General features: G+C 59.5%; 217 protein-coding genes, 1 tRNA gene, 2 pseudogenes and 1 riboswitch (1 of these 221 only partly in view). Of the genes and pseudogenes, 125 read left to right on the plus strand and 95 right to left on the minus strand.

The window, feature by feature from the left end; translation table 11 throughout:
- The first annotated feature begins 180 nt into the window (after nucleotides 1-180).
- On the plus strand, nucleotides 181-387 hold the full coding sequence (locus CKO42_RS02145) for a hypothetical protein (protein ID WP_200237841.1): 207 nt from the start codon (nucleotides 181-183) through the stop codon (nucleotides 385-387).
- On the opposite strand, the gene CKO42_RS02150 is transcribed toward CKO42_RS02145, so the two are convergent.
- The 3 genes from CKO42_RS02150 to CKO42_RS02160 form a co-directional block, all read right to left on the minus strand.
- The gene (locus CKO42_RS02150) at nucleotides 364-1206 is read right to left on the minus strand and encodes a Uma2 family endonuclease (protein ID WP_200237846.1); all 843 of its coding nucleotides are present in this window, start codon (nucleotides 1204-1206) and stop codon (nucleotides 364-366) included. The two genes, CKO42_RS02145 and CKO42_RS02150, sit on opposite strands and share 24 nt — an antisense overlap.
- Nucleotides 1207-1495: 289 nt before the next feature.
- Entirely contained in the window at nucleotides 1496-2020 is a 525-nt protein-coding gene (locus CKO42_RS02155) for a GNAT family N-acetyltransferase (RefSeq protein WP_200237850.1), read from the minus strand.
- A complete protein-coding gene (locus CKO42_RS02160; protein WP_200237853.1) occupies nucleotides 2017-2301 on the minus strand; it encodes a type II toxin-antitoxin system TacA family antitoxin in 285 nt (94 codons plus the stop codon). The genes CKO42_RS02155 and CKO42_RS02160 overlap by 4 nt, the downstream gene beginning before the upstream one ends.
- Before the next feature lie 232 nt (nucleotides 2302-2533).
- On the opposite strand from CKO42_RS02160, the gene CKO42_RS02165 reads away from it, so the two are divergent.
- The gene (locus CKO42_RS02165) at nucleotides 2534-3526 is read left to right on the plus strand and encodes a hypothetical protein (RefSeq protein ID WP_200237858.1); all 993 of its coding nucleotides are present in this window, start codon (nucleotides 2534-2536) and stop codon (nucleotides 3524-3526) included.
- Nucleotides 3527-3584: 58 nt separating this feature from the next.
- On the opposite strand, the gene CKO42_RS02170 is transcribed toward CKO42_RS02165, so the two are convergent.
- Entirely contained in the window at nucleotides 3585-4460 is an 876-nt protein-coding gene (locus CKO42_RS02170) for a TauD/TfdA family dioxygenase (RefSeq protein ID WP_200237881.1), read from the minus strand.
- A 462-nt stretch (nucleotides 4461-4922) separates the two neighbouring features.
- On the opposite strand from CKO42_RS02170, the gene CKO42_RS02175 reads away from it, so the two are divergent.
- The 3 genes from CKO42_RS02175 to CKO42_RS02185 all read left to right on the plus strand — a co-directional run bounded on the left by CKO42_RS02175 (nucleotide 4923) and on the right by CKO42_RS02185 (nucleotide 8364).
- Complete coding sequence (locus CKO42_RS02175) at nucleotides 4923-5564, plus strand: DUF2490 domain-containing protein (RefSeq protein ID WP_200237886.1); 642 nt, start codon at nucleotides 4923-4925, stop codon at nucleotides 5562-5564.
- Nucleotides 5565-5687: 123 nt separating this feature from the next.
- Entirely contained in the window at nucleotides 5688-6890 is a 1203-nt protein-coding gene (locus CKO42_RS02180; protein WP_200237889.1) for a peptidase C39 family protein, read from the plus strand.
- Nucleotides 6883-8364, plus strand: coding sequence for a RimK family protein (locus CKO42_RS02185; protein WP_200237893.1), 1482 nt, complete (start codon nucleotides 6883-6885; stop codon nucleotides 8362-8364). Before CKO42_RS02180 ends, CKO42_RS02185 begins: the two co-directional genes overlap by 8 nt.
- A gap of 55 nt (nucleotides 8365-8419) precedes the next feature.
- Here CKO42_RS02185 and CKO42_RS02190 read toward each other — a convergent pair whose 3' ends face one another.
- Nucleotides 8420-9883: a glycosyltransferase gene (locus tag CKO42_RS02190; protein WP_200237896.1), complete on the minus strand. Its 1464-nt coding sequence runs from the start codon at nucleotides 9881-9883 to the stop codon at nucleotides 8420-8422.
- A gap of 182 nt (nucleotides 9884-10065) precedes the next feature.
- Entirely contained in the window at nucleotides 10066-12903 is a 2838-nt protein-coding gene (gene uvrA / locus CKO42_RS02195) for an excinuclease ABC subunit UvrA (protein WP_200239084.1), read from the minus strand.
- A 179-nt stretch (nucleotides 12904-13082) separates the two neighbouring features.
- Between uvrA and CKO42_RS02200 the strand changes: the two genes are divergently transcribed.
- Nucleotides 13083-13784 (plus strand): carbonic anhydrase family protein, encoded by a 702-nt coding sequence (locus CKO42_RS02200; RefSeq protein WP_242479058.1) that lies wholly within the window; start codon nucleotides 13083-13085, stop codon nucleotides 13782-13784.
- A gap of 283 nt (nucleotides 13785-14067) precedes the next feature.
- On the opposite strand, the gene CKO42_RS02205 is transcribed toward CKO42_RS02200, so the two are convergent.
- From CKO42_RS02205 to phbB, 5 genes are all read right to left on the minus strand, one after another.
- On the minus strand, nucleotides 14068-14937 hold the full coding sequence (locus CKO42_RS02205) for a YceH family protein (protein WP_242479059.1): 870 nt from the start codon (nucleotides 14935-14937) through the stop codon (nucleotides 14068-14070).
- The gene (gene fabA / locus CKO42_RS02210; RefSeq protein WP_200237903.1) at nucleotides 14938-15453 is read right to left on the minus strand and encodes a 3-hydroxyacyl-[acyl-carrier-protein] dehydratase FabA; all 516 of its coding nucleotides are present in this window, start codon (nucleotides 15451-15453) and stop codon (nucleotides 14938-14940) included. It lies immediately after the preceding gene.
- Nucleotides 15454-15621: 168 nt separating this feature from the next.
- Nucleotides 15622-17349 carry a proline--tRNA ligase gene (locus CKO42_RS02215; protein ID WP_200237908.1) on the minus strand — a complete coding sequence of 576 codons (1728 nt, stop codon included), beginning with the start codon at nucleotides 17347-17349 and terminating at the stop codon, nucleotides 15622-15624.
- A gap of 87 nt (nucleotides 17350-17436) precedes the next feature.
- Complete coding sequence (locus tag CKO42_RS02220) at nucleotides 17437-18063, minus strand: hypothetical protein (RefSeq protein ID WP_200237911.1); 627 nt, start codon at nucleotides 18061-18063, stop codon at nucleotides 17437-17439.
- 51 nt (nucleotides 18064-18114) lie between these two features.
- On the minus strand, nucleotides 18115-18837 hold the full coding sequence (gene phbB / locus CKO42_RS02225) for an acetoacetyl-CoA reductase (protein ID WP_200237914.1): 723 nt from the start codon (nucleotides 18835-18837) through the stop codon (nucleotides 18115-18117).
- A gap of 233 nt (nucleotides 18838-19070) precedes the next feature.
- On the opposite strand from phbB, the gene CKO42_RS02230 reads away from it, so the two are divergent.
- The 10 genes from CKO42_RS02230 (at nucleotide 19071) to CKO42_RS02270 (ending at nucleotide 27362) form a co-directional block, all read left to right on the plus strand.
- Nucleotides 19071-19841: a spermidine synthase gene (locus CKO42_RS02230; RefSeq protein ID WP_200237919.1), complete on the plus strand. Its 771-nt coding sequence runs from the start codon at nucleotides 19071-19073 to the stop codon at nucleotides 19839-19841.
- 385 nt (nucleotides 19842-20226) lie between these two features.
- Nucleotides 20227-20769: a Na+/H+ antiporter subunit E gene (locus CKO42_RS02235; protein WP_200237921.1), complete on the plus strand. Its 543-nt coding sequence runs from the start codon at nucleotides 20227-20229 to the stop codon at nucleotides 20767-20769.
- A gap of 24 nt (nucleotides 20770-20793) precedes the next feature.
- The gene (locus tag CKO42_RS02240; RefSeq protein ID WP_200237925.1) at nucleotides 20794-21111 is read left to right on the plus strand and encodes an MrpF/PhaF family protein; all 318 of its coding nucleotides are present in this window, start codon (nucleotides 20794-20796) and stop codon (nucleotides 21109-21111) included.
- Entirely contained in the window at nucleotides 21101-21397 is a 297-nt protein-coding gene (gene mnhG, locus CKO42_RS02245; RefSeq protein ID WP_200237930.1) for a monovalent cation/H(+) antiporter subunit G, read from the plus strand. Before CKO42_RS02240 ends, mnhG begins: the two co-directional genes overlap by 11 nt.
- A complete protein-coding gene (locus CKO42_RS02250) occupies nucleotides 21394-22314 on the plus strand; it encodes a hydrogenase subunit MbhD domain-containing protein (protein WP_200239091.1) in 921 nt (306 codons plus the stop codon). The genes mnhG and CKO42_RS02250 overlap by 4 nt, the downstream gene beginning before the upstream one ends.
- Nucleotides 22311-22622: an NADH-quinone oxidoreductase subunit K gene (locus CKO42_RS02255; RefSeq protein WP_200237935.1), complete on the plus strand. Its 312-nt coding sequence runs from the start codon at nucleotides 22311-22313 to the stop codon at nucleotides 22620-22622. Before CKO42_RS02250 ends, CKO42_RS02255 begins: the two co-directional genes overlap by 4 nt.
- A complete protein-coding gene (locus CKO42_RS26910; RefSeq protein WP_207148635.1) occupies nucleotides 22612-22788 on the plus strand; it encodes a hypothetical protein in 177 nt (58 codons plus the stop codon). Before CKO42_RS02255 ends, CKO42_RS26910 begins: the two co-directional genes overlap by 11 nt.
- Before the next feature lie 4 nt (nucleotides 22789-22792).
- Nucleotides 22793-24406, plus strand: a complete 1614-nt coding sequence (locus CKO42_RS02260) for a complex I subunit 5 family protein (protein WP_338034830.1) — start codon at nucleotides 22793-22795, stop codon at nucleotides 24404-24406.
- On the plus strand, nucleotides 24403-25929 hold the full coding sequence (locus CKO42_RS02265) for a complex I subunit 5 family protein (protein ID WP_242479060.1): 1527 nt from the start codon (nucleotides 24403-24405) through the stop codon (nucleotides 25927-25929). The genes CKO42_RS02260 and CKO42_RS02265 overlap by 4 nt, the downstream gene beginning before the upstream one ends.
- Nucleotides 25926-27362, plus strand: coding sequence for a proton-conducting transporter transmembrane domain-containing protein (locus tag CKO42_RS02270; RefSeq protein ID WP_200237938.1), 1437 nt, complete (start codon nucleotides 25926-25928; stop codon nucleotides 27360-27362). Before CKO42_RS02265 ends, CKO42_RS02270 begins: the two co-directional genes overlap by 4 nt.
- Nucleotides 27363-27374: 12 nt before the next feature.
- On the opposite strand, the gene CKO42_RS02275 is transcribed toward CKO42_RS02270, so the two are convergent.
- Entirely contained in the window at nucleotides 27375-28391 is a 1017-nt protein-coding gene (locus CKO42_RS02275) for a dihydroorotate dehydrogenase-like protein (protein WP_200237941.1), read from the minus strand.
- Nucleotides 28392-28475: 84 nt separating this feature from the next.
- Nucleotides 28476-32072 (minus strand): pyruvate:ferredoxin (flavodoxin) oxidoreductase, encoded by a 3597-nt coding sequence (nifJ, locus tag CKO42_RS02280; RefSeq protein ID WP_200237944.1) that lies wholly within the window; start codon nucleotides 32070-32072, stop codon nucleotides 28476-28478.
- Between the two features lie 406 nt (nucleotides 32073-32478).
- On the opposite strand from nifJ, the gene rimI reads away from it, so the two are divergent.
- Genes rimI through CKO42_RS02290 form a run of 3 tightly spaced genes read left to right on the plus strand, consistent with a single transcriptional unit; the run spans nucleotide 32479 to nucleotide 33621 of the window.
- Nucleotides 32479-32970, plus strand: coding sequence for a ribosomal protein S18-alanine N-acetyltransferase (rimI, locus tag CKO42_RS02285; RefSeq protein WP_200237947.1), 492 nt, complete (start codon nucleotides 32479-32481; stop codon nucleotides 32968-32970).
- Between the two features lie 4 nt (nucleotides 32971-32974).
- Complete coding sequence (locus CKO42_RS27065) at nucleotides 32975-33208, plus strand: toxin-antitoxin system TumE family protein (protein ID WP_274608866.1); 234 nt, start codon at nucleotides 32975-32977, stop codon at nucleotides 33206-33208.
- A 53-nt stretch (nucleotides 33209-33261) separates the two neighbouring features.
- Entirely contained in the window at nucleotides 33262-33621 is a 360-nt protein-coding gene (locus tag CKO42_RS02290; RefSeq protein ID WP_200237950.1) for an HVO_A0114 family putative DNA-binding protein, read from the plus strand.
- Between the two features lie 73 nt (nucleotides 33622-33694).
- Here CKO42_RS02290 and CKO42_RS02295 read toward each other — a convergent pair whose 3' ends face one another.
- The 3 genes from CKO42_RS02295 to CKO42_RS02305 form a co-directional block, all read right to left on the minus strand.
- Nucleotides 33695-34408 carry a hypothetical protein gene (locus CKO42_RS02295; protein WP_200237953.1) on the minus strand — a complete coding sequence of 238 codons (714 nt, stop codon included), beginning with the start codon at nucleotides 34406-34408 and terminating at the stop codon, nucleotides 33695-33697.
- 113 nt (nucleotides 34409-34521) lie between these two features.
- Nucleotides 34522-34896 (minus strand): Mth938-like domain-containing protein, encoded by a 375-nt coding sequence (locus CKO42_RS02300; protein ID WP_200237956.1) that lies wholly within the window; start codon nucleotides 34894-34896, stop codon nucleotides 34522-34524.
- Between the two features lie 7 nt (nucleotides 34897-34903).
- Nucleotides 34904-37048, minus strand: coding sequence for a SulP family inorganic anion transporter (locus CKO42_RS02305; RefSeq protein WP_200237959.1), 2145 nt, complete (start codon nucleotides 37046-37048; stop codon nucleotides 34904-34906).
- Between the two features lie 191 nt (nucleotides 37049-37239).
- On the opposite strand from CKO42_RS02305, the gene CKO42_RS02310 reads away from it, so the two are divergent.
- The 4 genes from CKO42_RS02310 (at nucleotide 37240) to CKO42_RS02325 (ending at nucleotide 42062) form a co-directional block, all read left to right on the plus strand.
- Nucleotides 37240-38745, plus strand: a complete 1506-nt coding sequence (locus tag CKO42_RS02310; protein ID WP_200239102.1) for a sensor histidine kinase — start codon at nucleotides 37240-37242, stop codon at nucleotides 38743-38745.
- Nucleotides 38746-38767: 22 nt separating this feature from the next.
- Nucleotides 38768-40276 (plus strand): sigma-54-dependent transcriptional regulator, encoded by a 1509-nt coding sequence (locus CKO42_RS02315; protein ID WP_200237962.1) that lies wholly within the window; start codon nucleotides 38768-38770, stop codon nucleotides 40274-40276.
- A 314-nt stretch (nucleotides 40277-40590) separates the two neighbouring features.
- A complete protein-coding gene (locus CKO42_RS02320) occupies nucleotides 40591-41037 on the plus strand; it encodes a DUF4168 domain-containing protein (RefSeq protein WP_200237965.1) in 447 nt (148 codons plus the stop codon).
- A 227-nt stretch (nucleotides 41038-41264) separates the two neighbouring features.
- Entirely contained in the window at nucleotides 41265-42062 is a 798-nt protein-coding gene (locus CKO42_RS02325; RefSeq protein ID WP_200237968.1) for a BON domain-containing protein, read from the plus strand.
- Nucleotides 42063-42353: 291 nt separating this feature from the next.
- On the opposite strand, the gene CKO42_RS02330 is transcribed toward CKO42_RS02325, so the two are convergent.
- A complete protein-coding gene (locus tag CKO42_RS02330; protein WP_200237971.1) occupies nucleotides 42354-42665 on the minus strand; it encodes a hypothetical protein in 312 nt (103 codons plus the stop codon).
- Between the two features lie 278 nt (nucleotides 42666-42943).
- On the opposite strand from CKO42_RS02330, the gene CKO42_RS27835 reads away from it, so the two are divergent.
- From CKO42_RS27835 to CKO42_RS02345, 4 genes are all read left to right on the plus strand, one after another.
- Complete coding sequence (locus CKO42_RS27835) at nucleotides 42944-43075, plus strand: response regulator (protein WP_274608867.1); 132 nt, start codon at nucleotides 42944-42946, stop codon at nucleotides 43073-43075.
- A gap of 266 nt (nucleotides 43076-43341) precedes the next feature.
- Nucleotides 43342-44682, plus strand: coding sequence for a hemolysin family protein (locus CKO42_RS02335; protein ID WP_200237974.1), 1341 nt, complete (start codon nucleotides 43342-43344; stop codon nucleotides 44680-44682).
- Nucleotides 44675-45997, plus strand: a complete 1323-nt coding sequence (locus tag CKO42_RS02340; RefSeq protein ID WP_200237976.1) for a hemolysin family protein — start codon at nucleotides 44675-44677, stop codon at nucleotides 45995-45997. Before CKO42_RS02335 ends, CKO42_RS02340 begins: the two co-directional genes overlap by 8 nt.
- A 15-nt stretch (nucleotides 45998-46012) precedes the next feature.
- A complete protein-coding gene (locus CKO42_RS02345; RefSeq protein WP_200237979.1) occupies nucleotides 46013-47773 on the plus strand; it encodes a SulP family inorganic anion transporter in 1761 nt (586 codons plus the stop codon).
- Nucleotides 47774-47838: 65 nt separating this feature from the next.
- Here the strand turns inward: CKO42_RS02345 and CKO42_RS02350 are convergent, their stop codons facing one another.
- On the minus strand, nucleotides 47839-48288 hold the full coding sequence (locus tag CKO42_RS02350; protein WP_200237982.1) for a DUF29 domain-containing protein: 450 nt from the start codon (nucleotides 48286-48288) through the stop codon (nucleotides 47839-47841).
- Nucleotides 48289-48290: 2 nt separating this feature from the next.
- On the opposite strand from CKO42_RS02350, the gene CKO42_RS02355 reads away from it, so the two are divergent.
- Complete coding sequence (locus CKO42_RS02355) at nucleotides 48291-48407, plus strand: type II toxin-antitoxin system HicB family antitoxin (RefSeq protein WP_200237985.1); 117 nt, start codon at nucleotides 48291-48293, stop codon at nucleotides 48405-48407.
- Between the two features lie 9 nt (nucleotides 48408-48416).
- Here CKO42_RS02355 and CKO42_RS02360 read toward each other — a convergent pair whose 3' ends face one another.
- The 3 genes from CKO42_RS02360 to CKO42_RS02370 all read right to left on the minus strand — a co-directional run bounded on the left by CKO42_RS02360 (nucleotide 48417) and on the right by CKO42_RS02370 (nucleotide 49572).
- Complete coding sequence (locus CKO42_RS02360; RefSeq protein ID WP_200237988.1) at nucleotides 48417-48899, minus strand: GNAT family N-acetyltransferase; 483 nt, start codon at nucleotides 48897-48899, stop codon at nucleotides 48417-48419.
- A gap of 18 nt (nucleotides 48900-48917) precedes the next feature.
- Nucleotides 48918-49202 carry a type II toxin-antitoxin system TacA family antitoxin gene (locus tag CKO42_RS02365; RefSeq protein ID WP_200237991.1) on the minus strand — a complete coding sequence of 95 codons (285 nt, stop codon included), beginning with the start codon at nucleotides 49200-49202 and terminating at the stop codon, nucleotides 48918-48920.
- Nucleotides 49203-49377: 175 nt separating this feature from the next.
- Entirely contained in the window at nucleotides 49378-49572 is a 195-nt protein-coding gene (locus CKO42_RS02370; protein ID WP_200237995.1) for a hypothetical protein, read from the minus strand.
- A 105-nt stretch (nucleotides 49573-49677) separates the two neighbouring features.
- Between CKO42_RS02370 and CKO42_RS02375 the strand changes: the two genes are divergently transcribed.
- From CKO42_RS02375 to CKO42_RS02385, 3 genes are read left to right on the plus strand one after another with little or no spacing between them, the layout of a single operon-like run.
- Nucleotides 49678-49890: a hypothetical protein gene (locus CKO42_RS02375; RefSeq protein WP_200237998.1), complete on the plus strand. Its 213-nt coding sequence runs from the start codon at nucleotides 49678-49680 to the stop codon at nucleotides 49888-49890.
- 17 nt (nucleotides 49891-49907) lie between these two features.
- Entirely contained in the window at nucleotides 49908-50093 is a 186-nt protein-coding gene (locus tag CKO42_RS02380; protein WP_200238001.1) for a type II toxin-antitoxin system HicA family toxin, read from the plus strand.
- A gap of 3 nt (nucleotides 50094-50096) precedes the next feature.
- On the plus strand, nucleotides 50097-50495 hold the full coding sequence (locus CKO42_RS02385; protein WP_200238004.1) for a type II toxin-antitoxin system HicB family antitoxin: 399 nt from the start codon (nucleotides 50097-50099) through the stop codon (nucleotides 50493-50495).
- Between the two features lie 74 nt (nucleotides 50496-50569).
- Here the strand turns inward: CKO42_RS02385 and CKO42_RS02390 are convergent, their stop codons facing one another.
- The 9 genes from CKO42_RS02390 to metK form a co-directional block, all read right to left on the minus strand.
- Entirely contained in the window at nucleotides 50570-53761 is a 3192-nt protein-coding gene (locus CKO42_RS02390) for an Eco57I restriction-modification methylase domain-containing protein (RefSeq protein ID WP_200238007.1), read from the minus strand.
- Nucleotides 53762-53846: 85 nt separating this feature from the next.
- Nucleotides 53847-54110 carry a CCDC90 family protein gene (locus CKO42_RS02395; RefSeq protein WP_200238011.1) on the minus strand — a complete coding sequence of 88 codons (264 nt, stop codon included), beginning with the start codon at nucleotides 54108-54110 and terminating at the stop codon, nucleotides 53847-53849.
- Nucleotides 54111-54172: 62 nt separating this feature from the next.
- Nucleotides 54173-54427 carry a PIN domain-containing protein gene (locus tag CKO42_RS02400; RefSeq protein WP_200238014.1) on the minus strand — a complete coding sequence of 85 codons (255 nt, stop codon included), beginning with the start codon at nucleotides 54425-54427 and terminating at the stop codon, nucleotides 54173-54175.
- Nucleotides 54420-54674 (minus strand): UPF0175 family protein, encoded by a 255-nt coding sequence (locus CKO42_RS02405; RefSeq protein WP_200238017.1) that lies wholly within the window; start codon nucleotides 54672-54674, stop codon nucleotides 54420-54422. Before CKO42_RS02405 ends, CKO42_RS02400 begins: the two co-directional genes overlap by 8 nt.
- Before the next feature lie 112 nt (nucleotides 54675-54786).
- On the minus strand, nucleotides 54787-55203 hold the full coding sequence (locus CKO42_RS02410) for a PIN domain-containing protein (protein ID WP_200238020.1): 417 nt from the start codon (nucleotides 55201-55203) through the stop codon (nucleotides 54787-54789).
- A gap of 5 nt (nucleotides 55204-55208) precedes the next feature.
- On the minus strand, nucleotides 55209-55568 hold the full coding sequence (locus CKO42_RS02415; protein ID WP_207148642.1) for a type II toxin-antitoxin system Phd/YefM family antitoxin: 360 nt from the start codon (nucleotides 55566-55568) through the stop codon (nucleotides 55209-55211).
- 129 nt (nucleotides 55569-55697) lie between these two features.
- A complete protein-coding gene (gene metF / locus CKO42_RS02420; protein WP_200238027.1) occupies nucleotides 55698-56555 on the minus strand; it encodes a methylenetetrahydrofolate reductase [NAD(P)H] in 858 nt (285 codons plus the stop codon).
- A gap of 334 nt (nucleotides 56556-56889) precedes the next feature.
- The gene (ahcY, locus tag CKO42_RS02425; RefSeq protein WP_200238029.1) at nucleotides 56890-58296 is read right to left on the minus strand and encodes an adenosylhomocysteinase; all 1407 of its coding nucleotides are present in this window, start codon (nucleotides 58294-58296) and stop codon (nucleotides 56890-56892) included.
- A gap of 20 nt (nucleotides 58297-58316) precedes the next feature.
- A riboswitch (S-adenosyl-L-homocysteine riboswitch) is annotated at nucleotides 58317-58400 on the minus strand.
- Nucleotides 58401-58529: 129 nt separating this feature from the next.
- Nucleotides 58530-59699: a methionine adenosyltransferase gene (metK, locus tag CKO42_RS02430; RefSeq protein WP_200238032.1), complete on the minus strand. Its 1170-nt coding sequence runs from the start codon at nucleotides 59697-59699 to the stop codon at nucleotides 58530-58532.
- A gap of 340 nt (nucleotides 59700-60039) precedes the next feature.
- Between metK and CKO42_RS02435 the strand changes: the two genes are divergently transcribed.
- From CKO42_RS02435 to queE, 9 genes are all read left to right on the plus strand, one after another.
- Nucleotides 60040-60597 (plus strand): thioredoxin family protein, encoded by a 558-nt coding sequence (locus tag CKO42_RS02435; RefSeq protein ID WP_200238037.1) that lies wholly within the window; start codon nucleotides 60040-60042, stop codon nucleotides 60595-60597.
- Between the two features lie 521 nt (nucleotides 60598-61118).
- Complete coding sequence (tkt, locus tag CKO42_RS02440; RefSeq protein ID WP_200238040.1) at nucleotides 61119-63131, plus strand: transketolase; 2013 nt, start codon at nucleotides 61119-61121, stop codon at nucleotides 63129-63131.
- 100 nt (nucleotides 63132-63231) lie between these two features.
- On the plus strand, nucleotides 63232-64233 hold the full coding sequence (gene gap / locus CKO42_RS02445) for a type I glyceraldehyde-3-phosphate dehydrogenase (RefSeq protein WP_200238044.1): 1002 nt from the start codon (nucleotides 63232-63234) through the stop codon (nucleotides 64231-64233).
- Nucleotides 64234-64498: 265 nt separating this feature from the next.
- Nucleotides 64499-65680 carry a phosphoglycerate kinase gene (locus tag CKO42_RS02450; RefSeq protein ID WP_200238051.1) on the plus strand — a complete coding sequence of 394 codons (1182 nt, stop codon included), beginning with the start codon at nucleotides 64499-64501 and terminating at the stop codon, nucleotides 65678-65680.
- Between the two features lie 18 nt (nucleotides 65681-65698).
- On the plus strand, nucleotides 65699-67147 hold the full coding sequence (gene pyk / locus CKO42_RS02455; RefSeq protein ID WP_200238056.1) for a pyruvate kinase: 1449 nt from the start codon (nucleotides 65699-65701) through the stop codon (nucleotides 67145-67147).
- 99 nt (nucleotides 67148-67246) lie between these two features.
- On the plus strand, nucleotides 67247-68311 hold the full coding sequence (gene fba, locus CKO42_RS02460) for a class II fructose-bisphosphate aldolase (RefSeq protein ID WP_200238061.1): 1065 nt from the start codon (nucleotides 67247-67249) through the stop codon (nucleotides 68309-68311).
- 185 nt (nucleotides 68312-68496) lie between these two features.
- Entirely contained in the window at nucleotides 68497-69198 is a 702-nt protein-coding gene (queC, locus tag CKO42_RS02465; RefSeq protein WP_200238081.1) for a 7-cyano-7-deazaguanine synthase QueC, read from the plus strand.
- Nucleotides 69198-70544: a 6-pyruvoyl trahydropterin synthase family protein gene (locus CKO42_RS02470; protein WP_242479062.1), complete on the plus strand. Its 1347-nt coding sequence runs from the start codon at nucleotides 69198-69200 to the stop codon at nucleotides 70542-70544. Before queC ends, CKO42_RS02470 begins: the two co-directional genes overlap by 1 nt.
- A 46-nt stretch (nucleotides 70545-70590) precedes the next feature.
- Nucleotides 70591-71250 carry a 7-carboxy-7-deazaguanine synthase gene (gene queE / locus CKO42_RS02475; RefSeq protein WP_200238085.1) on the plus strand — a complete coding sequence of 220 codons (660 nt, stop codon included), beginning with the start codon at nucleotides 70591-70593 and terminating at the stop codon, nucleotides 71248-71250.
- 79 nt (nucleotides 71251-71329) lie between these two features.
- Here the strand turns inward: queE and CKO42_RS02480 are convergent, their stop codons facing one another.
- Nucleotides 71330-72436: a transglycosylase SLT domain-containing protein gene (locus CKO42_RS02480; protein ID WP_200238090.1), complete on the minus strand. Its 1107-nt coding sequence runs from the start codon at nucleotides 72434-72436 to the stop codon at nucleotides 71330-71332.
- Between the two features lie 130 nt (nucleotides 72437-72566).
- Here CKO42_RS02480 and CKO42_RS02485 point away from each other — a divergent pair, with 130 nt between their 5' ends.
- The 3 genes from CKO42_RS02485 (at nucleotide 72567) to dnaQ (ending at nucleotide 74672) form a co-directional block, all read left to right on the plus strand.
- Complete coding sequence (locus CKO42_RS02485; RefSeq protein WP_200238095.1) at nucleotides 72567-73337, plus strand: class I SAM-dependent methyltransferase; 771 nt, start codon at nucleotides 72567-72569, stop codon at nucleotides 73335-73337.
- A complete protein-coding gene (gene rnhA, locus CKO42_RS02490) occupies nucleotides 73324-73806 on the plus strand; it encodes a ribonuclease HI (protein WP_200238105.1) in 483 nt (160 codons plus the stop codon). Before CKO42_RS02485 ends, rnhA begins: the two co-directional genes overlap by 14 nt.
- Before the next feature lie 98 nt (nucleotides 73807-73904).
- Nucleotides 73905-74672, plus strand: coding sequence for a DNA polymerase III subunit epsilon (gene dnaQ / locus CKO42_RS02495; protein WP_200238112.1), 768 nt, complete (start codon nucleotides 73905-73907; stop codon nucleotides 74670-74672).
- Nucleotides 74673-74925: 253 nt separating this feature from the next.
- Here dnaQ and fnr read toward each other — a convergent pair whose 3' ends face one another.
- Together fnr and CKO42_RS02505 are read right to left on the minus strand one after the other, a co-directional pair.
- Nucleotides 74926-75684, minus strand: a complete 759-nt coding sequence (fnr, locus tag CKO42_RS02500; RefSeq protein WP_200238120.1) for a fumarate/nitrate reduction transcriptional regulator Fnr — start codon at nucleotides 75682-75684, stop codon at nucleotides 74926-74928.
- Between the two features lie 387 nt (nucleotides 75685-76071).
- On the minus strand, nucleotides 76072-76485 hold the full coding sequence (locus CKO42_RS02505; RefSeq protein ID WP_200238126.1) for a sulfur globule family protein: 414 nt from the start codon (nucleotides 76483-76485) through the stop codon (nucleotides 76072-76074).
- A 322-nt stretch (nucleotides 76486-76807) separates the two neighbouring features.
- On the opposite strand from CKO42_RS02505, the gene CKO42_RS02510 reads away from it, so the two are divergent.
- The 7 genes from CKO42_RS02510 to truD all read left to right on the plus strand — a co-directional run bounded on the left by CKO42_RS02510 (nucleotide 76808) and on the right by truD (nucleotide 83612).
- Nucleotides 76808-78505: a CTP synthase gene (locus CKO42_RS02510; protein WP_200238143.1), complete on the plus strand. Its 1698-nt coding sequence runs from the start codon at nucleotides 76808-76810 to the stop codon at nucleotides 78503-78505.
- Nucleotides 78505-79338 carry a 3-deoxy-8-phosphooctulonate synthase gene (kdsA, locus tag CKO42_RS02515; protein ID WP_200238150.1) on the plus strand — a complete coding sequence of 278 codons (834 nt, stop codon included), beginning with the start codon at nucleotides 78505-78507 and terminating at the stop codon, nucleotides 79336-79338. The genes CKO42_RS02510 and kdsA overlap by 1 nt, the downstream gene beginning before the upstream one ends.
- A 227-nt stretch (nucleotides 79339-79565) precedes the next feature.
- Entirely contained in the window at nucleotides 79566-80846 is a 1281-nt protein-coding gene (gene eno / locus CKO42_RS02520; protein WP_200238154.1) for a phosphopyruvate hydratase, read from the plus strand.
- Nucleotides 80847-80911: 65 nt separating this feature from the next.
- Nucleotides 80912-81205 (plus strand): cell division protein FtsB, encoded by a 294-nt coding sequence (gene ftsB, locus CKO42_RS02525; RefSeq protein WP_200238157.1) that lies wholly within the window; start codon nucleotides 80912-80914, stop codon nucleotides 81203-81205.
- Nucleotides 81202-81903, plus strand: coding sequence for a 2-C-methyl-D-erythritol 4-phosphate cytidylyltransferase (gene ispD, locus CKO42_RS02530; RefSeq protein ID WP_200238163.1), 702 nt, complete (start codon nucleotides 81202-81204; stop codon nucleotides 81901-81903). Before ftsB ends, ispD begins: the two co-directional genes overlap by 4 nt.
- Before the next feature lie 123 nt (nucleotides 81904-82026).
- Nucleotides 82027-82527 (plus strand): 2-C-methyl-D-erythritol 2,4-cyclodiphosphate synthase, encoded by a 501-nt coding sequence (gene ispF, locus CKO42_RS02535; protein ID WP_200238171.1) that lies wholly within the window; start codon nucleotides 82027-82029, stop codon nucleotides 82525-82527.
- A complete protein-coding gene (gene truD, locus CKO42_RS02540) occupies nucleotides 82524-83612 on the plus strand; it encodes a tRNA pseudouridine(13) synthase TruD (protein ID WP_338034831.1) in 1089 nt (362 codons plus the stop codon). The genes ispF and truD overlap by 4 nt, the downstream gene beginning before the upstream one ends.
- A 138-nt stretch (nucleotides 83613-83750) precedes the next feature.
- Here truD and nhaD read toward each other — a convergent pair whose 3' ends face one another.
- The 9 genes from nhaD to CKO42_RS02585 form a co-directional block, all read right to left on the minus strand.
- Nucleotides 83751-85172, minus strand: coding sequence for a sodium:proton antiporter NhaD (gene nhaD, locus CKO42_RS02545; protein WP_200238190.1), 1422 nt, complete (start codon nucleotides 85170-85172; stop codon nucleotides 83751-83753).
- Between the two features lie 26 nt (nucleotides 85173-85198).
- Nucleotides 85199-86578 (minus strand): V-type ATP synthase subunit B, encoded by a 1380-nt coding sequence (locus tag CKO42_RS02550; RefSeq protein ID WP_200238193.1) that lies wholly within the window; start codon nucleotides 86576-86578, stop codon nucleotides 85199-85201.
- 51 nt (nucleotides 86579-86629) lie between these two features.
- Nucleotides 86630-88441, minus strand: a complete 1812-nt coding sequence (locus CKO42_RS02555; RefSeq protein WP_200238196.1) for a V-type ATP synthase subunit A — start codon at nucleotides 88439-88441, stop codon at nucleotides 86630-86632.
- A gap of 5 nt (nucleotides 88442-88446) precedes the next feature.
- Nucleotides 88447-89091 (minus strand): V-type ATP synthase subunit E family protein, encoded by a 645-nt coding sequence (locus tag CKO42_RS02560; protein ID WP_200238199.1) that lies wholly within the window; start codon nucleotides 89089-89091, stop codon nucleotides 88447-88449.
- A 68-nt stretch (nucleotides 89092-89159) separates the two neighbouring features.
- A complete protein-coding gene (locus CKO42_RS02565) occupies nucleotides 89160-89459 on the minus strand; it encodes a V-type ATP synthase subunit F (protein ID WP_242479088.1) in 300 nt (99 codons plus the stop codon).
- Between the two features lie 138 nt (nucleotides 89460-89597).
- A complete protein-coding gene (locus CKO42_RS02570; RefSeq protein ID WP_200238205.1) occupies nucleotides 89598-90047 on the minus strand; it encodes an ATP synthase subunit C in 450 nt (149 codons plus the stop codon).
- Between the two features lie 58 nt (nucleotides 90048-90105).
- Entirely contained in the window at nucleotides 90106-92316 is a 2211-nt protein-coding gene (locus tag CKO42_RS02575) for a V-type ATP synthase subunit I (RefSeq protein WP_420844255.1), read from the minus strand.
- A 42-nt stretch (nucleotides 92317-92358) separates the two neighbouring features.
- The gene (locus CKO42_RS02580) at nucleotides 92359-93408 is read right to left on the minus strand and encodes a V0D/AC39 family V-type ATPase subunit (RefSeq protein ID WP_200238208.1); all 1050 of its coding nucleotides are present in this window, start codon (nucleotides 93406-93408) and stop codon (nucleotides 92359-92361) included.
- A gap of 24 nt (nucleotides 93409-93432) precedes the next feature.
- Nucleotides 93433-93750, minus strand: a complete 318-nt coding sequence (locus tag CKO42_RS02585) for an ATPase (RefSeq protein ID WP_200238211.1) — start codon at nucleotides 93748-93750, stop codon at nucleotides 93433-93435.
- Nucleotides 93751-94330: 580 nt separating this feature from the next.
- On the opposite strand from CKO42_RS02585, the gene CKO42_RS02590 reads away from it, so the two are divergent.
- Nucleotides 94331-95311 (plus strand): 5-bromo-4-chloroindolyl phosphate hydrolysis family protein, encoded by a 981-nt coding sequence (locus CKO42_RS02590; RefSeq protein WP_242479063.1) that lies wholly within the window; start codon nucleotides 94331-94333, stop codon nucleotides 95309-95311.
- Nucleotides 95312-95433: 122 nt separating this feature from the next.
- On the opposite strand, the gene CKO42_RS02595 is transcribed toward CKO42_RS02590, so the two are convergent.
- Nucleotides 95434-95778 carry a hypothetical protein gene (locus CKO42_RS02595; protein WP_200238214.1) on the minus strand — a complete coding sequence of 115 codons (345 nt, stop codon included), beginning with the start codon at nucleotides 95776-95778 and terminating at the stop codon, nucleotides 95434-95436.
- Nucleotides 95779-96134: 356 nt separating this feature from the next.
- Here CKO42_RS02595 and CKO42_RS02600 point away from each other — a divergent pair, with 356 nt between their 5' ends.
- Complete coding sequence (locus tag CKO42_RS02600; RefSeq protein ID WP_200238217.1) at nucleotides 96135-97316, plus strand: toxic anion resistance protein; 1182 nt, start codon at nucleotides 96135-96137, stop codon at nucleotides 97314-97316.
- 132 nt (nucleotides 97317-97448) lie between these two features.
- Here CKO42_RS02600 and CKO42_RS02605 read toward each other — a convergent pair whose 3' ends face one another.
- Both CKO42_RS02605 and uvrB read right to left on the minus strand, forming a co-directional pair.
- On the minus strand, nucleotides 97449-98615 hold the full coding sequence (locus CKO42_RS02605; protein WP_200238220.1) for an ATP-binding protein: 1167 nt from the start codon (nucleotides 98613-98615) through the stop codon (nucleotides 97449-97451).
- Nucleotides 98616-98724: 109 nt separating this feature from the next.
- Complete coding sequence (gene uvrB, locus CKO42_RS02610; protein WP_200238225.1) at nucleotides 98725-100731, minus strand: excinuclease ABC subunit UvrB; 2007 nt, start codon at nucleotides 100729-100731, stop codon at nucleotides 98725-98727.
- 275 nt (nucleotides 100732-101006) lie between these two features.
- Between uvrB and CKO42_RS02615 the strand changes: the two genes are divergently transcribed.
- From CKO42_RS02615 to CKO42_RS02630, 4 genes are all read left to right on the plus strand, one after another.
- Nucleotides 101007-102194 carry a pyridoxal phosphate-dependent aminotransferase gene (locus CKO42_RS02615; protein WP_200238229.1) on the plus strand — a complete coding sequence of 396 codons (1188 nt, stop codon included), beginning with the start codon at nucleotides 101007-101009 and terminating at the stop codon, nucleotides 102192-102194.
- 202 nt (nucleotides 102195-102396) lie between these two features.
- A complete protein-coding gene (locus tag CKO42_RS02620) occupies nucleotides 102397-103494 on the plus strand; it encodes an efflux RND transporter periplasmic adaptor subunit (RefSeq protein ID WP_200238232.1) in 1098 nt (365 codons plus the stop codon).
- Nucleotides 103491-106634, plus strand: coding sequence for an efflux RND transporter permease subunit (locus CKO42_RS02625; RefSeq protein WP_200238235.1), 3144 nt, complete (start codon nucleotides 103491-103493; stop codon nucleotides 106632-106634). Before CKO42_RS02620 ends, CKO42_RS02625 begins: the two co-directional genes overlap by 4 nt.
- An 8-nt stretch (nucleotides 106635-106642) precedes the next feature.
- Nucleotides 106643-107167: a hypothetical protein gene (locus CKO42_RS02630; protein ID WP_200238238.1), complete on the plus strand. Its 525-nt coding sequence runs from the start codon at nucleotides 106643-106645 to the stop codon at nucleotides 107165-107167.
- Between the two features lie 29 nt (nucleotides 107168-107196).
- Here the strand turns inward: CKO42_RS02630 and rpmG are convergent, their stop codons facing one another.
- The 4 genes from rpmG to CKO42_RS02650 form a co-directional block, all read right to left on the minus strand.
- A complete protein-coding gene (gene rpmG / locus CKO42_RS02635; RefSeq protein WP_093034499.1) occupies nucleotides 107197-107364 on the minus strand; it encodes a 50S ribosomal protein L33 in 168 nt (55 codons plus the stop codon).
- A gap of 77 nt (nucleotides 107365-107441) precedes the next feature.
- Nucleotides 107442-107678 carry a 50S ribosomal protein L28 gene (rpmB, locus tag CKO42_RS02640; RefSeq protein WP_200238241.1) on the minus strand — a complete coding sequence of 79 codons (237 nt, stop codon included), beginning with the start codon at nucleotides 107676-107678 and terminating at the stop codon, nucleotides 107442-107444.
- A 203-nt stretch (nucleotides 107679-107881) separates the two neighbouring features.
- Nucleotides 107882-108559, minus strand: a complete 678-nt coding sequence (radC, locus tag CKO42_RS02645; protein ID WP_200238243.1) for a RadC family protein — start codon at nucleotides 108557-108559, stop codon at nucleotides 107882-107884.
- A gap of 551 nt (nucleotides 108560-109110) precedes the next feature.
- On the minus strand, nucleotides 109111-109470 hold the full coding sequence (locus CKO42_RS02650; protein ID WP_200238247.1) for a type II toxin-antitoxin system TacA family antitoxin: 360 nt from the start codon (nucleotides 109468-109470) through the stop codon (nucleotides 109111-109113).
- A 107-nt stretch (nucleotides 109471-109577) separates the two neighbouring features.
- On the opposite strand from CKO42_RS02650, the gene coaBC reads away from it, so the two are divergent.
- The 3 genes from coaBC (at nucleotide 109578) to argB (ending at nucleotide 112549) form a co-directional block, all read left to right on the plus strand.
- The gene (gene coaBC / locus CKO42_RS02655) at nucleotides 109578-111065 is read left to right on the plus strand and encodes a bifunctional phosphopantothenoylcysteine decarboxylase/phosphopantothenate--cysteine ligase CoaBC (protein WP_338034832.1); all 1488 of its coding nucleotides are present in this window, start codon (nucleotides 109578-109580) and stop codon (nucleotides 111063-111065) included.
- Entirely contained in the window at nucleotides 111043-111501 is a 459-nt protein-coding gene (gene dut, locus CKO42_RS02660; RefSeq protein ID WP_200238250.1) for a dUTP diphosphatase, read from the plus strand. Before coaBC ends, dut begins: the two co-directional genes overlap by 23 nt.
- A gap of 151 nt (nucleotides 111502-111652) precedes the next feature.
- Complete coding sequence (argB, locus tag CKO42_RS02665) at nucleotides 111653-112549, plus strand: acetylglutamate kinase (protein WP_200238253.1); 897 nt, start codon at nucleotides 111653-111655, stop codon at nucleotides 112547-112549.
- A gap of 327 nt (nucleotides 112550-112876) precedes the next feature.
- On the opposite strand, the gene pyrE is transcribed toward argB, so the two are convergent.
- Nucleotides 112877-113533: an orotate phosphoribosyltransferase gene (pyrE, locus tag CKO42_RS02670; RefSeq protein ID WP_200238257.1), complete on the minus strand. Its 657-nt coding sequence runs from the start codon at nucleotides 113531-113533 to the stop codon at nucleotides 112877-112879.
- Between the two features lie 83 nt (nucleotides 113534-113616).
- On the opposite strand from pyrE, the gene CKO42_RS02675 reads away from it, so the two are divergent.
- A complete protein-coding gene (locus tag CKO42_RS02675) occupies nucleotides 113617-114300 on the plus strand; it encodes a sulfite exporter TauE/SafE family protein (RefSeq protein WP_420844256.1) in 684 nt (227 codons plus the stop codon).
- Nucleotides 114301-114419: 119 nt separating this feature from the next.
- Here CKO42_RS02675 and CKO42_RS02680 read toward each other — a convergent pair whose 3' ends face one another.
- The 7 genes from CKO42_RS02680 to rph form a co-directional block, all read right to left on the minus strand.
- Nucleotides 114420-114749 (minus strand): DUF167 domain-containing protein, encoded by a 330-nt coding sequence (locus CKO42_RS02680; protein WP_200238263.1) that lies wholly within the window; start codon nucleotides 114747-114749, stop codon nucleotides 114420-114422.
- A gap of 24 nt (nucleotides 114750-114773) precedes the next feature.
- Entirely contained in the window at nucleotides 114774-115019 is a 246-nt protein-coding gene (locus tag CKO42_RS02685; protein ID WP_200238266.1) for a hypothetical protein, read from the minus strand.
- 19 nt (nucleotides 115020-115038) lie between these two features.
- The gene (locus tag CKO42_RS02690) at nucleotides 115039-115614 is read right to left on the minus strand and encodes a YggT family protein (RefSeq protein WP_200238269.1); all 576 of its coding nucleotides are present in this window, start codon (nucleotides 115612-115614) and stop codon (nucleotides 115039-115041) included.
- Entirely contained in the window at nucleotides 115611-116447 is an 837-nt protein-coding gene (gene proC, locus CKO42_RS02695) for a pyrroline-5-carboxylate reductase (protein ID WP_200238276.1), read from the minus strand. The genes CKO42_RS02690 and proC overlap by 4 nt, the downstream gene beginning before the upstream one ends.
- 21 nt (nucleotides 116448-116468) lie before the next feature.
- Nucleotides 116469-117176, minus strand: a complete 708-nt coding sequence (locus tag CKO42_RS02700; protein ID WP_200238281.1) for a YggS family pyridoxal phosphate-dependent enzyme — start codon at nucleotides 117174-117176, stop codon at nucleotides 116469-116471.
- 218 nt (nucleotides 117177-117394) lie between these two features.
- The gene (gene rdgB, locus CKO42_RS02705; protein WP_200238284.1) at nucleotides 117395-118060 is read right to left on the minus strand and encodes an RdgB/HAM1 family non-canonical purine NTP pyrophosphatase; all 666 of its coding nucleotides are present in this window, start codon (nucleotides 118058-118060) and stop codon (nucleotides 117395-117397) included.
- A gap of 200 nt (nucleotides 118061-118260) precedes the next feature.
- The gene (rph, locus tag CKO42_RS02710; RefSeq protein ID WP_200238287.1) at nucleotides 118261-118977 is read right to left on the minus strand and encodes a ribonuclease PH; all 717 of its coding nucleotides are present in this window, start codon (nucleotides 118975-118977) and stop codon (nucleotides 118261-118263) included.
- A gap of 405 nt (nucleotides 118978-119382) precedes the next feature.
- Here rph and CKO42_RS02715 point away from each other — a divergent pair, with 405 nt between their 5' ends.
- From CKO42_RS02715 to CKO42_RS02725, 3 genes are all read left to right on the plus strand, one after another.
- A complete protein-coding gene (locus CKO42_RS02715) occupies nucleotides 119383-120252 on the plus strand; it encodes a YicC/YloC family endoribonuclease (RefSeq protein WP_242479064.1) in 870 nt (289 codons plus the stop codon).
- A gap of 97 nt (nucleotides 120253-120349) precedes the next feature.
- Nucleotides 120350-121924, plus strand: a complete 1575-nt coding sequence (locus CKO42_RS02720) for an ATP-binding protein (protein WP_200238293.1) — start codon at nucleotides 120350-120352, stop codon at nucleotides 121922-121924.
- Nucleotides 121925-122174: 250 nt separating this feature from the next.
- A complete protein-coding gene (locus CKO42_RS02725; protein WP_200238296.1) occupies nucleotides 122175-122333 on the plus strand; it encodes a DUF433 domain-containing protein in 159 nt (52 codons plus the stop codon).
- Here the strand turns inward: CKO42_RS02725 and CKO42_RS02730 are convergent.
- Nucleotides 122322-123581 carry an ATP-binding protein gene (locus CKO42_RS02730; protein WP_200238299.1) on the minus strand — a complete coding sequence of 420 codons (1260 nt, stop codon included), beginning with the start codon at nucleotides 123579-123581 and terminating at the stop codon, nucleotides 122322-122324. The two genes, CKO42_RS02725 and CKO42_RS02730, sit on opposite strands and share 12 nt — an antisense overlap.
- Before the next feature lie 111 nt (nucleotides 123582-123692).
- On the opposite strand from CKO42_RS02730, the pseudogene CKO42_RS02735 reads away from it, so the two are divergent.
- From CKO42_RS02735 to CKO42_RS02760, 6 genes and pseudogenes are all read left to right on the plus strand, one after another.
- Nucleotides 123693-123783: pseudogene (locus CKO42_RS02735) on the plus strand (Uma2 family endonuclease); the annotation flags it as partial.
- A gap of 17 nt (nucleotides 123784-123800) precedes the next feature.
- Complete coding sequence (locus tag CKO42_RS02740; protein ID WP_200238302.1) at nucleotides 123801-124553, plus strand: GAF domain-containing protein; 753 nt, start codon at nucleotides 123801-123803, stop codon at nucleotides 124551-124553.
- Between the two features lie 36 nt (nucleotides 124554-124589).
- Nucleotides 124590-126872: an efflux RND transporter permease subunit gene (locus CKO42_RS02745; protein ID WP_200238307.1), complete on the plus strand. Its 2283-nt coding sequence runs from the start codon at nucleotides 124590-124592 to the stop codon at nucleotides 126870-126872.
- Nucleotides 126873-127351: 479 nt separating this feature from the next.
- Entirely contained in the window at nucleotides 127352-128596 is a 1245-nt protein-coding gene (locus tag CKO42_RS02750) for a PEP-CTERM sorting domain-containing protein (RefSeq protein ID WP_200238310.1), read from the plus strand.
- A gap of 116 nt (nucleotides 128597-128712) precedes the next feature.
- Complete coding sequence (locus tag CKO42_RS02755; protein ID WP_200238313.1) at nucleotides 128713-129681, plus strand: hypothetical protein; 969 nt, start codon at nucleotides 128713-128715, stop codon at nucleotides 129679-129681.
- A gap of 224 nt (nucleotides 129682-129905) precedes the next feature.
- On the plus strand, nucleotides 129906-130391 hold the full coding sequence (locus CKO42_RS02760; protein ID WP_200238316.1) for a hypothetical protein: 486 nt from the start codon (nucleotides 129906-129908) through the stop codon (nucleotides 130389-130391).
- A 209-nt stretch (nucleotides 130392-130600) separates the two neighbouring features.
- Here CKO42_RS02760 and CKO42_RS02765 read toward each other — a convergent pair whose 3' ends face one another.
- Both CKO42_RS02765 and CKO42_RS02770 read right to left on the minus strand, forming a co-directional pair.
- Complete coding sequence (locus CKO42_RS02765; RefSeq protein WP_200238319.1) at nucleotides 130601-131479, minus strand: ThiF family adenylyltransferase; 879 nt, start codon at nucleotides 131477-131479, stop codon at nucleotides 130601-130603.
- 58 nt (nucleotides 131480-131537) lie between these two features.
- Entirely contained in the window at nucleotides 131538-132473 is a 936-nt protein-coding gene (locus CKO42_RS02770; protein ID WP_200238323.1) for a GNAT family N-acetyltransferase, read from the minus strand.
- Between the two features lie 265 nt (nucleotides 132474-132738).
- On the opposite strand from CKO42_RS02770, the gene CKO42_RS28425 reads away from it, so the two are divergent.
- Complete coding sequence (locus tag CKO42_RS28425) at nucleotides 132739-133146, plus strand: PilZ domain-containing protein (protein WP_200238326.1); 408 nt, start codon at nucleotides 132739-132741, stop codon at nucleotides 133144-133146.
- 307 nt (nucleotides 133147-133453) lie between these two features.
- Complete coding sequence (locus tag CKO42_RS02780; protein ID WP_200238328.1) at nucleotides 133454-133852, plus strand: PilZ domain-containing protein; 399 nt, start codon at nucleotides 133454-133456, stop codon at nucleotides 133850-133852.
- Between the two features lie 58 nt (nucleotides 133853-133910).
- Here the strand turns inward: CKO42_RS02780 and CKO42_RS02785 are convergent, their stop codons facing one another.
- The 9 genes from CKO42_RS02785 to prsT all read right to left on the minus strand — a co-directional run bounded on the left by CKO42_RS02785 (nucleotide 133911) and on the right by prsT (nucleotide 149024).
- Nucleotides 133911-134798: an XrtA system polysaccharide deacetylase gene (locus CKO42_RS02785; protein WP_200238331.1), complete on the minus strand. Its 888-nt coding sequence runs from the start codon at nucleotides 134796-134798 to the stop codon at nucleotides 133911-133913.
- A 39-nt stretch (nucleotides 134799-134837) separates the two neighbouring features.
- Nucleotides 134838-136256, minus strand: a complete 1419-nt coding sequence (locus CKO42_RS02790) for a TIGR03016 family PEP-CTERM system-associated outer membrane protein (protein WP_200238334.1) — start codon at nucleotides 136254-136256, stop codon at nucleotides 134838-134840.
- A 50-nt stretch (nucleotides 136257-136306) separates the two neighbouring features.
- Nucleotides 136307-137248, minus strand: a complete 942-nt coding sequence (locus CKO42_RS02795) for an XrtA-associated tyrosine autokinase (RefSeq protein WP_200238337.1) — start codon at nucleotides 137246-137248, stop codon at nucleotides 136307-136309.
- Nucleotides 137249-137262: 14 nt separating this feature from the next.
- On the minus strand, nucleotides 137263-138822 hold the full coding sequence (locus CKO42_RS02800; RefSeq protein WP_242479065.1) for an XrtA system polysaccharide chain length determinant: 1560 nt from the start codon (nucleotides 138820-138822) through the stop codon (nucleotides 137263-137265).
- Nucleotides 138823-138880: 58 nt separating this feature from the next.
- Nucleotides 138881-139507, minus strand: coding sequence for an XrtA/PEP-CTERM system exopolysaccharide export protein (locus tag CKO42_RS02805; protein WP_200238340.1), 627 nt, complete (start codon nucleotides 139505-139507; stop codon nucleotides 138881-138883).
- Between the two features lie 97 nt (nucleotides 139508-139604).
- Nucleotides 139605-140987, minus strand: coding sequence for a PEP-CTERM-box response regulator transcription factor (prsR, locus tag CKO42_RS02810; RefSeq protein WP_200238346.1), 1383 nt, complete (start codon nucleotides 140985-140987; stop codon nucleotides 139605-139607).
- Complete coding sequence (prsK, locus tag CKO42_RS02815) at nucleotides 140984-143101, minus strand: XrtA/PEP-CTERM system histidine kinase PrsK (RefSeq protein ID WP_200238350.1); 2118 nt, start codon at nucleotides 143099-143101, stop codon at nucleotides 140984-140986. The genes prsR and prsK overlap by 4 nt, the downstream gene beginning before the upstream one ends.
- 57 nt (nucleotides 143102-143158) lie before the next feature.
- Complete coding sequence (locus tag CKO42_RS02820; protein WP_200238354.1) at nucleotides 143159-144601, minus strand: ExeA family protein; 1443 nt, start codon at nucleotides 144599-144601, stop codon at nucleotides 143159-143161.
- 673 nt (nucleotides 144602-145274) lie between these two features.
- Nucleotides 145275-149024: an XrtA/PEP-CTERM system TPR-repeat protein PrsT gene (prsT, locus tag CKO42_RS02825; RefSeq protein WP_274608868.1), complete on the minus strand. Its 3750-nt coding sequence runs from the start codon at nucleotides 149022-149024 to the stop codon at nucleotides 145275-145277.
- A 154-nt stretch (nucleotides 149025-149178) separates the two neighbouring features.
- On the opposite strand from prsT, the gene CKO42_RS02830 reads away from it, so the two are divergent.
- From CKO42_RS02830 to CKO42_RS02840, 3 genes are read left to right on the plus strand one after another with little or no spacing between them, the layout of a single operon-like run.
- Nucleotides 149179-150093, plus strand: coding sequence for a S1 family peptidase (locus CKO42_RS02830; RefSeq protein WP_200238363.1), 915 nt, complete (start codon nucleotides 149179-149181; stop codon nucleotides 150091-150093).
- A 16-nt stretch (nucleotides 150094-150109) separates the two neighbouring features.
- On the plus strand, nucleotides 150110-151495 hold the full coding sequence (locus CKO42_RS02835; RefSeq protein WP_200239134.1) for a sigma-54 interaction domain-containing protein: 1386 nt from the start codon (nucleotides 150110-150112) through the stop codon (nucleotides 151493-151495).
- 17 nt (nucleotides 151496-151512) lie between these two features.
- On the plus strand, nucleotides 151513-152412 hold the full coding sequence (locus CKO42_RS02840; protein WP_242479066.1) for an HDOD domain-containing protein: 900 nt from the start codon (nucleotides 151513-151515) through the stop codon (nucleotides 152410-152412).
- Between the two features lie 8 nt (nucleotides 152413-152420).
- Here CKO42_RS02840 and CKO42_RS02845 read toward each other — a convergent pair whose 3' ends face one another.
- The 6 genes from CKO42_RS02845 to CKO42_RS26915 form a co-directional block, all read right to left on the minus strand.
- On the minus strand, nucleotides 152421-153812 hold the full coding sequence (locus CKO42_RS02845; protein WP_200238372.1) for a TIGR03013 family XrtA/PEP-CTERM system glycosyltransferase: 1392 nt from the start codon (nucleotides 153810-153812) through the stop codon (nucleotides 152421-152423).
- A 36-nt stretch (nucleotides 153813-153848) separates the two neighbouring features.
- A complete protein-coding gene (locus CKO42_RS02850; RefSeq protein WP_200238379.1) occupies nucleotides 153849-154040 on the minus strand; it encodes a hypothetical protein in 192 nt (63 codons plus the stop codon).
- 76 nt (nucleotides 154041-154116) lie between these two features.
- On the minus strand, nucleotides 154117-155265 hold the full coding sequence (locus CKO42_RS02855; protein ID WP_200238385.1) for a nucleotidyltransferase domain-containing protein: 1149 nt from the start codon (nucleotides 155263-155265) through the stop codon (nucleotides 154117-154119).
- Nucleotides 155258-156175 carry an HprK-related kinase A gene (locus CKO42_RS02860; RefSeq protein ID WP_274608869.1) on the minus strand — a complete coding sequence of 306 codons (918 nt, stop codon included), beginning with the start codon at nucleotides 156173-156175 and terminating at the stop codon, nucleotides 155258-155260. The genes CKO42_RS02855 and CKO42_RS02860 overlap by 8 nt, the downstream gene beginning before the upstream one ends.
- 5 nt (nucleotides 156176-156180) lie before the next feature.
- Nucleotides 156181-156438 carry an HPr-rel-A system PqqD family peptide chaperone gene (locus CKO42_RS28430; RefSeq protein ID WP_200238392.1) on the minus strand — a complete coding sequence of 86 codons (258 nt, stop codon included), beginning with the start codon at nucleotides 156436-156438 and terminating at the stop codon, nucleotides 156181-156183.
- Between the two features lie 1406 nt (nucleotides 156439-157844).
- The gene (locus tag CKO42_RS26915; RefSeq protein WP_207148636.1) at nucleotides 157845-158018 is read right to left on the minus strand and encodes a hypothetical protein; all 174 of its coding nucleotides are present in this window, start codon (nucleotides 158016-158018) and stop codon (nucleotides 157845-157847) included.
- Nucleotides 158019-158057: 39 nt separating this feature from the next.
- On the opposite strand from CKO42_RS26915, the gene CKO42_RS26920 reads away from it, so the two are divergent.
- The 5 genes from CKO42_RS26920 (at nucleotide 158058) to CKO42_RS02890 (ending at nucleotide 164046) form a co-directional block, all read left to right on the plus strand.
- Nucleotides 158058-159848 carry a glycoside hydrolase family 127 protein gene (locus tag CKO42_RS26920; protein WP_242479068.1) on the plus strand — a complete coding sequence of 597 codons (1791 nt, stop codon included), beginning with the start codon at nucleotides 158058-158060 and terminating at the stop codon, nucleotides 159846-159848.
- A complete protein-coding gene (locus tag CKO42_RS02875; RefSeq protein WP_200238401.1) occupies nucleotides 159841-160788 on the plus strand; it encodes a glycosyltransferase family 2 protein in 948 nt (315 codons plus the stop codon). The genes CKO42_RS26920 and CKO42_RS02875 overlap by 8 nt, the downstream gene beginning before the upstream one ends.
- Nucleotides 160789-160871: 83 nt before the next feature.
- Nucleotides 160872-161996, plus strand: coding sequence for a glycosyltransferase (locus tag CKO42_RS02880; RefSeq protein ID WP_200238404.1), 1125 nt, complete (start codon nucleotides 160872-160874; stop codon nucleotides 161994-161996).
- On the plus strand, nucleotides 161996-162982 hold the full coding sequence (locus tag CKO42_RS02885) for a polysaccharide deacetylase family protein (protein WP_200238407.1): 987 nt from the start codon (nucleotides 161996-161998) through the stop codon (nucleotides 162980-162982). The genes CKO42_RS02880 and CKO42_RS02885 overlap by 1 nt, the downstream gene beginning before the upstream one ends.
- Nucleotides 162979-164046: a GNAT family N-acetyltransferase gene (locus CKO42_RS02890; protein ID WP_200238411.1), complete on the plus strand. Its 1068-nt coding sequence runs from the start codon at nucleotides 162979-162981 to the stop codon at nucleotides 164044-164046. Before CKO42_RS02885 ends, CKO42_RS02890 begins: the two co-directional genes overlap by 4 nt.
- A 53-nt stretch (nucleotides 164047-164099) precedes the next feature.
- On the opposite strand, the gene CKO42_RS02895 is transcribed toward CKO42_RS02890, so the two are convergent.
- The 9 genes from CKO42_RS02895 to CKO42_RS02935 all read right to left on the minus strand — a co-directional run bounded on the left by CKO42_RS02895 (nucleotide 164100) and on the right by CKO42_RS02935 (nucleotide 173058).
- A complete protein-coding gene (locus tag CKO42_RS02895) occupies nucleotides 164100-165176 on the minus strand; it encodes a glycosyltransferase family 4 protein (RefSeq protein WP_200238416.1) in 1077 nt (358 codons plus the stop codon).
- A gap of 21 nt (nucleotides 165177-165197) precedes the next feature.
- Nucleotides 165198-166190, minus strand: a complete 993-nt coding sequence (locus CKO42_RS02900) for a glycosyltransferase family 2 protein (RefSeq protein ID WP_200238420.1) — start codon at nucleotides 166188-166190, stop codon at nucleotides 165198-165200.
- Between the two features lie 14 nt (nucleotides 166191-166204).
- Nucleotides 166205-167299 carry a glycosyltransferase WbsX family protein gene (locus tag CKO42_RS02905; protein ID WP_200238424.1) on the minus strand — a complete coding sequence of 365 codons (1095 nt, stop codon included), beginning with the start codon at nucleotides 167297-167299 and terminating at the stop codon, nucleotides 166205-166207.
- Nucleotides 167300-167309: 10 nt separating this feature from the next.
- Nucleotides 167310-168260 carry a glycosyltransferase family 2 protein gene (locus CKO42_RS02910; RefSeq protein ID WP_200238427.1) on the minus strand — a complete coding sequence of 317 codons (951 nt, stop codon included), beginning with the start codon at nucleotides 168258-168260 and terminating at the stop codon, nucleotides 167310-167312.
- A gap of 2 nt (nucleotides 168261-168262) precedes the next feature.
- Nucleotides 168263-169237 (minus strand): glycosyltransferase, encoded by a 975-nt coding sequence (locus CKO42_RS02915; protein WP_200238430.1) that lies wholly within the window; start codon nucleotides 169235-169237, stop codon nucleotides 168263-168265.
- 48 nt (nucleotides 169238-169285) lie between these two features.
- A complete protein-coding gene (locus tag CKO42_RS27840) occupies nucleotides 169286-170212 on the minus strand; it encodes a glycosyltransferase (protein WP_200238434.1) in 927 nt (308 codons plus the stop codon).
- A gap of 81 nt (nucleotides 170213-170293) precedes the next feature.
- Nucleotides 170294-170914, minus strand: coding sequence for a class I SAM-dependent methyltransferase (locus CKO42_RS02925; RefSeq protein WP_200238437.1), 621 nt, complete (start codon nucleotides 170912-170914; stop codon nucleotides 170294-170296).
- Between the two features lie 25 nt (nucleotides 170915-170939).
- Entirely contained in the window at nucleotides 170940-172133 is a 1194-nt protein-coding gene (locus tag CKO42_RS02930) for an ABC transporter ATP-binding protein (protein WP_200238440.1), read from the minus strand.
- 133 nt (nucleotides 172134-172266) lie between these two features.
- Nucleotides 172267-173058 (minus strand): ABC transporter permease, encoded by a 792-nt coding sequence (locus tag CKO42_RS02935; RefSeq protein ID WP_242479069.1) that lies wholly within the window; start codon nucleotides 173056-173058, stop codon nucleotides 172267-172269.
- Nucleotides 173059-173695: 637 nt separating this feature from the next.
- On the opposite strand from CKO42_RS02935, the gene CKO42_RS02940 reads away from it, so the two are divergent.
- The 5 genes from CKO42_RS02940 to CKO42_RS02960 all read left to right on the plus strand — a co-directional run bounded on the left by CKO42_RS02940 (nucleotide 173696) and on the right by CKO42_RS02960 (nucleotide 179627).
- Nucleotides 173696-175168, plus strand: coding sequence for an MBL fold metallo-hydrolase RNA specificity domain-containing protein (locus CKO42_RS02940; RefSeq protein ID WP_200238448.1), 1473 nt, complete (start codon nucleotides 173696-173698; stop codon nucleotides 175166-175168).
- Nucleotides 175169-175427: 259 nt separating this feature from the next.
- Nucleotides 175428-176396, plus strand: a complete 969-nt coding sequence (locus tag CKO42_RS02945; protein ID WP_200238454.1) for a glycosyltransferase — start codon at nucleotides 175428-175430, stop codon at nucleotides 176394-176396.
- A 176-nt stretch (nucleotides 176397-176572) separates the two neighbouring features.
- Nucleotides 176573-177544: a hypothetical protein gene (locus tag CKO42_RS02950; RefSeq protein ID WP_200238459.1), complete on the plus strand. Its 972-nt coding sequence runs from the start codon at nucleotides 176573-176575 to the stop codon at nucleotides 177542-177544.
- Nucleotides 177545-177553: 9 nt separating this feature from the next.
- On the plus strand, nucleotides 177554-178519 hold the full coding sequence (locus CKO42_RS02955; protein WP_200238462.1) for a glycosyltransferase family A protein: 966 nt from the start codon (nucleotides 177554-177556) through the stop codon (nucleotides 178517-178519).
- 253 nt (nucleotides 178520-178772) lie between these two features.
- Nucleotides 178773-179627, plus strand: coding sequence for a hypothetical protein (locus CKO42_RS02960; RefSeq protein WP_200238465.1), 855 nt, complete (start codon nucleotides 178773-178775; stop codon nucleotides 179625-179627).
- A gap of 48 nt (nucleotides 179628-179675) precedes the next feature.
- Here CKO42_RS02960 and CKO42_RS02965 read toward each other — a convergent pair whose 3' ends face one another.
- The gene (locus CKO42_RS02965) at nucleotides 179676-180350 is read right to left on the minus strand and encodes an FkbM family methyltransferase (RefSeq protein ID WP_200238470.1); all 675 of its coding nucleotides are present in this window, start codon (nucleotides 180348-180350) and stop codon (nucleotides 179676-179678) included.
- 488 nt (nucleotides 180351-180838) lie between these two features.
- Here CKO42_RS02965 and CKO42_RS02970 point away from each other — a divergent pair, with 488 nt between their 5' ends.
- The 8 genes from CKO42_RS02970 to CKO42_RS03000 all read left to right on the plus strand — a co-directional run bounded on the left by CKO42_RS02970 (nucleotide 180839) and on the right by CKO42_RS03000 (nucleotide 188836).
- Nucleotides 180839-182047, plus strand: a complete 1209-nt coding sequence (locus CKO42_RS02970) for a hypothetical protein (protein ID WP_200238473.1) — start codon at nucleotides 180839-180841, stop codon at nucleotides 182045-182047.
- 88 nt (nucleotides 182048-182135) lie between these two features.
- Nucleotides 182136-183572: an O-antigen ligase family protein gene (locus tag CKO42_RS02975; RefSeq protein WP_200238477.1), complete on the plus strand. Its 1437-nt coding sequence runs from the start codon at nucleotides 182136-182138 to the stop codon at nucleotides 183570-183572.
- Nucleotides 183573-184252: 680 nt separating this feature from the next.
- Nucleotides 184253-185209 (plus strand): FkbM family methyltransferase, encoded by a 957-nt coding sequence (locus tag CKO42_RS02980; protein WP_200238482.1) that lies wholly within the window; start codon nucleotides 184253-184255, stop codon nucleotides 185207-185209.
- A gap of 21 nt (nucleotides 185210-185230) precedes the next feature.
- Nucleotides 185231-185401, plus strand: a complete 171-nt coding sequence (locus CKO42_RS02985; RefSeq protein ID WP_200238487.1) for a hypothetical protein — start codon at nucleotides 185231-185233, stop codon at nucleotides 185399-185401.
- A 63-nt stretch (nucleotides 185402-185464) separates the two neighbouring features.
- Nucleotides 185465-185791: a hypothetical protein gene (locus CKO42_RS02990; protein WP_200238492.1), complete on the plus strand. Its 327-nt coding sequence runs from the start codon at nucleotides 185465-185467 to the stop codon at nucleotides 185789-185791.
- A complete protein-coding gene (locus CKO42_RS27845) occupies nucleotides 185778-185909 on the plus strand; it encodes a hypothetical protein (protein ID WP_274608870.1) in 132 nt (43 codons plus the stop codon). Before CKO42_RS02990 ends, CKO42_RS27845 begins: the two co-directional genes overlap by 14 nt.
- A gap of 300 nt (nucleotides 185910-186209) precedes the next feature.
- A complete protein-coding gene (locus CKO42_RS02995; protein WP_200238496.1) occupies nucleotides 186210-187358 on the plus strand; it encodes a glycosyltransferase family 4 protein in 1149 nt (382 codons plus the stop codon).
- On the plus strand, nucleotides 187355-188836 hold the full coding sequence (locus CKO42_RS03000) for an oligosaccharide flippase family protein (RefSeq protein WP_338034833.1): 1482 nt from the start codon (nucleotides 187355-187357) through the stop codon (nucleotides 188834-188836). Before CKO42_RS02995 ends, CKO42_RS03000 begins: the two co-directional genes overlap by 4 nt.
- Here CKO42_RS03000 and CKO42_RS03005 read toward each other — a convergent pair.
- Nucleotides 188819-189937: a right-handed parallel beta-helix repeat-containing protein gene (locus CKO42_RS03005; protein WP_207148638.1), complete on the minus strand. Its 1119-nt coding sequence runs from the start codon at nucleotides 189935-189937 to the stop codon at nucleotides 188819-188821. The genes CKO42_RS03000 and CKO42_RS03005 overlap by 18 nt on opposite strands.
- Before the next feature lie 30 nt (nucleotides 189938-189967).
- Nucleotides 189968-190984, minus strand: a complete 1017-nt coding sequence (locus CKO42_RS03010) for a sulfotransferase (protein WP_200238508.1) — start codon at nucleotides 190982-190984, stop codon at nucleotides 189968-189970.
- Nucleotides 190985-191221: 237 nt separating this feature from the next.
- On the opposite strand from CKO42_RS03010, the gene CKO42_RS03015 reads away from it, so the two are divergent.
- The 4 genes from CKO42_RS03015 to CKO42_RS03030 all read left to right on the plus strand — a co-directional run bounded on the left by CKO42_RS03015 (nucleotide 191222) and on the right by CKO42_RS03030 (nucleotide 194141).
- The gene (locus CKO42_RS03015) at nucleotides 191222-192508 is read left to right on the plus strand and encodes a hypothetical protein (protein WP_200238512.1); all 1287 of its coding nucleotides are present in this window, start codon (nucleotides 191222-191224) and stop codon (nucleotides 192506-192508) included.
- Nucleotides 192509-192591: 83 nt separating this feature from the next.
- Nucleotides 192592-193179, plus strand: a complete 588-nt coding sequence (locus CKO42_RS03020; RefSeq protein WP_200238516.1) for an acyltransferase — start codon at nucleotides 192592-192594, stop codon at nucleotides 193177-193179.
- 43 nt (nucleotides 193180-193222) lie between these two features.
- Nucleotides 193223-193759 carry a hypothetical protein gene (locus tag CKO42_RS03025; RefSeq protein ID WP_200238520.1) on the plus strand — a complete coding sequence of 179 codons (537 nt, stop codon included), beginning with the start codon at nucleotides 193223-193225 and terminating at the stop codon, nucleotides 193757-193759.
- A gap of 19 nt (nucleotides 193760-193778) precedes the next feature.
- Entirely contained in the window at nucleotides 193779-194141 is a 363-nt protein-coding gene (locus tag CKO42_RS03030; RefSeq protein WP_200238525.1) for a hypothetical protein, read from the plus strand.
- Nucleotides 194142-194900: 759 nt separating this feature from the next.
- Here CKO42_RS03030 and CKO42_RS03035 read toward each other — a convergent pair.
- The 3 genes and pseudogenes from CKO42_RS03035 to CKO42_RS03045 all read right to left on the minus strand — a co-directional run.
- A complete protein-coding gene (locus CKO42_RS03035) occupies nucleotides 194901-195803 on the minus strand; it encodes an RpnC/YadD family protein (protein WP_200238530.1) in 903 nt (300 codons plus the stop codon).
- A 297-nt stretch (nucleotides 195804-196100) separates the two neighbouring features.
- Nucleotides 196101-196742 (minus strand): RpnC/YadD family protein, encoded by a 642-nt coding sequence (locus tag CKO42_RS03040; protein WP_200239538.1) that lies wholly within the window; start codon nucleotides 196740-196742, stop codon nucleotides 196101-196103.
- Nucleotides 196711-196887, minus strand: a pseudogene (locus CKO42_RS03045) (pyridoxal-dependent decarboxylase, exosortase A system-associated); the annotation flags it as partial. The gene CKO42_RS03040 and the pseudogene CKO42_RS03045, both read right to left, overlap by 32 nt.
- A gap of 128 nt (nucleotides 196888-197015) precedes the next feature.
- Here CKO42_RS03045 and CKO42_RS03050 point away from each other — a divergent pair.
- The 5 genes from CKO42_RS03050 (at nucleotide 197016) to CKO42_RS03070 (ending at nucleotide 200233) form a co-directional block, all read left to right on the plus strand.
- Nucleotides 197016-197294: a type II toxin-antitoxin system RelE/ParE family toxin gene (locus CKO42_RS03050; protein WP_200239158.1), complete on the plus strand. Its 279-nt coding sequence runs from the start codon at nucleotides 197016-197018 to the stop codon at nucleotides 197292-197294.
- Nucleotides 197295-197308: 14 nt separating this feature from the next.
- Nucleotides 197309-197641, plus strand: a complete 333-nt coding sequence (locus tag CKO42_RS03055; RefSeq protein ID WP_200238535.1) for a HigA family addiction module antitoxin — start codon at nucleotides 197309-197311, stop codon at nucleotides 197639-197641.
- Nucleotides 197642-198272: 631 nt separating this feature from the next.
- The gene (locus CKO42_RS03060; protein ID WP_200239163.1) at nucleotides 198273-198518 is read left to right on the plus strand and encodes a type II toxin-antitoxin system ParD family antitoxin; all 246 of its coding nucleotides are present in this window, start codon (nucleotides 198273-198275) and stop codon (nucleotides 198516-198518) included.
- A gap of 39 nt (nucleotides 198519-198557) precedes the next feature.
- Nucleotides 198558-199748, plus strand: coding sequence for an AAA family ATPase (locus CKO42_RS03065; protein WP_200238539.1), 1191 nt, complete (start codon nucleotides 198558-198560; stop codon nucleotides 199746-199748).
- Nucleotides 199745-200233: a hypothetical protein gene (locus tag CKO42_RS03070; protein ID WP_200238544.1), complete on the plus strand. Its 489-nt coding sequence runs from the start codon at nucleotides 199745-199747 to the stop codon at nucleotides 200231-200233. The genes CKO42_RS03065 and CKO42_RS03070 overlap by 4 nt, the downstream gene beginning before the upstream one ends.
- Here CKO42_RS03070 and CKO42_RS03075 read toward each other — a convergent pair.
- Complete coding sequence (locus tag CKO42_RS03075) at nucleotides 200195-200740, minus strand: transposase (RefSeq protein WP_200238548.1); 546 nt, start codon at nucleotides 200738-200740, stop codon at nucleotides 200195-200197. The two genes, CKO42_RS03070 and CKO42_RS03075, sit on opposite strands and share 39 nt — an antisense overlap.
- A 113-nt stretch (nucleotides 200741-200853) precedes the next feature.
- Between CKO42_RS03075 and CKO42_RS03080 the strand changes: the two genes are divergently transcribed.
- Genes CKO42_RS03080 through CKO42_RS03095 form a run of 4 tightly spaced genes read left to right on the plus strand, consistent with a single transcriptional unit; the run spans nucleotide 200854 to nucleotide 202962 of the window.
- Nucleotides 200854-201522 (plus strand): Uma2 family endonuclease, encoded by a 669-nt coding sequence (locus CKO42_RS03080; protein ID WP_200238553.1) that lies wholly within the window; start codon nucleotides 200854-200856, stop codon nucleotides 201520-201522.
- A 21-nt stretch (nucleotides 201523-201543) separates the two neighbouring features.
- Nucleotides 201544-201861 carry a hypothetical protein gene (locus tag CKO42_RS03085; protein WP_200238558.1) on the plus strand — a complete coding sequence of 106 codons (318 nt, stop codon included), beginning with the start codon at nucleotides 201544-201546 and terminating at the stop codon, nucleotides 201859-201861.
- Nucleotides 201862-201910: 49 nt separating this feature from the next.
- Complete coding sequence (locus tag CKO42_RS03090) at nucleotides 201911-202381, plus strand: helix-turn-helix domain-containing protein (RefSeq protein WP_200238563.1); 471 nt, start codon at nucleotides 201911-201913, stop codon at nucleotides 202379-202381.
- Nucleotides 202381-202962 (plus strand): PIN domain-containing protein, encoded by a 582-nt coding sequence (locus CKO42_RS03095; RefSeq protein ID WP_200238566.1) that lies wholly within the window; start codon nucleotides 202381-202383, stop codon nucleotides 202960-202962. The genes CKO42_RS03090 and CKO42_RS03095 overlap by 1 nt, the downstream gene beginning before the upstream one ends.
- Before the next feature lie 67 nt (nucleotides 202963-203029).
- Here CKO42_RS03095 and CKO42_RS03100 read toward each other — a convergent pair whose 3' ends face one another.
- Nucleotides 203030-203608 carry a transposase gene (locus CKO42_RS03100; RefSeq protein ID WP_200238571.1) on the minus strand — a complete coding sequence of 193 codons (579 nt, stop codon included), beginning with the start codon at nucleotides 203606-203608 and terminating at the stop codon, nucleotides 203030-203032.
- 178 nt (nucleotides 203609-203786) lie between these two features.
- Between CKO42_RS03100 and CKO42_RS03105 the strand changes: the two genes are divergently transcribed.
- A complete protein-coding gene (locus CKO42_RS03105) occupies nucleotides 203787-204026 on the plus strand; it encodes a hypothetical protein (RefSeq protein WP_200238574.1) in 240 nt (79 codons plus the stop codon).
- Nucleotides 204023-204421, plus strand: a complete 399-nt coding sequence (locus CKO42_RS03110) for a CCDC90 family protein (protein ID WP_200238579.1) — start codon at nucleotides 204023-204025, stop codon at nucleotides 204419-204421. Before CKO42_RS03105 ends, CKO42_RS03110 begins: the two co-directional genes overlap by 4 nt.
- Nucleotides 204422-204659: 238 nt before the next feature.
- On the opposite strand, the gene CKO42_RS03115 is transcribed toward CKO42_RS03110, so the two are convergent.
- Nucleotides 204660-205718: an IS110 family RNA-guided transposase gene (locus CKO42_RS03115; protein ID WP_200238583.1), complete on the minus strand. Its 1059-nt coding sequence runs from the start codon at nucleotides 205716-205718 to the stop codon at nucleotides 204660-204662.
- 401 nt (nucleotides 205719-206119) lie between these two features.
- On the opposite strand from CKO42_RS03115, the gene CKO42_RS03120 reads away from it, so the two are divergent.
- The 3 genes from CKO42_RS03120 to hypF all read left to right on the plus strand — a co-directional run bounded on the left by CKO42_RS03120 (nucleotide 206120) and on the right by hypF (nucleotide 209345).
- Nucleotides 206120-206485, plus strand: coding sequence for a MerR family transcriptional regulator (locus CKO42_RS03120; protein ID WP_200238587.1), 366 nt, complete (start codon nucleotides 206120-206122; stop codon nucleotides 206483-206485).
- A 35-nt stretch (nucleotides 206486-206520) separates the two neighbouring features.
- Nucleotides 206521-206597 (plus strand) — tRNA-Pro (locus CKO42_RS03125).
- A gap of 111 nt (nucleotides 206598-206708) precedes the next feature.
- A complete protein-coding gene (gene hypF, locus CKO42_RS03130) occupies nucleotides 206709-209345 on the plus strand; it encodes a carbamoyltransferase HypF (protein WP_242479070.1) in 2637 nt (878 codons plus the stop codon).
- A 161-nt stretch (nucleotides 209346-209506) separates the two neighbouring features.
- On the opposite strand, the gene nadB is transcribed toward hypF, so the two are convergent.
- Nucleotides 209507-211177: an L-aspartate oxidase gene (gene nadB / locus CKO42_RS03135; protein ID WP_200238591.1), complete on the minus strand. Its 1671-nt coding sequence runs from the start codon at nucleotides 211175-211177 to the stop codon at nucleotides 209507-209509.
- A 368-nt stretch (nucleotides 211178-211545) separates the two neighbouring features.
- Between nadB and rpoE the strand changes: the two genes are divergently transcribed.
- From rpoE to CKO42_RS03210, 15 genes are all read left to right on the plus strand, one after another.
- On the plus strand, nucleotides 211546-212124 hold the full coding sequence (rpoE, locus tag CKO42_RS03140; RefSeq protein WP_200238595.1) for an RNA polymerase sigma factor RpoE: 579 nt from the start codon (nucleotides 211546-211548) through the stop codon (nucleotides 212122-212124).
- 65 nt (nucleotides 212125-212189) lie between these two features.
- Nucleotides 212190-212828: a sigma-E factor negative regulatory protein gene (locus CKO42_RS03145; protein ID WP_200238599.1), complete on the plus strand. Its 639-nt coding sequence runs from the start codon at nucleotides 212190-212192 to the stop codon at nucleotides 212826-212828.
- Nucleotides 212829-212859: 31 nt separating this feature from the next.
- Entirely contained in the window at nucleotides 212860-213915 is a 1056-nt protein-coding gene (locus CKO42_RS03150; RefSeq protein WP_207148639.1) for a MucB/RseB C-terminal domain-containing protein, read from the plus strand.
- On the plus strand, nucleotides 213912-214388 hold the full coding sequence (locus tag CKO42_RS03155; RefSeq protein ID WP_200238618.1) for a SoxR reducing system RseC family protein: 477 nt from the start codon (nucleotides 213912-213914) through the stop codon (nucleotides 214386-214388). The genes CKO42_RS03150 and CKO42_RS03155 overlap by 4 nt, the downstream gene beginning before the upstream one ends.
- A 168-nt stretch (nucleotides 214389-214556) precedes the next feature.
- Nucleotides 214557-215990, plus strand: coding sequence for a DegQ family serine endoprotease (locus tag CKO42_RS03160; protein ID WP_420844261.1), 1434 nt, complete (start codon nucleotides 214557-214559; stop codon nucleotides 215988-215990).
- Nucleotides 215991-216124: 134 nt separating this feature from the next.
- Nucleotides 216125-217930, plus strand: a complete 1806-nt coding sequence (gene lepA, locus CKO42_RS03165) for a translation elongation factor 4 (protein ID WP_200238621.1) — start codon at nucleotides 216125-216127, stop codon at nucleotides 217928-217930.
- Nucleotides 217931-218030: 100 nt separating this feature from the next.
- Complete coding sequence (lepB, locus tag CKO42_RS03170; RefSeq protein WP_200238624.1) at nucleotides 218031-218882, plus strand: signal peptidase I; 852 nt, start codon at nucleotides 218031-218033, stop codon at nucleotides 218880-218882.
- Between the two features lie 8 nt (nucleotides 218883-218890).
- Nucleotides 218891-219403, plus strand: coding sequence for a DUF4845 domain-containing protein (locus CKO42_RS28200; protein WP_200238628.1), 513 nt, complete (start codon nucleotides 218891-218893; stop codon nucleotides 219401-219403).
- Nucleotides 219400-220083, plus strand: a complete 684-nt coding sequence (rnc, locus tag CKO42_RS03180; protein ID WP_200238632.1) for a ribonuclease III — start codon at nucleotides 219400-219402, stop codon at nucleotides 220081-220083. The genes CKO42_RS28200 and rnc overlap by 4 nt, the downstream gene beginning before the upstream one ends.
- Nucleotides 220084-220087: 4 nt before the next feature.
- The gene (gene era / locus CKO42_RS03185; protein ID WP_200238635.1) at nucleotides 220088-221122 is read left to right on the plus strand and encodes a GTPase Era; all 1035 of its coding nucleotides are present in this window, start codon (nucleotides 220088-220090) and stop codon (nucleotides 221120-221122) included.
- 96 nt (nucleotides 221123-221218) lie between these two features.
- Nucleotides 221219-222118 (plus strand): DNA repair protein RecO, encoded by a 900-nt coding sequence (gene recO, locus CKO42_RS03190; protein ID WP_200238638.1) that lies wholly within the window; start codon nucleotides 221219-221221, stop codon nucleotides 222116-222118.
- Nucleotides 222119-222167: 49 nt separating this feature from the next.
- Complete coding sequence (gene pdxJ, locus CKO42_RS03195) at nucleotides 222168-222926, plus strand: pyridoxine 5'-phosphate synthase (RefSeq protein WP_200238641.1); 759 nt, start codon at nucleotides 222168-222170, stop codon at nucleotides 222924-222926.
- A 177-nt stretch (nucleotides 222927-223103) separates the two neighbouring features.
- Nucleotides 223104-224699 carry a 2,3-bisphosphoglycerate-independent phosphoglycerate mutase gene (gene gpmI, locus CKO42_RS03200; protein WP_200238645.1) on the plus strand — a complete coding sequence of 532 codons (1596 nt, stop codon included), beginning with the start codon at nucleotides 223104-223106 and terminating at the stop codon, nucleotides 224697-224699.
- Between the two features lie 297 nt (nucleotides 224700-224996).
- Nucleotides 224997-226220, plus strand: coding sequence for a glucose-1-phosphate adenylyltransferase family protein (locus CKO42_RS03205; protein WP_200238649.1), 1224 nt, complete (start codon nucleotides 224997-224999; stop codon nucleotides 226218-226220).
- 266 nt (nucleotides 226221-226486) lie between these two features.
- Nucleotides 226487-227062 carry an endonuclease III domain-containing protein gene (locus CKO42_RS03210; RefSeq protein ID WP_200238652.1) on the plus strand — a complete coding sequence of 192 codons (576 nt, stop codon included), beginning with the start codon at nucleotides 226487-226489 and terminating at the stop codon, nucleotides 227060-227062.
- Nucleotides 227063-227118: 56 nt separating this feature from the next.
- On the opposite strand, the gene CKO42_RS03215 is transcribed toward CKO42_RS03210, so the two are convergent.
- On the minus strand, nucleotides 227119-227394 hold the 3' end of the coding sequence (locus CKO42_RS03215) for an isoaspartyl peptidase/L-asparaginase family protein (protein ID WP_242479072.1). The gene runs 651 nt beyond the window's last position; only the last 276 of its 927 coding nucleotides appear in the window; the start codon falls outside the window, past its right edge; it ends in the stop codon at nucleotides 227119-227121.

Below are 227394 nucleotides of genomic sequence, written 5' to 3' on the forward strand. Positions count from 1 at the left end.
TAAGTGACGAGGCTACCTCTAGGTTCGCTTGCGCTGCGGCCTGCGGTTTTGCACCCACGAAACTCACGACCCTTGGTTACCCAAACGCCGCTCCGGGGCACTACAGTGGTGTACGAGCAACTCCATCGGCGGGACTTCAACCCGCAAGTTAATCAGCCTGTTACGGCATACGGTCAGGTCTTGCAATCACTCGAAGAGCTCAACAGCCACTACGTCACCTACCGCAAGCTGGCCTCCATTCGCGCGCTGCGCCAGTCACCGGCCGCTGATCAAGACCCTGATACGCCGATCATCGAGCCGCGCAGCGCTTACCCACTGCTGCCAGCGGCAGACTTTCGCAGCGACGCCATCGCGATCCAAAGCCTATTCGCCGCGAAGTCTCGCTAGCTCCGCAAGCAGCGCCGCTTTCTCGGCGCGCTCCCGTTCGGCAAGTCGCTCGGCCATGTCGGCTCGCTGTTCGGCCTGCGCGCGCGCCTGCCGATCCCGCTGCCAGCTCGGCAGCACAAAGGGCGCGTAGACCGGATCCTCGATCATCGCCTCTAGACTCGGCTGACGGGTGAGATCCGCCAGGCGAAAGCGAAATCCTGGCACCACCGCGGAGCGCAGGATGCCATCCTGACAGGGGATGGGCTCATACAGACCCGAGGCATTGCGGCGGTAGAACAAGAGCCACCGCGGATCATGATGGATGATGTAGTACTCAGGCACCCCGGCGGCTTGGTATTCCGCGTGCTTTTGCTCGGTGTCGCGGGCGATCTCCGACGGCTTGCTATCCGAGAGCGCCTCGACGCACAGATCGAAGATGCCCTGGTAGGAGCGATCGAGATCCTCAAGCGGTTGGGCATTGCTGTCGAGCACCAGACCGAGATCCGGCTTGCGGATGGTGACTTTGTTCGGCAGGTTCAGGCGAAAGCCGAATTCCAGGCAGGTGAGACGGGCGTTGCGGTGGGTCTCGAGATAGCACTCCAGCAACCGAAGCAGCCAGCGATAGCGTTGCAAGGTCAGGGTATCCGACACCGGCTTGACCTCCAAGAGGCCATTGTTCCATTCGTAGCCGTTCTCGTGCTCGTAGTAATAGGCCCAGTAGTCTTCCTCGCTCACCGCGGTGCCTTCCGGTGGGTCGATGGGGGGATCGCGATCGGAGCGGCCATTCCAGGGCGCGCCCTGAGGCGGCGGATGGTGCAAGGTGAACGCGGGCGAGGACATAAGCGGACTCCCGTGGATCTGAGCCTGTGAGAAAGTCTAGCCACCTCCGCGACGGGCAACAAGGCCAGCCGATTCGGGCTGATGTGGTTTTTCGGTCGCCGGCTCGATGCGAGACCGGGCATCTATCGGCTCCAGGCCGGCACCCGCGAGGTGCGCCCCTAGAATTTTTCGAACGCCTTAAGGCTACCGGTGTCTCGGAGCAGCAGGCGCTCGCGATGGCTGAGGCACAGAAAGAGGCGTTCAGTGATGCCTTGTCGAGTCCTGTGCCATCAAGTCCGATGAGTTCTGCTCAAGGTCTCGCCTTGTCGGTGCCTGGCCGCGCCGCATAGCGCTTTGCATCTTTGAGCAGCAGTAGCAGCTGTTGCTCGCTTCCTGGTGTGGGCTCGAAACCAAACCGTCGATAAAACGCATCGGCGTTTGCGTCAATCGGGTGAGTCAGCAATGCCCGAATGCCGGCCTGCTCGGATAGGACGAGTGTTCGGCGGATCGCATCTTGCAGCAGACTGAATCCCAACCCTTGCCCTTGGTGGTGGAGATCGACCGCCAGCCTTGCCAAAATGACCAACGGGATCGGGTAATGGCCCATCCCGCGCCGAACCCGTTCAGGGACATCGCCTGTATCGATCTGCCCAACGGTGAGGCTGAAGTATCCGACGACCCGATCCCCATCGCAGCTCACAAAGGTTCTTGCCGAACCGCTACCTTGTGCTTGACGCGCGTGCTTCAGCAGCCAGGTTGTGAGCGTTGGCTTGCCGCAGTCAAAGTCCTCGACGCGATGTTGAGCGGCGAGCGGCTGCGGTGCGGATAAGCTCATGCGTCAGCCCACACCGGACGACGAGAGAACAGGTCGTCTAGGCCTGGGTTATCGGATTCAGGCCGATCCAGCATCTCTAGGAGCGCTTGGTAGTGATGGCCGGACACCATGAAGAGGCGTTGATCGAGCAAGGTTTGCTCAGCGGCTTGGTAGGCCGCATCAAGGATGAAATCCGTGAGCGATTTGTGAGCGATCTCGGCGGCGCGACGCAGCACCGTTTCTTGGTCAGGGGTCGCGCGTAGCCCAAGACGGGATGTGCGAGCAGTCACTGTTGCAGACATGAGAGACCCTCTGTTTGCCATTGATGAGGTGAATGTTAGTACAAGTGACGCAAGCTGTAAAAAAGGTCCGCGTCGAGTTGGTCTGCCAATCGGCAGCCTCGCTGGCAGAGATGGAAAAGGGCCGGGCTCAACAATTCCATGCCCCCTCCATGTCCCCCGCGCCTGCCTGATCGCCGGTGAAAGCCTTCGCCTGCGCTCGATACGTTGCCTGCCAATCGGCTAGACTGCCACGATGAGTCGCGATCATCGTATCCCCTGGCACGCTCTGCTCGGCCAAGCCCTGGCCGATGCGCTCAACGGGCTACCCTACAACGTCAGCACCGAAGAGGAACTGGCCCTGCGCAGCCAGCGCCTCGACGTGCTCATCATCGAGCAGCGCCCAGCGCCGCAAGACATTCAGCGCGTTCGCTCCCCGGAGCAGCGCCCCGACGGGCTCGAAGATCTTGTCGCGCACAACCTGCTCAGCTTCAAGGCCAGCGGCGCCGTCTTCGACGCCTGGGCGCTCGAAGAGCTCAGCAGCCACTACGTCACCTACCGCAAGCTCGCCTCCATCCGCGCGCTGCGCCCGTTGCCGGCCGCTGATCAAGACCCTGGCACGCCCGTCGTCGAGCCGCGCACGGCCTATCCGCTGCTGCCGGCGGCAGACTTTCGCAGCTACGCCATCGCGACCCACTTTCCACGCAAGCTGATCAAACAACTGCCCGCTGGTAGTTGTCAAAGGAGTCAAACACCTGGCATATATCGGCTACGGGCCGGCACGCGCGACGTCCGCCTCGTCGTCATCAACCAGTTCCGCCGGCTCCCGCATAATGCCCCCTGGGGACTATTCTCCAGTGATGAGCGGCACCGACGCGCGGCACTTGAACAGTACCACCCGCGGAGCGAGATCGGTGTTCACCTGCACAATCTACTCGCGCACTACAAGTTCGGAGAGGGCAACATGGCGCACACCACAGAAGACATGAAACGCGAAGCCCGTGAGTGGCTCGTCAAGCATTATCTTGATCAGCTCGATCCCGAGGATCGGCTCAAGGGGCTCGATCCCGAGGATCGGCTCAAGGGGCTTGATCCCGAGGATCGGCTCAAGGGGCTCGATCCCGAGGATCGGCTCAAGGGGCTCGATCCCGAGGATCGGCTCAAGGGGCTCGATCCCGAGGATCGGCTCAAGGGGCTTGATCCAGCCTTCATCGAAGCCTGGCTAGCTAAGCAGCGCAAGGATCATTAAAGAGCCATCTTGACGCCGGAAAAGTGATGCAGATGCGTCAAATGGATTACACCAAGGCTCAGGTGCCCTGAATGCGATCGTAGTAGCGCGCCCGATAGAGCAGTCTTGGTGTGTCCCCATCGCTGAAGCCGGTGCGGGTGTGCAGCACATTGTTGCTGATCAGTCCCCAGCCGGATTCCAGACGGCCCTGTAGATGCCAGTCCGTGTCGCGCTCGAGTGTCGCTTTCAGGTAGGCCACGGCCTCACGGGTCAGCGGATCATCGCGCCAGCTGATATTGCGCGCTCGATGGGTGTAGCGCATGTGCAACTGGCCGTCGGCGCGGATCGAGAACACCGGCCCGGTTCGATCAGGGCGCACCTGCTCGCCGTCGACATAGCTCGCCGGAATGGTCATGCAGTCGCGGTGCATCAGCGCGCGGATGTACTCGGGTGATTGATCGCGCACCAGGATGTAGACGATCTCGTGATCGAGCAGGTCGTTGGCGCCGCCCTGCTCGGCGGGGTGGACGCAGTGCAGCAGCAGGCTGTCGATGCGCTGCTCGGGCGCGTTGTAGTAGCCGTCGGTATGCCAGGCGATGGGGCGGTTGGAGTAGGGGATGTAGTCGCGATGCCGGGCGTCGGTCTGCACCGTGAGTGAGGTGATGGCGTCATCGTCGGCGCCGCGGTTGTGGTCGAGCCGCTGCAGCCCGAACGCTGCACCGAGTCGGGTGGGAATCGCCTTGTCGGGATCATCGCCGGTCTTGCCGATATAGATGGCCATATTGGCGCGCTGGCAGCGCTCGAGGATGGCTGCCTGCTCGGCTGGCTTGAGTTGGCGCGGGTCGTTGATCTCGACCACGATTTCCTCAAGCCGGGTCGGTGTTTCGGCGAGCTTACGCTCGCGCCAGCGCTGATAGGCGCTCTCGGCAGCGAGATCGAATGGCGATGGGGGCATGGGTGATCCTTCGGGTCAGCGAGGCGGTGACGCCCATTCTCTCACGGTCAGCAGGGTTTTGGCTGAGGTTGCCTGGGGTGTAGCCTCGACATGGTGTCGCGTGATGTTGTGACTTGGCAAGAAGAGTCTCGCGCAGAGATGCAGAGGCGCAAAGGAAGAAAGCACTTGCTCGATGTTCCCAGTGCGCTTCTCTTGTCCTTCTCTTCTTCTCAGCGGCTTTGCGTCTCTGCGCGAGATATCTTTTCTCGTGTCGTCTACGCGACATGGCACCATCTGATTGACATTATGCGGAGGACGCACCCGTTGCCTGGCTAGATGCTGAGCTGGCCCGGGTATAGACTCGACTTGTCAATCCTCACGAACCCTCTTGGCTAAGTCCAGTTGCGAATGCTCGAACCCAATCCGACGCTACGGCCCCGACCCTTTGTCCGACAACTCGACATCATTGGGATGCGACGATTGTTGGCCGAAGTCGTTGTCAGCTTGGCGCTGCTGCCAGTGGCGGCGCCGCTGATGGCTGAGCAGGATGCCGGTGCCAGCTACAACCTGCTCTTGAAGGCCTCGCTGAGCGATGACTGGTTCCTCATCTCGCGCTCGAACCTGGCCTCGCGAAACAATTTTGAGGACAATTTTCTCGCCTTTACGGGTCTCGGGATCGGCTACCAGCTGAACCCAAGCTTCAGCCTGCGTCTCGGTTATCGGCGTGCCTGGTTTCGCTTCACCGACGACTGGCAGCCGGAGAATCGCGGCTATCTCGAGGGCTATTTCGCCGAGCGCCTCGGTGGTTTTCGCGTGACCAATCGCGCCCGAGTCGAGGTGCGACGCTTCGATTGGCGCAGCGATGATGTTCGGCTGCGCAACGAGATCACCCTGGAGGCGCCTTGGGAGCTGACGCCGCTGCGGCTGACGCCCTACCTGGAAGAGGAACTCTTCTACAGCACGCGAAATGAGTGGATCGAGGCCAACTGGCTCGGCGGAGGTCTCGCCTGGCGTCCAGCAAAAGGCGTCAAGCTCAAGCTGGGGTATCGTTGGAACCGGTTCCGATCGGGCGACGACTGGTCCAACCGCAATATCTTGGTCACCGGCATCAATGTCTTCTTTTAAATCAGATCAGCCTTATGCTGACTCAGGATAGCCTGGGTGTTGGATGTCTGTGGATGTCTGTGGATGTCCGTATTGATGTCCGCATTTAAGCCTTGGATTTAGCATGATAAAGCTGGAAAAGCGATGCGCATTCGATCAGCCGCGGTAGCGGATATCGACGCATTGCTTGAGTTGGAGCTGGCGAGCTTCGCAAGCGATCGGCTCAGCCGCCGGCAGTTTCGCTATATGCTCACGCGGGCTCATGCGCAGACGCTGGTCGCCGAGGATGACCAGCGTCTGCTCGGCTATGTGCTCGTGTTGTTCAGCCGCGCGACCTCGGTGGCGCGGCTGTACTCGATCGCCGTTGCCGAGCAAGCGCGCGGCCAGGGTGTGGGCCGAGCGCTGGTGGTCGCTGCCGAGCAGGCCGCCTGGGCTGAGGAGCGCGCCTTCATGCGGTTGGAGATCCGGCGTGATAATACGGCCTCGCAGGCGTTGTTTGAGGTTGCCGGCTATCGCCGTTTCGGGGTGCTTTCGGACTACTATGCCGACCACGAGGAGGCACTGCGCTACGAGAAGCGGCTCTCGCCGGATCGCAAGCCGCTGCTCAAGCGCGTGCCGTTCTATGCGCAGACCCTCGACTTCACCTGCGGGCCCTCGTCGCTGATGATGGCGATGCAGGCGCTGCGGCCGGAGATTGAGCTGACGCGGACCCTTGAGCTGCGCATCTGGCGCGAGTCGACCACCATCTTCATGACCTCCGGGCATGGTGGCTGCGGGCCGCTCGGCTTGGCATTGGCGGCAGAGCGACGCGGGTTTTCGGTCGAGGTCTTCGTCAATGATCCCGGCGTGCCGCTGATCGACTCGGTGCGCAGCCCGGAGAAGAAGGAGGTGATGCGTTTGGTGCATGAGGATATGTGCGCTGAGAGCGAGCGTCGCGGTATCCCCGTGCAGCAGGGCACACTCGGCATTGAAGACCTGCAGGCGCGCTGGGATCGTGGCGTGGTGCCGCTGGTCCTGATCAGCTCGTACCGTATCTATCGGGAGAAATTCCCGCACTGGGTCGTGGTGACGGGGTTCGATGCCCACTTCGTCTATTGCCACGACCCCTATGTTGATCTGGACAACGGAGAGACGACACTGGACTCGATCGATATGCCCATTCGCCGCGAGGACTTTAGCCGCATGGCCCGTTATGGCCGTGTCGGGCTGCAAGCGGTGGTGTTGATCTCGGCATCGCAGGATCAGCCACAAGCGAATGATCCGGCTCTGGGCGGGCCGCGGGCTCATGGCTCGGTGGGCGAGCAGGAAGCCCGGATCTCGGCACAGGACAACAACGCCCATGGCTGAGCATCTGTTGCTAGTCGAGCAACCGGACGACTGGAAGGCCGGTTTTCCCCGCTTGCCCGTGGTGAGCGCGCGCGAGTACCTGAGCGGTGGCGAGCTCGCCGCCAAGCGCGGTCTGCGGGTGATCAATCTCTGCCGTAGCTATCGCTACCTCTCGGTGGGCTATTACTGCTCGCTGCTGGCCGAGGCGCGCGGGCAGAAGGTGATCCCCGATGTGCGCACCATCCAGGAGCTGTCCAGCCGTTCGCTCTATAGCCTCTCGACCGAAGAACTCGACGGGCTGGTGCAGCGTCTGCTCGGCCGGCGCAAGACCTCGGCGCTGGCGCCGACCGCTTACGAGCTGACCCTCTGTTTCGGTCAATGCGACGTCAAGGAGTTGCAGCCGCTGGCGCGCGAGATCTTCGAGGTCTTTCGTTGCCCGATCCTGCGCGTCGAGTTCAAGCGCAACGGCACTTGGCGGATCGGCGCCATCAAGGCCCTGCCACTGGCGGCGGTGCCGACCGAAGGCGAGGCGGCGTTGTTTACCGCGCTGGAAGGCTATCTGTCCCGGCGCTGGCGGCAGCCGCGCGCGCGACTGTCTTATCGCTACGATCTCGCGGTACTGCATGATCCAAATGAAGATCTGCCGCCATCGGACGGTAAGGCGCTGCAGCTGCTGATCAAGGCCGGCAAGGCGCTCGGGGTCAATGTCGAGTTGATCCAGCGTAAGGATTACAGCCGACTCGCCGAGTACGACGCGCTCTTCATTCGCGAGACCACGCGTGTCGGTCATCACACCTTCCGCTTTGCTAAGAAGGCCGATCGGGAAGGGATGGTGGTGATCGACGACCCGGACTCGATCCTGCGCTGCACCAACAAGGTCTATCTCGCCGAACTGCTCGCCGCGCATCGCGTGCCGCGGCCGAAGACGCTGGTGCTGCGCCGTGAAACGCTGCTCGAGGCCGAGCAGCAGATCGGCTATCCGGTGGTGCTGAAGATCCCTGAAGGCTCGTTCTCGCGTGGTGTCTTTCGAGCCGAGACGCGCGCTGAGCTGACCCGAATCGCGACCAAGCTGTTCAAGCAATCGGACCTGATCTTGGCGCAGGAATATCTCTACACGCCGTTCGATTGGCGCATCGGTGTGCTCGGACGCCAGCCGTTCTATGCCTGCAAGTATCTGATGAGCCGCGGGCACTGGCAGATCGTCAAGCATGAGCAAGACGGTCGCCACGAGCAGGGTGGGTACGAAACCTTAGCACTGGAGGCGGTGCCGGCGGCGGTGTTGAAGACCGCGCTCAAGGCCGCCGACCTGATTGGCGATGGACTCTACGGGGTCGATCTCAAGGAGACGCCTGCGGGGCCGGTGGTGATCGAGGTCAACGACAACCCAAGTCTGGATGCCGATGTCGAGGACAAGGTGCTTGGCGATCAGCTCTACGCGCGGCTGATTGGCGAGTTCGTCACCCGTCTTGATCGGCGTCGCGGCCAGCGCCCGTAGCAGAGGCACCGGCCTCGCAGAGGCGCCTGATTTCCGGTGCCTGTGCTAGCGCTGCCTAGCTCGAGCGTTGACTGGTTAGGATTGGCAAGCTGCTCTGCAACTGCGGAAGCGCGACGGCAAGCAGGCCCAGCGCGGTGGTTGCGAGAAAGGGTGCGTTCCAGGCCTGCTCCAACAGGAACAAGCCGAGGATGCTGAGGCCAGCGAGGGTTTGCGCAACCGGTAGCGCGGCTGCAGAGCGCGGGGCGCGATTCTGCGTTTGACCACGCGCGCCTGGCTTGTCGGATCGGATGAAGGCCGAAGGCCGCCCGGCGAGTCCTTCCAGTGCCGCCCGACTGTTCGAGATCAGCAGCCCGCCGAGCAGGATCATTGCCCCAAACGTCTCGATGACAGTGCGTGCCCAGGAGCTGCCGGCAAGTCGTCGCCCGAGTCCGAGGAAGAGGCTCGCTCCGAGCAGACCGCTTAGTCCGATGACCGAGACCAGCGCCGCCAACATCCCATGCGGTGGACTTTCCAGGATGACGCCAGGCAGCGACAGCAGGAGACTCAGCGCAGCGAGCGGGAAGAACAGCCCCTGGGCGATCTGCAGCAGCACGGCGAGTCGCGATAACCTTGGCCAGGGCGCGGCCAGCAAGCGCGGACCGAGCTTGCGGAGCACTTGTGCATGGCCTTTGGTCCAGCGGAACTGCTGCTGTTGCCAGGCGCGCGCCGAGGTGAGCAGCTCGCCGGTCACCGGTAGATCATCGAGGAACACGCCGCGATAACCGACGAGCTGAGCGCGCATGCTGAGATCGAGATCCTCGCTCAGCGTGTCGCCCTGCCAGCCGCCGGCCGCGGCGATGGTCGACAGGCGCCAAACGCCGCAGGTGCCGTTGAAGGCGATCGGCAGCCCATTGCGATAGCGCGCTGCTTGCTCGACCCGGAAATGCGCATCGAGCAGTGCGGCCTGAGCCCGAGTCAGCCAGCTCGAATGCGGGTTGCGGTGTGCCCATCGGGCCTGGACGAAGCCGACACTGGGGTCATGCAGCAACGGCGGAAGCGCTCGCTGCAAGAAGTCCGGCGACGGGGTAAAGTCGACGTCAAAGATCACTGCCATCTCGGCTTGCGTGTGGCTGAGTCCCGCGGCGAGCGCACCCGCCTTGAATCCAGCGCGATCGACGCGGTGGATGACGTCGATCTGCAATCCCGTTTGCTCCGCGATCTGCTGTGCATGTAATCGGTTGTTGGCTGCCGAGCCATCATCGCTGTCGTCGAGCAGCTGCACAGAGAGCTTATCGATGGGGTAGTCGAGGCGCGCGATGGCCTCGAGGCAGGGCCGCACCAGCAGCCCCTCATTGAAGACCGGGAGCTGCACGACAACGCTGGGCCAGTCGGCTGTGGGCGACGCCGATGAGCGACGGTCCGGGTTGTCGGTGACGATCGGTGATCGTAAGCGCAGCAGCACGAGCGCACCGAGGTTGATCCCGAGTAGGGCCATCAGGCCGATGGGCAGCAGGGATAGGGCCTGCGCGGACGAGCTCAACCAAAGATCGATGGGAACAGCTGACATGAGCGGGTTGCTTCCTTGGGGGTTGGAAAAAGCGCGCCTGGATAGCGTTTATATCGTCGCTGACAGGTCGATAGTATCGCTTGAATGCGGGCTGCTTGGGTGATCTGATCTCTTCGCCTCGGCACACATCTGGTGCCGGTTAATGGATTCCACCCTTACCACCCGCGGGCCAGCAACGGCTTCAAGAACTGCCCGGTATATGAACTCTCGCAAGCAGCGATCTGCTCTGGGGTGCCGCTGGCGATGACCTGCCCACCCTTGTCGCCGCCCTCCGGGCCGAGGTCGATGATCCAGTCGGCGGTCTTGATCACATCCAGGTTGTGCTCGATGACGACGACCGTGTTGCCGGCATCGCGCAGCCAGTGCAGCACCTGGAGCAGGTGCTTGACGTCCTCGAAGTGCAGCCCGGTGGTGGGCTCGTCGAGGATGTAGAGGGTGCGCCCGGTGCCGCGCTTCGACAGCTCGCGGCTGAGCTTTACACGCTGCGCCTCGCCGCCGGAGAGGGTGGTCGCGGCCTGGCCCAGACGCAGGTAGCCGAGGCCGACGTCTTCGAGCGTCTTGAGCTTGCGACGGATCACCTGGACCGGGCCGAAGAAGGCGAGGGCGTCTTCAACCGTGAGGTTGAGCACCTCGTCGATGGTCTTGCCCTTGTAGCGGACCTCGAGCGTCTCGCGGTTGTAGCGCCGGCCGCTGCAGACGTCGCATTGAACGTAGACATCGGGTAGAAAATGCATCTCGACCCGGATCAGCCCGTCGCCCTTGCAGGCCTCGCAGCGCCCGCCCTTGACGTTGAAGCTGAAGCGGCCGGGGCCGTAGCCGCGTGAGCGCGCCTCGGGCACATTGGCGAAGAGGTCGCGGATGAGGTTGAACAGGCCGGTATAGGTGGCCGGGTTGGAGCGCGGGGTGCGGCCGATCGCGGACTGGTCGATATCGACCACCTTGTCGAACTGCTCCAGGCCCTCGATGCCAGCATGCGGCGCGGGTCGCAATGAGGCGTTGTTGAGCAGGCGTGCGGCGAGCGGATAGAGGGTGTCGTTGATCAGCGTCGACTTGCCGGAGCCGGAGACGCCGGTGACGACACAGAAGGTGCCGACCGGGATCTCGGCATCGATGCCGCGCAGGTTGTTGCCACTGGCACCGCGGATGATGAGCGGCTGATCGGTGCGTCCAGGGCGGCGCTCGCTGGGGATCTCGATGCGCCGCACCCCGCTGAGATACTGACCGGTTAATGAGGCCGGCTCGGCGGCGATCGCCTCGGCCGTCCCTTGCGCGACGATCTCGCCGCCATGGGCACCCGCGCCGGGGCCGAGGTCGAGCACATGATCGGCGCTGCGGATGGCATCCTCGTCGTGTTCGACCACGATGACGGTGTTGCCGAGATCGCGCAGTCGACTCAACGTGCCGAGCAGGCGGGCGTTGTCGCGCTGGTGCAGGCCGATCGAGGGCTCGTCGAGGATGTACATGACGCCGACCAGCCCGGCGCCGATCTGACTGGCGAGCCGAATGCGCTGCGCCTCGCCGCCGGAGAGGGTCTCGGCACTGCGTGCGAGGGTCAGATAGTCGAGTCCGACATCGACCAGAAAGCGCAGCCGTTGGGCGATCTCCTTGGTGATCTTAGCGCCGATCTCGCCGCGTGCGCCGGGCAGCTCGAGCGCCTCGAACCAGCGCAGGCTTTCGCCGACCGGCAGGCTGGAGAGGGCCGGCAGGTTGCGGCCGTCGATCAGCACCTGTCGAGCCGCCTCGTTGAGCCGACCACCGGCGCAGCTCGGGCAGGGGCGCGCCGAGATGACCTTGGCCAGTTCCTCGCGCACCGTGGCCGAGTCGGTCTCGCGATAGCGGCGCTCCATGTTCGGGATGATGCCCTCGAAGCTGCGTAGCTTACCGCTGCCGCGCTCATGGGGCAGTTTGAGTTTGAGCTTCTCCTTGCCGCTGCCGAACAGGGTGGTTTGCTGTGCCTGTTCGCTCAGATCACACCAGGCTGCTTCGATGTCGAAGCCAACATGCTCGGCGACGCTAGCGAGCATCTGGAAATAATAGCCATTGCGCCGATCCCAGCCGCGGATGGCGCCCGCTGCCAGGCTCAGCTCCGGGTGCAGGATGACCTTGGCCGGATCGAAGAACTGCTCGACGCCGAGGCCATCGCAGGTCGGGCAGGCACCGGCCGGGTTGTTGAACGAGAACAACCGCGGCTCGAGTTCGGCAATGCTCCAGCCGCAGAGCGGGCAGGCGTAATTGGCCGAAAAGGTCAGCGGGGGACGCTCATTGCCGTCCTCGTCTGGGTCCATCCAGGCGACTCGCAGGATACCCTTGGAGAGGGCGAGGGCGGTCTCGATCGATTCGGCCAGCCGCAGCTGCAGATCGTCACGCACCCGGAATCGGTCGACGACGACCTCGACGCTGTGCTTGCGCTTTGCGTCCAGCGTTGGCGGGCTGTCCAATTCACACAGCTGGCCATCGACGCGAGCGCGGACGAAGCCTTGGGCATTCAATTCGGCGAACAGCGACTGCTGATCGCCCTTGCGCTCGGCGACCACCGGGGCCAAGAGCATCAGCCGCTCACCCTCAGGTAGCGCCAGGGTCTGGTCGACCATTTGGCTGACCGTCTGCGCCGCCAGCGGCTCAGCATGGGTCGGGCAGTGCGGGATGCCCACGCGCGCAAAAAGCAGGCGCAGATAGTCGTGGATCTCGGTAATGGTGCCGACGGTCGAGCGCGGGTTGTGCGAGGTGGTCTTCTGCTCGATCGAGATCGCCGGTGACAAGCCCTCGATATGATCGACATCGGGCTTGTCCATCATCGACAGGAACTGCCGCGCATAGGCCGACAGCGACTCGACATAGCGGCGCTGGCCCTCGGCGTAGATGGTGTCGAAGGCGAGCGACGACTTCCCCGAGCCCGACAGGCCGGTGATCACCACCAGCCGATTGCGTGGCAGGTTGACATCGATGTTCTTGAGGTTATGGGTGCGTGCACCGCGGATGCGGATCTGCTCGATCGAAGGATTGTCCGGCATTAGAAGGGTCCGTCCCGAGTGGTTTTGAATTTCTATATGATCTAGCATCGGCAAGGCTGTCGCACGGTCGGCTGTTCTGCGTGCGGACCTCCACAACGCGTTTTTTTATTCTAATTATCTCGTAGGTCTGCCTAATGACACATCGCTTATTCTCGACTTCGATGCTTCCTTTGATCGCGCCGTTGCTCTTCGTTGCGGGCATCGCGCTGGCGGAAGACCTGCTGCTCGACCGGCCTTATGTGACCTTTGATGCGGCCAAACAGGATGCGATGACGCCGGAGATGGCGATCGACAAGCTCAAGGCGGGTAATCGGCGCTTCGTCAAAGGGTCAATGCACAACCGTGACCTCTCAGCTCAGGCGCAGCGCACGGCGGCGGCGGGTCAGTATCCGTTTGCCGTCGTCCTCTCATGCCTTGACTCGCGCTCCGCGCCAGAGATTATCTTCGATCAGGGCGTCGGCGATCTCTTCGTCGCGCGTGTGGCCGGCAATGTGATCAGCGATGACATGCTCGGTAGCTTCGAGTTTGCGACCAAGGTCGCGGGCTCCAAGGTGATCGTGGTCATGGGGCACAGCGCCTGTGGCGCCGTGATGGGTGCCTGCGATGGCGTCGAGCTGGGTCATCTCACCGGGTTATTAGCCAAGATCACACCTGCCGTGGAGGCGACGCCGGTCGCTGCTGATGCGCCGCGTAACGCGAGCAATGCTGCATTCGTCGAGGCCGTGACTGAGGCCAATACCAAGCTGCAGGTCGCTGAAATCCTGCGCCAGAGTCCGATCCTTAAAGCGTTGATTGATGAGGGTCAAATCAAGGTGGTGCCGGCCATGCACAACCTCAGTACCGGCGAGGTCGAATTCCTCTAACGCACACCTTCGTCGAGAGGGTGTTGCAGGCCGCTCGGCTTGCGGCGCCCTGACCTCGGCTTCGAGTTGCTCGATCCGGTCGACAAGCGCTTGTCAATCCTCGATTGAGATCGGCGTGCAGCAGACCCCGGTCACGCAGCTGGCCAACGCAGTGGCCCCCTAGCCGGGTGTAAGTTGCTGTGGATGAATTCAGCGCCGGACATGGCGCTCACCCCTGGGGGGATGTCGATCTTGTCCACCTTGACACGCTCGGAACGGGATGAGACTGGCAGTGCGCGTCAAACTAGCCCAGCTCGGCCTTGAGCGCATCCAGCTCGGCGCGGAGTGCGGCAACCTCGGTCTCCAACTGCTCGACGCGCTGCGTGAGTGCTTCCTGCTCTGCGTTGGCGGCTGGCGGTGAAGGTTGGCGGGCGCTTGCTGCGATTGCAATCGACTCGGCCGATGGCTCGCCGCAGAGCAGATGGACGAAGCGCTGCTCGCGCATGCCGGGCTGGCGTGGCAGCTCGCGCACCAGCGGTGGATTGTGATGCGCGAGTTGGTCGAGCGAGGTCTGCACCGCGGCCAGGCTGTCGAACTCGGCCAGTCGCGCGCTGTTGGTCCGCAGCTCACCGTTGGTCTGGGGACCCCGCAGCATGAGCACGCAGAGCAGTCCCTGCTGCTGGCGGTCGAGCATGAAGTGTCCGGTGAGCTTGTGATCGAAACGCTCGCTGCGGCCGGTGAAGCTTGCATGCACCAGGCCGCGGTCGCGGAGCTGGCCGACGCAATGGCCAACCTCGCCGGGGGTGAGCTTCATCACCGGATCACGAGCGCTTTTCTGGTTACAGGCGGTCACGAGTGCGTTCAGCGTTAGCGGGTATTGATCCGGCGTGGTGCGCTGCTTTTCCATTAGGCAACCGAGCACACGTGCTTCGATCGGCGTCAGCATCGCCTCCCGGGATGCGGCTTCATCGGACGTCAGCTCGGTCGCTGCCTCTGCGGTGGCACCCGGCTCGTCGTTTTTGGTGTCGAAGTCCAAGTTCAAGTCGGGCTCCGTTTGGTCGTTTTGGTTTGCGATGTTGGGGCTTGTCTCGTGTCTAGCGTCGTGGCCGCTCTCCGGAATGGGAGACTGGTCAGTCTCGGCATGGCCGTTACGATCGCCGGGCGCGCTGCTCAATCAGAAACCCTCAGTGGAGGTGAACAGGCCGACGCGCAGATCCTTGGCGGTATAGATCACGCGGCCGTCGACATCCATGGTGCCGTCGCCGATGCCGAGAACCAGCTTGCGCGAGATCACGCGCTTCATGCAGACGCGGTAGGTGACCTTCTCGGCGCTCGGCAGCACCTGGCCGGTGAACTTGACCTCACCGACGCCGAGCGCGCGGCCGTGGCCGGGGTTGCCGATCCAGGCCAGGTAGAAGCCGACGATCTGCCACATGGCGTCGAGGCCGAGACAGCCCGGCATCACCGGATCACCGGGGAAGTGGCAGCCGAAGAACCAGAGTTCGGGCTTGATGTCGAGCTCGGCGATGATCTCGCCCTTACCGTATTCGCCGCCATAGTCGGCGATGCGGGTTACGCGGTCCATCATCAGCATGTTCGGCACCGGCAGTTGGGCGTTGCCGGGCCCGAACATGTCGCCGTGACCACAGGCGAGCAGCTGCTCGCGATCAAAGGATTCGATTCTGCTCATTATTTGGTTTGGATTCCGTCTCTGTGGGGCGAGGTTGCCGGAACATCAGCGCTTTTCTTGAAGGCTGCGGGGCAACAAAAGTGGGAGGCATGGGTCGGAGACATGGGTCGCAGACATGGCTGTTTTGATCAGTGGCTCATCGGATCAGCGAATCAGTGGATCAGTGAATCAGCGAGCCAATGTGCGCTCAAGGAAGGGGACGATCTCGTCGAGCGCGATCAGCTGCATCTCGGCATCGCGTCGGCCCTTGTACTCGACCTTGCCGTCATCGATGTGTTTATCGCCGATGACGACGCGATGGGGGATGCCAATCAGCTCCATGTCAGCGAACATGAAGCCGGGGCGGGCGTCGCGGTCATCAAGCAGGACCTCGATGCCGACGGCCTTCAGGCGCGCGTAGAGATCGCCGACCACCTCGCGCACGCGGAATGACTTGCCCAGCTTCATCGGCAGTAGGGCGACCTCGAAGGGCGCGATGCTAGCCGGCCAGCAGATGCCACGCTCGTCGTGATGTTGCTCGATCGCCGCGGCGACCACGCGCGAGACGCCGATGCCGTAGCAGCCCATGGTCATGGTCACGGCCTTGCCGGACTCATCTAGCACCACCGCCTTCATCGCCTCACTGTACTTGCGCCCGAGCTGGAAGATGTGGCCGACCTCGATACCGCGGGCGATGGTGATCTGGCCTTGTCCGTCGGGGCTGGGATCGCCTTCGACCACGCTGCGCAGATCGGCGACCTCGGGCAGCGCGAGATCGCGGCCCCAGTTGAGCCCGAACCAGTGCTTGCCGTCCTGATTGGCGCCGGCGCTGAAGTCGGCGCTGACGGCGACGGTGCGATCGACGATGCAGGGGATCGGCAGATCCTTGGGGCCAAGTGACCCTGGGCCGGCGCCGATCGCCGCGCGGATCTCGTCTTCGTTGGCCATGCGCAGTGGGCTGGCGACCTGCGCTAGTTTCTCGGCCTTGATCGGGTTCAGCTCGTGATCGCCGCGCACTAGTAAGGCGATCAGGCCTTGTTCCTCGCCGGTCTCGGGATTGGCGCCGGCGACGACCAGGGTCTTGATCGTGCGCTCGATCGGCTGGTCAAAGCCCTCGACTAGATCAGCGATGGTCTTGGCATCAGGGGTGTCGACGAGACGCAGGGCTTCGGTCGGAGCCGCAGCAGCTTCTGCTGGTGCTAAGGCTTCGGCCAGCTCGACGTTGGCGGCATAGTCACTGGCGGTGGAGAAGGCGATGGCGTCTTCGCCGGAGTCGGCCAAAACGTGGAATTCGTGCGAGGCGTTGCCGCCAATCGAGCCGGTATCGGCCTGTACGGCACGGAAATCGAGCCCGCAGCGCTTGAAGATGCGACTGTAAGTCTCATACATCCTTGCATACGTGTCAGATAATGACTCCTGATTGGTGTGGAAGGAGTAGGCGTCCTTCATCAGGAATTCTCGCGCGCGCATGACGCCAAAACGGGGGCGGATCTCGTCGCGGAACTTGGTCTGGATCTGGTAGTAATTGATCGGTAGCTGCTTGTAGCTGCGCAGCTCATTGCGCGCCAGCTCGGTGATGATCTCTTCATGCGTCGGGCCGAAGCAGAACTCGCGCTGATGGCGGTCTTTCAGGCGTAACAGCTCGGGGCCGTATTGCTCCCAGCGGCCGGATTCCTGCCACAGCTCGGCCGGCTGCACCGCCGGCATCGCGACCTCGAGCGCGCCGGCGCGGTCCATCTCTTCGCGCACGATGCGCTCGACCTTGCGCAGCACGCGCAGGCCCAGCGGTAGCCAGGTATAGAGCCCGGCCGCGAGCTTGCGGATCATGCCGGCACGCAGCATCAGCCGATGGCTGGCGATCTCGGCGTCAGCCGGCGTCTCCTTGACGGTGTTCAGCGGGAAATCTGAGGTACGCATGGGCGGCGGGACTCTGGGGCAAAGCGCCGAAGTCTATCGGCGCAGCGGGGGTTGGACAACAACTGCCTAAGTCTTCTTCGGACGGCCTTAGTTGTCGAAGGCCTGCTCAAGGGCCTTGAGGTCCATGGCGCTCAGGTACGCCTCTAGGATCTCGGCGTCTGTGCCTTGGCTGCCCTCGAGCTGTAGGAGAATGCTATTGCCGATCACTAACGAGAGCTTCGCTGAGCCATTCTCCTGCGGTTCTAGGAGCCCGCGGTAGCCCTGATGCACGTAAGCACCAAGCCCTTCGGCGCCTTGGGTGAAGAACGGCGTCTGCATGAGGCCGCTGATGAAGCCTAAGAACGGGGAGTTTGCACTGAGCGTCATCATCACCTCAGCGCCGGTTTCGGTCTGCCGGTAGGTGCGACTGAGGACCTTACCTGTCAGTGCGGCTATGAAGCCGGTGGCCTCGGCAGTCGCGTCGTCAGCGGTCCAGCCCGGCAGCGGCTCCGGAAACAACTGAAGCTGCTTCTCGGTCTGCTGCTGCTGGATTTGGACAATGGCGACGTTCAACGCTTCGGTGGCGACACCTGGCTCGCCGGCCTGATAGGCGCGCCGCGCTGCGTCGATCTGATCCAGTACCGTATCCGCTTGCGCGGCGATTGGTGACAGCGCCGCGCTGGCGGCGATCAGGAACGCCGCTGTGGCGCAACGAACACGCGAACAGGCTTGCATGTTGATACCTCGGTTGCCGAGCCAAAGGGTCTAGAATGTGCGGCTTGCCACTCAGTACATATGCTGCCCGCCGTTGACGGAGAGCGTCGTTCCGGTGACGAAGCTGGCCTCATCGGCGACCAGAAACAGCACCGCGCGAGCGATGTCCTCTGGCTTGCCGAGACGGCCAACCGGGATGCGGGCGATGATCTTCTCGAGCACGTTGGCTGGTACCGCGCGCACCATATCCGTGTCCACATAGCCTGGCGCGACGGCGTTGACGGTGATGCCCTTGGCGGCGCCTTCTTGGGCGAGTGCCTTGGTGAAGCCGTGGATGCCGGACTTGGCCGCGGCGTAGTTGACCTGGCCATATTGGCCGGCCTGGCCATTGATGGAGCCGATGTTGACGATACGCCCGAAACTGCGCTCGCGCATGCCGTCGATGACGGCGCGTGCGCAGTTAAAGCAGGAGCCTAGATTGGTATCGATGACCTGTTGCCATTGATCGGGGCGCATCTTGTGTAGGGTGCCGTCGCGGGTGATGCCGGCGTTGTTCACCAGCACATCGATGGGGCCAACGTCCTGCTCGATACGCTTGATGCCATCGGCGACGGCGTCAAAATCGGCGACATCGAACTTGTAGGCTGGGATACCGGTGCGCTCGGTAAAGGCCTGGGCGGCCTGATCATTGCCGCCATAGTTGGCCGCGACCTGATAGCCGGCGTCCTTCAGGGCGATGCAGATCGCCTCGCCGATGCCACGGGTACCGCCGGTGACGAGTGCTGTTCTTGCCATCTTAGTGTCGCTCCTCTGATTCAGTGCGCTGTTGTTTAGCGAGCGTCTAGACAGAAACGTCTAGACAGCTCGCCCAGAGCGACGGCCGCGCTCTAGACTGCCGTGCGCTCATGAAATAATCGCCCACATCCACATGGTACCGCAGACCTCGGCAGCGTTTCGCGGCGACGCGATGGTCGCGTCGGGCTAGAATGGCACGAGAATAACGATACAAGCTTGGAGGAGTTGCTGCCTTGAGAGACCGCTTTTTCGCGATTGCCGTGTCGCTGTTGGTATGGTGCCTAGCCGGTGCACTATTCGGTGGCTTGTTTATCGGCCTGTATGAGGTGCTGGTCTTGCTCGGGCTCAGCGGTTGGCAGCCCCTGGTGGTCGGCGCTGTGACGGCCGCGATGACCACCGCTGCCTTCTATAGCGCGATGCCGCTGGCCTTGGTGGGTGCCACAGCCGGCGTCTTGGCGTCAATTGGGTATCTGGTGATCTCAGGACAGACCATCAGTTTGGCCATGATCACGCTCATTGCGGCCGGTAGCGGCCTCGCGGCTGGGGCCTTTTTTGCCTGGACTGGACGGCAAAATGCGCGCCCACTGGCGGAGACGCTGACCGGGATGCTCGCTGGTTTTGGGGCTGGCTTGGCGATGGTCGTTGTACTCACCACGATGGATCTTGCCGTTGGGCCTTTCGTGATGGCGGCTGGCGTTGTCGCGATCGTGGGCACCTTGTTTCAGCTCAACGAACATTGGATCGTGCAGGCCTGCCACGGCTGGCTCCCGGATAGCCTGGCAGCGCCCTTGGTTGCGGGTTTGATCGCCTCGGTGGTTGGCGCGGCGGTTTGGCTGATGGCCGGGATGACGACGCCGATGCTGTTTGGCGGCGAGCGCTCGCTGATCGATCAGGTCTTGCGGGAGGTTCCCACGGGCGCGCTTGGGGGAATGCTCGGCGGCGCCGCCACCGGTCTGATCCTCGAACTGATGGGCTTTCGATTGGAGGATCATGATGTTGTCTAACGTTTATAGTCACTGCCTCGGCCCGCGGCTGCGGCCCACTGGCTTTTTCGATCGATTAAGACGCCACGGTTGAGGCGAGCGTGGTGGACACGGCTCGTAGAGCGGCGATTCCAGCAGATTTAAAGGTGGCAGTCATGAGGCCAGAGCCGACGCCGACGCCGACGCCGACAACACCTGCGTCGATCTCTGAGTCACGATCAGAACCGAAGTAGGTGGCGCAGGATTGATCTGGTCTGGTCTGGTCTGGTCTGGTCTGGTCTGGTCTCTCCGCAGTCGTCTCGCCACCATTGCTGAGTCATCGATTTGTAATCCATCTGGCTGATCAGACCCTGGCTGTCGGCGAAAGTCGGTATCCTGGGCGAGGATCGTCAAGTTTTCTGCCAATATGCCAACAGACCAACAACAGACAATAGCGGAGACGCCTTTCCCCGCGGGGGCCTTTGCCGCCGCGCTCGCTTGGCGATTGTTCGTCTTCGCTTTGCTGTGGTGGCTCCTGACCAGCGGGCAGCAGGCTGCTGCATTATTCGGTGTGCCTTTTGTTGCTGCAGCCGCGCTGCTCAGCGCCTTAGCTCGGTTCCGTCCGCGGGCAGACGCGGCTACACTGAGTCCAGTAGCACCATTGTCGCTGCTGCGATTGATCGGTTTTTTTCTCTGGCATTCGTTGCTGGGCGGGGTCGATGTGGCGCTGCGTGCGTTTCGACATCCATTACCGCTGCAGCCGGATCTGATCGACTATCCACTGCGGCTGCCGCCGGGGCCGGCGACGGTGCTGATGTCGGGCCTGGTGAGTCTGATGCCGGGCACGCTGTCGGTGATCTGCGAGGATCACCTGCGGGTGCATGTGCTCGACCGGCATGGTCACTGGCATCAGGATCTTGAGCGGCTGGAGCGGCGCATTGGCGCGGTCTATCGGCTTGCTGGCTTTTAAGTCAAGGAATCACGGAACGGCTCGATGCAGACCCTCTACTACGCCCTGATCCTATTTCTACTGCTCACGCTGGTGGCTGGGCTGTGGCGGATTCGGCGTGGGCCAACCGCAGCGGATCGGATGCTGGCGGCACAGCTGTTCGGCACCACCGCAACCGCTATCTTGCTGTTGATGGCCGAGGCCTCGGCAGCGCCAGCGTTGCGTGATGTGGCGCTGGTGCTGGCGCTGCTGGCGGCGATTACGGTGACGGCCTTTACGCGCCGGGTGCGGAGAATGGCGTCCGCGGGGGATGCGTTGCGGGACTCGCCAAGACACACAGCTAGAGACCGGAATGCTCGTTAGTCTGTTGTCGGTGGCCCTATTGGTCGCGGGTGCCGTCTTCTTCCTAGCCGGCACGCTGGGGCTGTTGCGCTTTCCGGATGTCTACACGCGGCTGCATGCCTTGACCAAGGCCGATAATCTGGGCTTGGGGCTGATGGTGCTTGGGCTCATGCTGCAAGCGGAATCGTTGGCCGCGGCTGGCAAGCTGCTGTTCATCTGGCTGCTGTTGCTCGCCGCCTCGGCCACCGCCGGACAGCTGGTCGCGAGCTGGGCACAAGGCAAGGGGATCGCACCTTGGCGTGGTTGAGTCTGCTGCCGCTGGCGATCGATCTGGTGTTGGCGCTGACGCTGCTGTGGCTGGCCTGGCGCGCGCTCACGAGCCCGGATCTGTTTCGAGCCGTCGTACTGTTCATCGCCCTCGGGCTGGTGTTGGGGTTGGTCTGGGTGCGGTTGGATGCGGTCGATATCGCGCTCGCCGAGATTGCGCTTGGGGCTGGCGTGACGGGTGCCTTGTTGCTTGCTGCGTTGGCGAAACTGCAGCCCGCCGAGTCTCAAACGGATGAAGTCGCGATGATGGCGCCAATCGCTCTGCGATTGCCCATCGCCTTGCTGCTGATCGCGCTCTTAACGGGGCTCGGCCTCGTCGTTTGGCAGCTGTGGGTGCCGGCACCGGGACTCAGCAACCTGGTCGATGCACGGCTCGATGAGGCCGGCGTTGCTTATCCCGTTACCGCCGTGCTGCTCAATTTTCGCGGTTACGACACCTTGCTTGAGTTGGCGGTGCTGCTGCTGGCGCTGATCGGGGTCTGGTCGTTATCGACGGCGCCGCATCTGGGCGACGAGGAGCCGGAGCCGGCGCTGGCGGCGCTCAGTCGACTGCTGGCGCCGCTGATGATCCTGGTCGCGGCCTATCTGGTTTGGGTTGGTGCCTATGCGCCCGGTGGGGCATTTCAGGCCGGCTCGGTGCTCGGCGCTGCCGGGGTATTGCTGCGACTGAGCGGTTGGCGGCTGTCGCTGAGCGCGACCGGCTGGCCACTACGGCTCGTGCTGGTGCTCGGGGTGGCGGTGTTCGCGTTCATTGGTCTGGCTGTGATCGGCTTCGGCCAGCCTTTGCTCGGCTATCCGCAGGGGTGGGCGAAGCCGGCGATCCTGACCATCGAGCTGGCGGCCACGCTGTCGATCGGCGCCATCCTCGCGGCCCTGTTCATCGGCGGGCGGCCATGAACTCGGTGCTGGTGTTTGCCTTGGCTGGGGTTGGGCTGATCGGGCTCGGGCTCTACGGGTTGTTGGTCCAGCGGCATCTGCTGCGCAAGGTGCTGGCCTTCAATGTCATCAGTAGCGGCATCTTTCTGCTCTTAGCCGGGTTGGCGCGGCGAGCGCCCGGCGCCGAGCCGGACCCAGTGCCACAGGCGATGGTGTTGACCGGGATCGTGGTGGCGGTGGCGGCGACCGCGCTCGCGCTGGCGATGATGCTGGCGCTGCGCTCGGCGACCGGCCGCACCCGACTCAAGGACCATGGCGATGAGGACTAACGTCTTGCTCTTGGCCGGGGTAGCGCGGCGAGCGCCCGGTGCCGAGCCAAATCCAGTTCCGCAAGCGATGGTGCTGACTGGGATCGTGTCGGCGCTGGCAATGATTCTGGCGATCAGTTCGGCGACCGGACGTAACAGACTCAATGACGATGGCGATGAGCGCTAGCGCGATGCCCATGCTGTTGAGCGGTGCCGATTGGGCCACCGCACTGGTGTTCGTGCCACTGCTCGCGGCCTTGGCCTGCTTTCTCGTGCCGCGCGCTGCCGGTTGGTTGGGGCTGCTGGCCGCGCTGCTGATCCTGCTCGCGACCCTCGGCTTGGTGCAGGGCCTGCTCGCCGATGGTCCGCTGCGGGTGGCGGTCGGTGGTTGGGGGGCGCCCCTCGGGATCGATCTCTGGGCCGATGGGCTGAGCGCGGCCTTGCTGCTGATGACGTCCTTGGTTGGGCTTGGCGTCAGTGTCTATGCACCGGGATATTTTGCCGCGCATCCGGAGCAGCGGCGCTGGTTCTGGCCGCTCTGGCTGCTGTTGTGGACGGCGCTGAACGGGCTGTACCTGTCGGCGGATCTGTTCAATCTTTATGTGATGCTCGAGGTGCTGGGGCTGTCGGCGGCGGCGCTGACCGCCCTCAGCGGTAGCGCGACGGCGTTGAACGCGGCGATGCGCTATCTGCTGGTGAGTCTGCTCGGCTCGGCGGCCTATCTGCTCGGCGTGGCCTTGCTCTATCACGGTTATGGGACGGTCGATATCGCATTGCTGGGCGAGCGCATCGAGGCCGGTGCTGTCGCCACGACCGCGCTGCTAGTCATGTCGACTGGCTTGTTGCTGAAAACGGCCCTGTTGCCGTTCCACTTCTGGCTGCCGCCCGCGCACGGCAGTGCTCCGGCACCGGTGAGCGCCTTGCTCTCGGCCTTGGTGATCAAGGCCTCGTTCTATCTGCTGTTGCGCCTGTGGCTGGACCTGTTCAGCGGGCTTGGTGGGTTGCTCTCGGCGCTGTTGCCGGAGTTGCTAGGGCTGCTCGGCGCCGCCGCCGTGCTCTGGGGCTCGGTGCAGGCGTTGCGCCAGCGCCGGCTGAAGCTGTTGATCGCCTATTCGACTGTCGCACAGATCGGCTACCTGTTCCTGGCCTTTCCATTGGCGGGCGCTCAGGTCAACGCGCTGGCCTGGCGTGCGGTGTTGTATCTGGCACTGGCGCACGGCTTGGCCAAGGCCGCGATGTTCCTCAGCGCTGGCAGCCTGCTCCAATTTGCAGGCCATGACCGTATCGCCGATCTCGATCGCGCGGTGCAGCGGCTGCCCTTGACGCTGACCGCCTTCGTACTTGGCGGGATCAGCATCATGGGTCTGCCGCCGAGCGGTGGCTTCGTCGGCAAGTGGCTGTTGCTCGAGAGCGCCTTCACCCAGGGCCGCTGGGGACTCGCGATCGTGGTGCTGTTGGGCGGGGTCCTGGCTGCTGGCTATGTGTTCAAGGTGGTCGGTTATGCCTTCACCCCGACCGAGATCGCCCAAGAAGGCGAGGCGGTGCCGCTGACGATGCAATGGAGCGCCTTGCTGCTGGCCTTTGGCGCCATCCTGCTCGGCTTCTCCGCGCCCTGGCTGTGGCCGCTGCTCGAGGTTGGCGCTCCCTTTATGCAGCCTGTTGCTGAGATCGGCATGGCGGCCCTCAAAGAGATTGGCGCGATACCCGCGGCTGTCGTGACGGGATCAGGCATGCTGGAAGCAGAAATCTTAGCAGGATCAGAAGTAGGGACTGGCAGAGAGACATGGATTGGAGCCGCGCCATGATGCCAACCATTGATGCCGCGCTGCCACCGAATGCCTGGCTGCCGCTCCTGGTGCTGGCCAGCTCGCTGCTGCCTGGGCTGGTGATCTTCTTCCTCGCCGAGCGGCGCTATTGGACGCGCACGCTGCTCAATCTCGCCGGCTCCTTGGTCAAGCTGATGTTGGTCGGCGCCATGCTCTGGGGCGTGTTCCATCAACAGCAGTATGCGGCTAGTCTGCCGCTGCTGCCGGGGCTGGATCTGGTGCTACGGGTGCGGCCGCTTTCGCTGCTGTTCTTGGCACTCTCGGCCGGACTCTGGCTGCTGACGACGCTGTATGCGATCGGCTATCTGGAAGACTCACCGAATCGCAGCCGCTTCTTCGGTTTCTTCAGCCTCTGCGTCACCGCCACCGTTGGCGTGGCGATGGCCGGCAATCTGCTGACCTTCCTGCTCTTCTTCGAGCTGCTGACGCTGACCACCTATCCGCTGGTGGTCCATCGCGGCACGGAGGAGGCGCGGCGCGCCGGCCAGATCTATCTCGCTCATACGGTGATTGCCGGTGCGCTGTTGCTGGCGGGTACCGTCTGGCTCTACACGCTTGCCGGCACCCTGACGTTCACCACCCAGGGCTTCGTCGCTGATCTGGTCGAGGGCCATCGTTGGTCGCTGATCGCCATCTTCGTGCTGCTGATCATCGGCGTTGGCGTCAAGGCGGCGCTGGTGCCCTTGCAGAGTTGGCTGCCGCGGGCGATGGTGGCGCCAGCGCCGGTGAGCGCGCTCTTGCATGCGGTGGCGGTGGTGAAGGCGGGCGCCTTTGGCATCGTGCTGATCGTCTACGATGTCTTCGGCGTCGAGGTCGCGGCCGAGCTGGGCGTGACCAAGCCGCTGGCGCTGGTGGCGGCGTTCACGATCCTCTACGGCTCGCTGCGCGCGCTGTTCCAGGACAACCTCAAGCGGCGCTTGGCCTTCTCCACGGTCAGTCAGGTCTCCTATATCGTGCTCGGGGTCGCCATCGTCGGGCCCTTGGCGACGGTCGGCGGTCTGGTGCATCTGGTGCATCAAGGGGTGATGAAGATCACGCTGTTCTTCTGCGCTGGCAACCTCGCCGAGACCCTGGGCATCCATCAGGTCAGCGAGATGAATGGCGTCGGCCGGCGCATGCCCTGGACCATGCTCGCCTTCAGCATCGGCGTGTTCGGCATGATCGGGCTGCCGCCGGTGGCCGGCTTCATCAGCAAATGGTACCTCGGCCTCGGCGCGCTTGAGGCCGGCCTGCATTGGCCCTTGTTCGTGCTCGCTGGCAGCAGCCTGTTGAATGCCGCCTATTTTCTGCCGATCCTGCACCGCGCCTGGTTCTGCGAGCCGCCTGAGGCCTGGCCGGAGGAGCGTGATTTTGGGGGCAAGAAGGAGACCGCTTGGCTGCTGCTGTTGCCGCCGCTAGTTACCGCAGCGCTGTCGCTGCTGATCGGGCTGTTCGCGTCGATGCCGTTCACGCCCTTGGAATGGGCGCGGCTCATCGCTGAGCGCGAGTTCTATCAGCCATGAGTGTCGCCTCACTGCTGGCGACCTTGGGGCAGTGGGCGCCGTTGCTGGTGCTGGTGGTGCCCTTGACCTTTGCCGGCCTACTAGCGTTTCCGCGGCTGGTTGGCGTCATTGGCCTGCTGGCGCCCTGGGCGGTGCTGCCAGCCCTGCTTGCCGGTCTGCTGGCGCCGCAGACAGAGCTGTTACTGCCGGAGCTGCTGCTCGGTAGTAGCCTGATGATCGACCCCATCGGGCGGCCGTTTCTGGTGCTGTTGGCGTTGTTATGGCCGGTCGCTGGTTGGCTTGCCGGCGAACGGCTGCGCCGCCGGGGTCCGGTGTTGCTGTTCTTGTTGGCGATGAGTGGCAGCCTCGGATTGGTGGTGGCGGGCAACCTGGTGGTGTTCCTGCTCGCCTCGACGGTCAGTGGCTATGCGCTCTACGGCCTCGCGGTTCGGCAGCCTGGCGCGCGTGCCTTCGTCGTGTTGCTGGTGCTCAGCGATCTGCTCTTGTTCGAGCTGCTGTTGCTGCTGGTGAAGGGCGGTATTGGGCTGAATCTGGCGTCAGCGGCTGCACCCAGTGCCGCGATTGGTGGCAGCTGGGTCTTGCTCGTGCTCAGCTTGCTAGGCTTTGGCGCCAAGGCTGCGGTCTTCGGCCTGCACCTATGGCTGCCGCGGGTGCTCTCGGGAAGGGCCGTTGAGCTGAGCCCGATTCTGATTGGCTTCGTACTCTCAGCTGGTCTGCTGCCCTGGCTGCGGTTGTTGGCGCCGGGGGCCTTGTCGGGTGACGCAGCAACGCTGCTGTCCTGGATGGCGCTGGCGAGTATGGGGCTGGCGGTCATCTTGGGGATGCTGCAAGGCGGGCAGCGGGCCTTGCTCGGTTATGCGATCAGCGCCCTCAGCGGATTCTGGCTGCTGTTGTTGAGCGTTTCCGGTGGGGAGCTTGGTGCGCTGATGCCGGCACCTGAGACTGAGGCGCGCGCACTGGCGATGGCGCTGGCCTTGTGTCAGGCCGGGCTGGCGCTGGCGGCACTGCTGGTGCAGGGCGCGCGGCGCTGGGCGCAACAATCCTGGCTTGACTGGCTGCTGAATGGGTTTGCTGTGCTCTTGCTTGCCGATGCGCTGCTGGGCATGGCTGGGGTGTTGGCGTTCGACCGCGAAAACGGCTTCATGATCGCCGCCTGTGGCCTTTTCGGCGGACTGATGGGGCCGTTGCTCTGTGCGCGGCAGCGCGGCACTGAGACGTTGCAGGTGATTGGACCAAGCCGGCCGTTATCGCTGAACCTGTTGGCAGCCGGGTGGGCCCTGCTGATGGCTGGTGGCATAGTGATCGCGCCGCCAGGCTGGCCGCTGGCCGCGTTATTATCCGCCCCCGTCTCGGCGCCACTAGCCGCCCTAGCTTTGATCGTCGTGGCGGCCCTCAGCGCCCTGCTCGCGCTGGCAAAACCAGCGCGAGTCTAGGCTCCAGCTCGGCTAGACCAACACGCCGGGCGAGAAGCTATAGCTGTCGATGATGTTGACGTAGTTGGCACGCTCGAAATCGGCCGGATTCGGCACCGCGAGGGCACTGACACGGCCGCGCACATCGGCGATCGACTCGAAGCTCTGCTCCTCCATCCAGTGCGTGATCCCTTCAAGGATGCGCGTGACCTGTGGAGCCCCGTTTTTGAGCAGGGTACTGCACAGATGGACCGCATCGGTGCCGGCGAGCAGCAGCTTGATGGCATCGTCCGCAGTATGGATGCCACCGGTGGCACCGAGCGAGAGGCCATCGATGCGACCGTACAGGATCGCGATCCAGCGCATCGCCAATAGCGCCTCGGCTGAGGTCGAGGGATGCAGGCTCGGCTGCAACCGCAGGCTGTCGATATTGATGTCGGGCTGATAGAAGCGGTTGAACAGCGACACACCATCCGCGCCGGCCTCGGCCATGCGGCGCACCATGTTGCCGACCGAGCTGAAGCTCGGCGAGAGCTTCATGTTGATCGGGATACTGATTTGGCTCTTGAGCAGACGCAGGATCTCGAGATAACGCTCCTCAACCTGGCTGCCATCGAGGCTGATATCAGCGGCCACATAGTAGACGTTGAGTTCGAGCGCGTCGGCGCCGGCCTGCTCGAGCTCCTTTGCATGCTCGATCCAACCGCCCGGGGTGACGCCGTTGAGACTGGCGATCACGGGGATGTCCAAGGCCTCTTTGAGCTGCCGGAGGTTCTCGAGGTAGTTGTCAAGACCGGTGCTGAAGTCGTTCCAGTCCGGCAGGAAGCCTTCGCCGATCTCAGCGAAGCCGGTGTCCTGCTGGTGCAAGAACCGGTTCATGGTCTCGTTCTCGGCGGTGATCGCCTCCTCGAACAACGAGTACATGATGATGGCCGCAGCCCCCTGATCCTCAAGCTCTTTCGCTTGCGCGATACTCTTGGTCAGCGGCGAGGCCGAGGGAACGATGGGGTTTTTCAGCTCGAAACCGAGGTACTGGGTCGTCAGGTCCATGGGGATCTCCAAGGGGCAAATAGCGTGGTCGGGCGAGAGGGAGGACTGGCGAGGGGGCTAATCCCCCTCGCAGGCTACCGGCGCTTAGCTCTCACTCGGGGTCACGGGCTTCTCCGCCTTTTGCCAGGCCAGATGGGCCAGTTGCTCGTAGAGCGAGTATTTGCTCTCGACGTGCTTTTGCGCCAATTTCAAGAACCGCTCGGCGTCATCCGGATGGGTGCGGTTGAGCACGCTGAAGCGGGTTTCGCTGGCCAGATAGTCCCGATAGGGGATGGTTGGCGCCTTGCTATCCATGTGCAGCGGATTCTCGCCGTTCGCGATCTTGCGCGGATCATAGCGGAACAGTGGCCAATGGCCAGAGTTGACCGCCATGTCCTGCTGGCGCAGGTTGTTGGAGAGATCGACACCGTGCGCAATACAGGGTGAGTAGCAGATCAACAGCGAGGGGCCGTCATAGGATTCCGCCTCTAGGAAGGCGCGGACGGTTTGTACATCCTTGGCGCCAAAGGCGATTTGGGCCACGTAGACGTTCTCATAGGCCATCGCCATCATCGCGAGGTCTTTTTTGAAGGTCGCCTTACCGCCAGCGCTGAACTTGGCGACCGCACCCATTGGTGTCGCCTTGGAGGTTTGGCCACCGGTATTGGAGTAGACCTCGGTATCCAGCACCAGCAGGTTGACGTTACGCCCGGTGGAGAGCACGTGGTCAACGCCGCCGTAGCCGATATCATAGGCCCAGCCGTCGCCGCCGATGATCCAGACGCTGCGCTTGACCAGGTTCTCACAGACGCTGAGCAGGGTCTTAGCCTCGACGCTGCTCATCCCAGCAAGCTTCTCCTGCAGTGCGGCGACGCGCTGACGCTGCTCGAAGATGCCGGCCTCGGTGCTCTGGTCCGCGCTGAGCAGGCCGTCGGCGAGATCGCTGCCAATCTTGTCAGCAAGGCGGGCGACATATTCACGGGCTTGGTCGGTCTGCTTGTCGACGGCTAGGCGCAGGCCGAGACCAAATTCCGCATTGTCCTCAAACAACGAGTTGTTCCAGGTCGGGCCGCGACCATCGGGATTGGTGGTGTAGGGCGTGGTTGGCAGGTTGCCGCCATAGATCGACGAGCAGCCAGTGGCGTTACCAATCAGCATGCGATCGCCAAACAACTGGCTGGCGAGCTTGATATAGGGCGTCTCGCCGCAGCCAACGCAAGCACCGGAGAACTCGAACAGCGGCTGCATCAGCATCGCATGCTTGATCTTGGTCGCTTCGAGCTTGGTGCGATCGTATTCCGGGAGGGACAAGAAGAAGTCCCAGTTGGGCACCTCGATGTCGTGGCGCTCCTCGGCCGGCAACATGTTCAGCGCCTTGCGCTTCGGGTCCTTGCGGTCGCGGATCGGGCAGACCTCGACGCAGAGTCCGCAGCCGGTGCAGTCGTCGGGCGCGATCTGATAGCTAATCCGATAACCCTCAGGGAAGTCCTTGCCCTTGAGCTTGGCGCTTTGGAAGTGCTCAGGTGCCTGCTCGAGGCCGTCCTCGGAAAACACCTTGGCGCGGATCGCCGCGTGCGGGCAGACCAGCGGGCACTTGCCGCACTGGGTGCAGATGTCGTCTTCCCACTTGGGCAGTTCGAGCGCAATGTTGCGCTTCTCATAGCGGGTGGTGCCGGTTGGCCAGGTGCCATCGGCCGGCATCAGGCTCACTGGCAGACTGTTGCCCTTGTTCGCGATCAGCGTGGCGGTGACGCGCTGGACGAAATCCGGGGCATTGGCGGGGACCACCGGCGGACGTTCGAACGGGCTGTTAGCAGCGCCGGGGATCTGCACCTGGTGCAGGCCCTCGAGTGTGGCATCGATGGCGGCATAGTTGCGATCGAGCAGGCGCTGGCCCTTCTTGCCGTAGGTCTTCTTCACCGCGTCCTTGATCTTCGCGATCGCCTCGTCCTTGGGCAGGATGCCAGAGATGGCGAAGAAGCAGGTCTGCATGATGGTGTTGATGCGCCGCCCCATGCCGGTCTTCTCGGCGATGTCGTAGGCGTCGACGACATAGAACTTGAGGCCCTTGTCGATGATCTGCTGCTGCATCGACTTCGGCAGATCCTCCCAGACTCGATCCGCCGGGGTCGGCGAGTTGAGCAGGAAGGTTGCGCCGTCTTTGGCCTTGGCGAGCATGTCGTAACGGGGCAGGAAGGTTGGCTGATGGCAGGCGACGAAGCTGGCCTCACCATCACCGATCAGATAGGTGCTGTTGATCGGGTTGGGGCCGAAGCGCAGGTGCGATATGGTCACCGCGCCGGCCTTCTTGGAGTCGTACTCGAAGTAGCCCTGACCGAAGTTCGGCGTCTCCTCGGCGATGATCTTGATCGAGTTCTTGTTCGCCGAGACGGTGCCGTCGGAGCCCAATCCATAGAACACGCACTCGGTGACCCCTTTGGTCACGTCTGGCTTGAATCCAGGCTCCCAGTCCAGGCTGCTGTGGCTGACATCGTCGATGATGCCGACGGTGAACTTGTTCTTCGGCTTGTCCTTGGCGAGCTCATCGAGCACGCCCTTGACCATCGCTGGCGTGAACTCCTTTGACGAGAGTCCATAGCGACCGCCGACGATGCGCGGCATGGTCGCCATATTGCCCTCGGCGACGGCCTCGGCCAGCGCGGTGACGATGTCTTGGTAGAGCGGCTCGCCATTGGAGCCTGGCTCTTTGGTGCGATCGAGCACGCCGACGGTCTTGACCGTAACCGGCAGGGCTTCGAGCAGGTGTGCGGGGCTGAAGGGGCGGAACAGGCGCACCTTGATCAGGCCGACCTTCTCGCCCTGTGCGACGAGATGTTCGATGGCTTCCTGCGCTGCGCCGATGCTCGAGCCCATCAACAGGATGACCTGCTCGGCATCTTCGGCGCCGACATACTCGAACAGCTTGTACTGGCGGCCGGTGAGTGCAGCGAAATGGTCCATGCGCTGCTGCAAGATGGTCGGCACCGCGGCATAGAACGGATTCACCGTCTCGCGGCCCTGGAAATAGACGTCAGGATTCTGGCTGGTGCCGCGGATCACTGGATGATCCGGGTTCAAGGCCCGCTCTCGGTGTGCCTTGATCAGATCGTCGTCGATCATCGCGCGGATGGTCTCCAGCGGCAGCTTGGCGATCTTGGTCACCTCGTGCGAGCTGCGGAAGCCATCAAAGAAATGTAGGAACGGCACCCGCGATTCGAGCGTTGCGGCTTGCGCGATCAAGGCGAAGTCCATGACCTCCTGTACCGAGGCGGAGCAGAACATCGCATAGCCAGTGGCGCGGCAGGCCATCACGTCGGAGTGGTCGCCGAAGATCGACAGACCCTGAGCGGCCAGCGAGCGCGCCGAGACATGAAAGACCGTTGGGGTCAGCTCCCCTGCGATCTTGTACATGTTCGGGATCATCAGCAGCAGCCCCTGCGAGGCAGTGAAGGTGGTTGCCAGCGACCCGCCTTGGAGCGCGCCATGGATGGCTCCGGCAGCGCCGCCCTCACTCTGCATCTCGACGACATCAGGGATCGTGCCCCAGAGATTCTTGACCCCCAGCGAGGACCATTCATCGGCCCACTCGCCCATGTTGGACGAGGGCGTGATGGGATAGATGGCGATGACCTCGTTGGTCAAATGCGCGACGTAGGCGGCGGCTTCGTTGCCGTCGATGGTGACCATGTGCTCTTGCGACATCGTGTTACCACGTTGGATGGGTGATGGGTGCCCCGACCGAGGAGCCTGTGAGCCGCCGGCGCGGTCTCCCAGGAGACATTGGCTACGTCTCTTGGGCGATCTGGACGCCGGTTCGGTCGGAGACGGAGAACTCGGCGAAACTATAACGAGATTCTTGCCTGCGCCGGCTGATCTCGGTTCAAGAACACCAAGGAATTCACCTCGCGCATGATCCGGGTCAGGAAATTGAGTCGGTTGCTCCTGAAGTGCTCGAGGATGCCCTCTGGCCCTTTCGGTTTAGGTCAAATCTTATTATTGATTAACACCTTGGCGGCAGGGTTTTGGCTGTGGGTCATCGGTCGTTTCTGGAGCCAGGCGGGGTCGAGCTAGGGCTGCTGGCGATCTCGCGGCTGGCTATAATCGGCAGATGACCGTCCCCCTGACACCGGCGCGCGCGATTGCTTTGCGGCGCATGACCGAGGCTGATCTCAGTGAGGTCATGCAGGTTGAGTGCGAGGCCTATGCGGTGCCCTGGACCGAGGGCATCTTTCGCGACTGTTTGCGCGCGAACTATTGCTGTCTGGTTGCCGATCGGGCGGGACGGTTGATCGGGCATGCGGTGATGTCGGTGGCCGCCGGCGAGTGCCACATCCTGAATCTCTGCGTGGCACCTGGCCATCAAGGCCGAGGTCTTGGCCGGCAACTGCTGCGGCGGGTGCTCGCGCTCGCGCGTCAGCGCGAGGCAGACACGGCCTTTCTGGAGGTGCGGGCATCGAACAGGGGTGCGATCCAGCTCTATCAGGCCGAGGGATTTGATGAGATCGGTCTGCGCAAGGGCTATTATCCGGCTGCTGAAGCGAGCCCTACTTCAGGTCGCTCCAGTCGCGAAGACGCGGTGCTGATGGCGCGGGCCCTATAATTCGATGAAAGCGCGCCAACTTTTCCGCTACAAGGCCCGTCAGGGCGAGACCATCTGCGAGATGGTGATCTGGGCGCTTCCTGCAGCAACCAGGGAGCGGCCACATGGACTCAAATACCGGCTGTTTTGCGGCGTTCCTGGGCAGTGTTTGGTGCGCTATGACAATGAGTTGGGCAAGGGCGATCATCGTCACTGCGGAGATCAAGAAGAGCCTTATCCGTTTTCATCCGTGGAGTAGCTTCTTGCTGACTTTCGTGCGGATTGCGCTAGGCTCGCAGCTTGGAGGTGGACATGAAGACGATCGAGATCAGCTTACTGTCGCCAGAAGCCGCGCTTGGCGAGTTCGCCAAGACTTGGACTGCAGCGCAATCTTCTTCCCGTGAAATGACGCCCAGGCTTGCCTTCGGCAGCCTGCGAGAGCTGTTTTTGGCAATTACCGAGCAGCGGATGGAACTGCTGCGTTATGTTGCTGCGCATGAGGGGTTAAGCCTTCGGCAACTTGCGCGGGCCTTGGATTGGGATGGCAGCGATCTGCAAGCGGATGTGGCCGAGCTTGCAGATCTCGGGCTCTTGGAGCGAGATCAGCAGGGTGCCCTCTCAGCGCCTTATGACGAGATCCTGATCCACGCCGGGATTCGCGATGCTGCTTGAGTGTCTGCTGTTGGCCGCGCTAGATCTGGCACTGCGTCGCGTTGGTGCTTGAGCGCCCGCTGATGCTTGAGTGCTAGGGCGTGAGTCCGTCGTGGTTTGCGCTGTCGTCTGCATTGAGTAGCGGCTGCATCGCGCGCTCGAAGTCTGCTGGGTTCAGATACTGAATGACCACGCCGCCGTCAGCATCGCGCGCGATATCAAGACCCTTATCCGGATAGAGCCAGTGCACTACGCCGCGCTCCTCGGTGAGCTGGCGCTCGGGCTCGCCGAAACGACCAATGATGTCTTCCGGTCTGAGGCTCTTCCAGGGGAGATAGGTGATCGAGCGGATCGGCGCCTCGGCGAGTGGTGCGGCATCGTCGGGGTCGAGCACCACCTTGCGGCTGCCGCTGGAGAGCTTGCTGGCGCGCAGACCACGGTCGTACATGCCAGCGAGCTGGTCCTGCGGGACCGCGAGCGAGACCACCCAATCGGCCTTCAGATTGCTGAGCAGGATGTTGTCGAAGTAGGCCTCGACGGTGAAATCTGTGTCGGGGGCGTCGGGCCTGGTCTCGGCAAACAGGTTGAGCTTGCCATCTTCGCCGAGCAGCGCGCGCAGATCAGTCAGGGTGCTCTCGCCGAGCGTCAGACCAAACGCCTGTAGCTGACCGTTCGGCGCGCGGCTGACGTCCCAGGGATAGAGCCGAACCCCGGCGCGCTCATCGGGAAAGGCGGACAGCAGCATCCAGATCCCGATGAAGGCGAGGAGGGCGCCGGTCAGCACCGAGAGCAGGATCTTGCGGTCCATTAGCGATGGCTCATCTGTTTAGCGGTGGTTCATCTGTTTCGCGTTTACTCAAGCCTTTGATCTTGGCCCATGCGTTCAGTGGCTGGCTCAGGCGTTGATGATTCAATGCTGGCTCAGGCATCGCTGATCAGGGCGGCAACCACGCGCCGGCCCTCACCCGCGAGGATGTTGTAGGTACGGCAGGCGGCGCCGGTATCCATGATCTCAATACCGATGCCTTGAGCGAGCAGGCAGGCATAGAGGGCCGGGTCTGGGAACCGCTGGCGAGCGCCCGTGCCGAGCACCACGACTTGCGGCGCCAACGCGGCAATGGCCTCGAAATGGGCTGCTTCTAGCTGCTCGAACTGGGCCGGCCCCCAATCGGTCAGGATGCGCCCAGCGGTGAGCGCTAGCGTGCCGCTGTAGTGCTGGCCTTGAATCCGAACTTGGCCTGGCTCATGGGCCTCGATCAGTGGCCCAGCGTCGGTCTCGAATTCGGAGAATTTCATCGCTGACCTAGCCTAGCACCGGTGTGCTCGGTCCAACCGCTGGAGGCGCTGGCCGCGGTGCTTCACCGGTATCGAATGTTTCCTTCATGAAGTCGATAGCCGTCCGTTTGGTGCGCATGAAGTGGGTCTCATCGAGCAGGTTGAACAGCTTGCCGCGGCGTAGAGTTTCGTAGACCTGTGACTTGAGGCTCGAGAAGTAGAGCTCAACCCCGTTGTCGCGGAAGGTCTCGATCACATCGCGTAAACGCTCCTCGCCGGTGACATCGATGTCGTTGATGCCGCTGCCATCGATCAAGACCGCGCGAGCCTGAGGGTTCTTGGCCCGCGCCTCGAGCAAGACATCCTCGAAGCGTGAGGCATTGACGAAGTTGAGCGAGCCATCGAAGCGCACGACGATGAAGCGATTGCCGAGCGGCTCGACCTCATTAGTACTCACGCCAGCCAGGCTGCCGTCAGGTCGGCGGCCAAGGATGTCGGTCCGCGGCTGCATGGTGCGGACCAGGAACAGCACGATGGCGAGTCCGGCGCCGAGCAGAATGCCGTTGGCGAGCTGCGGCGCCATGGCCAGGGTGGCGATGAAGGTAATCAGGCCAACGAGGGCCTCCTGACGCTCGATCTTCCAAGCGCGCACCAGCGAGCGGATGTTGATCAGTCCGAACACAGCCATCATCACGATCACCGCCAGCACCGCCTGCGGCAGATGGTAGAGCAGCGGGGTCAGGAACAGCAGCACCAACATCACCGCGATGGCACTGATGATCGCGAACAGCCCAGTCTTGGCGCCGTTCTTGGCCGCCACCGCCGAGCGCGAGAAGGAGCCGCTGACGGTATAAGAGCTGAAGAAGCTGCCGACGATATTGGCCAGGCCCTGACCGACCAGCTCCTTGCTGGTATCGACCCGCTCGCGGGTCTGCGCGGCGATGGCCTTAGAGATCGATGTCGCCTCCATGAAGCCGATCAGCGCCATCACCAGTGCCGAGGGGAACAGGGTCCAGAAGAAGTCCATGCGCATCTCCGGCACCTGGAAGCTGGGCAAGCCTGCCGGGATGGCGCCGACTACGGCACCGCCGCCCATCATCTTGATCTGATCGCCATCGACCTTGCTGATGCGCCAGGTGTGGCCGTCGGCTTCGACATCGGCAGGTACCGCGCCGTGACGGTAGAACAGATCACGGCCATCCTCGGTCAGCACATGCTCGAAACGGAGGTTGTGCAGCGCGACTTGGCGCTCGTTGTTGGCCAGCTTGCGCTGATTCATCTCGCGGGTCAGCACGCGGAGATCGGCTTCTAGCAGTGCCACCTCGGCGAACCGATCGGCATCATCGGCGCTGATCAGATCGCGCATGTCTTGGTTGATGCGCGCGGTGGTGGTCCCGAGCGAGTCGATCGCGCGTGCGGTAGAAGCGAAGCCCGCCGCCAGGGTGCGTGCCTCTTGGTCTTGGATGGCGTCGAGGGGAACCGACTGATTGCGCTCGAAGCCGATCCACCAGCTCAACAGCGTCAGCAACACCACCGCCAGCAGCACCCCGGGGATCTTCGGTATCACCCGGCGTGCGCCGATGATGATGACGAAGGTTGCGAGCGCGAACAGCAGCGTCGGCAGATGGGTCTGCGGCAACTGCACGATCACGGTCCAGAGGTCGAGCACGAAGTTATCGGTGCGCGGGAAGGGCACGTTAAGGATCTTGCTCAGCTGCGACAGGCCGATGATCAGCGCCGCGGCATTGGTGAAGCCGACGATCACTGGGCTGGAGAGGAAGTTGACCAGGATGCCCATGCGCAGCAGCCCGAGCACCAAGCGCAGCACGCCGACCATCAGCGCCAGCATCACCGAGAGCACGATGAAGTCCTCGCTGCCAAGCGCCGCCAGCGGTAGCACCGCCGCCGCCGACATCAGCGAGAGCATCGCTACCGGGCCGGTATGCAGCTGCGGTAGTGAGCCCCAGAGCGAGGCGATGATCACCGGCATGAACGAGGCATAGAGTCCGTAGACCACTGGCAGACCGGCTAGCTGGGCATAGGCCATGCTCTGTGGGACCAGGACCAGCGCGACCGTGATGCCAGCGATCAGATCGCCGCGCAGTCGGTCACCGGAGAGCGGGAACCAGTTCAGGAACGGAAAGACAGTCTTCAGCATGGGGGCAGGGCGCATAGGGCGTCTCGAAACTCGATAGGTCGGCTTTACCGGCTTTTCTGAGGGGCTATTCTAGCCTGCCCGACCCCTGTTGAGCATTGATGTTCAGTGCGGCGTGCATCAATGCTATCAATTTGCATCTCTCGCTGGTTGAATCCCGCGCGGGCGTTGAGACGACAGCCGGGGTTGGCCTGCGGCACAATGGCCCGATGCAACGCTTAGGCTCACTGCGCAACGCCGTTCTGCTGTTCGTCTTGCTGCCACTGCTCGGAATCCTGGTGGGGCTGGGCATGCTGGGCCTGCGCGAGCTCGAGGGGCAGATGACGCGGCGCCTGCAGGATGATATCGAACTGGTGGCGCGCTCGATCCGTCTGCCGATCGCGGCCGCGATGGTGCGTGACGATACCGATGCGGTGCAGGAGGCGCTGGATTCGGTGTTTCAGATCGATCAGGTGTTTGGCGCCTATGTCTACGACCGCGCCGGCGCGCGGGTGGCCACCAGCGGTCCGTGCAGCCCCTTGCTGGAGCGGCGTCGCGATGCGCGCGCGCTCACCGCCGAGGGCACTCAGGGGAGCTTCGAGGAGCGCCGCGGTCGCGAGGTGTTCTCGTTCTTCCTGCCGCTGTTCGACGGGGCCGGCCAGGTGGTTGGGCTGCTGCAGGTAACGCGCGATCTGTCCCGCTTTCAAGACTATCTGGAACGTCTGCGCTGGCTTGGAAGCAGCGCGCTGGGTCTGCTCGCCGTGGTCTTCGTGCTGGTGGTGCTGATCGGCCATCATCGCGCCGTCGGTCGCCATGTGCGCGGACTCACCGGCGCGATGGAGCCGATCGGGACCGGCGAGTCGGGACTGCGGGTGCCAGAACGTGGTCCCGATGAATTACGTCGTCTCGGCGCCAGCGTCAATGCCATGATCGCGCGCTGGGAGGCCTCTGAGCATCGCCTGCGCGATCAGCGCGCGCGTGAAGCGCAGCTCGAGCGCGAGCTGCGCCAATCGGAGAAGTTGGCCGCGATCGGGCGACTCGCTGCGGGCTTGGCGCATGAGCTTGGCACCCCGCTCGGCAGTGTTGCGGGGCGCGCCCAGCGCGCCGCCCGTCAGTTGCCTCCGGAGTCACCCGCGCAGGGCGAGCTGACCCAGTTGCTCGCCGAACTGGGGCGCGTGGAGCGCATTGTGCGTGAGCTGCTCGATTTCGCCCGCCAAGGGGTGTTGAATCGGCGCTTGGTCGAGCTGGCGCCCTTGATCAAGGGGGTTGTGGCGCGCTCTCGCCAGGCCGCGCCGCGCGACGACCTACAGGTCGAGGTCGCATTGGCCGAGCAGCTGGCCGGGCTGAAGCTCGATGTCGACCCACTGCGGTTGGAGCAGGCGCTCGGCAACCTCTTGGATAATGCCCTACAGGCGGCGACGCATCAGGTGTGGATCAGCGCCGAGCTGACTGAAGAGCAGCTCTTGCTGCGGGTCGCGGATGATGGTCCTGGGGTCATGCCTGAGGCCGTTGAACGACTGTTCGAGCCCTTCTTTACCACCAAGCCGGCCGGCCAGGGCACTGGGCTCGGGCTGGCGGTGGCCCGAGCCGCCATCGCCGAGCATGGAGGTCATCTCTGGCTTGCCCCAGCGGCGGAGCAGGGTGCCTGCTTCCTGATCGCCTTACCGCTGTCTGGCGATACGCGGGCGGCCTTGAGCCCGCCCGAGCGTCTTGCGCCAGCAGCTCTACCGCACTGAGTGAGGAATCCAGATCCCGATCATGTCTGCTGAGCCTGCGCGTCCGGAAACCCCCGCAATCCCCGCAAACGAGCGCCCGCTGATCCTGGTGGTCGAGGACGATCGCGGCTATCGCCAGTTGTTGCTCGAGGAGCTTGAAGAGGCAGGCTATGCGCTGACCGGGGTAGCGGATGCACGTGCGGCACAAGCGGTCCTTGCCAACCAAGCGGTGGCGCTGGTCCTGAGCGACCTGCGGCTACCGGGCGAGGATGGGCTCGCGGTGTTGCAGGCGACCCGCGCGCTGACCCCGCGCCCCGGCTTCATCATGCTCACCGGCTTTGGCACCATCGACCAAGCGGTGGCGGCGCTCAAGGCCGGGGCCGATGATTTCCTCACCAAACCGGTCGACCTCGAGCATCTGCGCTTGGCGGTGGCGCGGGTACTGGAAAACCGGCAGCTACAGGCCGAGGTGGCGCGCTACCGGCAGGTGCTCGCGGGCGGCGAGTTCCACGGCATGCTCGGCAAGAGTCCGGCGATGCGCGCGCTCTATGACCTCATCCGTCGGATCGCGCAGTCTGATAGCAGTGTGCTGATCACCGGCGAGTCCGGCACCGGCAAGGAACTGGTCGCGCGGGCGCTGCATGCCGAGAGTCCGCGCGCCGCGGCACCGTTCGTCGCGCTCAACTGTGCCGGCATCCCGGAGAGCTTGCTCGAATCCGAGCTGCTCGGCCATGCCGCGGGGGCCTTCAGCGGTGCGCGAGGTGCGCGTCAGGGGCTCTTCGTCGAGGCCGACGGTGGCACCCTATTCCTCGACGAGATCGCCGAGATGCCGCCGGCGATGCAGACCAAGCTGCTGCGGCTGTTGCAGGATGGCCGCGTGCGACCGGTGGGGGCCAATCGAGAGATCAGCACCGATGTGCGCATCGTTGCCGCCACCCATCGCGATATCGGCGCGCGCATCGCCGACGGGCAGTTCCGCGAGGATCTGTTCTACCGTCTGGAGACCTTCCGCATCCAGGTGCCGCCGCTGCGCGATCGGGGTGATGACATTGCCGCCTTATTACAGCGTTTCTTGGAGTCGCAGACGGTGGCGCGCGAACGCCCGGCGCGGCGTTTCGCAACCGAGGCCTGGCGCGCCTTGCTGCGCTACCGCTATCCCGGCAACGTGCGTGAACTGGAGAATCTGGTCGAGCGCGCCGTGACCCTGGCGCCGGATGCGCTGATCGGCCTAGAGGATCTGCCGGAGTGTGTGCGTGCTGAGGCTAACCTGAGCGAGGGGCTGGATCAGTCTGCAGCGACCTTGGATTCGGCTTCGATTTTGGCTTCTGCACCGGCCTCGATGACGGGAGCCCTGGCGCAGCGAGCCTTGGCACCGGGAGCTTTGGCACCGCGAGCCGATGAAGACTGGCAAACCCTGGCCGAGGTTGAGGCGCGTTACATCCGCTCGGTGCTGGAGTGGACCCAGGGCAACAAGCAGCGCGCGGCGAAGATTTTAGGCATCGGGCGCAAGACCCTGTATCGCAAGCTCGATGATGAGCAGGCTGGATCATGAGCAGGTGACCGTGAGCGGGTCAGCGTTAAACAAACGCTTCATTGTCCGGGTGGCGACGCGCGATGTCCCTTGGCGATGTGCAGGCAGGAGCTTCGAGCTAGCTCGGCGCTGAGCCGGGTCACTGTGCCACGTAGCCGAATGACACATGTGTCTTTTTGACTCGCTTGGCGAGCCCGCTGGCACTGGCGCTCAAGCGGAGGACTGTGCTTCTAACACTTTGATCATGAAGCTCGAATCATCTTTTTTATCCAGGTTGGCACGGCAGGTGAAAGAGGCTTGATGCCATTCACAACAGGTTCACCTGGAGGTTTCAGATGATGATGACACGCCAACCGCTCGCTCCCGCACTGGCACTCACTGCACTGCTTGCCGTGACCGGCACGGCCTGGTCTCAGTCGAACACAGCCGGCCAAGCTCCAGCTGGTCAGGCTCCGGCTGGCCAGGGCGCAGGTGGTGCTCCGGGCGCGGGCTTCCAAGCACCGCCGAGTGCGCCGATGACGGTCGATGATTCAACCGTCTCGAACTTTGCCGATGCCTTCTTGGGGGTGCAGGAGATCAGTGAGGATCTCACCGATAAGTTGTCGAACGCCCCGAGTGCCGAGGCCGCGCAGAGTCTGCAGCGCGAGGCCCAAGATGAGATGGCGCAAAAGGTTGAAGAGACCGGTATTACGGTTGAGCAATACAACGAGATTGCCATTAGTATGCGCCGTGATCCGAAACTGGCCGAGCGGGTCAAGACCGCCGTTGATCAGGCGCGTTAACGACCCGTCAAAATGCTGCAGTCTGCACTCGGATGCTGAAACGCTCGGGCCGGGCAAGCGCTCGCCCAGAGCTTGAGTAGCGCCGATTGAGCTGCAGGGCCTGAGCCGCACGCGGAGTGAGCCTAGCCGCGCACTGAGTGAGCGTCTCTCGAACAAGCCGCCGGCCATCCTGGTCGGCGGCTTTCTGATTTTTTGGCGATGGTTGCTTGAGGAGAGAGGAGATCGATATGCATCAGGGCTTTATCCTGACCGCCGTCCTGTTTGGGGTTATCGGCCTACCAGCGAGCGCCGAGACGGCTCTGCCTGCCGAGACCGCGGCCAAGGCGCAGGTGCTGATCGACATGAACCCGCTGCTTGGCGGTTATGCCATCGACGTGCGATCAAGCGATGCCGGATTGCGTCTCGAAGGCGCTGTCGCCAATGAGATCGAAGCCAATCTGGCGATGCAGCTCGCGCGGCTGATCGCTGGGAATGACGCCGAGGTTGACTCGGCATTGGCGTTGGATGCACCGATGCCGGAGGTCAACAGCGGCTTGATCAGCGAGGTTCAGGATCGAACCACTGCTGCCCGGTTGCACCAACGTCTGCGCTGGCAGGTGAGCAATCTCCCTCTGGATGTCCAGATTGAGGTCGAGCGCGGCGTGGTGCGATTGAACGGCCAAGTCGGCACCTCGGCCACCAAGGATCGGATCGCCGCGATGGCAGAGAGCACCGAAGGCGTCAACGAGGTCTTCAATTACATCAGTGTCGATCCCGGCCTGATCGCCGACGAGCGCGAGCAGCAAGGGCGTGCCGAGCAGCTGGAGCGAGGCGATGATTGGATCAGCAGCCGTTTACGCGCCTTACTGCAGTCCGATACGACGGTGAGCGACCGTGCTATTGAGATCAAGGTGAGCGAGTCGGTGGTGACACTGAGCGGCTCGGTCACCTCCGCGGCCGAGCGCAGCGTTGCCGAGACCATTGCGAGCGAGATCCCCGGGGTGCGCGAGGTCGATTCGCGCCTGATCATCGAGCGGCTATTGTGACAGTCCTGTTGTGACAGTCCTGTTGTGACGGTCCTGTTGTGACGGTCCTGTTGTGACATGTTCGCGCCAGCCAGACAAAAAAAACCGCTCGAGCTGACTGCAGCGCGAGCGGTGTTTATAAGGAGGAGTGGATGGTTCCGGGAGCTAAAGTAGCAGCCTCTGCGTAGTGCGTATTTGACAATCCACAATCTGGCCCTTCTGGAATTTAAATCTGGACCAGCGCTCGTGTTCAGGCGCTCGGGAGCGCATCAGAAACCTCCTGATCTTCGCCCCGGCGCGGACGAGCGAGGGTCAGCGTTGGCTCTGGCCGTCGGTGAGATCACCGACTGGCTCATCCCCTGGGGCTCCGTACAGTGCGCCATCATTCGGGTTGCCCATCGTGCCACCCGCGCTTGGGTTCGGGTTGGGTGCTTGCGGTGTCTGGGGCTGTTTGTAGTTCCACTCTGGCTGTTTCGGCTCCTGGAGACCCTGCTCTTCCAGCGTGCCCATATCGGTCCCGTTGCAGCCGGCGGCGAGCGTCAAGGCAGCGCTTGCTAACAGCCCAACGCCGATCTTCGTCAAGGTCGCAAACGGGCGCGCCGTCGAAAGCCGTTCATCAGTCATCGTCATCATGCTCCGTGGTTTTTCAGTGAACCAAGCGCAATGCAGATGACATGCCAAGCCTTGGGATCATCGCAGGGCCCCAACAGTCTGCACTGTACATGCCGAGCAGTCGCAACCGCGCGCGATGCGGGCGTGTTGATTGGATACATGTGTCGATCCGACCCGTGTCAAATCGACACCTGATGAGCAAGCTCGAGGTCGGCCGCTCATCAGCGGGTTGAGCCTGATCACAGCGGCGCTAATCCAGCCCTGATCGGCAACCACGGCGACCTGGGTGATTGCAGACAGCGATCACCGGCTGGGGGCAGGATGAGGATCGCCAGCGGGCGCAAGAGGCGGGCTTCGACCAGCTCCTCTTGAAGCCGGTCGGCGCCGCGGAACTGAAGGCGGTTCTCGCCTCAACGGCGTAGTGCTGCTCGACGATATCGCGGCCCGCAAACAGTGATTGCGGGCCTCGCAAAGCCACGGCATCATGTCGTCAGCCTAGGGCTTCTCTGGCATACTTCCGCCTGATGAACGCTCATCCACAGCCGCATGGCTCGCCTACTCCGGTGTCCGAGGATGCCGACGAGCCCCACAGTTGCTTCCCGCACTCGGCCTATTTGGCCAAGCAGATGTTTCAGGTGCTCGCCCATTCAGGTGCTCGGCGCTTAAAACCTGGGCGGAGGGTTGATCGATGAGCCTCTGGACGCCGTTCATGGTCCTCCTGCTCATCCTCATCAATGCGCTCTATGTCGCGGCCGAATTTGCCGCGATCAGCGTGCGCCTCACGCGCGTCGAGCAATTGGCCGCGCAGGGTCGACGCCTGGCCGCCGGATTGCTGCCGATCCTGCGCGATGCGGGGCAACTGGATCGGTACATCGCCGGCTGCCAAATCGGCATCACCCTCTCGAGTCTGGTGCTGGGCGCCTTCGGGCAGGCCACAATCGGCCTCGCCCTGGGCAGTCTGTTGGCCGAGCATGAGCTCCTGGAGCCGGTCAGCGCCTATGCCCTGTCCGCGACGGTGACCTTGGTCCTGCTCACCTCGCTCCAGGTCATCTTTGGCGAGCTCATTCCCAAGAGCCTGGCGCTGCAGTATCCGGTGGGCACCGCGCTGCTCACCTATCCGCCCATGCGCTGGTCGCAGCGGCTGTTCGCCCCCTTTATCCGGTTGCTCAACGGCAGCGGCACGCTGATCCTGCGCCGGCTCGGCGTCTCCACCGAGTCGAGCCACCGACATGTGCATGCGCCCGAGGAGATCGAATTCCTGATCCGCGAGAGTCGTCAAGGCGGCTTGCTGCAAGACAAAGAGAGCGAGCGGTTGCGCGAGGCGATTCAGCTCGCCCAGCATCGGGTGCGTCACATCATGGTGCCACGCGGTCAGATCGCCAGACTCGATCTCGACGCGCCGCTGCCGGAACTGCTGGCTGTCATCGACGCCTCTCCCTATACCCGACTGGTCGTCCACCGGGGTGGCTTGGATGAGGTGCTGGGCTATCTGCACGTTAAAGATCTGGTGGTCGCGATTGCAAGCGGAAGCAAGCTCGACAGCCTCCATGAATTGGTCCGTCCGCTGCTGATCCTGCCGAGCAGCCTGAGCATCGATCGCGCCTTGAGCCAACTGCGCGATGAGCATGCGCGCATCGCCCTGGTGGTCAATGAGTATGGCGATGCCGAGGGGCTGATCAGTCTGGAGGACATCATCCGCGAGCTGCTCGGCGAGCTCTCCGACGAATTCAAGTCCTTGACCGGGCAGACACCAACGCCCCTTCCGGACGGGCGCTGGCGGTTGCCGGGCCGGCTCACGCTCGAAGCGGCGAGTGAATGGGCCCAGTCCCTGGGGGCCGCGCGCTTCGAAGCGACCCATGCCGAGACGCTGGCCGGCTGGATTCTCGAACAACTGGAGACCGTCCCCGCTGGCGCGCTCTGCCTGCACACCGACGAGATGGCCCTGGAGATCGAGCAGATGACCGGTGCCGCTATCGAATCGGTGATCGTCTGGATACCCGAGACTGTCGGCGGAGGCGCGGATGACTGAACTGCTGATGATCCTGTTGATCGTGCTTGCGCTGGTCGCCCTCAATGGGCTCTTTGTCGCCGCCGAATTTGCCATCATCAGCAGCCCACGCACAGCCATGGTCGCGCGGGCCGAGGCGGGCGACCGTCGTGCCAAGGCGGTGGTGATCACGCTCGAAGACCCGAACCGGCTCGACCGCTATGTGGCCACGGCACAGCTGGGCATCACCTTCGCCAGCCTGGGACTGGGGATGTATGGCGAGCACCAGCTCGCGCACCTCTTCGAGGGCTGGCTGGCCGCGCTCGGGCTGAGCGACACGGGCGCGAGCCTGACCTCACATGGCCTGGCGTCGGTGCTGGCCATCGGCCTCATCACCTACCTGCATATCGTTCTCGGCGAGATGATCCCCAAGGCGCTGGCGCTGGGTCATGCGCAACGGGTCGCCCTGTGGGTCAGCGCGCCCATGCGCGTCATCGGCCTGCTGCTCTTGCCGCTGGTGCATGGGCTCAATCGGGCCGGCATCCTGCTGCTGAGTCTGGTTGGCGTCGAGCGTGCTCACAGTGCCCAGCATTACCTCGATCCCGATGAGCTGGAATTGATCGCGCGGGAAAGTCAGCTCGGCGGACTGCTCAGCGAGGAGAGTGGGCGGGTCTTCCGCGAGCTCGCCGACTTCAGCGAGGTGACCGCCGAGCAGGCGATGGTGCCGCGGGTCTTCACCCAGGGTCTCCCGATCGAGGCCACCGATGCCCAGTTGCGCGCGATCCTCCAGCAACACCGCCACACCCGTTATCCCGTCTACCGTGGCGATCTGGATCATATCCTCGGCACCGTGCACATCAAGGATCTGCTCGGTCTGCTGCGCGAGGGTCGTGGCCTGGACCCGGCCGTGGTGCGCGAGACGGCCTATTTGCCCGAGACCGCCACCCTAGACGACGTCTTGGCGGGCATGGCCAGGACGCGCAATCAGATGATCGTGGTGATGGACGAGCACGGTGGAACCGCCGGTATCCTGACCATCGAGGATATCTGTGTCGAGGCCATTGGTGAGGTCGAAGAGGGGACTGACGAGGTCCCTGATATGCTGGCCATCGGACTCGGCCGCTACCAAGTCGAGGGGACGCTGCGACTCGATCGGCTCGGCGACGTCCTCGAGCGCGTGCTTGAGCATCCCGAGGTCGAAACCGTATCGGGATTGATTCTCAGCGAGCTAGGGCGACCGCCGCGCAAGGGCGATCGCATTCAATGGCAGGATCTCGTGTTCGAGGTCACACGTTTGCATGGTCACGGCGTACAACAGGCGCGCTTGACGCTGGCGGCGACGCAACCAACCGCCTGAGCGCCGGTAATCCTTATGGCCCCTACACGACTCCGCAGCCGACTGACCTGGCTGTTTCCCTTCCTGGTCTGGCTGCCCAAGGTACGCCCGGAGGATCTGCGCGCCGACCTCATGGCGGCGCTGACTGGCGCCATCATCGTGCTGCCGCAAGGCGTGGCCTTCGCGACCATCGCCGGCATGCCGCCGGAATATGGCCTCTATGCCGGCATGGTGCCGGCGATCATCGCCGCGCTGTTCGGCTCCTCGCGCCACCTGGTCTCCGGCCCGACGACCGCCGCCTCGGTGGTGCTCTTCTCGTCGCTCTCGCTGCTCGCGGTGCCGGGAACGCCGGACTATGTGAGCCTGGCGCTGACCCTGACCTTCATGGTCGGCGTGCTCGAATTGGCGCTTGGGTTTGCGCGCCTCGGGGCGCTGGTCAATTTCATCTCGCACTCGGTCGTCGTTGGTTTCACCGCCGGGGCGGCGTTTCTGATCGCCGCCAAGCAGCTGAAGCACTTCTTCGGCTTGGAGATGGACAGCAGTGGCCACTTTCATGACATCCTGAACGAGTTCGGCCAGCATGTGATCGACATCAACCCCAGTGCAACGGCGGTTGCCGTTTCCACCTTGCTGGTCGGCATTGCGGTCAAACGTTGGTTGCCAAAGATGCCCTATATGATCGCGGCGATGCTGGGTGGCAGCTTGGTCGCCCTGGGACTCAATGCCTGGCTGGGTGAGGCAAACACGGGCATCGCCACAGTCGGCGCCTTGCCGGCAAGCCTGCCCCCGCTCTCGGCGCCGATCTCGACCTTCGATCAGATCAAGCAGCTGGCACCGACCGCACTCGCGGTGACCCTGTTCGCGCTGACCGAGGCGGTCTCGATTGCGCGTGCGCTCGCGGCACGGGGTGGCTATCGCATCGATGGCAATCAGGAGTTCATCGGTCAGGGGCTGTCGAACATTGCCGGTTCGTTCTTCTCCGGCTATGTCGCCACTGGTTCGTTCAATCGCAGCGGCGTCAACTTCGAGGCGGGCGCGCGGACACCATTAGCGGCGATCTTTGCCGCCCTGCTGCTGATGGTCATCGTGCTGCTGGTCGCCCCGCTGGCGAGCTACCTGCCGACAGCGGCAATGGCCGGGATTCTGTTCCTGGTCGCCTGGGGGCTGGTCGATCGCAAAGAGATCCGCCACATCCTGGTGGCCTCCAAGCGCGAGACGGCGGTCCTCAGCGTCACCTTCTTTTCGGCGTTGTTCCTGGAGCTGGAGTTGGCGATCTTCGCCGGGGTGTTGCTGTCATTGGTGCTCTATCTGGAGCGGACCTCCAAGCCGCGCATCGTGACCCTGGCGCCCGATCCGCGCTTGCCCAAGCACGCCTTCTCCAGCGACCCTGAGGTGACCCAGTGCCCGCAGCTGCGCTTCATCCGTATCGATGGCTCGCTGTTCTTCGGCTCGGTCGCCCATGTCGAGCGCGGCTTTGATCTGCTGCGCGCGCGTCATCCGACCCAAAAGCATCTGGCGGTCCTGGCCGATGGCATCAACTTTGTAGACCTTCAGGGCGGGCAGGCCTTGGCGGATGAGGCCAAGCGACGCCAGCGTGAGGGTGGCGACCTGTACCTGATCAACGTCAAGCAGGGGCTGTGGGAGACGCTCGAAGCCTGTGGCTGCATCGAGGCGAGGGGCGCGCGCAATGTGTTCCGAGGCAAAGAGGCGGCGATCCATGCGATCTATCAGAAGCTCGATAAGGCGGTCTGTGCAACCTGCGACAAGCGGATCTTCCATGAATGCGTAGGGCGTTGAAGGGCATCATCGAGGCAAGCACAACAGATGAGCTGAGCTGAGCCGAGCTGAACTAAGCTGAAGAGTCAGTTCGGGAGTTCGTCCTCTTCGAGCAGTTGTTCGACGCTGAACGGACAGGTCTCTGGAAAGCTGGATGGCGCAAGTCCGGTCTCGAGGATCGCTTGTTTGCGCGCGCCGGGATAACGGCTGGCGGCGAGCTCGTCGAGTCGCGGCCGAAGGCTTGGGCTATCGCGCAGGATGGCGGTGATCTCATCGCGTGCATTGGCGATGGAGAGGCGCCAACTGACGCCGCGATGGCTGGGCTGATGTTGCCATTTGAGCAGGTGCAACATCAGGATCTTCAGGTGGCTCTCCAGAGCGCGGCGGTCGCTCTTGCCCATGTCTTCGATCTCCTCGGCGACCTGCGCGAGATCGACCTGATCAAGCTGTCCTGACCGCAGCTGTTGCGCGGTTTGCAGTGTCCAAGCATAGAAGTCGCCATCGTAGTCGGCGTGCCTGTTTGTGGGGTTGTTCATTGTTGGTCAATATCACCTTGCCGCGCCGCCTGCTGACGAAGATCGACACCTATGCCAAGGCGCATGGCGCGACGCGCTCAGGCTTTCTGGCCGACACGGCAAGGGCGGCGATGCGTTAGTTGTCTTTCTCAACACCGCGTGATCGCCCCAGTTGGCAGCCATAGGGTCAGTGGCGCATCTGGGAAGCGCTCGAATTCGTAACGCTCATACCAGCCGCGCGCCCGTTCGTGCTTGGCGTCGACGATGACGCCAAGCATGCCAATCTCCTCGGCGAGGCGGGCGCACCGCTGCAGTGCATCCATCAGCAACCGCTCCCCTAGCCCTTGCCCTTGATGCTGGAGATTGACCGCCAAGCGTGCCAGGCGCGCGACCGGCAAGGGAAAACGTGGAAAACGCCCAGCATAGGCGGCTGGAAGCTGGTCTTTGAGGATGGCCGCCATCGCGAGACTGTAGAACCCTAGCACCATCGAGCCCTCGGCAGCGACATAGGTTCGGCTTAGGTTGGATGTGGCGTGCTGACGGGCAAAGCGGCGTAGGTATTGGTCCAGCTCGATGTCACCGCAGGTGAAAGCACGGCGGTCGTGATGGGCAGCCAGGGGCTCGATGCGCATCCGGTGGGTGGCCAGCGTTCAAGCGTCGGTTTGCCGAGCGTGCCAGATACGATAGCGCTCCATCGCGGCCTTGAGCTTGGGGCGTGGCTGGTCGAGCTGATCTAGGGCCGTGACGAAGGCCTCCCAATCACGGGCGGTAAAGGTGAGGGATTCAGTCTGACTCAGAACGACCTTCGCGCGCTCTTGGGCCGCGCTCAGGAGAAAGGCACTGACCGACATTCCTGCGGTGGCCGCCGCGCGGGCAATCAGCGCTTTCGTTTCGCCAGAGGTGCGCAGATCGATGCGTTCAAGTGCAGTGGGCATGGCCGCCTATCGAGTCAGTACGGATGATGTACGGGAAGAGACTAGCTTTCTTTTTGCGGTCTTGCAACAACGGCTGGCCTGACCCTCCCGCTCCCGCCACGGGAGAGTCGAGGTCGTGCCAGTGAAAAGGCTGCTCGCACTGTATTCTGTGGTCCAAGCGGCCTCGCTTTCTCGATTAGTGGGTCTCTATCGCCGCTTCGAGAAGTGCGATCTCCTCGTCGGTCAGCTCGAACAGCGTGTAGACGAGGCTGTCGATACGCGCCTCGGCTTGGGCCATCTCCGCCGTCAGGCGATTGGCTGGGCAAAGAGCCCTGTACTGGTCCGGTACGGAGTACGCGCCGAATCCGAACAACGCGTGGAACTTCAACACCGACAATGGCAACCAGAACAACGACAATAAGGACAACCAGAACTATGGCTGGGCGGTTCGCCCCGGAGAATGATTCCCTTTGCCGCCACAAGGCACCGTCCAGAGATGGCGCTGTTCTCGTATGAGAACCTGTACCGGCACTATCTGAGCTGCCGGAGCAACAAGCGCAATACCATCAACGCACTGCGCTTCGAGGCACGCCAGGAGCTGAATCTGCTGGCTCTGTGCGAGGCGCTCCAGACCCGCACCTACCGTCCGGTCCCGTCTGTCTGCGTTGGCGGCTCCTGGAGTTCCCTGCGGTTACCTTGCCTGCTTTAGTGGTTACAATAACCACCATGAACAGCAAGCAGATCATCAAGCAACTCGAAGCGGATGGCTGGTATTTGGCAAGGGTCAAAGGTTCGCACCACCAGTTCAAACACCCCTCGAAACCAGGCTTGGTGACTGTCAAGCATCCTGATGGTGACGTTCCCGCCGGCACCTTGAACAGTATCCGTCGGCAGGCGGGTTGGAAACACTAGGAGATGATCATGCGTTTTCCGGTGGTCTTGCATTCCGACGATGGTGTGCGCTTCGGCGTGACGGTACCCGATTTGCCTGGCTGTTTCTCTGCGGGCGATAGCTTTGACGAGGCTCTGGACGCGGTGTTGGAGGCGATCGACCTGCATCTTGAAGGGCTCACCGAGGACGGGCAGGAGATTCCGATACCGGGATCGATTGCCGAGCATCGCACGCATCCCGATTTCGCCGATGGCGTCTGGGCGGTGGTCGATGTGGATGTCTCGCGCTTCGAGGGCCGCGCAGAGAAGATCAATATCACCTTGCCGCGCCGCCTGCTGACGAAGATCGACGCCTATGCCAAGGCGCATGGCGCAACGCGCTCAGGCTTTCTAGCCGATGCGGCAAGGGCGGCGATGCGTTAGTTGTCACTCTCAACAGCGCGTGATGGCCACAGAATGCACTGTATCCGGTGGTCTAAGCGGCCTCGCTTTCTCGATTAGTGGGTCTCTATCGCCGCTTCGAGAAGTGTGATCTCCTCGTCGGTCAGCTCGAACAGCCTGTAGACGAGGCTGTCGATGCGCGCCTCGGCTTGGGCCATCTCCGCCGTCAGGCGATGGATCTGGACGCGGTCGCGGTTGATCCAGTCTTCCCAATCGGAGCGTTCAGCCAGCGGAATCTCGGCCTTGAAGGTCTTCTTGATCTCGGTGCGGAAGGCGGCGAAGTCGGGTAAGGTCCACCATTCTTGGAGCTTGGTGGTCAGTTTGGGCTGTCGGTCTGGCGGGCATAGATCGGGGATGCGGCGCAGGAGCGCTTGTTGGAGGTGCAAGCGTTCTTGGGCTGCAGATTGAGCGTTCTTCGTCAATGCGGCGAGTTCATCTCTAGCCTCATTGGGCATCCGCGGAATAACGGCCTGCTCAACATACTGTGAGTGCATCTGATGAAAGCCACCGCGGACCGGAACGCTTGTACCAGTAATCGTAAACCATGCGACCCTTGAGTTTAGGAATCCGGCGAGCCAAGTATCTGATGTGCCGATGAAATAGCATTTGTTGTTGGTGAACCGGCCAGTTTCTTGCTGAAATTGCGGTCTGCTACAAAACTCTGGGTACAGGATCTTTTGGCCTTCGAAGAAAGGCAAATAGGCCTCCTGCGCCTGCTGCAGCTCGTACCATGCCTGCTTGGTCGCGCGTTTCTCCAGCTTGTCTTTGAACGGCCATAGCCAGTCGCGAATCGCCGGATAGTCGTCGATGTCGATCCGGTTCTTCGGGATGTAGATCAGCCACAGCCCGCGCGGCTCGGCGCGCCAGCGTTTCAGATCCTTGCCTTCCAGAAAGGGTTTCAGCAGCTCGGCGGAACGGGGGTCTTGGGCGCAGAGCTGCTCCTTGGTCGGGGTGTCGATCACGAAGGCCTTGTTGAAGCCGGTCTTGATCCCATACAACGGCGAGCCATAGACCTCCTTCAGCGTCTTTTTCCCGGCGCGAATCTTGTCGCGCAACGCCCGCAGCGACGGATTCTCCAGCTCCCAGGAGCCGTCACCGAGCGCGGCTTGCGGATAGGGTCCAGCGGCGGCCTCCCAACTGGCGAGGAAGTTGGTGTCTGGCAGGCTGTCCAGCTTCCAGAACCGCAGCGCGTGGTCTGTCGGCGCGACGCCCTTCTTCAGGGTCAGGATCGCCGGGTAGGTGGTGACGCCCTCAAAGACCTGCAGATCGCCAAAATCGACCACCGCTTCAAGGGTCGCCTCGCGCAGCAGATAATTGCGCAGCGGCTTGCCGGAGCCGGTCTTGAAGAAGGTGTTCGAGGAGATGAAGCCGAGTCGGCCACCGGGTTTCAATAGTTGCAGGCCGCGCTCGTAGAAATAGCAATACAGATCGGCGCGGTCGGAGACGACCTGGTAATGCTGCTCGAGATAAGGCTTGAGCGGCTTCAGCAGTTCCATGCGCACATAGGGTGGGTTGCCGAGCAGGATATCGAAGCCACCTTCGGCGAGGATCTCGGGAAAGGCCTGCGCCCAATCGAAGCCGCGCCCGAGATAGGCGAAGCCATCCTCATCGATCAGGCTGTCGCCGACCTTGAGGTTGTCGGAGAGGCTATCGAGCGTCTTGCCGCGCCGGGCGGTCTTGATCCAGAGCGAGAGCTTGGCGATCTCGACGCTTTCGACGTTGACATCGACACCGAACAGATTGTTGGTCAGGATCTCGCTGTCCGGGTCGAGCAGATCGTCGACGTATCCTGGCCTGCCTTCCAGCTCGGTAATCTTCTGATTGACGCGCGCCAACTCGGTCTTCATGAACTCGAAGGCCATGATCAGGAACACGCCCGAGCCGCAGGCGGGATCAAGGATGCGCAAGGTCTTGAGTCGGTCGCGATACGCCTGCCAGGCCTCGAGCTCGGCGGTCTTTCGTCGCCAGGCGATTCGGCTGTAATCGGAGAGGTCGCTGTCTTTCTTGGCGTGCGCGCGCAGGATCTCGGTGAAGATCTCGGTGAGATGCGCGCCCAAGGTTTCGGCGACGATGAAGCGCGCGATGTAGTCGGGCGTGTAGACCACGCCATCGCGTTTGCGCCGCCCGCTGGTGCCGCTGGTCTTCTCCGGCTGCGTCTCTTCACCGCGTGCCTGCGCCTGCAAACGCTCTACATCGGCGATGGACTGCTCGAAGATATGCCCGAGCACGGTGACCGAGACCTCCGAGGCGAAATCATAGTCGCCGAGGGTCTTGAAGCCCTCGCAGAGGCTGTCGGCGAGCGGAAGGCTGTCGATGGTCGCGTCGCTGGCGAACAGACCACCGTTGTAGGGCGGGATCTTCAGTCGCTCGCTACCTTGATCGATGGCCCGGAACAGGCCCTTGAAGTTGTCCCAGATCGGCCGCGGGTTATAGGGATCGCTGGCGCTAAAGGCGTTGACCAGGGTGTTGCCAGGTAAGAGGCCGGTGTCCTCGGCGAAGGCGATGAACAGCACCCGGTCGAGGATCTTCTGGGCGATAGCGATGGCTTGCAGCGGATCGATGCTTTGGCTTGCCGCGCGGACCGCATTGATCAACTGGAAGCGGAGCGCCTTGTAATCCTGATACAGGCTATCGGTGATGTCCTTGTCTTCGCGGCGGCTCTCGTGCAGCAGCTCAAGCGTGCGCCCGGAGAGGAGATTGTCGGCGGCGAGCAGGAGGATGAAGCGGGCGTATTCCTCGGGCTCGGTGAGCCGTTCGAGCCAGAAGCGCTCAAAGGCCGTGGTGCCCTCGCCAAAGCCATAGAGGCGCAGCTCGATCATGTTCGAGACGATGACCCATTTCACGCCGCGGGCGTTCATGGCGTATTCCCATGCCTGCTGCACCGGGCTCTTGTTGCGGCCGGGCATGATGGCGTCGAGGTCGCGGGTATCGGCGCCCTTCAGCTCGAAAGGCGCCAGAATCTCGGGCGTCTTGCCGCCAAAGCGGCCGAGCGCGAGATCGACGCTGCCGCGCAGGATGCTCTGTTCCGTCGCCAGGCTGTATTTGGCGCCGCTGGTCGGCCCCTGGTAACCGAGCACGCCTTCGACGATCTTGGCCGCGAACTGGCCGTGGAGCGCGACCTCCTTGAGGGTCTCGATGCGCCGGTCCCGGATCATCTCGGCCCAGGCTTCGAGCAGGCTGAGGTGGTCCGTTGGAATCGTTTGGGCGGCTCGGTTGCGCGCGATCGTTTTGGGGTTGAAGAGGTGCAACGCTGTCTTCCTGATGGGTGGCGGTCGCAGGCTAGCGCGATCGCGAGCTAGCGGCAATGCCAGCATGGCTCCGGATGCTAAGGCCTCACAGCAGCTTGACCAGCGTGGCAATGACCGCGATCGCGATGGTCATCATCCCGCCGAGCTTGATGATGAGGCGATATTCCAGCTCGCGAACCTCGGCCTTCAGGGCCAGTTCCAGCGCCTGCAGATCGGTCTTGGTCGCCAGCTCGGCCTCAATGTGAGCGGCGCGAAACGCCTCGGAGATCGCCTCGGCCTGGCTCTCGGGAATGCCGGCATCCTTGAGCGTGCGGATGAATCGATGGGTATCGAGGGTGACGGTGGTCATGCGCGGCCGTTGTCAGTCAGTTCTTCGCCAACGTGTTCTAGTAATCTTGGCCAGAGGCCGTGCTACTCGCCGGTTTCGCCAGAGCCGAGATCCCAACTCAAGATGTTTGCCGGCGGGACTTCGTCGTCCACAATGATCGCAGACTCGAGAGTCGTCAGCGTCTGAGCCGTACGCTCGCCGTCCGGTTTGGCGCTGACCTCTCGAATCACCGCTCTGGGCACCGCAATTTCTCCCGCCAAGGCGCCGAGCAGCTGAATCTGCTCGACCTTGCCAAGCAAGATCAACGGCGAGGCGTTGACGACCCAGCGGTTAGGCACCATGAATTTCGTCGGCGATCTCGTCGGCCGTGACTTGGCAAGCCGGAACTTTGCGGCGGTGGAGTTCTTCCAAGAATTCCCCGCGGGTCAGCTCGGCCAGTTCGGCTGCCTTTCCCTGCGAGACGACCCCTTGCGCGTACCACTGGACCGCCGCGGCGATGCGCATCTCTCGCGCGAACTCCCGCGGCGCTAGGCGCAGCGCGCCGAAGGCCGATGTATCGAAATCGAAGGTGATCGTGGTCGTCATGGTTCCGCTCACGGTTGTCACTGCTTCAAATGATTGAGTCAAGCTCCGGGATTCGGGATCGTTCCGTGCACCACGCGCTGCACTGTGCTGACACCGATACCCAACCCGCCGTTCAGTCTGTTGCGCGAAACTCGAAGGGATTGAGCAGCTCGACACCAAAGCTGGCGAAATCCGTGACATTGCGCGTCACCACCTTGAGTCCTTGCACCTTGGCAATAGCGGCGATCATGGCGTCTTCGTAGAGGGGGTCCGAGGTGCGGTGCATCAGCCTCGCCCAGCAACGGAATGCCGGCCCATCCATGGGCAGGAGATTGTAGGAGCCACTCAGCAGATCCAGCCAGGCTTCGATGTCCTTGGCTTTCTCGGCATCCTGCTCGCGCGTCAACTCAATGCCGGCCTGAATTTCGCCCAGTGTGACGGTGGCGAGATGAAGATGGGTGTCGTCAACCGATTTGAGCCAGGCGATCACAGCGCCATGTGGCCGTTGTTTGCGCAACTCAGAGACGACGTTGGTATCAAGCAGGTACACAGCGCTTACTCCAGCCTGGTGGCGGGTCGCCGCCGAGCCTTGCCGCGCGGGGGTACAAGCTGGTCGGTGCGGGCCGTATCAGTGAGCAGCAACTGCTTGAGTGAGGGCCGTGCGGCCACCTGAAGCCGTCGCCAATCGTCAATGGGAACCAGCACGGCGGTTTCGATCCCGCGTCGGGTCACCACCTGAGGGCCTTCGCTCACGCAAGCATCCAAGAATTCACTAAAGCGCGCTTTCGCGTCCTGAACGGGCCAACTGAGCACTGGGGTTCTCCAGATTGAAATGACTAGGCATAAGACTAGTCTATCCTCGCCTCGGCCTCTGAACAACTCCGTTTTGAGAACCCTGGCGCCGAAACGAAGCATCAGCAGCCCGATGACCACCTACCAACTCGTAAGACCGCCCGCACTGAGGGCAGTGCGAGCGGCATCGGCTTTGTCTATCCAGCCATGTTCTGGCGTTGAGCCGATCAACCAGTGCCCCGATGCCGGGGGCTAGCCAGCCTCGGGCAACCCAAGCTCACGCCAGAGCTTCAGCGTCGGGGCCGACTGGTTCATGGTGTAGAAATGCAGGCCGGGCGTACCGCCATCGAGTAGCCGCTGGCAGAGCTCGAGCACCACGTCATGGCCGAAGCTGCGAATCGATTCCTTGTCATCGCCGAAGCCTTCGAGCCGCTTCCTGATCCAGCGCGGGATCTCGGCGCCGCAGGCATCTGAGAAGCGCGCCAGCTGCGAATAGTTGCTGATCGGCATGATGCCAGCAACGATGGGTACCTCGATCTGCATCCGCTGACATTCCTCGACGAACCAGAAGTAGGCCTCGGCGCTGTAGAAATACTGGGTGATCGCCGCATCGGCGCCAGCCTCGACCTTGCGTTTGAAGTTCTCGAGATCGGCCCGGGCGTTGCGTGCCTGGGGATGGAACTCGGGGTAGGCGGCAACCTCAATGGTGAAGCGATCGCCGTATTCCTCGCGCAGAAAGGTCACCAGCTCGTTGGCATAGCGGAAGGTGCCGAGGCCGGTGCGGCCCATGCCGGAGGGCATGTCGCCACGCAGCGCGACCAGGCGGTTGATGCCCTTGTCGATGTAATGGCCGACGATGTCGCGGATCTCGTTCTTCTCCGAGCCGATGCAGGCCAGATGCGGGGCGGTGTCGATGTCTTGCTCGCGCAGCCAGTCGACGGTGGCGAAGGTGCGCTCGCGGGTCGAGCCGCCGGCGCCATAGGTGCAGGAGAAATAACGTGGATTGACGGCGTTGAGCCGTTGAACGGTGGTCTTGAGCTTGTCCATCCCCTCGTCGGTCTTGGGTGGGAAGAGCTCGAAGCTGAAGGTGCGGTCGTTGAGATCGGTCATGGAGGTCTCCGGTCGTCTTTACCGTGAAACAGGGGGTTCGTCGTCCGGGGTGGCGACGCGCGCTGTCCGAGACCCCGAAACAGAGGCTTCAGGGTCCGGGGCGACACACCATGAGCGCTAGGCGCTGATAACCGCTCTCTGTGGGCGCCTAGTGCAAGGTCGTGCGCCGGCGCGCGTCGCCGACAGGGTCCGGGGATCGGTACGCAAACGGCCCTGGGCAGGCGATGCTCAGGGCCGTGCGTCGCTAGCATCAGCAAGCATCAGCAAGCATTAGCCCGAGCGCCGCTCGCAGCGAGGCTCGGGCGCGATGCCGCTTAGTACCGCTCAGTAGCGCTTAGTACCGATAGTGGTCGGACTTGAACGGCCCCTCAACGGTGACGCCGATGTAGGCGGCCTGCTCGGGCGAGAGCTGGGTCAGCTTGGCGCCAACCTTCTCCAAGTGCAGCCGCGCGACCTCCTCATCGAGATGCTTGGGTAGGATGTGCACGCCGAGCGGGTACTCATCCGGCTTGTTGAAGATCTCGATCTGGGCCAGGACCTGGTTGGTGAACGAGTTCGACATCACGAAGCTCGGGTGGCCCGTGGCACAGCCCAGGTTCACCAGGCGACCACGCGCCAGCAGGGTGATACGGTGACCATCCGGGAAGATGATCTGATCGACCTGCGGCTTGATCTCGATCCACTCCAGATCCTTGAGCTTGTTGACCTGGATCTCATTGTCGAAGTGGCCGATGTTGCAGACGATGGCCTGGTCCTTCATTCCGGCCATGTGCTCGGCGGTGATGATGTCCTTGTTGCCGGTGGCGGTGACGAAGATGTCGGCTTGGTCGATGACGTCCTCGAGCCGGACCACGCGGTAGCCTTCCATCGCCGCCTGTAGGGCACAGATCGGGTCGATCTCGGTGACCCAGACGTTGGCGCCGAGGCCGCGAAGCGAGGCCGCCGAGCCTTTGCCGACGTCGCCATAGCCGCAGACCACCGCGACCTTGCCGGCGATCATCACATCGGTGGCGCGCTTGATGGCGTCGACCAGCGACTCGCGGCAGCCGTAGAGGTTGTCGAACTTGGACTTGGTGACCGAGTCGTTGACGTTCATCGCCGGGAACAGCAGGTTGCCCTTCTTGAACATCTCGTAGAGGCGATGCACGCCGGTGGTGGTCTCTTCGGTAACGCCCTTGATGTCGATGGCAAGCTTGTGCCAATGCTCGCGGTCGCGCTCGAAGGTGCGGCCAAGCACGCCGAGTACGGCGGTCATCTCTTCGTCGTCATCGGCGGTCGCGGCGGGCACCGCGCCGGCCTTCTCGAACTCGACGCCCTTGTGCACCAGCAGGGTGGCGTCGCCGCCGTCGTCGAGGATCATGTTCGGCCCCTTGCCGTCGGGCCAGTTCACCACCTGCTCGGTGCACCACCAGTACTCTTCCAGGGTCTCGCCCTTCCAGGCATAGACCGGGATACCGCGCGCGGCCATAGCGGCGGCGGCATGGTCCTGGGTCGAGAAGATGTTGCACGAGCACCAGCGTACCTCGGCGCCGAGCTCGACCAGGGTCTCGATGAGGACCGCGGTCTGGATGGTCATGTGCAGACTGCCGGTGATGCGCGCGCCCTTGAGCGGCTGGCTCGGGCCGTACTTCTTGCGCAGCGCCATCAGGCCGGGCATCTCGGTCTCGGCGATGTTCAGCTCTTTGCGACCGAAGTCGGCGAGGGCGATGTCTGCAACCTTATAGTCGTTAAACTCACTCATGGTATTCAGCTCCTGAGTATCTTGAGTGAGCGCCGTTGATCTGAATGGTCCCTTCGCGAGCCTGGCAGGACGTCTGTGGTCCTGTTGCAGCGCTCCTCGCGCGGGATTGGGTCGGGCAGTGGGAGGGCCGGTGACAGCGATGCTCCCTGTTTCTGGATGGCGATGCGTCCTAGAGACGTACCCTGAATCTGTTGCGATTCAGCGTCTGGGATGGCACCACGTCATGAGCAGCCTTAGAGCCCAGCAGCCTCCTTCAGTGCCGCAGCCTTGTCAGTGCGCTCCCAGCTGAACTCGGGCAGCTCGCGTCCGAAATGGCCATAGGCGGCGGTCTTGCGGTAGATCGGCTTGACCAGATCGAGCATCTTGATCAGCGCATAAGGACGCAGGTCGAAGTGCTCACGCACCAGCATCGCGATGCGGTCTTCATCGATCTTGGCGGTCCCGAAGGTCTCGACCGAGATCGAGGTCGGCTCAGCGACGCCGATAGCATAGGAGACCTGGATCTCGCAGCGGTCGGCGAGGCCGGCGGCAACGATATTCTTCGCCACGTAACGGCCAGCGTAGGCGGCCGAGCGGTCGACCTTGGAGGGGTCCTTGCCGGAGAAGGCGCCACCGCCATGACGGGCCATGCCGCCGTAGGTATCGACGATGATCTTACGCCCGGTCAGGCCGCAGTCGCCCACGGGTCCACCGATGACGAAGCTGCCGGTCGGGTTGATGTGGATCTTGGTGTCCTTGTGCATCCACTCGGTCGGGATCACCGGCTTGATGATGTTCTCCATCACCGCTTCCTGCAGGTGCTTGTAGTCGATGTCCGGGTCATGCTGGGTCGAGAGCACGATGGCATCGACCGAGGCGACCTTGCCGCCTTCATAGCGCATGGTGACCTGACTCTTGGCGTCCGGGCGCAACCATTCGAGCACGTTCTCCTTGCGCATCTCCGACTGGCGCTCGACCAGGCGATGGGCGTAGGTAATCGGTGCTGGCATCAGCACGTCGGTCTCGTTGGTCGCGTAGCCGAACATCAGGCCCTGGTCGCCAGCGCCTTGCTCCTCGGGGCTGGTGCGGTCGACACCCTGGGCAATATCGGTCGACTGCTTGCCGACCAGCGACATCACCGCGCAGGTGCTGCCGTCGAAGCCGACATCCGAGTTGTTGTAGCCGATGTCGTTGACGACGCCACGCACGAGCTCGTCGAAATCGACCCAGTGGTCGGTGGTGATCTCACCGGCGACGATGACCGCGCCGGTCTTGATCATGGTCTCGCAGGCGACCCGAGCGTGCTCGGGGTTGCTGTCGTTGGCCAGGATGTTGTCAAAGACGGCATACGAGATCTGGTCGGCAACCTTATCCGGATGGCCCTCAGAGACAGACTCCGAGGTGAAAAGGAAATTCTCTGACATAAATAGCAGGTCTCTCGTTAGGGTTCGCCCAGGCAACCAGCAGAAGGCCGGTTGCGCCAGGTTGCGAACGGTTAATCATTCGACGAGAGCAGACCAGTGTAAACGATCATCGAGCGCGTTCACAGGGGAGTCGGCTACTCAAGGGCCTCACACGAGATCCTTCTCGGCGCGAGTTATCTTAGCAAAAACAATTCGCTGAAGAAGGTCTGCGGGGGCTAATCCGTTGCTTGAAGATCGCGCTAAATGGCTCGTTTTTATCGCACTCAGGGCCTTGGTATGGGTGACTGTTGGGTTACCATAGGGCGTCCATAAAGTTGAGTGCTTAGGAGGGTTTTTAGCGATGGTTTCACTCGAAACGCCGGTCTGCGACTTTGGTCAGAAGGCGCCTGACTTTGCGCTGCCAGGGGTCGATGGTCGGACCTGGCGGCGCGATGACTGTGTGGGTCCCAACGGCCTATTGGTCATGTTCATCTGCAACCACTGTCCGTATGTGAAGGCGGTTCGCGAGCGACTGGTGCGCGATACGCGCGAGCTGATGACGCTCGGGGTTGGCAGCGTCGCCATCATGGCGAACGACCCAGCGGACTACCCTGAAGATTCGTTCGAGGCTATGAAGGCGGTCGCGCTCGAATACGATTTCCCGTTTCCCTATCTTATCGATGAGAGTCAGCAGGTTGCCAAGACGTTCGGAGCGATCTGTACGCCGGATTTCTTTGGCTATAACGCTGCGCTCGAGCTGCAGTATCGAGGCCGGCTCGACGAAAGTCGCAAGGAGACCGCTCCGGAAGGCGTCCGTCGGGATCTGTTCGAGGCGATGAAGCAGGTCGCCGAGACCGGCCACGGCCCCGAGCATCAGATTCCGAGCGTCGGTTGCTCGATCAAGTGGCGGGACGACTGATCATCGAGCCAGCCGAGGGTCGACTTGTGTGTCGAGGGTTCGGTCGGCCCCGGATAATCTGAATGAGGTCTCTTCTGAGGTATCTCCCCTAAGTGTTTCGCCTGGCACGAGATCCGAGTCTGCATGAGGGGGTCGTGAGGATCTGATGCAGCCGAGAGTACTTGCGTAAAACGCTTCAGTAATCCTTAATATTGGGATCTGGTAACGCAGCTCGAGCCTGAATCGAGGCAATTATCTTGGCTAATCGGTCGGGTTTCGGCGAGAATAATCGGCTCATGCCCGCTGTCAGCAGCGGCCTTGCCCGGGTGTTCGGCTGCTCGACCGCATTTGCCATCCAGACGAATTTCCAGGGCATTGACCTCCAAGTCGGCTATCCCCGCTTGGGCTCGGGTCCTTACAGTAACGACGCGCGATCCGCTGCCGTGCAGACGTGCTAGCCGCCGCGGCCGCTTCGGTCGAGGCGCGCTTGTACGTTCACGAATAACTTAGTCACCCGAAAGAAACTTGATCAGGAGGGGCAGATGTCCTCACGCAGAGAACTAGCCAACGCCATCCGTGCACTCAGTATGGATGCGGTCCAGAAAGCCAACTCTGGACATCCGGGCGCGCCAATGGGCATGGCGGATATCGCCGAAGTGCTGTGGAACGATTACATGCAGCACAATCCGGAGAATCCGAGCTGGCCCGACCGCGACCGCTTCGTGCTCTCGAATGGCCATGGCTCGATGCTGCTCTACTCGTTGCTCCATCTTACTGGCTACGATCTGAGTATCGAGGACATCAAACAGTTCCGCCAGCTGCACTCAAAAACCCCGGGCCATCCCGAGTACGGCTATGCGCCGGGCATCGAGACCACCACCGGTCCACTTGGTCAGGGCGTCAGCAACGGCGTTGGTATGGCGCTGGCCGAGAAGGTGCTGGCTGCGCAGTTCAACAAGCCCGGCCATGAGATCGTTGATCACTTCACCTATGTCTTCCTCGGTGATGGCTGCTTGATGGAAGGCATCTCGCACGAGACCTGCTCGCTGGCTGGGGCCCTCGGCTTGGGCAAGCTGATCGCCTTCTACGACGACAACAACATCTCGATCGACGGCGAGGTTCGCGGCCATGGCGATACCCCAGCCTGGTTCCTCGACGACACGCCAAAGCGCTTTGAGGCCTACAACTGGCATGTGATCCCGAAGGTTGACGGCCATGACGCTGAGGCCGTCAAGGCGGCGATCGAGCAGGCGCGGGCGGTGACGGACAAGCCAACACTGATCTGCTGCCAGACCATCATCGGCTTCGGCTCGCCGAACAAGCAAGGCAAAGAGGAATGCCACGGCGCTGCGCTCGGCGACGACGAGATTGCACTGACCCGCGAGGCACTGGGCTGGACCTATCCGCCATTCGAGATCCCGGACGCGGTCTACTCGGGTTGGGATGCCAAGACGCGTGGTGCTGCCGCCGAGGCTGCTTGGAACGAAAAGTTCGCCGCCTATAAAGCCGCCTTCCCGGCCGAGGCTGCTGAGTTCGAGCGCCGCATGGCGGGCGAGCTGCCTGAAGACTTCGACGCCAAGGCCTGGGAGTTCATCAAGGCCGTCGACGCCAAGGCCGAGAAGATCGCGACGCGTAAGGCCTCGCAGAATGCGATCAATGGCTTTGCCCCGCTGTTGCCCGAGCTGCTTGGCGGTTCCGCCGATCTGGCCGGCTCCAACCTGACGCTCTGGTCCGGCGCCAAGGGCGTCAGCCCGAAGGATGCCAGCGGCAACTATGTCTATTACGGCGTGCGTGAGTTCGGCATGTCGGCCGTCATGAATGGTGTGACGCTGCATGGCGGCCTCAAGCCCTACGGCGCCACCTTCCTGATGTTCATGGAATACGCTCGCAATGCGGTGCGCATGGCGGCGCTGATGAAGATCAATCCGATCTTCGTCTACACCCACGACTCGATCGGTCTTGGCGAAGACGGCCCAACCCATCAGCCGGTCGAGCAGGTCTCGATCCTGCGCCTGACCCCGCGCATGTCGACCTGGCGTCCCTGTGATGCAGTCGAGAGCGCGGTGGCCTGGAAGCTTGCGATCGAGCGCGCCGAAGCGCCCACCGCCCTGATCTTCTCCCGACAGGGTGTGCCGCACATGCAGCGCACCGAGGCGCAGATGCGCGCGATCGAGAAGGGCGCCTATGTGCTGCGCGACTGCGACGGCACTCCAGACGCGATCATCATCGGTACCGGCACCGAGGTCGAGCTGGCGAAGGCGGCGGCTGAGCAACTGAGCGCCAAGGGCCGCAAGGTGCGGGTCGTCTCGATGCCTTCCATGGATACCTTCGACGCCCAGGATGCGGCCTATAAGGAGTCGGTCCTGCCGGACGCGGTCAAGGCGCGCGTCGCGGTTGAGGCTGGTGTCACCAGCCTGTGGCCGAAGTACGTCGGCATGCACGGCAAGATCATCGGTGTCGACCGCTTCGGCGAGTCCGCTCCAGCACCGGCGATCTACAAGGAGTTCGGCGTCACCGCCGAGGCCGTCGCCGAGGCCGTCGACAGCCTGCTCTAAGGCCTACATCGATCGCCTTGTTCAGCGCGGTGCCCCGCGCTGACAGGGCGAATCGAGTTCTCACCCGTTCTTTAGTACTCGTCTACGAGGAGTTCCCCCCATGACACTTAAAGTTGGCATCAACGGTTTTGGTCGTATCGGTCGCATGGCCTTCCGCGCAATCGCCAAGGATTTCCCGGACATGCAGGTGGTCGGCATCAATGACCTGCTCGATCCCGAATACCTGGCCTACATGCTGAAATACGACTCGGTGCATGGCAACTTTGCTGGCGATATCTCCGTCGATGGCAACACCATGACCGTCAACGGCAACGCGATTCGCCTGACCGCCGAGCGCGATCCGTCGAAGCTGGCTTGGGGCGACGTCGGTGCCGATCTGGTGCTCGAGTGCACCGGCTTCTTCCTGACGACCGAGAGCTGCCAGGCACACATCGATGCGGGTGCCAAGAAGGTCGTGCAGAGCGCGCCGTCGAAGGACGCCACGCCGATGTTCGTCTACGGCGTCAACCACAACAGCTATGACGGCCAGGCGATCATCTCCGCCGCCTCTTGCACCACCAACTGTCTGGCGCCGGTCTCCAAGGTGCTGAACGACAACTGGGGCATCAAGCGTGGCCTGATGACCACCGTGCACGCGGCGACCGCGACCCAGAAGACCGTTGATGGTCCGTCGCAGAAGGACTGGCGCGGCGGTCGTGGCATCCTCGAGAACATCATCCCGTCCTCGACCGGCGCCGCTAAGGCCGTCGGCAAGGTGCTGCCCGAGCTCAATGGCAAGCTGACTGGCATGGCCTTCCGCGTGCCGACCTCGGACGTCTCGGTGGTCGACCTGACCTGCGAGCTGAACAAGGATGCGAGCTACGAGGACATCTGCGCGGCGATGAAGGCGGCCTCGGAGTCTGGCGATCTGGCCGGTGTGCTGGCCTACACCGAAGACAAGGTCGTCTCGACCGACTTCCGCGGCAAGGGCACGCCGTCGATCTTCGATGCCGGCGCTGGCATCATGCTCGATAGCACCTTCGTCAAGGTCGTCGCCTGGTACGACAACGAGTACGGCTACACCTGCAACTTCCTGCGTCTGGCGCAGCACGTTGCTGGCTGAATGAGCTGAGATCGCTGCTCGGTGGGCTGGGCGGCTGTATCGTCCAGCCCACCGATCGCAAGCCATGATTCGGCGCCGAGCGACGCGCAACCTGAGTCCGCGTGCGCGGGTAAACGACAAGCCGGTAGAAGACTGCAGCCAAAGCAGCGGCTGCCTGAGCTAGACGCGGCTGTCCGAGCTGCACAGCAAGAACGATGCGGAAAGCCAGGCCGGTTTTCCCGATCGCTCAAGGCTTTTTAACACCATCTCGATGAGGCTCTCTGCTATGTCCTTCACCAAACTCACCGATCTTGATCTGGCCGGCAAGCGGGTTCTGATCCGCTCCGATCTCAACGTCCCGGTCAAGAGCGGCAAGGTCACCTCCGATGCGCGCATCAGCGCCTCGCTGCCGACCTTCGAGCACTGCCTCAAGGCCGGCGCCAAGGTCATGGTGATGTCGCACCTGGGGCGTCCGGAAGAGGGCGTTTACTCCGAGGAAAACTCGCTGGCGCCGGTCGCCGCTGACCTTGGCGCGAAGCTGGGCCGCGAGGTGCGCCTGGTCAAGGATTATCTGGAGACCGCCCCTGAGGTTCCCGATGGCGAGTTGGTGCTGCTCGAGAACGTGCGCTTCAACAAGGGTGAGAAGAAGGACGACGAGGCGCTGTCGAAGCAGTATGCAGCGCTTTGCGATGTCTACGTGATGGATGCCTTCGGCACCGCCCACCGCGCCCAGGCCTCGACCCATGGCGCTGGCAAGTTCGCCCCGACCGCTTGCGCTGGCTTGCTGCTGGCCGAGGAGCTGGACGCGCTGCAGAAGGCGCTGGCCGAGCCTAAGCGGCCGATGGTGGCGATCGTCGGTGGCTCCAAGGTCTCGACCAAACTGACCGTGCTCGAGGCGCTATCGACCAAGGTCGATCAGCTCGTCGTCGGCGGTGGTATCGCTAACACCTTCATTGCGGCAGACGGCCACAATGTCGGCAAGTCATTGTATGAGGCTGATCTGGTTGGCACCGCCAAGGCGCTGATGGAGAAGGCAACCGCTGCCGGCGCGACCATCCCGATCGCGACCGATGTGGTCTGCGGCAAGCAGTTCGATGAGAACGAGCCGGCGTTGACCAAGCCAGTGGCCGAGGTTGAGGATGACGACATGATCTTCGACATCGGACCGGATAGCGCCAATGCGCTTGCTGAGATCATCAAGAATGCGGGCACCGTAGTCTGGAACGGCCCGGTTGGCGTGTTCGAGTTCGATCAATTCGGCGAGGGTACCAAGACCATCTCGATGGCGATTGCTGAGACCGAGGCCTTTACCCTGGCTGGTGGTGGCGACACCATCGCGGCGATCCAGAAGTACGATATCTACGATCGCGTCTCTTACATCTCGACTGCAGGCGGCGCCTTCCTCGAGTATCTTGAGGGCAAGACCCTGCCGGCGGTGGCGATGCTCGAAGCGCGGGCGAAGGGCTAAAATTGAAACGAGCCTAAGATGCCAAGACGTACCAAAATCGTTGCGACCTTCGGCCCCGCCACCGACGCTCCCGGTGTGCTGGAGGCGATGATGGATGCGGGCCTCAACGTGGTGCGGCTGAATATGTCGCACGACTCGCACGATCGCCATCGGGAGCGGGCCCGTCGTGTGCGTGAGGCCGCCCTTGCCAAAGGGCATCCGCTCGGGCTGTTGGTCGATTTGCAGGGGCCAAAGATCCGCATCGGTCGCTTTGCCGAAGGCGCAGTCGAGCTGGCCGAGGGCGCGGATTTTGCCATCGACGCCGCGTGCCCACTCGATGGCGGCGATGGCACGCGCGTCGGTACCACCTTACCGAGCATGGTCGAGGATGTTGCGCCAGGTGACCTGTTGCTGCTCGATGACGGGGCGATTGAGCTGCGGGTCAAGGCTGTCTCGGGCTCACGCATCGATTGTACTGTGGTGCTCGGCGGTAAGCTGTCGAACAACAAAGGCATCAATAAGAAGGGCGGCGGACTCTCAGCGCCAGCCTTGACCGAGAAAGATAAGGCCGACATCGTCTTTGCCGCCGAGGTCAAGGCCGACTATGTCGCCGTCTCGTTCGTTTGCAACGGCAACGACGTTCGGCTCGCGCGGCAGCTGCTCGAAGAGGCCGGTGGCAAGGGCGGCATCGTGGCCAAGATCGAGCGCGCGGAGGCCTTGACCGCGCTTGAGGACATCATCGATGCCTCCGACGCGGTGATGGTGGCGCGTGGTGATCTCGGGGTGGAGATCGGTGATGCCGAGCTGCCGGCCGTGCAGAAACGACTGATCAGCATGGCGCGCGATCGCAACAGCGTCGTCATCACCGCGACGCAGATGATGCAGTCGATGATCGAGAACCCGATTCCAACCCGGGCCGAGGTCTTCGACGTCGCCAATGCGGTGCTCGATGGCACCGATGCGGTGATGCTCTCGGCTGAGACGTCGGTGGGTAAGAATCCCGCCAAGGTGGTCGAGGCGATGTCACGCATCTGCGCCGAGGCCGAGAAGGAGCGCCTGGTGCGCCGCTCTGGCCATCGCATCGATGCCGTCTTTGGCCGCGTCGACGAGGCCATCGCAATGGCCACCATGTACACCGCGAACCATCTGGGTGTGAAGGCGATTGCCGCCCTGACCGAGTCTGGCTCAACGGTCAAGTGGATGTCGCGCATCAGCTCTGGTATCCCCATCTATGCGATGACCCGCCAGGTTCCAACCCGTCGAAAAGTAACCCTTTTCCGTGGCGTCTATCCGGTAAGATTCGATGTCTCGAGTACCAACATTCACGAGGTCAACATGGAGGTCATCGAAGAACTGCTGCGCCACGGCACCGTCCAAGAGGGCGATCTGGTGCTGATCACCAAGGGCGATCGCTCCGGTGTCGAGGGGCAGACCAACATCATGAAGATCATGCGTGTCGGCGAGCACCGGCTGCTAGCCGGCGATTGATTCATCCGGTAGATTCATCTGACTGACCCATCCGATAGACTCATCGGCAACCGACTTTTTGCACCAACCTTTTATTTTCAACGACAGAGGAGAACCGCAATGGCCCTTATTTCGCTTCGCCAGTTGCTAGACCACGCCGCTGAGCATCAGTATGGCGTCCCGGCATTCAACGTGAACAACCTCGAGCAGATGCGGGCCATGATGGAGGCCGCCGACGAGACCGATTCGCCGGTCATCTGTCAGGCATCGGCCGGTGCCCGCAAGTACGCTGGCGCCCCCTTCCTGCGCCACCTGATCTTGGCCGCGATCGAGGAATTCCCGCACATCCCCGTCGTCATGCATCAGGACCACGGTTCCTCGCCAGCCGTGTGCCAGCGTTCGATCCAGCTCGGCTTCAGCTCGGTCATGATGGATGGTTCCCTCGGCGAGGACATGAAGACGCCGATGGATTACGACTACAACGCACGCACCACCCGTCAGGTGGTCGATATGGCGCATGCCTGCGGTGTATCGGTCGAGGGTGAGCTTGGCTGCCTCGGCTCGCTCGAGTCTGGTATGGCTGGTGAAGAAGACGGCTCCGGTGCCGAAGGCGTGCTGGATCACAGCCAGCTGCTGACCGACCCCGAAGAGGCGGCCCGATTCGTCGCCGACACCAAGGTCGACGCCCTGGCGATTGCCATCGGCACCAGCCATGGCGCCTACAAGTTCACCCGTCCGCCGACCGGTGACATCTTGGCTATCGAGCGCATCAAGGAGATCCACGCCCGCATCCCAGATACCCATCTGGTCATGCACGGCTCCTCATCGGTGCCGCAGGAGTGGCTGAAGATCATCGACCAGTTCGGTGGAGCGATGGGCGAGACCTACGGTGTGCCGGTCGAAGAGATCGCCGAGGGCATCAAGAACGGCGTGCGTAAGGTCAACATCGACACCGACCTGCGCATGGCTTCGACCGGAGCCATCCGCAAGCATCTGGCCGAGAACCCGAAGAACTTCGACCCACGCAAGTATCTCGCGGCCTCGACCCAGGCCATGAAGGAGATCTGCAAGGCGCGCTACGAGGCCTTCGGTACTGCCGGTAACGCGAGTAAGATCCGCGCACTCTCGCTGGAGGCGATGACCCAGCGTTATGCCAAGGGCGAGCTTGACCCCAAGGTCAACTAATTGCCAGCCGCATTTGCGGAGATCGTAAAGGGCGCCTCGGCGCCCTTTTTGCTTGGTTGTCGCTCTTAAGGCGGTCCATGTTCTATTGCCCGATGCTCGTCCAACACTGGACCCCAGATCGGGAAGAGGTTGATGGGCAGTCTCTAACATGGCTGCTGACGTAAAGTCAGAATGGAGATTGAATGATGGCGAATGCGGTTGTGCTGCTGAGTGGTGGGCTGGACTCGGCGACTGCGCTCGCGATCTGCCGCGAGGCCGGCTACGACGCCTATGCGCTCTCGTTTCGCTATGGACAGCGGCATCTGATCGAGTTGGATGCGGCGGCCGTCGTCGCCGCTGCGCTCGGCGCGCGCGAGCATCTGATCACCGAGATTGATCTGCGGCGTTTTGGTGGTTCGGCGCTGACCGCCGATATCGCCGTGCCGAAGGATCGGGACGCCCAAGCGATTGCGGGGGCTGGCATCCCGGTCACCTACGTGCCAGCGCGCAATACGGTGTTCTTGTCCTTCGCCTTGGCCTGGGCCGAGGTGCTCGAAGCCAACGACATCTTTATCGGCGTCAATGCCCTCGACTACTCCGGCTATCCAGACTGCCGGCCCGAATTCATCGCCGCCTTTGAGCGCATGGCCAACTTGGCGACGGCGGCAGGGGTTGAGGGACGCCAACATCTACGCATCCATGCACCCTTGATGACCATGAGTAAGGCCGAGATTATCCGTCGCGGCACCGCGCTCGGGGTCGATTACGGGCTCACCAGTAGCTGCTATGACCCGGCGCCCGATGCCCGTCCTTGCGGACACTGCGACTCCTGTCAGCTGCGAGCCAAAGGCTTTGCCGAAGCTGGGCTCACTGATCCGTTACTGCAGCGCTTTGCGGGACAAGTCTGATGTCTGAGCGCCTGTTTCACAAAGCCGCAGCAGGGTTTGAGGCCGCACGGCGGTTGCCGACGCTGCCGCTAGGCCATCAAGAGCAGCGCTTGCATGGCCATAGCTTCAAGGCCCGCGTGCTGGCCGAGCTGCCGGCAGGTTGGGGCGGCTTCGACGGCGCTGAGACCGATGCGCTTGCCGACGCCTTGCGCGGTGCGATCGAAGTGCTCGACTACCGCGACCTCAATCAGCAGCTCGAGCTGCCGAGCGACGAGCATCTGGCTGCTTGGGTGCAACGGCAGCTGATGGGCGTTCGCGGTGTCCCTGGTATTGCACAGGTTGGCGTTCAAAGCACCAGCGAGCAGGGCGTCGAGTTGGGCAGGGTTTTTCCTGAGCTAGACCCTGAGTCGAAACCTGTAAGCACGGATACGACAGGGGTGGATGCGACAAGGACGGATGCGACAAGGACGGATGCGACAAGGACGGATGCGACAAGGACGGATGCGACAAGGACGGATGCGACAAGGACGGATGCGACAAGCGCGGACTCGGCAGGCTCGGACGCGGTTGCCGGTGATGATGTGCGCAAGATCCATGTCTGGCGCCGTTTCCGATTCGAGGCCGCACATCGGCTGGTGAATGTGCCGCCGGATCATCAGTGTGGTCGCATGCACGGACATGGTTTCGAGGTCATCCTGCACGCGCAGCAGCGCTTTGGCGGGCCGTCCGATGGTCTGGCCGAGAAGACCGCGAGCAGCGGGAGCCATTACGACCAGCTCGGCGCGATCTGGTCACCGCTGCATGCCGAGCTCGACCACCGGTGCTTGAATGATCTCCCGGGTCTGGAGAATCCAACCAGCGAGCTGCTGGCTTTCTGGATCTGGCAGCGTCTCAAAGCGGTGCTACCGGAGCTGTCGCTGGTGAGTGTCTATGAGACCGCGACAGCAGGCTGTCATTACGATGGTCGCGAATACCGGATCTGGAAGGAGCTGCGCTTCGAGGGGGCACTGCGCCTCACTAAAGCGCCGGCACCCGATGCCCGGCGGCGTCTGCATGGGCATAGTTATCTGCTCAGGCTGCATCTGACCGCGCCCCTGGATGAGGTGCTTGGTTGGACGGTCGACTACGGTGATGTCAAGGCGTTGTTCAAGCCAATCTATGCGCAGCTTGATCATCATGAGCTGAATGGGCTTCCGCAGCTCGCCGACCCGAGTGCGGCAGGGATTGCTCGCTGGATTCGCAGGGCTGTCGCCGATGTGCTGCCACAGGCGGATCGACTCGAGCTTACCGAACGGCCAGGTTGCGGCGTGCTGTTGTGCTGGGGAGCATCGGTACCGCGGCGAGAGGTCACCGTGCTGCCGCTCTAGATGCGCGTCCAGAACAGCGAGTCAAGACAGCTTAGCCAGCGCAGCCATGCCTTCGAGCTACCAGATAAAAGAGGCCTTCTACACCTTGCAGGGGGAAGGTGCCCGGAGCGGGCGTGCCGCCGTTTTTTGTCGCTTTTCGGGCTGCAACCTCTGGTCTGGCCTCGAGCGTGACCGGGCCGGCGCGATCTGCACCTTCTGCGATACCGATTTTCGCGGCACTGATGGCCCCGGGGGCGGTCGATTCAATGGTGCTGAGGCCCTGGCCGAGCATATCTTGGCGCAGTGGATCGGCCAGTCGGCGTCGGGTGACGGGAGTAGAGGGCGGCGTTACGTCGTCTGCACCGGCGGCGAGCCGCTGCTGCAGCTCGACGCGGCCTTGATCGCGGCTCTGCATGAGCGCGACTTCGAGATCGCCGTCGAGACCAATGGCACGCAGCCAGCCCCTCCAGGCATCGACTGGCTCTGCGTCAGTCCGAAAGCAGATGCGCCTCTGGCGCTGAGGTCCGGTGATGAGCTCAAGTTGGTATTCCCGCAGCCTGATGCACCACCGGAGCGATTTGCGGACCTAGACTTCGCGCAGTTCTTCCTGCAACCGATGGACGGGCCGCAGCGTGCCAAGTACACCGATTGGGCGGTTGACTATTGCAGGCGTCATCCGCAATGGCGCCTGAGTCTGCAACTGCACAAGCTGCTCGGCATCCCATAACAGCAGGTGATGATGGCAGGCCGCCGATGGCCAAGCCGGGAGGCGGCTGTTGCCGAAACAAGCTTTGACAGCAATCGCCTCAGCTGTCGCCGGCGCTGAGTGCTGCTCCGGTTGGCTCGTCTGCTGTCGCCGCTAAGCTCGGTGCCTTGAGTGTTCCTGCCTGCGCCAGTGCTGTGCGCAACTTATCGCCAGTGCCCGCGGGAACCAAGACCAGGTGGGGTCCGCTTGGGAGCGTCTTACCGCGCTTCAGCCCAGGGTTGAGCCGTTTCAGCTGCGTGACGGTGACACCACAGGCACGAGCGGCCTGAGCGAGGTCGATCTGCTGCCGGGATTCGACCACCTCGACACGCGGGCGATTTGCGATCTGTGGCATCTCGAGCCCCAACGCAGCATGCTCTCGCACCAGCTTGGCGATCGCGAGCAGCTTGGGCACGTAGTTTTCCGTTTCGGTCGGCAGGTCGAGGGACCAGAAATCGATCGGCTTGCCCGCTGCTTTATTGGCCCGCTGCGCTGCACGCACGCGGCCTGGACCCGCATTGTAGCCGGCCAGCGCCAATGCCCAGTCGCCGTCGAGCTCGCGATGCAGCTGACGTAGATAGGCGATGGCACCGCGCGTCGACGCCAAGATATCGTTGCGTCCGTCGTACCAGCTGTTCTGCTTGAGGCCCATCTCGACGCCCGTGTACGGCATGAACTGCCACATGCCGGTCGCGCTCTTGGGCGACACGGCGTGCGGGTTATAGCGGCTCTCGACCTCGGGCAGCAGCGCGAGTTCGGCCGGTAGGCCACTGCGCTCGAGCTCTTCGATGATCAGGTGCAGATACGGCTGCGCTCGCTGACTCAGATCCGTGAGATAATCGCTGTCTCGCTTGAGTGCGCGCATCGCTTGCGCGACGCGCTGATGATCGGTCACTCCAAGACTTTCGCCATAACGGACGCGATCCCAGAGGTCGCCGCTGGCTCCAGCACCGGCAGTGCGATGCCGACGCTTGGTGTTGCCATCCTCGCGGCCGATGACGCGGACGTCGAGGGCGGGTCGGACGTAGCCGTACTCTCGCGCTGAGACCGAAAAGGTCTGGCCATTGGCGATGTCATCGCCGATTGGTCGTTGGCTGGCGCAGCCACTGAGCTGGAAGGGAAGGCCGATCGCGACCGAGAGCAGAAGGATGCGGGCAGCACTTTGCATAAGAGACTGGGCAGCGGCTGGATGAAAAAAAGATGCGCTTTGTGAGTATTTTATCGCGCCTCGTGCCCCGAATATACGGGAAAACCCGAGGTCTTTCCAGCCGTAGGCACGACCGATGTCGAGACCTTCGATGAGGTCCCGCTGCGAGGATGATAGCGCTGCCATCGAGGGCCTAGCCGAGTGGCTCAACACGGCCGTTGGTCGCGAGGTTGCGCGTGTCGAGCGCGAATCTGTCGACCGGATGATCGAGAATTCCTTTGGCCACTTCTTGGTCCAGATCGGTTGCCTTGGTGACTTCCACGACGCCTTCGAGCATAGCCGTATCCGGTCGCACGTGGTGCTCAGCGAACGATCTTGCGTGAGTTGGGGCGGCTCGCCCCTGCGCGCGAAGCCAGCTGAACTGCCCCTGGCGCCGGCCAGTATCGATGCCTTGCTCTTGCCGCACACGCTCGACTTCGCGTTGCAGCCGCAACGCGTGCTGCGCGAGGCTGAGCGGGTTTTGATCCCGGAGGGGCGCATCCTGATTATTGGCTTCAACCCATTGAGTACCTGGGGCCTGATGCGCAGGGCGCCGCATCATCGACAGGCCCCCTGGTGTGGTAATCAGCTGACCTCATCGCGCCTCATCGACTGGCTCGATCTGCTGGGCTTTCAGCTCGAGATGCGCGAGTGGCTGTTGTTTCGTCCCCCGCTGCGCTCCGCCTTCAGTAGTCGTCTCGATTGGATCGAGGAGACCGGCGCACGCTGGTGGCCGATCTTCGGCGGCATCTACGTGATGCGCGCAGTAAAGCGCGTGACCCTGTCCACCCCGCTTCGGCCGCGCTGGAGACAACGCTCGGCGTTTCTGCCTGGTGGCGCCGTTAAGCCAACCGCTCGTCAAGGTAATCATGCTCGTCAGTAACGCGTCTCCCGCAAACCCACAGCTTGATCGCGCAACGCCCGCGGTTGAGGTGTTTACCGATGGGGCCTGTAAAGGCAATCCCGGGCCAGGAGGTTGGGGCGCCTTGATGCGCTACGGCGCACACGAGAAGGAGCTTTACGGTGGTGAGCGACAGACCACGAATAACCGTATGGAGCTGATGGCGGTGATCCAGGCGCTGGAGGCGCTGAAGCGGCAGAGCACCGTGATCCTCACCGTCGACTCGCGCTATGTGCAGGATGGAGTCGAGCGCTGGATGGCGCGCTGGAAGCGCAACGGTTGGATGACCAAACAGGGCAGTCCGGTGAAGAACCAGGACCTCTGGCTAAGGCTCGATCAGGCACTCGCTGGCCATCAGGTGAGCTGGCGCTGGGTGCGTGGGCACAGCGGCCATGCCGAGAATGAGCGTGCGGATCAGCTCGCCAATCGGGGCATCCCGACGCGAGCTTGATCTCGCGGCTGATCAAGTCACCTGCTTGTCCGCAACCACTCGGCGCGCCGCCATCCTGGCGATGAGCCGATTGCGTCAGGCTAACGAGGAATGACCGCATGCGACAACTTGTTGTCGATACAGAAACCACTGGGCTCGAGCCGAGCGAAGGCCATCGAGTGATCGAGATCGGCTGCGTCGAGGTGGTCGAGCGTCAGCTGACCAAGGCCAACTTCCACCGGTATCTGCAGCCCGATCGTGAGATCGATGCCGGCGCGGTCGCGGTGCATGGCATTTCGAATGCCTTCCTCGCCGACAAACCGCGCTTCGCAGAGATTGCCGAGGAGCTGATCGAGTATCTCCGTGGTGCCGAGCTGGTCATCCATAACGCCGCCTTCGACGTCGGCTTCTTGAATCACGAACTGAGCCAATGGCGTCCAGATGCCCCTCGTATCGAGGATATTTGCACGGTAGTCGACACCTTGGCGCTGGCGCGTAAGCGCCATCCCGGGCAACGCAACAGTCTCGACGCACTCTGTCGGCGCTACGAGATCGATAACACTCGGCGCGATTTGCACGGTGCCTTACTCGACGCGGAGATTCTCGCCGACGTCTACCTGGCGATGACAGGCGGCCAGGTTTCGTTGGCGCTCGGTAGTGAGGCGAATCGCGATGGTCGCGATGGAGGGGGCGAGGCTGAGGGCGCCCCAAGACGGGTGCGAAAGGATAGGCCCGCTTTGCGCATCGTGCGTGCGACTGAACTCGAACAGTCAGCCCATCGGGCCCGTCTAGAGGCGATCAACGCGGTTAGCCAAGACGGCTGTGTCTGGCTCTCGTTATCGGGCGCGACAGGATCCGACAGGGTACCGGATGGGGCGCAAGACTGAGATTGATCGGCTAGCCCCGCCCCAAGCAAACGTGGAGCGGATCTCTGCTGGCCGAAGTTTTTGCTGACCCGAGTCTTTGCTGATCCGAGTTTTTGCTGATCCCAGTGGTCTCGGCGCGCGAGCAACAATAACCTGAATGCTTGCGAATCTTGAGGCGCGTGCTTTCGCGAAAACCCTTTCACGAATATCCTTTCGCGAAGGTCGAGCTGCCCACCCGTTGAACGGATGGCTGCTAGGTGTCTTAGTTCGTGTCTTAGTTCGAACGTTGCTTATGTGCGCTAGACGGAGGCGCCCCCGCCATCATTTCGAGAGCGCTTAGGTTGAGCACCTCGACATGCTTACGATCGACGCGGAGCAGCCCATCCTCTTGGAAGCGTGTGAAGAGCCGACTGACGGTTTCTACCGCGAGCCCGAGGTAGCTGCCGATCTCATGCCTCGACATGCTCAGATAGAAGTCGGTTGGCGAGAGGCCGCGCTTGCTCAATCGACTTGACATGCTCGTCAAGAAGGCTGCTAGGCGTTCCTCGGCGTTTTTCTTGCCGAGGAGCAGCAACATGTCGGCGTCCTGCCCGATCTCTTTGCTCAGCAGTCGATACATCTGGTGCTGCAGGGAGGGGATCGCGGCGGCTAGCTCCTCGAAGCGCTGGAAGGGGACTTCACAGATCGCCGAGGTCTCGAGCACCTTGGCCGAGCAGGCATGGCACGCTTTATCGATCGCGTCGAGGCCGATGATCTCGCCGGGAAGGTGGAAGCCGAGCACCTGCTCACCGCCCTCCTCGCTGGGCGCATAGGTCTTGACCGACCCGGTCTTGACGACATAGAGGGACCGGAAGCGCTCGCCACCGCGGAACAGGTGGTCACCGCGGTGCAGTGGACGGGATCGCTTGATGATCGAGTCGAGACGTTCGACATCTTCCGGCGCGAGGCCCATTGGCAGACAGAGCTGCGACAGTGAGCAGTTCTTGCAGGCGACTCGGATCGTGTCGAACGAGATTACTTTTCGCTGAGTCAAAGCAAGATTCCAGTGAGTTGTTTGACCTTATTCTGCAACTCAAGTTGACATGCATCAAGCGTCAATCTGACTTACATACACGCGCGCTGCGCAGTGGAATAGCCGGTCGAGGTTTCGCAGGGGGGTCGCGAAGCCTACCACGAAGGGGGGCGAGTGCGACGATCGGGCGTTACAAGACAGCGGCGAACTTCCGATCGGGGACATCGATCGGGGCACCGACGCGCTCGCAGACAGCGGTGAGGGCTGAGCCGGCGGAACGGTGGCGAAGGGGGTCGCTGAGTGTCATCGGAGATCCGGGGATCTCGTGATGTAATCGCCTCGAGCCAATAGAAAAAGCCGCGCCGAGGCGCGACTCAATGCGTAACGGTGATAAACCGCTACTTTGACTTATTTGGCCTCAGGAGCAGCCGGGGCAGCCGGAGCCATGGGTGCGCCGTAGGGCATGCCATAAGGAGCGCCGTAGCCGTAGGGGGCACCATAACCGTAAGGCGCGCCATAGCCATAGCCCGGGTTGCCGTAGCCGTAGCCATCGCCGTAACCACGGCCATAGCCGTAGCCACGCCCGCGACCATAGCCACGACCGCCGCCGCTCATGCTCATGTTGAAGTCGCCATAGCCGTCACCGACCATGTCGCTGAACATGTCGCCCATGCCGTCGCCCCAGCCGCTTCCGTAGCCAGGTCCGCCGTAGCCGGGACCGCCGTAGCCAGGACCGCCCCACCAAGCCTGAGCAGCGCCTATCGAGAAGGCGGCGCTGGTGGCAATAGCGGCGATGCCGAGTACCTTTGCAAACTTGGACATTGTGATGCTCCGTAAGGGTGGTGAATCGATCCGCCGCAGCCCCTGCGATATTCGAGGGTTGACTCCGCGTTGAGCTGCGATGGAGGTCCGCAGAGAACGAACGCCGCGAAGTATACGTGCACCAGTCGTTGCTTGTGAAGTCTATGATCGATGCCATGGCATTGCGCGTTTGTCGGGTCAGTTTGCCAGTTTGGTTTGCTTGTTCGGTTTGCCCGTTCGGCTGGCCAGTTCGGCTTGACAGTTCGAATTGTGAGGTCGAGGCCAATTTGCTACCGTGAGAGGGGTATCCTATCTAGACCCAAGTCGTCTGCCCCCACAGGTCATGCCCAAGCTTATTTTCGTTACCGGCGGCGTCGTCTCGTCGCTCGGCAAAGGTATTGCGTCCGCGTCACTGGCTGCGCTGCTCGAAGCGCGCGGCCTCAAAGTGACAATGATCAAGCTCGATCCGTACATCAACGTCGATCCGGGCACCATGAGTCCGTTTCAGCATGGTGAGGTCTACGTCACCGATGATGGTGCGGAGACCGATCTCGATCTCGGTCACTACGAGCGGTTCCTCCGCACGCGGATGGGACGCAACAACAACTTCACCACCGGCCAGATCTACGAGAGCGTGATCCGCAAGGAGCGGCGGGGCGATTATCTCGGCCGCACGGTTCAGGTCATCCCGCACATCACCGACGAGATCAAGGATTCGATCCGCCTAGGCGCTGACGACGCCGATGTCGCGATTGTCGAGATCGGCGGCACCGTCGGCGATATCGAGTCACTACCGTTTCTCGAGGCGATCCGGCAGATGCGCGTCGAGGTCGGCGTCGAAAATGCGTTGTTCATGCATCTCACGCTGGTGCCATACATTCCAGCTGCCGGCGAGATCAAGACCAAGCCGACCCAGCACTCGGTCAAGGAACTGCGCTCGATCGGTATCCAGCCCGACATCCTGCTGTGCCGCGCCCAGCGTGACTTGCCGGATGAGGAGCGGCGCAAGATTGCGCTCTTTACCAATGTTCCGGAGCGGGCGGTGATCTCGGCCGTCGATGCCGACCACATCTATCGCATCCCCATGCTCTTACATGCGCAAGAGCTCGACGCGCTGGTGGTCAACCAGTTCCGCCTCGAGGTGCCGGAGGCCGATCTGACCGAGTGGCAGCGCGTGCTCGATGGACTCGAACATCCACGCAATCAGGTCACCATCGGCATGGTGGGCAAGTACATGGGGCTGACCGAGGCCTACAAGTCGCTGTCCGAGGCCCTGATCCATGCCGGCGTGCAGACCAGTACCCGGGTCAAGATCCGCTACCTCGACTCCGAGGAGATCGAGACCAATGGCCCCGGCTGCCTCGATGGACTCGACGCGATTCTGGTGCCCGGCGGTTTTGGCGAGCGCGGCATCGAGGGTAAGATCGGCGCGGTGAGCTATGCGCGTCAGCATCGCATCCCCTACCTGGGCATCTGTCTCGGGATGCAGGTGGCGGTCATCGAATACGCGCGCAACGTGGCCAAGCTCGAGGGCGCCCATAGCACCGAGTTCCATCAAGACACGCCGCATCCGGTGATCGCGCTCATCACCGAGTGGCAAACGGAGCACGGCAAGCGCGAGACGCGCAACGCCGAATCCGATAAGGGTGGCACCATGCGCCTCGGCGGGCAGCATTGTCGATTGGAGCCGGGCAGCCTCGCGCGCGCCACCTACAGCACGCCCCAGGTCCGAGAACGGCACCGGCACCGCTACGAGTTCAACAACCGCTACTGTGACGCGATGAAAGACGCGGGCATGCGGTTCTCGGGCTGGTCGCTGGACTCCAGGCTGGTTGAGATCGTCGAGATCCCCGATCATCCCTGGTTCGTCGGCTGCCAGTTCCATCCTGAGTTCACCTCGACCCCGCGCGACGGTCATCCCTTGTTCCGCGGCTTCATCGAGGCAGCGCTGGCCTATCAGAAGCACACACAGAGCGAGCGGCCCGCTGCAACGGTCAGCAGTACATCGCTTTCCACCGCAGGCAAAGAGGAGCTGGCCTGATGCAACTCTGCGGCGTCGAGGTCGGCCTCGAACAGCCACTGTTCCTGATTGCCGGTCCCTGCGTGATCGAGAGCGAGATGCTGGCGCAGGATACCGCTGGGCGGCTGAAAGAGATGACCGCGGCCTTGGGTATTGCGTTCATCTTCAAGTCATCCTTCGATAAGGCCAATCGGTCATCGATCGACGGCTTTCGCGGCCTCGGTGTCGACGCTGGACTAAAGATCCTCGAAGGGGTGCGCGAGCGGGTCGGTGTACCGGTGCTGACGGATGTGCATGAAGACACCCCTCTGGATGAGGTTGCGGCGGTGGTCGATGTGCTGCAGACACCGGCCTTTCTCTGCCGCCAGACCAACTTCATCCTCGCGGTCGCCTCGCAAGGGCGGCCAGTGAACATCAAGAAGGGCCAGTTTCTGGCACCTTGGGACATGGCGCGCGTGGTCGAAAAGGCGCGCTCAACCGGCAATCAGGCCTTGATGGTCTGTGAGCGCGGGGTCAGCTTCGGCTATAACAACCTGGTCTCAGACATGCGCTCGCTGGCGGTGATGCGCGAGACCGGCTGTCCGGTGGTGTTCGATGCGACGCACTCGGTGCAACTGCCCGGTGGCCAGGGCCACAGCTCAGGCGGCCAGCGCGAGTTCGTTCCGGTGCTGGCGCGTGCCGCCGTCGCCGCTGGTGTTGCCGGCGTGTTTATGGAGACCCATCCGAATCCGAGCCAGGCGAAGAGTGACGGCCCGAACGCCTGGCCATTAGAACTGATGGCCGAGCTACTGGGGACGCTTGTGGAGCTTGACCGCTTGGTCAAGGCACGGGGATTTCCGGAGCAACGGCTCTAGCACGACACCACTGAGGACGTTGCGATACCGATGCGGGCTGCCAGTGCAGTGGCCACTTGGGGAGCTAGTCGCGAGCCAGTCGCGAGCCAGTCGGTTATCGAGAGGATTTGCAAATGATGCGATCTGACGCTGGTCCGGCTCGTCATGGTCGCGATCGGATCAGGGCCAGGCATCACGCAGATCCCATCGCCAGGTTATTTTTTATCCACTTTAATGAGGTTTGAGCCATGTCTGAAATCGTCGATGTCCGCGCCCGCGAGATCTTGGATTCTCGCGGCAATCCCACTGTCGAGGTCGATGTTATTACCGCTGAGGGTGCGCTTGGTCGCGCTGCGGTGCCGTCCGGCGCCTCGACCGGCTCGCGCGAGGCCCTCGAGCTGCGTGATGGCGACAAGTCGCGTTACCTTGGTAAGGGCGTGCTGATCGCCTGCGCCAACGTCAACGGCGAGCTGCGCGATGCGGTGGTGGGTCTTGAAGTCACCGATCAGGAGACGCTGGATCGCGCCATGATCGAGCTCGACGGCACCGAGAACAAGGCACGGCTGGGAGCCAACGCGATCCTCGGCGTGTCGATGGCCGCAGCCCATGCCGCCGCGCAAGAGAAGGCGGTCCCGCTCTATCAATCCCTTGGAACCGGCGACTACCGCCTACCGGTGCCGATGATGAACATCATCAACGGCGGCGAGCACGCCGACAACAGCGTCGACTTCCAGGAGTTCATGATCCTGCCGGTCGGCGCACCGAGCCTGCGCGAGGCCGTGCGCTGGGGTGCCGAGGTCTTCCATGCGCTGAAGGCGGTGTTGCACGGACGCGGATTGGCCACAGCCGTGGGTGACGAAGGGGGCTTTGCGCCCGATCTGCCGAGCAACGAGGCCGCCATCGAGGTGATCCTCGAGGCCATCGAGAAGGCCGGTTATCAGGCCGGAAAGGACATCTACCTCGGCATGGATGTTGCCGCCTCCGAGTTCTACGAGGACGGCATCTACAATCTCAAGGGTGAAGGTCGCAAGCTCGACGCCGCCGGCATGACCGATCTGCTACTGGATTGGGTCGGTAAGTATCCCATCATCAGTATCGAGGATGGCCTCGCCGAGGGCGATTGGGAGGGTTGGAAGGACCATACCGAGCGGCTCGGCGGCAAGGTCCAGCTGGTTGGCGACGATCTGTTCGTCACCAATACCAAGATCCTCCAAGAAGGCATCGACAAAGGCATCGCCAACTCGATCCTGATCAAGGTCAACCAGATCGGCTCGCTGACTGAGACCCTCGAAGCGATCCAGATGGCGCAAAAGGCCGGTTACACCGCGGTTGTTTCGCATCGCTCGGGTGAGACCGAGGACACCACCATCGCTGATCTGGTGGTTGCCTCAGCCACGGGCCAGATCAAGACCGGTTCACTCTCTCGCACCGATCGGGTGGCGAAATACAACCAGCTGATGCGGATCGAGGATCAGCTCGGCGATGCGGCGGTCTATGCGGGCCGCGATGCCTTTAAGCAACCGCTCTGATTGCTGCGGCGCGGCCGCATTGTGGTCGCGCCCAGTGAGACGATCGCAGCAGAGGACGTGACTCGATGCGCCAGCTCGTTTTAGTCTTGGTGGTACTCCTCGGGTTCCTTCAATTTCGTCTCTGGATTGGCGATGGCAGCGTCGCTGAGCTGCATGATCTGCGCGGGCGCATTGTTGAAACCGAGCAGGAGTTGGTCCGACTCCAGGCCCGTAACAGTGCCCTCGCTGCTGAGGTCGAGGATCTGAAGACCGGGCTTGATGCGATCGAAGAGCGGGCTCGGAGTGAGCTCGGCATGATCCAATCCGGCGAGGTCTTCTTGCAGGTGGTCGAAAAGACAGACGAGACCAAAACGCAATGACAGCAGATCCTCAGCACTGGGTCGTGCTGCCGGCGGCGGGCGCCGGTCGCCGCTTCGGTGGCCCGATACCGAAGCAATATCTGCCGCTACGCGGGCGCCGCGTGATCGAGCACAGCTTGGCTGTCTTCGTGCAGCATCCACTGATCGCCGGCTGCGTCATCGCACTGAGCCCTGAGGATGAGTGGTGGCAAGACACGGCCTATGCCGATCATCCAGCGGTCAAGCGCGTCGCGGGTGGCGCTGAGCGTTCAGATTCGGTCGCGCATGCACTCGCCGCCTTGGCCGGCAACGCCGCTGACGATGATTGGGTCTTGGTTCATGATGCGGCCAGACCCTGTTTGACCACTGAGGATCTTGATCGGCTGCTCGCGGCCTTAGTGGACGAGCCGGTTGGTGCACTGCTTGCTGTCCCGATGCACGACACGGTCAAGGCCGCCGAAGACGCCTTCGGTGCGCGCGTCGAGCGCACCCTGCCGCGCCAGCAATTGTGGCGTGCCTATACACCGCAAGCCTTTCGGCTCGGACAGCTGCGCGAGGCACTGGCCCATTGTCGGGCACAGGGTATCGCGATCACCGACGACGCCAGCGCGATCGAGCAGCTCGGGCTTCGCCCACTCCTGGTCGAAGGCCGTGTAGACAACATCAAGATTACCCGGCCTGAGGATCTGTCCTTGGCCGAGTTCTTCCTCGACCACTAGCGCGCCACTCGCGCCACCCGCGCAAACCGCGCCACCAGGAGCGACGATGAAGCAAGTAGAGGCTAAGCAGGAGCGACAGCAGCGGTCGCTCGACACCGCAGCGCAGATCCTAGGGGCGAGCCCATGTTAATCGGGCAGGGCATCGATGCCCATCGCTTCGCCCCAGATCGCCGGCTGATGCTCGGTGGGGTCGAGGTTCCGCACCACCTCGGGCTCGAGGCGCATTCCGACGGCGATGTGTTGCTCCATGCGCTCTGCGATGCGCTGCTCGGCGCAGCTGGCCTCGGGGATATCGGCCATCACTTCCCGGATTCGGACGCCGCCTTCAAGGACATCGACAGCCGCGTGCTGCTGCGGCGCGTGATGCAGTCACTCGCGGAACGCGACCTGCGGGTGCATAACGCGGATCTGACCCTGGTCGCGCAGTCGCCCAAGCTCGCTCCTCATATCGTCTCGATGCGCGACTGTATCGCTGCTGACTTGGGCCTGGCGGTGGCACGTGTCAACGTCAAGGCCACCACCAGTGAGCGCATGGGCTTCACGGGACGGGGCGAAGGCATCGCCGCCTTTGCCGTCGTTCTGCTCGACGACGCTGGGACGACCGGAACTGCGGCGGCCCGGTGAGTACAGCGCAGCGTCCACTCATCGATTCGGTCAAGCCATGGCGCTCGTTTTCCGAGCTGCCTTATGCGTTTGGTGGTCCTCGCCTGAGTGCGCAACTGCGCACCCAGCCGGCCGACTTCATCGTCGACGAGATCCTTGCCTTCGGCCCCGATGGCGACGGCGAGCATGCGCTGCTGCGCATCCGCAAGACCTCGGCGAACACCGAATGGGTCGCCCGACGCATCGCGTCGTTGGCCGGCGTTTCGGTCAAGATGGTTGGCTACGCCGGACTCAAGGACCGGCATGCCGTGACCACCCAGTGGTTCTCTGTCCACCTCGGTAACGCAGCAGAGCCACGCTGGCGGCTGCTCGCCGAAGATGGCATTGAGGTCTTGGAGCAGCATCGGCACCGTCGCAAGCTCAAGCGCGGGTCCTTGGCCGGGAACCAGTTCCGCATTCGGCTGCGCGAGACCAGTGGCGATCTCGATGCGGCAGCGGAGCAGCTCGCGAAGATGGCCGCAAACGGAGTGCCGAACTATTTCGGGCCGCAACGGTTTGGGCGTGGTGAGGGTAATCTGCTCCGAGCGCAGGCCTTGTTTGCTGGCGTGGCGCCGCGGGCCAGTCGGCATCAACGCGGGCTATGGATCTCGGCGGCGCGCTCGCAACTGTTCAACGAGTTCTTGGCGCGCCGGGTCGAACGCGGCGACTGGGGCAACGCCCTGGACGGCGACCGCCTGCAGCTGCGCGGCAGTCACTCGCATTTCCTGGTCGATAGCGTCGACGAGCGCATTTTGGAACGCCTAGACTCTGGCGATCTGATCCCAACCGGGCCGCTCTTCGGCGATGGCGAGCCGCTGACGGATGGACTGGTGCGTGAACTGGAGGACCAAGTAGCCGCGGATTATCCCGACTGGGTCGCGGGCTTGGCGGCAGTCGGTCTCAAGCAAGAACGGCGCGCGCTGCGGCTCGATATCGAGGAGCTTGAACTCGACCGTATGTCTCCAGTCGATGTCAACTTAGCCTTCACCTTGCCTGCCGGTAGCTACGCGACCAGCGTATTGCGCGAGCTCAGCACCTGGACAGAGCCGAGGTCGCGCGAACCTTGATCGCGCACCGTTACAGGCGCAGCGACTAAAACGGGGCCGGCCTTAGGCGACTAAAGTTCGGTATCGCCAACGAGCCGGGAGCCGTGTCGCTTGGCTCCTGGCTCGCCGATCAGTGGTTGCAATGCAATTGCAGCGAAGCTAGCCATTGACCGGGATCGAGAAGGTCCAGAAGTTCACGATGAAGTGGACGAGGATGCTGGCCACATAACCGAGTGCGATGTACTTGGTCCAGCGCATATGCTCGAAGAAGGTATAGATCCCCTTTGCTTGACCCATCAGCGCCACACCGGCCGCTGAGCCGATCGACAACAGGCTACCGCCGACGCCTGCGGTCAGGGTCACCAGCAACCAGTGTCCCTGCGACATCTCTGGGTTCATCGTCAGCACCGCAAACATCACCGGGATGTTATCGACGATCGCCGAGAGGATACCCACCATGACATTCGCGAAGGTAGGGCCAACATCGATGTAGGCGAACGCCGACACCAGCTCGAGATAGCCGATGAAGCCGAGACCGCCGACACAGAGCACGACGCCATAGAAGAACAACAGCGTGTCCCATTCCGCCCGGGCGATCTTATTGAAGATGTCGAACGGCATGGTGTCTTCCAATGAGCCAGCCTTGACGGTCGCCATCTCGCCGCTCATGTAAAGGTAATAGCTGAAGAACTTCAGATAGGCCAGGCCGGTCATCATGCCCAGCACCGGCGGCAGGTGGAAGAAGTTGTGCACGCTCACGGCAGTGGCGATGGTGAGAAGGAACAACAAGACGATGCGCTTAGCCCCGCGTTTGGTCTTGACCACCTCGTCACTCGCGGGCGGCGTCTCGTCTGGAATCGCCTTATGCATGAAGTAGGCTGGCACCAGATAGTTGACCAGCGCCGGGATAAAGAGCAGGAAGAAGGTCTGGAACGGCAGGATGCCCTTCTGCCAGACCATCAGGGTGGTGATATCGCCAAAGGGGCTGAAGGCACCACCGGCATTGGCGGCGATGACGATGTTGATGCAGCCGATAGCCACGAATTTCGGTTTGTCGGCGCCAACGGCCATGACCACGGCGCACATCAACAAGGCAGTGGTCAGATTGTCTGCGACCGGAGAGATGAAGAAGGCCAGAAAGCCGGTCATCCAGAACAGCTTGCGGTAGCTAAAGCCACTGCGGATCAGCCAAGCGCGCAGCGACTCGAAAACCAGCCGCTCCTCCATCGCGTTGATGTAGGTCATCGCCGCGAGCAAGAACAGGAACAGCTCGGCAAACTCCATGATGTTGTGGTGCACGGCGTCGGCGACGGCTTGAGAGTCTCCGCCATGGCCCGTGTAGAAGTAGGCGATCAGTACCCAGATGAGGCCAGCCGCCAACACCACCGGTTTCGACTTGCGCAGATGGGTGAATTCCTCGGCCATCACCAGCGCGTAGGCGATGACAAAGATCAGGATGGCTGTGTAGCCGACCCAGTTGCCGGTCAGGTCGATATGGTTGGACCCGTCGGACGCGAACGCGAGCGACGATAATGAAAAGAGCAGCAGGCCGAACGCGACCTTGAGTGCGGGATAGTGCATGGAGACTCCTTGACGGCTGAGTCGCGTCAGTCGTTACCCTGATAGTACTTCGCCAGCTCGGTCTCCGAGAGGCGGGTGAGGCTGTCGCGCGGAAACGCGCTCATCAATTCCCAGGCCAGGTTGAGCGTGGCCTCGATGCTGCGATCCTCAGACTCGCCTTGGCCGACGAAGCGTTGATCAAAGTCGTCGGCGAACTTCAGATAGCGGCGGTCGCGCTCGGAGAGCTCATCGGCGCCGATGATGCTAGCCAGGTTGCGGGTCTCGAGCGCGCGCGCATAGAGCGCATAGAGCTGCGCCGCGACCTTGGGATGATCCTCGCGGGTGTCGTCCTTGCCGATACCGTCCTTCATCAGCCGCGACAGGCTTGGCGAGATATGCACCGGCGGGTAGATGCCCTGATTGTGCAGCTCGCGCGAGAGCACGATCTGGCCCTCGGTGATGTAGCCGGTGAGGTCTGGGATCGGATGGGTGATGTCGTCGGACGGCATCGAGACCACCGGCATCATGGTGATGGAGCCATGGCGCTCATGGATGCGGCCGCAGCGCTCATAGATCTCGGCGAGGTCCGAGTAGAGATAGCCGGGATAACCTTTACGCGCTGGCACGTCACCCTTGGCAGTCGCGACCTCGCGCAGCGCTTCGGCGTAGTAGGTCATGTCGGTCATGACCACCAGCACATGCCGATCGAGATCATAGGCCAGGTACTCGGCGACCGTCAGCGCGGTTCGTGGCAGGGTCAGGCGCTCAACCGGCGGGTCATCGGCCAGGTTGACGAACATCACCACGTTGCGCAGCACACCGGAGCTGGCGAACTCATCGCGGAAGAACTTGGCATCGGCATAGCTGACGCCCATCGCTGCGAACACGATCGAGAAGCTCGAGTCCTCGTCCTTGAGCTTGGCCTGGCGGACGATCTGCGCCGCAAGCCGGTTGTGCGGCAGACCTGATCCCGAAAAGATCGGCAGCTTCTGCCCGCGCACCAGCGAGTTCAGGCCGTCGATGGTCGAGATGCCGGTCTGGATGAACTCGCGCGGATAGCTACGCGCGGCCGGGTTGATGGCGGAGCCACCGACCGCGCGGCGGATATTGGAGAGGATCGGCGGGCGACCATCGCGCGGCTCGCCGAGGCCGTTGAACTCGCGGCCGAGGATCTCCGGGGAGAGGGCGATCTCGACGGGCTCATCGAGAAAGCGCACCCAGACCGCTTCCAGATCGAGGTCATCGGTGCCCTCGAACACCAGGATCATCACCTCCTCGTTGGAGGCGCGAATCACCTGGCCATCGCGGGTGCCGCCGCGGCCGTCGGAGATGCGCACGCGATCGCCAAAGGCGACCCCGGGCGTATCGCGGACCAGGATCAGCCCGCCGCGAACCTCGCTGGCAGTTCGGTATTCTTTGATGCTCATGACAGGCGATTCATGCTGCTAGGGGCTGGAGTCCAAGAGGAGAGGGCGTGCTTAGTCATCGCTGTGCTGTTTCGCATACTGGACCCGGATGGCCTCGAAGGCATCCTCGATCTCGCGGCCGAGGTCGGTGATGCTCGAGACCTGATCGCTGTTGTAGATCGATTTGCAGCGGCGCACCTTGGCCAGCTGTGGCAGGTCCTGCAGATGGCTCACCGGCACGCCCAGCTCGATCAGGGTCATGCCCTTGTCGTAGATCGAGAGGGCTAGATCGAGCAGGGCGAATTGCTTCTGCGGCGAGCAGAAGGTGTCGACCTCGTCGAGCGCGCTCTGCTGCAGCACACCCTCCTTGATCAGCGAGGCACCTTCGAGCTGCCAGCGCTGGGCATCGGAGAGGGCCTCGGGGCCAACCAGGTTGACGATGCGTGAGAGCTCGGCGTCGCGCGCCAACAGCGCGAGCGCCTGGGTGCGGCGGGCCTCCCAGCGGCGATCGACTTCCTTGTGCCACCATTCGGCCGCAGCGTGGACATGGGCCGAGAAGCTGGTCACCCAATCGATGCTCGGATAATGACGCGCGTCGGCCAGCTCCTTGGACAGCGCCCAGAAGGTCTCGATGATGTCCTTGGTATGGCTGGTCACCGGCTCCGAAAAGTCACCACCGGGCGGTGAAACAGCGCCGATCAGGGTCACTGAGCCGGGGCCGGCATCATAGGTCTCGACGCGACCAGCGCGCTCGTAGACCGCGGCCAGACGCGAGGACAGATAGGCCGGATAGCCTTCCTCGACCGGCATCTGCCCGAGCCGACCCGACACCTCGCGCAGGGCCTCGGCCCAGCGGCTGGTGGAATCGGCGAGCATGACCACGTCGTAGCCCATGTCGCGATAGTATTCGGCCATGGTCAGGCCGACGTAGATCGAGGCCTCGCGGGCGACCACGGGCATATTCGAGGTATTGGCCACCAGCAGGGTCTTCTCCATCAGCTTGCGGCCGGTATAGGGGTCTTCGAGCTGCGGGAAGGTCTCGAGCACATCGACCAGCTCGTTGCCGCGCTCGCCGCAGCCAACGTAGATGACGATCTCGGCATTCGACCAACGCGCGATCTGCTGCTGCACCACGGTCTTGCCGGCACCAAAGGGGCCAGGCACGGCGCCCTTGCCACCTTTGAGCTGGGGGAAGAAGCTGTCGATGACGCGCTGACCGGTGATCAGCGGCGAAATGCCATCGTCGCGCTTGAGATAAGGACGCGGCTTGCGTACCGGCCAGCGGTGAAACAGCTTCAGCCGATGACTATGGCCGGCCTTGTCGCGCAGATGGCCGATGGTGGCCTCGATGGCATAGTCGCCATTCGGCGCCAGCTCGGTCAGCTCACCCTCAAGCCCCGGTGGCACCAGGATCTTGTGCAGCACGGTCTCGGTCTCTTGCACCGTGCCGAGCACCGTGCCGGGACCGATCTGCTTGCCAGGCCCGAGCTCCGGATTGGGCTCAAATTCCCATTCCCGCTCGCGATCCAGACCGGGCAGGCTCAAGCCACGGCGGATGTAATCGCCCGACTGCAGCGCGATCTTCTCCAGTGGCCGTTGAATGCCATCGAAGATGCCGCCCAGCAGTCCTGGCCCCAGCTCGACCGACAGCGGCCAGCCGAGGCCCTCGGCCGGTTCGCCGGGTCGCACGCCATCGGTGCTCTCATAGGTCTGCACCGTCGCCTCGCGGCCATTCAGCGAGATCACCTCGCCGACCAGCCCCAGCTCGCCGATCTTGACCTGCTCGCCACTGCGGATACCGGGCAGATCGATGGTGACGATCGGGCCGTTGATCTCGCGGATGAAGCCGAGGTTATTACGCTCGGAATTGTTTCGCTCACTCATCGTGATCAACCCCCGAAGATGCTGCCGGTATCGAAGCCGCTCGGCACCAGCCGCTCCAGGATGACTTGCTGCAGCCGTGCTTGCAGCCGCGCGACGCGCCCTTCAAAGGTATTGTCGACCCGTATCCGGCCATCGCTGCTCTCGATCATGACCCCGCCAAGGGCCTCGATCGGCTCCTCACTCAGCTTGACCTGGGTTCCGCTCGGCAGCCTGCTGACGAGGTCGGCCCAGTGGGTCTTCAGCAGTTTCCGGTCGGCGTTGTTGGCGCGCACCGCGACCTCCTCGTGCTCGATCTCAGCGAGGGCCGCCTCGATGAAGCCGGTGAGGGTCTGCAGATAGGCTGCGCTATCCTTGGCATAGGCCAGCATCTGTTCGGCTAGGCGGCCCTCGACCTCGCGCACCAGATTCCAGCGCACCAGGTCCAAATGGCTCTGCAGCTTGAGCTCCTCGGCCTGGACCTGCTGGCGGTAGGCGCGATCGCCGAGGGTCTTGGCGATCGCCTCCTCGCGTTGCTCGCGCAGGCGCAGCTTCTCCGCCGCCTCGCGCAGGATGCTGTCGCGCGAGCGCTGGGCGCGCTCGCGATATTCTTTGGCCAGGCGCTCGGCGCGGGCCAGGATGGCGTTCTCGAGCTGATCTGCTTGGGTCGTCACGTCGAGTCCTTGGAGGCGGTCGGTTGCATGGCGTTGGGTGGCATGAGTGAGTCGAGAGGTCCAGAGGCCTAGAGGCCGGCCCCGAACATGCTGGCGAGCCGATCCGCGACCTCGCTGCCGAGCTTCGGCGGCGCGGCGAGCGGCGGCACGGCGACGACGACGATGCGCCCGCCCTCGCGGCGGACCCGTTTCAGGTGCTCGACATCCATGTTCATCACCGCGTCATCGACGATCACGAAGGCCTGATCGCGTGCCGCGAGCAGCTCGCGAAAGACCCGATCGACCTCGGCCGGAGCCGGATTCGGATGCGTCTCGAAGCCGATCACGCTGAAGCCCTCGGCGAGACTGTCCTCGCCAAGGAACAGCATCCGTGTCGGTGGGGCTTGCGCGATGGAAGCTGCGCTGGAGGCCGCGTTAGAGGCCGCCGGGCTATCGCTGGGTGTGTGCTCGCTCATCAGGGCTCAGGGCTCAGGGCTCAGGGCTTTGCAGCAGTTCGGTGCAGCGGCTCAGATGCGATTCAGCAGCAGGATCGAGATGACCAGACCGTAAATCGCGATACCCTCGGCCAGACCAAGATAGATCAGCGTGCGGCCAAGGTTTTCCGGCTTCTCGGTAATCGCGGCGAGCGAAGCGGCGCCAATCGGGCCAACAGCAATGCCGGCACCGATGGTTGAGAGTCCGGTCGGGATGCCAGCGCCAATGATCGCCAGCCCCATGCCGGTGCTGATCTCGATTGCATCGACGGCGCCGGCTGTCTCCTCCGCGAAGGCATCGTTGATACCAAGCAGCAGAAGCCCGAGCTGAGCGCCGACAAAGACGACCAGCTGTGTGCCCATGGCGGGCGCAGTCCAGCGCGGTAACTGCAGCGGCCTGCCTGCCGGCCGGAGCTCAAGCGCAAGACCGGTCAGAATCAGACCGACGATGGCGACGGATATCAGTGCGACGAGCCAGTACATGGATGAATTCCTCGGGGTTCGATAGTCGGAATCAGTGGGATGTGGGTGTGGAAATCAATCAGGCCGGGCCGCGGCGCAGTTTAAGCGGTGAGAATTCATGCCCATCGCCGGAGAAATAGCGCGAGAAGCCCTCGTAGTATTGCAGGCGCATCACCTGGATCATGACGATGCCGCCTTCGAGCACCAGCACGAAGACGTTACCCAAGATCACCGTGATGACATGGCCCGCGGGCCCCATCATGCCTGCCAGCGTGAGGACCGCGAGTGAGAGCGCGGCGTGGTTGAGGCTAAAGGCGGCAACGCGGAGAAACGAGAGCGTGTTCGAGATGTAACCGATGACGGTTTCCAAGGTCTCGATGAACACGACCAGGATCTTTTCGCCCATCGGTGCTTTCAGGTGCGACCAAGCATAGCCGGCAAGCATCAGCAGCGACAGGATGATCAGGATCAGCGGCAGGCTGCCGAAGTTGCCGCTTGTGGCCAAGCTCACCGCGCCCCAGACTAGGGCCAGATAGAACAGCAGATTGACCGCGCCATGATGGGCAAACAGCGCGGCGGCCAGATCCTTGACCGCGAGTCGGTTGTAGATGGCGAGCCCGCAGGCGATGGCGATGAACAGCACCCCATAGCCGAGCGCGATCTGCAGCATCAGGATCGGATGGTGGATCGGACTCTTCCACAGCGCGGGGAGGACATCCTCGTAGCCGAAGAGGCTGCCGTAGAGGGCGCCGAAGAACATCGATGAGAGGCCGGCCATGACACCAAAACGGTAAAAGCTGCCGAGCTTCGCGCGAAACGCCCAGGCGGCGCCGGCAATCACCGCGCCTTGGCCGATGTCGCCGAACATCGAGCCGAACATCAGCAGGAAGGTCACCGCGAACAACGGCGTCGGATCAACTTCGCCGTATTGCGGGATGCCGTATTGTTTGACCAAGGTCGCGAAGGGGGCGAGCAGACGATTCGTGCTCGCGACCGTGGGCACTAACGGACGCTCGGCGGGCGTTGGATCGCGGCTCGTCAGCTCGAACGGCAGGGCCAGACTGGCGCGCAGGCGCGTCTCCAGCTCGCTGAGTGCGCGGGCCGGCACCCAGCCGCAGACCACGGCGAGATGGCCGGCGCTGCGGATCGATGGATCGAGGGTGACAAAGGGGGCCGCCATCTGCAGCACCTGCCGCGCCGAGCGCAGAAACGCGCGATGCGCCTGCTCCCAGGCGTCCACCTCGGCACTCAGGGCTTTGCGCTCAGCCTGCAGTTGCTGGCGCTTAGCACTGAGTTCGTCCTGCTTTTGCTCCGGACTGGCATCCTCAAGCCCAACGGGAATCGGCAAGGGTTGAAAACTCGCCGAGCTGAGTACCGAGGCGAGTTGGCTCTCTTGCTCACCACGCGGCCCGACGATGACCACATGCGCACTCTGGCCACGTTCCAGATAGGTAAACAGCAGATGATCGGCGAGGGTCACCGCTCCCTGCAGCCGACTCACGTTCTCGCGTGGCACCACGCCGACATAGAAGTCGAGAAAACGGGTCTTGTTGCGCAGCGCTCCGAGATCGATATCCAGGTTGCTGAAGTTTTCGAGTGAGGCCTGCTGCTCGCGGATGAAGCGATCCTGCTCATCGATGCGCCGAAATCCTTCCTCGAAGCGCGAGGCCTCGGCCCAGCGCTCGGTCAGCTGCTCGTTGATGGCGCGCAGCTCGTCGCGCTCGATCACCCGCACCTCATCGAGATCCGGCTCTGCGTCGACGGTAACCACCTTGGCGATCTTCTCGAGCCGGCCATGGGCCTGCTGATAGATCTCGCGGTAGTCGCGACCTGGGATGCCGCTCAGCAGCTGCTCCTCGGGTGGGCGGGTGTCGGGGTGGAAGCTCTCGGTCTCGGCCAGGGTCAGCGAGGCCTGCGGGAGATCGTCGGTGATCACCAACAGCCGGACGTGCTTCATCAGCAATGGGCGCAGCCTGATCTCACGCCAGCTGTCTGGTGACCGCAGCTCCCTCCAGACCTGGCCGGCCAGGGGGCCAACTTGACGCAAGGCGGGACCAGCCTTGGCTGTGATGGCCCGGGTTTGAGGCTCGACCTTGGCGGCGATGGCACTGATCTGCGGCTCAACCTTTGCAGCGATGGCTCGGATCTGCGGTTCAGCCTTGGCAGCGATGGCCCGAAGCTGGGGCTTGGCCTTTGCCATCAGCTTCGCCCAGAACCCACGCAGCAGGGCCCATAGCGACAGCAGTTGTTGCTGGATGGCTGACAGGAGCTGTTGTTTGTTGACTGACATGGACTCGATGGTGATCGGCGGTGCGAGGCGGGGCCTATGTAATCACGCGGCGGACTGCAAAGGCAGCGCACAATCCGGTGGATGCGCCTCGACAGCGATCTCGACCAGATCGCGCGGTAGGCCCAGCAGTTGTCCTTGCACCAAGGCGAACAGCATGAGCACGCCGTGCTCGCGCAGGATCAAATAGGCGAGGCTGCGAGCGACGCCGGAGTGGCCACGGGCGAGCAGGCGACGAGCCTCCTGGGTGACATAACCGCCGAGGCGTTGCTGCACCTCGATCGCACTCTGGCTGCCGGCGAGCGCGCTCTTCAGTGGTTCCGGCAGGGCGGCGATGATCTCCTCAAGACTGTCGAGATTGACCAGCGTCAGCAGTCGGTCGCGATGCAGCAGGCGCACCGAGGGAACCAACTGATAGAAGGTCTCACTCGGCGAGAGCGCATACGAGAAGCGAAAGCGTAACAACCACATCAGCGCGACGCGATCGAGCACCGCGCCGAGCAGTTGTTTCAGCTCAGGCTGGCTGCTTTCATGCACCTGCTGCAGCCGACGCGCCATCTCGCTGTAGTAGCGTTGATCGATGGCGGCTTCGAGGGCGAAGGGATCGCGTTTCTGCTCGAAGACCTCGCGTGCCTGCTTCGCGATCAGGCTGTAGGGACCTTGCTCCAGCTTACGCAGCAGCTCAAGCACACCTTCGGCCTGGAAGAGGTCTTGTTGGGGCAGACGCACATGCGCCGGCAACTCAAAGAGGTTGGCGCGGATCTCGGCTTGGTCTAATTCGTACAACTTGCCGCGCAGCAGGGTTTTGAGGTTGAAGAGTGCGTATTTGCGGCCCCAGGCGAGGATCAACCCGGCCTCTGCGGCCGCCATCGGGCGGATCAGGATGCGCAGCTCGTCGAGCAGGGTATTGATCAGTGCCTGCTTGACGCTGCGGCTCTTCGCACGGCGATCGAGCGAATCCTCCAACAAGCCCTCGAGCCCGAACCGCTGAGCAAGCTCTGGCAGTGAGAGTCCGCACAGGGTCATCACCTCATCCGGATCGACCAGATGTTCGGCCATGGCCGAGACACGGGTATTGAGGTAAGGCTCGTGCATACCGCTGATGGCGATCCGAAAGGCTTAGCGCTGCGTGTCGAGCAACAGGGCGAAGGCGGCGTCGAGGGCCTCCTGTTCACGCGCTTCCGCGGATTCACGCAGATGCACATGGCGTTCTTCGTAGCGGCGTTTGAGCTCGGCGACGGTCTGCTCTGCGCGCTCCTCAGCCTTGCTGATGAAGCCTCGGTGCAAGTCCGGGATGCGCGCGGTGAAACGCTCATCTTCCGCGCGGGCATCACGCAAGGCCGCTTGGATGATGCGCTCTTGCTCTTGCTCGGCCTGTTGAGCGAGGCTTTCGGCCTTCATCTCGGCATCAAGGAGGCGTTTCAGCGTATCGTCCATCGGTGCCTGTCGATCTCGTCTGAGGTTAGCGCGGGGTTCAACCGCTTTGGCGGGGTGCAGGGTAACCTATTCCGTGGCGTTAGTGTCCATGCTTCGCAAGGTCGATTGTTCCGCGAGTCGTCTCGCTGGCTGTCTTGCTGACTGTATCGCTACAGCTTCTGGCCAGAGCTTGACGACGGGGCGTCAGGCCGCTGAAGCCTTGGCTTCCCCGTTATCGTGCCATCTGCGCTGACTGCGAGATTGGGCCATCGCGCGAACGCGAGCTGTTCTGGCTTGTTTTGTCTGGCGATCAGGGAATGGCCATAATATTCACATGCGCGGCGGCAAGCTGCCAAGCGCTGACCGATTCGAGCGCCCCTCAAGGCCAACCAGAGCAAATAACAGCTTAGATGCCAAACGCCTCCACTGTCACCAAGCCACCGACGCAAACCCCGTCGCAACAGCCGTTGCACCCGTTGTCGCAACCGCCGTCGCAACCGCCGTCGCGACCCAGTCTCGGTGCTCGTTTCCTGGGTGCCTTTCTGCTCTTCTGGAGCTTGGGCCTTGTTTCCTGCCAGTCGCTGTTTTTTCTCTAGCCACCATGCGCCAATCGCCACAAGACCTGCAAACGCTGCTCAATCGGCTGGGCGTGACCGGCCCCGCGGCGCAATGGCTGCTGGCAAAGCGTCAGGCCCTAGCGCCAACGAATGCAACGCCTGCTGTGTCTTCACCTGCTGTGTCTTCGCCGGCTGTTGCCGTGCCGATGCGACCGCGCCCGGTGCGCGCTTGGCTGCTTTGGCTGTTCTCGGCGCCGTTGATCCTGGCCGCCTTGAGTGCGCTCGTCGCGGGACGGCTTGATGGCTTCATCGGCGATGCTTCAGCTTGGGGCTTGGTCGCCTTGGCCGCGTTGCTGACGCGGCGGGCATCGTTGCTGCCCGCTGCGCAGGCAGAGCAACGGCGTTTCAGCCAGCCTGGGCGGCGCTGGCAATTTCCGTTGCGTAATCTCGCTGCGGCCTCGCTAGCGGCTGGCACCTGCGTTGCCGCTGTCTATGGCGTTGGCCATCTGCTCGGGGTCGGCCTCGGTTTTGCGGCCGTCGCCGTATTGGCTTATCACCTGCTCTATGGCTTGGAGCCACTGCGAGTAGGGACGCCACTGACAGCGCAAGATAAGGAATCGCGGGCGGTGATCGAGGCCCTTGCCGAGGCCGAAGATCGGCTCATCACCATCGAGCGCGCCGCTGGGGCGATTGGCAATCGCGAGCTGAGCCAGCGGCTGGCGCGTATCGCCGAGCTAGGGCGTGGCATCCTGGCGCAGATTGCCGAGCGTCCCTCCGACCTGCGCCGCGCTCGGCGATTCTTGACCGTCTTCCTAGAAGGCGCGGAGCAGGTATCGGACGGCTATGCACGCACCCATCGGCACGTCGATTCGGTCGAACTCGAGCAGAACTTCCGCACCGTGCTGCTCACCATCGAAGAGCAGTTCCAACGCCAGCGCGAGCGCTTACGCGAGGCCGATGTGCTCGACCTCGATGTGCAGATCGAGGTGCTGAAGAAGCAGCTGGATCAGGAGGGGATTCGCTAGCGGCTTCGTCTCCTGTGACAGCGATGGATCGCCGCAAGCAGGCCTCGTCAGAGGCCCGCTTGGCAGCATCCGCTCGGCTATTTGGGAGGGCGTTTACATGTCTTTCGGAATGTGGATGGACGTTAACCCTCATCGACCAGGCCGACGACGCAGCGAATAGCGGCCTGGTTGTTGCCCGTGGGATAGAAGCTGTTCAGATCGTTGGCGTAGGTCTGGCCATCGATCATCCCGGCGCCGAGTTTGGCGGTCTCGTCGAGGAAGGTCGTATCATTGCTGTTGACGTCTAACAAGTAGTTGATCGGCTGACCGCCGACGCTGAGCTTGCCGCATCGGTCATCGACCTTGTCGAGGAAGGCGTTCGATGCCGGACCTTCGGGGGCGACGAGCGTACCGCCGCACCCACCGAGGATGGCGCCCAAGATGAGCAGACCGCCGGGACGGATGATCGGGGTGAGGGCGCGCGGCATAGCAGACTCCTAGCGTCAGGTCAGGGTGATGAAGGGTCGGGTGATGAAGGGTCGGGTGATGAAGAGTAGGGTGGAGGCGAGCGTGGCCGTCGTTCATCGGGTAACTGGACATCGAACGAGATGACCAAGCCTCTACGCGTCTCAGGGGCGGCTGAGCAAGCGTCAAGTCATCCGGCTGGCTGTTGCAAGTCTCAGGTTTGGCCGAGCGAGCGTCAAGTGATGCGGCTTTTGCGTTGTCGCTCCTGTTTGCTATTCCTTTTGTTGCCCGGGTTTACTATCCCCTCCAAGGACGTTTTCGGCGAAAATCCAGACGTTATCTCCATCAAGGCCATTCAACCGAGCGACGATCACCCACTATGAGCGAGAACGAGCAGCCGCGACAGCCCCAGGGTCTGGTTGAAGCCAGCGCCCAGTTGGCACCTGAACTGAGCGTCCCATCCCGCCCGCATCAGGGCGCTGAGACCGGCCAAGGGATTGTTGCCCTAGCCGATGCGCCGCCCGCCGAGCGCGCCGAGATCAAGGCGCTGCTGGCCGAGCTGGATCTGACCGACAGCAGCGCGATCATGCACTTCGGCGCCAAGGCGCAGCAACAGCTCACCGCAGTTTCCGACCAGATGCTGGAAGGGGTGCGCAACAAAGACACCGGCGCCGCCGGCCAGACCCTCAGCGAGATGGTCGGCACGCTGCGTGGGTTTGATGTCGAGGGATTAGACCCGAACGCCAAGCCCGGTTTCTTCAAGCGGCTGTTTGGTGCCGGCAAGCCGATCATGCGCTTCCTGCAGGAATACGAGGCGGTGCGCGATCATATCGACCGCATCAGCATCGATCTGGAGCGGCACAAGACCCGGCTACTCACCGATGTGACCGCGCTCGACCGGCTCTACGAGGCCAACCTCGATTACTTCCGTGAGCTGGAACACTACATCGCCGCCGGCGAGGCCAAGCTTGACGAGCTGGATCAGCAGACCATCCCGGCACTCGCCGCCAAGGTCGAGCAGGCCGAAGACATGGTCGAGGCACAGAACTTGCGCGATCTGCGCAGCGCGCGGGATGATCTCGAGCGCCGTGTGCACGATCTGCGGTTGACCCGGCAGGTGGCGATGCAGGCGCTGCCGAGCATCCGCCTCGTGCAGGAGAACGACAAGGGACTGATCGGCAAGATCAACTCGACCCTGGTCAACACCGTGCCGCTCTGGCGCCAGCAGCTGGCGCAGGCAGTCACCATCTACCGCTCAGGGCGTGCCGCCGAGACGGTCAAGGCGGCTACCGATCTGACCAATGACTTGCTCAAGGCCAATGCGGCGAATCTGAAGACCGCCAATGCCGAGGCGCGGCGTCAGATCGAGCGCGGTGTCTTTGATATCGAGACGGTCAAGGAGGCCAACCGCTCATTGATCGAGACCATCGAAGAGAGCCTGCAGATCGCCGACGAAGGCAAGCGCGCCCGTGCCGCGGCGAGCCTGGAGCTGGAGCAGATGGAGGCCGATCTGCGCAAGACGCTAGCGGCTGCGAGTGCGCCGCCTCCGCGCGGTGCCTGATGAAGGGAGCGCTTGCATCCGGCACCTCACATCCGTTGCTGAGTGATGCCGATTCTGATCCAGCCGATGAGCGCCTGAAGCAACTCATCGTTCCAGTGATCTGATGAGCGATAGCCTCCGTCGACGCATCCTTTATGCGAAACCGAACAGCTCATCCACCGAACGGTAATCCATCGCCTGCACGCCGTCTTCAAAACGCCAAGGTTTGCCGCGATAGATGATCGCTTGGCGATGCAAGGGGTGGAGTGTTGCAGAAAAACGCTTCAGGCTAGCCTTGAAGACGGTGTGCCAGGTCTCTGCCGCCTTGATTTCAACGCCCGTCATTTCGCCGCCGCTCTTGTGCAGCAGATCGATCTCATTGCCGTGGCTGTCGCGAAAAAAATAGAGATTGGCAGTTCGGCCGCGGTGTAAACGCGCCTTGAGTGCTTCGACGACGACCAGATTCTCAAACAGGCTCCCCAGCAGGGGGTCACGCGCGATCTGCTCGGGTTTTTCGATATCCAGCAGATAGACCAGCAGGCCAGGCTCGATGAAATAGTACTTGGGCGACTTGATGACGCGCTTGCCGAAGTTCTCGAAATAGGGCGAGAGTTTGAAGACGACAAAGGAGGCTTCCAGAATCGATAGCCAGTCCTTAATGGTCTTGCCGTCGACGCCGACATCATTGGCCAGCGACTGATGATTCATGATCTGGCCGACACGCCCTGCCAATAATTTGATGAATTTCTCAAACAGGCCGGCATCCTTGAGCTTGATCAACTGCCGCACATCGCGTTCGACATAGGTTTGATAGTAGTTGGCGTAAGCGGTGCGCGGGCGCTGCGACTTGTCATGAATCCGTGGCAGAAAGCCGTTGAAGGCATAGTGCTCGAAGCTGTCGAACGTGATGCCGCCGCCGGACAATTCGGCAATCGACAGCGGCAACAGATGCAGCAGACCGGTGCGGCCGGCCAGCGACTGGCTGATGGCCGCGCGCAGTTCCAATTGATGCGAGCCGGTCAGGACAAAGCGACCAGTGCGGTTATCGGCATCCACGATGCTCTGTAGGTAGCTCAACAGGTGCGGGGCGCGCTGAATCTCATCGAAAATGACACGATCAGGATACGCCTTGAGGAAGGCACGGGGATCTTCTGCGGCGAGTTGCCGGTTGTCCGGATCTTCCAGACTGATGTAGTCGAAGTCAGGCATCGCCAAGCGCACCAGTGTGGTCTTGCCCGCCTGTCGTGGCCCAAGCACAGTGACGATTGGGTATTCGTTGAGCTGAGTGAGCAGCTCGCCTTGCAGGAGTCGTGGGATCATGTGACCCATCATAGTTTGTGTAATATCGGAGTTCAACTCCAATATTGCACAAACCTGGCGCCTACTTGCACGACGGCAGGTGGATGAACTGGGACTTTAGCGAATGATGTCAGGCCGCCAAGCCGCGCGCGCGCAGCTGTTTGATCTGATCGCGCAGCGCCGCCGCCTTCTCAAACTCCAGATCCTTGGCGGCCTTGTACATCGCCTTCTCTAGGCTCTTGACCTTCTTCGCCATCTGCACCGGTGTCAGGTCGGCGTACTCGGCCATCTCCTCGGCGACCTTGGCATAGTCACGGGCCTTCATCGGCGCGCCTGGGGTGTGGGCCTCGAGGATATCGGAGACCGCCTTCTTGATCGTCTGTGGCGTGATGCCGTGCGCGAGGTTGTGGGCGACCTGCTTGGCGCGGCGCCGATCGGTCTCGTCGATGGCGCGGCGCATCGAGCCGGTGATCGCATCAGCGTAGAGGATGGCCTTGCCGTTGGCGTTGCGCGCTGCGCGGCCGATGGTCTGGATCAGCGAGCCCTCCGAGCGCAGGAAGCCCTCCTTGTCGGCATCCAGGATGGCGACGAGCGAGACCTCCGGCATGTCCAGGCCTTCGCGTAGCAGGTTGATGCCGACCAGCACGTCGAACTCGCCGAGCCGCAAATCCCGGATGATCTCGACGCGCTCCACCGTATCGATATCCGAGTGTAGATAGCGCACGCGGATGCCGTGCTCGCCCAGATAATCGGTCAGATCCTCGGCCATGCGCTTGGTCAGCGTGGTTGCCAGCACGCGCTCATGCTGGGCCGTGCGAAGCCCGATCTCAGAGAGCAGATCGTCGACCTGGGTGCGCGCCGGGCGCACCTCGACCTCGGGGTCGATCAGGCCGGTCGGGCGCACCACCTGCTCGATCACCGCGCCAGAGTGATCGAGCTCGTACTGACGCGGGGTCGCTGAGACAAAGATGGCCTGTGGTCGCCGTGCCTCGAACTCCTCGAAGCGCAGCGGCCGGTTATCGAGCGCCGAGGGCAGCCGGAAGCCGTAATCGACCAGGTTCTCCTTGCGCGAGCGGTCGCCGCGGAACATGCCGCCAAGCTGTGGCACCGTCACATGGCTCTCGTCGATGACGATGAGCGCGTCCTTCGGGAGATAGTCGAATAGCGTCGGCGGCGGCTCGCCGGGTCCGCGCCCAGAGAGGTAGCGACTGTAGTTTTCGATCCCAGAGCAATAGCCGACCTCGACCATCATCTCCAGATCGAAGATGGTGCGTTGCTCGAGCCGTTGCGCCTCGACCAGCTTATCGTTGTCGCGCAGCCAATTGAGCCGGTCCTTGAGCTCGACCTTGATCTGCTCAATGGCGTTGAGGATGACCTCGCGCGGCGTTGCGTAATGGGTCTTTGGGAAGACCGTGTAGCGCGCCACCTTGCGCTTGGACTCGCCGGTGAGCGGGTCGAACAGCGATAGATTTTCGATCTCGTCGTCGAACAGCTCGATGCGCACCGCCTCGTCGTCCGATTCGGCCGGGTAGATGTCGATCACATCGCCACGCACCCGATAAGACCCGCGCGAGAGCTCGATCTCATTGCGCCGGTACTGCAGCGCCGAGAGCCGGCGCAGGATGGCACGCTGATCGATCAGATCGCCGCGCGATAGGTGCAGCACCATCTTCAGATAGGCCTCGGGGTCGCCAAGACCGTAGATGCTGGACACCGTCGCGACCAGGATGACGTCGGGGCGTTCCAACAGCGCCTTGGTCGCCGACAGGCGCATCTGCTCGATGTGTTCGTTGATCGAGGCATCCTTCTCGATATAGGTATCGGAGGCCGGCACATAGGCCTCAGGCTGGTAATAGTCGTAGTAGGAGACGAAGTACTCGACCGCATTGTGCGGGAAGAACTCGCGCATCTCGCCGTAGAGCTGGGCGGCCAGGGTCTTGTTCGGCGCCAGGATCAGGGTCGGGCGCTGCACCCGATCGATGACGTTAGCGATGCTGAAGGTCTTACCGGAGCCGGTGACCCCGAGCAGGGTCATGCCGGCCTCGCCGTCGTTGAGCCCCTCGACCAGCCGGCGGATGGCCTCGGGCTGATCGCCGGCGGGCTGAAACTGCGAGACGAGCTCAAAGGATCGAGACATAGAGGCGTGTTTCCGGACGTCGTTCTTACTGGGCCGTTCGGCGTTGCCGTATGTGGGAGCCAGGGATGCGCCAACGGCCGACCTGCGCGTGACACAGTGTGCGTTGTGACCGGAGGCTCGCTGCATGCGTCGCGCAGTCGTTTCCGATTCGTTATGATCGGGTGCTTGTCCCAGAAAGCCAATCTGCGTCGCAGGCAAGGCGCTCGTGCAGCCTATCGCCCGCTTAACAGCCGCCCCTCGCCAACTTCAATCGCGCTATCCGGAACCCACCACCGATGACCATCAAGCTCTCCACTCGTGTCCAATCCGTTAAGCCATCGGCCACCCTTGCGATCACCGCGCGTGCCAAAGAGCTGCGCGCGGCCGGCAAGGACGTCATCGGTCTCGGCGCCGGCGAGCCGGATTTCGACACCCCGGATCACATCAAGCAAGCGGCGATCGAGGCGATCAACGCCGGGTTCACCAAATATACCGCGGTCGACGGGACCCCTGAGCTCAAACGGGCGATCATCGCCAAGTTCCAGCGCGACAACGGGATCGACTACGCCCCGGAGCAGATCCTGGTCTCCTGCGGTGGCAAGCAGAGCTTCTTCAACCTGGCGCAAGCCGTGCTCGACCCGGGCGATGAGGTCGTCATCCCAGCGCCTTATTGGGTGTCGTACCCGGACATGGTGCTGCTCGCGAGTGCCGCGCCCGTATTGGTCCACGCCGGCGCCGAGCAGCAATTCAAGATGACGCCCAACCAGCTGCGCGGCGCGATGACCGACAAGACCCGGCTGGTCGTCATCAACAGCCCATCCAACCCGACCGGCATGGCCTACACCCAAGCTGAGCTGGCCGCACTGGGCGAGGTACTGCGCGAGTTCCCGCGCACGCTGATCGCCACCGACGACATGTACGAGCATATCGTCTGGCCAGAGCGACAGCCCTTCGTCAATATCGTCAACGTCTGCCCGGACCTGCTTCCGCGCACCCTGGTGCTCAACGGCGTCTCCAAGGCATACTCGATGACCGGCTGGCGTATCGGTTACGCCGGTGGGCCGGAGTCGGTGATCAAGGCGATGAAGAAGATCCAGTCACAGAGCACCTCGAATCCAACCTCGATCTCCCAGGTCGCGGCTCAGGCCGCACTCGAAGGACCGCAGGACTGCATCGGCGAGATGCTCACCGCGTTCAAGGCGCGTCACGACCTCGTCGTCGAACGTCTCAACGCCATCCCCGGCATCGACTGCCTGCCCACCGATGGCACCTTCTACGTCTTTCCGAAGGTCCAAGGCCTCATCGACGCGATCGACGGCGTGCGCGACGACCTCGAGCTCGCTGAGTACCTGATCGAACAGGCCGGCGTTGCCCTGGTGCCTGGCTCCGCGTTTGGCTCGCCCGGATATGCACGCATCTCGATCGCCACCAGCCAGCAGAATCTCGAGCATGCCTTGGAACGGATCGCCAAGGTCGCGGGCTGACCTGTCGCCCGATCTGTCGCCCGATCCGGTACCTGCGCTCAGTTCGCCCGCAGGCGGCTGGCTGGGGCGAACTTCTATCGATGATTGTTGCCTGTTGGCGGAGGCCAAACGCGTCTGAGCCGACGGAGGCAGGTCGGTTCCTGATGAGTTTTGTGCTGAGCACCCCATCTTCACCTGAACCGGAAACCATGAGTTGATGACGATGTCGAGGGCAACACTAGGATTGTTGGGTCTGCTTCTGGTCACTGGCAGCAGCTGGGCTCAGCCGCAATCGCCAGGGGTGATCCTGAGCGAGGCACGGGTCGCGGAGGTCGCCGATCGGGTCGAGGCCCTGGGGACGCTGCGCGCGAATGAGTCCGTCACCATCACCGCGACGGTGACCGAGACCATATCAGTGATTCGCTTTGAAGACGGTCAACAGGTCGCGGCCGGCGACGTGCTGGTCGAGATGACCAGCCGCGAGCAGCATGCGCGCCTGGAAGAGGCTCAGGCGCGGCTCGCGGAGGCCGAGCAACAATACCAGCGCGTGAAATCACTCGAGGCCACCGGCTCGGCCTCGGCCTCGCTGCTCGATGAGCGGCGGCGTGACCTCCGCGCGGCGCGTGCGACCTTGGCCGCGATCGAGTCTCAGCTGGCTGATCGATTGATCAAGGCCCCCTTCGCTGGCGTAGTCGGGCTGCGCAACATCAGCCTCGGCGCGCTGGTTGAGCCTGGCGATGTGATCACGACACTCGATGACGATCGCTCGATGAAGCTGGATTTCCCAGTGCCGAGCCTGTTCTTGCCGTCACTGAAGCCAGGGCTGGCGATCGAAGCGCGCTCCCCCGCGCTCGGCAATCGCCGCTTCGAAGGTGAGGTGTCGAGCGTCGCCAGCCGGATCGATCCAGTCACCCGCACGGTTCAGGTCCGCGCCCGAATCGACAACCCCGAGCGGACGTTGCGGCCTGGGCTGTTGATGCAGGTCGAGCTACTGCGCGATCCGCGTGAGGCGGTGATGGTGCCGGAGGCGGCGATCCTGCAGCGCGGTGCCGAGCACGCCGTCTTGGTGGTCGAGGAGGGTGCCGATGGCGAGATGACGGCTGAGCGCCGACCGGTTGAGGTCGGTCTGCGGCGCCCGGGAGAGGTCGAGATCCTGGCCGGCCTGAAGCTGGGTGAGCGGGTGATCACTCATGGGGCCGACAAGGCGCGTCCGGGGCAGCCGGTGCAGGTCATGGCGATCGATGACGGCAGCCGGCCGCTCGCGGAATTGCTGGCGCAGCCGGCCAGTAACAGCGGCGACACCCTGGAGCGCATCCCTTGATCCTGTCCGATCTTGCTGTCACTCGGCCGGTCTTCGCCAGTGTCCTGTCGCTGCTGCTGGTGGCCTTCGGGCTAGTCGCCTTCGATCGCCTGCCGCTGCGCGAGTATCCAGATATCGATCCACCCGTGGTCTCGGTCGAAACCGTCTATCCGGGCGCTGCGGCCTCGGTGGTCGAGACCCGCATCACGCAGCTGATCGAGGATCGGATCGCTGGCGTCGAGGGCATCGAGCGCATCGAGTCAACCTCCGAGGACGGCGAGTCGAAGATCACCATCGAGTTCAAGATCGGGCGCGATATCGACGGTGCCGCCAACGATGTGCGCGATCGCGTCTCGGGCGTGCTCGATCAGCTGCCGATCGAGGCCGAGCCACCGGATATCCAGAAGGTCGATAGCAGCGACGATGTGATCATGTGGCTGAATCTGGCCAGTGAGAAGATGACCGTGCCCGAGCTGACCGATTATGCGCGGCGCTATCTGGTCGATCGCTTCTCGGTGCTCGATGGCGTGGCGCGGGTGCGGGTTGGCGGTAGCCAGACCTATGCGATGCGGGTCTGGATCGATCGCAATGCCTTGGCGGCCCGCGGCTTGACGGTGGCGGATGTCGAGCAGGCCTTGCGTGCCGAGAACATCGAGCTGCCGGCCGGCGGGGTCGAATCCATCGATCGTCAATTCAGCGTGCGCACCGAGCGCAGTTTCCGTACCGCGGCCGACTTTGCGCGGCTGGTGATCGCGCGCGGCGATGACGGCTATCTGGTGCGCTTAGGCGATGTCGCGCGCGTCGAGCGCGGGACCGAGGAGGATCGCACCCTGTTCCGCGGCAATGGCACGCCGATGGTTGGGCTTGGCATCATCAAGCAGTCGACCGCGAACACCATCGCGGTGGCCGATGCGGCCAAGACCGAGATGGCGCGGGTCAATCCGACGCTGCCGCAGGGCATGCAGATCTTCCAGAGCTATGACACCTCAGTGTTCGTCAAGGACGCGATCGGCGAGGTCTACAAGACACTGGCGATCGCGATTGTGCTGGTGGTGCTGGTGATCTTCCTGTTCCTGGGCTCGGTGCGGGCGATGTTGGTGCCGGCGGTGACCGTGCCGGTGTCGCTGATCGCCACCTTCAGCGTGCTGCTCGCGCTCGGCTTCACGGTCAATATCCTGACGCTGTTGGCGCTGGTGCTGGCGATCGGCCTGGTGGTCGACGATGCCATCGTCGTACTCGAGAACATCCATCGGCGCATGGAGCAGTATGGCGAGACGCGCTTGGTCGCGGCCTATCGGGGCACGCGTCAGGTCGGCTTTGCGGTCATCGCGACCACCATCGTCTTGATCGCCGTGTTCGTGCCGATCGCCTTCCTGCAGGGTGATATCGGGCGGCTGTTCTCGGAGTTCGCGTTGACCATGGCGGCGGCGGTGAGCTTCTCGACCTTCGTCGCGCTGACGTTGTCACCGATGCTGGCTTCGAAGGTCTTGCCGGAATCCCATCAGCGGGTCAGCCTGACCGCCGGTGTCGACTGGGCCTTTGAGCGCCTGCGCGCTGGCTACACCCGGGTGTTGGCCTTCTTCTTGCGCCAGCGTTGGCTGATCGTGCTGCTGCTGATCGTGACCCTCGGGCTGGCCTGGTGGCTGTTTCAGCAGTTGCCGAAAGAGTACGCGCCCAGCGAGGATCGTGGCGCCTTCTTTGTGTTGGTCAACGGCCCGGAAGGTGCCTCCTTCAGCTACATGGAGGAGTACATGGACGAGATTGAGCGCCGCCTCTTGCCTTATGCCGAGTCCGGCGAGGCGATCCGGGTCTTGGTGCGCGCGCCGCGGGCCTTCGGCAATACCGAGGTCTTCAACAGCGGCATCGTGATCATGGTGATGGCGCCGTTCGGTGAGCGACGACCGAGCCAGGTCGTCATGAACGAGATCCGTGCCAAGCTCGGGGATCTGCCTGGGGTGCGCGCCTTCCCGGTGATGCGCCAAGGCTTCGGCTCGCGTATCCAAAAGCCGGTGCAGTTCGTCATCGGCGGCGGCACCTATGAGGAGCTGGCGGCCTGGCGCGATACCCTGGTCGCCGAGATCGAGCAGGACAACCCCGGTCTGCAGGGGCTGGATTGGGACTACAAGGAGACCAAGCCGCAGCTGCGCGTGGAGATCGACTACGACCGCGCCGCCGATCTCGGTGTCACCGTCGAGACCATCGGTCGCACGCTGGAGACCATGCTCGGCTCGCGCCGGGTGACCACCTATCTGGATGCGGGCGAGGAATACGATGTCATCGTCGAGGGCGAGCGCGACGAGCAGCGCACGCCGGCGAGTCTGAGCAATCTGTATGTGCGCTCGCAGCAGACCGGTGAGCTGATCCCGCTGTCGAATCTGGTGCGGGTGAATGAGACCGCGGAGTCGAAGAGCCTGAACCGCTTCAATCGGGTGCGCGCGATCACGCTGGAGGCCAATCTCGCCGATGAGCTGCCGCTGGGCGAGGCCTTGGCCTATCTGAATGCCCTCGCGGCCGAGCATCTGCCGGAGCAGGCGATCATCGACTACAAGGGGCAGTCGGCGGATTTCCAGGATTCGAGCCAGGGCATCCTGTTCGTCTTCCTGCTCGGTATTGCGGTGGTCTATCTGGTGCTAGCGGCGCAGTTCGAGAGCTGGGTGCATCCGCTGGTGATCATGCTGACGGTGCCGCTGGCGATGGCCGGGGCCTTGTTGGGACTCTGGCTGACCGGGCAGTCGCTGAATATCTATAGTCAGATCGGGCTGATCATGCTGGTCGGGCTGGCGGCGAAGAACGGCATCCTGATCGTCGAGTTCGCCAATCAACTGCGCGATGAGGGCAAGGATTTCGATGCGGCGTTGTTGGAGGCCGCAGACGTGCGCTTACGGCCGATCATCATGACCGGGATCACCACGGCGGCCGGCTCGATCCCGCTCTTGCTCAGCAGCGGGGCGGGTGCTGAGACGCGCACCGTGATTGGTACCGTGATCCTCTCTGGCGTGCTCGCGGCGACCCTGTTCACGCTGTTCGTGGTGCCGGTGGCCTATTCGGCCTTGGCGCGAGGCACCCAATCGCCAGGTGCTGTCGAGCGGAGGCTGGCGGAAGAGGAGTCGGCACAAGAACAGGCGCAGCCGGCGGCTGTTCCACCACCACATGCGCACTGAATCGGCCCGTGTTTGCGGCCATTCGGGCAGAGGTGAATGGTTGGGCGCGCAGTCTGAAGCGCTGGCGACGCCCGCGCAGGCTCCTGCTGGTCATGGTGCTGGCGCTGCCACTGATCGGCCTGCTGCGCCAGTGGCTCTGCTATATCGAGGTGGAGGGCGAGATCAGCGCGTTGTCGAGTGCGCAACTGCTGCAGGTCGGTGAGGCGCGGGTCAGGCTGAATGAGGTGGTGATCACGAACCAGCCGGCGTCCGCGCGCGAGGCGCGTCGCTACCTACAGGCACAACTGCTGGGTCAGTCGGTGCGCTGCCGCGGCTGTCGGAGAGGGGAGAGCACTGTGATCAGCGGCTGGTGTGAGCTGCCCGATGGGACTCGGGTAGAGCGTCTGTTGGTTGAGGCCGGCTTTGCTCGCGACTGTCCAGCAGCCTCTGGCGGCCAGCATGCGGCCTTCGAGACCGCGGCTGCTGAGTCGATTCCGTTGCCGGATCGCTGCCGGCCTTGGATGCGACGCGGCCCAAGACCGCCGATTCGCTAGCAGTCTGTGACCACTGACGAATCCAATCGCTACTTAATCTTGCCTTCCTTGTACATCACGTGCTGGCGCACCACGGGATCAAACTTCTTGATCTCCATCTTGCCCGGCTGATTGCGCTTGTTCTTGGTCGTGGTATAGAAGTGCCCGGTTCCAGCGCTGGAGTTCAGGCGAATCTTATCGCGTGCGGCCTTGGCCATGGTTGCTCGCTCCTGGAATGCTTATGGGTGCTTGGAATGCTGAGTAGGTGTGGATTCGGTGTTGATTCGGCGCTGGCTCAGACGCGCTCGCCACGCTTGCGCATGTCAGTGAGTACCGAGTCGATACCGAGCTTGTCGATGACGCGCATGCCCTTGGTCGTGACGCGCAGGCGAACCCAGCGATTCTCGCTCTCGACCCAGAAGCGATGATAGTGCAGGTTCGGCAGGAACCGGCGCTTGGTCTTGTTGTGGGCGTGAGAAACGTTGTTACCGGTCAGCGGCCGTTTGCCGGTGACCTGACAGATCTTGGACATGGTGGTGCAGGGCTCCGATGCGGGTGGTCTCTGCGGCGATGGGGCGGGCGAGTCCTGGAGCCTCGAGCCGACCGCTGCCACAACGTGCGCCGCCGACGCAGGACGCTGGCGGATCACGATGAATGCGAAATACTAAGCCGATAAAAGCTAATGGAAAACGCAGCCAACGTCAACTTCTATGATCACCAAATCGCCCATTGAGGCTAAATCAGCCCGCGCTCGGCGAACGAGGTGCCGTCTTGCTCGCCGACGATGATGTGATCGAGCACGCGGACCTCGACGAGATTGAGGGCCTCCTGCAGGCGCTTGGTGATGTGCAGGTCGGCCTGGCTGGGCTCGGCGACGCCGCTGGGATGATTGTGGGCGAAGATCACCGCGGCGGCGTTCCAGCGCAGGGCCTCCTTGACCACCTCGCGCGGATGCACGCTGGCGCCATCGATGGTGCCGCGGAACAGCTCCTGATACTCGATAACGCGATGCCGGTTATCGAGAAACAGGCAGGCAAAGACCTCATGTGAGAGGCCGCGCAGGCGCAATTTGAGATAGTCGCGCGTGGCATCCGGGCTGGTGAGGACATCGCGACCGGTTAGCTCCTCGCGCAGATAGCGGCGGTTGATCTCCATCACCGCCTGTAGCTGCGCATACTTGGCATCGCCAAGGCCCTTGGCCTTGCAGAAATCGCGCTGGCTCGCAGCGAGCATGCCAGCCAGACCACCGAAGGTCTTGATCAGATCACGGGCCAGATCGATGGCGCTCTTGCCGGTGATGCCGGTGCGCAGAAAGATCGCCAGCAGCTCAGCGTCGGTGAGCGATTGGGCGCCGCGCTTGAGGAGTTTCTCACGCGGACGCTCGTCCTCGGGCATGTCGGTGATCTTGGTCATGGGGTCTCCGTTCGGTCCTTTGGCTAACGCCGGGAACAGTGGCTCGATCTTATGCATCGGCAGAAAAAGCCGAAGAGTTTGCTCTGGGAACGGCCTGAAGTCGTATCGTGCATAAAATTCTGCCGCCTGCTCATTGAGTGCATCGACGATGACGGCGAACGAAGCGATGGACTGTGAGTGATGAAGTGAGCGATGAAGAGCGTCCAGTAGAAGGTATTCCCCAAGGCCCTCCGCGCGCGATCTCGTGTCGATGGCGAGGCGCCCCAGTAAAGTCGCGGGAATCTGTGGATAACGTGGCAATCTGCGGGTGATTTCTGTTGGGAACTCACCGAGTAAGATGCTGATGGCGGAAAGGGTATAGAAACCAATGATGCACGGACTATCGCCCTTCGTTAGCGCGAAGGGCGCTGCTATCCGTTTCTTCGCATCCTGCCGAGCCTGCTTGCGCAGATAGGCATCGAGTGACGCTACGCCGCACGAAAAGTAGCTGCGATCATGATGTGGGCCGAGGGGTTCAATCCTTAGAGAGGGCTCGGTGCTGGCTTCCTGCATCAAGACTGCCGACGCTGCAGGTATCGCTGTGCAGCAGCATGGAGCCGCTCGCCGGGAGGCTCGTCGTCGAGCAGGGCTTCGACAAAGGCCTCCTGATCACGCCTGCTCAGGCGGAGGCGTTCATGCTCTAGCAAGGTCTCTTTGGCCGCTTTTTGGGCTCTACTGACGACGAAATCCGCTAAAGATTGGCCTTCCAATGCGGCGGCCCTGCTCAAAAGCTGCTTTTGCTCCGTAGTGATCCTTGCTTCCAGTCGCTTTACCTGGTGCTGATTGACGCTGTTGAGTGTTTCCGACATCTGTTGTCCCAGTTGACGGCTAATCTGTGCTAACAATCTACGGCAGATAAACGCGCGATACAATCGATCTCAGCACAGCTGCTGAACCGAGACTAACCGGTTGACTGTACCTTGATCGGGTATGATGCAGCGCTAGCATTGACGAGGTTACTCAGTAGAGGTTGCCGACAGTGATCGAGCCCCGTGACCAGGAATTGCAAGCGCAGTTAGTGCATGTACTGCTTGGCATCAGCGGCGGGATTGCGGCTTACAAAAGCGCCGAGTTGGTGCGGCGTCTAATCGAGCGCGGCGCTGAGGTGCGGGTGGTCATGACGCGCGCAGCGCAGGCCTTCATCACACCGCTGACCCTGCAAGCGCTCAGTGGCCACCCGGTGCGCACGGATCTGCTGAGCCCGGAGGCCGAGGCGGGGATGGATCATATCGCTTTGGCGCGTTGGGCCGATCAGGTGCTGATCGCGCCAGCGACCGCCGATCTGATCGCGCGTCTGGCCTGCGGGCTGGGTGATGATCTGCTGACCACGCTGGTGTTGGCGACTGAGGCGCCGGTGGCGATTGCGCCGGCGATGAACCAGCAGATGTGGGCGCATCCGGCAACCCAGGAGAATGTGGAGCGCTTGGCCGCGCGCGGGGTGCGGATGATCGGCCCCGCGGTTGGCGAGCAGGCCTGTGGCGAGCAAGGTGCTGGGCGGATGGAGGAGCCAGTCGCGATCGCAGAGGCGGTTTTAGGCGCTCATGGTTTAGACGCTCATGGTTTAGGCGCTGATCAGGCGACTCATAATGCAGCCCAGGGTGGTGCCGAGGCTGAGGCCCGCGCTGGAGCCCAAGCTGCACGCGCTGGAGCCCAAGTGACACGCGCTGGAGCCCAAGCGGCAACGCCGACAGCCAAACGGGCGCAGCAGCGGCAGGATGCCGTTTCGAGCCGCGCTGGTGCTGGTGCTGGTGCTGGTTCAGCTGACGCTGAGCGGATGCTGCAGGCGACCACCTTCTCCAACGGCCATCCCCTCGCCGGGCGACGGGTGCTGATGACGGTGGGCTCAACGCGCGAGGCGATCGATCCGGTGCGCTTCATCGGCAATCGCAGCTCAGGCAAGATGGGCTATGCACTTGCCGAAGCGCTGCGCGCCTGTGGTGCGCAGGTCATGCTGATTGCTGGGCCGACCAGCGTTCCGGCGCCGGTCGAGATGATGCGAGTGGATGTTGAATCGGCGCTGCAGATGCGGGTTGCGGTGATGGTGCAGGTGTACACCTGTGATCTTTTTATCGCTACCGCTGCCGTCGCGGATTATCGTCCTGAAGCGCCGGTCGATGGCAAGATCAAGAAGACCGAGGCAACAATGACGCTGACCTTGGTGCGTAACCCCGATATCCTGGCCGAGGTGGCGGCCTTGCCGAAGCCGCCGTTCACGGTCGGTTTTGCCGCCGAGACCGATGATCTCGAGCACTATGCGCGGGACAAGCTCGAAGCCAAGCAGCTGTCGATGATCGCTGCCAATCGCGTCGGTGACGGACCGGGTGGATTCGAGTCTGATAAGAACGCGCTCATCTGCCTGTGGCCAGGCGGTGGCCGGCGTGAGCTACCAATGATGTCCAAGCCGGCGCTGGCCACGGCGCTTGCGGATTTGATCGCCGAACGCTATGCCGCACAGTCTGCAGGTTAAGGTCTTGGATGAACGGCTGGGTGGCGAATTCCCGCTGCCGGCCTATGCGACCACCGGCTCCGCCGGGCTGGATCTACGGGCGATGCTGGCCGCGCCGCTCGAGCTGGCCGCTGGCGCCGTTGAGCTGATCCCAACCGGGCTAGCGATCCACATCGCTGATCCCGGTCTTGCGGCGATGATCCTGCCGCGCTCTGGGCTCGGCCATCAGCATGGCATCGTGCTCGGTAACCTGGTCGGGCTGATCGACTCAGACTACCAAGGCCAACTGATGGTCTCGTGCTGGAACCGAAGCGCCGAACCCTTCCGCATCGAGATCGGCGAGCGCATCGCGCAGCTGGTCTTGGTGCCGGTGGTGCATGCCGAGCTCGAGCTGGTGAGCGCGTTTGATCAGAGCGCGCGCGGCGAGGGCGGTTTTGGCCATAGTGGTCGGCATTGAGGCGATTGCCTTTAAACCTGATACCGATCGGTGACCTTTCCTCCAGCCAGACTGCGTGGCCGCATGAACCCTCAAATCCCGCTGCCTGCGGCACAAGCCTTATTGGCCATTGCCTTAACCAGATACTGATCAGTTAACCCGAGGAGCTTCGATGTCGATTGCTGCAGACAGCGCCCAAAATATTGCCCACGTCCTCACCGAGGCGTTGCCCTATATCCGTCGCTTCTCGGGCAAGACCATGGTCATCAAGTATGGCGGTAACGCCATGGTCGAGCAGGCGCTCAAGGACGGCTTTGCGCGCGATATCGTGCTGATGAAACTGGTAGGGATCAATCCAGTGGTGGTGCATGGAGGCGGGCCACAGATCGGCGATCTGTTGAAGCGGCTGGGCAAGGCCACGGAATTCGTCCAGGGCATGCGGGTCACCGACAGCGAGACCATGGACGTGGTCGAGATGGTGCTCGGCGGGCTGGTCAACAAAGAGATCGTCAACCTGCTCAACCGCCATGGTGGTGCCGCAGTTGGTCTGACTGGCAAGGACGGCGATCTGATCCACGCCCGCAAGCTTGTCTTGCAACGTGATGCGCCGGAGCTGGAAGCCCCTGAGATCCTCGATCTGGGTCATGTTGGTGAGGTCGATAGCATCGATCCCGCAGTGATCAACATGCTGGTTCAGGGCGACTTCATCCCCGTGGTCGCGCCGATTGGTGTCGGCAAGGATGGCTTTTCCTACAACATCAATGCCGATCTGGTCGCTGGCAAGATGGCTGAGGTGCTGCAGGCCGAGAAGCTGGTCTTGCTGACCAATACGGCTGGCCTGCTCGACGAGCAGGGCGGGCTGATCCGCCAGCTCGAGGTCGCGCGGGTCAATCAGCTCATCGCCGAGGGCGTGATCCACGGTGGCATGCTGCCCAAGATCCGCTGCGCGCTCGAAGCCGTGCAGAGTGGCGTGCGTGCCGCCCACATCCTCGACGGTCGCGTCGAGCATGCCGTGCTACTGGATCTATTTACTGATGAAGGCGTGGGAACATTGATCCGCGGGCGCTGAATCAGGCGCGAGCGGTGCGCCTGAAGCGACTCCTGCTAAGAGACTGTCCATCAACTTCTTACCGATTTGAGGGCCAGTGTTGGGCGATTATCGGGAAGTAGGAAATGAACAGCCACTAAGTGCGTCGCTTGCTAATAAGTGCGTCGCTCCGCGGTGGCTGAAAGCCGCGGAGCGACGCGTTCCCGCCTCGCCGAAGTCACAGTCAAAGATTAGCCGCTGGCGGATGATGGAACTGCGACCCAGTCGAGGTTTTGGCACCAAGCGACCTGTTTTTTGCGCCATCCTTCATCCTTCATCCTTCATCCTTCATCCTTCATCCTTCATCCCTCAAGCGTCTCTCATCACAGTTCCATACTCAGCCCGATAGTCAGCCAAGGCGGCGAGCGTCGCTTTTGAAATCCCGCTCTCATCGACGTACTGGATCAGGCTATCCAGGTTGACGATACTCTGCACCGGGATGCCGTAGCGCTCGCGCGCCTCTTGGATGGCCGAGGTCGGACCTTCGCCGCGCTCTTGCCGATCCAGTGCGATAATCACGCCGGCGAGCCGGGCGCCGGCCTGCTCGATCAGGGCTGCGGATTCGCGGACCGAGGTGCCGGCGGTGATCACGTCGTCGATCAAGAGCACATTGCCCTGAAGCGCGCTGCCGACGATGATGCCGCCCTCGCCATGGTCCTTGGCCTCCTTGCGGTTGAAGGCGAAGGGCGTTTCCCGACCATGCTCATGGGCCAGCGCAATGGCTGTGGCCGCGGCGAGCGGGATGCCCTTGTAAGCTGGGCCGAAGAGCACGTCGGTCTGCAGGCCGGTGGCGATGATGGCCTGGGCGTAGAAATGGCCGAGCTTGCCCAGGCTCGCGCCTGTATTGAAGCCGCCCGCATTGAAGAAATACGGGCTGACGCGACCGGACTTGAGGGTGAAGCTGCCGAAGCGTAAGACGCCGGCCTCGATTGCGAAGCGGAGGAAGTCTCGTTGATAGGAATGCATGACGCCGTCTGGTCTCTCTCATCATCGTTACCGGGCCGGCATGATAGCCCGAGTCCGGCGCCGCGTCCGCGGGGGCGCTGCGCATGATGACCGGCTCATTACTGACAGCCTGGGTGGTGGGGTTGCTCGGCGGGGTGCACTGCGTCGGCATGTGCGGCGGTATCGTCGCGACCCTCACCGCCGGACTGCCGCGTGAGCAGCGACAGCAACTGGCGCGGCAGCTGCCGTTTCAGCTCGCTTACAACAGCGGACGCATCCTCAGTTATACGCTGGCGGGCGCACTGATGGGCGCGCTGGGTGCGGTCGCGCTCGAGTTTCTGCCGCTGCATCTGGCGCAGCGGGCGCTGTATCTCATTGCGGCGGTCTTCATGCTCGCGCTTGGGCTCTATCTGGGCGGCTGGTGGCAGGGGCTGACCCGCATCGAGCGGCTCGGGGCGCGGCTCTGGCGTCACATCGAGCCGCTCGGGCGCCGCTTCCTGCCGGTGCGCCATTGGTCGCAGGCGCTGGCGGTCGGTCTAGTCTGGGGCTGGCTGCCCTGCGGACTGGTCTACAGTGTGCTCATCTGGTCCGCAGGCTCGGGAGGACCGTTGCAGGGGGCTTTGCTGATGCTGGTGTTCGGTCTCGGCACCTTGCCCAACCTGCTCGGGCTTGGTCTTTTAGCCGGCGCAGCCGCGCGCATCAGTGAGCAACGCTGGCTTCGTCAACTTGCGGGCGTGATGGTGATCGGGTTTGGTCTCTATGCGCTTTGGCAGGGGCTGGTGCTTTAAGGCGGAGCGCGCCTTGGTCCACGGGCCACTCAGAAAAGTCGATGTCGGCATCGCCGAGCGCGTCTACAGGCTGCTAGCTGGCTGATGACCCGACGCGTTCTTCGGTATCGCTTTTCACTTCATGACTTAAGGCCCTTGCGCGCATCGCTGATGCCCAATGTCAGCTGACCTGGGTTTTTGACGCGCAATTGCTTGGTGCGGCTCTGCAGCCCACTGACCAGATCGACCGCGCTGTAAGAGACACCGAAGCTCTCAGCAATGAACCGCACCAACTCGGCGTTGGCGCGGCCATCGATCGGTGGCGCCTTGAGCTTCACCTTGAGCGCATCGCCGAACGGCTCGGCGAAGGCGTTGCGGCCAGCGCGTGGCTGCACGCGCAGCCGCAGTAAAAGGTCGTTGCCCTCCCAGCGATACCAGTCGGTGGAGTTGGTCTCAGTAGCGTCGTTCATGGTCATTGTCCTTGCCCTTGCCGCTCAAGCGCTTTCGCTGTCTCGGAGCGCCAATCGACGCTCAACGCGCTCAAGACGTCGACGAAACTCGTCCATCTCGCCTTTACTGCTGTAGAACGCCGTGCTCAGGCCAGCAAGCTGCTGGCCCATGGCTGAGACTTGGACTTCAATCGCCGAGAGACGCTGCTTGACCTCGCTCATGTCAGCGCGGATCTCAGAGCGCATGGTTTGCAAGATATCCAAGACAAGATTGTCGGGCTCGTTGCTCATGGTATGACTTTCCTGTTCATTAGAAAGGACTCCCGGTCAACAACCGCAATGGTGGCAGCAACAGCATCTCGAGCAGTACCAAGCTGATCATCACCACCATTGGCGACAGATCGATGCCGCTCATCGGCGGGATGAGCCGTTGCGCGGGGCGCATGATCGGGTCGGTGATATCGCTGAGCAGCATGACGGCAGGATTGTACGGATCAGGATTCACCCAGCTCAGGATCACCCGGATCAGCACCGCGAACAGGAAGATGCTGATGATCAGCGACACCAGCCCCGGTAGCGCCCAGAGGAGGGCGCCGAGTGGATTGCGACCGAGTCCCATCAGCATCGACAGCAACGCCAGCTCGCAGGCCTTCAGCACCCAGGCCAGCACGACCGCCGAGAGGTCGAAGCCAGCATAGCCGGGGATCACCTTGCGCAGCGGCCGCAGTACCGGCGAGGTGAGCTTGACCACGAACTGCGAGATCGGGTTATAGAAGTCGGCCCGCGCCCACTGCAGCAGGAAGCGAACCACGACCAGCGTGATATAGAGCCCGAACAGGGTCTTGATCAGGAAGATCAGTGGATTGGTAAAGTAGGCCTCGGTCATTGTTCCTCCGCGATCAGTTCGGAAAGCTCCTGCGCGCGATGCCGAGCGGCGGCCACTGCGCGCAACGTTAGGGCCGGCAGACCACCCTCTTCGAACACCGCGATGGCGCGCTCGGTGGTGCCGCCGGGCGAGGTGACGCGCTGGCGCAATTGTTGCGGCGACTCGTCGCTCTCGACCGCCATGCGTGCGGCGCCCAAGGCGGTTTGGATGCTGAGCAGTCGGGCACCCTCGGGGTCGAGTCCCTCTGCGATCGCAGCCTTCTCGAGCGACTCCATGAACAGGAAGAAGTAGGCAGGGCCGCTACCGGAGAGGGCGGTGACCGTGTCGAGCTCGGCCTCGGTCTTGACCCAGTGCGTCAAGCCGCCGGCGCGCATGACCTCTTCGGCCAGGTTGACCTGCTTCGCCCAGGTACCGGCGCTGGCATGCAGCCCAATGGCGCCGGATTGCACCAGCACCGGAGTGTTGGGCATTGCGCGCACCAGCGGCGCGGGCTGTCCGAGCCAGCCGTGGATCGAGGCCTCGGTGACGCCAGCCATCACCGAGATGACCAGCGGCAGAGGCTCGCTGAGCAGGGCGCCGACCTCGCGGCAGGCGACCGCGGCCACCTGCGGTTTGACACAGAGGACGATGACCTCGGCGGCGTCGATCGCCTCGACAGTCTGGGCGCAGGCGGTGATGCCAAACTGCTCGGCGAGCGCGTCGCGCTTCGCGGTATCCGGGTCGCTGACGGTCAGCCGCGTGGCCTCATAGCCGTCTGCGATCAGCCCAGCGATGAGGCTGCGGGCCATGTTGCCGCCGCCGATGAAGGCAATGCGTGTCGTGGTTGAGGGCATAGGCAAGAAGATTCCTGACGTCTAATATTTCGATCTCGGGCCGAACACGGCCGTGCCAATACGCACCATTGTAGCGCCCTCGGCGACTGCGGCCTCAAGATCGTCGGACATCCCCATCGATAGGGTCGCAAGCGGCTGCTCCGGCGTTGCAAGCTGATCGCGCAGGGCGCGCAGCTCGGCAAATGGCTGGCGCTGGGACTCGAAGTCGTCGCTTGGGGCCGGCAGGGTCATCAAGCCCTCGATGCGCAGCCCGTCGATCGCGCTGCACTGCTCGAGCAGTAAGGGCAGCGCCTCCGGCTCGACACCGGCCTTGCTCGCCTCGCCGCTCAGATTGACTTGCAGACAACAGCGCAGAGGCGCAAGCCCGAGCGCGACCCGCTGCGCGCCGAGGCGTTGGGCATGGTGCGCATCACCCAGCCCATGCACCCAGCTGAAGTGCTCGGCGATGAGCTTGGTCTTATTGCTCTGAATGCGGCCGATGAAGTGCCAATCCAGCGCCAGATCAGCGAGCAGCGCCTGTTTATCGCAGGCCTCTTGCACATAGCTCTCGCCAAAGGCCAGCTGGCCGTGCTGATGGACAGCGCGGATCAGCTCCGCCGGCTGCACCTTGCTCACCGCGAGCAGCGCGACGCTGCCCGGCTCGCGACCGAAGCGAGCCTCGGCAGCGGCGATGCGCGCACGCACTGCGTCGAGTCGAGCAGACACCTCGGTATCGTCGGAGGCGTTCATTGTTTGGCTCCTCATTCAAGGGCGCGATTCAATCGTCCAGCGCACAGAGCGCGTCGCCATCCAGGGCGATGAAGCGACGGTTTCAGGATAAACCCGTTCCTGAACTCAAGGGGTTCACGTCAATCTCGCGCGATTCATCTGCTGGGTGGCGCGGTGCCATGCGCGTTAACGTGAATCTCATGCGATACATTTTCCGGGGTGGCGCCGCGCCATGAGCGTTAGGCCCGGGCTGCAGGCTGGGTGTTGAGGTTATAAGGCGTCGGCTGCTCCAGCAGGCTTGCGACCAGCGCGCGCAACGCCTGGCCGCGATGGCTGAGCGCATTCTTGGTCTCTGGCTCTAGCTCGGCGGAGCTCATGCCGTGCGTTGGCACGCCAAAGATCGGGTCGTAGCCGAAGCCGCGCTGGCCGCGGGGTGCGTCGAGGATCAGCCCTTCCCAGGTGCCTTGGCAGATCAACGGGGTCGGGTCATCGGCATGGCGCAGATAGACCATCACACATTGGAAGCGAGCGCTGCGGTGAGCGCCGGGCTGCTCGGCGAGCGCTTGCAGCAGCTTCTCACAGTTGGCTTCATCGCTACTCTCGGCCCCAGCATAGCGCGCCGAGTAGATGCCGGGCGCGCCCTGCAGGGCGTCGACCTCGATCCCGGAATCGTCAGCGATCGCCGCTCGGCCACTGCAGCGTGCCGCATGACGGGCCTTGAGGATCGCGTTCTCGACGAAGGTCAGGCCAGTCTCCTCGGCCGACCCGATGCCGAGCTGGCCTTGGGGGATCAGATGCAGCCCGGCGGGGGCGAGGAGCGACTCGATCTCGCGCAGCTTGCCGGCATTGTCGCTGGCGAGGACGATGGCGTTGGCGTTGGCGTTGATGTCAATCTTAGGCTTCATGCGTCATGTTCGTGCTTGTTCACTGAAAAAGAGCGTTTGAACCGGAGATTTTGCAGAATTTCGCAGAGGATTCATCGGGTCTCTGCCAGGCACCGCTTCCGCCCTCGATGCCGTTTCTGCTGCCAGCGGTCTTCTGAGCTGCCAAACAAGACGCCCAATGAATGGGTTTCATCTGCGGTTTCACTCCGCTGGAGCAACGCTCAGTCGGTGAGGACCGCGCGCTGCGCAGCAATGATCTGTTCGATGCCGATCGTCGCCAGGTCGAGCATGGCGATCATCTCGCTGCGCGAGAAAGGCGCCGCCTCGGCCGTGCCCTGGATCTCGATCAGCCCGCCATCATCGGTCATCACCACATTCATATCGGTATCTGCGCTGCTGTCCTCGGCATAGTCGAGGTCCAGCACCGGCGTGCCGGCATAAACACCCACCGAGACCGCCGCAATCTGTCGCTTCAGCGGCGACTGCTGCAGCTTGCCGTGCGCGACCAGCCCTTGGATGGCGATCTGCAGTGCGATCCAGGCGCCACTGATCGCCGCCGTGCGGGTGCCGCCATCGGCCTGGATCACGTCGCAATCCAGCGTGATGCTGCGCTCGCCGAGCTGCTTTAGATCAGCCGCCGCCCGCAGCGAGCGACCGATCAGGCGCTGGATCTCGAGGGTACGCCCGCTCTGCTTGCCGCGTGCCGCCTCGCGCTGCATGCGCTCACCAGTCGAGCGCGGCAGCATGCCATATTCGGCCGTGATCCAGCCCTGACCTTTGCCCCGCAGGAACGGCGGCACCCGCTCTTCGACGCTGGCGGTGCAGAGCACCCGGGTCTCGCCGAACTCGGCCAGGACCGAGCCCTCGGCCTGGGACGTAAAACCGGGAATGAAGCGCAAGGGGCGCAGCTGATCAGGTTGGCGGGCAGACGGGCGCATGTGGGGCTCCATGGATGAAGGGGGCGAAGATAATGGAGGGAGGCGAAGATAATAAGCAAGGCGGTCTGGCCTGCGAGTTGTGACTGTGGCGCTCGTCAGGAGAGAGGTCTCGCCGTGGCCTGATTGTCGCACGTGAGCAGCGGCGATGAGCGGCTGCGTGACCCCGATGCAGCCGAACGGATTGTCGGCATGGCTCGGCTTTGGGGTCAAATCAAACCGCATACTGATGAGGCTTCAGACACTTCAATTGCCGCGCCTCTTCGCGGCTTTTGGTGTCCAGCAGTGATTCAATGCCAGTAACCCTGGGCGCAACGGCTGATTTGTTTCAGCCGCTCAGCAACGCTGATCGCGTTATGATCGCGCCAACGTCCGCAACCCGATCGAAACAAACCTATGGCTAAGAGCATGACCGCCTTCGCCCGCCAAGACCGCAGTACCGAGGCCGGCGAGCTGACCTGGGAGGTCCGCAGCGTCAATCATCGCTTCCTCGAGCCGCATCTACGCCTGCCAGAAGACCTGCGCAGCCTCGAGCCCAAGGTCCGCGAGACCCTGGGCCAGCATCTGAGTCGCGGCAAGATCGACCTCAGCCTGAGGTTAGGCGGGCGCGGTGGGCCAGGCGGCTCCGCTGGCTCTGCGGAGCTGCGCGTCAACACCGCGCTGCTCGAGGCGCTGCTCAAGGCCGCCGACAAGGTCGCCACCCGCATCGGCGAGCCGGCGGCGCCGCACATGTTCGACCTGCTGAGCTGGCCCGGCATGCTCGAAGAGGCGCCGAAGGACATGGAGGCCCTCAGCAGCGCCGCGCTCGAGCTCCTCGACCAAAGCCTCGTCGCCCTCGTCGAAGCCCGCGAGCGCGAGGGCGAGCGGCTGAAGACGCTGCTGCTCGACCGCTGCGACAAGCTCCTCGAACGCGTTGCCGAGGTCCGCGAACGGATGCCCGAAGTCCTCGCCGCGGTACGCACCCGCATCGCCGACCGACTCGCCGAGGTGCGCGACGAACTCGACGAGACCCGGCTCGAGCAGGAGATGACCCTGATCGCCCAACGTCTCGATGTCGACGAAGAGATGGACCGCCTAGAAAGCCACATCACCGAGGTCCGCGACAGCCTCAACAGCGACGAGCCCATCGGCCGCCGGCTCGACTTCCTGATGCAAGAACTCAATCGCGAGGCCAATACGCTGAGTTCGAAATCGCCCGATGCCGCGGTCACCCGCGCCGCTGTCGATATGAAGGTACTGATCGAGCAGATGCGAGAGCAGGTTCAGAATATCGAGTGAGACAGCGTAAGTAAGCACAGCGCAAACGGGGGAGCCTGCACCGCGTTTTCTTACCGCATACCCCCTGGGACGAGACACGTTTGGCGGAACTCCAGTGATGCGATTTTTCAACACCGAAGGCCCGGTGCGGGCCGAAGACCATTACGTCTTGCCGCCGCTGCAACGCTGGGATCTTGGTGACGTGCTCGCCCTGATCGAGCAGAAAAAATATTTTCTGCTGCACGCACCACGCCAGACCGGCAAGACCAGTTGCCTGCTGGCCTTGATGGACTACCTCAACCGCGAGGGCCGCTATCTGGCGGTCTATGCCAATCTCGAAACCGCCCAGGCTGCACGCGAAAACCTCGCACTGGCGATGACCGACATCGTGCAGACCATCGCCGCCGAAGCACGCCTGGATACGGGCGAGCAGGGCCTTGCGGAACTGGCAGAAGACGTGCTGGCGCACAACGCCCCAACGCGTGCCCTACGCGCCTTTCTGACCCGCTGGTGTGAGCGCTCCGAGCGGCCCCTGGTACTCTTCCTCGACGAGGTCGACGCGCTGGTCGGCGATACCCTGGTCTCGCTACTGCGACAGTTGCGCGCCGGCTACCGTCAGCGCCCCAGCGCCTTCCCGAGCACCTTGGTGCTCTGCGGCGTACGCGATCTGCGCGATTACCGCATCCACGCCAGCTCCGAGGCGGAGCCCATCACCGGTGGCAGTGCATTCAACATCAAAGCCGAATCCCTGCGACTGGGGGATTTTCACCCCGAAGAGGTCAAGACGCTGCTCGGCGAGCACAGCTTGGAAACCGGGCAGCCATTCACCCCCGAGGCCGTCGAGCGGGTCTGGCATCTGACCCAAGGCCAGCCCTGGCTCGTCAATGCGCTCGCCTATGAATCCTGCTTCCGGATGCCCGAGGGTCGCGACCGCACCAAGCCTATCAACCGGGCGCTGATCGATCAGGCAAAAGAGCAGCTGATCCTGCGCCGCGTCACCCATCTCGACCAGCTCGCCGACAAGCTGCGCGAGCCGCGGGTGCGGCGCATCATCGAGCCCATGCTGGCCGGCACCGCAATGGATGTGATCCCGATCGACGAGCGTGATTATTTGGTCGACCTGGGACTGTTGCGGCGCGTCAATGGCGGCAGCCTGGAGATCGCCAACCCGATCTACCGCGAAGTGCTGCCACGCACCCTCGCCAGCGGACCCATGGACTCCCTGCCGCAGATCCGCCCGAGTTGGCTCGATGCCGCTGGGAACCTCGATCCGGACGCCCTGCTCAACGCCTTCCTCAGCTTCTGGCGCCAGCACGGCGAGGCCCTGCTCGGCAGCGCGCCCTATCACGAAATCGCCCCGCATCTAGTGCTGATGGCCTTTCTGCAGCGGGTCGTCAATGGCGAGGGCAGCCTAGAGCGCGAATACGCCATCGGGCGGGGCCGCATGGACCTGTGCCTGACCTACCGCGCGCTGGTGCTTGGGATCGAGCTGAAAGTCTGGCGCCCTGGCGCGCCCGATCCACTGACGGAAGGCCTGGCGCAGCTCGATGGCTACCTGGCCAGTTTGGCGCTGAACAGCGGCTGGCTGATCATCTTCGACCGCCGCCCCGAGGCGCCACCGCTCGCCGAGCGCCTGGCAAGCAGCCTAACCCGCACACCCGCTGGCCGCGCAGTGCGGCTGATCCGCGCCTGAGCTGGTCGGCCAGGTTTCAGTATCATCCAAACCAGCGCTGCAGGTTCCAGAATCGGATCTCGGTGAAGATCAACAGAAGATTGAATGAGAGGTAGAGCCATGTCCGTGCAGCCGGCTCCACAGATCAGCTTTGATGATTGGCTGTGGGGAGATCGCGCGTTCTACGATCACCGACGTGATGTGGTTACTAATATCAGATCTCGGTGGAGACGCCATGGGCGCTCCGGTCGCATCCAACGGAGATGGCAAGATGAGCTATCCAGAGCTTGATCGCATGACCCTCGACCCAGGAAAGATGGGTGGAAAACCCTGTATCCGCGGGATTCGGATCACCGTGGGTACGATGACCGGTTTGCTGGCGGCCGGCGAGAGCATCGACAGCGTCTTGGGTCAGTTGTTAGCCAAATAATCGATGAGAAGGCACTGCCCAGTAGCCAGGTTCGATCTCTCCTAATTGATCACCACAATAGACCACCAGCCCTCCAAGCCATCGTTCACCTAGCTTGGCTGCGAGTCGCTTCATTCCGCCGAGGTCTGTTGCGCTAACAGTCTTCCGGCTCTTGACTTCTAGGCCCAAAAAGCCCGTCATCGTTTGCAACAAAAAATCAACCTCCAAGCCAGAGCGGGTGCGGTAGTAAAATAGCTGCGTGTCGGACTGCAATGTCCGTAGCCACTTGATCAATTCGGCTGCCACATAGGTTTCAAAAAAATGCCCGTCCATGGGCGCATCGGTGGAACGGCCGATCAGCGAACGCAGTAGTCCACAATCCATCCAGAACACTTTTGGCGTCTTGACCACCTGACTGGTAATGTTTTCGGCATAGGGTTGGAGCAGGAAGGCCTGATACGACAAGCGCAGGTATTCCATGTAACGCCGTGCTGTCTCGACGGCTACGCCGGCATCGCGCGCCAACTCGGAAAACGACAACATCTGGCCGGAACGCAAGGCGGCGAGCTTCTGAAAACGGCGGAACGGCTTGAGATCATCCAGACGCGCCAGATCCCCCAAGTCACGTTCCAGATAGGTGATTTCATAGGACTTCAGCCAGCGTTGACGCATCGACTCGTCGAGCGCGAGTAAGCCGGGCATGCCTCCCCATTTCCAAAGATGACATTGGGCTTGTTGGTACCGTTCCGCGATGTATCCAAATAAGACCACCGGCTCCTCCCGCAGGCAATCCAGCGGTCGGTCGCTCGCCAGCAGTCGCGCCAGCAGTGGTTCAGACAATTCACTCTGCTCGTCGGCAACAAGCTCAGAAAGCATCAGCGGGAAAAGCTCGTAGAGAAAGACGCGCCCCGCCAGAGACTCTTTGATGTTCTTCAACAACAAAATCTGTGCCGAGCCCAGTAAGGCACTGAAATCCAATCGTCCATCATCGTAGGCAAACTTGACCTTATCGAGCAACTCGGGCGCTTTTTGCACCTCATCGAGCACCGCTTTGCCGACGGTCTTTCCCCAGGCAAAAGAACTCACTGCTGAGAGTTGATCGCGATATTCGATCGCGTCGAGGTTGTAGTAGGCGAGATCGGCATAAAGCCGGCGGACCGATGTCGTCTTGCCGGTCTGACGAGCGCCCGTTAGCAACACTAACCCGCGCAGATCAGCCGCAGGAAGCACCTGTTCGGCCCATCGTTTTACCTGTAAATGTTCTCTCATGCCGAGAAATATAGCAGGTATTTAGGCGAGGTTCCGATGCTGCACGCGTCAGAATCGGATCTCGGTGAAGATCAACTAGGATATGATGACTGACCTGATGTGGTTACCAATCCACAGCTGATCGTCGAAGTGTTGTCGGAGTCCACCGAAGCCTACAATCGCGGACAGAAGTTTGCGCATTACCGCGCGCTAGAGAGCCTCGAGGCCAAGAGAACAACCATGGCGCGACTTGTTGTTGAACAGTTAGTCGGCGTAACCACGCTGATCGAGCAGAAACCAAACCTCGAGGAAGGCCTACGCGACCTCGCCGGGTTGACGGCGCGCTCTATCGGGGCAGGGCGCTGCTCGGTGATGCTGTTGTCTGGCAGCAGCGACGCGGGCGGGCAGGATCTCAAGGTGTACTCGCATTTCGGCGACCTGCCAGCAATCGCCTACCAGGTACCGGCAAAACCGCACTCGAGTATCGCCTGGCAGGTGGCCTCGACGCGCCAGGCGTTGATGGTCAATGATGTCATCGCCTCGCCGTTGGCCAGTTTTGCCGCGCAGCCCGAGCGCATCGATGAGCCCTTCATGTCAGCCCCCATCACCACCGCCAACAGCGTGCTGGGCGTGATCAACGTGAGCAAGCGTCTGCAGGGTGACCGCTTCAGCGAGGCGGACCTCGAGCTGTTGGAGCTCTTCGCGCTGTTCGTGGGCAAGTCGATCCATGTCTTCCAGCTCGAGAGACTCTCCGAATCGCGCATCCTGCAGATGGCTCAGGTGCTTGATCAGCGTGAAGCGGGTGGGGCCGGGCCGATCAATCCTGATCCAGCCCGGATTGCCAAGATCGTGGCGAAATCCTTCTATCGCGAGCTCACCTTGGCCGGCTTCGGCCCTAAAGCCATCATGTCCGTCGCCAGCGAGGTCTTAGGTCAGCTGAACGACACCCTGAGTTCGCATCGCGCGCGTCTCGAGCGTCGAGAAGACGACTAACGGACCGCCACCCCTCACCTCAACAATCCGTGCACCATGAAACGCATTCACCTGCCAGCCAGCCTTGCCCTCAGCATCCTGCTGCTCACTAGCCTCGCTGGCGGCGTCATCCTCACCTGGCTACAGGTCAACAACGCACCCGATACCTACTTCCCGCCCAGCGTGCCGACGGTTCAGTTCGAGCACCAACTGCGCGAGACCTTTCCCACCGATGAGGTCCTGGTCGCCCTGTTCGAGGGCCAGGATCTCTTTGAGGACAGCTTCCTCGAGCCCTTTCTGCGCCTCACCCAGCGCATGGAGCAACTGTCGCAGGTCGATCGCGTGCTCGCGGTTGGCGCCTTCGACCAGATTCGCGGCACCGCCGATGGCTTTGCGGTCGAGCCGCTGCTCTCCGCCGATCTCCTCGATCAGCTCGATCCAGACCAACGCCGCGCACGCGTGCTGAACGATCGCTTTGCCCCCGGTCTGCTGGTCACCACCGACGGCACCGGTTTCTCGCTCATCATCCGGCCCAAGACGCTCGATGGCAGCCTGCAACGCCTCGCCCTGCAACAGGCGCTGCTCGACGCCATCGCCGAAGAGGGCCTGAGCGACCAACACACCGCCCTGGCCGGCCAGCTCGCCGTCGATGTCGCCGAGCTGCACGCCATGCTGCACGACATCCTCATCTTCGTGCCCGGCACCCTCGCCATCGGCCTCTTCGTCGTCTGGCTGCTGTTTCGCCGCCTACTCGCTGTGGTTGTCAGCGCGCTCACCATCAGCGCCGTCACCCTGCTCACCCTGGCGTTGCTAGTGCTGGCCGGCCAACCCTTCACCCTCATCGCGGCCATTCTGCCGCCGTTGATGTCGGCCCTGACCCTGGCCAGTCTGATCCATTGGTTCAATGCCATGGCCCATGCCGCCCAGCGCGGCCTCACTGGCAAGGAGCGCATCGACTGGGCCTATGCCCAAGTCGCCAAACCCATCCTCTTCGCCAGCCTCACCACCTCGGTCGGTCTCGCCTCCCTCGGCTTCAGCCCGATCCGTCCGATCGCGGCCTTCGGGCTCGCCGCCGCCGCCGGCCTGCTCATTCAGTGCGCGTTCGCGCTGCTACTGGTGCCCGCACTCTTCGAGCGTTGGGATCAGCAGACCTGGGTGCGCCGCTCCGGCGGCCTGCGCTGGCTCGATCATCTGGTGCGCTCCCTGCGCGATCTTGGCATGCGTCGCGCCGGTTGGGTGGTCGCGATCACGGTGCTGATCATGGCTGCCGGTGCGCCCTTCATCGCCCGCATCCAGACCGAAACCAATCTGCTCTATTTCTTCACCCCCGAAGCGCCCATCCGCCAGTCAACCGAGCGCATTCAGGAGCGCCTAATCGGCGTCACCAGCCTGGAGATCATCCTCGACATGCCCGCGCGTGATGGCCTCAAAGCGCCCGAGCAGCTGCGCCGTATCGCCGAGCTACAGGCCTGGCTCGAGGCCCAGCCCGAGGTCACCCGCGCGCTGTCCATGGTCGACCTGATCGAAGAGATGCACTGGGCCTTCCACGAGGAAGACCCCGCCTACCGCACCCTGCCGGACAATCGCGCGCTGATCGCCCAATACCTGCTCATCTACGACGGCCGCGACCTACACGAGCTGGTCGATCGCGAATTCGCGCGCGCGCGCCTGACGCTCAATCTGAATATCCATGGTGCCCGCGCCATCAATGCGCTGATTGGCCGCATTCGTACCCAGCTCGCGCACACCGACTGGGGCGAGATGCAGATCGAAATCGCCGGCTTCGGGCGCCTGTTCGCCGATCAGGAGCAACTGTTGATCAACGGCCAGCTACGCAGCCTCATCGTAGCGGTGGTCTTGATCAGCCTGCTCATGCTCGCCATGTGGCGCTCGCTGGGCGCGGCCGCGCTGACCATGATCCCCAACCTCGCGCCCGTGTTGCTCATCTTCATCGTCATGGGCGCGCTCGGCATCTGGCTCGACATGGCCACGGCGATGATCGCCAGCGTCACCGTCGGCATCGCGGTCGACGACACCATCCATCTCTTCCACGCCTACCGCCGCCACCGCCTCGCTGGACGTAGCGCGGTCTGGGCGCTAGCCCGCGCCTACCAGCACGCTGGCCGTGCGCTCACCGCTACCACCGTCATCCTCTGCGCCCAGTTCCTGTTGTTGGGGGCGTCGAGTTTCGTGCCGACTGTGCAGTTTGGGCTGCTGACGGCGTTGGGATTGGTTGCGGCGCTGCTGTTCGATCTCTTATTCATGCCCGCCTTGATCATTCTGCTCGAGCCGTTTAAGCGGGACCGCAAGCGAGTATCCACTGAACCAGGCCGCGCATAGGCCGCTGGCGGTTCGAGGTAGGCATCCGAGCGCTGCCATCGATCTGTAAAGAAAGCCAACACCTCTGCTCGTCTAGGTCGATTGGGTGATACAACAACATGAAGATTGAAAAAATACTTTATAAATAATAGCTTATGACGAAAAATAATGACGAAAAAACGGTTTCACACGGGGAATGCTCAGCAACGGACGCGAAAACAAATCTAGGGCATGTATTTTCGGACGAAGGTGTGTAAAAAAATTCGACACCCTCCTTAAGAGAAAAGGAATCATTTACATTAAATTTTTGGGGGATTTGGAGGCAGAATGCAGACGACTGAAGCTGCCTAGCAATCGTTGTTCACTAAAGTACGGAAAGAAAAAACTAAGGAAAACAAGCCGTAGTCAGTTGGAAAGAATGGTGCGAGGAGGGCATTAGCCGCAGTAGATGTTCAAGGGGGTCATCCGCAAAAAATCGTGGGTATACGAGAAGGCGTCTTATGTTTTCGATGATCTCGAGTTGGAAGGAATCGCCCGAGGAGAATTTGTCAAAAAACTTTACAAGATTGGCTGCTGGCCAGACCATAGAAAGTTCTAAAATCGCTAAAATCTTGTTTTATATGTATATTTTATTCTTGGCATGCGGTCTGCATAGTAAGCTTCGACTGATACTCGGGTTGAATGTATCAAGCAAAAATGCTTGGATGAAAATATCCCGTGATCTCTGTTCTGAACAACATAATCTAACGAGTAAACCGACAGGTAAAACCATGAACATTATAAAGCTTCTGCCTTTGTCAATCGCCGTATCGACTGCAATGGCAACAAATGTGGCCTCTGCCGCATTGATGTATATCGATCTAGGAACAAACGATTACGATTCGTTTACACAGGCACAGTTTGAGGCAGATGCTGACACGACGACAGCCCCCTTCAGTGAATTCATTCTGGGCCAGATCCTCGGTACATCGATCTTTGATCTTAGCAATGGAAGCATCTTCGGAAATGTAACCGAGACGAATGATCCCACTATTCTCGCTGCTTATGGAGCCTTATCTGAGGCACCTACTGACTACAAAAAATCATCCAGTACGCAAACTGAAATCTACTTCCCAATTAGCCGAGCTCAGTTGAATATCGATCAGCTAAGCCCTTTAGATACCCCTTTCGCCGATGACGAAGGCTTTACTTTGACTTGGGGACTTGATGTCAGATATAGCTTTACAGGGACGCTCGGCGCAAATGGCCCCAGCTATACCGGGGGTTATTTCGATGTCTACTTTAATGACTTTGACGCCATAAACTCAGCTGGACAAGATCTTAACATTGGTGGTTCGAGCAATGACCGCCTCGTATTCAGCGGAGAAGTCACGGGCTCGTCAATCGCTAATGGCAATCTTGATGTGTTCTCCAATATCGTCTTTGCAGAGCAAGGCTTTCTGTGGATCGCAGACTCCAATGGAACGTTTCGCGACACCTACGAGATCATCGCGCAAGGTGGGGGAACTAGCTTTCCGGTTTTGACATACGACACCAACATCAACCCACCCGTTCCTGACGCAAGCCAGCTTGTCACCTTGGCGGGCGACACACAGAATGGTGCACCCTACCAGCTTGCAGCCATCCGCCAGCTTACCTTGGATGGAAGTGCGAGCGCAGAAGTGCCTGAGCCGGCAACACTTGCTCTGATCGGCATGGGCTTGCTGGGCGCTGGCTTTGCTGGTCGTCGTCGCGCCAAGCGTTGATGGGCTGACAGGGTCTGTCGCCTTTATACGAAAAGATAGCGGCCCCGCTCGGGGCCGTTGACGGACAGAGAATCTAAAACGACAAAAACAGAAATGACGGCAAACGGAGTACCACAATGGTCAAGCGACTTTCTAGGTTAACGCCGCTCGCAATGATCGGCCTCTTCTACAACCTCCCAGCTCATGCTGGCCTGACGCCAGTCTCCTGTGGCGATCCAACAGCGTCTCCAGCTGTTCCATACGCTGTCACGCTTGACAAGATCGAAAATAATGTGGGAGCTGACCCCTTTTCTGCTGGGGCGGGTCTTGGAGCCGGCCCAACCTCATGTTATGAAGCCGCTTGGAACGATAGTGACAAAAAGCCGAAACATAATGATGACCAAGGTGGCTTAAGTTCTCCAGATCCAAATATTGGCCAGGTTGACGACGGCTGGCTGAATGGCGAGGGGGATTGGATCGATCCCCTAGAATTGATCGATGCGACTGATTTAGTTGATGTTGATGGCGTCAACGGAGCGAACGATCCGGGTTGGATTCACTTGGCGAACATTCAAATTCAAGGCGATACAACGCCGGTGTTGAGTGCTGGTTCGACAGGCGGTGAGGGGAAGTACTCTTGGGTGCATGGACTGACCGGTGTGAGTATGTCCGTCAGTGATCTGTTGACGATTGGCTTCACTTGCTCTGGCACAGGTAAAGATAAGTGCAGCATGGGGACATGGTCTATAGATACCAAGAACGATATTCTCGACTCGTTGGACAAACTCGGTCTCGGCAACAGTAGCTTTGATCATCTACTGTTTTCATTCAAAGCAGCAAACGATGTCTTCATTTACGACTTTGACTTTAACATCCTTGATGACGCACTTGATCCAAACGTCTTCGACTATGAGACGCCATACGACTTCTCTGGCACTTGGAACTCTCGGGACTTCAACTACAAGAATCTTTCACACGTAAATGTCTGGGTGCGGGATCCGCTGTTGCAAACAACCACGCAAGTCCCTGCTCCTGCTCCTCTTGCGCTGCTCGGTTTAGGGCTGTTGGCGATGGGCGTGGCCCGTGCCGCCCGCCGCATTGCCTGAAAATAAGCGGTATGCATTATTCCGTGGGTAACCGATGGAATCGTCCGCTGCATCGACATCGCTCATTAAGTTCTGGCATTGTGGAGCTGCGCGCCACCGTTGAATTTAGCCCCATTAGGTCGAGTCGCTGTTAGAATCGGATCATCGATGTTTCTCAGATGGTCCCTATGCGTTGCCAGCTGAATATCTGCTGTGTGCTGCTACTGACAGTACCGAGCATAAATGTGCTTGCGGTGGAGACTGCGCCGCGCATCTCCGACCGTGAGATTATCGAGACCCTGACGCGGCTGGAGGCTGGGCAAAAGGCGCTTGAAACGAGCATGAACCAGCGATTTGCGGCCATGGAAGCGAACATCGACCAGCGATTTGCGGCCATGGAAGCGAACATCGACCAGCGATTTGCGGCCATGGAGAAGAGTATCGATCAGCGTTTTATATTGGTCGACCAGCGTTTTGAGGCGGTTAATCAACGTTTTGAGGCGGTCAATCAGCGTTTTGATGCAGTCGATCAGCGTTTTAATGCAGTCGATCAGCATTTTGAGGCGCTCGAACGTCGCCTCGATGACTTGCTCGCGACGATGCTAGCGATGTTTTCCGCCGTGATTCTGCTGATTGTGTCGCTATTCGGCTACATCGTATGGGACCGCCGGTACCGCTCTACGTCCGCTGGAGACGCGTCTTGCTCAGTTGGAGCAAGACTTGGAGCGTGACTTAGAGCTTCGCCACGAGCAGGGTTCCTTGCCTACTCGCCTGCTGAAGGTACTGCGTAAACTGGCCCGGGACGATGAAAGGCTCGCTAGCGTACTGCGTAACTTTTCCATGTTGTAGAGACTGGTTTAATAAGGGCCAGAGACTTGGTTAGGCGGTCAATTAAGAGTCCGCCTAATCAATTCAGCGGCATCGATGAATCCCTATTTAGTTACACGCGGTCTGCTTGATCAGCAAACTTTTGAGAGACAAACCAACGTTTCAGCTTCTGTAGTGGACCACGATTGCCCCATCTGAGCTTGCCGCGTCGATAGAGATGCCGATAAGGGTCGAACTGCACATAGTAAGGCACAGCATCCGGGGCACGACGGTCGAGCAACAGGCAAAAGATCTCGGTGGTCAGCAAGCCATTAGCGATGTTGCAGGCACTGGCGATGGACGGGCCAGCGTGCTCCGAGAGGTCCACCTTGTTGGTATCCATGTAGGCCCAATGGGTACCTCGCGGCACGAGCCCAACCGTAAAGGCCACCAACTGCTCGAAACGCGACATTTGATCGTTGATGTCGTAATAGTCGTCAAAACTCGGGCCGTTGGGCGTGAACACATGCAGCGTTCCAGAAAAGCCGATGGGAGCAGAAAAGACCACCGGCTTGCCGAGTTGGCGCGCAGTGCGATAGAGCAGGCGTCGCGCATCCATCTGGAAAAAATCGATGGCATCGACGACTGCGTCGACATCGTGCAGGAATTCCTCGGCATTGTGCGGTTGCACGCCGTCATTGTAGATGTTGATGGATAAACCGGGATGGATATCGCGCGCCATCTCGGCCATGACCTCGGTCTTGGCGCGGCCGACGGTGCGTGAATTGGCGCCAGCCTGGCGGTTCATATTGACAGTACCAAAATCATCGATGTCGGCGATATTGAAGCCGCCGATACCCATGCGCGTCAGTGTGAGTAAATGGCCGCCGCCGACACCACCAAGCCCAGCTACTGCAACCCGTTTCTGTTTGAGAATATCCTGTTCGGCCGCGGTGACCAGACCGAGATTGCGTTTGGTGGCTTGGGCGTAATAGGCGTCGTTTTCACTCATTGGGGATAGCCTGCTAGGTTAGTCGGTAACGGTAACAGCCGTCAGAAAGCGGATGCGGTTAAAAAGGGAAGGCAAGGGATCGCTGTCCATATTCGCGTCGCACCAATGCCAGTGTGTCGGCATCTAGGGAATCAAGAAACCGGGTACGCTCGGTCAGAAAATAGCGCAGATCCTGCTCGCTCCAGGGATGTCCGATACCAAGCGAGCGCTGCCATTCCGGATTTTCGGTGAAAAAGAAGGTATACAGATCGGCATCGAAATGCCGGTCATGATAGATATCGCGCGCAACCTCGCGGCCATGCTCAATGTTAAGCCGATGGCATTGCACCTCCAAGCCATTGGCGGAGCTGTAGGTTTTCAGCTCACCCATCGGTTGAAAGAGCAGCATGGATTGATAAAACGAGATGTGGCGCTTAGTCACCGAACAGGTAATATCCGATACCTCAGTCAGGTTGGCATACTCGAACATCAATTTGTATAAGTACATCATGACGTTATGCCGCCGATATTCAGGGTTGACGGCTAGCGCCACCACCTCCGCTGGGTTTCCATCCTTGCTCCGTAAATCCTGCACCGATTCATGGCAGACCTCTTCCATCGGCAAGCCCATCTCGGAGTCAGGGACCACCGTTAATGTGCCAACGATCTCGCCAGGTTCTTTGAGACGGCTGTAGTCCGGCTTGTCTTTGAGCAGCTCTGGGCGGTAAATGGCGATGAAGACCTTCGTGCTCGGCAGCAGATGATATTTCGTGAAGCGGATGGGATCGCTGTCTGGTGACTGAAGGCCGACCTTGACATAGGCATCCCATACCAGCTCGAAACTCCGTTCGAGTTCTTGCCGCTCGGTAGCGATCTTATAGGTGACAGAACCTTCGCATTTGTCGGAAAGCAAGTCGGTGCGACGCAGCCGGATTTCCCGTCGCCGCTCGTTGCGCCAGTTGGCCTTCCTATTGGTGTTGTTCGGGGCGCTTTCAGTAGCCGTAGATATGCGCATGTCAATCTTAACCAGTAGTTGATTATTCAGTTTAGTCTAAACCCACTTGAAGTGAATTGGAAATCTCTCCCCGACCAAACCTGGGCCTTTGCCTGACAACCCGTCAAACTCCTGAAGTAGGCATCAGGAGCAATCCTGCAGTTGAATCAGGGCGATAATGATTTTGCTGCCAACAACTGCAAGAAGCTTTCGTTGTTGTCCAGTTTAGGCTAACTCTGAAGTCTAACCGCCAACTAGACTGGGCAATAGTGAGGGGCAGAGATCGATGGCTTTATCAGATTCTGCAATAAGTGAACTCCGGCAACAAGGACATACTCTCTCGATTGCGTCTCGCCGTGATGTGCGAACAGTGGTGGCTTGTTATGCGCGACTGGAGTTGTTGCCGCGGAAGTATGGGGGAATTTGCCATGGTATATCCCATGACCTGAGTAAGGGTGGGATCAAAGTCCGCATGTTCCAAAAACTTCGGGTTGATTCAAGGGTTCTCGTCCAGTTGTGCTGTTCGGAGAACGTGAATCCATTAACAATGTCAGGGGCAGTTGTCTGGACCTCGCTGGATGCGTGGAACGAGCAGTGGCTATACGGGATCGCATTTGCCGATCCCGACCATGGAATCTCGCAACGCTTCAAAGAAATGAACATGCCCTTGGTCGTCAATCATAACGAGTGCTGAGGCAAATCCGAGAGCGGTGGGGCTTAAGATCGAAGCACGTGGATTTTTGTTCGAGTTTTGTACAATGCCGTGCAAGAAGGTATTGAGGCGGATTTGTGCCACATTGCGGTTTCAGGATACACAGTTAGGTTTCCTGCGCTCGCTATTTGGCCTAATTTCGGGCTATGTTTTCGTGCTGTATTCGTTTAGTCTTAGTTCTAAGTAGGAATCTAGAACCTACCAAAATTACAGTGGCTAACATAACGCGCTAACGCAAGGGTCGAAAAACCGCAACGCGGCCCAGACAATGTAGGGGGAGTGAAGTGCGATGAATTTGTCAACATCGACGATGAGTGAACGTCAATCAGCAATGATGGAGAACCGGCGCTTCAAGCGGTCTGCGATCGAATGCTATGCACAGTTGCAACTGTCGCCTCACCAGTATGGCGGCGTCAACCATGGCTTGTCGCAGGATCTGAGCGAAGGCGGGGTCAAGATACGAACCTTCAGTCAACTGCCGGTCGATTCGAGCGTGGTCATTCACCTTGGCTGCTCGGATAACTCAGAGCCCTTAACGATGTCGGGCTCCGTGGTCTGGACGTCGCGGGATGATGGGCAAGAACAGTGGGTGATTGGAATCGCCTTTACCGACATCAATGATGGAACCCGGAAACGGCTCCAGCAGATTCACGCGCCCGTCTCGATCAATCAGGATGACGAGGATTGAGTCGAAGCGTTTTGCGCCCGAGGTGGGGCCTTGGGCTCAAGCGCTTGTCAATCAGCGATCAATGGAGTGAAACTTGGGGGATATCGCCGATGAGCTGTTGTTTGTCGAAGAAAACCTGGTTCATCGGTGCCCATTTGAAATCACGCAACAATGCTCCGAGCCTCTGCTTCGTTTGATCGAGATTCAGGTAATGGCGGAAGCGCGTCTTCCATGGGAGATTAGGCAGACGAGGTTGGCCGGCGTCGATCTCCCAGGGATGAAAATAGAAGATGGCGGACTGCTGTTCTTTAGCGTTGACGCGATTGATCATCCAGCGGGAGATAGGGTAGGGGTAGAGTCTGAAAAAACCGCCGCCGCCGCAGGGTATGCGTCGCTTGCCGATCTCAACCGTCGTCACCGGAATCTCCACGAGTTCCGCCCCAGGAAGCGGGCGAAAAGCGAACCTCGGCGCATCTGGGATACCGTAAAGATCGTGATGGATGGGGTAAACGCTTGAGCTATAACGATGGCCCGCGTTCAATATCTCTTCATGCGCCCAGAGATTGGTGCGATTGATAGAGTAGCTCGCAGCCCGGTAACCTGTTATCGGACAGGCACAAGTATCCTCGAGCAGTTTCTTCGTGTGCTGGATATCCCGCGCAAAAGCATCCCGAGATTGCATGGTAACGCGGACATGGTCATAGCCATGGCTCGCCACTTCATGGCCCTGATCGGCCATCTGTCTGACCAGTTTCGGAAAGCGTTCTGCGATCCAACCGAGGGTAAAAAACGTCGCCCTGACCTGGTGTTCATCGAGTAGAGCGAGAATCTCATTGATGTTGCGTTCTACTCGACAATCAATCTGTGACCATTGATCGCGATGGATATGCGCTTCGAAAGCGGAAACCTGAAAATAATCTTCAACATCAATCGATAAGGCGTTAACGATTGTCGATGTTTTATCCATCGGATAACACTCGGATAAGGTTGTCAGCAGGAGAAACGCCTACCAATCGGCAGCAATTCCGAATGTGACGCGGTTTTCTGTATAATCATCACCGCTCTGAAGTTGGTACAAAAAGTCGAAATTCCAGTGTTCACTGAGATTTTTACGTAAACCGGTACGCAGCGCGACTTGCTCATTGCGCTCGGCATCCGTTGAAGTTACTGCGCCTGATTGATCTGTTTGCCGCCAATTCAGTGCAGCGAGGCCTGACAATTTGCCAGAGAGTTGATGAGTATAGTCAACCCCGAGCTGCACAGCCGATTGGTCATTACCCGCTCCTGAAAAATCGCGGTGGACATAACGTGCATTGGCAGTCAGAACGCCGCGTCGCAGTTCTAACGCATACTGGGCGTTAAAACGGTCAGCAATGAACACGTCCGCGTTTGGTAACGCATTGTCTACTCCGACAGGTTGAGTCTGGTCGACATTTGGGATGGTCGGGTCGCCAAAGGGCGTTTCAAAATTATAGACCGGGGTTTGCCCAGCTTGTGACCGAGCGCTAGTCAGTTCCCTCGAATAAGTTGCTGACCATACTGAGCGTCTTCTGCGGTGATTGAAATCGATGCTAGAGGTCGTCCCAAAGTAGTGTTCTCCAAACTCAGCCCGCAAGGATGTGCGTGGGGTCGGAATCCAAGAAAATCCGCCGCCCCAGAGAAAGCCACGCGTATCATTCGCTGAAGCATAGCTATTATTCTCATATCCAGCGAATAGATCTACGGCCAATCGACGGCTCAATTGGTATCCAAGGAGCGCTGAAACACTCGAAAAATCGTTTTGACCTTCATCGTAGTCAACCCGCTCTGTATCTGCCAGCACACCCCAAAGTAAACGACCAAAGTAATTCTGGTCAGAGCGCAGCTCGAAATTGGCGCCATAACTGTAACTATCTGCGCCTTGGTCAGAATAGAAGACGCCGGTCTGTTCGAGCCCGAGGAACGCGTTTGCGTAGCGACCGAGACTTGTTCTCAGCAATGGCGCAATGGCATAGGAATAGGTTGTTTGTACGTTGTCTGTATTATTAGCAGCGTCGCCTCTTGCCAAGAATGGATCGATGAAGGTCTGTCTTGCCGAAGCACTAAAGTCTACCGATAAGCGATCGTCATAGAACCGAGTTGTCGCATTCGCTTGCAGGTTGTTATCGACTCGGTTGTTGCTTGATTCGGAGAGATAATAGCGTAGGCGCGGAGCATAGGCGAGGTTGACGTCAAGCTGTCGCCCATTGCCTTGGAGAACAAAGCCCGGGGTCAGGGATGCAAAGACGTCAGATTCTTTATCGGAAGCACTGAGATTAATGTTGTCACTAAAGGTTGTATCTAACGCGACTTGTTTTGAGAAATTCCAGTCGGTCGCGGCTGCCGTGCTCGAGAAGACGCAGGACCCAACAATGCCACAATAAGCGAACAACGAGGCCAGGGTCATCTGGAATCGTTGGGAATGCGGGAAGCTGTGCATAATCGATCAGGGTGCCGCTAAGCCGTTGGATATTGCTGCGCTATTGGGGCTGAATCAGGCTCGGGACTTTGCTCATGTCCATAACCGTACCCATATCCATAACCGTATCCATAACCTGAGCCGGAACGGTTGCCAAGGCTAGGGCGGTACTTATTCAGTAAGAGTCCAATGATCATTTCGCGGTCGAGTAAAGCAAGCGCTTCGTTTGCGGTGTGACGACTTGTTTGTTCAGCCGCCACGACCATCACGATCTGGCCGACGCATGAACTGAGTACAGCCGTCTCGCTCGCCAGTAACAAAGGCGGCGAATCGAAAATGACGACACGGTCTGGATAACGCGTTGAAAATTCGGACATGAACTGGGCCATTTGCTCGCTCGCGAGTAACTCGGTAGCCCGGTCATGGGGTCGGCCGGCTGGGAGAATCCGAAGGTTGGGCAATTCGGTTCTCACCAGGACGTCGCTCATCTTAGTACTGGAACCGTCCACCAAGTCCAGCAACCCTGCTTCATGCTTGATGCCAAGGCGTTTAGCCGCAGTCGGCTTAGCGACGTCACCATCAACCAGGAGTACAGTCCGATCGCGCTCCATGGCGATACTCATGGCCAGGTTAATGGCCGAGAAGGTCTTACCCTCACGGGGGAGGGCGCTGGTCACTAAGATGAGATTAGCGTTATCGACGATATCAGCGCCCTTCTTGTCAATATTCATCAACAGAGGGCGCTTAATTTGTCTGTACTCTTCAGCGAGTTGGGACCTTTTGGTATTCGGCGTAAGAATGCCAAGAGGTCGAAGATCATCCCAGGGAAAGCAATGAATGTCCGATCCAGATTGGTTGTCGACATGAGGGGTACGCGATTTTGGCTTGAAACCCTCTTGCCGCAGCGTTGAATCTGCTAGCACAGGCTGTTCACCCTGCTGAGCGGCACGTTTTGCGAGGCTTTTTTCAATGGTGCTCATAAGGCGAAGAAGCGTTAAGTGATCATCGGAGAGATAACTGCGAAATAGAAATCGGCAGGTAATCCCGAGCCAACGATCACAGAGCCGACGACTAAGCCTATGATGAGTACAAAGAAGGGTATCCAGAGTATTCGTTCTAGGCGGCGTTGTTGTGGCGTTCGGATCAGTGAGACAACACCCAGTACCGGTAAGCCGGTCGTCCGGTAAAGAATACGTCGATCATCATAGATCGGTCGCAGCAGATCAAGCGCAACCGCAGCAGCAGCCCCACCGCCGACGGCAACGACCAAGACCGCAAGCGCCAACAGCAGGCGATTAGGCGCGGAGGGCTTTTTGGGTGCTATGGGTGGATCGATGACACGGAACTTGATGCCCTCTACTGAATTTTCGACTTGTTGCGATAAACGGGCCGATTCACGCCGTTCGAGTAGCTTAGAGTGTTGGTTGGAAATTGTGTTGTATTCTCGGGTGAGCTGGGTGAGATCCGCTTCGATCTCTGGGATCGCGTCGATCTTCTCAGTGAGCCCAGTCACTCTGCTTTCGAACTCATCGACTCGCGCTTGAAGTGAGGCAACGTCAGCTTCGGCTTCATTCAGTGCGATCCTCAAGTTGCCGTAGACGGTCGATGCCTGAACGAGCCTTGATGGCTGATTCTCGTTGGCTTTAGCTCGCTCGATGGCAGAGCGCCGTTTCAGTTCATCGATGAGTCTTTGGAGCTCGAGTACGTCAGGGTGACGCTCCGTGAAACGGAGCAACAGGTCATCGAGTCGAGCTTGTGCCGCCGCGACCTGCGGGTCGAGTGCTGACGAGTCATTGAAGTCTTCAGCGTTGCTGCGAGCCCTCTCGTTTTCAGCCTGAATTTGCGCCATCAGCTGAGCCCGGCGTTGGGTCGCCTCCTCTAACGCAAGACGAGCGTCTCGTAACTGCCCCCTCGCTCTTTCCAGGGTCGCGTAATAGCCAGTATCTCCAGGCAGTAAGCCAGCGTTTCTGCGCTTGAAGTCCGCAAGGCGCAGCTCGGATGCTCGAAGATCTGCCTCATAAGCTGCAATTTCTTGGTCTAGAAAGTTTTGCGCCGTTGTTGATGCTGTTTGGTCGCCCGCCAGGGCTTCTTCAATGAAGATGCTTACAAGGGCCTGAACGACACGTGTCGCGCTCTCCGGATCTTGATCTTCATACGAGAGGTTATAGATCGGAGCACTACGGTTGCTGTTAATACGGATTTTCGCGTTCAGCCGGGAAAGCATTGCTTCCCTTTCGCTGGGGCTATTAGCACTGAGCTCAAGGTCGCTCATGCGAAGAACCTTTTCTAAATTGGGCCGGCTCAGCAGCATTCTGCTCATCAGCGATACCCGTTCAGCAAAATCGGGCTGGATAGTAAGGCCCCTTAACAGCGGTCTTAAGACACTCTGGGTGTCGACGAATAAACGCGCAGAAGCCCGATATTCATTTGGAATAGTCGAGACATAGATCCAGCCCGCAATGGCGATCACCCAAGCGAGGCCGAGGACGACCCAGCGATAACGCCAAACGCCCCTCAGATACTGGAAAATTTCTGCAAGAAGGTCGTGCAGCAATGCGAAGTGTCCTGAAGATTAAGCCGGGTCGTGGATGAAGTGCGTTTGATTGGGCCGATTAGAACCAAGCTTCTGGGATGACAAGGATATCGCCAGGAAGAAGGCTGATATTCTCAGACATATCGCCTTTACGGAGGAGGTCATCAATGCGAACGGAATATTCCACCTGCTCGCCGTCATTAAAGCGCACCAAGATCGATTTGTTGCCAGCAGCAAAAGGTGTCAAGCCACCGACTTCAATCATCAGGTCCAGCAGGGTCATGTGTTTCCTAAAGGGTACTGCTGCCGGGCCTCTGCTTGATCCGCCGCCTCCTGAGCCACCCATGGCCTCACCGACAACCCTGACCTGTTGCTGAGGTAAGCCGACGAAATTATTGACGATCACGGTGACGATGGGGGAGCGTACATACAACGCCATTTCCTCTTCCAGGTCACGCGCCAGTTCTGACGGGGTCTTGCCACTGGCGGGCATGTCTTCTATCAGAGGGGTTGTCAGCATACCGTCCGGCCGCACGGGCACGGTGCCTGAGAGCTCTGGGAAGGCCCAGACAAAGATATTGACTGCATCCCCAGGGGCAATCTCGTAAAGATAACTTTCTTGTGCGCTGAGGGAGCGCTGCTCCCGTGGCACGGGCGGATACTTGGTATTGAAAGCGCAACCCGATAAAGCCACGAGCGTGAACATGGTTATTGTCAACCCAAGTGACGATCGGGGTCTCAATATTTTCTTGTTACGGTTGGTCACTTTTGATCTCCCGATGCGTGCGACATGCTGAATCTCGCTACTGGCTCTGGCTCTCGTTCGGCTTAAGCTCATATTTTTCAAGCAATTTATACAGTGTTGGCCGGGTGATACCCAAAAGGTTAGCGGCTTGGCTCAGGTTTCCGTCAGCCTGTGCAATTGCCTTCCGAATAGCCGTTGTTTCCGCTTGCTTACGCACTTCCCGCAGGGTCAAAGACAGCGTTGGTGTCTCCGAAGCGTCCTGCTGCAGCCCAAGATCCTTTGCCGAGATCACGGGGCCGTCGGCCATGACAACGGCTTTCTTCACCGTGCCATCGATCTCCCTGACGTTTCCGGGCCAAGGGTACTGGTCGATCGCGTTGAGGGCATCCGGCGTGAAGCCGCGATGCGATTTGCTGAAATGGGCATTGTAGCGTTTCAGGAATGCCTGTGCGAGTACGATCGCATCACCTGGACGCTCTCGCAGAGGCGGGAGCTGGAGCACGACCTCGCCAAGCCGATAGTAAAGGTCTTCCCGAAAACGCCCTTGAGCGGCAAGCGCTTGAAGATCCTGATGGGTTGCCGAGACGATCCGGACATCGACCGGGATCTCTTCGCGACCGCCGACTCTCTCAATAACACGCTCTTGTAAAAACCTGAGCAGCTTTGGCTGGAGAGCGAGTGGCAAGTCGCCAATTTCATCCAGAAAAAAGGTTCCGCCGTCAGCGCGCTCGATCTTGCCGGGAGTCTGACGGTTAGCGCCCGTGAAAGCGCCTTTTTCGTAGCCGAACAACTCGCTTTCGAGAAGTTGTTCTGGAATTGCCGCACAATTTACAGCAACAAATCGCGCTTCAGTGCGTCGACTGAGGTCGTGAAGGGCGCGAGCGAATAACTCTTTTCCTGTGCCTGTTTCCCCGATGAGCAGGACTTTCGCGTCGGTATCCGCGACTTTTTCGACCTCCCGACACAGGGACAGCACATTGTCACTACTCGTGATGAGGTTGGCAAAGGGGGTGCCGGGCTGGTTTTTCTCCTGGAAAAGCCGGTTTTCGGCTTCCAGGTTGAAGAGCGCCTGAGCCCGGTCGACGACTAAGCGCAGGGTTCCAGCGTCGATGGGTTTGAGATAGAAATCGTACGCCCCTAAGCCGATGGCATTGACCGCATTCGTTCGCTCATCATTACCGGTAACAACGATGATCTTCGTCTCTGGTGCCAGCATGCGAATATCATTGAGCGTAGCCAAGCCCTCAGTCACACCGCCTGGATCTGGAGGTAGACCGAGGTCGAGGGTGACGACGCTCGGCCGGTGCTTGCGCACATGGGCGAGTGCTTCAGCACGGGTTCCAGCGATCAGTACGCGATAGCCATCAAAACACCACCGCAATTGGCTTTGCAGTCCAGTATCATCTTCGACAATCAACAAATGCGGGGCGGGCGAACTCATACGGAAACCTCAGTTTGTGGTAAAGCGCTCACAACTTCAGGCTGGTCAAGTATGGGCAGGTAGACAGTGAAGACCGATCCTGCTCCCGGCGTACTCTCCACTGTTAAATCGCCACCCAATGCGTGAAAAAACTGACGACTCTCGAATGCCCCAACGCCCATGCCTGTAAGCCCTTTGGTCGAGTCAAAAGGCTTGAACAGTCGGTCTCTGATGAAGGCTTGTGACATGCCCGCGCCATCATCAGAGATGCGAATGATGGCCGTGTTAGCCTTGCGCAAGACTTCAACCTCAACCGAGCCATTACTCGATGTTGCCTCGCGCGCATTCTTGAGAAGATGGCCTAGCGATGTAATCAGACGCTCCTCATCCGCTTGGACAGATAGCGTTTGGTCAGCGATGTCGATGGTTGGGATTGGCGGGGTTGAGCCGAGCCGGCTGATTGCTTCAGTCACTGCTGACTCCAGTGAGCAGCGCGTCGATGCTTCTTCGCGTCTGCCATGTCGGAGCTGCAGCATCAGTCGCTCCATCCGCTCGACAGAGTTTTTTACCGTATGAATGACATCATTGATGAATTCCGGATTGTCTTTGTGTCGCTCCGCATTAGTGACAATCAGTGACTGCTGTGCGATCAGATTTTTCAGATCATGCGCAACATAAGCGGCAAGTTGGTTGAAGGCTTCAAACTGGCGTGCATTCATCAGCGCTTGGTCTGAGAGGAATTGTGCGAGCATGGCCGCTGCTTGGAGGCCGGCCGTCTTTAACAGGCTCCGGTCTTCCCAGTTGACATGACGCACAACGGCTGACCTTGTCAGGGCAACACAGCCAATGAGTTTTGTCTTAAAAAACAGGGGGATGATGAGCCATAGTTGTGGCAGGTCGTGGCACCAAGCAGGCGCATCCACGTCAGGATAAGCCTCCGGTTGGCTGCGCATTTCAGCAAGATCAACAATCCAACCGGTATTGCGCATAAATTGGATCAGTGGATCGTGCGCTTTTAATGGCGGAGGTGGGTATGAGTCAACTTGGAGCATCTCGATGCACTCGAAAGCGCCTCTCCCGTTATCGCTCCACATCAAGCCGCCAGGGCTCTTAACAAGACCGCAGAGGGCATGAATGATGGTCTTTGGTATCCTGTCGTCCGTTGCGGCAAGACTTTCTGTGAATTGGCTCCATTCGGCACGATAATCATATTTGAAACTGAAGAAATGTTCGCTCAGTAAGATCTTTAATCTTGCCCTAATGTGGCCAGAGAACAACAGTGTTATTAGGAGCAAGGCCGCGGCGAACAAGAATACGATTTGTAAGGTTGCGCCCCAAGTGCTGGAGGATGCTCTTATATAGTAGCCAGCAATCGCCATGGCCATTAAATAAAGGCCAGAACTGAGCAGCGTTGCAGAATGGAAAACAACGCTTCTCGAAACATGAATATCGAGTGACCAAGCGGGGTTTCTAGCAACTGACACAGCGATGAGCGGAATTGCAATCGCAGTCACGAAGCCACGCGCGCTCAAGAAATCGGGATCGACGCGGTTTAACAGGACGGAGTCGGAGTAGAAAAAAAGATCGTAAGCAAAGATGACGCCCAGCCCAAGACAAAGATGCTTGAGTGCCCAGAGTTGTGATTGCGGGTAGTTACGGACAATCTGTTCAATCAGTAGCAAGCCAAGTATCGCCTGTAGGAGCCAGAAATAGGGTAAGAGACCGAGCGACCATCTCGGTGAAATCGATGTGGGTAGAGAGGCTGGTAGCGATTCTGTTACAAGAGCAAGTGTTTGCGGCAGGATACCGACAATCAGTGTTGCTGATAAGACGACACTAATGGCAGAGTACAAGTAGAGACGTGTCTTTCTGGGTATCAGCGACACAAGCGCCGAGGTCAATAATAAAAATAGACTGGCATTGCGCAGCAAGGTGGCGTATGGAATGAGCGCATCTGGAAAAGCGCTCCAGGCAGCATCCGCTAAGAATATGCCTGACCAGACGATGACGCTGCCAATGCCTAAAATTGCGGGAAGACCCTGCAGGCGCCCGCGCCACGTTGTGAGGAGGAGTAAAAATAAGAGACTCGAAGCAAGCAGTGCTGATAGATAACTAAACGTGGCGGCGTTGAGCATGAAGCAGGCTTCGCGAGTCTAAGTAATACACTGATAGGAGACTGAAGGATCGAGCTGCTAGGCGTTGGGGTTGAGCGCTCGTAACCACTGTAGGAGTGACTGCACCGTTGCCGTGACTGAGGTCACAACGGTTTCGGACGTCGATAACGCCAAGGCGACAAGTTTCTGACGTAATGCATCATCAGTCATCACCATGCCGCCCAAAAAGCTCGCTGCCAAGAGCAAGACCATGATGAGCGTGATGACAATGACAGGAAACCGCTTTGCCGGGGTAGCGCGTGGTTCCCTGTTTTGATCCCGATAGGGTGCGTACAAGGTTTCGGATGGGTTAGCATCGGAATCCGCGGGCAGTTCATTCGGCGGGGCTGATGTGGGTTGTGCAGTGAAGCGTAGATAGCGCGCCGCGTCCGCGACGGGAGCTGGAGAGACTTGGGTAACATGGGCAGCTGCCTCTGGCTGCTGTCTGATGTCTAGGGCTTCTGTCTCTGAGGCCAGCGTTGGCGTCAACGGCGCTGTTGGCTCCTGCCGCGTTTGATCCTCGTCAATCGCGGCTAATGCAGGCTCTGGCGGTTGGGGCGGCTCGGGCGGCTGAGGGGGCTGAGTAACAGCGAGGCCTTGATCGATTTCATCCCATGGGATGTCAGAGGACGATGCGGCTTGATCGGCCTCGAGGCGAGGTGCCTCAACCAGGCCTTCCTCCTGAAGCTCGTTCAGAACCTCCTGGGCGTCGTTTCTGGTCAGCTCGTGCAGATCTAAGCTGAAGCCACGCAGCAGCAGGCGACTGCAATACTGGTTGATCAGTCGCGGTATCCCCTCGCTATAAGTATAGATGGCCGTCACCACGCCTGGCTGAAAGACCGGGTCACCGGTCCATCCGGCTGTCTCGAGCCGATAGCGAACATAAGCAACCGTTTCCTGTGGCTTCAGGGGTTTGAGATGCATGGCCGCGACAATCCGTTGGTGCACTTGAAGCATTTCTGGTCGCCGGATGAGATCCCGAAGTGCGCTTTGTCCTAGCAAGATGATCTGCAGCAGTGGTCGACCGCCGCCTTGTAGGTTGGTCAGTAGCCTCAACTCCTCGAGCGCGAGTACAGAAAGATCCTGGGCTTCGTCGATGATCAAGAGGACGCGGCGGCCAGATTGCTGCTCGCGACGGAAGAAGATCATCAACTCCCGTAAGAGGACAGCCTTGTGATTCGACTGGACCTGTAATCCAAACTCGTAGGCACAGATGAACAACAGCGCTTCGGCATCTAACTGCGTGCAGTTGATCGTCGCGGTCGTGGTTTCAGTGCTCAGAAGTCGGGCCTGCAAGTCCGCAACCAAGGTCGTCTTGCCGGTGCCAGGGTTGCCTGTGATCATCACAAAGCCCTCGCCACGCACCAATGCATAGTCGATGTATGCCTTTGCGCGCGAGAACTGCTCGTGATTGAACGAGAAGTGGTGGTCGGGCGTCAGGCGAAAGGGATCGGTGCGCAGACCATAGAAGCTTTCAAACATGGTGGTCGCGTTTTCTCTTGGGTGCTGAGCGTAAGATGCCGATGATGACCGTTGGACTGTCGCTCTAGATGTCAGACACAGGCGTCAGACAGCTGTGTCAGACATATAGCCAGACACGGGTGTCAGACACAGGTGTCAGAAATGGCAGATTCTGTCATCGTCAGCGGCCGTCAGTTGATCCTTTGGGCTACAACCCTAGCAGACTGGGCTGAATGACTTCGGTATTTCCTGGTCACACAGTCAGGCATGACTTCTGCTACATGAGGGTGTAACCTGCCGTAAGCCCGAAGTTCGCAGGCAGAACACATCGATCAAGCTGGCCAATAAGCATTGATTGGATAGCGATCGAAACTTCAAGTTAGTTCGTCTCCGGAGAGCGTAAAGAATGAATTTCAGCTTACCGAATGTGGGGCTTTTTTCGCAGTCGGAACAGGGTGTTCGCCAATTGTCAGACCCCCAAAAGCTGCCATCGACGTTTCGCGAGCGGGTCATCATGAACGTTTCAAAGTGCTTGCGGGAAACGAACTCAGGCAGCCAAGTTCCTGCATTGCGACAACTGTCGCACTAGCCAGCCAGCCTTGGGCCGATTCTTATCGGCCCTGCATCTGTCGTCTTCCGCCAGATCGCGGTCGAAAACGCCGCCGGCGTCCTGTTCAGCGACGCCGGCGATGTCTCATGACTGTTGAAGCCAGCGCACTGCATCCTCCCGCTCAGGGAACGGGGCCGGATCAGCGAGAATCTTCTCGACCAAGGCCCTAGCCTCTGCCAGCTCCCCTTGTGCTTCTAAGATCAGCGCCTTGTGGTAGCGCATGCTTGGGTTGTTGGGATTGGTTTGTACCGCGCTGTCAATCAATCGTCTGGCTTCGTCGAGTTCGTTCCGCTTGAGGAGCACGACCGCGAGCGTATCCGCGATATCGGCGGAGTCCGGCGCCAGAGAATGCGCTTGCCGCGCATACACCAGCGCCTGATCGGAATCACGATCCTTCAGCAGCCAGGCCAGGTTATTAAGCACCGCGGGATTGCCGACGCCTTTATCGATCAGCGCTTGATATTCCTCGATGGCGCGTTCAGAGGTTCCACGAGTGAGCTCCAGCTGAGCCAGGGCTAATCGTGTTCGATGGTCGTCAGGATGTTCCGCGACCCAGCCTTCAAGCAACTCGCGAGCGTCAGCAATCTGGTCTTGGCGTATCAGCACACGCGCCACGGGCAGCAGGCTGGCTGCGGTTGGCGACTGCTCAAAGGCCTTCCGGTATTTGGACAGCGCAAGCTCCAGATCCTCGGCTTGTTCAGCGACTTGTCCCTCAAATTGCAGAACGTCATTGTGATCCGAGCCCAGGATCTCCCTGAGCGCATCAATGTTCTGCTTGGCCGCCGTCGGCGCATTTTCCGCCAGGGCTAGGCGCACCAGGCCCCGCAAGGCCGGAACGGACTCGGGCTCCGAGGCTAGGATCTGCCTGAGGCTCTCTCTGGCAGATGCCAGCTGGCCAAGCCGCGCTTGCGTTTCAGCGAGGGTGAGCAGCACCCTCTGCTGATTCGGCTGTAGGCGATTGAGGGTTTCGAGTGTTCTCAGGGCGGTCCGGAAACGCTCTAGGTTGAGTTCAGACTCAGCCTTCAGTGCCAGTAATCGAGGGTCCTGCGTCAGGTTAGGGCTCGCCGATGCGATCAGCTCGAGGGTTTTTTCCGCATGTCCCTGTCGCAGGTAGAAGGCGCCCAAATAGAACGTAGCCGCTGCCGACTGCGGGTTGCGTTCGACGCCGCTGAGCAGGAAGGTTTCAGCAGCCTGAGGATCTTTCTGCAGCAGTGCGAGTCGCGCTGACCCCAGCAGCAGACTGAGGTCGGAAGGGTTCTGCTGCAGTGCGGCTTTGTATCGGTTGCTGGCGGCCTCGAAATCGTCATTCTGCACATCCATGGAAACCAGTCCATTGGTCGCCGTGACATTTGCGGGATCGAGCTGTAAGGCTTGCTCGAAGGCCGTCGTCGCCTTATCGGCTTGTTGATCACGCAGGTAGAGCAGTCCGAGCAATGCATGGGTGCGGGCCGAGTCGGGCTGACGGCTTGCGAGCTCCTCGGCCGCCTTGACGCCGGCTTCGGGATCGCCTTGGCGAATATAGGCAAGCACCAACTGCTCAGCGGCGCTCCAGAGCGCGGTATCCTGATCGAAGTCGAACTCAGCGTTGGCCCCGAGTAGCGTACGGAACGCGTCGTCTGCCGCGCTCAGATTGCCCTGCAGTCGGGCAAGATCGCCCTGTATCAGAAGAACGTCGCGCTGGTTCGCGCCCAGTTGCTCCTGTAGCGCGCTCAGATAGCCAGCAGCTTCGTCGATGTTCTGCTGCAGAATCGCAAGACGCCCCAGCGCCAACAAGACCGGAGTGAAATCAGGATCAGCGGCATACGCCTGCTCCAGCGCCAGCTTGGCGTCCTCAGGGTTGCCTAAGGCAATGTCGGTTCGCGCCAGCGCATAGAGCACGCGCGGGTTCGGTTGCTCGAGAAGCTCAACGAGCTCCTGAAGGGATGCGCGAGCGGCCCGATAATCCTCCAATGCCAGTTGCGCATCCGCGCGGAGTCCAATGGCCGCGGTGTTGTCAGGCTCCAGTGCGACAGCATCCGATGCCCAGGACAAGGCCTCTTCGGCGTTGCCCTGTTGGAGAGCATAGGCCGTCATGTAAAGCCTAGGCGTAATACTGTCAGGATGAGCCTCGAGCGCCTGGTCCAGATAGGCCTTGGCCGTTTCGGTCTCATCTTGCGCCAAGGCGAGCTTTGCGAGGGCAATCAGCAGATCGAGATGATCGGTATGCTGCGACAGGCTCGACTCGAGGATGTTGCTGGCCAAGGCATAGTCTTCAGCCTGAGCGGCCAGGGAGGCCAGCGCTCTGCTCGCGGGGAGATGTCCGGGCTCCTTGTCGAGCGCCTGCTCGAAGGCCGCCTTGGCCTGTTCGATCTCGCCCTGTTGCAGATACACGGCCGCGACGAGGACTTGGGCGTTTGCGGCGTTCGGATGTTGCTGTTGGTAGGCGTTTGCGGTCTTCAGCGCCTCTTCCAAGTCGCCAGAGCGCGCCAAACCAGCGACCAGTTTCTCGACCGCTGTGGCGGACTCGGGGTTTTGCTCGGCGGTTTCGCGCAACAGCCTGAGACCCTCCTCCTCATCGCCTTGCTCCAGAAGCGCCAGACCTAACCGCATGTCAAGCTCCGGCGAGCTCGGCGTAACCGCCCTGACCCGTCTTAGATAGGCCGTGCCTTCCTCGCGTTTGCCCTGCATCATCAAGGCGCTGGCGAGCAAGTTCATGGCCGCGGCATCGTCTGGATCTTGTGCCACCAGTGCGCGCGCAATCGCTTCCGCTGCTTCAGCCTCGCCGGTTTGCAGCTGCGCCATGGCCAGCATGCGCTGTGCACCGATGTCATCAGGCTGGACCGACAGGAAGCGCTGGAGGTGGATTCTTGCCAGCTTCGGTTCTTCGAGTGCCAGCCGCGTGGCGCCGGCAAGGCGCAATGCGGGTTGCAGATTCGGGCTGGAGCCAAGCGCGACATCGATGCGCTCGATGGCTTCGCGATATCGAGCTTCGGTATATAGCAATAACCCCTCGGCATACGCGACGAGCGCATTGTCTTTCAGGGTTTTTTGCAAGTCGCCGATGTCTTCTCGCGCCCCAGCCAGGTTGTCCAGCTGAATGCGGGTATAGGCCCGGTTGAGCTGCGCGCGCGACGCTGTCAGCGCGTCCTTCATTGCTTCCGAAAAGGCCGCTTCCGCAGCCTCGAGATCGCCGTCTCGGCGCTCGATCTCGCCAAGCAGGAGGTAGGCGTTGCCGTTCGCTGGCTCCGCGGTCAGCGTCTTATCGATAAACGCGCGCGCTTGATCCGTGTTTTCTTGCGCGAATTGCACCTGGGCCATCGTCAGTGTCGCAGCCGGCAACGTCGCATCTGCTTCGAGGGCGCTCTCCGCCTTGGCGGCGGCATCCTCAATATCCCCGCTGGCCAGCGCTGCCGCGGCCTTCAGGGCGAGCAATTGCGCCTGTTGGGCCCCGGGCGTTGCCTGGTTGACATCAATCTCAGCGACCTTTGCGAGCTCTCCAGCCTGAAGCCAGGCCTCGGCCAGCCAGGGCTGCAACAGCCCGAACTCCGCGCCCAAGCCTTGTGCGCGCTCCAACTCCTGGATCGCGGCGACCGCATTTCCTTGGCGGGCCAGCGTCTGGCCGAGGAGGGCACGGGCAACCGCCTGTTCAGGGTTTGCCTGGAGGGCGTTCTTCAGCTCGATGGCCGCGGTGGGCAGATCGCCTTCCTGCAATGCGGCTTGGCCGCGAGCAAGATAGTCATCCGAAGAAGCCGAGCCGCCACAACCTGCCAAGCTGCCTATCGCTAAGGCTATCGCTAAGCGTCCGAGCAGCAACCAAGACGGCACAGTATGCTTACAAACCAACAAAGCCTTCATGAAAAAGACCCCTGCTATTTATCATCGATTCATCGGCCTAAGAGTACCATGGGTCTGTGCAAGAGGCGTGTACCGGATAGGCAGTTGCGGACTTTCCGGATAGGATATTCATCAGTATTTCGCTAACGGCTGAACTGGCCTCACGAGGGACATCATGCGGTCTTCTCCCGTTTTCCCGGCACTGCTGCTCATAACGGCCTTGATGGCGTCAGGTTTTCAGATCAGTACGGCACGAGCCCAGACTCGGGGCGCGATGGACCTGGTCAACTGTCTAGATCAGGAACGCCAGATCGTCCGGCGCTCACGTGCCGACCAATGCGATGGTCGCGTCGTCAGCGACGCCGAGGCCGAGCGCGTTCGTCAACAACGCCGCGCCTACATCGCCGAGTCGCTCGAAGGGGCATCTGACGCCACCATCATTGGCAAACGTCTTACGAGCATCGGCGCCGGCTTTTTTGTCGATCGGCGCGGGTCGATCGTCACCAATGCGCACGTCGTCAAGGGTTGTTCCGAGCTTGCCATTACATCGCCAAACGGCCGCATGAGTCGCGTCAAGCTCGTCGCGACGCAGCCGAGTCGGGATTTGGCCCTGCTCAGCAGCGATCTGAAGCCAACCACGGTGGCCGAAATCGCGCAAAAGCCTGATCTGGCCGGCTCGGAGGTGTTCATCGTCGGTTATCCCAACCAGGGATTGCCGCCGCTGATCCCGTTGCTGACCGAGGGAATGCTCGCCGAGGGGCTGTTCAGCCAGGTGCCTGGTCGTGGCCGTTCGCCGCTCTCGTTTAAGGCGCCATTGCGACCCGGAAACAGTGGGGGGCCGGTGTTGAACCGGGCAGGGCAGGTGGTCGGAGTGGTCTTCGCCGCGGTCGACACCAGCAAGATCTACAAGGAGCAGGGGCGCATCATTCGCGACCGAGGCGTGGCGATTCCAACCCCGATGGTGGGCGAGTTTCTGGCGCGCCAGGGTGTGACGGCCGATTTCAAACCCGCCAGCGCCCAACGTTTCGGGCCCGATCGGCTGCTCGAGGCCGCAAAGGACTACGTGGTTCGCGTCGAGTGCTGGAACTGATGGGGCCGCCATCGTGATGACGCCTACTACTGCCCCTACTGCCCCCACCGCCACCCTATCGCGGATTCTTGCCGGACAACGCAAGCCGCTCATGGTTGTGGCTGCAGACTGCCAGATACGCTTTATCAACGATGCATTCGAGCATGTATTCGGCCTGACCCGAAGTCACATCCTGGGACAGGATTCCTGCAGCCTAGACGCCATCCCACAGGATGAATGTCGTCATCGACGATTCTTTCGCGATCTAGAGCCCTATGCGGAAAACCACCTGATCAAGCTCGGCACAGGCGAAAGTCAGTTAGCCCAGATTTTTGGCTTTCCGATGCTGGACGAAGACGGCCAGATCTATCTCGGTGAACATCTAAAGCTGCTCGGATCGCCGGTTGCGGAGAGCAAGATCCTCGGGCACGCAGCGGCGACACGAGCGCTGCTCACCGAGCTGGAGCGGGCCGCCCAGACCGAGGCGCCGGTGCTGCTGCATGGCGAGACCGGCTCTGGCAAAGAACTGGCCGCTGAGCATATTCATCAGCAGTCTCAACGCGCAGCCGGTCCCTTTATCGTGGTGGACTGCACGGTCCTCAGCGAGGATCTGTTTGAAAGCGAGCTCTTCGGCCACGCCAAAGGCGCGTTTACCGGCGCGGTGGCCAACAAAACCGGGATGTTCGAACTGGCGGACGGCGGAACGCTGTTTTTGGATGAGATCGGCGAGCTGCCGATCTCGCAGCAGCCCAAACTGCTGCGCGCACTCGAAACCGGGTCCTTCCGTCCGGTGGGCGCCACCAAAAACCGAAGCTCCCGGGTGCGGGTGGTCAGCGCGACCCACAAGGACCTGGCAGCGATGGTCAAGCAAGGAACGTTTCGGCAGGATCTGTTCTACCGCCTAGCCGTCTTACCGATCATGATTCCGCCTCTACGCAGTCGCCGGGAAGACATTCCTGAGCTTGCACAGTTCTTGCTCAAAGAATTGAGTCTGCAAGGGCTCGGACAACCCAGTCTCAGCAAAGCTGCGGTTCAGAAACTGCTTCAGTATGACTTTCCTGGCAACATTCGCGAGTTGCGCAATATCATTCACCTGGCAGTCGCGCTCAACCCGAGTGGGGAGATTACCGAGGCGTCCATCCGTCTACCAGAGATGCAAAGTACTGATGCTGCTCCTGAGCCTGAGCCCGCGCCTGCCCCTGACCCTGACCCTGCTGGGCTGCAAAGGAGTGTGGCAAACGCCGAGCATCTTTCCCCCATTGAATTGGCAGAGGCGAGCTACATCATGGAGCTAATGAACCGATACCACGGCAACCGCAAACAAGTCGCCGCTGGGCTTTCAGTCAGCGAACGGACGCTGTACCGGAAGCTGAAACGATACCGCCTCAATGTTCATGTTCAGAGCCCGCATCCCAGCTCCTGATGAACCTGAGCGCGGCCATGATTTCTGAGCCCCAACTTCTGCATTGGAACCTTGCCAATGCTGACCGTGGCGCGCTCGGGCGCTTGCCTCCCGGAGATATTCGTGACCTGGTGCGCTCTAATGAAGCGCTGCCGCCAATGCCCGCGCTGGCCAAACGGCTGTGGTCACTCAGAGATGATGACCGCATTTCGGCCCAAGGCTTGGCCGAAGTGATTCTGCTTGATCCGTTCCTGTCAACCCAGATCCTCAGGCGCGCCAACTCCGCCTTCTACGGCGCGGTGCAGCCAATCGAAACGGTACAGGATGCCGTGACCCGGCTTGGGTTCAGTGTCGCCTTGGAGCTCGCGTTGGCGTTGGCAGCGCTATCACCACTGCGCACGCCAAACCGGGGGCCCATTGGTCGTGATCGGCTCTGGCAGCACGGGTTGCGCTGCGGCATCCTGATGCAGGAATTGGCGCGACAGCGACGATCCGCGTTCCAGCTACCCCCCGGAGTCATCCAGCTTTCAGGTATTACCCACGACATCGGTTACCTGCTCCTAGGCCATCTGTTGCCCGAGCAATTTCAGCTCGTCAGCCGCTTAATCGAAGCCAATCCAGCGTTATCCTTGCCGACCATCGACCGCTTTGCGCTAGGCGTCGAGCATACCCAGCTCGGTGAGTGGTTATACGACGCCTGGGACATGCCGGCGCCCTTACTGCTCGTCGCCCGCCATCATCATAACGCGGCCTATGAAGGGGATGATGAGCAGCTGGTCTTGCTCACCGGATTGGCAGACGCCTTGCTCGAGCAATCAGGCCTTGGGCTAGGAGGCCAATCTCCATCCGGAGATCAACAACAGTTTGCCGATCGCTTAGGGTTGGATGCCACTGTCTGTGCGCAAGCGCTTGAACGCGCCGCCGTCGTGACGCTGTGACGCTGTGACTACATGGCGCCTTTGCCAAACAGCACGACCTCGACCGTTTGGACCAGGATGAGGAGATCAAGAAAGGTACTATGATTCTTCACATAGTAGAGATCGTATTCGAGCTTGCGTAGTGCATCGTCCTCAGTGTTACCGTACGGGTATCGCAACTGCGCCCAGCCGGTCAGGCCGGGCTTGACCCGCAGGCGCGCGGCATAATAGGGATGCTTGACGGCGAGATGGCCGACAAATTCCGGTCGTTCCGGTCGCGGGCCAACGAAGCTCATCTCCCCTTTCAATACGCTGACCAGCTGCGGCAGCTCATCGATGCGTGTCTTACGGAGGAACGCACCGACCCGCGTGATGCGGGGATCATTCTTCGTCGCCCAGCGTGCCTTGCCATCCGCCTCGGCATCCACGCGCATACTGCGAAACTTCGTCACCTTAAACGGGTTGCCGTCGCGTCCAATGCGGATCTGCCGATACAGAACGGGGTGTTTGAAGCGATCTTCAACGGCAATCGCAAGCGCCGCCAGCAGCATGATCGGGATCGTCAGCAAGAAAAGACCGGCAGACGCGGCGATATCGAAAAGACGCTTCAACAGCAAGGTCATATAACCTTGGTGGAAGCCCGACGCCCGCACGAGCCAGCTCGGGTTGAGAAAATCAAGCTTGACCATGCCAAGCTCGCGCTCGAAAAAATCCAGGGGCTCAAGCACCGGTATGCCCGACATCCGGCAATCGAGCAGCTCTTCCATCGGTAGCGCGCCGCGCCGATCTTTTATAGAGAGGAGGATCTCGTTCACATCGGCGGTGGTCGCGATGTGAACCAGCGGCGCGTTATGCGGCAGCGTGGGGAACTCATATTCGTGTTGCGCAGCTTGTTCCGTCAAGGGCACAAGGCCAACAATGATGAGACCGCGCGATTTTTCGGCAAGCAGGGTATCAACAACGCTGGTATCTCCGATGATCAGAATCCGGCGTTGAAAGATTGACGGCTCTAGTCGGTAGAGGCCGAGCCTGAGCAAGGTTGTTGTAATAAAGGCGATGACGACAGTGCTGGCCAGTACGCTGCGCCACACATCGAAATGGGGCAAGGCGAAAGAGATAGCAGCCATGCCGATACTGCCAATCAACAGTGCGAGCGCAATGCGGATGGCTGAGCCGGTCAGACCTTCGCGGAGGCTTGCCTCGTAAAGGCCAACCGAAGCCATCGCCACCACGAACACAATGCCAACAAGCAGCATTAAGAACCCGAACTCGCCGGGTCCGAAGGGGATAGAACTGCCGATCAGCCAGAATCTGAGGTGAGTACCCCCAAAAAACGACAGTGCAACAATGAGCCCCTCGAGCAGCGCAAGAAGGACCAAAGGAAGGCGCAGGAAATGACCAAAGATTCTGACGGAATGCATCAGGCTTTATCGTCACATTCAAGCGGAAAAGCGGAATCAGCGATTTGAAGCCTCGATCTTTGCGAGGATGCCGGCAACCGTCAAGCCAATCCCGCCGATAAACACTGATTGGCTTTCGGCGCCGAATAAGTAATAAGACCCGGTCAGCTTGACCAGCGCACTCACCAAGCAGACAAGAACTCCGCTCCAGCCAAGAACGGAGCCGACAAGTGCCAATTGACTTTTCACAATGAACCCCCTAAAGACCCAGCCAGTAGACAATGCCCAGCATACTACCATGCTGTGCAGTCGGAATGGAGACCGATCAAGAACGGGATGACTTGTCTGTTGAGCCCAAACCTTGCGGTTGAAGTGTGGTCTGGACGCGCCGCCAGGTTTTCCGCGCCAGATGCTGAAACAACAAGCCTGGAGGCATCCGCAGCCAATGTGCACGGAGATACATTGCCCAGCGCGCCAACGCTGCGATCGGATCGGACTGATCCGGGTGGGTAGGCAAGATCGCGCGGGGCACGAGCCAACCCATGGCCCGTTGCACAAGCCAGGATGGAGCGGCAGATTGCGCCCGTTGTGCAACGGTATCGGGGATCTCCGTGCCGAGCAACTGCCGGGAAAACACCAACCCATAGTAGAGCGGGCGCCCAAGCTGTAACTGCTCGGCCCGGGGAACGAGCGCCTCCCAGAACCCCGGCTCCTGGCCAAAATGCCGCAGCAAATCCGCAACATCCACCAGGTCGCGCAGGCGCAAACCTTCCTTAGGATCGCCCTCGTGAAACAGATGCACCAAGGCGTGCAAAATCATATCCTGCGGCCCGAGCACGCGAATCGGCGAGCCAGGCACCGCGCGGGTTTGTTGGAACAACAACACCGGATCAGGCTGCAAGCGGCTGGTCCGCGGCAAGATCCGATGATGGATATCGACTTCGGTCTCGCGCTCGCGGTGGCGTAGGGCAGGGATCTCGTGCATCCATTCCCGGTAGTACTGGTCGTCGTAAGGGTCCAGCTTCTCGCGCATCCAGCCACGTTCCAGCAGACGTTGCTCGACGCTGGGGAGTTGCTCCTCCGGCACGAGCAGATCGACATCGACGGCCAGCCGTCCGCGTGCTGCTGGTAAGCCGGCCAACATGTAGGCCACACCCTTCAGCGCCACGATGTGCAGATCAAGACCGCGCAACGCCCAAACAACACGGTCCGCCTCCCAGGTGAGACGTGTCTGGCGGTGCGCGACCAGATTCCGCGCCGCGCGCAAATGGTTGCCCGCCCGTTCGGGGATGCGATCGAGCAATTCGAGCTGCGCGAGATCGGCCTCAAGGCGGCCGAGCAGTTGGGTGCGGCGGGCTAGCCGTAGCAGGAGATCCCAGTCTGTCAGGCTTAAGTGAGGCAGGTCGGCCGGCCGCCGCAGCGCCCCGATGAGTAACCGCGCTGCATGTCGCTTTTGGCTGAAACTGTCAGGCATTGGCAGAACTTGTCAGTTCGTTCAGAACTGCCATCGCTTCCTTCAGGTCTGAATAGACCAGGGTGTAGCAATCGCAGGCATCGACCATTTGGCCAACCAGCTCAAAGGCAGTTTGCCCGAGGATGTCGTAGTTAAAGGCGTTGGTGGCCACCATCAGAAAGGCATCCGGCTTGACCACCGGCTCGAGGCGCAGCCGCGAGCCGGCCACCCAACGCGGAAACACCACCCAGCGTGGCTGAGCAGGTTCATCCATGCGTTGAACGCTCTCGGTCGGTGGGCGTACATGGGCGACCGTCCCTTTGTGGGTTCCTTCAAAAGCTGGGCCGAGATCGGCCTGTGGTGCAAAGGCGCGTATCACATCAATCGAGGCATTCTTAAGAGGCAAAGAACGTGGCACAGGCAATAACAAGCCGTCCTCGGGTCGCACCAAACCAAACTCGTCGCTGAGTAACCGCCAGCCGGAATGAGTCAGCGCCGCGCACAAGGTCGATTTACCATGGCCTGGAAGGGCCGGCAGTAGCAGTGCTTGACCGTGACGTTCCATCACGGCAGCGTGGAGCATCAGCAAATGATTGGCTCTGCGGGCCAAGCAGAGATTAACCCCCCATTCAAGCATGGGGAAATGATGCGCAAGCGGAAAAGAGGGGCCAATTGCACGCCCATCGACCAGGATAAGCAGTTCCGGGTTGGGCCAGCGTCGATGAATGAGATGCCTAGAGACAGCGATATGGCAGTCGATGATCGCTGGCTCGTCAACCAGAGGAAAATCGCGCCAAAAATGATGCAGAAGACTCGCAAGCGACTCAATTGGCGTGCGCAAGCGTATCTGCAATGGGCCGAAGCGAACCGTTATCCCTTTCCGAGCAAGTATTTTGGCGAAAAGCGGTTGCTTAAGAGTGCCGACCTTCAATGGCGTCAGATGTCCTCTACGAGTCCATGTTCATTAAAACGATTCAAGATACTGCGAACCTCATCTAAGCTAGGTGCCTGGCTCCGAGAATCTTTAAGACTTCGATGTAAGCTTTCAGTGCTCATATGCTCAAGGTCTAGCCGTTCGAGAATTGACGAAGCACAGTGGTTAAGGTAGTGTGTTTCCCCGGATCGAGGGAAGAAGACAATCTGCTCATCCTGCCAAGCGCAGACTGATCTGTTTGATGTGCATGTGTGCCACATTTTGACTTTCCGTGTATTCTATGACCTATTAGCTTGAGGGGGTCCATTACGGACAAATATTACTATTGCCAAGTGACGCAACTGCGTTCAAGCTATTACACGCCGGCAGATCTGCGACTTTGGGAGAGCCATCTTCATTTTCACCAACTATTTTGCAAGCAGCATCACGCTGGTCCCTTAGCCTATGAATCCGAGTACAGCTGTCTTCCGCGATGGCGGCTCCGCTACCCAAGGTCAGCATTGCAGGTGCAGCCATAGAAGCCTGCTTCAGCAGGCGGCGGCGCGAGGAGCTAACAGTCGGTGAGGCTTCGTTTGGTTCCGCTGCGGTCGCCTTACTTTTCGGAGTCTTGTGGGTCAGATCGTTCATTAGTGAGTTACCAAATAGTCGCTAAAAAATTAAGTTATGCAAAAGCCGCGCCAAGCAACCCGAGGGTGATGGTTAACTATCCTGTGTCAGGATTATAAGACCTGAGTCACCCGCGACAAGTTCTGGTTGTTGCACGGTGGCCTTGATCATCGTTCCGTCCAAAACTCTACGGTTTGCTCAACGATGATTGGCTAAAACTCGTAACATCAGGGGCTTACTCGGCCACCTGGAGGTCTCTGCTCCAGAAGTCGGGCGAACGATGTTCGGGGTTGGCGCGACAAACCCATGGGCTGAGGCTAATATGCTTAGGGTCTATCGCCAAACTTTCGACAAGTTTAGCAGAAATCGAGCGACGTACCCTGATCTGGTTAGCCTTGAAAAACCCTCGTTTTGCCAGCGGTTCGGGCCGTTCGAGCCGCGCAGCGTTTCAGGTTCTATCGCACTGCGGTGCATCTGGGGCAAACTGTGGGGTGCTAACAAGGCTGATACAAGCCAAAACCAGATGCATCAAGGGCACCCCCGAGTGTTCCACGGCGCTGACTCACCGCAAATGAAGCAACCATCGCTCCGCAACACACCGAACAGCGTGGAACGGCGGCAACAAACCCTCTGCTTTCCGCGGGGGGCATTGTACTCTTTGGCAGAGTTGTCGCTATCCGAGAATCTCGGTTGGCGTGCCGACAGTCTCGACTGGCAGGGCGTGAGCTACCGTGTATTGCAGTATTGGCCGGACTGCTCGCTCCAATGGGTTTCCCTGTCTGGCATCGCTGGCGTCTCGGGTCAAGACGGCAGCAATTGGGAGGCTGACGAAGGCTTGCCGCTCCTGCGTCTGACAAAAAACGGCATTCAGCTCTGTGAGCTCAGTCTAGTCTGCCCCTCGCTGAGCCCTGAGCGACTCGTCTCGCATCAAGTGCAAAGGCTGACCTTCGAAACCCACCTCAAGTGGATCTATCATCTCAAGGTTTGCCCCGGCTCACCGTTGAGGGTAGAGGTCAGCATAACCCTGCATGACCTTGGCTACCTAGATGCGACGGTCACCCTACACAATCCACGTGCTGCGCTGCATCCCGGCGGCCGCTGGGATCTCGGTGATCCCCATTCGGTTGTTCTCCAAGGGATAGGGTGGGACATACGGCCAGGCATACCGATAACGCCGTCCTTGAACCTGAGTGGTGACGCGTACCGCATGCAAGCCGGAGACTGCCTGATTCAAGCGAGTAGCGGGGGAGAGCACTGGCAGAGCCCCGTACACATGGGCGCTGACAGGAGCGTGAGATTGCCCTTCAAAGGCTATCGCTGGCACCACGCTGGAAAGGTCGTTACCGGTGACCGGGCCGCTCCCATCTTGCGGCTAGGCGGCGAAGAACCTTTACTCCAGCTGTCGTGGAGTCATTTTTGGCAGCAATTTCCAAACCAACTCTCCTGTCACGCGCACCCGGAGGGGCAAGGGCAGGTGATTGCCTGGCGCTGGCATCGCGACGACGAAGAGATCGATCTGCAGCCCGGAGAAAAGCTCTGCAAATCCTTCCGGGTGATGCTTGGGCAAGTTCCCGCCGCTTCGCAAGATGCGCCGCCACGATTCGATCTCAACAGCCTGATTGCCGCCAATGTCATCCCCTTTCTAGCGCAAGATGCCGACCCTTCCAAGATTGCCAGCTTGACGACTGTATCGCTGGATGAGCAGCGCGGTTTCTTCGCCAAACGCGAGGCACTCGACGCCTACGGATGGCGCAACTTTGGCGATCTGTTTGCGGATCACGAGTCGGCGTTAAGCGACGAACCAGGGATCTTCGTCTCCCACTACAACAACCAGTACGATCCGGTCAGCGGTTTTATCTATCGCTACCTGACCACCGGAGACCCCCGCTGGTGGGAGCTCGCCAGGGATCTCGTCGACCATGTCGTCAACATTGACATCTATCACACCGACGAAGACAAGCCCGAATACAACGGCGGCTTGTTCTGGCATACCGATCACTACCTGCCCGCCCTAACCTCGACCCACCGGTCATTCTCAGGCCAGCATGACCAAGGCATCTACCAAGGGCATGCCGGCGGCGGTGGTCCCGGTGGCCAGCATTGCTATACAACCGGTCTCGCGCTGCACTACCTCCTGACGGCCTCCGAGCGCAGCAAGCAAGCGGTCCTGCAGCTCACCGATTGGATCACCCGTTACTACGACGGCACCGACTCGCTGCTCGAGCTGGCCTTGGCGCTGAAAAACCGCCATGTGCCAGGGCTGAAAAACCCCTTCACCGGACAGTATCCGCTGGACAGAGGCACAGGAAACCTCATCAACGCGCTACTGGATGCCTACTGGGTCACCGGCAATCCAGCCTATCTCGATCAGGCCGGGCAGGTCGTTCGCCACTGTGTCCACCCAGCGGATGATATTTCCCTCAGAAATCTGCAGGATGTCGAAGAGGCCTGGTTTTATACCGTGCTGCTGCAAGCCACCATACGGCTGATCTGGTTCAAGGAACAACGCGACCACTATGATGCCGACTGGGGATACGCCGTCAACAGCTTGCTGCACTACGCAGACTGGATGCTGCTGCATGAAGGCATCTACCTCGACAAACCAGACATCTTGGAATTTCCCAATCAGACCTGGACGGCGCAAGACCTACGCAAGGCCTGCATCTTTTATGCAGCAGCCAGGTATCACCCGACAAACCGAAAGGCCTTGCAGGAAAAGGCGCAAGCCTTCGAAGCCGAGATCCATCGGCGCCTAAAGGACCACGAAGAGACCGCATTCACACGCGTCCAAGCCATCTTGCTGCAGAACTTACCCATGTTGGCATACTACAAAGACGCATCGGCCTGCACGCACCCGATCCCAGAGATCGAAACGGCAGCGTCTCCCTTCGATCACAACCGACTCACTGCAAGCAACCTCCTCAGCGCCTTTGTATCAAGACTGAGACGGTTCGATTGGCGAAAAGAACAGCGCTGGCTCTTCCCCCGCCTCCCGCTGCGCCGATTCAAGCTGCGCCGATTCAAGCCGCGCCGATTCAAACAGACAGCATCCAGCAATGCCTGACGTCACCTTTATCGTCCCCCACAAGGGGCGATCCAGCATGCTGGTCCAAACCCTGACCTCGCTGGTCGAGCAAGAGACCACACTGGCATGGCAAGTCTGCGTCGTCACACAAGAGCCCGAACTGACGCGAGAAACGCTCGCCGTTCCCGCGGAGACAGCGCTCATGCTGGTCCAGGTCCCGACCGACCTCACCATCTCCGACATGCGCAATCTAGGCTTGGCCGAGACCCGCTCCGAGTTCGTCGCCTTCCTCGATGCCGACGTCTGCCTGTCGCCTAACTGGCTCGACGTCATGCATCGGCTGCTAACAACCACCCCGGAACCTGCGATCGTCAGCGCGGTTCAGGTCAACAGCCAAGAGGCGCCCGTGCTCGAGCGCATCCGGACGGCGCTCAGCAATGCCAAGATCGACACCGACGTCGAATTTCTGCCCGGCCGCAACCTGTTCATGCGCCGGCAGCTCGTCGAAAAGATCGGTGGCTTCCCCTCGCATCTCGTCACCTGCGAAGACTACTACTTCACCGACCAAGCCCGAGGATACGGCCGCCTGTTCTATAGCGCCATGGCGAGCTACATCCATCTCGGCGAGGATAAAGCCCTGTGGCCAATGTTCATCAAAGAGATCTGGCGCGGCCAGTCCAACCTGCGATCCGTGCAGGGGCGGCGTATCCCGTGGCGAGAAGTGCCGAGCCTGATCATGCCGATGTTCATACCCCTGGGCCTCCTCATCATCCTTCTCGGAGCCATCGCGGGCTCATGGGTCCTCGCCGGCGCGGGCCTCTGCATCGCCTTCTTTCCGACGCTGGTCTACAGCGCACGCCTCTGGACAATGGCCGACAAACAGATCCCCTTCGTTGAGATCCTCAAGTTCTACCTGCTGTATTTTCCAGCCAGGGCCTACGGAACCCTGCGCGGGCTGTTCAAGCCCATCGCACACTAGACCAGCCCAAAAGTCTGTCATTAGCCGCCTGCCATTCAGCCGTTTGCCATTCAGCAGTCTGTCATCCAGGAGTCTTCCACCCGATGGAGCGTCCGATCAAAGTCCTGCAATTCATCTGTTCCACCGGTTTCTATGGCGCCGAGCGCTGGATTCTGGCGCTCGCGCAGTACCTTGACCCAGCACAGGTTCAGTGTGAATTGGCCGTCACCGCGGAGGCACAGAATGTTGATCTGCAGCTCGTGCGGGAGTACAAAAAGACCGGCCTGGCAACCCATGCCATCCCGATGTCTGGCCGCTTCGACCTCAGCGCCGTCAAACGCCTGTCCGACCTACTGACCACAGAGCATGTCGACCTGATCCACACGCATGGCTACAAGTCAGACATCCTCGGCCTCCTCGCCGCCCGTCGCGCGGGTATCCCGGTGATCATCACGCCGCACGGTTTCGAGAACGCACAAGACATCAAGCTCAGGCTCTTCGTCTGGCTCGGCTGCAAGGCCATGCGCTTCGCGGACAGCGTCGCACCGCTCTCCCCACAACTGATGGAAGATGCACGCCGGCACCGGGTGGCGGAATCCAAACTCACCTATATCCAGAATGGCGTCAACCTGCACGAGGTCGAAGCCATTGCAAACAATCCTGACGCCGTCGCGCCAAAACATAAAAAGCGCATCGGCTTCATCGGCCAGCTCATCAGTCGCAAGAACCTGCGAGAGATGCTGGACATCTTCGCCATGCTCCGCCAGTCGCGCACCGACGTCGAATTGGTCTTGGTCGGCGACGGCGAAGACCGCGCCGAGCTAGAGGCCTATGCCGCGCGACTCCATTGCGCGCCCGATATCCACTTTCTCGGGTTTCGAGACGACCGCCTGGAACTGCTCAAATCCTTCGACCTCTTCACCATGACCAGCACCCTAGAGGGCATTCCACGCTGCCTGATGGAAGCCGCCGCCATGGGCGTGCCCGTCGCGGCCTACGACATCCCCGGCGTAGATCAACTGGTCCGGCATCAACAGACCGGGTTGCTTGCCCCCTTAGGCAACAGAGCCTCCCTGCTCGAGCACTGGAACACACTGCTCGACCAGCCTGCGACCGGTCAGGCGCTGGCAACCGCGGGGCTAGACGTCGTCAATCAGCACTACTCCGCCAAACGCATGGCCGCGGAATACACAACCCTCTTTCGCCGCCTAACCCAGAGGGTTCATTGATGAGACGCCCACAGGTCCTGTTCCTGCTCAGCATCGATACCGAGGAAAGCTGGGATTGGTCTGGCCCCTTCCCAGAGGCTGGATGGTGCGTTGAAAACGTGCAGCAGCTCCGTCCCTTCCACCAAGTCTGCTACGACCTTGGCGTGCGACCGACCTTATTCGTCGATTACCCCGTCGCTAACAACGAACAAGCCGTTCAGGTGATACGTGAGCTCCAGCGAACGGGTCAGTACGAGATCGCCGCGCACCTGCATCCCTGGTGCAATCCGCCCTATTTTGGCCGCCCGAATGAAAGGGACAGCCACGTCGTCAACCTGCCGATCGAGCAAGTCGAGATCAAACTGAAAAATCTCGTCAAGATCCTCGAGGAACAATTTCACGTCCGGCCAGTGAGCTTCCGAACCGGCCGCTGGGGGATCGACGGCAAGGTCATGCAGCTCCTCAAACAGCATGGCTTCAGCATCGACTGCAGCATCTATCCGTTCTGGGAGAATCAGTTCTTCGACTGCCACGACGCGCACCTAGAGCCTTACTGGGCCTCCCTGCAGAACCCGCTTGCCGTCAGTGCATCGAAGGATATGCTCGAAATTCCGGTCAGCGTTGGCTACAATTGGCGCGATTTCCATCGCGCGAACCGTTGGCACCGGCGCATCTCGTCGCCAAGGTTGAGTCCGTTCAAGCCCCTAGCACTGGCCTGGTTCACGCACTGGCTGCGGAAACTGTATCTCAGCCCAGAGCTGACCGAGCGCGCAGACATGCTCAACCTCACCGACCAAATGCTCGCCAACGGCATGCGCGTCTTCCACATGTACATGCACAGCTCCAGCTTGGTCGACAACCCGAACTCCCTCATCGCCAACCAAAACGCGTTTCATGAGATCAGCCGCGGAGTCGCTGCCGTGGTGCGCCACCTGCAGTCGAAAGCCGATGTGCGATGCTGCACGGTCAGCGAGGCCGCTGCCGACCTGCAGGAGTCGGCCCCTTGAGAACAGCGTCCAGCGGTGTCGACATCCGCCCCTGGCAAGCGGGAGACGAAGCCCAGTGGGACGCCTTTGTCGACCAGCATGGCGCGGCGACTCCCTATCATGCGAGCGCCTGGCTCAAGAGCGTCGAGCACGCTTACCGGCATCCAAACCAAAGCCTGCTGGCCTTTCAACGAGACAGCGTCGTCGGCGTCGCCCCAGCCTGTCAGTTCAACAGACCGCTCGGAAAGCCGACGCTCTGCTGTCAACCGTTTTGCGATACCGGCCACATCCTCAGCGCCGACCAAAAGATCCACGACGCGCTCAAGAACGCCCTGGCTGACCAGGCGCGGACCATCGGCGCCACCCAGCTCACCTACCGAGCAAGCGACACCGATCCAACCGACCAACCCCCAGCGCCCGGGGCCAAAGTCCAGATGCGGCTGGCCCTGCCGGATGATCCGGCGACCTTACTGGCAAGCTTCAAGTCCAAGCTGCGCTCGCAGATCCGCAAGGCCGAAAAAAACGGGCTGACGGTCAGCACGGCGACAGACGATGCGCATTTAGACGCCTTTTATCGCATCATGGCCGTCAATATGCGCAAGCTCGGCTCCCCGGTGCATAGCAGACAATGGTTTGCCTCGGTCCGCAACCACTACTGCCAGCGCTGCGCGATCACCATCGTCTGGCACGGAACAGTGCCCATTGGTGCCGGCCTTGTCCTCCGCAGCCGCTCGCTCATCTCCATCCCCTGGGCCTCCACCCTCGCGAGCCATAATCCGCTCGCGCCCAATATGCTCCTGTACTGGACCATCCTGGCACAGGCCTGCCAAGAAGAAGCAGGCAGCTTCGACTTCGGCCGTTCCACCGTCGATGAAGGCACTTACAAGTTCAAACAGCAATGGGGGGCGAAACCGGTGAACTTATATTGCTATCATGGCCACCCAGACGCCTTTGCGCCCGTCCTCTGGCAGCAGGAGGAGGCGATCACAAGCGTTCGCGCCTGGGTGATCGATGCCTGGTCTAAACTCCCGCTGCCCTTGACGAACTGGGCAGGTCCCAGAATTCGGAAGTACATCAGTCTTTAGTATGAGGCTAGAGCGACGCAACTCCGACCGGAGCACGTCATCGGACTGCCGGATTAATGAGTGTAGACTTTAGCGACCTGACGACCAATTGTCTTCCAGTCTAACGTCTTCGCGGCCTCAAAATTCATCTTCCCCATTGCTGCTAACTCAGCTTTGCTAGGTAACTGTTGCAGAGTCTCCAGCAATCCATCGTTGCCATAAAAAACGGTCCCACGTTGATCTGGCAGACCGATGAGCCTCGCTTCCTCGGGCAGGAGCAACGCCTTCCCCTGGGAAAGGGCCAGAATCGCTGATCCCGAGGTTAACGTACGCTCAAAAGGGATCACCGCGATATGCGATACAGCATACAAAGGACCGACGTCCACGTCTGGAATAAAATCTAAATAGGGCTGAATTCGTGGATCGTTTTTCGACGCTGTGGCCACTTCTTCGGCTAAGCCTTGGTCGAATGGTTTACCGGCAATAATCAATTTCAACCGGCAATGCGGCGCTAACTGAAAAGCATGCAGCAGTTGTGAAATGCCCTTGTATCGGCGAAGATTTCCGAAAAAAAGCAATACGGTATCGTCGTCTTTGATTTCAAATTGACTGCGCAATTGCCTTTCACGCGAGGCATCAGTTGGATAAAGCCCGATGTAATGCCCGTGAGGAATAACCACAGAGCGGCGCAGCAAGTTGATCGCGAGCAAACGCTGGATTTCCGCGCGCGCATCTTCGCTATGGAAGATCATTCGTGAAACGAGACGGGCAAGCAGGCGCCGAGCAATGATCTCTCGCGCTGGATGCTCAGATTCATGCGAAAACCGATTGTGAACGGTCCAAACGACTTTGACGCCGCGCATCTGAACAAGAAGGACATCAGCGGCCATTTGCAACAGACGGATGTAAAATTTCAGTCGGTTGCCACTCCAAAGAATTGGAGCAAGATAGGCATTGATCCAATGCAAATGGATGACCGAAACGGCCGAATGCGCTCGAAGTAACGAGAGCAGAGGGAATGTTGTTGATGGGTAATTTGCAAAATTGATGGAGTACCCAGCAGACCTGACTCCTGTCGCTAATAAATTCTGATAAGGATTACCTGAGCGCCAATCAGGCAGAAAAAAAATATGACTAGGAGTGTGCTGCAAAAGCGAAGCCTCAAATAAAGTTTATAAGGATTGCTTAACGGCTGACTTGACGATGCCTTGCCTGCGCAAAAAACGAATTAACACAGGTAGCTCTGAGAATCGCAAAAGACGCAACCCGTGTATAATATTTTGCATTGCTTCTGACTTAAATCCACGAATTCGCTGTTCAACTAAGCTCCGTTGGTCATCCGTCAATAAAAAACGACTTGCGACATAAAGATAAAATATTAAATCTGCCGTGGCACGAGCACTAGTGCCTGGTTCGCCCCATTGCTTTGAGCGAGCATAGATGTTCACGCCATAGCCATATTTGACTTCGAGCCTGCTACTCACACAAATTCGCGGTGCTAATAATCCGACTTCCATCCAGAATACATGATCTTCTCCAGCCCGAGCCAACGCTCGTTTGAAGCGAAGATTGCGGAACCTAGCTGCTCTGAACAGGATTGCAGAGGTTCCGACAGGATTTGCCCTTAACACATGATCGAAAAAATCACCGTTGAAGGCATATAGATCGTCCAACTGGTCTACGCGAGGAAAAGTTTGTGGATGAAAGCGACACAGATCAAATGTAGTCTTTGTGATAGTAAGCTTTTGATAATCAGAAAAATAAAAGTCGAATCCTGATTCCAAAGCAAGGATTCCTCGGCATAAATGATCTTTGCTCCATTCGTCATCTGAATCGCACAGTGCAACGTATTTCGTCCCCTCAGGTAGAGCATCAAAGGCACGATTTCGCGCCATTGCCGCGCCTTGGTTGTCCTGTTGGATGACGCGTACATGCAGCCAAGACGGTAAGTCATCCGGTAGTTCGGACAGTGCGGATACAGGAGAACCATCGTCAACAATCAACCAATCAACCAATACCGCTTTGGCAATTGGTGATAAAGATTGATGCGCTATGCTCTGCGCGGTACGCCGCAAAATCCCGCTTTCTCTCTGAAAATAGGACGTAACAATGGCTACATTTAGCCGATCCAGAGCATGCGCATCTGGTTTGCCTAGTTTATCCATTCGTTTCTTTTCCGTTAAGAATCTAGGAAAGCGCTCGATTGAAGAACTTCGTCGCGAACGACCTCGAGATAGGCCCGCCCAAAACGTAGATCCGGTTCTAGGTGATTACCCTCAGCCCACTCGTTCCAAGACTTGATAAAAACCAATCGCTTATCAGAGGGTTTGTCTTTTACTAATGCCAGAGCCCTGCGAAAGTGATCGCGAAATAAGTCAGGCGTTGAGCCATGCAAGACTCGCCCGTTAACACCACTACGTGGGCTATTGTCCCAATTTGGAATAACGCATGGGTACATATTTGTGACATGCATTGATGATGGCGTCAAAGTAGAAGAGACTTTTGCATAATCATAGATCGTTGGAACTCCAATCTTCCTCTCCAGATATCTTTTCACTTTCTGGTACGGATATCGCCATGAGTACCATTGTTGACGTAGAGGAGGGAGTTTCTCTAAGATTGCCGCATCGTACCCATATTCATTTGGATTCCAATGATCATCCCAAGACATACCGACGAGATATAGACCAGACAGGCCGGCGTCCTCAGCCATCATGCGCCATAATTCAAGAGTTCTTTGCGGCTCAGGGAGTCCTCGCGTCAGAAATATAATAAAGACAGGTCTACCGTCGACGCGTAAGTAGCGTCTATCCGTAAACGCGGGTAGTAAAGATTCAAAATGTCGGCGATGGTCATCTTCTCCAGGGTAAGTTTGCTCAATCAGGATTCGATTAGGCTCACCGTGCCAGATGCCCGACCATGTCTGGTTAGCCCAGCAGAGACAAAAGGGAAAATCTGGTTCTCCGGAAGCAACGACTTCCTTGAACGGACGTTCAATCAGTTCCTTGCCGGCAAACCAGTAGTGGTAATAACAAAAGGCCTCAATACCGTGCTGTTTCGCTAGCTCGGCTTGCGCGATGCGGGTTTCAGATACCCGAAGATCGTAAAATCCTAGATCGGCAGGGACATGCGGCTGATAGTGTCCGGGAAAGCGTGGCTTTGCTTTAGCGGTATTCGTCCATTCGGTGAAGCCTTTTCCCCACCATTCGTCATTTTCGGGGATGGGGTGGAATTGGGGGAGATAAAAGGCGATTAGTCTTGCTGCGCTCATCATTCGAGTAAATCTAATCGGAAGCCTTGATGTAGACATCTGGCGGGTAGCGATACTCTCGCCTCTGCTCGATGTACTTCATTAATCTTTTCTGGATAGGCCAAGGTGTCATATTATTAAACCAGGATTGATTAAGATAATATTTAGCCCAATTCATGATAGGATCATGTCCATATCTTACCCGCATTTGTCTGAGTTTCTCAGTGAGCAACTCGTAAATAACCTGGTCATTTTTAAAGACTGATTGCTGTTTTTTTATGGCATCCCTAAATCCGATCCACATTGTCTGCTTATTAGATGATACTGATGGTTGATGCAAACGATATGTTGCTAATTCATCTGGCACGAATAGTAATTCAGGTCCCGCTGCAAAAATTTGCATCCAACAGTCCCAGTCTTCGTTAGTGATAAGTCTTTCATCAAAACGAATTTGGTTGTCTCGAAAAAAACTACTATGAAAAAGAAAACAATGCATCGGTATGCTCAAGTCTGTTTCCCAGCGGGCAGCCAAGTCCCATAATGGTTCCTTCAGAATAAACTTTGGCATTGGAAAATTTCGATCCGCTCTCTGAAAAACATTATCTGCTTTCCCAAAGTGATAATTGCAATAAACAACAGCTGGAATTTCTATATTCTTTAATGAATCAATCTGTTTCTCAAACTTGGTTTTCGCGATGATGTCATCAGAGTCTAGAAGCTGGACAAAATCACCCTTTATATCTTCCAAACCTCGATTGCGAGCAGCTGACTGTCCTTTGTTTTCTTGCTCAATAGAACGAATCCGTCGATCTCGGCTACAATAGTCTTGGATAACAGATTTGGTGTTATCTGTGGAGCCATCATTAACTAGAATGCATTCCCAATGCGGGTAGGTTTGGGCCAAGACACTATCTAGGGCTTCTCCAAGATATCGACCTTGATTGTAGCAAGGAACGATGACCGAAATGATGGGGAATCCACTCAAGACTAAAACCTCCGGAATAGGCTCGCTATGCGATGCGCGTACCAGCTTAAGGCTTTTCTTTTTTCCAAGCGCAACCTACTTAAAATGGTTTTATCTAACAATAACATCCAAATTTTAGTTGCAAATGGGCTCTCGATAAGCCCACTCAATAAAATTTGGAAAGCGAAATTCTTATTTCCCATTCTTTCATAGGTCAACCCCGTATAAAGATAATATTGGCCTAAGGTGCCGGGAGCGGCTAGGCGTCTTTCAAGCCAATTTGGTCCGTGTATCATTCTACGATTTAATGTCTCGCCAATTTTGATTCGTTCCTTTGCGGCAATCTTTCTATAACAAAGCGCAGTCTTGGTTTGCACTCGTAATTTTTTAGTACTAGCCTGGCCAGAATGCACACGATATTGAATAAGAAATTCAGATAGGTTCGCGAGATCATAGGAATGAGAGAGTCGCAGCCAAAGATCATAATCCTGGGCATATTTACCTGCTCGATTCTGATAGCAGCCTACTTTAATTACTGCTTCGCGGCGAAACATCATTGATGGGTGCGTAAAACAGTTTCCTATCAATAATGCATAATGGATAATCTCGGGGTCTGTAGGCAATTTTTCTTGAAAAAAACAGCGACCGCTCTCGTCAATCAATTCCTTCCAAACTCCTAATGCGGCAATATGGGGTTTGTCTTGAAGAAATTTAACCTGCTTTTCAAAGCGACTCGGCAAACTGATGTCATCCGCATCCATTCGTGCAATAAAATCGCCTCGCGCAATGGCTATTCCTTTGTTGAGTGATTCGGTAAGCCCGATATTTTTCTCATTGATGATGATCCGAATCCGCGGATCATCGTAGGATTGTAGGATTTTCAGTGTGTTGTCTGTCGAACAGTCGTCAAAAATCAAAAATTCAAAGTCGGTGAAGGTTTGATTGAGAATGCTGTTCACGGCTTCGCCTAGGAAAAGCTCGCCGTTGTGAACAGACATCAAGACAGAAATGCATGGTTTAATCAAAGGTTTCTAATCCATGTTTGGCTAGAGATATTTAAATAATTTGATCCAATCTTCAGTAATTTTACTCAGAGAAAACTTATCTGACACAGATGCTTTTGCAGCTGATCCGATTTTATTGCGAAGCTCTGGGCATTGAAGCCTTTTGATATATTCAACCCATTCCGAGTCCAAGTTTGCTATAAAACCTGTTTTTCCATGAATTATAATATCACTATATGATGGTACCGGAGATGCGATAACAGGCAAGCCATAAGACATGAATGTTGTCAATCGGTTACTAGATTTACATTTTGCCCAGTCATCTAACTCTGATGGAATCACGGCCAAGTCTGAGTTCAAAATAGCTGTTTTAGCTGCTCCGTTAGACCATGCAAATGTTGCATCTGGATGATTAGAAACTGTAATTAGTTCAATATTTTGATTACTAAATTTTTCTATTACAGAATTTAAGATGCTCAGCGATTTCCAATTATCAGAATGGCCAATCCAAATTAGCCGCAGATAGTTACCAGAATGATGCTTTTTATTTTCTAAATGAATATTTTCTATCGCATCATCTATAACAGTGCAATTAATCCCATAAAGATTATCTAGCTTATCTTTAAGATAAGAAGAAACGACAACTACATGATCTACCGCAAGCGTCATATCAGTCTTAATAAAATCTGACTGAACAAAAACTGTTTTAACCCCGAGAGATCTTGCGAGTGCAGCAAATTTCACGGCTCCAGAATCAAAAACCTTTTGGAAAACAAAAACATCATAACCTGAAATTAGTAGGCCTAGCTTTTTTAGTTTCGTTATTTCTAGCTCACTGCTCCAAGGGTTTGAACTTTGTATTATTCTTGAATCATATCCCTTTCGCATCAGTTCTTGGTGTATGTTTAAACCATGAATTCTAGAACTTCCAACATTACTGTCACCGAGCAAAAACCAGCCAATTTTCACTTTAAATAACCTGAAAAAACCGCACGAAATAGTAACCTTAGTATGGGAGCATAAAGCAATGCATCGTTTTATAAAGTGGTACTAATTTGCTTTTCTAGCTATTACTAATCTTGAAGGGGTAGGACGCTTCGGATACTTACAATACGTGTATTCAACTCGGAAACTGTGCTTCGCGAGAATTCTGGACATGCGCCGGATATCAAAAGCATTTTTGTGGAACATTCCGTCGTGTTCTTGAGATCCAACCAACATCTTTACTATGTAGTCTAAGTGGTCTGGATGTGGCATCAGAGGATAAATCAACGAATACTTGATCCATTCTGCTGAGATAGATGTCATATCCGGAAAAGTCAGAACTAATAGCCCTCCCTTGCAAAGTACGCGATGCCATTCTGTTAAAGCTGATTCCGTGTCGGTAAACGAAAGATGTTCTATCATGTGATGCGATTCAATGTAATCAATGGAATCATCATCAAACATCTCAAGATTAGTTGCATCTGCCTTTACATCAGCCTCAGAATTGTAAAGGTCGCAATTTATTAAACCTTGTATTTTTGAACCTCCTGATCCTAATTGAATACCTTTGTTCGCGTTTTTTCTAAGTTCTTCTAAAAGGCTATTTATATCAGAAACTACCTTTCCAGAAGAACGGAATGTCTTGCGCGGGTATTTGATTTCCTTAGTTTGATCGCTGTGGTTCATTTGTTATCTTCTATACAATAATATGTTATAAGGTATTCCAGGAACAGAGGTCTAGCTGACAATTACTAACTATTCCTAGGTGCCCCCCAGTTACACGAATTTGATGACCATTATGCCATAGAGCAATTATTGCACCACGTGAATCAGTAAATGTAGCTCGCAGCATGTAGCGATCAGCTTTAAGTGGTAATGATGAAAAACCTATGCGCCAATGGTTTTTTCCGCGATTTATTTTGATGTTGTATTCATCGGAGTTTACTACACAAGACGCAACATAGTTGCCAGATAGGTCAGTTACGTTGAATCGGAGAGTGCAATGACCGACATGTGCTTCAGAATCTATTATTATTTCGGCTGAAAATTTAGAACTGAATTGCTGTTCGTTAGGCAATCCAACAATTGATACGTCTTTTACCGGAGGGTATGTCGTCACAATTTTATCATGGTTCGAAGACAAAGGATCGTTATTCAATTCGCGATAGGCTTCGATTCCGTCAAGTGTGTCTCCTAAAAATGCAATTTCTCCCTTAGACAAGAGAAGTGTTGAGCTAGAGATGCGTCCTATATTAGGCATATCATGTGAAACAAAAATAACGGCAGAGTTTTTTAATAATTGATCCATGTGTCTATAACATTTATATCGGAAAGCAGCATCTCCTACTGCGAGAACCTCATCTAAAATTAAAATATCAGGCTGTAGCAATGTTGCTATCGAAAACCCTAATCTGACAGTCATTCCAGAACTGTAGTTTTGCACTGGCATATCAATAAAATCACCAATCTCAGCAAAATCAACTATTGCTTTAATTTTTTCTTCTATTTCTTCTTTACTTACCCCAATAACAGATGCATTAACATAGATATTTTCCCTGCCCGTTAATATAGGGTTGAATCCAGCACCTAACGCAATTAGCGCCCCCACGCGCCCCCGCATTTCAATACTGCCACTATCCGGCTTAATCAATCCATTCAGCATCCGAAGGAGCGTCGTCTTACCGGCCCCATTGCGCCCAATCAAACCCAAGCACTCCCCTCGTTTGAGTTCAAAACTGACATCCTTTACCGCCCAAAACTCATCTCGTCGCAACTCGCCATCCCTGCTATGCCGACGCCCGATCAGTTCGTTGCCCAAATCCCGCATCCCATACCAAAGTGAGCGCTTGAGGCTTCGGCAGAACTTTTTGGATACGCCTTCTACTTTGATCAGGGTGTCATTCATCCGAGAGACCTAGCATGGATCTGAATTCGGGCTGGATACTTAACCGCCGTTGAGGTACGGGGCTGGTCCAATTGTGTTGGGTTGATTAGGTTATCGAGTATTGGTCGTGACTTATACGCGCAATGTCGTCTTTTCAGGCGCTCATGCGTTCGATCAGGATCGGCATCGCGAGTCGGTAGATAATCCAGACCACAAGGAGCAGTAGGAATGCTATCAGATTGACAGCAATGAAATAGTCTAGGAAATCCGGAGGTAGGCCTGTGAGCCAGTCACGGGTAGTGAGAATTAGGGGGGAGAGCGGGTTGAGGGTAAACAGCGTCGCGGCTAGGCCTTCCTTCGGCATGGGGAAGACGACCGGGGTAACGTACATTAGAAACTGCATTACTAGTGGGAGGCCGCGCCCGATGTCGGTGTAGAGTATCCCGACCGGTGTCAGCATGAGGCCGATGGCGGTGCCGACCAGCACCAACGAGAGAATGCCGAGCGGGAAGAGCAGGATACTCCAGCCGGGGATGATACCGAGTAACAAGAGCGCGCCGATCAGTAGAATGATTTTGATTGCGGCGCTGAAGAGGGTTTGGTAAATGCCTGAGACGATCAGCGCCTCGCGCGGAAAGTTGAGCTTGGCCAGCATGGACTTGGCGGCGTTGGTCTGTTGCAGCGGCGCGTTGAGGGCCTCCATGAAGATGGCCCAGAGCATGGTACCGGTGAAGACGTAAACCGGATACGGCAGGTCGGTTTCAGCAACGTTGACAATGCCTGATCCGCTCAGAAAGATCCAGGTGAGCGTATTCGCTAGTGGGAGGATGAAGATCCAGAGCAATCCAAGAAACGCCTGACGGTACTGGGCGCGGATGTCGCGCACGGCCAAGCGCCACGCGAGCTCACGTCCGGCCGCGAGATCGCGGAACATGTCGCGGATCATCTGGACGGGATGCTGAAGGCGGCTGTCGGCGGTGTAGCGGGTTACGGGGAGTGCTGAGTCGGGGTCGGTCGGTCTCATGTACGCTCTACGCTCGACACAAATTTAAGCGCAATACTATCACTCTTCATGAATCGCGGAAACACTCGAGATGGAGTTGCGCGGTGCGCTTGCGCTCGCGCAGCTCAGCATCGGGCGTGAACAACGGCCGTTGCGGGATCTCCGCCGCTCGGCTCGGCGCAGACCCAGGCCTTTGGATCGCGATGCCGGTAGGGCTGTGACAAAACGTCCAAATATCAGACTGTTGTGTGGGGGGCCTCGTCCGCACTCATCAAGCATCTAGACTGGGGTATCATCGCTCATCGGCATGGACCGCCGGCCCTTGGGGCAGCAGCCCTTTGAGCTGCGCCGCGGCCGCCGGCTTGGGTGAGGGATGAAAAAGAGCGAGTGATCGCGCTCTTGTTCGGATCACGTTTTGCTTTAAGATTGCCTCAGATTAAACGTGATTGGAGATAGCCATGGCCGAAGCGCCTGGCGTTTTGTCTGTCTAGCAGCCACTATATCCAGCTGATGCCGCGCATGTCGTCCAATCCTTGGCATCCGCGCAAGGAACGATGAGTCACTTGCATAGGCGATCTGCATGACCCCTGAAATCCATCACCACGGTGCCACCACCGGCGTCACGGGCTCCTGTCACGAGCTGCGTTACGCGGCTGCTGTCAGCCCTGACTCCCAGAGCGTCCCCGGCTACCAGTCGCTGCTGATCGACTGCGGTCTCTTTCAAGGCGACGAGGCCGGCACCGATGGCGCGCGCGCCAATCAACTACAGATCGGCTTCGACATCGCCCCGATCCAGGCGCTGATCATCACCCACGTCCACATCGACCACGTCGGGCGGCTGCCGTACTTGCTTGCGGCTGGCTACCGCGGTCCGATCCTCACCAGCCCCGCCTCGTCCGAATTGTTGCCGCTTGTGCTCGAGGACGCGCTCAAGGTCGGCTTTACCCGCGATCAGCGCCTGATCGAGCGCGTGCTCGCGATGCTGCAAAGCCGCATCATCGCGCTGCCGTTCGGGCAATGGCACCGGCTTGACGGGCAGGGCGGTGTCGTCGCGCTCGAGCGGGACGGCGAGCCTGGCGAATCGACCGACGGCGGACCCCTGATCCGCCTGCAGCGCGCCGGCCATATCCTCGGCTCGGCCTATGTGGAGATCGAGGTCCCAGACCCGCGCCAACGCATCGTCTTGTCCGGCGATCTCGGCGCCCCGGACACCCCGCTGCTCCCTGCACCGCAGCCGCCCGAGAGGGCCGACATCTTGGTGCTCGAAAGCACCTATGGCGACCGCTGCCACGAGGACCGCGGCACGCGCGTGCAGCGCCTGCGCGCGGTGATCGAACACGCGCTCGCCGACGGTGGCACCGTCCTCATCCCGGCCTTCAGCATCGGTCGCACTCAAGAACTGCTTTACGAGCTCGAAGGCCTGTTCTACCGCCATGGTGAAGATGGCGCGCAAGCGCGCGCGCACTGGCAGCGCCTGCAAGTGGTGCTCGACTCACCCCTGGCTGCCGATTTCACCAAAGGCTATCGGCGCCTGCGCCAGGCCTGGGACGACGAAGCCCAAGACCGGCTGCAACAAGGCCGCCACCCGCTCGCCTTCGAGCAGTTGGTCACCGTCGACGACCACGCCGACCACATGCACATGGTCAACTACCTGGCCCACAGCCGCCAGCCCGCGGTGGTGATCGCCGCCAGCGGCATGTGCGCCGGCGGTAGAGTGGTGAACTATCTCAAGGCCATGCTCGGCGACCCAAGCCATGATGTGCTCTTCGTCGGCTACCAAGCTAAGGGTACGCCTGGGCGAGACATCCAGCGCTATGGCCCGCGCGGAGGCTACGTGATGCTCGACGGCGAGCGCTACGACATCCGCGCCCAGATTCACAGCATCAGCGGCTACTCAGCCCATGCCGACCAGCGGGATTTGATCGAGTTTGTCACCGGCGTTCCCACAGCGCCGGCTGAGGTCCGCTTGGTGCATGGGGATGAGAGCGCGAAGATGGTGTTGGAGGGGAGGCTGAAGGAGGAGTTGGAAGGAGGCCAGGTTGTTGTGCCTTGAGCTATTTTTTGCCGGATGCGCACCTTTGGATGGCCATAATTTGTTTTTTGCACAAAGAGATGGATTTGAGTAGCTACAATTTGAACGGCGACGAGTGTTGCCGAAAATTATCCTTGGTCTACGCTAGTAGATTAGAAAAATTAGCGAGGAATGCAAAATGCGTTGGTTATTTCATTACCGTGGTCGGTCGACACCAAGCGGTGGACACAAGCAGATTAGGCTGACAGTTAAATGCCTTAGAAACTTAGGCGTTGACGCAATGCTATTGCCTGAAGGCATAGTAGAAGATAGTCATCTTTATGATGTTTCAGTTCCCTTTACACCATTTGATCTATCAACCGCTAAGGAACACGTAGTCAGTGAAGACGTAGTTATTACCGGAGAAACCAAACTACTCACCTTCCTAAGCGTTACCAGCACGATGCACTGTAGAAAGGCAGTTTTCAACAAGAATGGTTTTTATGCACTTTCAGACTGGCCGGGCAAAACTTATGCGCAGCTTGGATTCGAGTTTGCTTTGTCTTCCTCCAACTATAACCTAGCGCTAACCTCTGAAATTCTAGGCATGCCTCCAGAGCGATGCTTTCTAGTCACTGACGATATAAACAGGCGGCCTTTTGGCTTACCTGGAAAATCGCCATTCGAGCGCGTACTTGCGGTCTCGTACATGCCAAGAAAATTGCCCCGGGATGCCGTTCGCATTCGATGGGCCGTAAATATGCTCTTTCCCAAGCTTCCCTTTGTGCCGATACATAACTGCACCGAGCAGGAAGTGGCAAAAACGTTTACTCAATACCCAATTTTTCTTAGCACCCAGGATCGTGAGGGTTTTGGAAACCCTGCCTTAGAAGCTATGAGTTGCGGGACGATTGTAGTTGGATATCCCGGAACACATCCATTTACCCCGCCCTACGCAAACTCAAATAATGGTTACTGGGTGCGTGACAGGCAGTGGTTGCACGCTACAATGCAGTTAATAAAAGCCATACGAGACTGGAAGGCTGGGTCGCATCGTATGTCCAAAATTTACGACGCTGGTATTGTGACTGCAGAAAATTACGATGAAAGCCGCATGACGGAATCACTCCGCGAAGTTGTCAAAACGGTCACAGCTTGCTCTTATTCATTGAGAAATATTAGCTCTTTCCCGAAGCTTACTAGTGCAGAGCGAGAATTTGCTCAAACCAGCTTAGATACAGCTGCAGCAAAGCTAAGAAAATCACCTTAAATTTTTCCTTGGGTACAGGTTCAAGCTGCCTTACTTGGCGCTTAGTAAGTGATTCGTTGTTATGGCATTGTGCTGTCCATGACCATCAAGCTGCGATGGCCAAGGCTTGATCCTCTTGGGTGCGACATCAGGCCTTTTGACGTGTGCTCCAGTTTTATTCGGGGGGGCTACTAGATATGACTAATCATCAGGCGTTGAAGCCTTTTAATTGTGAAGGGAAAAAGCCATATAAGATAGGCGTGCTTTGCGTTTACTTCGTACCAGATGGCTGGGATTGGCTTATATCACTACAACTTCAGCATGTTTTTAGGTATGTGGATGACGACATTCAAATAAAACTTTATGCCTCGATCATCCAAGCCCCCGATAGTGTACGACAACTACTCGAAGCCGAAACTGGCCATGTTGAAATTATCGATACCAGAATTAGAAATCCCCTGCCAAATCGTGAACACGGTGCTAATCTTGATGCACTAGCACGACGTGCAGCGCAGGATGGTTGCGACATTCTTGTTACGCTAGACGTAGACTCGTTCCCAATTGATCCTTTTTGGTTACATAACTGCATAAAAGTGATCAGTCGAGGAGTATCAGTGATCAGTGTTTATCGGAGTGAGAATGAGCAAACGTTTCTCCCGCATCCATCGTTTACAGTTTTCACATCTAAGTTCCTTACGAAGCACGACTTTCAATTTTATCCTTCAGATGATCAACAGCAGAATCAGGAGTTCAAAACCTTCCTGAGAGAATCGGGGATTCGTTTTGATACTGGGGTCGGCCTTGGATACGCTTTATGGCACTCTAATGAGCGCTGTCAGACCCTTCTCAGATCTAACGTGAGAGACTTGCACTATTTGATGGGCGGGATTTATGGCGATATGATCTTCCATCTTGGCGCGATGTCAAGATCTCCATTGTTCAAACGGGATTTTCAAACGGTAACTTGGCGGCTACTCTCACGCTATCAGCGCCTTCCGAGCATTTGGCGCCTGAGAAATAGTTATCGTAGAAACGTAGCACGGCGTAACGACAGAATGCATAAAAGAATTGTGAACCATCTTCGTGCCGATCCTGAGATGTTATTTGCATACCTTAGAGGCTCTCAACAATCACCATTGAATTATTCAGTAGAGCATTTTAGCAAGTAGATCGCTATGATGACTTCTCCTTTATTCAGCGTAATCATCCCTGCATTCAACCGGGAGATAATGCTTGAAAACTGCCTCCAGAGTATTGGGCAACAAACGTATCGCCCGCACGAGGTTGTTGTGTGTGACGATGGATCAACTGACAATTCAACCGCAGTAGCAACTGGCACGCTCAACTCATTGGGTTTAAAGCACGAGGTGTTTAGCGTAAAAAATGGTGGGCCCTCCCGCGCAAGGAGGCTAGCGGTTGAACGCTCGAGCGGTAACTTTCTTTTGTTTTTAGATTCCGATGACCTCTGGGACCCTGATTATATAGAAACCGTGGCAGGCGCCCTTCATGAGTCACCAAGTATCAACGTGACTGTCATGGATTTTCGTGAAGTTTGTGGCAATGCTACGCTCCGCAATAGCAAATTTAAATCGGCACCTGATAATTTCTGGCCCACTGTAGGCACGCCGGTAAAGTATGGATATCTGGGTAATCGAAAGCGCCTTTTTATCGAGACTCTCGGATTTCAGCCATGTTTTCCATCAGGTCTCGGTATATCACGCGGGTTATATGATCAGATAGGTGGGATTGATATTTCCTCGCAGCGCTTGCTTTCTGAAGATTCCCATCTTACTCGTAAAGCGTTTTTGCACGGTAAGGTGTACTTTATTGACCGTACATTGGTAACAATTCAGTTGCATAAAAACAATCGCTCTGCGGAATCAAACGAACAATACAACTACGCGCGCAAACTCTTTGGGAAGGCATACGTACTGAGACGCATGGCAAAAGAAGAGAACCTGGACAACGAGCAGTCGCAAAACATAACTCGCGAAATCTTCAAGGCAGAGCATGCTGCATTGCACGCACTTTATTGGAGTGGTAATAGAGCGTCTTTCATGAAAGCGCTTCATGAACGCCCGTATCACATCCTGCGTGATCCCAAATTACTGCTTAAAGCCGCGTCTACTCTGTTTCCTTTCTAGGTTAATATTTTCGGTAGCTAGTAATTGTGTCGATTCATGCTGATCTGTTCAGGAAGGTTGCTAACCAGACTTACTTTTAGGAAACTCTATACCTGTAGCCTTGGCTAGTCAGAGAGGGGTTGACGTGTGTACAGTCTGGATCTTGTGAGCATAGAATCAAATCCTATGCCAATAATAATTCGCAACACCCCTCAGTTTCTTATCACCCCATAATTTATGCGTTGCGACGCTACTAGATATCTTGGTCGAAAAGATGCACACAAAGACTAATCAAATCAAGCTTGGTGTCGTAATTCCAGTTAAGTCCAAGCGCGTTGCTAAAAATTGGGATATTGTCTGCAGTTGCCTTAAGTCAACTCTTAGTTCTTTGCTTTCCCAAACCAATGACGCATACTGCGTTGCAGTAGTTGGGCACGAGTGCCCATACTTTCTGAAAAATGATGCGATAATTAAACAAACTTTCGGCCAGAAAGGATCTACTGTATTATTTGTCGACGCGATGGATGTATCTCCCCCAGCCACAAAAGGCATACCCGGCGCCACGCGACAACTATTATATGAAAAAGACCGATGCAGAAAAATTGCAAAGGGCATTGCTATGCTGGATGCCAACGACGTAAATTTGACATACTATTTTGCTCTTGACGCTGATGATTTGGTTAGCAGAGAGTTTGTAAACGATCTTGCAATGCATTTGTCGTCAGATTCAGCTGCAATTATCCAGGTTGGATATTTCTTTTATAATCAGCACAATCGAATTCGAATAACGAACGAATTTAGTACCTACTGTGGCTCGAGTGCCGTATTGCCCAAAAGTCTGTTTTCCTTACCAGCTAATCCAGTTTTAGCTAAATCTTCTGATACACCGTTCGGTAAGATATCACATGTGCATATGATGCAGTATTTAGAAAAAAATCAAGTCAATATCTATATACCCTCTAAGCCATATCTAATGTATGTTCTAGGCACTGGGGAAAATATCAGTTCTCACTACTGCAGCGCACTGCTAGTAAGAGTGAAGAGATGGGCCGCAAAAAGGCTTCTAACCAAAGCTATAGATAGTCAAATAATTAATGAGTTTACTTTGACGCAAGTTCAATGTAGTTAATTTATTTTTTATGTTAATCTTTTTGGATCCCTAGCTCATTAAGGGTTTTTAGCGACCAGATAAAGTATTAGCTTGAAAGAAATAATCTCGGTAAGAAAATTGTTCTATCATCGTATAGTGTTCCCCCAGATAAGTACTAATCGCATTTTTTGCTTGCTCATTGAGGCATTCTACAAGAATATAATCTGGCTTGTACTTCTCAAAATCGAGGCCCTGGAGCGCTGCAATTTCAAAACCTTCGACGTCAAGAGAAAGTAAATCAATCTGAGGCGGCTTCACCTCATCAAGGACTGATGTTAAGGTTCGGGCGGGGACATCAATAACGGGCTTCCCATTTGTCACTTTGAAGTCATCTCGGATGATTACTGTTGAAATTGCATGGTTGACCGTAATTGGCACTGTAGGCACCGTGTAATCGGGTGGAACGAGAGCACAGTTAAAACGTTTAGTCTTTGATCGATTCACGGCTAGTCTTTTATACATATGAGGAACTGGTTCGATTAGAATTCCTTTCCAGTTGCAGAAACGTTCAAGATAGTAGGTGTTACTCTCAAAAAAACCATCAACAGCTCCAGCTTCAATAAAGAAACCCGGTTTCTCAAAATAATTATTTAATCTAGCTTGAATTCCTTGATAAGCAGGTTTCGAAAACCGATCACTCCCTGCATACTCAAACAACTTTCTTCGCAGGGTGGTCAGAAGCCAAAGGGGCAGGATGTGCATAGGTAACTCCGGTGTGTGTGAACACAGTTGCTGCAATTGGTGTGAAACCTCTATTAACTTTAGTTAAAAACATAATAGATGCTTCGCGTTCGTTTTCAATTAAATAAGGAGAGTCATATCCTATCATTTATCAGTGATTGCTTGACTGAAAACTTCCAAATACAGAATTGTTGAACAAGTCAGTGCTTGGGATTAAGATTCATGTGCGCTACCATATTACTAAGTAATTCAGTAAGTGAGCATAGAAGGCCAAAGAATATCAAGATAAACTATGTTATATTATTACTGAATCTACTCAAAATTCGTTGTGTTGTCAACGCTTATGTCAGCGTTCCACACACTCATCGCGCTGCTACTACGATGAGCGTCCAGACTTGTGTCTTTGTGCCTTAAGACATGACATAGTAACTAAATTGAGGTCGATATTGATGACGATAACGAGAACTGATCACGAGTTTAAGTGGACGAGTTTGAATTGGAGACGGCGGTTGGTTCTTCTGTTATTTTTTGGTCAACTCGGTTACATAGGGGCCTGCGCTGATGAAAAAATAGAGAAGGTTTACCCGATGGGTAGAAAATATGAATTGGTGTACGAGGGTGGCATTCGTTTAGAAGCCGGAACTTTTGGCTCAAGTCGAATAGCCTATTCGGTCGGCCCCATTGCTGTAAGCGAACAATCTAGGACACTATGGATAGCAGGGCACGCCCACCATTTCAGCGTAGGAGCCTTTGAGTTACCAGAACCGGTATACTCATTCCAGCATAATAAATTGCCCATCGCAAAGAACACACAGCCATTTGTAAAGATAAACCCAGATGTCAAGCTGCAGGGTAAACCAGGCCGCATCACAGGTCTCCAAGTGATTGGCAAGAAGTTGTGGGTTAATGTCGCTGAGTATTATGATGCCAGTGGCAAAAATACTAACACGACAGTTGTCTTTGATGATGCTTGGGACTTGCAAGATTCTTTTCAGTACGGATTCTTCGAACTCAAGGGACGTGCGCATGCATCTGGCTGGATGACTCCAATTCCTGCAGAACAGGTTCGAGACCTCGGGGGTGAGTATGTAACCGGTTATGCAAGTAATATCCCCATCAACTCGAGGCTCAGTATTGGGCCTACACTCTTTGTCTGGAATCCATCGGAGTTTGATCTGACAAGTAACGGGGTGCAGATTCCTGCAACCGCTTTGATCAACTACTCATTGTCGAATCCGTTACATGAAGATGCCTATAATAAGAACGGTCAAAATGTTCTGTGGACCGAATTGTCTCAGGCTCATATTGGCTTTATCCCTCCCGGTAGCCAGGATTACCTTGTTATCGGAACTTCTAGTGGTCATGAGAGTGGCATTGGCTACAAGATTAAACAGGATGATGGGCGCGTGTGTGGTGGACCATGCGCATACGCCCACGATGACGCTTACAATTACTTCTGGCGTTATGACCTCACTGATATTGCTGCGGTTCGCGCAGGTACCGCGAGTCCGAGCAGCCTGCGTCCAGTGGAATATGGTATCTTGCCAGTATATAATGGCCGAGTCCGGGGGGCACCCTTGCTGATAGGGGCTGCCTTTAGCCCTGAGACATCGCACCTATACCTACTCTTTGGTTCAGTGGATGGCACCCAGAGTGAATGGGAACGGCAGCCCGCTTTGTTGATTTATTCTATCCAGTCTCTTACCGATGATCATTAGTTATCGGTGGAATCTCCATAGAACGGGGAGCAGTAGATTGCAAGTATTAATGCAATAGTTCTGCGTAGTACCGGGAGCAGAGGGCTCAATGATTAGCATAGGTTTGTTTTTTGCAACGCAACTTTCGGCCTATGTACTGTCAATCATTTATATGCCGGCGTTCGCATTCCTTGGATATCAGTCAGTCTATTTTCTTCATCACAGGACCCGATGGTGGTACTGGCAAGTTCCTGACTTGCCATACTCGTTTGGGATGTCCGTACTCGTACTGGTTTTAGCTATTGCTGATCGTCGGCGGACGACGGAAAGCTCAGTGCTTGGATCAGCTCCCCTGCGGTGGATGTGGATTCTTGTTGTGTTGTATGGCTTTACCTATTTTTGGGCGGTCCGACCCGACGCGCATCTGAATTCTTTTGATGATTTTTTTAAACTTGTGATCGTTGTTACTTGCGCCTACAAGCTCTGCTCTAATGCCCTTGCTCTTAATTATTATCTCTATGGCTACGTATTTGGAGCATCTTATCTGGGCTATTATTTGTTAGAGGTTGGTCGTAACGCTGGCGAGCGCGTTTCTAATTTTGGAGTGATTGATTCTCCAGATGTCAATGATTTAGCGGCCTTGATCGTTCCTGCTGCCATCTTAGCATTGCACTATTTCTTTATACACGTAGGGTGGCGCAGGATATTGATCGTTATTCGAGGCGCGCTAATCGTAAACGCCTTGGTTTTGGTCAACAGTCGCGGTGCATTCTTAGGCCTTTTCGCTGGTGCTACTTTCTACATTACGCGCGTTTATCTCTTAGGTAAAAAATTAAAGATCAGCCGTATGCGAGTCGTGTTAGTTGTATTGCTTGGTCTGCTCGCCCTGGTGCAAGTATTCGACGAGACAGCCCTCAATCGTATATTAGGATTGAAAGAAGAGGCAACTCTCACTGAGGAGCAACAAACTGGATCAACACGTGTCTTCTTTTGGATGGCAGCCGCTGAGATGAGTAAGGATCACCCTTTTGGGCTTGGAAGTGGCGCTTTTCCTGCGATGTCCGCTATCTACATTCCGGAAACTGTCAATACCGGATCTTCTAGAAATCGCGCAGTTCACTCGACCTGGTTTCAAACACTTTCTGAGGTTGGATATCCAGGGCTTGTAATTTTCGTCATTATGATATTAAGTGCGTTTAGCGTTACGCAGAAGGCTTTGAGGCAAACGCTGTTCTGCGATGATTCTCGTGGAGCCCTGACAGTCCTTGCAATACAAGCATGTCTCTTATCATATCTAGTGAGCGTCACTTTCCTTGATCGGATGCGCGCTGTGGTTCTTTACTGGCTTATCATGTTCGCTGCTTGCGCGTATAACGTTTACGTTAAGCAAGCGAAAATAAATGGTGGTGATGCCGGACAGGGGTTGCAACCTGCCGAGCGTTCCGGCCGAAGCTGGAGTGGCTCCACTGCTAGGGTGGAAAGTACGGCGCTCTTGTTCAGGCGGGAATCGATAGCGATGTCTAATCAAGCTAAATATCCTGCTTGATCCGCCACCGCTTTATGGACCGCGTTTTTCAGTCTAAACATGCCCATGCTCTATAGCCACGGCCCCCCAACTGATCATAGAGATGCATGAACTGTTCAGCTTCGTTAGAATCGTCGCGTAAGGACGCCCGGGCGACCTACGAGGTTGAAGTGGGCTAGTGATGAACACCGTGTATGGCAATGGGGTGGCGATGAACTGGACCGAACCGGGTGCCAACACCATGCTGCAGTTGCGCAGCATAGCCCACAGCGAGTTGTAGGAACCGTTTATGGGTCTTCGCATCCACAGCAAGATGACCCGCCTCTACGGCGGCCAGGCCGCCAATGATGATAAGGTCATGCCGATCGCTACTGGATGGCTGTGACCAAATCGATGGCAAAACATCGAATCAATCTCTTGGCGGCACGATCGGCAGCTTACAATGCTCTTACACAGAGCCAACGCATGTAGCGCTTTAGACCCCTGACGTCGGAAGACTGGCCAAACTTCATGATCGGAACCAAAGGTGTAAACTATGAGATGATTGACTGCCCCCTACGCACAAATCAAAAGTTTATACCCATCGAGACTTATAGTAGACTCGATAATATGCAATCAGAATCCAATAAGCGAATACTGTAATCTTAAATTAAGTATAAGTACTCGATTCAGACATCGCGCACAGAACTGATGAGTTGAATATGAAGTGGCTGAAGCAATTCACACGAAATATCTTATCTGTCCCGTTAATCGGACGGCCAATTAGCGTCATTCTGGCTAGAGTCAGGGCACTCACCTTGGCAAGACGCATAGATGAACTGTGCGGCTATGTGCCTAAGATCGTGGTCGGTGTCATTAAGTTACAACATGACCATGAAATAGAGTTTCGAATGAGCAGCCAATCAGGAAAAGACCAGGTTGCGCGCGCTGTACATTGGCATGGCGGCGAAGCGTTTGAACAACCTCTGCCTAAGCTAGTCGCATTATTGGCTCGCGCATCGGACCTACTCCTTGACGTTGGCGCAAATACTGGAATTTATTCGTTAATTGCTGCGGCAAGCGATCCGAATATATTAATCTACGCCTTCGAGCCCGTTCCTGAGATTGTTAACGCATTGGAACATAACGTTGAACTAAACAGCAATTGCAATCGCATTGACGTGAGACGATTGGCCGTAGCGGAGTCTGTAGGCAACGCCACCCTGTATATTCCTTTAGATCGTCGCAAGTCAATAGAGACCAGCGCGTCACTTAATCGTAACTTCCGCGAACAGCATGAATATTCTGTTGATGTGGCAACGGTGACTATAGATGCAGTGTGCAACACTTTATCGTCAGGATCGCGCCTATTGATAAAGGCAGACGTAGAGGGTGCTGAGGAGACCCTTGTCATGGGTTCGATCGAAACCCTGCGTCGTCTCAGGCCGATAATTGCTATCGAAATGCTGCAGCGAAGCGCCGAAAATGGGTATGAGAAGTTGCTTGAGGCAGAGGGGTACATGGGCTTCGCCCTCACAAATGACCAACTCCGAGAACTGGAAAGAATTGAGCCCGTGGCGGACTCTCCCAACTTACTGCTATGCCCACAGGAAAAGGTTGAGCCTATGCTACAAATGTTTTCCTGCAATGGCTTCAAATGTACGCGACTTTCCAAGTAACAATGTAGTCTCAGTAATGGAATGACCATCACATTTCTGCTGCAGCCATGGAATGAGCAGCGGATGATCGAGCAGCCCTACGCTCAGACCAGCAAGCTGCTCGTGCGCGTGCACGAGGTGAATCAATCGGTGCAGACGCTCGAACCTCAGCAGGCCGAGTTGAGCACCTCTATCGACGCGTTTTGGGCGTAGCATCCACCGCCCGAGCCCGCGTCAGCCAACACCCTCGTGGTCAACACAGTCGATGGCAAAGGGTTGGCGATGCGAGCAAACGAGATCCACGGGGTCGGCGGCATGAAGAAGAAGGCCCTGTTTGGCAGCGACTTCAGCAACACCGCAAACGTGCGCACCATGGGCTCGGTGCTCAAGGCGCTGTTTGCCGAGCCCTCCGCGCTAATGCCACCGCCGACGGCCCGTCTGAAGCCGATGAACAAAGCCATGCGTGCCGTTCTGATCCCCGATGCCGAGGGCTACAACGGCGAACAAATCCGACTCATCTTCGCGTGGTTGCAGCAGCAAAACACGCTGCGCAAACCCGGCGGCGCGCATCCAGCGGTGATGCTCTTTTATGGGCAGCACTAACATTGGCAGGCCGCCTCCACCCACCACCCTTGGCGAGGATGTTACCGATATTATCGGCTTCATCCATTTTACCGGCTACCTCTGGGAAGCCGCCGAGATGCTCGAGGACCCTCCCTAACAGCGCCGCGCCAGTGTGAAAATGGCGCTTGGTCAGGTGCTCCATGGTCTTATGCATTCACAGCGAGTAGACGCGCCTTTACAGCGATCAGGCCGCCAACGATTATAATGCCTTGCCGGTCGCCGCATGATTGCCGAGTGAAAATCGATGGCAAAATAGAGAATCTATCAATTAGAGCCTTGCTCGGCATTTTGCACCCACTGTCAGAAAATAAGTCTGTCTGCTAGCAACGAATAACTACAGTCAGGTTATGGTTACACATGTATAAGTTAAGACTAAGTTGATAAAAGGAGACATGAGATGAAAAAGACACTCCTCCTGACTGAAAATTTCCCACCTAAACAAGGTGGTAGCAGCCGTTGGTTTTGGGAACTCTATTCCCGGCTGCCAACAAATAAAGTACTGGTCATTGCTAACAATACTAAAGGCGGAAGGGAGTGGGATGCAATTCATAGTATTCTAATAGAGCGATTACCACTCAGCAGTACTGAGTGGGGTCTAAAAAGCCTAACTGGATTAGCATTCTATATCAGATCAACCTGGGCACTGTTCAAAATCATAAAGGCACGAAACATAGAAGAAGTACATTGCGGGCGGGTAATACCTGAGGGAGTGATTGCACGAATACTTAATCTAGTCACAACCATCAGGTACCGCTGTTATGTCCACGGTGAAGATGTAGAATCAGCGGCAACGAGTCGTGAGCAGTCGCTTTTAGTTAGGGAGGTGTGTCGAAAAGCACTGAGCTTAATCTGTAATAGCCAAAATACGATTAATCTAGTCGAAAAACTAGGATATTCGGATTCTGATAAGTGCTACCTGCTACATCCTGGCGTTGATTTGGAGCGTTTTGTACCTGCACCCACTGATATTGATATTCAAGAGCGACTTGGTTGGAGCCAAAAGCGTGTACTGCTCACGGTGGGAAGATTACAGAGACGGAAAGGACAAGACTTTCTTATTAAGGCGATGCCTAGCCTCTTGAAGCGTTTTCCTGACCTCTTTTATGCGATTGTAGGGCAAGGGGATTGCTATGATGAGCTTCAAGACTTAATCGATAGCAATGACTTATCAGAAAACGTCAAAATTTATCCAAAAATGTCTGATGAGCAGTTGGTACAGTGCTATCAACAATGTGATCTCGTTATTTTGCCTAATCGCACTATTGGTAATGATATCGAAGGTTTTGGTATGGTGCTGGTTGAGGCTCAAGCCTGTGGCAAACCCGTCATCGCTGGAAGGTCTGGCGGTACTGCTGAGACCATGATTGTCGGTGAAACCGGTTTCCTTATTGACTGCACATCACCAGATCGTTTGGTTGATGAGCTTTTACCTTTGTTGGGCCTGCAGCCGTTAATTCCAGACCAAAACGCACCGAGGGAGCATGTGTTGCAACATTTCAGTTGGGTTCGCCATGTAGAAAAAGCCCGAGGTCACTTCTCTCAGTGAGTGCTGTTCGGCTACTCACAAGAGGCAGCCTACTTTCAGCCTCTTCGAAAATGTTTGGCAAGGTTATTGGCTTTGCCAGCACACTGATCTTAGCGAGATTGCTAACACCAGAAGACTTTGGCCTAATCGCAGCGATTAGTATTGTTCTTTATTTTTTTGACGTATTTGGTAATGCGGCGACAGAACAGTATGTCATGCAGAAGCGGCGACTGTTGTCTGTAGATCTACAGACTGCATGGACGATAAATCTTTTACTAAAATGCTTGATCTTTGTTATTTTGGTATTGCTTGCACCGTGGATAGCGGATTTAATGCGGCAGCCTGATATCACGTTAGGCATTGCAGTGTCAGCGTTGGTATTGCCAGTGATAGCGTTAAAGTCACCGTCACTGCTACAACAGAAACGACATATCCGCTATGAAGGGTTGTTCTGGTTAGCCCTTACGGAAAAATTGGTCGCATTTGGTGTTGTGATTAGTACAGCATTGGTTTTGCGGAACTATTGGGCCTTCATACTAGCTGACTTGATTTCATCTACAGCAGGGGTTTTGCTAAGCTATATTTGGTTTGGTAAGCGTCCACATATGACTATTATTGCTTGGCGGAAGCAGCTTGGATTTTCGTCTTGGATGATTGCGCGGAATATTATTGGCTACCTTCGCTCTCAGATTGATACTGTGTTCGTATCACGTCATTATCCAGCGGATACTCTTGGTCAGTATTATCTTTCTCGAGATCTAGCTATGATGCCTGGGCATTACCTGCTCGCACCTGCTATTGAGCCAGTTTTGTCGGCATTCAGGGAGACGGCTAAGAATGACTGCTATTTTTTGCAACAAGTAGCATCCACCATTTTGATCACTTTAATCTTTACTTTACCAATTGCTTTTTTTATGTCTGCTTATGGTGCTGAGATAACTGCGTTAGTGTTGGGTTCGCAATGGGCAATAGCTGGTCAGCTGTTTTCAATCCTGATTTGGTTGCTTGTTTACTGGGGAGCGGTGTACGTTCTAGAATTAGTCATTATCGCAACAGAAAAATTACGTTCACTTTTTATTTTTGATCTTATTGCCTTGGGTTCCGTTTTAATTGCGCTTACGTTGGCACTCGAGTTGTATGGAGGGGTCGAGGCTCTCGCTACTTCTCGGGTTTTAGCCGGGTTTATTACGACAAGTTCGTTTATTGTTTTTATTTTTCGTCAACGGGTTGGTTTGCTTCTTGAAATATTTGCTGGTGGGACTTTGGTTGCGATAGCCTCAGTGATCAGTGTTGAACAGTCTGTTGTGATGGTGAATTACTTTAACTCGTTCGCTAGGTTGACTGGGGTTAGCGGCTTGATTGCTGAGCTTTTGTTTGGGGGGCTAGCCTTTGCCATTGTCTATATAAGCCTGTTGATAGTAATAATAATATTTGCAAAGAATACACGAATTGGCGCCCAAATCCATAGTGTTGCCGGCAAACTAATGAAAGTATTGTGAAAGTTGGTTTATTAGAAATAAAAAACCGCCCAATAAACTGCCAGACTGATGGTTGTTGTAAAGTGCAGCGCTTCCACCATCACGAGAAGAAATTCTTCTGTTGGTCACATTTTTCTCTATTAGTGTGTCGATGGTTGCAGGAAAGCGGTACTCAATAGCATTTGGGTAAGAGTGAGTGAAAAAAATAACGTTTCTTGAAATTTGTGTGAGCGGCGTGCTTTCTAGGGATATACCTACATCGGAGAATTTGTTGTTGTTATTCGTATGCACAATGACATTATTCATGATCAGTCCACCTGCTTGAGTGTTTGGCATGTCTCCCATACCAAAACCGATGCCGCGGTCTGAGTCTATGATCGTATTGCCAGAGACAATATTCTCAACACTATTGTTCCATAAGTGAATCGCATACTGTGCGACATACTTCGATGGACTGGCGATGTTGCGGAAGGTATTGTTGATTATTCGCCATCCATGGACACGGTGGGCATCAATACCACCAATATAATAATTCGGGCCTACTTTGTCGGTATACTCAAAGACGCAGTTTTCGATCAGGCCATTTAAGGAGATAGCAGCTGTTTTTCCTCTTTGACCGCTCACCTTTAATAACTGTTCGTAACTATCTTGTAAGACAGCGTTCGTTAGTGAGAAATCACTTACCCCGAGCTCTGCACGCACTTGTATTAAGTGGTTACTGCTTTCTTTTAGAGTAAGGCCGCTTATTGTTATTTGGCTAGCTGCGACATCGATCAGAATTTCAGGCATGGCAGTTTTTACCATGCCGGAGCCGATGAGTACGACGTCGCTCGGCCTACCCGTTTGCCCTAAGAGAGCAATGCCATTCCGTTCTAGCCTCAGTCGCTGTGTGAGTGGATAAAATCCTGCTGCAAGATAAATTGTATCTATTTCACCTTTGTTGGCACGCTGGATCGCTGCTTGTAAACTGTTTGTGTCTTGTACCGTGGTGGTTGATGCGACACTGTTGGTTGGTAGCGCTAGCATCAAACATAGTAAACTGGTGAAGAGGTGAAGTAATCCTGTTACGACCATGGTGAAGGGTGGCCGCATTTTGATCATAGGGTTGTGAAGCGCCATCATGATATTACCAATTTGAGTTTTACGTCTTTGTCAGCGTACAGGGAAATATTGATCGAGTTGTCTTTCGCAGTGTTGTTCGATCTCGCTGAACCACTGATCGTCCGCAAAGCGTGTCCATTTTGTCTGATCTTGCTGCACGATTAACTCAAGACATTTTGATGGAATCTCAGGAGTCAGTTTCAGAGCCTGAAATGTTTCTTTGAGTATGGTTTCAGGTTCTTGGCAAAGTGTCTCGAAACAAATCGAGTAATCAGCGTATTCTTTGCCGAATATATAGGATAGCTTCCACAAGTAATAGAAGCGCATGTAGGGGTGGGGGGTAATCTTTTTTGCTAGGAACGGGTATTGTTTCTTTAGGTCTTCGCACCATAGATTAAGGTAAAAACCATCGTGAAATTTTTTCACTACACTGTCTTTGTTTGTGTTTTGCGTTCCTATACAGGAACAAAACTGATTTCTTGGGTGTCGATAGATGTGTAAGATACTGGCTGAGGGGAAATGGCTGCGAAGCCAGGGCAAGCGGAAGTCAATGCGGTTAAACTGTAGGACTGGCATTCCTTTCGCGTGAGATATCAATTCTTGGATATATGCTTCCATTGCTGGCAGTACAGTTGCCGAGTCCATAAATAAGTTTTCTGATATCCAGTTTTCATCGTAATATTTGTCTAGATTCGCTAGTCCATTGTATTCCGTCCAATAATCTTCGACACCAAGATGTGTTTTGTCGACCTTACTGCCCCGGCCTGCAGTATCAAACCAGCGTCTTTCGTTAAATGGTTCGTAGTAGGACGTGAATAAGGGAATTTGGCGGAATATATTCCAAAGTAATGTTGAGCCGCTTCTAAACCGGCCTGTAATAAAAATCGCCCGATCTTGGTTGTTTGGTTGTATTTGGTTGCTTGTGTCAAGATACGGATTGGTATAGTTTTGGGACAGGCTGGGCTTCCTTGTGGCACGTTGAATCAAAGAGACTAAAGCATCTTCTACCGTTTTATGTTGCAAAAACTTGAAAAATAAAGACAAGGATACGTTTTTGAGTTTACTCATTGATCTTGCGCAACGGTCGGAGCGGTATGTTGACACATTCGCCTTGACATTGGGGGAACGTGATAGAAGTCCGGCTTTGATATCTGATGAATGGTAACTTATCACAAGGTGAGTTGCACTCCAACATCCTGTGTCGAGGGTAAGGAATTTGGAGCGGCAGGAGATGCACAACCGGTCTTTAGCAACGCTTCACCGATATCTATTTCTGAGGCAAATACAATTTCTTGGATCAGACTTATGAGTAGACTCCCCTTATCCACAGCGATATTAGTCTCTTTTTTGGCTCTATTTTTTGTCAGCAGCGGGCTCGATGCAGCGGTTGACTACGTCTATCCGGTTGGTGGTAAGTATAAGCTCGTATATAAGGGCGGTATCCGGCTTGAAGCTGGAACATTTGGCAGCAGTCGTGTTGCCTATACCGTCGGTGCTATTACGGTAGATGAAGCCTCGCAGACCATTTGGATAGCGGGTCATGCCCACCACTTCAGTGTGGGGGCTTTTGATCTGCCGCAGCCTGTCCAATCTTTCGATATCGGCGTCTTACCGATTGCTCCAAATTCACAACCTTTCGTTAAGATTGAACCACCAGTCATGCTTGAAGGGAATCCGGGTAGAGTCACTGGCTTGCAAGAGATCGATGGGCGATTATATGTCAACGTAACTAATTACTATGATGCGAACTGCAATAACCGAAACACGACGGTCGTTTTTGGTGATGCGTTCGATATCGATAGATCAGAGCAGGCTGGATACTTTCAGATGGGGGGACGCAGGCACGCGGCAGGGTGGATGCAACCACTTTCTGATGCTTGGGAGGCAAATCTCGGGGGGCCGTATTTGACTGGGTACGCGAGCAATATTCCGATTAACTCATGCCTTAGTATTGGCCCATCACTTTTCATTTGGGACCCGGCGTCAGTATCAACACTTGAAGACGGCGGTCTGATTGAGACAACGCCTCTCATTGATTATTCATTAAGCTTGCCTCTGAGTGAAGATCCATATAACGAGTCAGGAAATAATACATTATGGACAGAGCTTTCGAATGCGTATCTAGGTTTTGTGCCTCAAGGTAGTTCAGATTATCTCGTGATTGGCACCTCTGGCGGGCATTTCAGTGGTATCGGCTACAAGATTACCCAGGATAATGGTAATCAGTGTGGTGGTCCTTGTGCGCGAGAACATGACGACTATTACAACTATTTTTGGCGTTATGATCTTAATGATGTCGCCGCAGCGCGCAGCGATTCGCGTTTGCCAGGCGAGTTACGGCCCGTTGATTATGGGTTGATGCCGGTATTTGACGGACAAAATCGTGGTTCGCCACTCATTATCGGCGCTGCCTATGTGCCGGAAAGTTCCAATCTTTATTTGTTGTTCGGGAGTGTTGACACTACTCAGAGTCGTTTTGAGAGGCAGCCATTACTGTTGGTCTACTCTGTTGAGAGACAATCGAAGCCACCTATTGATCCTACAATGGTTTTGTCGAGGCCTACTTGGTGGTGGTCTGTGATTGCGCAATGATCCCTGCCTACAACATTCTACAGCATCTATAACCCGTACTAAAGTGTTAGTCTTTGTGATCGATTAGGCAGGCTGAGCAATAAATGGCGAAAAACAGTCTAAAACACATTCTTAGATCTGCGGCTTTGACTCTCATGCTGCCACTCGTTTTGTTATATCGTATGCTGGGTGTGGTTGGTGACAAAGACGCATTGTTCTCAGCCTTTAGTCAGTTGCTCAGTTTGCTGCCTGGCAAAACTGGCAGTTATCTACGCGTTGGGTTTTATCGGTGGGTCTTACCCGTGTGCGCTGACTCTATCTATATTGGCTTCGGTGCGCTGTTTGCTCAACGGGAAACAATCATAGAGGATGGTGTTTATGTTGGGCCGCAGTGCAACATTGGCAGTTGTCGGATAGGAAAAAATACGTTGCTAGGTAGTGGTGTCCACTTGATGAGCGGAAAGGGCCAACACTGTTTTGAGGATCTAGAGACGCCTATCAAGGACCAAGGAGGGCGATTTGACCGTATTGTGGTCGGCGAAGACTGCTGGATTGGCAATGGCGCATTGGTCATGGCGGACATCGGCAATGGTTGCGTTGTTGGTGCTGGTTCTGTTGTGAGCAAACCGGTGCCTGAATACAGCATCGTCTCTGGTAATCCTGCACAGGTGCTGAGGCAGAGAGCGACATAAACTCACCATCCTCATCGAATTTCACGAATATCAGGAGAGTACGATGATTCGCATCTCGACTGCCGTGCTGATTGCTGCTGTGTCGCTGAGCGCCGTGGTTTTGCTTTTTCGCGACCCTATCACTGTGAAAGAAATTAACGATATTACCGATACGTCGGCTGCGGGTGTAGAGTCCCTGCTAGCTAAGGTAGATGCAACTCGAACTCTGTCTTTCTCGTCGACAGAACGTAATAGCGCTATGATCCCGATGACAGACAACCGGCTTCCTATTCGATCCGGTTCATCACCAGCGCAGTCTATTGGACAACAGCCGCCGGGCTTTGTTGTCCTCGATGCCAGTGCGCCAAGTGAACGCATCGATATCGGAGAGCTTCGAGACCTCGAAGGCATTGCCATCGAAGATAGTGCTTCAGAACCCATTGAGATCGGGGAGCCATTGGACGCTGATCCCCTCGCTGATTCCCTCAGACAGACCGCACAGCGAAGTGGAGTTGAAGTCCAAGACATTGGTCCACCACTGCCTGTACTCGATGAAACCATTGACCCCTGGATTCTAATCCCGGCGCGTACCGGCGACTGAGCCGTTAGGAGAACCTCTTATGTCGAACAAACTCGTCTTATCAAGCCTCATCCTCAGCACTGCCTTAATTGCATCCACAACCTTAGCTGGAACCGCAGTCATCAACGGCAAAGTCACTCGGACTTTAATCCATAACGATGGCGGTTTTGGCGGCTGCATGGCTCAACTGTCTGTCGATCCTCAAGCGGCCTTACCTGCCTGCGGGGGACGCTGGGTCACGTTTAGTTGTACCGGTGATTTTACTGACCAAGTGTCCGCCTATCGCAGCATGGATCAGGCTCAGCTCGCCTTGGCAACCGACAAGAACGTGATGGTGATCATCGACGATACACGGCGCCATAACGGCTTTTGTTTCGCGACGCGGATTGATGTGATGCGTTGAGTTGGGTGATGTTAGTAGAAGAAGTGTCGGATAACTCAATACTTTACTTGGCCGACCTTTGGAATGGTGCCGATAGGCGGGACCAGGCATAGTCACGCATGTGCGTTATTGGGATCATCCGCTGCAAGGTTTCCGATACGAAAGCCAAAGCAATGTAGAGGGTAATAACAAAAGTGATGCGCCCCAACTCTTGAGAGTGGAAAAGACGGTAGAAGTCTGGTCCAATCGCATAGACCAGGGGGTGCCGCGCCGCAATGGATGCGGCATCCGCGCGGCGGGGAGAACCCCGATGATGTCACCTGTGTGGTTTTCCGCCAGGTAGTAGGTCGTTGCTAATCCGTAACCCTGCTCAAGCGCCTGCTTCCAGGCCCAGCGATGGTAGGGTGTGGAGCGCGAATGCGCAGTCACGTATTCGTCCCAGCGCGCGGCGTCGGTTGCCGCAGCTGGCCGTACGACTCGTACGACTGCGGCGCGGTTGCTGCTGGGTGAGGAGGCGGAATTAGTCACCGGGAGAAAGAATCTGGGTGTCAGGGGCGTGGGGTCAGCATGCTGCGCTAAAGTACAGCAAGGTTAGGCGTTATGCGACTTAATCGATGATGCTCGTTATCGAGCGATGGCGCGAGAGGTGGAGGCGTGTGGCGCTGCTGCTCTCTGTACCAGGAGTCAAGTGCTTTGCAGACGGGCGCGGCTTCCGCAGGGCGGGCCAGGTAGCTATCAATCGCAATGTTGCCAGCGTCCGATATGTATGACGGTGCGGCTTCATGCGGTTGGTTCATCGCAAAAGATGTCTTCGAGCGCTTGGGCCTCTAAGGCGCGGTTGAACCAGAGGGCTAGGGTCTCGGCGTCGGCAGTTTCAAGACGCTGGTGGATCGACTCGGAGGGCTCGCCGAAGCGTTTTGTTAATAGCTGCCGTAGTAAACGTGCTTCACCGCGTGCTTCACCAATGGCTTCACCCTGGCGCAGAAAGCGCTCGGCAAAGCCGCTGATTGCGGCGGCTTCCGGCGCGTGCTCTTGTTGGTAGATCATGCGTTCTTCCTCGCTCAAGTGCGCATAGATGTCGACGAAGTCGAGATATTTGAGTTGCCGCTCGGGGTCGGGTTCCAGTTCTAGCAGGCCGCGTACGGCCTCGGCGTAAACCGCTACCCGCTCGCTGCGCGGGTGGCGCATGTTTGGCAGATTGAGGCGGGCGATGAGATTGGGGCTGCCAAAATGATCGCGCGCCTGTTGCTGGCGAAAGGCGTAGGCGAGACAGGCGAAGGCCAGGTAGGCGCGCCGCTCGCTGCCAAGGCGGAGTTCGGTGGCGTAATGTCCGCCGCGCAGGAAGATCACCACGGGCACGATGCGCTCGGTGCCCAGCAGTTCGGCGACATCCAGACAATAGTGAGCCAGCCGATGGATCGAGAAGCGTCGGGTTTTGGTCTCTTCCTCGAACAGAAACAGCAGGGCTTCGCGCCGTCTGTCTGGCCACTCCACCAGCAGGGGTGTATCCAGTTCGCGGAACCGATCGCCGAGACGCTCCTTGAGCTGTTCTTCGCGTACTGGCAGATAGCGCACGCCGGGCGCGCTGAGGCCCTCGGCCTCATCGGGTGCGAACAACTCGATGGCTTGGCGTGGGTAGTCGATGATCAGATTTTTGAAGTTTTGGTCGTGACTGCTCGGCATGGTCAACTACCAGAACGGGTATCCGGCTCTCGTGCACTGTTAATGATGGTACAGGATTCGCGACGGGCAAGCGCCAAACTGGCCTTCGTTGGCTTCCAGACCAGGGTAAGCCCGGGCGAGACCTCCAGCGCTACGCATCCGCGCCCAGATTCATCGGATCGGCGGGTACTTAGCCCAATATCAGCGCGTCTTTTTCGAGCGCTGATGGCCAGTTTGCGGCGTCATTGCTGGGGTTACGCCTACCTGATTGATCGTTTCCTCCTGCCGGTGCTGCAGAGTGGGGCGCGGCGCTTCCGGTCAATCGTAAAAGATGTCCTCGAGCGCACGGGCCTCTAAGGCGCGGTCGAACCAGAGGGCTAGCGTCTCGGCGTCGGCGGTTTCAAGACGCCTCTCGATCAACTCGGAGGGCTTGCCGAAGCGTTTTGTTAATAGCTGCCGTAGTAAACGTGCTTCGCCGCGTGCTTCGCCGCGTGCTTCACCGCGGGCTTCACCAATGGCCGCACCCTGGCGCAGAAAGCGCTCGGCAAAGCCGCTGATTGCGGCGGCTTCTGGCGCGTGCTCTTGTTGGTAGATCATGCGTTCTTCCTCGCTCAGGTGCGCATAGATGTCGACTTCCAGCACCCCGCGCACGGCCTCGGCGTAAACCGCTACCCGCTCGCTGCGCGGGTGGCGCATGTTCGGGAGATTGAGGCGGGCGATGAGATTGGGGCTGCCAAAATGATCGCGCGCCTGTTGCTGGCGAAAGGCGTAGGCGAGATACGCGAAGGCCAGGTAGGCGCGCCGCTCGCTGCCAAGGCGGAGTTCGGTCGCGTAATGCCCGCCGCGCAGAAAGATCACCACGGGCACGATGCGATCGGTGCCCAGCAGTTCGGCGACGTCCAAACAATAGTGAGCCAGCCGATGGATCGAGAAGCGCCGGCACCCGCTCGTCATCGACACCGAAGGCCTTGGGGCCGCCGCTCAACTTCATGCCCGAGCTTTTGAGTTCAAAATCTGGATTCACGCGCACCGCGACATGAGCGGTATGGCCGCTGCGCTCGGCGATCGCCGCCTCCAGCTCCCAAGGCGCTTTGCCGGGGCCGGCCTAGCTGATCTCGGCGGCGGGCATGCCTGCTTGCCGTTGAGCCATGTGCATTGCCCTTCGCTGCCTGCAAAGGGCCTGCCTGCCCATAGACTTTGACCAACGTAACCTTTTGCGTTACGCTCCACGACATGATTCAGTCGTTTCGCTGCCGTGATACCGAAGCCTTTTTCTACGGCAAACGCATCGCGCGATTCGTCCCTTTCGAGTCGGTCGCGATGCGTAAGCTGCAGCAGCTTCATGCAGCGCCAAATTTGGCGTTTTTGCGTCGTCCGCCCGGCAATCGTCTCGAGGCACTCACGGGTGATCGCGCCGGGCAGTACAGCATCCGCATTAACGATCAATGGCGCCTGTGTTTCTGTTGGGAAGACAACGCGCCATGGCAGGTCGAAATCGTCGATTACCATTAAATAGAGCAACCGATATGAACCGTGAAGTCGCACTGGTGCATCCTGGAGAAATCCTGCTCAAGGACTGGCTGGAACCACTCGGTATCAGTCAATATGCCTTGGCTCAAGCCATCGGTGTGCCCCGACGCCGCATCAACGAAATTGTCCGTGGGCAAAGGGCGATCACCGCCGATACCGCCACACGCTTAGGCGCCTTTTTCGATGTCGACGCACACGGCTGGCTCGCCCTGCAAGCGCATTACGACGCAGAACTCGCCCGTGAACGTCTGCAAGGGGAACTCTCGCGAATTCCCCGCTACGATCGGCTCACTTCCGCGCGCCGCACCCAAGAGCACGCACAGGCCTAGACCTGCCGGTCCTGTCATCGAAGATTGGTCTTACCGCATGACTCTCGACATCCACCACAGGCGTCACTGGCTCCTGTCACGAGCTGCGTTATCCCGCGCCCGATTCCCAGAGCGCTAACGGCTACCAGTCGCTGCTCATCGACCACGTCGGGCGGCTACCCTATCTGCTTGCCGCCGGCTACCAGTGTGCAAGGACGGCGTTGGCCGGGAAACTGGGTGAGGTGTTGGAAGGAACCGAGGTTGTTGTGCCTTGAGGCATTGGCTGCGCGGGTGGCGCATGTTCGGGAGATTGAGGCGGGCGATGAGATTTGGGCTGCCAAAATGATCGCGCGCCTGTTGCTGGCGAAAGGCGTAGGCGAGATACGCGAAGGCCAGGTAGGCGCGCCGCTCGCTGCCAAGGCGTAGTTCGGTCGCGTTATGTTAATGATGGTACAGGATTCCGGACGGGCCAGCGCCAAACTGGCCTTCGTTGGCTACCAGGCCAGGGGCATCCTTGGGCGGGACATCCAAGGCTACGGCCCGTGTGGAGGCGATGTCATGCTCGACGGCGAGTGCTACGCCATCCGCGCCCAGATCCACAGCTTGACAATATTTGGCAAAGATTGCCAACATCGTCCCCGGAGGTGATCTTATGGCAACTATGAACATTTCTTTGCCGGATGCGATGAAGGCTTGGGTCGATCAATGCTCGCGCTCAGGCCGCTACAGCAATGTCAGCGATTACGTTCGGGATCTGATACGTCGCGATCAGGAGCGTGCTGCAAAGATTGTCGAGCTACAAAGCCTCATTGACGAGGCACTGGCCGCTGGTGAAGGGCGGCGATCCATGGAGGCGATCGAAGCCGAGGCGCTCGCAAGGCTTGCGAATATCAAGTGATATCCGTACGTTCTCAGTGAACTGGCCACAAGCGACTTCATGTTCATCACCCGCATCATTCTCCGTAACTACAAAAGCATCGGGCATTGCGATGTCAAGCTCGGCCCACTGACCTATCTGGTCGGTGGTAATGGCGCGGGGAAGAGTAACTTTCTCGACGCCTTACATCTCGTGCGCGATGCCCTCGCTGGATCGCTCGACAACGCGCTGAATGAGCGCGGCGGTTTGAGCGAGGTGCGGCGTCGCTCCAGCGGCCACCCGACCCATTTCGGTATCCGCCTGGAATTGATCCTGCCAAATGGTCAGCACGCACGCTATGCCTTCAACATTCGGGCGTTGAAAGATCGTGCCTACGAAGTGCAGACCGAGGAATGTGTCATCGAGGGGTTGGGCCGGGGTCTATTCTTCAAGATCGAGCGGGGGCAATTGCACAGCACCAGCGAAGTCGCCTTCCCGTCGGTGACACCTGATCGGTTGGCCTTGGTCTCAGCGTCAGGACTCCAATCATTTCGACCAGTGTTCGATGCCCTGACCGCCATGGGGTTCTACAACCTCAACCCAAAGCTGATGCGCGAGCTTCAGAAACCGCAAGACGGTCGACTGCTGAAGCCTTCCGGCGAGAACATCGCGAGTGTGGTCAGTCACCTGGAGCGGGTGGAATCGGATCTCCCGAGCATCAAGGAATATCTGCAATCCGTCGTCCCGATGGTGCAGGATGTTGAGCGCAGGCAAGTCGGACCAATGGAAACCCTGGAATTCAAGCAGGAGATGTCGGGCGCCAAACACCCTTGGCGGTTCTTGGCGCAGAATATGTCGGATGGCACCTTGCGCGCATTGGGCGTTCTCGTCGCACTGCTGCAAGGCAATCCAGATTACTCGCCGACCCTGATCGCGATCGAAGAACCGGAGACCGCCTTGCACCCGGCCGCTAGCGCCGCGCTGCGCGAGGCACTCAAACGCGCGTCGGCCAAGACGCAAGTGCTGGTCACCAGCCACAGCCCTGACCTTCTCGACGATTACAACCTACCCCCCGATGCGTTCCTGGCGGTGGTTTCCCAAGGCGGTGAGACCCGGATTGCGCCCCTCGATACTGCATCGCGCGAGAGTATGCGCGAGCAACTCTTTTCTGCGGGCGAACTGTTACGAATGAACCAACTGGACCCTGACGCAGAGGAACTTGCGATGCAGGATCAGCATCAAGCCGATTTGTTCGGCGAGGGCGAGGCGTGAAGATTGCAGCCATCGTCGAGGGCGATGGCGAGGTCGATGCCTTGCCAATTCTTCTCCGTCGGCTGGCGGACTGGCGTACGCAAGACCGCTATCCACAACCCCTGAAACCGATTCGGGTACGCCGCGACCGATTCTTGAATCGCGAGCAAGAGTTCTCACGCCATTTGCAGCTGGCTGCAAAAAAGTGCGGTGAAGATGGCTGGATTCTGGTGTTACTTGATGCTGATGATGATTGTCCGGCGGAGCTGGGTTCGAAGACGCTTGAGCGCGCTAGAATCTGTGGCAAACAGCCGATCCTTCCGCAAGCTCTGCGCGGAATGGGACAAGCAGTGTGCTCACGGAAATTTCAGATGATTGACACCCCCATCGCCTATATCGTCTTCAACCGCCCGCAGCACACCGAGCAGACGTTCGCGATGCTGCAGAGCAGGGCGCGGCACGCTTGGTCAATCGCAAAAGATATCCTCGAGCGCGCGGGCCTCTAAGGCTCGGTCGAACCAGAGGGCTAGGGTCTCGGCGTCGGCGGTTTCAAGACGCTGGTGGATCGACTCGGAGGGCTCGCCGAAGCGTTTTGTTAATAGCTGCCGTAGTAAACGTGCTTCACCGCGTGCTTCACCGCGTGCTTCGCCGCGGGCTTCACCAATGGCTTCACCCTGACGCAGAAAGCGTTCGGCAAAACCGCTGATTGCGGCGGCTTCTGGCGCGTGCTCTTGTTGGTAGATCATACGTTCCTCCTCGCTCAAGTGCGCATAGATGTCGACTTCCAGCAGCCCGCGCACGGCCTCGGCGTAAACCGCTAGCCGCTCGCTGCGGGCGTGGCGCATGTTCGGCAGATTTAGGCGGGCGATGAGATTGGGGCTGCCAAAATGATCGCGCGCCTGTTGCTGGCGAAAGGCATAGGCGAGATACGCGAAGGCCAGGTAGGAGCGCCGCTCGCTACCCAGGCGTAGTTCGGTGGCGTCATGCCCGCCGCGCCTGAACCCCGACGCCAACGGACTTACAGCGGGGTCACGAATCGAAAGTCGTTTGCAATTGAGTCACTTCATCCGTTCCCCTTAAACTCCCTGTCAGCCTCTTCCTATTTTCGCAGCCGCGGACTCTGACCATGCCGACTCCCCAGCCTGCCCTTGCGTCCTCAGGGTTCTTTCCCCCACCGCTGTCTCCACAGGGTGGGGAAGTCCCAGGCTTCAGTGGGCTCAACCTGCGCCTCCCACGGCAGTGCTCGCGCGATAACGACTGGCTCGTCGCGCTTTGCGAGGCCAACCGGGAACTGCGTATCGAACGCTCGTCACAGGGAGACATCGTCATCATGCCACCAACCGGCGCCGAAACGGGCGCACGCAATGCCGAGTTAACCCGCCTGTTCGGGAACTGGGCCGCCACCGATCGGCGAGGTCGCGTGTTTGACTCCTCCACCGGCTTTTTGCTACCCAACGGCGCCATGCGCTCGCCCGATCTGGCTTGGGTCCGCAACGCCCGACTGGCCAAGCTCAGCGCAGAGCAAAAGCGTGCGTTTCTGCCATTGGCTCCAGATGTTGTCATCGAGCTCGCCTCCGCCAGCGATCATCCGGAAGCACTCCATGCCAAGATGCGAGAATGGCGCGATAACGGCGTCGGGCTTGGCTGGTTGATCTTGCCTCAAGACCGACACCTTTGGCAGTACGCCCCTGATTCAGATCCGATCTGCTTGCAAGACCCAACCGAGCTGCGCGAGGGCGAGCTGTTACCCGGGCTGGCGTTATCCATGGCTGGGATTTGGGAAGCCGGATTTTGAGACCTCCGCCTGATCCTCTAGATGAATCGGCTTGCCGCACAGGCCAAGGCACTGCTGGAGGCCGGTCCCAAGAGCGAGCGCCCAGACGCCCGGTTCACGCTGTGGGCGGCGGGCATCACCAATGATGGTGATCCTTGTCGAGCGGCTCTGGCACCGGCTGCGCGTGCTGCAGTTTTAGTTGCCAAAAGCATCGGGCATTGCGATGTCAAGCTCGGCCCACTGACCTATCTGGTCGGTGGCAATGGCGCGGGGAACAGTAACGCAAAAGATGTCCTCGAGCGCGCGGGCCTCTGCCCGCCCCGCATCCGTGCTCATCCTGCTGTGGTTTGTTGCATTTAATGCATTTATAGCTATGATGCCGCTTAGGTCTTACCAAGAAGAGTGGCCCATGACAACCATAGAACGCGTGCATAAGGTCGCGTCTCCCGTCCTGACTGCAGCAGACAAGGATCTTGCACGAGCGGCGCAGCGCTGCATCATGGGCGCGCTAGATCATTCTCGGGCCGCAGCGCTGGTTCTGACGACGGAGAACGGTGAGCACCCACAGGTTGAGGTGCCGCCCGCCGCCCTGAGGCTCATCGGTCAGTTGCTCGGTGCAATAAGCCAGGACAAGTCGGTCGTGTTGATGCCGGCCGAGAGTGAGCTCACCACGGTTGAAGCCGCTCATTTTCTGAATGTTTCGCGTCCCTTCGTGATCAAGGAGATGGAGGCCGGTCGTCTCCCCTACCGAAAAGTCGGCACCCACCGCCGCGTCACCTTGAACAACTTGATGATCTACGAGAGGGCGATGCGCCAGCAGCAAGAGCAAGCGCTCGAGCGCATGGCCGATAACGCGAGAGAACTCGGGCTGGATTATTGATGGCTAGGCATGCGCGATACACGGCAGTCTTGGATGCATGTGTGCTGTATTCCATTGCTGTGACCGATGCCTTGATGAGCCTAGCGACGGCCGGACTCTTCGCTGCGAAGTGGACTGTTAAGATTGAGGACGAGTGGATTCGCGCACTGGAGACGCGACGGCCAGATTTGGCGGGGAAGTTGGATGTGCGACGGGACAGTATGCGTGCCGCAGTTCCTGATTGGGAGATACCGTCGGCCCAATGGCAGCGCTTGAACTTGATCGTCGAGTTGCCGGATCCGGATGACGCTCATGTGCTGGCTGCAGCTGTCGCTGGCCAAACTGATTGCATTGTAACCGATAACTTACGCGACTTTCCCGCCGACATTCTGAATGCTTTCGAGATCGAGGCGATTGATCCGGACACCTTTATCGTCCACCAGTTGGACCTTCATCCCATTGCGGCGATCTCCGCATTTAAACGTATGCGAGCGCGACGCAAAAAGCCGGAGACGACGCCGGATGAGTTTGCGAATGCGCTTGAAAATGCGGGGTTGGCCAGTACAGCTGAGCGGTTGCGCGAAGCGGCTGAGTTGATTTGAGGGTATCGAACAACTGAATGTTGGCGCCGCGCGGCTCACACTAGCCCCTCGGGGGTAGAAATGCCGGTCAATCGCAAAAGATGTCCTCAAGCGCTTGGGCTTCTAAGGCGCGGTCGAACCAGATGGCTAGCGTCTCGGCGTCGGCGGTTTCAAGACGCCTCTCGATCAACTCGGAGGGCTTGCCGAAGCGTTTTGTTAATAGCTGTCGGAGTAAACGGGCTTCGCCCTGGCGCAGAAAGCGCTCGGCAAACCCGCTGATTGCGGCGGCTTCTGGCGCGTGCTCTTGTTGGTAGATCATGCGTTCTTCCTCGCTCAAGTGCGCATAGATGTCGACGAAGTCGAGATATTTGAGTTGCCGCTCGGGGTCGGGTTCCAGTTCTAGCAGGCCGCGTACGGCCTCGGCGTAAACTGCTACCCGCTCGCTGCGCGGGTGGCGCATGTTTGGCAGATTGAGGCGGGCGATGAGATTGGGGCTGCCAAAATGATCGCGACCCCTGACATCACGCTTTTCGATCGACTCAGAGGGCTCGCCGAAGCGTTTGGTTAACAGTTGTCGGAGTAAACGGGCTTCACCCTGGCGCAAAAAGCGCTCGGCAAACCCGCTGATTGCGGCGGCTTCTGGCGCGTGCTCTTGTTGGTAGATCATGCTTTAGTCCCTCGGCCTCATTGGGGGCGAACAACTTGATGGCTTGGCGCGGGTAGTCGAGAATCAGACCCCAGGACGCGCCCCCGCTCTCGTGTCGGGAGCCCGTTATACTTGCGGAAAAGGCTCCGTCTAACTCGGGGGCGCGCTAGCATGAAGCACCAAACAGAGAATACGGGTAATGACCATGGTTTACGCCGAACTGATCGAGAAACTGGAGAGGCTGCCGGACGAAAAGCGGGCAGAGGTTTTCGATTTCGTTGATTATCTGGCCGCCCGATTTACCAGCCACCGAGCCCCGATCGTGGATCACTGGACTGATCAGGAGTTTGCCGACATGGCAATGCAGCAGGCATTGCGTGGCATGGATGATGATTCGGTTATTTACGGCGACACCGATCTCCGCGAGCGTTGGCAATGAAACGCGCTGGGCAAATCGCCTTGACGCCCTTTCCCAACACCGATCTCTCCGGCTCCAAGCGACGCCCCGTCTTATTGATCCGTCAGGCATCCATCCGCTTCGATGACTGGCTCGTTTGCATGGTGTCCTCGCAACTGCATCAGGCCGAGACTGGTTTCGACGACACCCTGGAATTGGTGGACAAACTCAAGACTGCGGGCTTTGCGCCCGAGCAGGCAGAAGCGGTCGTGCGCGCCATCGGGACGGCACAGGATGAGCACGTGACGAAAGCCAACCTAGAGCAAGCCCTAGCTCCAATCCGCACCGATCTAACATATATGGTCCGCCCCGCGATGCAAGAGCCACTTGACTGTTCAGCAGAAGGAAACGTTGCGGCCATATATCCGGCGTCGTGATGAGGTGGCGTGATCGCTCCTCGCGCCCTGATGGAATCCGCGCGCATTCCTGTCCTTATCACTGTTTCAGTCTCGGCGATGCCGGCTGGTGAGGATTACAGGGTTTCAGGAATGCAGGACAAGCCTTTCATGCCATCACAGTGACAGTCACTCTTAGCAACTCGTGGTTAGAAACTCGTGGTGTGGGTGATCGTGCTCGCTCGGATGTGACTCAATCCCTCATCGGTGCTCGCGGCGGTTAAACCGCCTGACTCAAGGCGTGCTTTGGATCGTAGGCCTCGCCTTTGGTGAGGATCGCATAGGCAATGCGCACCAGTTTGTTCGCCAGCGCCACGGTCGCGACATTGGCATGGCGGCGTGCTTTCAACGCCGTGGCCCAGCGGCTGAGCGGATCATCTTTGCGATCGGCACAGCGCAACACCGCTCGCGCGCCGTGGATGAAGAGTTGGCGCAGGTAAGCATCCCCGCGTTTACTGATCCCGAGCAAGCGGTCCCTACCGCCGGTGGAGTGTTGACGCGGCACCAGTCCGAGCCAAGCCGCCATTCCCCGGCCATTCTTGAACAGGCTGGGGTCCTCGCCGACAGCGGCCAACAGCGCCGTGGCGCCCTTGGCGCCGACGCCGGGCAGCTGAATCAGCGCCTGCGCTTGCGCGTTGTCCTTGGCGATCTGGTCGATTTGTGTATCGTAGTGAAGCACGCGCCCGTTGAGCTGTTGTAGCTCCTCGTAGAGCCGCCGAAGCTCGGCGCGAAAGCGCTCACTGAGACCGTTCTCGGCGTCCTCTAGGATCTCCGGCAGTCGCCGCTGCAAGGCCGCGCGCCCTTGGGCGACCTCGAGGCCAAACTCCAGCAGCAGCCCGCGCGTCTGATTGATCAGCGCCGTGCGTTGCCCAACGACCAACGAGCGCATGCGGTGGATGGCCTGGATGTCTTGCTGCTCGACGCTCTTGATCGCCACAAAGCGCATGTTGGGCCGTTGCACCGCCTCGCAGATCGCCTCGGCATCGGCGGCATCGTTCTTGTTCGACTTCACAAACGGTTTGACGAACTGTGGCGCGATCAAGCGCACCTCGTGGCCCTGCTCACGGAAGCGGCGCGCCCAGTGGTGGGCACTGCCGCAGGCCTCCATGGCAATGGTGCACGCCGGCAGCTGGGCGATGAAGCCGGGCAGCCGTGCGCGGGTGAGCTTCTTGCTGAGCACCCGCTCTCCACGCTCATCGGCGGCATGAAGATGAAAGCTGCGCTTGGCCAGATCGATGCCGACAAACGTGATGGCCCGGTCTTTGTGAGTCTCTGTCATTGGTCTGCTCCGCTACCTTGGTTGACGATGGGTTCTCATCATCGCTTATTGTGCCCGCTCGGGGTGTGTTGGAGGAGCGGGGCGGACCATTCCATTACCAAAGGCGAGGCCTACGATCCAAAGCACGCCTTGAGTCAGGCGGTTTAACCGCCGCGAGCACCGATGAGGGATTGAGTCACATCCGAGCGAGCACGATCACCCACACCACGAGTTTCTAACCACGAGTTGCTAAGAGTGACTGTCACTGTGATGGCATGAAAGGCTTGTCCTGCATTCCTGAAACCCTGTAATCCTCACCAGCCGGCATCGCCGAGACTGAAACAGTGATAAGGACAGGAATGCGCGCGGATTCCATCAGGGCGCGAGGAGCGATCACGCCACCTCATCACGACGCCGGATATATGGCCGCAACGTTTCCTTCTGCTGAACAGTCAAGTGGCTCTTGCATCGCGGGGCGGACCATATATGAGGTGAGCGAGCTTTGCGACGTCAAGCCGCACGTGCTGCGCTACTGGGAGCAAGAGTTCCCACAGCTGAAGCCGGTGAAGCGTCGCGGCAACCGCCGTTACTACCAGCATCACGACGTCGTGATGGTGCGTCGTATCCGCGGCCTGCTCTATGAGCAGGGCTTTACCATCGGCGGTGCTCGCCAGCAGTTGAGTGGAGAGCCGGCGAAAAAGGACAGCACGCAGAGCCATCAGATCATCAAACAGGTGCGTTTAGAGCTCGAGGAGATCCTGCACGATCTTCGCCGTCGCTCACATTGACCCTAGCCTCGCGCAGGGGTATGCTGATCGACTTTCCGGGCGTAGCGCAGTCTGGTAGCGCACCACAATGGGGTTGTGGGGGTCGCAGGTTCGAATCCTGCCGCCCGGACCATCTTGAAGAACGCGGTAACGGTTTTACTGTTGCCGCGTTTTTTTATGGCTGGCTGCGGCGCGGCGTCATGCTAGGACCGCATTCCAGCGGTCGAGACGAGAGTACGAGACCATGTCCAACACCCAAGCCTCCCGTCAGCGGTTGCGTTTACATACCGAGACCGAAGGTGAGTCGATCCGGGTGCGCGGCCTCGTGCAAGGGGTTGGCTTCCGACCCACGGTCTGGCGCCTTGCCACTGCCGCTGGTCTAGCCGGCGATGTGTGCAACGACAGCGAGGGCGTGCTGATTCGGCTTTGGGGCTGTAGCGCTGAGATCGATGACTTCTGTCGTGCCCTGATGGTCGAGTGTCCGCCGCTTGGGCGTATCGACGGTATCGAGCGGCGGCTCTGCGAGGGGCCGGCGCCCGCGGGCTTCAGGATCGTCGAGAGTGGGGCAGGGAGGGTGCAGACTGGCGTGGTTGCGGATGCTGCGACCTGTGCCGCCTGTGCGGCCGAGATTGCCGACCCCAACGATCGCCGTTATCGCTATCCGTTCACCAACTGTACCCACTGTGGGCCGCGCCTGAGCATCATTCGTGCGATCCCCTACGATCGCGCCAACACCAGCATGGCTGCGTTCGAGATGTGCCCGGCCTGTGCGGCGGAGTATCGAGCGCCGGCTGATCGCCGCTTCCATGCCCAGCCGAATGCCTGTCCTGTCTGTGGCCCCAAGGTCTGGCTGGCGGATGCCGAAGGACTCGAGCTGGATGCGGCTGCAGCGGAGGCTGGCTTAGCCTCTGATCCAGCGGCCGATTTAGCCTCTGATCCAGAAGCCGGCCTGCCGCCTGCTTTGGCGTCTCATCCCGCGGCGGGCCAAGCGCCTGATCCTGAAGCCGCCCTGGCGCCTGATTCTGCCGTTGATTTGCCGGATGCTCGAGTAGCCGTTCATGCGCCGCGCGATGCGATTGATGGCGCCAGCCGATTGCTGGCGCGGGGTGCGATCCTCGCGATCAAGGGTATTGGCGGCTTCCATTTGGCCTGTGACGCGACCCATCCCAGTGCTGTCGCCACGCTGCGCGAGCGTAAGCGGCGAGCCGCCAAGCCCTTTGCGCTGATGGCCAGGGATCTTGAGGTCATCCGCCGCTACTGCACGGTCAGTCCAGCCGAGGCGGAGCTGCTGAGTTCGACGGTGGCGCCGATCGTGCTGCTCGATCAGGTCGCTCTCGACGGCGATTTGGATCTGGGTTTGGGCAATCTGTCGCCACTGGCCGCTGAGGTTGCGCCAGGGCAGTCGGCGCTGGGCCTGATGCTTCCCTATAGCCCCTTGCATCGGCTGCTGTTACAGGATTGGGACCGCCCCTTGGTGATGACCAGCGGCAACCTGAGCGATGAGCCCCAATGTATCGACAACGCCGATGCGCTGCAGCGTCTGGCCGGCATCGCCGATGCCTGGCTGCTCAATGATCGCGAGATCGTCAATCGGGTCGATGATTCGGTGGCGCGGGTGATTCAAGGCCGCACCCGCTGGCTGCGGCGGGCGCGCGGCGCGGCACCAACGCCGCTCAGGCTACCGTCGGGTTTTGAGCTTGCACCCAAGGTGCTGGCGCTCGGCGGCGAGCTGAAGAATAGCCTTTGCCTGCTCAGCGATGGGCAGGCGACGTTGTCACAGCATCTCGGTGATCTTGAAGAGGCACGCACTGCGCGCGAATTCGAGCGCACGGTCGCGCTCTATCAAGCGTTGTTTGAGCATCAGCCCGAGATCATTGCTGTCGACTGCCATCCCGATTATCGCTCCTCTGCGCTCGGTCGCCGGCTGGCGGCGGAGACGGGCGCACGGCTGGTCGAGGTGCAGCATCATGCGGCGCATCTCGGGGCCGTCTTGGCGGATGCGGAGTGGCCGCTTGATGCTGGCCCGGTTATCGGGGTGATCTTCGATGGCCTGGGGTATGGGGCGGATCAGACCATCTGGGGCGGCGAATTCCTGCTCGGTGACTATCGACAGTGGCAGCGCGTCGGCCATCTGCGACCGTTCAGCCTGCCCGGCGGCGAGCGCGCCATCCGTGAGCCTTGGCGTTGCCTCTATGCGCAGCTCGAGAGCGTTTTTGGCTGGCCACAGTGTCTCGATCGCTGGGGTGGTTTGGAGCCGATGCAGAGGCTGCAGGTGCGGCCGCTGACGGTGATCGAGGAGATGATTCAGAAGGGATTGAACTCACCGCACACCACCTCGGCCGGGCGTCTGTTTGATGCCGTTGCGGCGGCGCTTGGGATCTGCGCCGACGGTATCGCCTACGAAGCGCAGGCGGCGATTGAACTCGAGACGCTAGCGCGTTGCGCGCTGGGTGAGGTCGGCTATGCGTTCGCGATCGATCATCGAGACAGCAGCGACTATAGCGGCAGCGGCGATCATAGCGACAACAGCGATAATAGCGACAGCAGTGACAAGCGCTGGCAACTGGATCCGACGCCGATGTGGACGGCGCTACTCGATGATCTGACCGCGCGGGTGCCGGCCGCGGTGATCGCGGCGCGCTTCCATGCCGGCCTTGCCGAGGCCGTCGCTGAGCTGGCCGCGCAGGCAGCGCAACAGCATGGCGTTGAGACCGTCGCGCTCTCGGGCGGGGTGTTCCAGAACCGCACCCTCTTTGAGGCCACGCACAAAGCGCTGAGCGAGCGCGGACTGCAGGTGCTGACCCATACACGCGTGCCGGCCAATGATGGCGGTCTCGCGCTCGGTCAGGCGGTGATCGCTGCAGTGGCCTGTTCCGGCTAAGGCCCAGGATGACCACCTGGTGCCGCTTCGGAAGAGGCATCGCCTGAGCGTCACAGGGACGCCCAGTGACGCCCAGTAACGTCGAGTGACTGCAATAGTGGTGCGTCGCCACCCCGGACGATGAACGCGTGTTTCAGGGTAATGCTGACCCTTGATCGCCCTCAGGATAGATCGCTGCCGTCATTCGCGCTGGCGCCAGGAGCCGCGCCCCAAGCGCCGCCGCGGGGTCGGTAACGGTTTGGGATCAACACCGTCGGGCGCAGCTGACTGGGGTCTTTCTGGGGGAAGTCCAGCGTGTAATGCAGCCCACGACTCTCGCGTCGGCGCTGCGCGGATTGGACGATGAGATCGGCGACATCGACCAGATTGCGTAGCTCGAGCAGGTCGGTCTTGACCCGGAAATGGCTGTAATGCTCGATGATCTCCTGGCGCAACAGGTCGACCCGGCGCTTGGCGCGCTGCAGGCGCTTGTTGGTGCGGACGATGCCGACATAGTCCCACATGAAGCGCCGCAGCTCTTCCCAGTTGTGCGAGATCACGACCTCTTCATCGGCTTGAGTGACGCGGCTTGCATCCCAAGCCGGCACCTCTGGTGGGGCGCTCCAGCCAGTCGCGAGCGCGGCGATGTCCTTGGCCGCTAGCTCGGCGAACACCAGGCACTCCAGCAGCGAGTTGCTAGCCATGCGATTGGCGCCGTGCAGGCCGGTGTAAGCCGTTTCGCCGATCGCATAGAGCCCCGGCAGATCGGTGCGGGCGCGCGCATCGACGAGCAGCCCGCCGCAGGTATAGTGGGCCGCCGGGACCACTGGGATCGGCTCGCGCGTGATGTCGATGCCGAGTTCGAGACAACGCGCATGGATGGTTGGGAAATGCTCGGTGATGAAGTCGGCCGGGCGGTGCGAGATATCGAGATAGACAAACTTGCTGCCGGTGCGCTTGATCTCGTGGTCGATGGCGCGGGCGACGACGTCGCGCGGTGCCAGCTCAGCGCGCTCGTCGAAGCGCGGCATGAAGCGGTCACCATCGGGCAGCTTGAGCTTCGCACCTTCGCCGCGCAGCGCCTCGGTGACTAAGAATGACTTGGCCTTGGAGTGATACAGACAGGTCGGATGAAACTGCATGAACTCCATGTTCGCGACCCGGCAGCCGGCACGCCAGCCCATCGCGATGCCATCGCCGGTGGCGACGTCGGGGTTACTGGTGTAGACGTAGACCTTGCTTGCGCCGCCACTGGCGATGACCACGAATCTGGCCAGGAAGGTATTGACCTCGTCGGTCGTGTTGTCGAGCAGGTAGGCGCCGAGGCAGCGGTTCTCGCTGCCGCCAAGCTTGCGGTCGGTGATCAGATCGATCGCGGCGTGATGTTCGAACAGCTCGACGTTGCTGCGCGCGCGGACTAGGTCGGTGAGGGTGGTCTCGACGGCGCGGCCGGTGGCATCAGCGGCATGGATAACGCGGCGATGCGTATGGCCACCTTCGCGCGTGAGATGGTAGCCGCTGGAGCCGGTGCCGCTGTCATCGCGGGTGAATTGGACGCCAGCGTCGAGCAGCCAATGGATATTACCGGGGCCGCGCTCGACGACGAGTCGCACGATGGATTCATCGCAAAGCCCGTCGCCGGCCTTCAGGGTATCCTGTACGTGGGCGTCGATGGTGTCAGTGGCGTTGAGCACTGCGGAAATGCCACCTTGGGCGTAGAGGGTGTTGCCTTCCTGGAGCTCACGCTTGGAGACCACGGCAACCGAGAGCGCTGGTGGCAGACGCAGCGCAAGGCTGAGACCTGCGGCACCGCTGCCGATGATCAGGACGTCATGGCGGTAAAGCTTGGGCATGGTGTCTGGCTTCCTCGCGCGAGCAGAAACGGATAATGACGATTGGGTTGCAATCGGGGCCCGCAACAGAGTATGCCGCAGGTGAGCGGTTGCGTCGCCTGTAGGGCATAGGGTCAATGGCTTCGACCACAGAGCGGGGGATTCGTTGATGTCCGCGTCTTAGGTCTTGTCTATGGTCTTGTCTATGTCTAGATGTGGACAAAGATTAGACGATGTCGATGAAAATCGGCAAAAAATCGGGCAAACACGAAACTGAAGATTTGTGTTGCGATATATCAAGCTGCGACTTGGTCAGTAGAGAACTTTCATCGGAGGGGTGGTGTCAATGCGCCAGGTGAGCAGAAACCGACGGGCTCGGGAGCGACCCGGTGTCTGAGCGCGAGGTCGATCAAGCACTCGTCGAGCGGGCGCAGGCTGGAGATCGGCGCGCCTTCGATCTGCTGGTGCTGAAGTACCAACAGCGGATCGCCGCGCTCATCAGTCGCTACCTGCGCGATAGTGCCGAGGTCTTGGATGTGACCCAGGAGGCCTTCCTGAAGGCCTATCGAGCGCTGCCCGGCTTTCGCGGCGAGTCGGCTTTCTATACCTGGATCTACCGAATTGCGATCAATACGGTAAAGAACTACATGGTCGCTCAGAGCCGGCGTCCGCCTGGCGATGATGTCGAGGCTGAAGTGGCCGAGCAGATGGACATGGGCGCAGCACTGCGCGACTGTGCCACCCCCGAGCGCGAGGCGCTCACCGACGAGATTGCGAACACGGTGCAGGATGCCTTGAACGCGCTGCCGGACGATCTTCGGGCTGCGATCATGTTCCGTGAGATCGACGGGATGAGCTATGAGGAGATTGCAACCGCGATGGAGTGTCCAATCGGAACGGTGCGCTCACGGATCTTCCGTGCCCGTGAAGCGATCGACAAACGGCTCCGGCCGCTGCTCGAGGGTTGATCAGAGCAGTATCTGCCCGCGGGTCGAATCCGTATCATGAACGACTGACGAGTGAAGGCGACAGCATGACCACATCCACTTCGGACCAACGGTACCTGGCAGCATTGATCGATGGAGAGCCTGGTCCCGGCGGATTCGAGGCGGCCATCGATGCCGTCGAGCGAGATGCGGCGCTGCGCGCCCGCTTTGAGCGCGGCATCCTCATCGGTCAGCTGTTGCGAGCAGAGCCTGCGATGCCTGCGGCGCGGGCCGTGAGCGCTGGCGTTGCGGCTGCACTCGCCTCTGAGCCAGTGGTCATGCGGCCGAGCAAGCGTCAATCATCCGGTCAATCATCCGGTCGATCGTCGCCGATCAACCGCCCGGCTGTTGGGCTCGCGATCGCCGCTAGCCTGGTTGCCGTGGCTGTCATGGTCGGTCCGGGACTGATGACGGGCAGCGGCTTGGAGCCAAGTCTCGAGTCGTCGCCGATCGCACAGTCTGATCCAGCTGCGGTTCAAGCGTCTGCGGCGCTGAGCGAGTCCATGACGAGGCGCGAGTCCGTGGTGCCGAGTGAGCCCATGGTCGAGCGTTGGGCCTTGGATGAGCCCGTCGGCTCAACCGCTCTAGACGCCCTGCTGGTCGACCATCGCGAGCGTGCGTCAGCTTCCGGGCTGACCGGCTTTATCCCCTATGCTGCTGTGGTTGGTCCCAGTGGTGTTCGTTGATGCAATGTCGCTGCACAGGCTGCCGCGTCGGATGAAACAGGTCGCTGCGCTCGGCGGTAGCTCGTTGCTTGCTTTGCCGCTTGCTTTACTGCCTGCTTTACTGCTTGCTTTACCACTTGGCTTGCTGCTGCCCTGGGTCAGCGCGGCGAGCGACGCCGGGCCGACTCCAGACGCCGAGCCGGCTCCGATCGCCTTGCTTGGGCAGATGTCCAAGGCCCTCTCCGAGCTCGAATACGAGGGCACCCTGGTCTATCTCAACGGTCATGAGCTCTCGACGCTGCGGATTGCGCACCGGATCAACGGCGGCCAAGCACATGAGAGCCTGCTAGCGCTCAGCGGGCCGGTGCGTGCCGTTGCTCGCAGCCGACAGACCGTGACCTGCGTGTTGCCCGATGCGCGTGCAATCTCGGTGCCGCGGCATTCGGCCCACGCCGCGACCTTGCACTCCGGTACGCTCGATGCGGAGCGATTGCGCCCACACTACTTGATCCATCGTCTTGGCCGGTCGCGGGTGGCCGGGCGCGATACCCTGGTCGTGGGCATCATCCCAAAGGATGACCTGCGCTATGGTTACCGGTTCTTCGTTGATGAGGACACCGGGTTGCCGCTGAAGACCGACCTGATGGACAGCTCAGCAACGCCGATCGAGCAGGTCATGTTCACCGAGATCGAGTTCCTGGGCCGAGCGTCCGCTGACGCGATGGCCGCAAACCCGGCCCCACTGCAGCCGCTTGGTGCCGCGGTTTCGGTCACGTCGGGTCTGGCGCACTCGGCGTCGGCTGCAGCGCCGGTCGATGTGGCGCCTTGGTCGTTTGCTGAGTTGCCGGCGGGCTATGCAGTGGTGGCCGGTGATCCCCCGGCAATCGACACCGAAGGGCAGCGCCGCTGGTTCATGGTGAGCGATGGCCTCTCTGTGGTTTCGGTCTATATCGAGCCTGATCAGGGATACGGCCTCGCTGGCCATAAGCGCGTCGGCGCGATGAATGCCGCTGGACGCTCACTCAATGGATATCAGATCACCGCAGTTGGCGAAGCGCCGCTGCAGACAGTACAGGCCATCGCTGCTGCGGTGAGGACTCAACCATGATTGAAGAACAGGGTATCGTCGTCGCGATCGAGGCTGGGATCGCCGAGGTGGAGATCGTTCGCCGTTCGACCTGCGGCGCTTGTAGCGCGCGTTCCGGCTGCGGTGTGTCGCTCCTGGACCGGGTGCTCGGCCGCCGGCCGCAGCGCCTGCTGTTGGCTGACAAGCTCAAGGTCCGCCCAGGCGATGAGGTGATCGTCGGCATCCCCGAGGGGGCTTTGCTGAAGGCTGCGGTCGTTGCCTACATGGTCCCGCTGTTCGGCCTCTTGGCTGGCGCGATCCTTGGCGATTTACCGCGGCTGGACGGTGCCATGGATCAGGGGCTGCCGTTATTGGCCGGTGCGCTCGGATTTGGCGCCGGGCTTCTTGTGACCCATCTCTACAGTCGCCGGCTGGCGGTCGATCCGCGCTGGCGGGCCGTGCTGCTGCGTCGCACAACCCATAGCCTCAGCGTCGGCCTCCCCAGCACGCGCTGACCGGTTCTCCCGTCGGTCGGTTCAAGATCGTGTCACAGTGCAGTCGACGCGGTCAGCTTCTGTTATCGTTACCGGTTGTCGCTGCCGGCCCCTGCCGGTTTCGGGTGCGTTCGTCACCATTAGCTCGGGATATTCATGCGTCATCGGTATCAGCCTCTGCTCGTTTTCATCGCGGTCGGTCTGTTTGGGCTGGCGCAGATGGCGTCCAGCCTTGCGGCGAGTCCTTCGGCGGCTGATTCGACAGGCTCTGGCATTGTTGCCGCGCTGCCGAACTTCATTCCGCTGGTCAAGCGCTATGGTCCGTCGGTGGTCAATATCAGCAGCAAGCAGGGCTACGGTTCGGGGCCGCAGCAGTTCGAGCCCCAGGAGGGCTTGCCGGAAGATAGCCCGCTCTATGACTTCTTTCGCCGCTTCTTCGATGAGGATGGGTCCTTACCGGACGAGGGCGATCAAGGTCGCTCACTGGGCTCGGGCTTCATCCTCAGCCCGGACGGCTATATCCTGACCAATGCCCATGTGGTCGAGGCCGCTGACGAGATCATTGTGCGCATGAGCGATCGGCGCGAGTTTGTCGCACAGGCAATTGGTGCCGACGAGCGCAGCGACATCGCACTTTTGAAGATCGACGCCACTGACCTGCCGGCGGTAGAGCTTGGGCTCTCGAAGACGGTCGAGGTCGGCGAATGGGTGCTTGCGATTGGCTCGCCGTTTGGCTTTGAGCACTCGGCGACGGCCGGCATCGTCAGCGCCAAGGGGCGCTCGCTGCCGTCCGAGAACTATGTGCCCTTTATCCAGACCGATGTGGCGATCAACCCCGGCAATTCGGGCGGTCCGCTGTTCGATCTCGAGGGGCGTGTGGTCGGTGTCAACTCTCAGATCTATAGCCGCACCGGCGGCTTTATGGGGCTCTCGTTCGCGATCCCGATCGATGTTGCGATCGATGTCGTCGACCAGCTCAAGGACAAAGGCCGGGTCAGTCGCGGTTGGCTCGGGGTCTTGATCCAAGACGTCACGCGGGATCTCGCCGAGCCCTTTGGTCTGCCGCATCCGGTCGGCGCCCTCGTCTCACAGGTGTTGCCGGACAGTCCGGCGGAGAAGGCCGGGCTGCGCGCCGGGGATATCATCTTGACCTTCGATGGGCTCGACGTTCCGACCTCGAGCAGCCTGCCGCCGCTGGTTGGCGTGACTAAGGTCGACGTCACGGTCCAGGTCGAGTTGTTGCGCAATGGCGAGCGTCGCGAGTTGGCCGTGACCCTGGCCGAACTGCCAGAGGACGAGACGGCATTGATCCCGCAGGGTCACCCGGCCGCGCCGGTGGCGAACCGCTTGGGCCTGGTGATGAAGGAGGTGCCAGAGGATCAGCGCGAGTTGCTCGGGCTGGAGCATGCAGGCGTGCTGGTGGACCGCGTCGAGACTGGCCCCGCTGAGCGTGCGGGTTTGCGTGCGGGTGATCTGATCCTGAGCTTCAGCAACGCGCAGGTGCAAGGCTTGGCGCATTTTGATCGGCTGGTTGAGGCTGCCCCAGCTGGCGAGTCGGTCGCGGTGCTGGTCCAGCGCGGCGATGGGCGCATGTTCTACGCCATCCGGCTGCCACCGGAGTAGGTGCGCGTTGCGCAGCGTTTCTATCTGTCTGATCTGCCTCTGAGCGTTCCCTGAACCCTATTCAGATCTCTTTTCCGGCTCTTTCTGAACTCTCAACTTAACGCTCAAATACTCTTCAAGGATTTCGCCTGCCGATGGCCGACCTCAGTCACATTCGCAACTTCTCGATCATTGCCCACATCGATCACGGCAAGTCGACCATTGCCGACCGTTTTATCCAGCATTGCGGCAGCCTGACCAACCGCGAGATGAGCAACCAGGTGCTGGATTCGATGGACCTGGAGCGTGAGCGCGGCATCACCATCAAGGCGCAGAGCGTGACCTTGGATTATCCGGCCAAGGATGGGCAGATCTACGAGCTGAACTTCATCGACACACCGGGCCATGTCGACTTCTCTTACGAGGTCTCGCGCTCACTGGCGGCCTGCGAGGGCGCGCTGCTGGTGGTCGATGCCGCGCAGGGCGTGGAGGCGCAGAGCGTCGCCAACTGCTATACCGCCATCGACCTCGGTCTCGAGGTGCTGCCGGTGCTGAACAAGATCGACCTGCCCTCGGCCGAGCCGGAGCGGGTGATCAATGAGATCGAAGAGATCATCGGCATGGATGCCGAGGACGCGCTGCGGGTCAGTGCCAAGACCGGGCTCGGCATCCCCGAGCTGCTAGAGATGTTGGTGGCGAAGATCCCACCACCGGTCGGCGATGCCGATGCGCCCTTGCGTGCGCTGATCATCGACTCCTGGTTCGATCCCTATGTCGGCGTGGTCTCGCTGATTCGGGTCAAGGAGGGCACGCTCAGGCGGCGCGACAAGATCAAGGTGATGTCGGTCGGGCGCGTGCATCAGGCCGATAACGTCGGCATCTTTACGCCCAAGAAGACCCCGCGCGATCAGCTCGGCCCCGGCGAGGTGGGCTTTGTCGCTGCCGGGATCAAGGAGATTGACGGCGCCCCGGTAGGCGATACCATCACCGGTGCTGATCGGCCGGCGACAGAGCGACTCGCGGGCTTCCGCGAGATCCGTCCGCGGGTCTTCGCCGGGCTCTATCCGATCTCCTCGGACGACTACGAAGACCTGCGCGATGCGCTCGCCAAGCTGCGGCTCAATGAGTCGGCGCTGTTCTACGAGCCCGAGACCTCGCAGGCGCTCGGCTTCGGTTTCCGCTGCGGCTTCCTCGGCATGCTGCACATGGAGATCATCCAGGAGCGGCTCGAGCGCGAATACGATCTGGAGCTGATCACGACGGCGCCCACCGTCATCTACGAGGTGGTGTTGAACGATGGCGAGGTGATCAATGTCGACAACCCGGCCAACCTGCCGGAGACCAATAAGATCCAGGAGATCCGTGAGCCGATCATCGAGGCGCATATCCTGGTGCCGCAGGATCTGCTCGGCGGCGTGATCAACCTCTGCGTCGAGAAGCGCGGCGTGCAGAAGAACATCCAGTTCCTCGGCGGTCAGGTGCAGGCGAGCTATGAGCTGCCGCTGAACGAGGTGGTGCTGGATTTCTTCGATCGGCTGAAGTCGGTGAGCCGCGGCTATGCCTCGTTCGAGTACGAGCTCAAGCGCTTCGATGCGGCCGATCTGGTCAAGCTGGATCTGATGATCAATGGCGAGCGGGTCGATGCGCTGTCGCTGATCGTGCACCGCTCCAACTCGTTGCACCGCGGCCGTGATCTCGCCGAGCGGATGAAGGAGCTGATCCCGCGGCAGATGTTCGAGGTTGCGATCCAGGCCGCGATCGGCACCAAGATCATCGCCCGCACCACGGTCAAGGCGCTGCGTAAGAATGTGACCGCGAAATGTTATGGCGGTGACGTGACGCGCAAGCGCAAGCTACTCGAGAAGCAGAAGGCGGGCAAGAAACGGATGAAGATGGTCGGGCGCGTCGAGATCCCGCAAGAGGCCTTCCTTGCGGTGCTTCAATCCAGCAAGGATAATTAACGGTTTTTCCGCGCTATCACATTTTTCCTACCGCCACTGATCGCCGCTGAGTGCTCGGCGTTCGGATCGTCGTCATAGGATCAGGAGACGCACCCGCGCCATGAGCTTCGATTTTCCGACCTTCCTTGTTGCGGCCACCTTCCTCACCGGGGGTATCTGGCTGCTCGACGCGCTGTTTTGGGCGCCTAAGCGCCGCCGCTTGGCGGCTGCGACCGCGAGCGCCTTGGCCGGAGGCGATCAGGGCACGGTGACTGGATACAAGGAGCCAGTGCTGGTCGAGTACGCACGTTCGTTTTTCCCGGTGATCCTGGTCGTACTGCTGCTGCGCTCGTTCGTGGTCGAGCCGTTTCGCATCCCATCTGGCTCAATGATGCCGACCCTTTTGGTCGGTGATTTCATCTTGGTCAATAAGTTCTCGTATGGGCTGCGCCTGCCAGTGCTGAATACCAAATTTGTTGAGCTCGGAGCGCCCGAGCGTGGCGACGTGATGGTGTTTCGCTTCCCGCGCGATGAATCGGTGGATTACATCAAGCGCGTCATCGCCCTGCCTGGCGACCAAGTCTACTATCGCGACAAGACGATCTACGTGAATGGGGAGCCGCTGGGGCAGGTTCCACTTGGGGATTACATCGACGACAATGGCCAGCCGACCGGTCTTATTGAGGCGGTGGAGGCGGTTGGCGATGAGCGTGAGCATGAGATCCTGATCAATCCACGCACAGGGGATTTCCCGCGCTCCTGCGGTGTCTTGGCGCGCGGCCCGGTGACGGTGCCAGAGGGGATGTACTTCGTCATGGGCGACAATCGCGACAACAGCAATGACGGCCGCTGCTGGGGTTTCGTGCCTGAGGAAAACCTGGTCGGCAAGGCGTTCGCGATCTGGATGAGCTGGGACGGCAACCGTGATGGCTTTCCGATTGCCTTCGGCCGCATTGGCAATGTTATCCATTGAGTGCCTGCGTGAATCGACCCATGATGCCCAAGTCTCCCCAGTCTCCCCAGTCTCCCCAGTCTCCCCAGTCTCCCCAGTCTCAGAGAGAGCCCAAGTACGGCTGGACCGCTCAGCGGTTGGTGAGTCCGCGCCGTGGCGACAGGCATGCCAGGCTGCTCGGCCCTCAGCGTGGCTTCGGGCTGGGCAAGGTGCTGGTCGTGTTGCTCTTAGTGGTGTTTTTCGTGAGCCTTGGGATCAAGATGGCACCGTCTTACCTGACCTATTATCAGGTGCGTAACATCATGGAGAGGGTGGTTGAGCGGCCAGAGCTGGCCGGTGCCGGATCGCGAGCGGTCCTTGCCGCTGTTACCCGACAGCTCGGTATCGATGCCGTGAGTTCGGTCGACGCAAAGGACTTTCATCTGTCGCGAGAGGATGAAGACACCCTGCTGAACTTGGATTATCAGGTGCAGCAGCATGTCGGCTTGAATGTGGATGTGCTCATGCACTTCGAGCACTCGGTCGCCCTGCCGCGGCCATGACGACCGACCCAATGCGCTTGGCGACCTCGCTGATCGGGCAGCCGCCAAGATCGCTCGCCCTGATCGAGCAGGCCCTCACCCACCGCAGCGCCGGTCCGATCAACAACGAGCGGCTGGAGTTTTTGGGTGATGCGCTGCTCGGATTCGTCATTGCCGAGGTGCTGCTGCAGCGCTTTCCTGATGCCAGCGAGGGGGACCTGACGCGGCGGCGGGCGACCCTGGTCAACCGCGAGGCATTGGCGAAGATTGCGCGCTCGCTGAGTCTGGGCGACTACTTGCGGCTCGATTCAGGCGCTCTGCGCTCAGGTGGCCATGCGCGCGACTCGGTGCTCTCCGACGCGCTCGAGGCCCTGATCGGCGCGATCTATCTGGATCAGGGCTTCACCGGCGCCAAGCAGATGATCCTCCGCGTCTTCGCCGAGGCCTTGGCGGATGTCGCCAACCAGGATGCGCGCAAGGACCCGAAGACGCGTTTGCAGGAATGGCTCCAGGCGCGCCGCCTGGCCTTGCCCGAATACGAGGTGACCGCGGTGACCGGTGAGCAGCATGCGCAGCGCTTTCAGGTACGCTGTCGGCTGCCTGCCGACGGCCGCGAATGTCTGGGTGACGGTTCCAGCCGGCGCCGTGCCGAGCAGCAGTCTGCCGAGACCATGCTCAGCCTTCTGAGCGAGGAAGATTGAGCGTATGAGTCAGTCCAACAGTCAGTCCAACGACGAACACCCGGAACTCGCTGAGGCCGCTGATCAGTCTGTCGATCGCTCTGCGACCACTGCAGCCTCTGCAACCACTGCAGCGAGCACCGGCTCGAGCCGTTGTGGCTACGTTGCGATCTTCGGGCGACCGAACGTGGGTAAGTCGACGCTGCTGAACCGGTTGCTGGGGCAGAAGCTCGCGATCACCTCGCACAAACCGCAGACCACACGCCACACCATCCTTGGCGTGTCGACCTTGGACGCTGGTCAGATCCTGTATGTGGATACCCCAGGCCTGCATCAGCGAGGCGGCAATGCCCTGAACCGTTACCTGAACCGCGCGGCGCGATCGATCCTCACCGATGTCGATCTGGTGCTGTTCGTGATCGAGGCGCTGCAGTTCGGTGATGAGGATGCGCTGGCGCTGGCCGAGATCGCCAAAGCGGGCACGCCCGCCATCGTGGCCGTGAACAAGACCGATCGCATTGCGGATAAGGCGCGCCTGCTGCCGTTTCTGCAGTCCTTGTCGGAGCGGCATGCGTTTGTTTCGATGGTGCCGGTCTCGGCGACTAAGGGTGATCAGATCAAGCGCCTGGAGGCCGAGGTGCTCGCGGCACTGCCCGAAGGCGAGCACCTGTTTCCGGACGATCAGCTCACCGATCGCTCCGAGCGCTTCTTGGCGGCCGAGCTCTTGCGCGAGCAGCTGATGCAGCGCTACGGCCAGGAGCTGCCGTATCGGACGACGGTTGAGATCGAGTCCTTTACCTTGGAAACACCGAGCCGGAAGCGGCAAGCCGAGGGGCCGCGCGCGCGCATCCATGCCTTGATCTGGGTCGAGCGTGAGAGCCAGAAGGCGATCATCATCGGCCGCCGCGGCGAGGCGTTGAAGGCCGCGGCATCGCAGGCACGCCTGGAGATGCAGAAGCTGTTTGGTCGGCCTGTCCATCTCGAGGTCTGGGTCAAGGTCAAGGATAGCTGGAGCAGTGACGAGGCGGCGCTCGCGAGCCTTGGCTACGGCGAGTACTGAGCACGGCGATTGTCCATGACCGCCAGTGATGAGCGGTTTGATCACTCCTGATGAGCGCTTTCACTCCAGGGCCGAAAGGCTTGCGCAGGCATCTTGATGAGCGTGCAGACACTCAAGCGTGGCTTCGTACTGCATCGTCGCGACTATCGCAACACCAGTCTGCTGATCGAGCTCTTTACCGCCGACGAGGGCAGGCTTGTCTGCGTCGCCAAGGGTGCAAAGTCGGCACCGCGCGGGCGCTCGGCACTGGCCGCGTTGCTGCAGCCGTTTCAGCCGCTCTGGCTCGGCTGGGTCGGCCGTGGTGAGGTCAAGACCCTGACGCGAGCCGAGGCCGCCGCGCCCAGTATCGCGCTTGTCGCTGAGCGGCTCTATTGCGGCTTCTACCTGAACGAGCTGTTGATCCGGTTGCTCGATCGCGAGGACCCGCACGAGGCCTTGTTCGTCTTCTACCAACAGGCCTTGGCAGATCTGGCGAGCGAGCCGCTGGACGCGGTGCTGCGCCGCTTCGAGCTGCGTCTGCTTGAAGAGTTGGGCTACGCGCTCGATCTTCGATCCGACCGTCAGGGCAAGCCCATTGAGCCAGTCCACGACTATCGTTACACGTCGGACCAAGGCCTGAACCCGGTTCCCGGGCTCGGCGTCAGCTTCAACGACCCGGTTGCGGCTTTGCACACCGGAGCGCGAATGCGTGAAACCCAGATTGCTGATGACGCTGTCTGCGAGCCGGCAGGCGCTGAACGTTTTGCCGTTGAGACCTCAGCTGACAAGACATCACCTGACGAGACGTCACCTGACAAGATATCACCGGCGATAGCTCAGGCGGCTGCGACGGAGGTGATGATCAGCGGAGGCACGCTGCAGCGCTTGGCCTCTGGAGCGCCGTTGCAGCGCGGTGATCTCGCGCCCGCCCGCGCCCTGATGCGCGCGGCGCTTGCACCCCACCTTGGGCCGAAGCCGTTGCGCAGCCGTGAGCTGTTTCGTCGCCCGTCGACTTGATTCCACCCCTAACCAAACACCTAACCAAACACCTAACCTTGGAGCCATCATGCAAGAGCTCAGCGGAGCGCCGATCCTCCTCGGCGTCAACATCGACCATATTGCGACCATCCGTGCCGCGCGCGGTACCCGCTACCCGGAGCCGATCCAGGCCGCACTGGTTGCCGAGCAGGCCGGCGCCGATGCCATCACGCTGCATCTGCGCGAGGATCGGCGTCACATCCAGGATCGCGATGTGCACCTGTTGAAAGGCATCTTGCAGACGCGCATGAACCTCGAGATGGCGGCAACGCCGGAGATGGTGCAGATTGCCTGCGAGGTGCGCCCGGCCGACTGCTGTCTGGTCCCAGAGCGGCGCGAGGAGCTGACCACCGAGGGTGGTCTGGATGTCAATGGTCAGATCGGCAAGTTGACCGAGCAGACGGCGCGTTTGGCTGAGGCTGGGGTGCGCGTCTCGCTGTTCATCGATCCAGAGCCGGCTCAGTTGGATGCGGCGGTAACGGTTGGTGCGCCGGTGGTGGAGATCCACACGGGTCGCTATGCCGACGCCGCGACGCCCAAGGTGCGCGCGGAGGAACTGCAGCGCATTGCGGCGGCCGTCGCGCATGGTCAGCAGCTTGGGCTACAGGTCAATGCCGGTCACGGGCTGGATTATCCGAACGTCGAGGCCGTTGCCGCCTTGCCCGGCGTGCGTGAGCTCAATATCGGGCATGCCATCGTTGCCCGCGCCCTGTTTTCGGGGCTTGCGCCTGCGGTCACCGAGATGAAACGCCTGATGGTGCAGGCCGCGCTGTTGCGGTCTGAGTGAGCATATCGGACAATGGCTCTGACCCCAACGGTCTGGGGCCAGAGTCGAACCTTTCTCGCGGTCATCAAACCTAGGTGGAAAAGGAACGTCTCTTGCTTCATGTTTAGAGACTGTTCACAGAGGCTGTTCGCAAAGACCCTCTCCTCAAGACTCTCCACAACCTAAGGATTTCCGATCATGGCCACCACCGCAGAGTCGGCGACCCCGAGACGCCCGGTCGTCCTGGTCATCCTCGATGGCTTCGGCATCAATCCGAGTAAGCTCCACAATGCCATCGCGCAGGCGAAGACACCGCGGCTTGACGAGTACTTCTTTCGCTATCCCTATACCCAGCTGAATGCCTCTGGCGCCGGTGTCGGTCTGCCGACCGGGCAGATGGGTAACTCCGAGGTCGGGCACATGACGCTCGGCAGCGGCAGCCTGTTACGTCAAGACCTGGTGCTGATCGATGATGCGATCACCGATGGGAGCTTCTTCAAGAATTCGGCGTTGCTCGACGCCGTCAAGGCCGCCAAGGCCAAACAGCGACCGCTGCAGCTCATTGGCTTGGTCTCCGAGGGCGGGGTACACAGCCACTCGCGTCATCTGTTGGCGCTGATTGAGCTGTGTCGGCTCGAAGGGGTGCCGCCGCTGGTGCACATGATCACCGATGGCCGGGATACTGCGCCGAAATCGGTGCTCAACGGCCTCGGCGAGATCGAAGCGGCGTTGGAGGGCGCGAATGGACGCATCGTCACCGTCAGCGGCCGCTATTACGCGATGGACCGGGATCGCCGTTTCGACCGCACCGAGCGGGCCTGGCGCGCGATCGTGCTTGGCAAGGGACGTGGCGCGGCAACGGCGCGAGCGGCGATCGACGCAGCCTACGCTGCCGGGGAGGGCGACGAGTTCATCCATCCGAGCGTGATTGGGGACTGGAAGGGACTCGAGCCCGATGACCCAATGGTGCTATTCAACTTCCGCAAAGACCGGCCGCGGCAGATGGCGTCGGCGCTCGCGCTCGACGCCTTTGATGGCTTCGATCGCGGCTCGGCACCGCGCGCTGATCTGACCTGCATGATGGTCTACGACAAGCGCTTCGGGCTGCCGCATGCGTTCGATCCAGAGATCCCTCGGACGACCCTGAATCAAGTGCTCAGCGCCCAGGGCATCGAGCAATTCCATTGCGCCGAGACCGAAAAATACGCGCATGTGACCTTCTTCTTCAATGGCGGCAGCGAGGAGCCAGCAGAAGGCGAGGTGCATCGATTGATCCCGTCGCCCATGGTCAAGACCTACGACCTCAAGCCCGAGATGAGTGCGGCGCAGGTCGCCGATGCGGTGGTCGAGGCGATCGAGGCCGGCAACTACGGATTCATCGTCGTCAACTTTGCCAATGGCGATATGGTCGGCCACACCGGCTATATGGACGCTGTGGTGCATGCGGTCGAGGTGCTGGATCAACAGGCCGGACGGGTGCTGGATGCGGCCGTGGCCAACGGCTACTCGGCGCTGCTGACCGCGGATCACGGCAACTGCGACATGATGGTCGACCCGGAGACGGACGAGCCGCACACTCAGCATACGACCAACCCAGTGCCGTTTATGGTCGTCGATAAGGAGCGCTGGGTGCTGCGCCCGAACGGCACCCTGGCCGATGTGGCCCCAACGGTCCTCGAGCTGATGGGGCTGCCAGCGGTGGCCGAGATGTCGGGTCAGTCGTTGCTGTTCGAGGCGATGGCTCCACAGCCGAATGTCTCGGTCGATCGGCTTGGGCTGGCGAGGACGGGCTGATTCGGTTAATCGGCGACGCTGATCAGCCGACGTCTCCGCACTGTTGTGGGGCGCCAGGTGATAAATCTGCGCAGGGATGGCGCATCTCATCGGCGAGCGCGTTCCGTCGCCCCTTCCTCCATGAATGATCCTATGGGGTGCACTGATGCCAGCGCATCGTCTTGTGTTGTTTACCGTGCTCGGTCTTGCTGGGGTCGCCTTGGCTTACAATGCGCTCAGAATTGTCGACGGTGGGATCGGCCCGGATTGGCCTGATCCCCCGGTGACCTGTTGCCGAGCTCAACCACAGGACTGCCAATGTCATCGAAGACCCTTACCTTCGTTTTTGCCGCCGAGCGCGGAACCCCCGCACTCCTTACCGAGCATCGCTGCAAAGCGGCCGTGCCGGTGGCTGGCAAGTATCGTGTCATCGACTTCACGCTGGCGAACTGTCTGCACTCCGGATTGCGCCAGGTGCTAGTGCTCAGTCAGTACAAATCGCATTCGCTGCACAAACATCTGCGCGACGGTTGGTCGCTCTTCAATGCGGAGCTTGGCGAGTTCATCACCGCGGTACCGCCGCAGATGCGCTATGACAGCGGTTGGTATCGCAATGCCATGGACGCCTTGCGCCAAAACCGCTATCTGATCGAGCGTAGCCCGGCCGATACGGTGCTGCTGCTCGACGGCGGGCTGGTCTACCGGATGGATTATGCAGAGCTGATCGAATTCCACCGCGAGCAGGGCGGTGGCGTGACCTGCGCCCTGCGCCAGGCGGGACCTGGATCAGCCGCCGGCGGGGTAAAGGTGGAGGTCGACGGGGCGGATCGTATCACCGCTATTGGCAATGCCATCGACGTTGATGCGCCTTATGAGTCGACCATGGGCGTCGTGTTGATCGACAAGGCGCTGTTACTGGAGCAGGTTGAGGCCCTGTCGGCTGCCACCGAGGCAGGAATGGACTCGGGCGTGGACCTCGCGACTCAGCTCGTATCGCCGATGCTCGACGGCCGTGCGACCTGCTCTAATCCACCAACGGCCTATCGGTTTGGCGGCGAGCGCGGGCGCGTAACCCAAGATCGTTACTGGAGTGATCTCGGCTCCACGGATGCCTATTTTCGCGCCAATATGGATCTGCTCAAGGCCGAGCCACCACTTAACCTCTATCAGGCAGACTGGAATATCCTGACCTACCAAGGGCAGTATCCGCCGGCCCGCACGGTGCCAGGGCCGACCTCGGGCAATGAGGGGATCTTCGTCAACTCGATGCTGGCTGCTGGCACCGTGATCCGCGGTGGCGGTGTCAGTCATTCGGTGCTCTATCCGCGGGTGCAGGTCGAAGATGGCGCCATCGTGGACGAGGCGATCCTGTTCGAGGGCGTGCGCATCGGTGCCAACGCGCGTGTTCGGCGCTGTATCTGCGACAAAGATGTGGTGATTCCAGCCGGTGCCTGCATCGGCGAGGATCGCCGCGCTGACGCCGAGCGTTTCGAGGTCTCCGACGAGGGCATTGTGGTGATTCTTAAGGGGCAGTCGATCTGAGCCAAGCACGCAAGCCCAGGACGACGCCGAGCCGCGGCCTAAACCCTCGGCCGAGGAGTCGCCAAAAAGCGAGCAAGATTAGCCCTGATGCCGGCTCTAAGCCTAGCTCGGCCGATTCCAGCCAGCTCCTGAAGTCCGAAACGGGCGGCGTCCGAGATCGGGTTGAGCGCGACATCAGCGCAGCGCCGATCGCGACCCTGTATACCTCGCTGCTCGCCGCTTATGGGGAGCAGCAGTGGTGGCCTGCTGAAACGGCCTTCGAGGTCATGCTCGGCGCCATTCTGACTCAGAATACCGCTTGGACCAATGTTGAGCGGGCCTTGAGCCAGTTGCGGGCAGAGATCCCGCTGCGGCCTGAATCGGTATTAGCGCTCGCCGAGCCGGCGTTGGCGGAGCTGATTCGGCCGTCTGGGTATTTCAACGTCAAGGCGCGGCGGTTGCGCAGCTTCTGCGAGGCGCTGCTCGAGGCTGGCGGCGAGGCCGCGCTGGCGGCGCTGCCGACCGATCAGTTGCGGCAGTGGCTCTTGGCGATCAACGGCATCGGGCCCGAGACCGCCGACGATATCCTGCTCTATGCCTTCGAGCGGCCGGTGTTCGTGGTCGATGCCTATACTCGACGGCTGTTTGGTCGCCTTGGCTTGATCGCCGGGGATGAAAGCTATGAGGACATTCGCCAGCATGTCGAGGCCGCGCTCGGCCCGGATGTGGCCTGCTTCAACGAATATCATGCGCTGATCGTTCGCCACGCCAAGGAGGTCTGCCGCGCGCGCAAACCGGGGTGTCAGGTCTGTCTGCTCAGCCGAGGTTGCCAGCAGCGCGAGGATGAGAGTCAGTCGCCCTGATATGTGAATGCGACGAGCGCATCAGTCGCATCGGGCCGATGGTGGTTCCGGTGCGGTCAGAAACGGCAGATGGTCTCGCCGCCGTGCTCGATCCAGCCGTGGATCATCTTCTTGGTGGTCATGCCGCTGGCGCATTGGCCTGCGTGATCGATGCAGATGAGTCCGCCACGGCCCTGGACCTTGCGGCTGAGGTAGGCCAGCCCGTCATCGACCGCGGAGCGCGCTGTGCCGCCGCAGAGCTCGATCAGGTCGGCCACGGTTTTGGCGAAGACCGTGCGCATGAAGTCTTCGCCGTAGCCGGTCGCGGAGACCGCGCAGCTGGCGTTGTCGGC

Source organism: Lamprobacter modestohalophilus (assembly GCF_016583905.1).
GTDB lineage: Bacteria > Pseudomonadota > Gammaproteobacteria > Chromatiales > Chromatiaceae > Lamprobacter > Lamprobacter modestohalophilus.

Coding starts and splice junctions, on each gene's coding strand:
- CKO42_RS02150 (WP_200237846.1), bottom strand. CDS start 1,206: ATGTCCTCGCCCGCGTTCACCTTGCACCATCCGCCGCCTCAGGGCGCG.
- CKO42_RS02155 (WP_200237850.1), bottom strand. CDS start 2,020: ATGAGCTTATCCGCACCGCAGCCGCTCGCCGCTCAACATCGCGTCGAG.
- CKO42_RS02160 (WP_200237853.1), bottom strand. CDS start 2,301: ATGTCTGCAACAGTGACTGCTCGCACATCCCGTCTTGGGCTACGCGCG.
- CKO42_RS02165 (WP_200237858.1), top strand. CDS start 2,534: ATGAGTCGCGATCATCGTATCCCCTGGCACGCTCTGCTCGGCCAAGCC.
- CKO42_RS02170 (WP_200237881.1), bottom strand. CDS start 4,460: ATGCCCCCATCGCCATTCGATCTCGCTGCCGAGAGCGCCTATCAGCGC.
- CKO42_RS02180 (WP_200237889.1), top strand. CDS start 5,688: ATGCGCATTCGATCAGCCGCGGTAGCGGATATCGACGCATTGCTTGAG.
- CKO42_RS02185 (WP_200237893.1), top strand. CDS start 6,883: ATGGCTGAGCATCTGTTGCTAGTCGAGCAACCGGACGACTGGAAGGCC.
- CKO42_RS02200 (WP_242479058.1), top strand. CDS start 13,083: ATGCTTCCTTTGATCGCGCCGTTGCTCTTCGTTGCGGGCATCGCGCTG.
- fabA (WP_200237903.1), bottom strand. CDS start 15,453: ATGAGCAGAATCGAATCCTTTGATCGCGAGCAGCTGCTCGCCTGTGGT.
- CKO42_RS02215 (WP_200237908.1), bottom strand. CDS start 17,349: ATGCGTACCTCAGATTTCCCGCTGAACACCGTCAAGGAGACGCCGGCT.
- CKO42_RS02220 (WP_200237911.1), bottom strand. CDS start 18,063: ATGCAAGCCTGTTCGCGTGTTCGTTGCGCCACAGCGGCGTTCCTGATC.
- phbB (WP_200237914.1), bottom strand. CDS start 18,837: ATGGCAAGAACAGCACTCGTCACCGGCGGTACCCGTGGCATCGGCGAG.
- CKO42_RS02235 (WP_200237921.1), top strand. CDS start 20,227: ATGCCAACAGACCAACAACAGACAATAGCGGAGACGCCTTTCCCCGCG.
- CKO42_RS02240 (WP_200237925.1), top strand. CDS start 20,794: ATGCAGACCCTCTACTACGCCCTGATCCTATTTCTACTGCTCACGCTG.
- mnhG (WP_200237930.1), top strand. CDS start 21,101: ATGCTCGTTAGTCTGTTGTCGGTGGCCCTATTGGTCGCGGGTGCCGTC.
- CKO42_RS02255 (WP_200237935.1), top strand. CDS start 22,311: ATGAACTCGGTGCTGGTGTTTGCCTTGGCTGGGGTTGGGCTGATCGGG.
- CKO42_RS26910 (WP_207148635.1), top strand. CDS start 22,612: ATGAGGACTAACGTCTTGCTCTTGGCCGGGGTAGCGCGGCGAGCGCCC.
- CKO42_RS02260 (WP_338034830.1), top strand. CDS start 22,793: ATGCCCATGCTGTTGAGCGGTGCCGATTGGGCCACCGCACTGGTGTTC.
- CKO42_RS02265 (WP_242479060.1), top strand. CDS start 24,403: ATGATGCCAACCATTGATGCCGCGCTGCCACCGAATGCCTGGCTGCCG.
- CKO42_RS02270 (WP_200237938.1), top strand. CDS start 25,926: ATGAGTGTCGCCTCACTGCTGGCGACCTTGGGGCAGTGGGCGCCGTTG.
- CKO42_RS02275 (WP_200237941.1), bottom strand. CDS start 28,391: ATGGACCTGACGACCCAGTACCTCGGTTTCGAGCTGAAAAACCCCATC.
- nifJ (WP_200237944.1), bottom strand. CDS start 32,072: ATGTCGCAAGAGCACATGGTCACCATCGACGGCAACGAAGCCGCCGCC.
- rimI (WP_200237947.1), top strand. CDS start 32,479: ATGACCGTCCCCCTGACACCGGCGCGCGCGATTGCTTTGCGGCGCATG.
- CKO42_RS27065 (WP_274608866.1), top strand. CDS start 32,975: ATGAAAGCGCGCCAACTTTTCCGCTACAAGGCCCGTCAGGGCGAGACC.
- CKO42_RS02290 (WP_200237950.1), top strand. CDS start 33,262: ATGAAGACGATCGAGATCAGCTTACTGTCGCCAGAAGCCGCGCTTGGC.
- CKO42_RS02295 (WP_200237953.1), bottom strand. CDS start 34,408: ATGGACCGCAAGATCCTGCTCTCGGTGCTGACCGGCGCCCTCCTCGCC.
- CKO42_RS02300 (WP_200237956.1), bottom strand. CDS start 34,896: ATGAAATTCTCCGAATTCGAGACCGACGCTGGGCCACTGATCGAGGCC.
- CKO42_RS02305 (WP_200237959.1), bottom strand. CDS start 37,048: ATGCGCCCTGCCCCCATGCTGAAGACTGTCTTTCCGTTCCTGAACTGG.
- CKO42_RS02310 (WP_200239102.1), top strand. CDS start 37,240: ATGCAACGCTTAGGCTCACTGCGCAACGCCGTTCTGCTGTTCGTCTTG.
- CKO42_RS02315 (WP_200237962.1), top strand. CDS start 38,768: ATGTCTGCTGAGCCTGCGCGTCCGGAAACCCCCGCAATCCCCGCAAAC.
- CKO42_RS02320 (WP_200237965.1), top strand. CDS start 40,591: ATGATGATGACACGCCAACCGCTCGCTCCCGCACTGGCACTCACTGCA.
- CKO42_RS02325 (WP_200237968.1), top strand. CDS start 41,265: ATGCATCAGGGCTTTATCCTGACCGCCGTCCTGTTTGGGGTTATCGGC.
- CKO42_RS02330 (WP_200237971.1), bottom strand. CDS start 42,665: ATGACTGATGAACGGCTTTCGACGGCGCGCCCGTTTGCGACCTTGACG.
- CKO42_RS02335 (WP_200237974.1), top strand. CDS start 43,342: ATGAGCCTCTGGACGCCGTTCATGGTCCTCCTGCTCATCCTCATCAAT.
- CKO42_RS02340 (WP_200237976.1), top strand. CDS start 44,675: ATGACTGAACTGCTGATGATCCTGTTGATCGTGCTTGCGCTGGTCGCC.
- CKO42_RS02345 (WP_200237979.1), top strand. CDS start 46,013: ATGGCCCCTACACGACTCCGCAGCCGACTGACCTGGCTGTTTCCCTTC.
- CKO42_RS02350 (WP_200237982.1), bottom strand. CDS start 48,288: ATGAACAACCCCACAAACAGGCACGCCGACTACGATGGCGACTTCTAT.
- CKO42_RS02360 (WP_200237988.1), bottom strand. CDS start 48,899: ATGCGCATCGAGCCCCTGGCTGCCCATCACGACCGCCGTGCTTTCACC.
- CKO42_RS02365 (WP_200237991.1), bottom strand. CDS start 49,202: ATGCCCACTGCACTTGAACGCATCGATCTGCGCACCTCTGGCGAAACG.
- CKO42_RS02375 (WP_200237998.1), top strand. CDS start 49,678: ATGGCGCTGTTCTCGTATGAGAACCTGTACCGGCACTATCTGAGCTGC.
- CKO42_RS02380 (WP_200238001.1), top strand. CDS start 49,908: ATGAACAGCAAGCAGATCATCAAGCAACTCGAAGCGGATGGCTGGTAT.
- CKO42_RS02385 (WP_200238004.1), top strand. CDS start 50,097: ATGATCATGCGTTTTCCGGTGGTCTTGCATTCCGACGATGGTGTGCGC.
- CKO42_RS02395 (WP_200238011.1), bottom strand. CDS start 54,110: ATGACCACCGTCACCCTCGATACCCATCGATTCATCCGCACGCTCAAG.
- CKO42_RS02405 (WP_200238017.1), bottom strand. CDS start 54,674: ATGACGACCACGATCACCTTCGATTTCGATACATCGGCCTTCGGCGCG.
- CKO42_RS02415 (WP_207148642.1), bottom strand. CDS start 55,568: ATGCTTCGTTTCGGCGCCAGGGTTCTCAAAACGGAGTTGTTCAGAGGC.
- metF (WP_200238027.1), bottom strand. CDS start 56,555: ATGACCGATCTCAACGACCGCACCTTCAGCTTCGAGCTCTTCCCACCC.
- ahcY (WP_200238029.1), bottom strand. CDS start 58,296: ATGAGTGAGTTTAACGACTATAAGGTTGCAGACATCGCCCTCGCCGAC.
- metK (WP_200238032.1), bottom strand. CDS start 59,699: ATGTCAGAGAATTTCCTTTTCACCTCGGAGTCTGTCTCTGAGGGCCAT.
- CKO42_RS02435 (WP_200238037.1), top strand. CDS start 60,040: ATGGTTTCACTCGAAACGCCGGTCTGCGACTTTGGTCAGAAGGCGCCT.
- tkt (WP_200238040.1), top strand. CDS start 61,119: ATGTCCTCACGCAGAGAACTAGCCAACGCCATCCGTGCACTCAGTATG.
- gap (WP_200238044.1), top strand. CDS start 63,232: ATGACACTTAAAGTTGGCATCAACGGTTTTGGTCGTATCGGTCGCATG.
- CKO42_RS02450 (WP_200238051.1), top strand. CDS start 64,499: ATGTCCTTCACCAAACTCACCGATCTTGATCTGGCCGGCAAGCGGGTT.
- pyk (WP_200238056.1), top strand. CDS start 65,699: ATGCCAAGACGTACCAAAATCGTTGCGACCTTCGGCCCCGCCACCGAC.
- fba (WP_200238061.1), top strand. CDS start 67,247: ATGGCCCTTATTTCGCTTCGCCAGTTGCTAGACCACGCCGCTGAGCAT.
- queC (WP_200238081.1), top strand. CDS start 68,497: ATGGCGAATGCGGTTGTGCTGCTGAGTGGTGGGCTGGACTCGGCGACT.
- CKO42_RS02470 (WP_242479062.1), top strand. CDS start 69,198: ATGTCTGAGCGCCTGTTTCACAAAGCCGCAGCAGGGTTTGAGGCCGCA.
- queE (WP_200238085.1), top strand. CDS start 70,591: ATGCCTTCGAGCTACCAGATAAAAGAGGCCTTCTACACCTTGCAGGGG.
- CKO42_RS02480 (WP_200238090.1), bottom strand. CDS start 72,436: ATGCAAAGTGCTGCCCGCATCCTTCTGCTCTCGGTCGCGATCGGCCTT.
- CKO42_RS02485 (WP_200238095.1), top strand. CDS start 72,567: ATGAGGTCCCGCTGCGAGGATGATAGCGCTGCCATCGAGGGCCTAGCC.
- rnhA (WP_200238105.1), top strand. CDS start 73,324: ATGCTCGTCAGTAACGCGTCTCCCGCAAACCCACAGCTTGATCGCGCA.
- dnaQ (WP_200238112.1), top strand. CDS start 73,905: ATGCGACAACTTGTTGTCGATACAGAAACCACTGGGCTCGAGCCGAGC.
- CKO42_RS02505 (WP_200238126.1), bottom strand. CDS start 76,485: ATGTCCAAGTTTGCAAAGGTACTCGGCATCGCCGCTATTGCCACCAGC.
- CKO42_RS02510 (WP_200238143.1), top strand. CDS start 76,808: ATGCCCAAGCTTATTTTCGTTACCGGCGGCGTCGTCTCGTCGCTCGGC.
- kdsA (WP_200238150.1), top strand. CDS start 78,505: ATGCAACTCTGCGGCGTCGAGGTCGGCCTCGAACAGCCACTGTTCCTG.
- eno (WP_200238154.1), top strand. CDS start 79,566: ATGTCTGAAATCGTCGATGTCCGCGCCCGCGAGATCTTGGATTCTCGC.
- ftsB (WP_200238157.1), top strand. CDS start 80,912: ATGCGCCAGCTCGTTTTAGTCTTGGTGGTACTCCTCGGGTTCCTTCAA.
- ispD (WP_200238163.1), top strand. CDS start 81,202: ATGACAGCAGATCCTCAGCACTGGGTCGTGCTGCCGGCGGCGGGCGCC.
- ispF (WP_200238171.1), top strand. CDS start 82,027: ATGTTAATCGGGCAGGGCATCGATGCCCATCGCTTCGCCCCAGATCGC.
- nhaD (WP_200238190.1), bottom strand. CDS start 85,172: ATGCACTATCCCGCACTCAAGGTCGCGTTCGGCCTGCTGCTCTTTTCA.
- CKO42_RS02550 (WP_200238193.1), bottom strand. CDS start 86,578: ATGAGCATCAAAGAATACCGAACTGCCAGCGAGGTTCGCGGCGGGCTG.
- CKO42_RS02555 (WP_200238196.1), bottom strand. CDS start 88,441: ATGAGTGAGCGAAACAATTCCGAGCGTAATAACCTCGGCTTCATCCGC.
- CKO42_RS02565 (WP_242479088.1), bottom strand. CDS start 89,459: ATGCTGTTCCTTGGCGAGGACAGTCTCGCCGAGGGCTTCAGCGTGATC.
- CKO42_RS02570 (WP_200238205.1), bottom strand. CDS start 90,047: ATGTACTGGCTCGTCGCACTGATATCCGTCGCCATCGTCGGTCTGATT.
- CKO42_RS02575 (WP_420844255.1), bottom strand. CDS start 92,316: ATGTCAGTCAACAAACAACAGCTCCTGTCAGCCATCCAGCAACAACTG.
- CKO42_RS02580 (WP_200238208.1), bottom strand. CDS start 93,408: ATGCACGAGCCTTACCTCAATACCCGTGTCTCGGCCATGGCCGAACAT.
- CKO42_RS02585 (WP_200238211.1), bottom strand. CDS start 93,750: ATGGACGATACGCTGAAACGCCTCCTTGATGCCGAGATGAAGGCCGAA.
- CKO42_RS02590 (WP_242479063.1), top strand. CDS start 94,331: ATGCGCCAATCGCCACAAGACCTGCAAACGCTGCTCAATCGGCTGGGC.
- CKO42_RS02595 (WP_200238214.1), bottom strand. CDS start 95,778: ATGCCGCGCGCCCTCACCCCGATCATCCGTCCCGGCGGTCTGCTCATC.
- CKO42_RS02600 (WP_200238217.1), top strand. CDS start 96,135: ATGAGCGAGAACGAGCAGCCGCGACAGCCCCAGGGTCTGGTTGAAGCC.
- CKO42_RS02605 (WP_200238220.1), bottom strand. CDS start 98,615: ATGATCCCACGACTCCTGCAAGGCGAGCTGCTCACTCAGCTCAACGAA.
- uvrB (WP_200238225.1), bottom strand. CDS start 100,731: ATGTCTCGATCCTTTGAGCTCGTCTCGCAGTTTCAGCCCGCCGGCGAT.
- CKO42_RS02615 (WP_200238229.1), top strand. CDS start 101,007: ATGACCATCAAGCTCTCCACTCGTGTCCAATCCGTTAAGCCATCGGCC.
- CKO42_RS02620 (WP_200238232.1), top strand. CDS start 102,397: ATGTCGAGGGCAACACTAGGATTGTTGGGTCTGCTTCTGGTCACTGGC.
- rpmG (WP_093034499.1), bottom strand. CDS start 107,364: ATGGCCAAGGCCGCACGCGATAAGATTCGCCTGAACTCCAGCGCTGGA.
- rpmB (WP_200238241.1), bottom strand. CDS start 107,678: ATGTCCAAGATCTGTCAGGTCACCGGCAAACGGCCGCTGACCGGTAAC.
- radC (WP_200238243.1), bottom strand. CDS start 108,559: ATGACCAAGATCACCGACATGCCCGAGGACGAGCGTCCGCGTGAGAAA.
- dut (WP_200238250.1), top strand. CDS start 111,043: ATGCCGCACAGTCTGCAGGTTAAGGTCTTGGATGAACGGCTGGGTGGC.
- argB (WP_200238253.1), top strand. CDS start 111,653: ATGTCGATTGCTGCAGACAGCGCCCAAAATATTGCCCACGTCCTCACC.
- pyrE (WP_200238257.1), bottom strand. CDS start 113,533: ATGCATTCCTATCAACGAGACTTCCTCCGCTTCGCAATCGAGGCCGGC.
- CKO42_RS02675 (WP_420844256.1), top strand. CDS start 113,617: ATGATGACCGGCTCATTACTGACAGCCTGGGTGGTGGGGTTGCTCGGC.
- CKO42_RS02680 (WP_200238263.1), bottom strand. CDS start 114,749: ATGAACGACGCTACTGAGACCAACTCCACCGACTGGTATCGCTGGGAG.
- CKO42_RS02685 (WP_200238266.1), bottom strand. CDS start 115,019: ATGAGCAACGAGCCCGACAATCTTGTCTTGGATATCTTGCAAACCATG.
- CKO42_RS02690 (WP_200238269.1), bottom strand. CDS start 115,614: ATGACCGAGGCCTACTTTACCAATCCACTGATCTTCCTGATCAAGACC.
- proC (WP_200238276.1), bottom strand. CDS start 116,447: ATGCCCTCAACCACGACACGCATTGCCTTCATCGGCGGCGGCAACATG.
- CKO42_RS02700 (WP_200238281.1), bottom strand. CDS start 117,176: ATGAACGCCTCCGACGATACCGAGGTGTCTGCTCGACTCGACGCAGTG.
- rdgB (WP_200238284.1), bottom strand. CDS start 118,060: ATGAAGCCTAAGATTGACATCAACGCCAACGCCAACGCCATCGTCCTC.
- rph (WP_200238287.1), bottom strand. CDS start 118,977: ATGCGCCCGTCTGCCCGCCAACCTGATCAGCTGCGCCCCTTGCGCTTC.
- CKO42_RS02715 (WP_242479064.1), top strand. CDS start 119,383: ATGACCGCCTTCGCCCGCCAAGACCGCAGTACCGAGGCCGGCGAGCTG.
- CKO42_RS02720 (WP_200238293.1), top strand. CDS start 120,350: ATGCGATTTTTCAACACCGAAGGCCCGGTGCGGGCCGAAGACCATTAC.
- CKO42_RS02725 (WP_200238296.1), top strand. CDS start 122,175: ATGAGCTATCCAGAGCTTGATCGCATGACCCTCGACCCAGGAAAGATG.
- CKO42_RS02730 (WP_200238299.1), bottom strand. CDS start 123,581: ATGAGAGAACATTTACAGGTAAAACGATGGGCCGAACAGGTGCTTCCT.
- CKO42_RS02740 (WP_200238302.1), top strand. CDS start 123,801: ATGGCGCGACTTGTTGTTGAACAGTTAGTCGGCGTAACCACGCTGATC.
- CKO42_RS02745 (WP_200238307.1), top strand. CDS start 124,590: ATGAAACGCATTCACCTGCCAGCCAGCCTTGCCCTCAGCATCCTGCTG.
- CKO42_RS02750 (WP_200238310.1), top strand. CDS start 127,352: ATGTTTTCGATGATCTCGAGTTGGAAGGAATCGCCCGAGGAGAATTTG.
- CKO42_RS02755 (WP_200238313.1), top strand. CDS start 128,713: ATGGTCAAGCGACTTTCTAGGTTAACGCCGCTCGCAATGATCGGCCTC.
- CKO42_RS02765 (WP_200238319.1), bottom strand. CDS start 131,479: ATGAGTGAAAACGACGCCTATTACGCCCAAGCCACCAAACGCAATCTC.
- CKO42_RS02770 (WP_200238323.1), bottom strand. CDS start 132,473: ATGCGCATATCTACGGCTACTGAAAGCGCCCCGAACAACACCAATAGG.
- CKO42_RS28425 (WP_200238326.1), top strand. CDS start 132,739: ATGGCTTTATCAGATTCTGCAATAAGTGAACTCCGGCAACAAGGACAT.
- CKO42_RS02780 (WP_200238328.1), top strand. CDS start 133,454: ATGAATTTGTCAACATCGACGATGAGTGAACGTCAATCAGCAATGATG.
- CKO42_RS02785 (WP_200238331.1), bottom strand. CDS start 134,798: ATGGATAAAACATCGACAATCGTTAACGCCTTATCGATTGATGTTGAA.
- CKO42_RS02790 (WP_200238334.1), bottom strand. CDS start 136,256: ATGACCCTGGCCTCGTTGTTCGCTTATTGTGGCATTGTTGGGTCCTGC.
- CKO42_RS02795 (WP_200238337.1), bottom strand. CDS start 137,248: ATGAGCACCATTGAAAAAAGCCTCGCAAAACGTGCCGCTCAGCAGGGT.
- CKO42_RS02805 (WP_200238340.1), bottom strand. CDS start 139,507: ATGTTCACGCTCGTGGCTTTATCGGGTTGCGCTTTCAATACCAAGTAT.
- prsR (WP_200238346.1), bottom strand. CDS start 140,987: ATGAGTTCGCCCGCCCCGCATTTGTTGATTGTCGAAGATGATACTGGA.
- prsK (WP_200238350.1), bottom strand. CDS start 143,101: ATGCTCAACGCCGCCACGTTTAGTTATCTATCAGCACTGCTTGCTTCG.
- CKO42_RS02820 (WP_200238354.1), bottom strand. CDS start 144,601: ATGTTTGAAAGCTTCTATGGTCTGCGCACCGATCCCTTTCGCCTGACG.
- prsT (WP_274608868.1), bottom strand. CDS start 149,024: ATGAAGGCTTTGTTGGTTTGTAAGCATACTGTGCCGTCTTGGTTGCTG.
- CKO42_RS02830 (WP_200238363.1), top strand. CDS start 149,179: ATGCGGTCTTCTCCCGTTTTCCCGGCACTGCTGCTCATAACGGCCTTG.
- CKO42_RS02835 (WP_200239134.1), top strand. CDS start 150,110: ATGACGCCTACTACTGCCCCTACTGCCCCCACCGCCACCCTATCGCGG.
- CKO42_RS02840 (WP_242479066.1), top strand. CDS start 151,513: ATGATTTCTGAGCCCCAACTTCTGCATTGGAACCTTGCCAATGCTGAC.
- CKO42_RS02845 (WP_200238372.1), bottom strand. CDS start 153,812: ATGCATTCCGTCAGAATCTTTGGTCATTTCCTGCGCCTTCCTTTGGTC.
- CKO42_RS02855 (WP_200238385.1), bottom strand. CDS start 155,265: ATGCCTGACAGTTTCAGCCAAAAGCGACATGCAGCGCGGTTACTCATC.
- CKO42_RS28430 (WP_200238392.1), bottom strand. CDS start 156,438: ATGTGGCACACATGCACATCAAACAGATCAGTCTGCGCTTGGCAGGAT.
- CKO42_RS26920 (WP_242479068.1), top strand. CDS start 158,058: ATGGGCGCTGACAGGAGCGTGAGATTGCCCTTCAAAGGCTATCGCTGG.
- CKO42_RS02875 (WP_200238401.1), top strand. CDS start 159,841: ATGCCTGACGTCACCTTTATCGTCCCCCACAAGGGGCGATCCAGCATG.
- CKO42_RS02880 (WP_200238404.1), top strand. CDS start 160,872: ATGGAGCGTCCGATCAAAGTCCTGCAATTCATCTGTTCCACCGGTTTC.
- CKO42_RS02885 (WP_200238407.1), top strand. CDS start 161,996: ATGAGACGCCCACAGGTCCTGTTCCTGCTCAGCATCGATACCGAGGAA.
- CKO42_RS02900 (WP_200238420.1), bottom strand. CDS start 166,190: ATGGATAAACTAGGCAAACCAGATGCGCATGCTCTGGATCGGCTAAAT.
- CKO42_RS02905 (WP_200238424.1), bottom strand. CDS start 167,299: ATGATGAGCGCAGCAAGACTAATCGCCTTTTATCTCCCCCAATTCCAC.
- CKO42_RS02915 (WP_200238430.1), bottom strand. CDS start 169,237: ATGTCTGTTCACAACGGCGAGCTTTTCCTAGGCGAAGCCGTGAACAGC.
- CKO42_RS02925 (WP_200238437.1), bottom strand. CDS start 170,914: ATGAACCACAGCGATCAAACTAAGGAAATCAAATACCCGCGCAAGACA.
- CKO42_RS02930 (WP_200238440.1), bottom strand. CDS start 172,133: ATGAATGACACCCTGATCAAAGTAGAAGGCGTATCCAAAAAGTTCTGC.
- CKO42_RS02935 (WP_242479069.1), bottom strand. CDS start 173,058: ATGATCCGCGACATGTTCCGCGATCTCGCGGCCGGACGTGAGCTCGCG.
- CKO42_RS02940 (WP_200238448.1), top strand. CDS start 173,696: ATGACCCCTGAAATCCATCACCACGGTGCCACCACCGGCGTCACGGGC.
- CKO42_RS02945 (WP_200238454.1), top strand. CDS start 175,428: ATGCTATTGCCTGAAGGCATAGTAGAAGATAGTCATCTTTATGATGTT.
- CKO42_RS02950 (WP_200238459.1), top strand. CDS start 176,573: ATGACTAATCATCAGGCGTTGAAGCCTTTTAATTGTGAAGGGAAAAAG.
- CKO42_RS02955 (WP_200238462.1), top strand. CDS start 177,554: ATGACTTCTCCTTTATTCAGCGTAATCATCCCTGCATTCAACCGGGAG.
- CKO42_RS02960 (WP_200238465.1), top strand. CDS start 178,773: ATGCACACAAAGACTAATCAAATCAAGCTTGGTGTCGTAATTCCAGTT.
- CKO42_RS02965 (WP_200238470.1), bottom strand. CDS start 180,350: ATGCACATCCTGCCCCTTTGGCTTCTGACCACCCTGCGAAGAAAGTTG.
- CKO42_RS02975 (WP_200238477.1), top strand. CDS start 182,136: ATGATTAGCATAGGTTTGTTTTTTGCAACGCAACTTTCGGCCTATGTA.
- CKO42_RS02980 (WP_200238482.1), top strand. CDS start 184,253: ATGAAGTGGCTGAAGCAATTCACACGAAATATCTTATCTGTCCCGTTA.
- CKO42_RS02985 (WP_200238487.1), top strand. CDS start 185,231: ATGACCATCACATTTCTGCTGCAGCCATGGAATGAGCAGCGGATGATC.
- CKO42_RS27845 (WP_274608870.1), top strand. CDS start 185,778: ATGGGCAGCACTAACATTGGCAGGCCGCCTCCACCCACCACCCTTGGC.
- CKO42_RS02995 (WP_200238496.1), top strand. CDS start 186,210: ATGAAAAAGACACTCCTCCTGACTGAAAATTTCCCACCTAAACAAGGT.
- CKO42_RS03005 (WP_207148638.1), bottom strand. CDS start 189,937: ATGATGGCGCTTCACAACCCTATGATCAAAATGCGGCCACCCTTCACC.
- CKO42_RS03010 (WP_200238508.1), bottom strand. CDS start 190,984: ATGAGTAAACTCAAAAACGTATCCTTGTCTTTATTTTTCAAGTTTTTG.
- CKO42_RS03015 (WP_200238512.1), top strand. CDS start 191,222: ATGAGTAGACTCCCCTTATCCACAGCGATATTAGTCTCTTTTTTGGCT.
- CKO42_RS03020 (WP_200238516.1), top strand. CDS start 192,592: ATGGCGAAAAACAGTCTAAAACACATTCTTAGATCTGCGGCTTTGACT.
- CKO42_RS03025 (WP_200238520.1), top strand. CDS start 193,223: ATGATTCGCATCTCGACTGCCGTGCTGATTGCTGCTGTGTCGCTGAGC.
- CKO42_RS03030 (WP_200238525.1), top strand. CDS start 193,779: ATGTCGAACAAACTCGTCTTATCAAGCCTCATCCTCAGCACTGCCTTA.
- CKO42_RS03035 (WP_200238530.1), bottom strand. CDS start 195,803: ATGCCGAGCAGTCACGACCAAAACTTCAAAAATCTGATCATCGACTAC.
- CKO42_RS03050 (WP_200239158.1), top strand. CDS start 197,016: ATGATTCAGTCGTTTCGCTGCCGTGATACCGAAGCCTTTTTCTACGGC.
- CKO42_RS03055 (WP_200238535.1), top strand. CDS start 197,309: ATGAACCGTGAAGTCGCACTGGTGCATCCTGGAGAAATCCTGCTCAAG.
- CKO42_RS03060 (WP_200239163.1), top strand. CDS start 198,273: ATGGCAACTATGAACATTTCTTTGCCGGATGCGATGAAGGCTTGGGTC.
- CKO42_RS03065 (WP_200238539.1), top strand. CDS start 198,558: ATGTTCATCACCCGCATCATTCTCCGTAACTACAAAAGCATCGGGCAT.
- CKO42_RS03080 (WP_200238553.1), top strand. CDS start 200,854: ATGCCGACTCCCCAGCCTGCCCTTGCGTCCTCAGGGTTCTTTCCCCCA.
- CKO42_RS03085 (WP_200238558.1), top strand. CDS start 201,544: ATGAATCGGCTTGCCGCACAGGCCAAGGCACTGCTGGAGGCCGGTCCC.
- CKO42_RS03090 (WP_200238563.1), top strand. CDS start 201,911: ATGACAACCATAGAACGCGTGCATAAGGTCGCGTCTCCCGTCCTGACT.
- CKO42_RS03095 (WP_200238566.1), top strand. CDS start 202,381: ATGGCTAGGCATGCGCGATACACGGCAGTCTTGGATGCATGTGTGCTG.
- CKO42_RS03100 (WP_200238571.1), bottom strand. CDS start 203,608: ATGATCTACCAACAAGAGCACGCGCCAGAAGCCGCCGCAATCAGCGGG.
- CKO42_RS03105 (WP_200238574.1), top strand. CDS start 203,787: ATGACCATGGTTTACGCCGAACTGATCGAGAAACTGGAGAGGCTGCCG.
- CKO42_RS03110 (WP_200238579.1), top strand. CDS start 204,023: ATGAAACGCGCTGGGCAAATCGCCTTGACGCCCTTTCCCAACACCGAT.
- CKO42_RS03115 (WP_200238583.1), bottom strand. CDS start 205,718: ATGACAGAGACTCACAAAGACCGGGCCATCACGTTTGTCGGCATCGAT.
- CKO42_RS03120 (WP_200238587.1), top strand. CDS start 206,120: ATGGCCGCAACGTTTCCTTCTGCTGAACAGTCAAGTGGCTCTTGCATC.
- hypF (WP_242479070.1), top strand. CDS start 206,709: ATGTCCAACACCCAAGCCTCCCGTCAGCGGTTGCGTTTACATACCGAG.
- nadB (WP_200238591.1), bottom strand. CDS start 211,177: ATGCCCAAGCTTTACCGCCATGACGTCCTGATCATCGGCAGCGGTGCC.
- CKO42_RS03145 (WP_200238599.1), top strand. CDS start 212,190: ATGACCACATCCACTTCGGACCAACGGTACCTGGCAGCATTGATCGAT.
- CKO42_RS03150 (WP_207148639.1), top strand. CDS start 212,860: ATGAAACAGGTCGCTGCGCTCGGCGGTAGCTCGTTGCTTGCTTTGCCG.
- CKO42_RS03155 (WP_200238618.1), top strand. CDS start 213,912: ATGATTGAAGAACAGGGTATCGTCGTCGCGATCGAGGCTGGGATCGCC.
- lepA (WP_200238621.1), top strand. CDS start 216,125: ATGGCCGACCTCAGTCACATTCGCAACTTCTCGATCATTGCCCACATC.
- lepB (WP_200238624.1), top strand. CDS start 218,031: ATGAGCTTCGATTTTCCGACCTTCCTTGTTGCGGCCACCTTCCTCACC.
- rnc (WP_200238632.1), top strand. CDS start 219,400: ATGACGACCGACCCAATGCGCTTGGCGACCTCGCTGATCGGGCAGCCG.
- era (WP_200238635.1), top strand. CDS start 220,088: ATGAGTCAGTCCAACAGTCAGTCCAACGACGAACACCCGGAACTCGCT.
- recO (WP_200238638.1), top strand. CDS start 221,219: ATGAGCGTGCAGACACTCAAGCGTGGCTTCGTACTGCATCGTCGCGAC.
- pdxJ (WP_200238641.1), top strand. CDS start 222,168: ATGCAAGAGCTCAGCGGAGCGCCGATCCTCCTCGGCGTCAACATCGAC.
- gpmI (WP_200238645.1), top strand. CDS start 223,104: ATGGCCACCACCGCAGAGTCGGCGACCCCGAGACGCCCGGTCGTCCTG.
- CKO42_RS03205 (WP_200238649.1), top strand. CDS start 224,997: ATGTCATCGAAGACCCTTACCTTCGTTTTTGCCGCCGAGCGCGGAACC.
- CKO42_RS03210 (WP_200238652.1), top strand. CDS start 226,487: ATGCTCGGCGCCATTCTGACTCAGAATACCGCTTGGACCAATGTTGAG.